We start from the raw sequence: 229,169 nt of genomic DNA, 5'->3' as shown, positions 1-229,169 counted from the left end.
TTCTATTCAATAAATTCAGCCAAGCTGTTCCATTCTTCTTTCTGCTCGATATTCATTTCTTCAGCAGCTTTCTTGTTGATCAGAAGTTTTAAGTTTTGCGGATACTGTACAGGCAGCTCTGAGGGCTTCTTCTCTCCTTCCAGGATTTTGGCCGCCATCTCCCCCGCCTCGTAGCCGATATCTTCATAGTCGAACCCATACGCAGCAAACCCTCCGCGCTCTACTGAGTCCAGTTCCCCGACAAACAGCGGGATATCATTGTCATTGGCTGTCTGGATGACCGACTCCAGTGCGGAAACAACTGTGTTGTCCGTAATGATATAAATCATGTCTGCCTTCCCTACAAGGGATTCTGCTGCCTGCTTCACCTCTGAGGAAGCTGACACCGTGGCTTCTTCCAGCTTTAAACTCGTTCCTTCCATCGCTTTTTTGACGAGTTCAATCTGGGCATTTGAGTTCTGCTCTCCTGAATTGTAAATGACTCCTACTGTTTTTCCTTCCATCTGCTCAGCCATGAATTTCACCGTATTCGGGATGGCATCCGGATGTGTATCGGTTGTGCCAGTGATATTTTCCCCAGGCTCTTCCATCGAGGCCACAAGCTCAGCTCCTACAGGATCTGTCACAGAGGTGAAAACGATCGGGATATCTTTTGTCGCATTGAGCGCCCCGTACGCGCTCGGTGTAGAATTGGCGAAGATAAGGTCCACACCGTCGCCGGCAAAGTTGTTGGCGATGGCCTGATTGTTGTTCTGGTCGCCCTGGGCGATCTGGACATCATAGTCAACCTCAAGCCCTTTATCTTCAAGTGCCTTCTTGAACCCCTCAAGGGCTGCATCAAGCGAAGGATGCTCCACGATTTGTGTTACGCCGATTTGATACGTTTTTTTCCCATCTGCCGCCGTTTTTACTTCGGTTTCATTTGTACCGCACCCTGACAGCAATCCTGCTGCCAGCAGGCCTGCCGCCGCCAATCCAAACTTTTTCTTATTCATGAAAAATCCCCCATTCTTGTCCTATCAATCGGTATGCCGCTTTCGTACTTTTATGCTTTTATGCTTTTATTCACTAAATTATATAGGTGAACCATGCTGGATTCAAGATGTTTTTTGATATTTTAGAAAATTAATAATATGAAAACAAAAAAAAACCTGTGAACGGCTTTCCATTCACAGGGTTTTTTCTTATCTGCCTTTGAACTCAGGCTTCCTTTTTTCTGAGAACGCCTGAAGGGCTTCCAGCCTGTCTTCTGTCGGAATAGTCACCTCATAGGCTTTTCTCTCAATCTGCAAACCCGTCTGCAGATCAGCGTTCATTCCCTGCTTCACAGCAAACTTTGCCTGCTGAAGGGCGACAGGCCCGTTTGCCAGCATTTCTTCTGCGAGCTTCAGGCATTCTTCAAGAAGCTGGTCCTGGGGGACTGCTTTTGTCAATAATCCGTATTGCAAAGCTTCTTCAGATGACAGCCTCCTGGCAGTAAGGATCAGCTCAAGTGCCTTTGCCTGCCCGATCAGCCTCGGAAGCCGCTGGGTCCCGCCTGCTCCGGGGATGATGGCAAGGCTGGTTTCAGTCAATCCCATCTTCGTTCCCTGGGCAGCCAGCCTGAAATCACAGGACAGGGCCAGCTCCATCCCGCCCCCAAAAGCAAATCCATTGATGGCTGCAACCGTAGGCTGCGGAAGATTATCAATCAATGAGAATACCTCTCCGATTTTGTATACATTCCTTTTAACGTCCGTCTGGGAAAGTGTTCTTCTTTCCTTCAGATCAGCCCCGACACTGAATGCTTTATCTCCGGCTCCCGTAAAAATGACAGCCCGGACATCCGGATCGATCCTGATATCCTCCACGGTCCGCTGAAGCTCTTCAAGAGTCTCATAATTAAAGGCGTTCAGCGCTTCCGGACGGTTCAGGGTAATGACGGCCACATGGTTCTCCACTTTCAATTCAATGCTGCTCATATTTTCCAACTCCTTTTTAAGGCTCTCTCAATATTCGCTTTCCAGATATGAAAACCCTTTCTTTTTAATTTGCAGGCTTAGCGTTCCTCAAGCTCCACGGAAAAAAAGGATCGATAAGGCGCTGAGCAAGCCGTCACTTCCCTTTTCAAAGCAAAAACCAGGCAGAAGTGCTGATCTCCGGCCTGGTTTTGAAAACAAAATTAAGCTGTATGTGCAAGTATCGCAGAATAACACGCAATACCCCTTAACACCGCTGAATCTATGAAAATAGCTTATTTTGTTTGAAGAACTTGTTTTTTCAATGCTCTTCTCAGTATCTTTCCTGTCGTATTCTTTGGCAGCTCGTCCAGGAATTCAATCGAGGACGGCAGCTTATATTTAGCAAGATGCTGTGTGCAGTAGCCTATCAGATCTTCCTCGGTGAGAGAAGGGTCGGACAGCACAACATAGCTCCTGACCGCTTCTCCCTGATTCGGATCCGGCACGCCGATGACAGCCGCCTCGACCACGCCCGGATGGCTGTAAAGCACTTCTTCTACTTCCCTTGGATAGACATTATAGCCGCCGACGATGATGATTTCCTTTTTCCTGTCTACAATATAGAAATAGCCTTCTTCATCCATCCTCGCAAGATCTCCTGTAAACAGCCAGCCATCCCTGATTGTTGCAGCAGTTTCTTCAGGCATTTTATAATAGCCTTTCATGACATTCGGGCCTCTTACAGCAAGTTCGCCGACTTCACCAGGCGGCACCTCATCGCCCAGTTCGTTGACAACTCTGTTTTCAACATTAAGGATGGATGTCCCGATGGAGCCAGGCTTGCGCGGCCGGTCAAGCGGGTTGAAGCATGTTACCGGCGATGCCTCGGACAGGCCATAGCCTTCAGAAATCAGGACATTGAATTTCTTTTCGAAATTTTCAAGCAAAGCTACCGGAAGTGATGCACCGCCGGAAATGCAGAGGCGAAGGGACTTTAAATCTTCTGCCTTGCCATCGCTGTATTGCAGCAGAAAATTGTACATGGTCGGCACACCGGCAAAAACAGTTGCCTCATACTCTTTTACCAGCCTGAATACTTCTTTCGGGCTGAATTTAGGATCGATCAGGATGGTCGCTCCATTCATCAGCGGAGCGTTAAGCACAACAGTCAGGCAGAAGACATGGAACATCGGAAGCGAGGTAATGACCTTGTCTGACTCATTCATTTTCAAGTAATCGCTTACATCTTTTGCGTTGCTGTAAAGGTTTTTATGCGTGAGCATCGCGCCTTTTGGCTTGCCCGTGGTGCCTGATGTATAGAGGATGATAGCTGTTTCTTCTTCCTCCAGCTCCGGCCCCTGGAAGCCGGCATCGCCTGAAGCCAGCACGGATGTAAACGATTTCAGTTTAGGGTAAACACTCAGGTTTGAGACTTCAGCATCAGCCTGTTTGCCTTGCGGGGTTTCACAAATGATATAGTTTTCAACAGACGGCAGCGCCCCATGCATTTTCTCTGCCATCGGAACCAGCAAGTCCAGGCTGATGATTGCCTTCACATCACCGTTTTTGACAATATAGCCGATTTCATCCGGCGTATAGATCGGGTTGATCGGAATTACGGTCGCTCCCAGGCGCATCGCTCCATACAAACTGATGATGAAGTATGGAGAATTGCCGAGAAGCAATGCAACATGGTCTCCCTTTTGGATTCCCAGTTTTTCCAGGCCGGAAGCAAATTTTGTTACTGCCGCATCAAGTTCAGCATAAGTGCTTTCCTTGTCCATAAAATAATAGGCTGGCTTTTCACCCAGCTTCTGTGCCGTTTTATGCAGCTGTGAAGATAAGTTCATAACTTTCCCTCCTCCTAAATGAATGAATAGTCATTCACTAAAAAATAAAAAATTTTCTAAATATATTATATTGAAAGAAATTTATGTATTCAAGTACATGACCCAATATTTTGCAGATAAATGTTGTCCGGCATTAAAAAACCCGCTGAAATAGCGGGTTCCTGTTTAGTAAACAAGATTAATAAAATCTTCTTTAGTAACATTTCCAAAATAGTGTTTAATGTTGACATCAGCAAGAGCTTCTTCGATTGCCGCCTTCTCATAGCGCAGGCCTGAAAGCTTCTCTTCAATTTCTGCAACATCCCCGACCCCGAAAAAGTCGCCGAATATTTTGCAATTCCCGATGATCCCTTTATCAACATCCAGCCGCACATCGATTTGGCCGACCGGGAAGCGATGCGAATGCTGAAGGTTGAATTTCGGCGATTTCCCATAATTCCAGTCCCAATTCCGGTAGCGCTCTTTTGATAGCTGATGTATCTTTTCCCAATCCTCTTCTGTAAGTACATACTCCGGAATTTCGTCGAGATCCCCAAAGATGTTTTTCAGGAGCGTGCTTCTGAACTGCTCTGTGGAAACCTTTTCTTCCAGGAATTCAGAAATATTCGCTACACGGCTGCGGATGGATTTGATGCCCTTTGATTCAATTTTATCCTTCCTGACCTTAAGGGCTGATACTACACTGTCAATCTCAGAATCAAACAGCAATGTCCCGTGGCTGAACATCCTGCCCCTTGTTGCGAACTGGGCATTCCCGGAAATTTTTCTTCCTTCTGCTGTAAGATCATTGCGTCCGCTAAGCTCTGCTGCCACTCCCATTTTCTTCAGGGCCCCGACAACAGGCTCTGTGAACTTCCTGAAGTTATGAAAGCTGTCGCCATCGTCCTTGGTAATGAATGAAAAATTAAGATTGCCATGATCGTGGTAGACGGCTCCCCCTCCGGATAAGCGGCGGACAACATGAATGCCGTTTTTCTCAACATATTCAGTATTGATTTCCTCGATAGTGTTCTGGTTTTTGCCGATGATGATGGAAGGCTCGTTTATGTAAAAAAGCAGATAGCTTTCCTGGTCAATGTCCAGGTTCTTCAAGGCATACTCTTCAATGGCAAGGTTTATGCGGGGGTCTGTAATCCCTTTGTTGTCGATAAATAGCATGATGATTCTCCTTTGTTTTAGATAGTGTAGGTATCATTGAATGCAGCCAGGGAGACTCGGCCGCTGTATTCCCTGGCCGACTCCTCAGCCAGCTGTGAAAGCTCGCCATAATGCGGGAGATGGGTCAGGACAAGCTGCTCGGCGCCCGCTTTCTCAGCAAGCCTCCCGGCATCATAGCTGTTCATGTGCCCTGCATTCTTCCCATTCTGATTTCCGTAAAAATTGCACTCGCTGACAAGCAGGGAAGCACCTGATGCAAAAATAGCCAGCTCTTCTTTATACGATGTATCGGCTGTATAGACCATTGCTTTGCCTTCTGCCTCAAACCGCATCGCATAGCAAGGCGCCGGGTGGTCCGTTTTTAAAAAGGTGATCGTAAAGGGTCCGAGGGCCAATCCGGTGTCCGGCTTGTACTCTTTTCCCTCTGTAATATTTTTATAGCTGAGCTTTGAAAACTCCTGGGGGTTTTCCCTGTGCGCATAAATCGGCAGGGTATCCATCTTTTTACCGAGAAAGCCCTGAATCAGGCGGGCATGCTGCAGAACTCCTATGTCTGCAATGTGGTCAGGATGGTAATGAGAGATGATGACCGCATCAAGCTCCTCCGGCTGGATGAGCTGCTGCATTTTTGATAATACTCCGCTGCCGCAGTCCACAAGCAGACGGAAGCCATTATGTTCGAGAAGATAGCCGGCACTGGCTTCATTTGCCTTCGGATATCCTCCCCACGGTCCTATGACAGTCAGTTTCATGCAAAGTCCTCCTTTTTTCGAATCCCTATTATCACTATAATCGATTATGCCTATTTTTTCATTTTTTTAAAATTGTATTGATACAGATGTTGACTAATAAATACTGTTATAATACAATGTAAATACAGAAACACAAACACATAACCCGGGAGGCTGACAGAATGCTAGAAAATATCGTGGAATTTTTCAGGAATTTGCCAGCAAAACAATGTTCGGAGTGCGGCAGCTCCATTGATGAGCAGCACGAATGCTATGGGACCAAATGTGATAAGTGCTTGACTTGAGCTGACTGGAATACTATAAAATTATGAAAAAGACCCGGCCGCTGGCCGGGTCTTTCTCTGTCTCTATTATTCTGCGATTGCTGCGTACTTTCTTTTATGCATGATAGTGAAATAAGTGATCGTGCCAGCAATGAATACGAGCATAAAGCCAAGGAGGATGCCTGCATTATGCCACATGAAGGCAAAGTCGCCGCTCGATGCCACAGCCTTCAGGCCTGCCACTGAATAGGTCATCGGCAGCAGGGCATTGAAGTGCTGCAGGAAGCCCGGAATCAGTTCAAGCGGGAAGGTGCCTGCACTGGTTGTCAGCTGCAGGATGAGTATAAGAATGGCAACAAATCTTCCCGGATCTCCAAGCGCTGTGACAAAGAATTGGATCAGCGCCATGAAGGTCAGGCTTGTAATAATATTAAACAGAAGGAATAATGGGATGCTCTGCACTTCAAGCCCCAGTCCCGAAATCAGGATCCATGAAGCGATAAGCGCCTGGATGATGCCTGCTGCTGCAAGGACGCCGAATTTGGCGGCAAACCAGCTCAGGCCGTTTCCAGGGACCGATGCCGGCTCCCTGAGCGGGAACACGATGGACAGAAGCAGCGCTCCGACAAACAAGCCCAATGAAAGGAAGTATGGCGTAAAGCCAGTTCCATAGTTAGGCACTTCATTGATTTTTTCATTTTTCACCTGGACAGGTTCGGCAATCATGCTGTAGGTTTTGTCATCCGCACTTACAGATGAAGCTTCCTCAGCTCCGTCCTTCAGTTTGCCTGCAAGCTCAGCTGAGCCTTCGGACAATGCTGAATTCCCTTCTGCCACTTTGCCGGCTCCTTCAGACAGCTTTCCTGCACCGTCTTTCAGGGCGCCCGAGCCATCAGCCAGCTTGCCGAGACCGCCGGAAAGCTCTGTGCTTCCTGCTGCCAGCTGTGCTGATCCGGCTTTTGCTGAAGCAAATTGCTGTCCGTATTCATTCATGCCGGCGATAAACTGCTGCTGGCCATCCTGAATCTTGGCTGTACCTTGTGCAAGTGAAGAGCTTCCTGCTGCAAGAGAATCAATTCCCTGCTGCAATTGCTTTTGCCCTTCCGATAGGCTGCCGATTTTGTCTGACAGCTGCTGTGCTCCGCCGGAAATTTGGCCGGCAGACTCTGCAAGCTGTGATGTACCTGCTGCAAGCTGGCCCAAGGCAGCTTGCAGCTCTTGTCTTTCAGGAGAATCCTCCGGCATCTGCTGCAGGACTGCTCCAAGCTTTTGCTGAAGCTGGGACATCCCCCCGCTGACCTTAGCAGCTTCTGTCTGCCATTGATCAAGTGAACCCGAAAGTGAGGCAGCACCGCCCTGAAGCAGTTCTCCTCCCTGGACAAGGGCAGGAACTTTTTCCTGGACCTGCTGGATTCCATCATTCAGCTTTGCAGCTCCAGCAGCGGCTTCCTGATTACCCGCCTGAAGCTCACTGGCCGCAGATTCCAATTTCTGATGACCGGCTTGAAGCTTTCCAAGACCGGAGTCCAGGTCCTTCGCTCCTGCAGCCAGATCTGCAGATCCTTTGTTCACCTGGCTGACACCAGTATCAAATTCAACAGACTTGCCGGCCAGTTCACCGAGCTTATCCTTAAGCTCCTGTGAACCTGACTTAAGCTCCCGGGCTCCTTCGTCAAGCTTTCCTGCCCCATCGCTCGCCTGGACCAAACCGTCTGTCATGTCGCCGATTTTATCAAACATAGTTTCAGCGTAAGTTTCAGTAATTTTTTCAGAAAGAGAAGCCTTGATCTTTTCAATGGCTGTACCGCCGATCTGTGAAGAAAGGAAGTTATAGCTTTCATTTGGAACATATATCAAATTCAGCTTTTTCGGATCTTCATCCAAAAGAGTTGTCGCATTTTCTGAAAAGTCCTCAGGAACCTCTACAAGAATGTAGTACTTCTCCTTCTCCAGATCTTTATAGCCTTCCTCTTTGCCAACAAACTTAAAATTAAAATCAGCACTTTCTTTTAAATTGGATATCAGTTCATCCCCGAGCTGCAGTTCTTTCCCCTCAAACTCTGCCCCTTTGTCTTCATTGACTACTGCGACTGGCAGATCGGAAAGATGATCATAAGGATCCCAGAATGCCCATAGGAACATCCCGCTGTATAGCACGGGGATAAACAGGACAGCTATAATCGGAATCAGCAGTTTTCTGTTTTTGAAAATAGCTGAAAACTCATTCCTGAATAGTCTATTTTTCATTTTTATTTCCTCCTGTATGATTGACTGTTTTGTTCAAATGGTCAATTTTGTCCATAAAACAAGGATTATCCCTTTAAATCAGATAGATAATCCTTTAAACAGGTATTGTTCGAACAGCTTGGCAATTTCCTCTTTCTCTAAAGGCTTATGCTGCTTTTCCCAGTCAAAGATCAGGGCGATATACAGCTTGAACATGATAAAGGCAGTAAGCTCTGGATCGCAATCTGCTATCTCGCCTTTTTTCACAGCTTCAGCAACTTTTTCTTTAATATAAGAAAGAATTGAGTTTTCAAGCCTGTCCATTACCTCCATCACTGCAGGTGTCCCCATTTCCTTTTCTTCCTGGAAAAGCTTAATGGTCAGCTGATGCTTTAGCCTGAACTCAAGGATCCCATATAAGGCGCGATGGACATTCTCATGGAAAGATAAAGAAGAGTCCAGAGATTCATCCGCTGCAATTTTCATTTCCTTGATGAGCGTTGTGATGATTTCATCGAATAATTCCTCTTTATTCTTAAAAAACGTGTAGATCGTCCCTTTGCCGACATTCGCAATCTTGGCCACCTGATCCATGGTGGTCGCTTTATAGCCGAACAGAGAGAACGATTTATTGGCAGCTTCAATGATTAATTGCTTCCGGTCTACAGCCATCTATACACCTCGATTCACGAAAAATGACTAAATGAACATTTCGGTCAATTTGAACAAGATTAATAATAGCACATGGATGCATCTCTTGCAATGCTTCCTGGAGAATATTTATGGATCACATTGCCCTTTTGCAGGATAGTATCAGAAATTAAAAGAAGGAGCCCCGCCCAATAAGGCAGGTCTCCCTTTATCTGGCTATTCTGCAAGCTTCCTGAGAACGGCTGATGCCATCGCATCAATGAATTCAGGCTGTGAATTCGGCATTTCAGGACGATAATAGCTTGCGCCGATTTCCTCTGTCACCACTTTGCATTCATAGTCATTGTCATATAAAACTTCAAGGTGGTCTGCCACAAATCCGACTGGAGTATAGACGAATGCTTTATAGCCTTTTTCATTATACAAGTCGCGCGTCAGGTCCTGGACATCCGGCCCAAGCCATGGCTCAGGAGTATTCCCGGCACTCTGCCAGCCAACCTCATAATTTTCTACCCCCGCCTGTTCAGCGATCAGATCCGCAGTTTCCTGCAGCTGGTTAGGGTAAGGGTCTCCCGACTGGAGGATTTTCTCCGGCAGGCTGTGGGCCGATACGATCAGCACTGCATGGTCTTTCTCATCTGCAGGCATGGATGCGAAGGCTTCTTTCACTTTTTCTGCCCAATAGCCAATGAATTTCGGTTCCTGATACCAGCTTTCTACAGAAGTGATAGTCAGGCCGCCAAGCCTTTCTGCTTCTTCTTTTGCACGGCCATTATATGATTTCACACTGAACGTTGAAAAATGGGGAGCCAGCACGATGCTTGCAGCTTCCGTGATTCCATCTTCTTTCATGCTCTTCACTGCATCTTCGACAAAAGGTTCAATATGCTTCAAGCCAAGATACATCTTGAATTCAATTTCATCCTGGATGCTGTTAAGATGCTGCTCAAGCTTTTCACCCTGCTCCTGTGTAATCCTGGCAAGCGGGGAAATCCCGCCGATTGCTTCATAGCGGCTCCGCAGATCTTCAAGCATCTCATCTGAGGGCTTTCTTCCATGGCGTATATGAGTATAATAGCGCTCAATGTCTTCTTCTTTATATGGCGTTCCGTAGGCCATGACAAGCAGGCCCATTTTCTTTTTCGGCATTATATTTACACCTCTTTTTAATCATGTATCTAGTCACTTATTGTGCCAAAAACCCGGCTGAATACAAAATCTAATGCTCAGGAATTACTCAGCCAGCTTGAAAGCCGAGTAATCGTGGATAAAGCCAGTCAGTTTTTTCAATGTATCAGGGTTGACAGACGGGAAGACGCCGTGGCCAAGATTGAAAATATAGCCTGGCTGCTGCATGCCCTGGTCAAGGATTTCCCTGGCTCTTTCTTCAATTACTTCCCATGGTGCAAGCAAAATGGCAGGGTCAAGATTGCCCATGACTGTTTTCCTGATGCCCATCTCCCTTGCCTCGCTGATTGGAAGCCTCCAATCCAGTCCGACTACGTCCAATGGAAGGTCATGCCATTCCATGGCCAGGTGGCTTGCGCCCACGCCAAACATGATCAAAGGCACATTTTCTTCTTTAAGAGCTGTAAAGATCCGTTCCATAACCGGCTTGATGAAGCAGCGGTAATCGGCCACATTCAGTGCGCCTACCCATGAATCGAAAAGCTGGATAGCCTTTGCACCAGCCTTGATCTGTGCTTTTACATAAACAATGATGGTATCAGCAAGCTTGTCCATCAGCGCGAACCATGCTTTTGGCTCAGAATACATGAAAGCTTTTGTTTTATTGTAGTTCTTCGACGGCCCGCCTTCGATCATATAGCTGGCGATTGTGAATGGCGCGCCGGAGAAGCCGATCAAAGGAACTGTCAGCTGTTCTTCTGTTAAGAGCTTGATTGTGTCAAGGACATAAGGGATATCCTGTTCTGGATGAAGTTCCCCCAGCTTCTCAACATCTGAAAGCGAGCGGACCGGATTGGAAATGACCGGACCGATGCCTGTTTTGATATCTACGTCCACTCCGATGGCCGGAAGAGGCGTCATGATGTCTTTATAGAGGATCGCTGCATCCACTCCGTAGTTTTCAACCGGCAGCCTTGTTACATAAGCACATAGTTCAGGCTGATGCGTTATTTCGAATAAGGAGTATTTCTCTTTGATGGCGCGGTATTCGGGCTGTGATCTGCCAGCCTGCCGCATGTACCATACAGGGACGCGGTCTGTTTTTTCCCCGCGCGCCGCTTTTAAAAATGTTTCATCTATCTGTTTTGCCATAAAAATGTATCCACCTTTCAGTACTTCTTTGTTTGTTCATTGTAATATATCTTTCTGGAAATTAGAAATTCCGGTATGTATGAAGGCATATTGCCCCTTCCACTATAGCGGTTTCAGGATAGGTTGTATAGATTGCCTGGGGAAATGTCGAAAATTTGCCTTAAAAAGAGATAAAGCAAAGGCATGGTGCTTTATAAAAATCAAACCTATTTTTAAATGGGGTGTTGATTTCCGTTCCAGGCACTTCGCTTTCCGCGGGGCGGAGTTGAGCCTCCCTCATGAAAACGACCGTTTTCTTATAATTGCTTTGTTTTACTCCCATTTCATCTCTTGACTATAAAGAAGGGGGACGGCGTAGATGAACATTTTCATCCAAATTTTTAAGAATTTGGAAGTGGACTTTGCGTCTCAATAGACCGGATATATCAATTACCAGTTATAGGAAGTAAATTGATAATCGCACCTTTGGATCTCCACTTACGACATGGTGGTGGACCCTCCCATTTCTCTCGGCGTCTATGCGCGCAAATTCCTTCGTTCGACCTAGCCATGTGTGGATGCCGGATATGCTCCTCGGGTGGGTCTATGCCCTAATGCTCGGAATGGTGACCGGCTTATCCGTGCTTCTTCTGTCTTGATTTAGAAACAGTATAAACAAACAATACAAGAAACGGAATTTGATTTAAACAGCTACCTGTACATCAGAGAAATGTGGGATATCATGAATCATGCGTTCTTCACTGAAAGAACACTCCCGTGTTCCAATCACAAACAGGATTTTGATCAGCTTACGGCCTAAGGCAATGTAGGACTGTTTCCCCGTTAGAGGGTTTTTAGCCCTGTTTTTGTAGTGATAATGGAGGGCTTTGAACCCTTTATTGTGACAGGCCAGCGGGCGGGCGACTTGATACAGAATGGCACGCAGTCTCCGCCTTCCGCGTTTGGTAATGGTTGTCTGCCCCTTGTGCTTGCCGGATTGGTTCATCTTCAGGTTGAGTCCCGCTAATTTAATAATTTGGCGTGGATCTCGGTAATTTGAGAGGTCGCCAACCTCGGCAAAGAAGCCAACGACGGTCATAGACCCGATGCCTCTGATGTCCATCATCCTCTCCGCCCCTGGAACCTGCCGCACCAGCTCCTCCAATTCTACTTTAAGGTCTTGGAGGCGTTCTGATAACCAATGATACTGATCCACAAGATATAGAATCTCCTTGCGGGCCATCCGGAGACCAGTGGTCATTCCAACGCTTGAGGCGGCCGCCTGCTTAAGGCGGGATATCTTCGACATTGGAGTATTCTGGGCCACCGGCTTTACTTCTTTAAGAAGTTCTTCTTCTGTCTTTTGCTGAATATCTTCGGGCAGATAACCGCACTTCAAGAATTGTAGCGCTGCTTTGCCGTTCCATTCTTTAAAGACTGTTAAGAATTCAGGGAAATACCGATCCAGCACATTATGCATTTGTGCTTTAATCGAAGACAGGTCCTCTTGAATCATGTCAAACAGTTTGATTCCTTCACGAAGCTCTGCATATAACCCCTCAGGTAAGATAGGTTCATGATAACGGCCCGCACGTATGACCTGGGCGATTACTTTGGCGTCCTTCGTGTCATTTTTGGTGGGGGAATCATCATCCAGCTCTTTCGATTTTTTGACCTTCATCGGGTTTACAACGACGGTTTTTTCCCCTTTAGCTTTAAGAAAATAGGCTAAATTCAACCAATAATGGCCTGTGGGCTCCATGCCTATCATCAAGTTTGGACGACCTGTTTCCTGGCTTAGTTGCCTTGCCCACTGAAGTAAAAGGTTGAATCCTTCTAACGAGTTAGGGAAAACTAGCCGTTTGGATAAATCGATACCGCGGTCATCAATGGCCCGGGCCACATGATTGTACTTGGCGATATCGATTCCAATGATCAGTGTGTGTTCAGTAATTTGCCTAAGTCGTTCATTTTGTGTAATATCCATAGTAGAAGTCTCCCTTCGGTACTTAATTCGAGGTCATGCATGACACTCTCTATCGTACCAGGGGGACTTTTTTTATGCACATCGCAGAAATCCCGAAAAGTAACCCAATTACTTTATTACAGGAATGCTCCTCGGAGCAAGCTCCTGTGGGGTCTCAACTCTTCCGCTATCTCCCGCAGGAGTCTTCGTGCCCTCCACTCCAATCAACAGGTTTCTAAACTCGAATGGCAATGAATACCAACAATCTAATTTGTATATAAAAACAGTAAAGGCACGGAATCTTTACATTCCGTACCCCCTTTGGTCTGAAAAATACTGCCTGCCTTCATGTAAGCCGGCTTTTATCTCGGCAGTGTAAATTCAGCTGTTCTTCCTTTGAATGCTTTTGTTCCGTCTTGGTTATAGAAAGGGCCGAATTCCAGGTTGAACTTTTTAAATATCTCGAATTCGTCTTTCCTGAATAAAAAGACATGGAGCTTCTCGCCCTGCGCTCCTGCTTCAATTGTCTGCGGATCGCGCGGTTCGACCATGCCCTGTGCCAGAATCCTTGCACGGTCATCATCCACAGAAAGGATGGAGCCGATATTCCAGATGCTGAGGGGCTCTGAAGATTGATTGTCAATCTTGAATTTAACTGTCAGGGCTGCGATGCCATTGTCGCCAAAATTCTCAAAGCGGGGCTTGTTGGCCTCTGTGGGCGTGATTTCTGTGTATTGGACCCCTTCAAGTGTTACATTTACATCACCGATTTTTTGTGCTTCACCAATTCCTTCTTTTTCAAAGATCATCTTTTTATCTGCCATATTATCGGTCGTCAGCCGATCCTGATAGAAGGAAGGCCCGCTTGCCAGTGCACTCTTCTGGTCATCGCTGTATACAAAGTCAAAGACGGCATTTCCCTGGATGGAACCCTTGAACTGGTCATTGTCTGCAGCTCCGCCTTCAATGATGTACTTCGGCTTTACAGTCGAAAGCTTATCGAATTCGGCATTTGTAAGGGTGAATGAAATAAGTCCTGTTACCTTCTCCCCGGCTGCAAATTTCCCTGTTTCTGTTTCTTTTTTCGATTTAACCTTGTCTTCATCAAGGATAAAGGTCGGATCTGATGGATACCAGTCCAGCTCATGCGATGTCTGGATCCGGTGCATATTATTGTAATACATTGCTTTATCTGTGCCATTGTCCACTGTAACCTTTGCCGTGATCACATACCCGTCGATCTCATCATTGAACGGGATGGTGACATCCTCGTGCATATCTGTCACTTTGACGATCTGATATTCATCCACAGAGACTTTGAAGCCTTTCATATCGTGGACAAAGCCAGGATCAGTGTTCGTATAGATGACTTCAGCATCGCCCTCTGATTCGTCGGCAATATTCGGGTTAAGCAGCTCGCCTTCTGCACTTGTTCCTTCAGCCGTTTCTTCAGCTTCTTCCGACTCATCAGTTTCTTCCTCTGCGGCGGCATGATCTGTTTCTTCAGCTTCAACCTTCTTCTCCGGCTCTTTATCGCTTGAAGCTTTCTCGTCATTCCCGCATGCCGATAATAAAAGCATAAGCGCCAGGAGTGCTGTCCATAAAACATTTTTCTTCACGTTTTTACACAACCTTTTTTGGATTATTTTCCCTCCGCCATTATAAATCACGAAATGATAGATTTCCCTGTTTAATAGACGAAAAGGAAAAATCACGGAAATACTACCATCAATAAGCAGGCAAAGATAGGAGGAAGCACACAGACCCAGCAGCCTCCGAATAGGAAAATACCCCTAAAAATCCCCTGTTAAACCAAAATCTAGAAATATACTTTCGTCCGACAGCTAAGAGCTCCGATTGGGAATCGGCATGCGGAAAAGCTATAATGGAGGAGAGCGCTAACATACAAAGAGAATCATGAGGTGATATGGATGAAGATTTATATGACGAACGGCACTTTTGATTTTTTAAGAACAGTTCAAAATAAGAACAGCGCAGAAAAAATGGTGCTGATGCAGGATGCGGACAATGCACTGCTCCTCCACGAAACCGAGGGGAAAACTTTATTTAACGAACCACGGAGCTATGAAGTGCTGGATTCAACAGGTATACTCGAAGGCCGCGGTTTTATTGTCATGAACAATATCCCGGTAACAGAAGAAGGCAGGCCCTTATTCGAATACCGATTTAAAAACAGGGCTGGAGCTGTCGAAAACGAGCCTGGCTTCATAAGCATCCGGGTACTTCGTCCGCTTTCCAGCGATACGTATGTCATTCTCACCCAATGGGAGACCGAAAAGGATTTCAAAAATTGGCAGGATTCCAAAGCCTATGAAAAAGCCCACGAAAAACGGGGAACAGATCAAGGCATCGATGTCCAGCGTCCAAATATCTTTGCACGCCCATCCTTTGTAACAACTTATTATATTCCTGAAGCAGATTGATCATTTATATCAGAAAAGGCCGGAAGATGCGGAAGCCCGCATCTTCCGGCCTTTTCTTCTCACTATGCAACCTTCAGGCTTTCGGGCCTTCTTTAATAAGGCCGTTGCGGTTGGCATATACAGCCGCCTGAGTTCGGTCGGAAACAGACAGCTTGCTGAGTATATTGCTGACATGTGTTTTCACTGTTTTTATCCCAATGAAGAGCTGATTGCTTATTTCCTGGTTGGTCATACCTTCGCCGATGCACAGAAGGACCTCAAGCTCTCTTTCCGTCAGTTCTTCGTGGGGCTTTTTCTCCCGGCTGCGAAGGCGGCCCATCATTTTTGTGGCGACCTTCGGCTCTATCACCGGCTCTCCCCTTGCAGCCTTCAGGATACAGTCAAGCACTTCATCCGCCGTTGCCGTTTTCAGCATATAGCTGAATGCACCGGCTTCTATTGCAGGAAAGACCTGTTCATCATCATAAAAACTCGTAATGATGATGATTTTACACTCAGGATAGCTTTTCAAAATTTCTCTCGTCGCCTCAATGCCGCTTCCGTTTTCCATCAAAAGATCCATAAGGACCACATCAGGTCTTTCCTTCAGCACAAGGGCAGCCCCCTCATGCCCGCTGGAAGCTTCCCCCACTACTTCTATTTCCGGTTCAGTCAAAAGATATGAGATGATTCCCTTTCTTACCATTTCGTGGTCATCCACGACTGCTATCCTGATCACTTTATTCCCTCCCTTTCAGCGGGATCCGGATTTCAATATAAGTTCCTTCTCCCTGTTTCGACCGGATATTGAAAATCCCGCCTATTTCCTCGCACCTCTCCCGCATCGTTTTCAATCCGTAAGAAGCAACCCTTTCAATATGAGGGTCAAAACCCTTTCCGTCATCCCCGATAAATAAATATGTATAATCTTCCTTTTCTGTAAGTGTCAGCTTTATTTTTGATGCATCCGCATGCCTGAGAATATTGGAAAGTGCCTCCTGGACAACCCTGAACAAATGCTCTTCTGCCGCTTTGGAAAGCTCGATTTCATCAATGCTGGCCTGAAAATCGATGGTGGTTTTCCCCCTCAATTCATGGATCAGCTTGATAATCCCGTCACACAGGGTGTCATCGCTCAGCTGGATCGGCCTTAAATGGAGCAGAAGAGCCCTCATTTCCCCCTGCGCTTTGGCGGCGATACCGGAAATTTCCTCGAGCTGTTTCTTCGCTTTCTCAGAATCCCTGTCAAAGACCTTCAATGCAGCAGATGACATCATGCTAAGAGCAAACAGCTGCTGGCTTACAACGTCATGCAGATCCCTTGCAAGGCGCTGCCTTTCCTCCATTACTGCTGCTGCATGAGCCGACTGGGCCAGGGATGAGCGCTCATCAGCAAGCCTCTGGACCGAGTGGACCTGCTCCTGGATATAGTCAGCCAATCCATCAAGCTCCTCTGCAATTAGCCCTATCTCATCTTTTTCGTAAGAGGCAATCCTTACCGCCAGCTTACCCGAGCGGAGATTGGACACGGCCACCAGGATGTCGCCCAGCCTCCCCTTAATCAGGTAGCTCCCTTTAATCCCGAAATAGCCTCCGGCAGCCAGCAGGATTAGGAGGCAATAGACAAACAGCCAAAACGAGATTGAGATAGTGAGGACAGGTTCATCGGCAAGGAATAAATAAACCTGCATGCCGACAAAGAAGATGAGAGAGCTGATCAGCGCCATCATAATAAAGCTCTGGATAAACCAATACCTGATTCCGAACATTTTTTTCATCAGCAGTGTCTCCTATACATGATCGATTCGAATGGAGCCGACTTTCAGCTGGATCGTTATATTCAATTTCCTTGCCGCATCATCGTACCCCGGGGATTTATAGTAAAGCTTGCGGTTCAGGTCTTCTGATTTCATATCGAAGATGCGGATATCCCCGATACTGATATGGGAGTGGACCATGATCGGGACATCCTCGGGGATGATCATCTTGACATCGCCGACCCATCCCTTGACTGAAATCGGCGTTTCCTTCTCCGGGATATACGCCTTGCTGAAGTCTATAAAATAATCACCGACAGTGTTATACAGATTCATCGGCTCTACAGACCAATTTGCGTTTTTGAAGCTCACGTCACCTATTGAAAACCCTCTGATGTTCGGCAGCGGGGCATGATGCGATCCCTTTTCTATCCTTATGATCTTATCCCCGCCCGGATCCTTTTCATCCAGCTTCTCCATCCCCTCGTATTCTTTAGAGGGAAACTCTGTTTCAACGTGCACTTTAATATGTTCTGTTTTTATTAGAAGCGAGAATCCAAGATATACGATGGCAAGCGGCCAAAGCTTCCAAACATCCCAAAAAGAAAATTGGAGCAAGCCGAGCCTGTCAGAAGCCAGCAGCCCGGAGAAAATGATCAGGAATCCGGCAAAAGCTTTGCCCCCTTTTTTACTAACCAAAGCTGAAAACAGCAGGATTAGGCTGTAGCCCAGAATCACGAAAGGATATCCAGTGACAAAAAGCTCCTTTATTTCCAAGGAAATGACACCTATATTGACAAGAAGCAGCAGGACTCCTGCAGCCAGAAGGCATAATGCAAACAAAATTTGATTGACTGATCGATAGCGCATTTGGCTTCCCTTCTTTCTCACTCTATAAATATTCGCTGCAGAAAATGCTTTTCCCTGCATTCCCTATTTTATCAGGCTTCCTTCTTTCGTTAACTGCCTCTGGAAGGCTTTTCCCTCCGCCTTGAGACGGAGGGCAGCGATCATGCACATCGCCCATCCTTATACATAATCTATAGTACGCTTGAAGGCTATGGCCCAGGCACACTATAGGAGGGATATAAAATGGCGGTTGACCTGACAGTCCTGCATGCTATCTATGTTTTTTTCATTGTTCTTATCATCGGTTTTATGATAGCCAAACGGGATACGGCGCTTGTGTGCATAGCCGGCATCTTCCTGATTGCCATCACAAGCACCGGCTCCTTGAGCACATCTGTCAGCAGTGTGTTTAACAGTTTCATATATGCGATTACCGAGCTTCTTTCTACCATTCTCGTCATCTCCATCATCGTGGCCATGAGCAGAATCCTTGCTGCTTCGGGTGTAAGCGAAATGATGATAGCACCCTTCTCGAAAATGATCAAAAGTCCGGCGGGCGCCTATTGGACGATCGGCATTGTCATGATGGTGATTTCATGGTTCTTTTGGCCATCACCTGCCGTCGCCCTTCTTGGAGCCGTCCTGCTTCCGGCAGCTTTGAAGGCAGGGCTTCCTGCCCTGGGGGCAGCTATGGCCATGAACCTCTTCGGCCATGGGATTGCCCTGTCAGGAGACTTCATCATCCAGGCAGCACCTAAATTGACGGCAGACGCGGCCGGACTTCCTGCAGGCGAAGTAATAGCAGCCAGCATCCCGCTGGTGGCGGTGATGGGGATTGTCACAGTTGTCACTGCCTTCATCTTTTTAAGAAGAGATATGAAAAAGGGCACGCTATTGCCGGCTGCTCCTTTGGAACAAAAGGCTGAACAAGGCGAAAGCGGGCTTCTCTCAAGGGGCCAAAAAAGATTCTTTGCCCTCCTCATCCCTGTTTTATTTGCTCTGGATGTAGCAGCCATGTTTATGCTTGACCTGCAGGGCGGTGATGCAACAGCCCTTGTAGGAGGAACATCGATCTTCATCCTGCTGGTCATCACTATGGCCAGCCACAAAAATAAAGGGCTGGAAAAAACGACCTCCTATTTGATTGAGGGTTTCCAATTTGGCTTCAAGGTCTTCGGACCGGTCATCCCCATCGCAGCTTTCTTTTACCTTGGCGATTCCGGCTTCACAAGCATAATCGGGGATTATTTGCCCTCAGAATCACAGGGTATTGTCAATGACCTTGGAATTGCGCTGGCAGGAGCTGTGCCCTTAAGCAAAGAAATTGCGGCTGTGACGCTCACTGTCACCGGGGCCATCACCGGGCTTGATGGATCCGGCTTTTCCGGGATTTCCCTGGCAGGCTCTGTCGCCGGCCTTTTTGCTTCAGCAATCGGCGCCGGTGCAGCAACATTGACCGCCCTCGGGCAGGTTGCCGCCATCTGGGTTGGCGGCGGGACACTCGTGCCCTGGGCGCTCATCCCCGCAGCTGCCATCTGCAATGTGGATCCTTTTGAACTTGCAAGGAGGAATCTCGTTCCTGTCCTCATCGGCCTGGCAGCCACTACAATTGTTGCCATGTTCCTCATCTAAAGGGCCGCCCGGAAAAAGAGCACAAATAAAGAGGCAGCTGATAACAGCTGCCCCTCTATTTTTTAATGATTTCTGCCACCCTGCCCACCTGGCCGTCAGTCAGCCTTACCTTGATTCCATGAGGGTGGAAAGAAGAATTAGTCAGAAGATCCTTGATAGTCCCCCTTGTCCTCGCCCCTGTCCGCTGATCCTTTTTCAATATGATATCAGCTTCCATTCCAGGCTTAACATGTTCACGATATTTGCCATTTTCAGACATGCATACAGCTCCTTTTCTATCTGCGCCGTCAAGCGCGCTTTTTGTTCTTCTATTCTAATGGTATAATAGGCAGAACACAAAATTAACACCTTATCCATTGGAGGAAGCATGCTTACTTTTGAAGAAAAATTAGCGATCATCGAGTCATTTCCCGAACTTGAAAGAAAAAATGTCTCTCTTGGCAGAGTCAATTTTCATTATGAAGAAAGCGCCATAGACAAGAAAAATGTCGTATACCATCTGCATCCGAACGGCAATGGCTTTGTTTTTGCAGAATATGTACAAAGTTATTCGCCTGACAGCAAAGGCATGGTGAACATCAGGGATTTCTCTGAATCGGAACTGCGCGATATCATTGCAAAATCGATCCAGTCCCTCTCCGGCCATGATGCCGAAGAAGCCCAGCCTGCTGCACAGATAGAAGAAACCTGGAGCAGTCCGGATGGTCAAACCCTTGTCCTCATAGAGGAAGATGAAATGTGGAATGTATATGCCGGCCTGAATCTGGACGCCGCTTTTCTATCTTATCGGGAAGCAAAAGAATATCTCGAAGAAGAAGGATTTAAACGGAGCTAATGCTAAGAGGCAGCCTAAATGGGCTGCCTTTTCATTTTTTCAGGCCCACAATCAGAAGTGACCATTTTGATTTGCAGGGAGGCCGTTATGGAGTATTCTTGCCACCCCTCTAATTGCCTCGTATTGTCCACCGGCTATTAGTAGAATGGATAATACTCTTTTCTGATTTCACTTGAAATGATTTCAGATACAGGGGCAATGCGGATGCCTTTTTCTTCAAACATCTCTTTCTCCTGAATGATGCCTGCCGAGCAGACCTTGCCAGTCACCCCGACATGACCGATTGCAATTCCTCTCCCCTGCTGCTCCGTGATCAGCGCCAGCTTCTTCATCTGCCGCCTGACATGGGAAACAGAAGAAATATCATCAAGAAATACATCCCTTTTGATAAGCGGCACCCCAAGCTCCTTTGCAATCATGGGAAACTTTGAATCAGGGCTTGTGCCGCTGTCCACAATATACAGCTTGCGTTCTTTAGCAATTTTTACGATTTCACGGACAATCCCTTCATCTTCTACCGCCCGAGAGCCCATATGATTATTGAGCCCCTTTGCATATGGGACACTGTCAATGGCTTCATTAACCCTTTTCCTAACTTCTTCAGAAGACAGATCGGTTGTGATCGGTTTTGGCCCAAGCCATGATTTCTTTCCCCTTTTAGGCTCCATTGGCAGGTGAACCATGATTTCAAATCCATTTTCGTGGGCCCATTCAGCATGCTGTGCCGTCTGGTCTGTGAATGGCATCACCGCTGCCGTAATCGGGATATCGCCTTCAAGGAAATCCTTTACGCCTCCGATGCCTCCTCCAAAATCATCAATGATGATAGCAGCCTTCCTTTCTTCCTGCTGGGTTTCGGCACTGGCAGTTGAGGCAAAGAAAGAACATAAGATAAGCAATACTGCAATTCTTTTCATATATCCTCCTGCTAATCGTTGTTCCTCTTACATTCCCCAGCGTGGTGCTTGTTCATTCATAGTCTGCAGGACTGCTTGGGATTAACTGAGTGTATATACATTCCAGCCCGGCAAAAAGCTTAAATATCCAGAAAAACACAGAAAAAGCCTGGCTGCTGCCAGGCCGGATTATTTTAATACACCTTTTTCCCGCGCTTCTTTAATCCATGACGGAAACTCATCAAGAAGATGGTCATACAATTCTTCATCGCTTACTTGCTCGATGTCCTTGAAATGATAGAAATTCGCATTATCAATATAGCGCCCTTCCATTGTATCCAATTTTTCCAGCACGTCGAAGTTGGAATCGCCAATCCCGACAAATTGCCAGAAAACAGGCTTGCCGGCCGATTTGACAATCGGTTTCTTGATCGTCTTTTTGCAGCCGCCATCATTGATAAAGACAATGAATGCAGGATCGCTGCTCGGATCTTCAACTGTATATTTTTGGATAACATCTTCCATGACAGGAGGCTCATCATTTCGCCCGAATTTATGGATTAGCTCATTATTCAGGATATATTCATTAACATAACCTTCAAAGTCATTTTCCGTCACCGGCTTCAGCCTTGAAAACTCATTATCATATACCCAAATATCGAGCATGCCGTCATCATCGAATTGGCTGGCCACGGCAAGAATCCGTTCCACCACTTTTTGAACCGTGCCATTCCGGTATAGCGTCCGCATCGAGCCTGAAATATCCAATACAAGACCGACTCTTGCCTGTACATGTGACAGCTTCTTCTTCTCCAGCACGATACCTGCTGTTTTCTTCATCAAGGATATACTCATACAGCACAACTCCCCGCTAAGATTATTTTTTCATACAGTCCTATCCGGCGCTCAATTATTGATAAATTTTTCAAAAACATATCCAAAATCTTTCACATGGTATTTTTTCCTGCTGTTCATCAGCCAGTTAAAAGCTGTTTCGTTCAACACCCTGAAATCATCTGTCAGATTTCCTTCCCTTGCCCCAGCAGTCCTGCCCAATGTTGAGGAGGCTACCTCAAGGCTCTTCTTGGCATATTCCATCGAATGCTCATTTTCCGCACAGATTTCAGAGATTTTAATCAATGCTTTATACAGGTCCTTCAGTTCTTCGATGAAGCGCTTATGTACATCTATGGAGAAAGAGGCAGAGCCTATTACAAATTTGATTTCTACGTCCAGGTCGACTGTGCCTGCTGTTTCCAGGTACACATTCGAAATTTGATGCTCCCGGAAGCTGTACCTTTTCAGGACCCTTTTCTTGCTCATCGCACTCGTTCCATCCAGATGGATGACCGCTTTGTTGGTAAAGCAATATTCATCTGATTTGGATTTGATCAAAAAATAGATTTTTTCATTATCCTCATGCATTACATAATCATCAGCATCGACCTTATCATAGTCAGCCGGCGAAATGACGCTGCCAATATCACTGATCCCAAGCACATCTGAAGCCACTCTTTTGAACATGTTCCTACCTCCGGAATTATAAGATTCTTCTTTATAGTCAGATTAATATTAGCATATTCAGGAAATTTCTTCACTATCAGCGTTATGCAGGCAGTCTCCTGCTTTACATGAAAAGCAGGAGACTGGCCCATACTATTTCAGGGAGGTGTGCATGATGAAGCTGATATTATTGTTCGGTCTGATGGCAGCAGCTGGAGGAATGGGTCCGGAACAGTTATCCTTGCTGCAGGAAGGCCAGTCTGTCATAGAAGTTCAGAAAGATGAATTTTCAGCCAATATACCCGGCCTGCCCCTGGCAGATGAAGATAAATTCAAAGCATTCCAGGCAAAAATGAACAGCCTTGCTTACAGGGAGCCGCAGGATGCCAAAGTAGGTCCAGGGGAAAGGATCATCCCTGAAAAACCTGGCAGCAAATTGAATCAGGATTTATTTGCGGTGCGTTTTTATACCCAATATTACCGCCCGGGATCAGGGCGGATTGATCTGCCGCTGCTCCCGGTCTATCCCAGGGTGGACAGCGAACTGCTCTTATCTGTAAAAGCACGCCAGATCGGCCAGTATGTGACGTATTTCAACTCCCATAATAAGGCGAGGACGCAGAATATCAGACTTGCAGCCGGATCGATAGACAGCATTGTTGTATTTCCGGGAGAGGTATTCTCATTTAATGAACAAGTCGGGAAGCGGACGGCAGCCAAGGGGTATCTTCCAGCCCCGGTGATTGTCAGGGGCGAGCTGTCCGAGGGAATCGGGGGCGGCATATGCCAGGTATCTTCAACCCTTTATAATGCTGTCGATAGCGCCGGGGCAAGCATCATCCAAAGATATTCCCACAGCAAGCGCGTCCCGTATGTCCCTTCCGGAAGAGACGCAACCGTAAGCTGGTACGGACCGGATTTCACCTTCAAAAATACCTACAATCAGCCAATCCTGATCCGCGCACAGGTATATGGAGGGACGCTTGCCATCAGGGTCTTTTCTTCGGATGCCGTCAAATATGAACCGCGTAACGTCCCAGGCGCAGCGAAATTCAGCGAAGAAGATGAGAAAGCTGCTGACTGAATAAAGGCCGGTCAGCAGCGCAAATGATTAGAGCACTCCGGAAAAGAGCCTGGAGAAAGACTCTTTTGTTCTCTCCCAGAGTCCGCGCTTATAATACTGTACAGGTGTGATCCGCACACTTTCCCGCATATCTTCTTCAAAATGCGCTGACAGGTCGCGGATAGAGCTGCAGCCAAGCAGGAAAACATTGACCTCGAAATTCAGGTGGAAGCTTCTCATATCCATATTGGCTGTTCCGACAGAAGCCATATTGCCATCAGCGATGATGATTTTCTGATGGAGAAATCCTTTTTGATAGGAATAAATCTCAACTCCATATCTGAGCAGCTCGGAAAAATAGGACCTGCTTGCATACTGGGTAAGGAAGCTGTCATTCTTTTCCGGAACCATGATCCTTACCTCCACCCCTTTTGCCGCCGCCACCCGCAGCGCAGTCCTGATTGCTTCGTTCGGAACGAAATACGGTGTGGCAATCCAAATCGACCTTTCTGCACTGGTGATCATCGAATAAAAGAAATCCCCCATGATTCCCTGCTGTGTATCAGGGCCGCTTGCAACCACCTGGATTGCGCCATTGATTTCATCTTCGCCGGCCGGTTCTTCGCTGATTGAATACTTGTCAAGGACCTGTTCACGGCTGACATACTCCCAATCGAGCAGGAATACCGTGTGCAGCGTGTAGACAGCCTCGCCTTCCAGCACCATATGGGTGTCGCGCCAGAATCCCATCGCTTCATCTTCCCCAAGATATTCAATGCCGACATTGAGCCCTCCTACAAAGCCGGTCTCTCCATCGATCACGACGATTTTGCGGTGGTTCCTGAAATTGATTTTCTGGTTGAAGAAGCCGAATTTCAAAGGCAGGAAGCAATGAACCTTGATGCCCGCTTCCTCCATCCTCTTAATTTCATTCACAGCCATCTTCATGCTGCCGGCAGCGTCGTACATGAAAAGGACCTCAACTCCTGCCTTTGATTTCTCGATGAGAATATCAATAATCTCTTTCCCGAGCCTGTCTGAGCGGAAGATATAGTATTGGATATGTATGAATTTTTTCGCTTCCTTCAGACGTGCCTTAAGTTCTTCAAACGTTTCTTCGCCATTTTTCAGCATCTCAGCCCTGGATGAAGTGCTGATGGGGGTCATGCTGGCATTGGCAGCAAACCTGGCAAAGTTCTGCTGATTATCCTGCAGAAATGTAAGGTCCGGCGACTCCTTCCGCTTCATCATCCTTTTCCACTGCTCTCTGTCATTGCTCCTTTTTGTCCGGAAAAGATATCCTTTCAGATAAAGCTGCCCCGAATATAAGTAGAACATATAGCCTGCCACCGGAATGAAGATCAGCACATACATCCAGAGGAGCGTATGGTGGGAAGTGCGGTTTTCAAGAATCAGCGAGTAGATGCTGACTAAAATAATAAAAGCATACAGCCCTGCACAGGCGAGCTTCCAGACATAGCCTGCACCAGTAAAAAACAGAACATACAGGGAAGCAGCCAATATAAGCAAAAAGACAAACTCTATTCTCTGTTTTTTCATCGGGATCATTCTCCAAGTCTATTGAAAGTTACCTTTTGTATACCCTTTGTGCCTTGAGAAGGAAACCTTGCTGGATTTGCCCCAGCTGCAGAAAAAACGGGCATTGCCCACAATGGCATGCCCGCTTGGCTTCATACAGCCGGAATTACTTCCTCATATTTTCCTGGTCTTTCAGCCTGTTCTGCTGGTCAGGCTTCCTTCCCTCTTTAAGCTTATCAGGCGCTTCTCCGCCGGAATGCTGCTTCCGTTCATATTCAAGCAGGCTTTCCTGGTTTTGGCCTTCCTTGTTATTTTCAGTCATGGGCTGTCCCTCCTAACGGTGTTTTTATCTTTATTCCCGAATAAAGGATTGGAAAACGCCTATTTGAACAGCTTTAAGTAAATGAATGCCCCTTTGCTTCCACCTGTGTTTTGGGGAGGATGATTTCAAAAACAGTCCCTTTATTGACCTCGCTGTTGACCTTGACAAAACCGCTGTGATTTTCGATGATTTTGAAACTGGTCATCAGGCCCAGGCCCGTCCCCTTCTCTTTTGTTGTATAAAAAGGCTCTCCCAGCGTGTGGATCCGGTCTGCAGGGATGCCCGTCCCTTCGTCTATGATAGTGACTGCCACATGCCCATCCTTCCTGTCCGCTGCCCTGATTGTAATGGTACCGCCATCCGGCATGGCTTCAGCTGAATTTTTTATCATATTGATAAATACCTGTTTCAGCTGATTTTCCTCACACCATATCTCCGTTTTTTCCAGATCAGGCCAGGTAATAATCTGGACATTATGGATCAGGCACTGCGGCTGAATCAGTACAACCACTTCCTGGATCAGCTTCTTTAGATCGCATACCTTATAAACCGCAGCAGCCGGTTTAGCGAGGACAAGGAATTCGCCCACAATCAGATTGATCCTGTCGAGTTCCGAGATGGCAATATCGGCATACTCCCGGTTCCCCTCCGCCCTAAGCAGCTGCATGAAGCCTTTGATGCTTGTCAGGGGATTGCGGATTTCATGGGCAATCCCTGCAGCCATCTGTCCGACCAGGGCCAGCTTCTCTGATTTTTGGAGAAGCAGGTCTGCCTGCTCCTTTTTCACCGTAATATCCTGGCCGATTGAGAGCACTGCTTTCCTGCCCTGAAAGGTCGTAAAAAGGGTGGAAACCTCAAAGTATATCTTCTTGCCGTCAAGCCTGGTGATTTTCTGTTCCCTTCGGCCGGCCGGAAGCTTTTCTTTATAGGTAATATCCAGTATCTTTTTGTATTGTAAGGCTTCAGCGGCTTCCATAAAATTAAACACTGACCTGCCGACCATTTCCTCTTTGCTCTCAGCAGCCACCATCTTCAGTGCTGCTTTGTTGGCATAGACAATTTTGTCATAATCCTGGATAATGACTGGCTCAGGCATCGTTTCGATCAGCTGCCTGTAAAAAGCTTCGTTCTCTTTTGCTTTCTCAGTGAGATATTTTAATTTGTCATACTGCCAGCCTACAAACCAGGCTATGATGGTGGCAATGGTGAAATCAACAATTTCCTTGTGCCATGGGTCATCGAAAATAAAAGCTTGCGTCAATGTGAATAGTATAGAAATGCTGACTAAAGCAAATTGGCCCGTTCTCTTCATTTATAACAATCCCTCTTCGGTGGATTTATGATATTCGGCAAAAACCCCTTTATCGCCTTAGTCAATACATTCTTTTTCCAGGGCAAAATTCCTTCCCAATATAAAAATATTCATATGATAAACGCTATGACAGCAAGTTCAATAGGCTTTTGCCCAGTAAACAAGCTCCTTCGCCTTTTGTCCGCAGCAAACGCACTCTTCTGAAATACGCTCCTGTTCAAAAGGGATGCAGCGGGAAGTCGCGCCAGTCTCATCCTTGATCCTGTCTTCACATTCTCTGCTTCCGCACCACATGGCTTTAATAAACCCTTGGTTTTCCTTCAGTGCCTCCTTGAATTCACCCATGCTTGCAGCACTTTCAGTTTTTTGCTCACGAAGCTCCCTCGCCTTTTCCAGCAAACTGGACTGGATATCTTCCAGCAGCCCGGCAATTGTTTGTTCCAGTCCATCGGCTGGAACAAACAGCTTTTCTCCTGTATCCCTCCGTACAAGCACAACCTGATTTTTCCCGATATCCTTCGGGCCGGCCTCCAGCCTGAGCGGGACACCCTTCATTTCATATTCATTGAACTTCCAGCCCGGCTTTTTGTCGCTGCTGTCAATTCCGGCCCTGAAAACCTTGCCCAGTTTCTCTTTCAGCTCATAGCAATAATCAAGCACACCTTCTTTATGCTGTGCCACAGGGACGATCATGACCTGGACCGGCGCAATGCGCGGCGGGATGATCAGCCCCCTGTTATCGCCATGGACCATGATCATGGCGCCGATGACTCTTGTCGTCAGCCCCCATGATGTCTGGTGCACATGCTGGAGCTCCCCTTCCCTGTCCGAATACTGGATGCCGAACGCCTTGGCAAAACCGTCCCCAAGATGATGCGAGGTTCCTGTCTGGAGTGCTTTTCCGTCATGCATCAAGCTTTCAATTGTGTAAGTGAATTTTGCGCCGGCGAATTTTTCCTTCTCTGTTTTCCGGCCCTTAAGAACCGGTATAGCCAGGACGTTCTCGCACAGATCGGCATACACATCAAGCATCCTTGTCGTTTCCTCGTGCGCATCCTCATCTGTCGCATGGCATGTATGGCCTTCCTGCCACAGGAACTCAAGCGTCCTTAAGAACGGGCGCGTCGTCTTTTCCCATCTGACCACATTGGCCCATTGATTGTACAGCTTAGGCAGGTCTCTGTAGGAATGGATGATATTTTTATAATGTTCGCAGAAAAGGACCTCAGACGTCGGCCTGACAACCAGACGCTCTGCCAGTTCCTCTGACCCGCCATGGGTCACCCATGCCACCTCTGGCGCAAAACCTTCAATATGGTCCTTTTCTTTCTGCAGGAGGCTCTCCGGAATGAAAAGGGGCATATAAACATTTTCATGCCCGGTTTCCTTGATCCTTCTGTCCAGTTCATTTTTTATATTGTCCCAGAGCGAATAGCCGTAAGGCCGGATGATCATCGACCCCCGGACACTTGAGTAATCGATCAGATCTGCCTTGGTTACCACATCTGTGTACCATTGGGCAAAATCCTCTTCCATATCCGTAATTTCTTTTACAAATTCTTTTGCCATGATTGCACCCCGTATTCTGATTAAGTGATGAAACGATAAACGCCTCCGCACCCGCCCTGGCCAGGGGAGGTGCGGCTGAAGCTTCTTGAAGAGTGCAGAAGTGCCGGCATTCTGCTGGAAAAATAAAAAAAGCCCCGATTTATAAAATAGGGACCAGATCATGGCGGTACCACCCTAATTTATAAAGCAAGGCTTTATACTCTCTTCATGATAACGGCATGTGCCGCTGCTGCCTTCAAACATCCGGCAGCGAACTCTGGGGCAGGTTCGGCAGCTGCCTATAGAAGCCTCCCACCGCCGGCTCCCTCTCTTGGATAGACATAGACTGTTTACTGATCCCCTTCATCGTTTCAGTTATTTTTCAGTATTATATACAGTGCATTGAATGATGTCAAACCTGTATTTTGTTAAAATTTCCGTTGTTTTGTTTTTGCTGGGCTTCTTGGAGTTGGATTCGGGCGTTAACTAAGGTGAAAAGCGGGTTTTGTTTTATGAGGGTTGAAAATAGCATTCTGGAGAGATTATGAACTAATTACATATAGAATTTGAAGGATTTCACCTGAATTATAGGTTGCTCTATCAATAATTTGAAGAATTCTACCTGAATTATGGGTTGTTCTATCAAAAATTTGAAGAACCCCACCCGAATTATGGGGTGTTCTATCAATAGTTTGAACGATCCTACCTGAATTATGGGTAACTCTATCAATAATTTGAAGGATTCTACCTAAATTTTGAGGTATTCTACCTAGTAATTGAATTATTCTACCTAAATTACGAGTTATTCTACCTAAAAACCCGAAGATTCTACCAAATAACAGCTATAATTTTTCCCATTTACACATATACCCAAATTATGCACACACAAAAAAACCGGCGCCCCCTAATAGAGAGCACCGGCCTGACACCAATTCATATATTCTGCTCCACTGACTGTTACAGAGCAGACAAATGCCCTGCAGCCGTCTTGCTGACAGCATCAAGCGCTTTATCAATATCGCTGGCAGACACGTCAAAATGGGTAGTGAATCTCACAGAAGACGGACCGAATGTAACGGCGCGGACCCCTTCCTTCTCAAGGCTGTCTACAAACTGCTCTGAGCTCAGGCCCAATTCCTTTACGTCTGCAACAATGATATTCGTATCTACCTGGTTGATGACGGAAATGCCTTTAATATTTTGGATGCCTTCAGCCAGCTTCCGGGCATTCTTATGGTCTTCATGAAGCCTTTGCCTCATCTGTGTCAGCGCAATCAGTCCTGGCGCTGCGATGATGCCGGCCTGCCTCATGCCTCCCCCGAGCCTTTTCCTCCAGATGCGGGCAGCCTGGATGAATTCCCTGCTTCCGGCGAGGATCGAACCGACTGGTGCCCCGAGCCCTTTAGACAGACAAACCTGGACCGTATCAGCATGCCGGGTGAAATCAGTAACCGGCCTTTCCAGGGCTGCAGCGGCATTGAACAGCCTTGCTCCATCCACATGGACAGGAATCTTATGCTGGCGGGCAATTGCATGGATCGCTTCCATATTTTCCACAGAAACAACAGCGCCTCCTGCACGGTTATGTGTATTTTCAAGGCAAATCAGCCCGGTTTCGGGGAAATGCTGGTCTTTGCCCCGGATGGCAGCTTCTATTGCTGCGGGATCCATTTCTCCCCGTTTTCCTGCAATCGTTCTTGTCTGGACACCGGCAAAAGCAGAGGCGGCACCTGACTCGTAATAGAAAATATGGGACTCTGCCTCGAGAAGGATCTCATTGCCTGGCCTTGTATGTGTAAGGATGGCTGCCTGATTTCCCTGGGTCCCGCTTGTCACGAGCAGGGCTGCTTCCTTTCCTAGTATGTCTGCGGCAGACTCTTCAAGCTTGATGATGGAAGGATCTTCCGCATAGACATCATCACCGACCTCTGCTTCATAAGCAGCTTTCCTCATTTCTTCTGTCGGCTTTGTCACTGTATCGCTTCTCAAATCTATCATCTTGATTCCTCCTGTCTTAATTCACTTTCCTGCCTAATCTGCTGTTCATAAATACATAGAATATAACCCATATGTATACCCAAATAAAAGCAAATGCATATCCTCCCGCCACATCGGTCGGATAGTGGACCTGAAGAACAATCCGGCTGATCCCGATTAAAAGGATCCAGAGGACAAAAGCAGCCGCCGCCAATATCCTGGCTCCCGCAGACTTCATTTCCTTTATGGCAAAAGAGGCTGTCAGCATATATAAAATGCCTCCTACCATCGCATGTCCGCTCGGGAAGCTGAGGCTGTTCACCTCCGTGATATGCCCGAGCTCCGGCCTCTCTCTGCCAAACAGGTCTTTCAGCCACTTGCTTGCCTCGTTCCCGATTGCAACGGCAAACACAAGGACAGCCATTCCCAGATAGTCTTTCTTTTTGAACCACAGCCATGCAAGCACTATAAGCGCCGCCAAGCCGATACCCTGCTTGTCTCCAAACCAGGTGAAAAATTCAAACAGCGGATAAGAAGAGGCCGAAAAAATGCCTGTCACAGCAGATGAGACAGCTCTGTCAAACCATAAAGATTTACCCCCTGATACTGAATAGCATATCAGCACTGCTGCAGCCACTGCTTTTATAACAGCTGCCAGCGCCGCTTTTGATTGTTTCAACTGCAAACCGGTACCATCTCCTCCAGCTACATTGTCATGCACTCTTAGAATATTATTCTAAAGTTTTTCAAATTTGAAGGCTTATTATCCTGCAATCCGTAAAAAAAATGTTATAATTTTCGAAACAGTAAAAATTAAAACACAAAGGAGAGTTAATATGATCAGCTCATTATTCAGCAGACTTGAAGACCATTACGAAGAAATGGTAGCGATCCGCCGCTATCTCCATCAGCATCCTGAACTTTCCTTTCAGGAAGAAAATACAGCAAAATACATAAAAGAATACTATGAAAAGCTGGGAATCGAAGTAAAAGGAAATGTCGGCGGTAACGGAGTCGTGGCCAAAGTGTACGGAGAAAAGCCCGGAAAAACGATTGCCCTCCGCGCGGACTTCGATGCCTTGCCGATACAGGACGAAAAGGATGTCCCTTATAAATCCCTGGTGCCGGGTGTCATGCATGCCTGCGGCCATGACGGACATACCGCGACACTGCTTGTACTGGGAAAAGTCCTTCATGAGCTGCGTTCAGAATTGGAAGGGACATATGTCCTGATCCACCAGCATGCCGAGGAATATGCACCGGGCGGGGCGGTTTCCATGATCAAGGATGGCTGCCTTGAAGGCGTGGACGCCATTTTCGGCACCCACTTATGGGCGTCTGAACCGACAGGAAAGATCCAATACCGGACCGGTCCTTTCATGGCTGCAGCAGACCGCTTCGAAATCACTGTACAGGGAAAGGGCGGACACGGAGCCCAGCCTCATAAAACGAAGGATGCCATTGTGACAGCCTCCCAGCTTGTCGTCAACCTCCAGCAGATTGTCAGCCGCAAGGTCGATCCTATCGACTCAGCCGTCGTTACCGTCGGATCTTTTGTCGCACAAAATGCCTTCAATGTCATTGCCGACAAAGCTAAATTGGAAGGAACGGTGCGCACCTTCAGCGAACAGGTGCGGAACGATATTGAAGAAGAATTGGAAAGAGTCGTGAAAGGTACCTGCTATACTGCTGACAGCACATACAGCTATGCCTATCACCGCGGTTATCCGGCTGTCATCAACCATGAAGAAGAAACCAGCTTCCTTGCCGAGTGCGCAAGATCGATACCTGATGTCAAGGAAGTCGTTGAAACAGCACCGGAAATGGGCGGCGAGGATTTTGCTTATTATCTTCAGCATGTAAAAGGCACATTCTTCTTCACAGGAGCGAAGCCTCTCAGCGATGATGCGGCTTACCCGCACCATCACCCAAGATTCGATATTGATGAAAAGGCACTGCTGATTGCTGCAAAGACACTGGGCTCTGCGGCACTGCAATACCATAAGGTCGAGTCTCAGGAAAACGTTACAGTATGAGCAAAAAGCATCCGCCGATGATTTCGGAGGATGCTTTTTTGCTTTATTTTTTTATAAAGCGGAGCCTGTAAGCGTTCCGTGCCGTCTCCCCAAGCTGGTCAAGCAGATTATAATTCGCATACGCCCCCGCAACCGCCCCTATGCCCGGTAGCAGCTGCAGCATTTTGGCAAAATCTATATAATCCCGGTACTCCTGCTGGAACTCGCGCCATTCCATATCCTTCAGCTCTTTCACTTTGTTATCCCAGTCTTCAATGACAGCCAATGTTTCCCGCCTTTTTTCATCACTTGAAAACGCAAGCTGAAACACATGCAGGATAAAAAGGCGCTCCTCATATTCTCCAGGATCAAAGCCATAAATGGCTGAAGCTTCAAAAAGAAATTTCATTTTGATTGAAAGCAGCAGCGGAAAGTCGGCAAGTCCCAGAAGGATGCCGCCTGCCCCTGTCCCCGCTCCCTCGATAGTGGCGGTCTTTCGGTATACAGCCAGCTTTTCGTCCAATTTCCCGTCCATCTCCGCAAGGCTCAGCCCTGCCTCCAGCTTTTTCCTGGTGGTCAGATTGGAGCCTGCCAGCGTCGCTTTGACCATATTCTTGATTCCTTCGGTGATGACCGCATGTGCTTTCTCCGGGATATAGCTGTTAATTTTAGTTTGTGCCTTTTTGGAAAGCCGGTTCAGCATCCCTGAACGCTTGAGCAGCTTTCTTCTCCACTCCTCCAGCTCCCGCATAACCTGCTGTTCATACTCATTCATTAGGCACACCCTTTCCCCTGATTCAACTTTTAGTATGTTCCTAATACTACGTTTTTCTCCTGGAAAGGTTTCAAAAGGCAGAAAAAGCCCCGTTCAAAAAACGGGGCCAATAAGATCAGTTTTTCAGTTTCCTTCTGCTGTAAATATTCGCAAACACCCATGAAAATACAGCACCTGCTGCCGCACTGGCAAGAGCGGCCAGCCCGTCTCCCTTCAGCAGCACAATCAGTGAAAGGATGATGGTCTGCAGATACAGGATTGCAGAGAGGAGTGAGGTAAAGGCTTTTTCCCGCCACTCATCCTTCAGCGGGTAAAGCTGGATCCAGAGTTTGTTCTCATGATGGTTTCTGAGCGGCAGCAGCTGGAATCCCGTCAAATAGAGGAATAACAGCACAAGAAGGATCTGCCCCATCCCGAATGAAATCAAATAAAGCGCTGCTGCACCAATCACGGTCAGCCTGATGAACAGGCCAAAATAATCACCTGACCGGATGAAGGTGCGCATATATAAATGCGGATACAGCTTATCCTGCCCATATGGGATCCTGTTTGCCAGCCAGTCCAGCCATTTGCGCCGCTTCACTCTATCTTTAAGCTTCGGCACATCGGTAAACAGATTGGCAAGACGGTAAAAGGATGTCATCCTCCTCTCTTCCTGCTCAATGAGATATTCCCATTTCAGTCCCTTAGGTTCTGTCTGTTTCCTGAAATACAGCCATAAAACCAAAAGGACTGCCGGTACAGGAAGCAGGAACAGAATGCCGGCATTTGAAAATAGAAGATACAGAAATGCTGTATTGAGGCAATACCTGATAACAGAGTCAATCACTTTTGTATTTTTTTCAACATAATACTGGACATGCCAGCGGATCAGAAGATTCAGCAGCTTTACAGCAAGCGAGCAGACCAGAAAGAAAAGGAACGGCTTAAAGCTTCCTTCATTTACAACCGCGTACATCGGCATAAATATCCCGAGGCCCATCAGCAGCAGATAGGTCTGTACGGCCCAGCTGACACCCAGTGACCTGCGGAAATAGCCTGAGAGCCTGTTTTCCACAGGCAGCAGGAAGATCTTATCTGCTTCTGTCAAGAAAGTATAAACAGGGCTGTATGTCAGCAATATCCCCAGCAGGACAGCCATGATCACAGCTGCAGGAAAATCTTCCGGAACGCCTTTAAGCCATTCCTGATAATAAAAGGCGGCCATGCCGAATAGAAATACGAGCACAATGACAATATGCCCGTTCAATATATAGCGGAGATAGCGGCTCAGTTCCTTGAGCCCGCCTCCGAATCTGTTTCTCCACAGCTTTCCTTCATCAAACATAATCTTCTTCCTTTGTCAGCTGGATATATAAATCATCAAGCGTGGCGCCAGGCATGGAGAACTGCTGCTGCAGCTCAGAAAGTGTCCCTGCCGCTCTCACTTTGCCCTCGTGGAGAATAACAAAACGGTCGCAATACCGTTCTGCTGTCGCCAGGATATGGGTGGACATCAAAATGCCCGCCCCTTCCTCTTTCATCTTCTTCATCAGGTCAAGAAGCGATTGGATGCCAAGCGGATCCAGGCCGACAAATGGTTCGTCAACTATGTATAATGAAGGCTGCACCAGGAAAGCGCACATGATCATGACCTTTTGCTTCATCCCTTTTGAAAAATGGGCAGGGAACCATTTCAGCCGCTTCTCCATCCGGAATTCCTTCAGGAGGCCTTTCATCCTTTCCTGATATTCCTTTTCTTCGAGTCCATAAGCCATCGCCGTCATCCTCAAATGCTCCTCCAGCGTCAGTTCATCATAAAGGATCGGGGTTTCCGGCACAAACGCGAATTTCCTTCTGTAAGCCTCTTTGTCCTTGGGAAATGGAGATCCATCGATTGTGATCTCCCCGGAATGCGGCTCCATCAGCCCGATGACATGCTTGATCGTCGTACTTTTCCCTGCTCCATTCAATCCGATCAGGCCGACGATTTCATTTGCATTAACAGTGAAGGATACATCCTTTAGAACAGGATTCCTGGTATAGCCTCCTGTTATATTTTTAATATTCAATAAAGACATTCCAAAACGCCCTTCCATCTATCGTGATGCTTCTAGTGTAACAAAATGGCTGCTTCAGCAAAAGATTGAAGCAGATGCCAGGGACAAAATTAATTTCGTCTGCATATCTCCTCTTTCAATGGGCATTATAATCTATGAAGGGGAAAGATGATTTTCATCAATTGAAATGAGGTGTCTGTCAAAGACAATTTTCATTCAATATAAGCTTCCAGCGTTACTATAAGGGGATGGTTGCATTGCACAGGAGTGCCAATTAACCAGATACTTGGAACACATGACATTCTTCTGGAATGAGGTGTTTATCAAAGACCCATCAGCCAGCTTTATAAGTTGTGAAACCTATAAAGAAATAAGGGGATGGTACGCTTGAACAAGGATCAGATCTCTCAATAAAGCACTAGCCATTTTTTAAAAAATGAGGTGTTTGTCGCAGAGAATAACCTGTAATAGAACGTTTCAGCGAAGTGATTTCCCCTTCAGAAGGAGCAGGATCCGCACCGGGTCCTGCTTTCTTTATGCTTAAATGCCGCACTTATTTAACTTGGATGCTCTCTTCAAATATTCCGGCGGCGGGAAGATCGGTCCGGGCGGCAGCCTGCTCAATTTTCCGGCAGGCAAGCTCTGCAGCTGTTTCCACATAACCCGCAATCTGTTCAAAAGTGAAAACAGACAGCGGCGCAGCCAGTACCTCCTCACCATACTCCATATCAGATAGGCAATACGGGACAAAAACAGAAACGGCATGGGACGGCACTTCCTCCAGCTCAGGCAGTTCCCTGTTCTCCTGCAGGCGAGAAGCCAGCTCTTTGCTTCCATAAGCAGCGAGAAGCTTTCCGTTAAGAAGCCCGAAATCTCCATGGTAGAGAGCTAATACCCGCTCATCCCTTTCCAGCCTGTTGCGCAGCCATGGCAGATAAAACCCTTTAAGCCAAATATCATCGGCAACCAGATGCGCATAATATCCAAGGATATAGGCATGATTGCCTGCATCACGGTACTTTTTAAGAAACGCTTCATAATCAATCGACCTTGAGAAATCTTCAGTGTTCCCCCTGTAAAAATGAGACAGCTCCTTTGGCGAAACCGCATCCGGGGCAATCCCGCCGAGCAAAAAGGAAGCCTTATCCCTGATCTTTAATTTCTCAGCAGCCATATCGGCTGCCAGCAGATGCATGATTCTTGACCCCATCCTGATTCTCCTTCCGCCTGATTCCCGTTTCTTTGTATCTTCGCCGCCCCACCGCTGTTTCCTTTATTATTTTTTAATACTGCTTTATTGGCGAATGATTTCTCCTCACCTTCCCTGGTATGGTAAAATATTGAGAAAACGAAAGGACAGGTGCCATTATGCAGGATTGTATTTTTTGCAAAATCATCAATGGGGAAATTCCCTCAGCGAAAATTTATGAAAATGAACATGTATATGCTTTCCTGGACATCAGCCAGGTTACAAAGGGCCATACACTAGTCGTCCCGAAAGTACATAAAGAAAATCTTTACGAGCTGACTCCCGAAATCGCAGCACGCCTTTATGAGTCGGTTCCTGCCATCGCCAGCGCCATCAAAGAAGAATTTGACCCGATTGGGCTCAATACACTGAATAACAATGGTGAAGCAGCAGGACAGTCGGTATTCCATTTTCATCTGCATCTCATCCCCCGCTATGGAAAAGGCGATGGATTCGGCGCTGTCTGGAAAACACACCAGGATGAATACTCTCCCGATGATCTGAAGAAAATTGCCGGAGGCATCAGCAGCCATCTTTAATAGCAGAGAAAAAAACCGCACTGAGCCGGAAACCGGCTTGAGTGCGGTTTTTTTGTAGCATGGAGATACAGCTGGTCCGGCAGCGGTGCCCCTTCTTTGAATATCCTCTATCCCAATTGCCGCCTCTATAATTAACATCATTTTCAAAACAGAAACTGCATAACAGGAACTCTCTGATTATTTTTAAAACATTCCCACTTTTTTGTTTACTTTCTTCCTGTATTTGATAGGATGAAATAAAGTTTTTATTCTTTAAAGCACTATAGGGAGGTAGGATGATGAAGCGTGCATTGAATTTTAATGCAGGACCGGCGGCCCTCCCTCTTCCTGTACTGGAAGAGGCGCAGCGGAACTGGCTTGATTTTAACGGGACTGGAATGAGTGTGATGGAGCTCAGCCACAGGAGCCGGGAATATGAGGACGTTCATGAAGGTGCGAAAACACTGCTCCGCCGGATTCTGGGTGTTCCGGATGATTATGAGGTCCTCTTTCTCCAGGGAGGGGCGAGCCTTCAATTCTCCATGCTGCCGATGAATCTTTTGGCGGAAGGCAAAACAGGCTATTACGCCCTGACAGGTTCTTGGGCTGAAAAAGCCATGAAAGAAGCTGCCAAAATCGGCAAAACGGCAGCGGCTGCATCCAGCAAGGAAGATTCATACCGCTATATTCCAGAGCTCTCCGCACTGAATGAACTGAAGGATGCTGCATACCTCCACCTTACGAGCAACAACACGATCTACGGCACTCAATGGCAGGAATTCCCTGAGGCAGATGTTCCTCTTGCTGCCGATATGTCAAGCGACATTATGAGCAGAGAAATAGATGTAAGCAAATTTGATATCATTTATGCCGGAGCCCAAAAGAATTTAGGCCCTTCAGGCGTAACCGCAGTGATCATGAAAAAAAGTCTGCTTTCAGGGCCGCGCGGGGACCTTCCCGTCATGCTCGACTATTTCACCCACAGCAAGAGCCAATCTCTTTATAATACACCCCCGACGCTTGCCATTTATATGCTGAAGCTGGTGCTCGAGTGGGTGGAAAAAGAAGGCGGGCTTGCCGCTATCGCTGAAAGGAACAAGCAGAAAGCGGAGCTGATATACAGCAGCATCGATGACAGCGAAGGATTTTATCAGGGGCATAGCAGGAAGGACAGCCGCTCTCATATGAATATCACGTTTAATCTTCATTCTGAAGGTGCTGCAGGCCAATTCCTCCAGGCAGCAAGTGAAGCAGGCTTCGTGGGGCTGAATGGCCACAGGTCAATCGGCGGCTGCCGGGCATCCATTTATAATGCTGTCCCGCTTGAACATGCAGAGCAATTAGCCCGATTTATGAGAAATTTCAAAAATAAATATTAATCAAAACATATTCCGTTTCATCTCATTTGATAGTGTGGTATAATACGGATAACTTTTCGCTGCAGGCAATAGTGCACTGCAGGAAGAGAAATGAGCGAGAATAGCTGAGAAGAGGAGAGGTTAGAATTGAATACAAAGAATTTAGTTGCTTTATCATTGCTTATTGGAATGGGTGCTGTGCTTCATGCCGTAGTTCCCGGATTTTTCCTGGGAATGAAGCCTGACATGATGCTCACCATGATGTTCATCGGGATCATCCTTTTCCCTGAAAAGAAAAGCGTGCTTTTGCTGGGCGTTGCGACAGGACTGATGTCAGCCTTGACGACTACTTTTCCAGCAGGTCAGATTCCAAACATCATCGATAAGCCAATTACTGCTTTCGTATTTTTCGGTTTGTTTTTAGCAGTTAAGAAGTTTAATGGTTCAGTTGTTACCGCAGCAGTCCTGACTGCCGCCGGCACCATTATCTCAGGAACCATTTTCCTGACTTCCGCCCTTCTGATTGCAGGACTGCCGGGAACCTTCGCCGCCCTGTTCGCCGGCGTCGTACTCCCAGCAGCAGCTGTCAATACAATCGTGATGATCATTCTTTACCCGATCGCCATGAGCATCACCAAAAGGACAAAACTGACAGCAAGCCACACATAAAACCTCTCTTTAAAAAGAGAAAAGAAAAAGGGTTATGGAAAGATGTTTTATCTTCCGTTTCCCTTTTTCTTTATGTGTATAGATACGTTGATACTAGTCAATTTAATTACCTACCAAGATAATTACAGATACCATAAAAATTTTAAAACCCCTGTTAATTGGAGTGCAAGGCACGTTGACTCCTGCGGGATCGCAGCGGAAATGTTAGACCGCGCAGACGCGAAGCGCGAGGAGGCTAAGGCTCCGCCCCGCGGAAAGCGAAGTGCCTGGAACGGAAATTAACAGCCCCGTTCCAGCCAGCAGCCTTAGAATCTAATCTTAAGATTGGATGCAGTTAAGTGTTCAGAAACCTTTTCCGAGCATTTTTCATTAGGAAAATCCAGTCACAATAAAAGCCAGCAGAAAGAAAACAGCCCCAGCCCCTGCAAGCGCCCCTGCCCTTTTCTTTAAAATTGCTTTAGGAGGATATACGCCAGGCTTTTTAGAAGCCAGCATATAATACACCGCCCCCAGGAACAAAACCCCGCACAAGGCAAACAACAGCGATGCTGCTCCGTTCAAATAACCACCCCTTCCACCGGTTGAATACCCGCTATTCCATCTTTATTCAAAATGAAAGATACCTATGAACAAATGCCCCGGCAATGTTTAAGCAATGCAAAGTTGTGATAAAGGAAAAGTAGCATAACAGCCTGAACATTAGAGGAATATGTTGTCAAACGCAGAATTGATATAAAAAGGACTCAGAGGTGATAATAATGAAAGCCAAATCCTTATTGCTGGGATTCCTGATCGGAGGAACGGCGGCCGGCATCAGCACATTGCTGTCTGCTCCCGCATCCGGCAGGGACACCCGGAAGATGATCAAAGACAATAAAGAAGCAGTCGGCAGCCAGCTGGCAGAGCTTAAGACAGATTTCATGGACTTGAAAAGATCCGCTTCCTATGCTTCGATCCAGGGAAAATCACACCTGGGTGATTTCGTATCTGACATCAAACACTCTGTATCTGATTGGCAGAACGCAATCCGCCCGCAAAAGCTGGAACTGCAAAGAGATCTTCAATCAATCGAGCAGTCATTGACAGAGCTTGAAAATTCTATTGGAAGTTCAAAATCCGGCTCTCACTGAAGCTAAAAAAAAATCCTTCTTTTTTTGAAGAAAAATCCTTCAATTAAAGAAGGATTTTTTCATTTTAGGCAGAAAAGTAATATATTATAAAAATTGTTATTTTGGCAGTTTTTTTAATGAAAGCTTGCTGTTATGCCCCTGAACACCTAATATTATATTTATCGGGATGATTTTCTAAAAATTTTGTATATTTATAGCTTTATTAATTTTTGTTTTATTGGCATAATGATAATAGAGAATAAAAAAGTAGGTGGATTTATAGATGACTGAAAAACATTATTCAATGAAGGAAGCAATGCTTTTTAGCCAGCGGATAGCTCAGATCAGCAAGGCTTTATGGAAATCGATTGAGAAGGATTGGCAGCAATGGATCAAGCCGTTTGACCTGAATATCAATGAACACCATATCATCTGGATTGCGTACCATTTAAACGGCGCCTCCATCTCTGATGTGGCAAAGTTCGGTGTCATGCATGTGTCAACAGCCTTCAATTTCTCTAAAAAGCTGGAAGAAAGGGGCCTTCTCAAATTCTCAAAGAAAGAATCTGATAAAAGGAATACGTATATTCAGCTGACTGAAAAGGGTGAAAGCGTTTTACTCGAACTGATGGAGAGCTATGAGCCTGAAACCAACGCCGTCTTTTCCGGTGCAATGCCCTTGAGGGATCTGTACGGGAAGTTCCCGGATTTTGTTGAAGTCATGGCGATCGTCCGCAATATATATGGAGATGACTTTATGGAGATTTTTGAAAAGTCTTTTGCCAATATAGAAGGCGAATTCGTAGATGAAGAAGGAAAGCTGAAGAAAAAAGAGAGTGCAGAGAAAGAAATCGTTTAGACTACAGATACTTTTTGAGTTCTGTCATAAGATCCATGAACAGATTCTGCCTCAGGCAGGCAGGGATCACCATCTCAGGTTTCAGCGATGGATGGAGCTTATGCTTAAATTCTGTATAAAGCGGATGAAAGTAAACAAACCCTTCCGCTTTTTGTTCTTCCAACTCTTTGCTCAGTTCATCACAAAGGTAGAAGAATTGTGTTGCCTCTTTTTGACTCAGCGATTTTTCGACAACCATTCTGTAGAATGGCAGTGTCTGTCCGGAAGCCATCATCAATAGAAGCTTCTGATGATATTCCAGTTTTTCAATTCGTTCTATTAGATCCTCAATGTTCATGAAAGAGTCCCCGCTTTTGATAAGCCCGTTCTATTTTAATGCATTTTCTTCGCATAGCTAATTATACAGGCAAATTGGTGAAAAATGTCGTTTTTTTATTATTGATTTTTTATTCCATCCATCGTAAAGTATCATTTGTGAGTTTTTTAGAAAAACCGCATGAATACTCTTCGGAGGCTGATACGATGAACTGCTGGAAGACGATCAATTACACAAAAGACTATGGATCCCAGAGAATATTTATCCTGTCTTCCATTACAATGATCATAACCTTTATATTCCTATACGTGCCTGCATCTTATTATTTTGTGCAATCTTCTTTTTATGATAATTATTTCTTTGTTTTTATTGCCTGCTTTTGGATGATCTATCCTGTCCATAAGCTGCTGCACTTCCTCCCTGTTGCCCATCTTGGGAAAAAGGTGCAAAAGAAGGTATCATTCAGGCTCGGCATTCCGCTGATTCATGTCAGAGTGACCGAACCAATATCAAAGGCGGTATTCATCGTCGCTTTATTGGCGCCTTTTATTATCATCAATGGAATTCTGCTCGCGGCCTGCTGGCATTTTCCTCATTATGTACATTATATTACCATGCTGCTCGCCTATCATGCAGGACTTTGCTTCTCAGATATGCTCTGCATGAAAAATATATGCACTGCTCCGCAGCAGGCATATATAGAAGAAAATGAAGAGGGAATTGAAATCCTGGTCTACAGGGCGCACTAGACAGGCAGCTGCAGAGGCTGCCTCTTTATTTCCAAGGCTGTCAAAATGCATGTGAAACTGAGTCACACACGCATGAGCCCAAATCAACAAGAACATTAACAGAAACATTTTCATATAAAAGGCTCGGGCTGAATATAATGAGCAGGACCGCGCCGTCCTTAATACTATCTTTTTTGCCTTTTTTTTGTTATTGTATGTATCATATAAAAGTCTGTCATCAAGGAGGGAAGAGTCAGATGATCTCCCTGTTTATCCTGTTTGCTATTTTCATATTGTTCTATATCAACAAGATGACGAATTCCCTTTGTCTGCAGAAGGAAATTCCTGAAGAGAAACAGCCAAAGGTGTTCAGGACCATCAACATCCTGATCACTATCCTTTTAGTATCCTCTTTCGTGGAGCTGCTGTTTGCATAATTCTACATATAGCTTTCATATGCTGCCAGGATTGCCAAGCAGGGGCCTGCCCTGCAGATCAAGGATTTCAGCAAATAAAAGATGGTTAAAAGCGGTGAGGATTTTCCCCACCGCTTTTAATTTTATATTCTTGCTTAAACGAAGGCCTGCTCTTACAGCCAGGAAGCCCCGATAATAATCAGGAGAATAAATAGGACTACAATCAACGCAAAACCTCCGCCGTAACCTGCTCCACCGGACATAATTAATCCCCCTTTCACTAATTGGCAGTGCTTTGCTCACCGTGATTGCCTGAAGGACTCAGGCAATTTTACAGCCAGGCAGCACCTACAATAATTAACAAGATGAACAGAACAACAATCAACGCGAAACCACCGCCATATGCGTATCCCACGGTAACACCTCCTTTAAGGCTGTTACTTCATGCTATTCAACGAACATTGGGGCCGTTCAGGCATAGCCTGTAGTCCCCAAGATCTTGTTAATAGAAAGAAAGGGCTGATGCATTTTGATTTCACTTCCCTTTCTACTCCATATCTTATGTCCGGAGAGAAATATCCGGCATAGGCAAAACACCCATTTTTTGAAGGAATTTCTAAAACGATTCAGATATTGTTTTTGCTCTAAAAGGAATATGTGTTATAGTAATGGTTGTGTATTACAGCAAATTCAAAAAACTTTAGGAGTGTTCAACATGAAAAAATGGATGCTATCCCTTTCCATAGCTGCCGGGGTTATCGGTCTGAGCGCATGCAGCTCCAATGCAGAAGAAGACAGCTCAGTGGTTGTAGTTGAAACAAAAGCAGGCGATATCACAAAGGACGAGCTATATGAAGCAATGAAGGACAAGGTTGGCGAACAGGCCATCCAGGAGCTTGTTTACAAAAAAGTATTGTCTGAAAAGTATAAAGTTACAGATGAAGAGCTTAATGAAAAAATCGATGAGCTTAAACAGCAGCTTGGCGCCAACTTTGAGATGGCATTGGCCCAATATGGCTATGAAGATGAAGAAGATCTGAAGGAAACATTCAAGACCGGCCTTCTTCAGGAAAAGGCAGCCATTAAGGATGTAGAGGCAACTGAAAAAGAAGTAAAAGAATACTATGATAACTATAAGCCGGAAATCAAGGCCCGCCACATACTCGTGGAAGATGAAAAAACAGCTAAGGAAGTAAAGAAAAAGCTTGACGAAGGTGCAAAATTTGAGGACCTGGCTACTGAATATTCACAAGATCCAGGCTCTGCAGCAAACGGCGGAGATCTTGGCTGGTTCGGTGCCGGCAAGATGGTGCCTGAATTCGAAGAAGCAGCCTACGCGCTGGATGTAAACGAAATCAGCGAGCCGGTTAAAACCGAGCATGGCTACCATATTATCCAGACTACTGAGAAAAAAGAAAAGAAATCCTTCGAGGAAATGAAGGAAAAAATGGAATATGAAGTAAAAGTGTCCAAGCTTGATGGCGAAAAAATCCAAGCTGCAATGGACCGTGAACTGAAGGATGCAAATGTGAAATTCAAGGATGAAGACCTTGAAGGCAGCCTTGATAACGAAGCAGCTGCACAATAATAAACAAGATAAAAAGGCAGATCCCCCCGGATCTGCCTTTTTTCTTATGAAAGAGAACGGGAAGCTGATTTCCGCTCTTCCTTCTCCCTCTCGAGCCTTTTCATGTATATTTCCCCTTCGCTTTCTATCCCTTCCCTCTCCTCCCTGCGCTCTTCTTTCCCAGTCTTTACAGCCATTATGGCGCTTAAGATAATCCCTGCTGCAACCAAGTATACCCAAATTGGAATCATTGTTTATTGTCTCCTTTCCATGAAGGGCTGTCCCATCTTTTCTTTGTAGCTTATATATATGGCTGCTATGATCAAAATATGTTTTTTTAAAAAAATCAGTTTGCAGGTTTAACACCTCCGCTTCAGGGTATAAGTTAAACAAGCATTAGATCCGGCCTTTTTAAAGCAAAAAAACAGCTGACCGTCAGATATGAGGTTCAGCTGCTTAGCTGTATACTATTAAATTGTCCATAATTCAATCCGCCTGCAGTTTTATAGTTGGGCTTCGATGTCCCCGATCAGTTCATCAATCGTTTCAGAAACTTCTGTTGTTTTTCTCGCAATGGATATGCTGAATTCCAAAAGTTCCTTATAATTTTTCACCGGGATGTCCGAATTTGTTTTTTCATATTCATTAAGCTGCAGTCCAATATTCTGCAAAATATACAAAGCCTCTTCCATTGATCCTCTTTCAGCTTTAAACATTCATATTTCCCCCTTTATCTATAATGGTTATATTATGGATTATTTGGTTTAATAATGACATGGTAATGATTTCTAATATTATTTTTTATTTTTACCATACTTTTCAATTGGCGGCATGACGGGATTTCTGAACCGCCCTTATCTTTTTGGTAATTTACGCCATAAATTTACGCCATAATCAGAACACCCCGGCCATATAGGCACGGGGTGTTTTCTGTACATATTATTTATGGAATACCGGCTTGTAAAAGGCCCGGTTATCAAGTGCAAATACACGCTCAGTATATTCTCCTGGCTTCACTCTCTCTAAAGCCCTGTCCATCATATTCATCTTTGCATCCAGATTATCTATATAATGGAGGATTTCCGCCTCTTTGATCAGCGGCGGCTTCGGGCTGCCCCACTCTGCTTTGCCATGATGGGAAAGTACCAGATGCTGGAGCACCAGAACTTCTTCACCAGAAATACCCAGTTCATCTGCAGCCTTGCCGATTTCAGTCACCATGATCGTAATATGGCCGAGCAGATTTCCTTCCACTGTATAAGAAGTCGAAATAGGACCGGACAGCTCCATTACCTTTCCGAGGTCATGGAGAATAACCCCGGCATACAAAAGATCCTTATCAAGGCTCGGATAAAGGCCGGAGATCACCTTGGCAAGGTCAAGCATGCTCACGACATGGTAAGCAAGGCCGGACACAAATTCATGGTGATTCTTTGTTGCGGCCGGATAATGGAGGAATGCCTCATTATGCTTTTTGATCAGATGCCGTGTGATCCGCTGGATATTCGGATTCTTCATCTCAAATATATACTGTGTAATTTTGCTGGTCATTTCATCTGTACCGATCGGCGCTGTCTCCAGGAAGTCTGCCAGTTTGACAGAATCAGATGGTGAGGCCGTCCTGATCTGGCGGATCCGCAATTGGCTGCGGCCCCGGTAATTCTGGATATCCCCTGAGACTTTAACAATCGTTTCAGGAGAATAGCTTTTAACATCTTCTTCAGAAGCATCCCACAGCTTTGCTTCTATATCGCCGCTCTGATCCTGGAAGACGAGCGATAAGAATGGTTTGCCATTGCTGGCAATTCCTTTGGTCGAGCTTTTAATCAGCATAAACAGCTCTGCCTGTTCTCCAACCTCGTAATTCATAATCCCCTTATTCATAGGTCTACCGACGCTCCCTTCTATGAAAATATTATAACATACCAGGCATTCAGTATAGCAGGCTGAACGTCCCCGTCGGCCCTGGCAATTTATGAGCAGAGGTACTCCCTGTCCGGATTTTATGCAGCATTCGCTGTCCAGAATTGGAACACAGCAAAAAGCCCCTTGCGTGCAAGGGGCTGATGCCGATGTTATTGATAAGAAGAGAGCCTGATTTCAATTATCAGCCTGCTGTACTTTCCTGCCCTGAAGGTCTGCCGCCTCATCTGGATGGAAGTGTTCAAGCAGATGCCTTTGGCAGGTAAAAAACAATATCTGATGGCCCCTCAGACCCCTCAGGAGCTCAATCATCCTCCTGGTTCTTACATGATCGAAATTGACGAAGCTGTCATCGATGATGATAGGGAATGAGTATCTTTTATAGATGGCTGCCGCCAAGGCCAGCCTGATGGACACATACACCTGCTCGGCCGTTGCCTGGCTGAGTTCATTGGCTTCGAAAAGGGTGCCATCGCCTTTCTCCACGAGAAGTCCTGCCCCCTCTTCTTTTGGAGTGATGCGGACATAGCGCCCGCCTGTCAGTACGGAAAGAAATTCTTCCGCCTTTCCGAGCATCTCCGGCATATATTCTTGCTTGTACGCTTCAGCCGTATTCTCAAGGAGCTTTCTGGCCAATGCATATTTGGCCCACTTTCTCGCCCCTTCATTGAACTCGCTCTTTGCAAGGGAAAATCTATGCAGCAGGTCGCTGTATAAGCCGCCTTCTTCGATCATGGCAATTTCATGGTTCAGCGATGCCACTTTATCCTGAAGCTGCGGGAGTTCTTTTTTGATATTGTCCAGGGTTTCTCTGCAGCGGACAATTTCCGCTTCAGGAGCAGGAATGGCAGAGAACTCCACCCTTTCCTCTTCCGTTAAGGAAGAAAGCTTCAGCTGCCTGTCCAGATGCCTGATTTCTTCCTGCAGCTCTTCCTGCTTTACTGCCTGATTCCCTTTATCAATGAAATCCTCCTCTGAGCCGGCCTCAGCAGTGAAGAACAGCTTTTCTTTTTCTTCACAGATGTAAGCCAGCTCTCGAACACATTGTTCTTTCTCCTCGTTCAGCTCCTGTAAAGCAGCTTTCTTTGCTTTAAGCTCATTCCATTTGCCCTGAGCTTCGAACAGCATTTTTTTCAAGGTAAAGGCTGTCTCCTGCACACTGCCTCCTGCGTCTTCCAAGATGAGCTCAGCAAGTCTACTGGCCAGTTCTGCCATTTCAGCAGCAGCTTTCTCAGCAGCAGCTGCCTCAGCTTTCTCATGGCGGAGCTCACGCCTGAGGGATTTCAGCTTTTCCAGCAGCATGAAAGCATCGTGGATATGGGACTGTGCCAAGGAAGCAGGGATGAAGAGCTGCCTGCCGAGTTCCGCAAGAAGGCTGTCTGCATGGGCGGATTCTTCCTCCCATGTTTCAAAAGCAGCAATGACTTTATCATATTGCTCATTCTGCTGCTGCAGCCTGACGGTCAGCTGCAGCTGGCGTTCCCGAAGCTGCCTGTCCTTTTCAATCCGCTCTTTCAGGTAAAATGCCCCTTCCGCCTGCGGACTTTTTATGCGTTCATCAAGTTCTTCCATGCTTTTCTCTATGGACATAAGCTCTTCTTTCAGAAATCTTGATTGGCTGGTATCTTCTTTTTTTAATAAAAGCCAGGCAATAAAAGCAAATCCGGGTATAGCTGCCAGCATAAACTCCCATTGGCCATCTGCCAGGCCCCAGGCAATCAGCCCGGCACAGATGAGCGCAATCATCAGCGCCTGAATCTTCACCGCTGCACGCTGTTTTTGCTGTGATGCTTTCTCATGCCGGATTGCATTCTTCAGAAAGGCTGCCCTTCCCTCAAGGTCTTCCCTTTTTCTCAGAAGACTCTCGGGATCAGATTCACCTGCGAGCCTGCGGCGGATGTCTGCCAGCTCTTCATCGGGCAGGAGACTGGCATTCACCTGATTTAATTCCTCTTCCAAGCTGACCAGCCTGTCCTTTTCTTCTGAGAAGCGTTCATCAAGCTCCGCACGCTTTTCTGCGAGCCTCTGCTTTTTGCGCTGTGCCTCAGCAGTGTTTTCCTGCATGAAGATGCTTGTATCTGCCTGTTCCAGCTCTTCATCTGACAAGCGCAGATGAAGCCTGTCCTTCAATTGATCCGACTCTTCCTGGAGCTTCCTGATTTTATAGGAAGCCTGCTTAGCCTGCTGGACAAGCTGCCCGTATGCAGGCATCTTTTCCTGAAGTGACAGAATCTCTTTTTCGTGATCAAGAACCAGCTGATCCGGGCTGATCTTCCCTGCCTCTTCCCGAAGGGCGGCAAGCCTGGCTGAAAGGCTCGCATTCCTTCCCTTCAGCGGGATTTCATTCTGGTTCAGCTGCTCCAGTTTCTCCAGCCCTCCCGGAGGAAAACTCATTCCTATACCGGCTTCTGCTTCCTGCCTTAAAAGCTGCACCTTTTTATGGACCGGGCCCATACGCATCCACTCTTCCAGCTGATAGAGCCTGGCCCCTGATGCATCTGCTTCATTGCGCAGGCTTTCAATCTTCGCGGCAGCAGCATCCCTCTCAGCCGCCAGGGCCCAATATTGTCCATTTTTCTGTTCTGCTTTTTTAAGATCAGCATGCAGCTGCTTCAGCTTTTTCAGCTGGTCATTCAAAACAGGGATTTTCCCGCCCGGCTTAAAAAGCCCTTCCATTTCTTTCTGTATTTTGTTTTCTGCTGCTGCCAGACGATCAGACCCTATAGCACCGGCAGAAAAAAGGAATTTGCTCAGCTCTTCATTTTTCATGGAGTGGACATTCTGCAGCCCATGGAGATTGAATGAAAAAATGGCCTGGAAAAGCGTTTTATCAACATGTGATAGAAGTTCGCCAAGGAGCTCTTCCCCTCCGCGTTCCCCAGTCTCCATCACCACACTTACATCTCCAGCTGATTTTCCTTTTACCCGCTCGATGACTGCTTTTCCCCTTCTAGGGAAGGAAGCTGTGATCCTGCCTCCGTATTTAGCCCCAAATTTCGGTTCATATCTGAGCTCAGCCTGCTGCCTGGAGGGAAAGCCGAACAGGATGCTATGTATAAAAGACATGATGGTAGATTTGCCTGCTTCATTTTCACCGAAGAAGACCTGTAAATCTCCAAGGCCGGAATAGACAGCATCTTCAAGTTTGCCGTAGCCGTATATATGGATTTCAAGTATTTTCATAGAGCTGTTCCCCTTTCTGGCGCTGCCTTTCAGTCATTTTTGTAAAGGAGCCCCAGCAGCATCTCTTCTGCTTCTTTTAAAAGTACTGCCTTTTCCCCTTCCTCCATACTTTCTGCATACCTTCTTGCCAGAGGGTGGCTGTAAAGGCTTCCCAAGCTTACCTCAAAATCATCAAACTCGTCCGCAGCAGCAAACAGCCCGCTGAAAAAATCTGCTTTTTCCCTCAGCTGATTTCTGTCCCAGCTCTGCTGCTCTTCGGCTATAACTGCGCTCACCCATACAAACGGCATGTTCCCTTCCTCTTCCTCCTGAAGAAGTGAGAGCAGTTCACCCCCGGCCACAACTTTCATATCCTGCGGACTGAGTGATGCCCCCTTCAAAAAAAGCTCAAGAATGACACCGCCGTTCTTCCGCTCTTCTTCAACAGCCTGAAGACACCTGCTGTAGACCTCATCAAATGCTGATAGTCCGCTGATATCGACTGTTCTCTGCTCCCAGCGGAAGCTGTGGCATTGGAGAAATTCAAAATCAGCCCCTGCTTCATTCAGGATGACATGGTAGCAGCCTTTCGCCCCGCTTTCCTTCCGGCTGCGCCCCTGAGTATTTCCTGGATAGATGACCGGCGGCTCAGCATTCAGGACCATTCTTTTATGGATATGGCCCAGAGCCCAGTAGTCGTATTCCTTATCCAGCAGCTCTTTTAAAATAAACGGGGCATAGCGGCCATGGCCGGTCTCACCTTCAAGGCTGCCGTGCAGGATGCCGATATGGAAATCCGCCAATCCCCGAACGGGATACTGGCCGATCATTCTTTCTGTAACATGCCTCCTCGGATAGCTGAAGCCATGCAGGCTGACAGTTGTGCCATTGGAGGCTGTAAAGCATGCCTCACTTGGCTGGTGCGGAAAAATATGTACATTGTCCGGGAGGCTGATATGGGACCAGCTTCCTTCAAAGTGGTCATGATTGCCATGGACTGCGTAAACAGGTATATTCTTTTCCGCAAGGCGGTTCATTTCCTTTCGCAGCCTAGCCTGTGCCTTTATACTCCTGTCTTCACCGTCAAACAGATCTCCGGCCAGAATAACAAAGTCCACCTTCCTTGCAAGGGCAGCATCCACTATATTTTTCAAAGCGGCAAATGTGCTTTCTTTGATTTTATCGAATAAATCATCCTGCAGGGTGGAAAGCCCGAGCATAGGGCTGTCCAGATGCAGGTCTGCTGCATGAATAAATGTAATTTCCTTCATAATGTTCCCTTTCAGCGCTTTTCTCCTATTTTATCACCTAGAAAAAGCGAATGCACGTTCCTCTATAAAAAGTTATCAGCTTTGAACTTTTTCCACCATCGGTAAGTATAAGAAGTAAATAACCTTAGGAGTGAATAAAATGTATAAAAATCCTGAATTGGCCCTTAATAGACTCAAGTATATTTCTGCTGCCCTGTTTCTATTGTTCATCATCATTTCAGTTCTGACAGGCAACTGGAAGTTCATGGCCGCTGCTGCATGGAGCATCGGCATCGTTTATTTGTCTACTTACGGCAGCATAAAAAGGCAGATGGCAAATCAGTCCCGCGAATAGTTAAAGGCTTGCCGGAATATCCTGGCAAGCCTTTGTCTTATTAATAGTGGACCGATTCGCTTTTCAGGCATTTTGTGCAGGTCCTGTATCCATCTGCCTCATAATAGATATGGGAGCAGCTTCTCTGTATCTCCGAAATTTGCTTTTCCAGCCCCCGGATCTTTTGCTGCATGTAGAGGATCTGCTCTTCCAATTTCCAAACTACAGTATTTCTTCTATGTTCAATAGATGGATGAGCCACGGCTGGCAAACTCCCCGGCTTTTTGCTTCATTGCATCCTCAATCGCCTCTGAAACAGTTTTCCCCTGATCTTTGGCCATCTGGCGGATATCCTGGGAAATGCGCATAGAACAAAATTTAGGGCCGCACATAGAACAGAAATGGGCGGTTTTTGCCCCCTCAGCCGGCAGGGTTTCATCATGGTATGCCCGCGCCCGCTCAGGATCCAGGGATAAATTGAACTGGTCGTTCCACCTGAAATCGAACCTGGCCTTTGACAATGCATTGTCCCGAACCTGGGCACCAGGATGGCCTTTGGCAAGATCTGCGGCATGAGCTGCAATTTTATAAGCTATGACCCCTTCCCGGACATCATTTTTATCCGGAAGTCCAAGATGCTCCTTCGGCGTAACATAACAAAGCATGCTAGTGCCAAACCATCCGATCATCGCTGCTCCTATTGCAGATGTAATATGATCATATCCCGGGGCAATATCTGTCGTGAGTGGTCCAAGCGTATAAAATGGCGCCTCCTTGCAAATTTCCATCTGCTTATCTACATTTTCTTTGATCTTATGCATCGGAACATGCCCCGGCCCCTCAATCATTACCTGGACATCATGCTTCCAGGCTATTTCCGTTAGCTCTCCGAGCGTTTCAAGCTCCGCAAATTGAGCCTCATCATTCGCATCTGCTATAGAACCTGGACGCAGCCCATCTCCGAGAGAAATGGAAATATCGTAAGCTTTTAAAATTTCACAAATTTCCTCAAAATGTGTATACAGGAAATTCTCTTTATGATGCTGAAGGCACCATTGGGCCATGATCGACCCTCCCCTGGATACAATACCTGTCGTCCTTTCGGCAGTCAGCTGAATATAGCGGAGCAGCACCCCCGCATGGATTGTAAAATAATCCACTCCCTGTTCAGCCTGCTCTATCAAGGTATCTCTGTATATGTCCCAGGTCAGATCCCCGGCAATCCCCTTCACTTTTTCAAGTGCCTGATAAATCGGTACAGTCCCGACAGGAACTGGAGAATTGCGGATGACCCATTCACGGGTTTCATGGATGTTCCTTCCGGTGGAAAGATCCATAATTGTATCTGCCCCCCAGTGCACTGCCCAGGTCATTTTCTCCACTTCTTCCGCGATGGAGGAAGAAACAGCCGAATTGCCGATATTCGCGTTGACCTTCACATGAAAATGGCGTCCGATGATCATCGGTTCAGCTTCCGGGTGATTGATATTGGCAGGAATAATCGCCCTTCCGCTTGCCACCTCGCTCCTGACGAATTCCGGATCCAGATTTTCCCTGATGGCGATGAACTCCATTTCAGGTGTAATGACACCTTTCCGGGCATAATGCAGCTGAGTCACATTCCGGCCTTCTTTTGCCTTGAGCGGCAAGGATGCTTTATTTGGAAAAATATCTGCCAAAGAAACTGTAGACCCAGCCTGAAGCCCGTTATCCTCCGGCTTCTGTACTCTGCCTTGATAAGCTTCCGCATCCTTCCGCTCCTCAATCCAGCCTTCCCTTATCCGGGGCAAACCTTTCGTTATATCAATCTCAAAATCAGGATCAGAATAAGGGCCGCTCGTGTCATATACACAAACAGGCGGGTTGTCCTCTGTTCCGATAGCAGTCCTCGTGCTTTCCTGGATTATTTCCCTGACCGGGACCTTTATATCGTCCCTGATGCCTTTTACATATACTTTCCGGCTTCCTGAAAAAAACAGTCTATTCATTTCATATAAATTTTTCATACTTCTTCCTCCTCCAACTTTTTGCCTAAGGCAGTTTTTTACGGAGGAAGCAGGCCATACCGGCTGCTTCCCTACGCTGACATTAATCAGATCAGGTTCCAAGGGTTTAGGATATTCCTTTCTCAGCCTATAAAGCTCCCCCAGCAGTGAATAAAATGTAATAGAAAACTTTCTTGCATTTTTCCAAAATGAAAACATCAAGTTAACTGCACACCATTTTTTCATGCGTTTATTTTTTCACAGCAAAAAACCCCCTTGCATATTGCACCGGGGGCATGCCAGGCCAAAAAATGGCATACAGCTGCCGCATCTTTCTTGCTGCAGAAGCTAAAAAGCGGACTCCTGCAAAAGGAATCCGCGTATGTATGACAAATAAAAGCCATCTACACTTCCCTCCGCTGGTACGAACCAGATCAGGTTTAAAAGGGTCAAAGACTAGAACGGGTCTTACTCTCAGCCGGCCTCTACCGGCACCCCCAGTGCCAAAATATGCTATTTTCATAAGCTACTATACCATATGCCATCAAGGAAGAAAACAGACTATTTTCATATTATTCCAAAAACACAAAGCTGGAGATTTTAAGATTTGCGTCCTACCCTCTGTGTTTGCTGCATAAAATTGTACAAGTCCTTCCGGGCTAATCCTTGAATAGGCGAGTGATATCATTGAGCATTGGAATATATATCAGCTATATCGTTTTAGGACTTTCACTGGCGGCGCCGATCGGCCCTGTCAATGCTGTCAGGCTGGAAAAGGGGCTGAAAAACGGATTTTGGCACGCATGGATTGTAGGCGCGGGATCGATGATCGCTGACGGGGTTTATATGCTGATCGTCTATCTCGGACTCGTGCAATTCCTTGACTCCCCTATGATTCAAACCTTCCTGTGGCTGTTCGGCGGTTTTATTCTTCTTTATTCCGGAATCGAAGGCATGATGAATGCCAATAAAATATCTGTCACTTACATACGGAGCAAAGAATCGCTGCTCAAATGCTTTTTCACCGGATTCATCATGTCGGTTTCAAGCCCGCTGTCGATTTTGTTTTGGCTGGGGATTTACGGATCGGTCCTGGCCAAAACAGCCTCTTCCTTTGGGACAGGCCAGCTTCTCGTTTACAGCTGCATGATTTTTATCGGACTCGCCCTTTGGGATATTTTTGTGGCGGGCCTGACAAGCGGCTTCAGGCGGTTCCTGACCTCAAAAGCGATCATCATCATTAGCATGCTTTCAGGACTGTCGCTTATTCTCTTTGGAATCTATTTTGCGTATCAGGGGATTGTCTCTTTGTTTGGATAAAAAAACTGCAGACGAACCCGATATAATTCGAGTTTGTCTGCAGTCTTTTCTATCTGCCTATAAAAGGGGCTGTTGATTTGCGTTCCAGGCACTTCGCTTTCCGCGGGGCGACGCTGAGCCTCCTCACGCTGCGCGTTGCGGGGTCTCAGCCTTGCCGCTATTTCCCGCAGGAGTCTGCGTGCCCTGCACTCCAATCAACAGGCTTAAATACTTAGTGTTGCTGTTCCAAAGGTTTCAAAAACAATACTGCCAGACAAACTCCAAAAGCTTTTCGGGTTTGAAAGACCGACTCCGTTGTTTCTTATTTATTCTTAGACAGCTGCAAAGCTTTTTTAATATCCTTGAAGGAATTGGATTTTCCATACATAAGCACTCCGCCCTTGTATACCCTTGCTCCAAATATTGAGAGCAGCAGGATGGAGACGGCAAGGATAGCGATTCCGGCTATCGGCTCCCAGACCGGCAGGGTCAGCATGCCTACCCGCATGAACATCAGCATCGGAGTAAAAAACGGGATATAGGAACTGATGGTCACGAATGCTTTTTCCGGCTGTGACAGCCCGATGATCGCAATCATGAAGCCTGCTACAACGAGCATGGTCATCGGCATGATCATCTGCTGTACATCCTCGATCCTGCTGACAAGCGAGCCAAGGAAGGCTGCAAGTGTTGCATATAGAAGATATCCGAGGATAAAAAACACAACAGCATAAATGATGGTGGCCGCCGGGATATCACCGAATCCGAAGAATTCGAAGAAGCCTCCCTGCATCGACTCCAGATTCCGCTTTACAAAAAAGTAGCCTACTGCCAGCAAAACCGACAGCTGCGTCAGGCTAAGCAAGGCAATCCCTAGAATCTTTGCAAACATCTGCTTGATCGGAGAGACGCTTGAAATCAAAATCTCCATAACACGCGAAGATTTTTCCGTAGCTACCTCCATTGCAATCATGCTTGAATACATAATGACGGCAAAATAAATGATGAACAGCAGCACATACACAAGGCCTCTTGCCTGTGTCAGCTCTTCTTCTGTTTTGGCATTCTCTTCAAGCGCATCTCTCTGGAACTTGACAGGCTCATAGAGGCTGGCAAGCTCTGCCTCTGACAGATTGATTTTCGAAGCCGCGATTCCTGTCTTCACCTGCTGAAGCGCTCCCTCCAATTCTCCTGATACTGATGTATCTGCGAGGCTGAGGGATTTGTATTCAGCTGCAGGAAGTTCTTCGGAATTAGCTGAAAGAGTAAGCAGTCCGGCATAATCGCCATCCTTAACCTTTGCTTCGCCATCTTCTGCCGAACCGCTGAACTCTTCAAGCTTCAAACTGCTTCCCGCTGTATCAAGCTGCTGCTGAAGAGGAACCAGCAGATTTCCTGTTTCATCGATTACAGCTACCTTAACATCATCTCCATCACCATTGAACTTTTCAATGATCTGCTGCATATTCGTCAGGCCAATGATCAGCAGCAGAGTGACAATCGTTGTAATAATGAATGATTTCGTCTTCAGTTTGCTCCAATAGGTGTGGAACAGGATAATCCAGAAATTATTCATAAGAAGCACCCACCTTTTCAATGAAAATATCGTTCAGCGAAGGCTCCTCGAGAACAAATTTCCTGACAAATCCTTTGCCGGCAATTTCTTTCAAAATTGCCTCTGCAGCTTCTTCCCCTTCAATCTGCAGATGGACCCCTTCCGCTGTATGCTTCACCTTTTCCACACCGGGGAATCCACTTAAGAAATCCAGCTTGAAATCAGCATGGATCACAAGATTTTTCCGCCCGAACGCCCTTTTTATCTCCTTAAGGGCTCCATGGACAACAGGGCGTCCCTTGTGCATGATGCATAAATGCTCGCACATTTCCTCCACATGCTCCATCCGGTGGCTGGAAAACACAATGGTCGTGCCTTTCTCCTTCAGCTCGAGCACAGCGCTTTTCAGAAGCTCGACGTTCACGGGATCCAGCCCGCTGAAAGGCTCGTCAAGGATCAGCAGCTTTGGTTTATGTATAACGCTGGCAATAAACTGGATCTTCTGCTGATTTCCCTTGGACAGTTCCTCCACTTTCTTGTTTGCATATTCCGGCACTTTAAATCGGTTGAGCCAATAGTCCAGCTCCCTCAGAATGTCAGCCTTCTTCATCCCTCTCAGCCTTGCCAGGTATACTACCTGGTCCTTAACCTTCAGCTTCGGATACAGGCCGCGCTCCTCAGGCAGATAGCCAATGATCGGGCTTGTTGAATAGTCGATTTTGTCCCCGTCCCAGGAAATGCGCCCGTTTGTCGGCTCCAGAAGGCCAAGCACCATCCGGAACGTCGTGGTCTTGCCCGCCCCATTCGCCCCCAGAAATCCGAACATTTCCTTTTCCGGGATGGTCAGGGAAAGATCATCCACCGCAGTGAACTTTCCAAATCTTTTTGTCACATGTTCAAGCTCGAGTACCATCGTAACTCCTCCTTCTCTACATCTTATACGATTCAACCACCAAAAAGGTTCAATATACAGGAAAAAATCTCTTTGCAGAAAAACAGAAATTATGCAAGAATAATAGTAACTATCAGAATTTTTCATAAAAGGAGAAGAGCATATGAAAACCTATAAACTCACAGCATTCGAGAACGACGGGGAAAAAATCCTCGATGAAAGCTTCCAGGCCGGCAGCGACGACGAAGCAAAAGAAATCGGCGGAAACCTCCTCAGCGAAAAAGGACTAAGCGACAAAACCCACCGCTGCACCTCCCCGCTAGGTAAACTAATTATATTTCATGCATAGGAAGCGGAAGGCGCTTGCTCAGCCCTGACAAGCATAAGACGCTCCAGAATAAAAGGCGTTCTTTGCCTTTAATTCTGGAGTGGCTTATGACTCGAAGTGCTAGCGCCTGGAGCTGGACTGACTAGGAAGCGGAGGCGGCTTGCTCAGATTTAGGAACGCAGGCTAAAAGCGCCACGTCCTGTGGCAACGCCTGCATGACCCGCGTCCTGCGGGCCCAGCATAAGACAAGCAGGACGGAAGGTTGTTCTTAAACTTTCTGGCCTGATTGGCTTATGACTCGAGGCTCTAGCCGCCGGAGCTGGACTGCATAGGAAGCGGAAGGCGCTTGTCAGGGCTAGCGCCTGGAGCTGGACTGATCAGGAAGCGGAAGGCGCTTGCTCAGATTAACAAACGCTGGCTGCAAAGCCATGCCCTACTGTAATTCCAAAACCAAAAAGAGCCGGACGAAAGGAGCATATCCTTTCGTCCGGCTCTTTTTTCAGGGTTAATTGAATTGAGATTATAAGCCCGCGATCGGACTATGGCTTATTTTCCTTTAAACACCGGCTTCCTTTTCTCAATGAAAGCTTTAATGCCTTCCTGATGATCTTCTGTGCTGCGCATTTTATATTGACCATGCTTTTCAAGTTCAAGCATTTTCAGGAGGTCGGGGCGATTTTTTTCCGCAAGGATCTTTTTGGTCTTGATCATGGCAGAAACGGGCTTAGAAAGCCAATTTTCAATTTTGTCGTTAAGGGCGTCTTCCATATTGCCATCAGCTATTTCATGGACGAGTCCCTGCTTAAATGCTTCTTCGGCCGGCATTGCTTTTCCTTCCCAGATAAGGTGCTTTGCTCTGTCTTCTCCAAGCTTGCGCTCAAGGAAGAAATGCGAACCTCCGTCAGGGATCAGCCCGATGCCGATAAAATTCATCGCCAGCTTGCTTGATTTGTCGGCCAGTATATAGTCTGTAGCCAGTGCCAGGCTGAAGCCAAGTCCGGCAGCTGCGCCAGTCACAAAGCTGATTGTAAGCTTTGGCATGGTATAGAGTGTAATGACAAGATCGCTGATGCAGTCCATAACTGTGTAGAAATCGCTTTCATTTGTGGACGAAAGCATCGTTTTAATATCGCCTCCTGAGGAAAAGGCTCTGCCGCTTCCTTTAAGCACGACGATATCGACGTTTTCGTCATTACTGATCTGCTTCAGGTTCGCAGCCAGTCCTTTAATCATTTCTTCATCCAGCGCATTCAGGGATTCAGGCCTGTTCATTTCCACAACTGCCACCCTGTTTTTGATGGATACCTTCACAGTTTCTGTTTTGCATTCTAATGCCATATCCGCAGCCTCCTTGGTCATAGTTATCTCTATTATAAAGAGTGGAGGATTCATTATAAAGTTTTTATCGAATAATTTGAAATATTGTCACATTCAGCCGCAAGAAAAGGCAGAGGTTCTTCACTCTGCCTTGCTTCCTTTATTTTGCGGCCAGCTGCTGCTGGACTTGATCCCGCAGGGCCATTTTAAGGAATTTCCCTACAGACGTTTTCGGGATTTCCTCCATGAATAAGATTTCATCAGGCAGCCACCATTTCGCAAACTGAGGCTGAAGGAAATCGTAGAGCTCCTGTTTATCCAAACCTTTATGGCTGTCTTTCAGCACCACACAGGCAACAGGCCGCTCCTGCCATTGTTCATGCGGGACTGCTACAACAGCTGCTTCAAAAACGGCTTCGTGGGCCATGAGGGCATTTTCAAGATCAACCGAGCTGATCCATTCACCGCCGCTTTTGATCAGGTCCTTTGTCCTGTCAACGATTTTCATAAAACCTTCCTCATCAAGGGTGACCACGTCCCCTGTGTAGAGCCAGCCATCCCGGAAGGCTTCGTCTGTACGGTCATCTTTGTAGTATTCCGAGGCAATCCATGGTCCGCGGATCGCAAGCTCCCCCATTTCTTTGCCGTCCCATTTCACCTCGCCGTCCTTTCCGACTGCCTTCATTTCCAGCCCTGGAACAAGGATTCCCTGCTTCGCTTTGATATCGAGCTTCTCTTCCGCAGACAGTTCCTCCTGATAGCTCTTTAAGGTCGATATGACTACAAGCGGGCTTGTTTCTGTCATGCCATATGCATGCATGAACGGAATCTTATGCTTTTGCTCAAAGGCTTTGATCATGCCTTTCGGCGCTGCAGATCCCCCGCAGAGAATGGATCTGAGGCTTGACATGTCATATTCATTTTCATCAAGCTCCTTCAGCAGTCCGAGCCAGATGGTCGGCACGCCGGCTGTGATGGTTACTTTTTCACTTTGGACCAGTTCTGCCAAAAGCTTTGGCGTGAAATATGGGCCCGGCATGACAAGTGAGGTCCCGAACCAGACGGCCGCAAACGGAAGCCCCCATGCATTGACATGGAACATCGGCACAACAGGCATAGCTATATCCTTCTCGCTTACTGCAGCACTGTCTGCCATCCCCAATGCCATGCTGTGCAGGACAATGCCTCTGTGGGAGTAAATGACCCCTTTGGGATTTCCGGTCGTCGCAGAGGTATAGCACATGCCGGCCGGGCTGTTTTCATCAAGATCATCGGGATACTCATAATCGCTCCTGCCTGATTCCAGGAACTCTTCGTAATGATAAACAGGGGAAAGCGTGGTTTCCGGAAGCTCCCCTTCATCCCCCATGATGATGTAGGCCTTAACCGTGGAGAGCTCCTGCTGGCATTTCTCGATGAGCGGGACAATATCAGGATCTATTAATAAAACTTTGTCTTCTGCATGATTGATAATATAAGAAATATGCTGCGGGGAGAGCCTGATATTGATGGTATGCAGCACAGCGCCGCTGCAGGGAATAGCAAAATAGGCCTCTAGATGCCGGTGGTGGTTCCAGGCGAGGGTACCGACCTTATCGCCCCTTTCCACCCCGATCGATTCAAGGGCTGCTGCCAGCTTCTTTGTCCGTTCGGCGATCTGCCTGTAAGTGAAACGGTGAATGCCTGAGCCTGTTCTTGATACTACTTCTTTCTTCGGAAAATACTTTTCTGCTCTCTTTATCATTTGCGTCATCGTTAAAGGCGTCTGCATCATCAATATAATCTACCTCCCCATAGTAAACGCTTACATAATTATTTAAAGCTTATGATTCCTTCTGCCTAAAACATTCTCTAAACTTCCTGAAATCCCTTTATTTTTAACGGAAATTTCTGTCTTTTATAGTAAAAATTCAGGCGGCCTTCTTATGGAAAGCCGCCTCTCTGTTTCTATATTTTCTCCGCAATCATTTCAGCGGTTTTCTGGCCGTTGGAGATGCAGGCAGCAATGCCTACACCATAATAAGAACAACCGGCGATAAGGACATTAGGATAATGCTCTGTCAGACTGTCAGTGAGCGATCCCACCGCTTCTCCATGCTTCAGCGAATAATTCGGCATTAAATTATTCCAGCGTGTCACTTCCACCATGGCCGGCTGTGCAGAAATACCGAGGCTCTTTTTCACATCTTTCAATGCCTCTTCCACAAACCCATCTCTGTCCAGCCCGTTCAGGTATGCATAATTCGGATTGGAGCTTTTGTAGAAAAGCCGCAGCAGGAGCTGGTGCTTTTCTGAAGTATGGCTCCACTTTCGGCTCGTCCATGTGCAGGCATTGCACTTAAGGTCGCTTCCCTCAGATACAATGAAGCCTGTGCCGTCTGCAGGCAGCTCGCTGTCAGGGATATCAAAACCAAGATAGATGCTTGTGAGCGAAGAGTTTTTCAGCTCGGCGAATGCAGGATCCAATCGGTCATCCCGAAGCAGCTTTTCGGCTGCATCATGGGGAGTGCTCAATATCACATAGTCTGCAGTAATGCTTTCCCTGTTGGAAAAAGCAATGGTGTATTGCCCGCCGTGTTTCTCTATTTTCTCGACCGCCGCTCCCTTTAGGATTTCTGCATCTGTCAATGCTTCTTCCAGCCTGTCGGTGAGTACAGATAATCCGCCTTTAAAGGAAATGAACTTCTTGCTGCTGGAGGATTGAAACTTCTTTTTATTTTCGGACAGCCCGCGGATGATGCTGCCGTATTTATTTTTATAGTCAAGCAGGTAAGGAAGCGTCGTCGCCATCGTCAGCTCATTCAGTTTCCCGGAATACACGCCTGATAAAACCGGCGAAACCTGGGATTCGACCAGCTCCCTGCCTAGAAAGCTTTCAAGAAACAGCCCGATTGAGCTGTCTTTTGTGAATTCCTTATTTTTGCTGACAAGGTCCTTCAAGGCACGGACTTTTCCTTTGAAGGAAATCAGCGGGCTGCTGAACAATGACTGCACACTTGTCGGAATGCCGAAAACAGTGTCTTCAGGGATTTTCACCAGCCGTTTTTTTGAATATAGATAGGAAGTTCCGGTTGCATTGTAGACCACTTCATCATGCAGCTTCAGCTCGTCCAGCAGCTGGAGGATGCTTTCATTGCGGGCAACAACAGAATCCGCCCCTGTTTCCATGATATATTCGCCTTTTTTTACAGTCGCAATCTTGCCGCCCAGTTCCCCGCCTTTTTCTGCGAGTATCAGGTTAAGCGGCAGGTTCTTTTCCTGCTTCAGCTTTTGCAGATAATACATGGCAGAAAGCCCGGTGATGCCTCCGCCGATTACCACAGCTGTCTTCATTATATTCACTCCTCAAACCGATCGATGATCTGGCATCATATGCTTATTTTACTATAATTCAATTCAAGAATAAGCCTTGCCCAGGCTTGCTTTGTGTATAGATTGTGTCAATTGGTAATAGATCAAGAATTGATAATTATCCCCAAGACTTACTAATAAAAAACGACTCTCCTGGAGAGAATCGCCTTTCCCATTATATGCTTTCCCGCTTTTTTTCACAAATATGCCGGAAGTTCAAAGGTATATAGTCCAGGAGGAAAAACAAATAGCAGGAGCCGGGGCACCTGCCATTCAGTGTCCAGCTCAGGCTTGCTCCCTGCTGAACAGATCTTCAAGAATCTTAATTTTCTCTTCGGTATAATGCTTAAAGCTGTCGTTATAGGATTTCGGATCCTTTGGATTGGCGAGCTGGGAGATGATTCCCGTTACGGGATGCACAAATTTGCTGGATGCTCCGCAGCCAAGGCCGATGATTGTCTGCTGCTCTTCCATGATCATGATATTATAAAGGCTTTCCTGGTTTTTCAAGGCATAGCCGACGTTTTCAAGATTGCCAAGAATGTTTTTCTGGCGGTACAGATAATATGGCGCATAGTCATGCTTTTCAGTCCAGTCCTCTGCAAGCTCCATCATCCGCACAATTTCTTCCCTGTCTGCCACTTTATATCGCTTTTTGTTTCGGGTCATTTCAGACGCCCTTTTAAATGAAAGCGTATGGACAGTCAATGATTCAGGCATCAGCTTTTCCGTTTCATCAAGGGTGTGCTGGAATTCGGGGACTTCTTCGCCTGGAAGTCCGATGATCAGGTCCATATTGATATTATTCATGCCCATGCCGCGGGCCAGATGGAACTTATCAACTGTCTCCTCTACCGTATGATGGCGGCCGATTGCTTTGAGTGTTTCCTGGATGTAAGACTGCGGATTGATGCTGATGCGGTCGATGTTCCATTTTTTCAGTACTTCCAGCTTTTCAGGGGTGATCGTATCCGGGCGGCCCGCTTCCACCGTGATTTCCCTGATGTTTTCCACATCCGGGAAGGACTCGTACATTTCCTCATAAAGCATATCCATTTCCTCGGCTGTGATGCTTGTTGGCGTTCCTCCGCCGTAGTAGACGGTTGTAATCTTGATATCATTGTCCTTCAGCCATTTGCCGACCTCGCGCATTTCATAATGGAGCCCGCCCAGGAAAGAATCGACAGATCCCTGGCGGCCATTGATCGCGTATGCCGGGAAAGTGCAATATGCACATTTCGTTGGACAGAAAGGAATGCCGATATAGATGCTGACTTCCTTCTTCAGCTCATATAAGTCAGGAATGACGGCAAGCTGGCGGTCAACAATTTTCTGCATCAGCCCGATTTTTTCATCGGTGATCAGATATTCCTCTTTCAGCTGGCGATGGGCTTCTGCCTGCGGCGTCCCCTTTTGGACATGGCGGTGCAGAAGCTTGGTAGGACGAACACCTGTAAGGATTCCCCACTTCTGTGTGATGCCGGTATAATCCTGAAGGACCATCAAATACACGCGGGAAACAGCCTTGATCAGCTGCCTGTAATACTCTTTTTCTGTGCTCCACTCTTCCAGCTCTTTTTCATAGGAAGCTTCTTCGCTCTTTCCGTTCCTGTCTTTAAGAACGGCACGGACCTTTATCATTTCAGCAACAACCAGTTCGAATGCAATATGCAGGTCTTCTTCCCCTGCAGGTTTCCTGCTCACTTCGCATTCCTCGAAAAAGAGATTTGCGATATTGCCCATCGGGCGGTCAAATCTCTCATGATCCAGCCCTTCTATATAAATACGCACATTCATCACCTTTTTATTATGGACTAAAGAATCTCTCAAACTAAATACAAAAACCTCCCATAAGTGTACAAAATGCGGGAGGGGAGGTCAACAGGTTCAAATGGTGACAGGCACCTATACCAGCAGCCCTCACTGGTATAGGTGCCTGTCACCTTTTTTAGCTTTTTATTTCAGCAAATTCATTTTTTTGAGAAATTCGATAGGCTGCTGCTTGCGGAAGTGTTCTTTTACCATATAGGCGACTCCGTTTTCATTATTGGATCTGGTCAGCCAGTCGGCCGCAAGTTTCAATTCTGCTGGGGCATTGCCCATGGCAACGCCGAGGCCGGCTGCTTTTACCATGTCCACATCGTCGATCCCGTCGCCGATCACGACCATTTCACTTAAGTCCACTCCAAGCTGGTTGCCGATGTGGAGCAGGCCGCTCAGCTTGGAAACCCCGGCAGGCACGATATCGAGCCTCTGGTCGCTCAGCTTAACGGTGTCAGCCTCAGCATACATGTTTGCAATTGCTTTTTGAGCATCTTCAAGATCTTTCTTTGATTCGAAGAACACCTCGATTTTCGGAACAGAAGCCGGATCATCGAGAAGGATATCACTGACTGATTCTACAAACTGCTGTGAATAGAAGATCGGATCCCCGGCCGTAAATACGGTTTTCGCAAGTATATTATGGTTGAGCTTTGTTTTGTTTGCGAGTGAAAATTGCTCATGCAGGAGCCTTATCTGGCAGGAGAATCCTTCAAGCAGCCTTACGATTTCATACGTAATCGTTTCCGGCAGTTTTTTTGAAAGTATCGGCATTTTGACAGTATTGCCGATGAATGCGCCCCTGTGCGTTACCAGATAAGAATTAATTTTCAGTGCTTTTGCCACTTTTTTTGCAGAAGGAAAACTTCTTGATGTAACGAGAGTGACATAAATCCCTTTCTGCTGTACATATTCAATCGCTTCCCTTGTTGATTTATGCAGTTTTCCATTGGACTGAAGCAGCGTGCCCTCTATGTTTAAAGCAAGAAGCTTATAAATCATCCCATTGCCCCCTATTCTCGATGTAATTCTGTCCTTATTCACTTTTATGAAAAGGAGAGCAGGAATAGAACAGGGCCAGGGAAAGAAATGTCCAGCCCCTCAAAGCGGGGTTCCTTGGTTATACCAGGTCGCGGAGCGCTTTTTCCAGATTGGTATATTGAAAGGCAAACCCATTTTCCAGCAGCCGTTTCGGCACACAATTCCTTCCGGTCAATGCGAGTTCAGGCTCTGCCCTCATAAAGAGATAGGCGCCGGCCTTTACGAAAGGAGACGGAGCCGGAGGAGACCAGCCTTTATCCAGGACCTTGCGGAGAGTTTTCATGAATTCTTTATTTCTCACAGGATGCGGCCCTGTGGCATTATACACACCGCTGTAATTCGGGTCTTCAATCGCATTTAAAAACATGGTGTTCAAATCGTCTATGTGAAGCCAGCTGATATACTGCCTCCCGGAGCCGATCGTGCCGCCTAGCCCCAAGCGGGCAAGCTTTAACAATGGCTCCAGCGCGCCTCCATCCCTGCCGAGCGCAAACCCGATCCTCAGGAGAACCTGCCTTGTACAGGGAAGCCTGTCCCCCGAGAAAAACTCACCTTCCCACAGCTTGCAGACTTCCGGCGAAAACCCGTCAGCCAGAGGCGATTCTTCGTCACAAACCTCCTCTGTATCCCCGAAAATTGCCAGGGAACCCGCCTGCACGAACACCTTCGGAGGCTGTTCTGCTTTCAATATGGCTTCCTTCAGCACTCTCACAGAATCAAGCCTTGACTCTATGATTTCCCGTTTATTTTTTTCCGTATAAATGCAGTTGACGCTTTTCCCGGTAAAATTGACGACGGCACAGCTTCCGTCAATCCGGTCCATCCAGCGTGCATCGATACTTTTTCCATCCCAGCGGATAAATTCCGCGCCGTCCTTAAAGCCTTCTTTCCCCCTGGAAAGAACGGTGACTTCATAGCCGCGCAACAGCAAAAAACTTGTCAGGCTTTCCCCAAGAAAACCGCTTCCCCCGGCAAGGATTACTCTTTTGGACATAATTGCAGCTCCTCCCTGAATCACAAATATCTGTTAAGAAAAGTATAACAAGAAACACCCTGCCCTTAAAAGCCATTAATTCCCAGCTTCCTCTATGAATAATTGCTTTGCAGGAACTAAAACTATAAATGTGTCAAACAACAAAAATAACACCTAGGAGATGACTCTACATGGCAAGAAGCAATAATTCCAATCAATTACTTGTACCAGGTTTTGAAGCAGCTGTTCAGCAAATGAAACAGGAAATCGCGTCTGAGTTCGGAGTAAGCCTTGGAGCAGAAACAACTTCAAGAGCAAACGGCTCTGTCGGCGGAGAAATCACCAAGCGCCTCGTACAGATGGCTGAACAGCAGCTTGGCGGGAGATAGAAAAGCGGAGGCGACTTGCCCAGAGCCGACAAGCATAAGACGCGCCAGAATAAAAGGCGTTCTTTGCCTTTAATTCTGGCGTGGCTTATGACTCAAGGCTCTAGCCGCTGGAGCTGGACAGATAGAAAAGCGGAGGCGACTGTTCAGGTGCGACAAGCATAAGACGAGCAGGACGGAAGGTTGTCTTTTAACCTTCTGGCCTGATTGGCTTATGACTCGAGCACCTAGGAGCCGGAGCTGGACAGATAGAAAAGCGGAGGCGGCTTGCCCAGAGCCGACAAGCATAAGACGCGCCAGAATAAAAGGCGTTCTTTGCCTTTAATTCTGGCGTGGCTTATGACTCGAGGCTCTAGCCGCTGGAGCTGGACAGTGATCGAAGCACTTTACTAATCTCCAAGAAAAAGCCGCTTACCCCCAAGCGGCTTTTCTACTGCATGTCAAGAATCGGCTTTGCTGCCTGCCATAAGGTATCTGCCTGGATATCCGCTTTTGTCGGGCCTGAACCGATGAAAGCTGTTTTGCACCCGGCCTTGATTCCTGCTTCAATATCCCGTTCATGGTCTCCCACCATAAAGCTTTCTGAAAGGTCGATATCATATCTTTCCGCCAGATCCAGGATCATTCCCGCATTCGGCTTTCGGCATTCGCAGCCTGCCTTCGGTTTGTGGGGACAATATGCGACCTCTGTGATATGTCCGCCCTTTTTTTCAATAAGCTCCTGCAGGCGTTCATGGACCCTGTGAAGATCTTTTTCCTTCATAAAGCCCAGGCCGACGCCGCCCTGGTTGGTCACGCCGAACACTTCATAGCCGGCATTATTAAATAAAGCCACTGCCTCGGCAGACCCCTCAAGCAAAAACAGCTGCTCAGGTTTGTTGACAAACTTAACCCGATGGGAAAGTACCTCATTCAATACACCATCTCTATCCAGGAAAATAGCCTTCTTCATCTTGTCATCTTCCTTTCGTTTCCCTCTATTTATAATGTATCCGATGCTGAGGGAGATATAAACGCAGCTCAGCCGGTAAAATTAAATTTTTGAAACATAGATTCCAAAGTGCTGATATTGATATGATGGGCATGAACAAAATGGATCCATTTGTGCTGATTGGACTCGGGCTTTATTATATCCTTCATGGAAAAAAATCAGCAGACAATGAAGAAATGCAATCAGAAGTGAATATTTCTATGTGATATTGAACAGGACCCCCGGCTGGAGGTCCTGTTTTTGTGTTGCGGATGGAATTCTGGCGTTTATTTGCGGTGTTTTTGGTGTTTTTGGTGTTTTTTTGGTTGATGTGCAGCCTTATGTGTTTATTCGCAGCTTCATTTTGGGTTTATTAGCAACTTTTTCATTTTATTAGCAACTTTCCACTTTTATTAGCAAGTTTTTCAATTTATTAGCAACTTTTCCAGTATATTAGCAACTTTCAGCTTTTATTAGCAACTCTGCAAAAACCGGCCCGCGGCTCTTATTTTCCGAAAAAGACGTTCTTAGCCTTTATGGGAGGATTGGCTTGTGACCTCGAGGGTGTAAGCGCAGCAGCAAGACAGTAATCGAATTTTAAAAAATATACTTTCTTATCTGGTAAAAAAAGGAGCGCCATGGGCGCCCCTTGAAAAATCAGCCTAGTTATTTTCCATAGAGCCGTAAAGCTCTTCTAAAGGCTTCATGATGATTTGGTTGAGTTCAGTGATGGCCATGCTCATGCGCTGTTCTGCTTCCATCAGTTTAGAAATGGATTCATGCTGCTGCACGAGTGCTACCGTCTTTTGGGCCTGCTCCACTTCTTCCTGGGAGATTTCCTGGCCGGACATCTGCTTCTGCTGAAGCTCCATCTGGATGTTGCGGAAGTTTTCGAACATGGTTCTTGCAGATTCATCAGAATTGACTTCATCATAGATTTTTTTCAAATTCGTATATTCATCGCTCTGACGAATTGCTTTCTCAAGTTCGTACGCTGAATCGTGTAAGTTTACTGCCATTTTGCCTAACAACTCCTTTTCGGTTTGGACAATCCACTCCACTATAACAAACTATAAATAAGATTGCGAGGAAGCCACTTTATCACCATCAGATGAATAAAACCAGGAAGCCCTGCAGGAGCCCGATCATTCCGCCAAGGAGTGCGCCCAGGTAGGTAATCATTTTCAGCTCTCTCCGGCTGATCGACAGCACCATTTCCTCCAGCCGTTCCACCGAGAAGCTCTCAACCTGCTGCTTGATGATGTCTGCCAGGTGCAGCCTTTCCATAATGATGTCCATCCTGCTTGAAAGCCACTCTCCGGCCATGCCTACCAATCCCGGCACAGCTTTCTCGACAAGATTCTCTGTGAATGGCTCTGCCAGTTTGCTGAGCGGAGTATCCATCAGGTCATCGGCTTTAATGATTTTGCGGACATACAGCTTGATTGATTTTATGATATTTTTTCGTTCAAATTGTTCTTCGATCCTTGCCGCTTCCCAGTCGAGCACCTTCATCCATTCTTTTTGGAGAAGGGCGGAAATCATATCTTTTGTGCCTTCGCTTCTTAGGAACTTAATGATTTCAGGCTGGATTTTATCGGCAAGATTGACATTGCCCATAACCATCTGAAGCATATTCCCAAGTACTCCGCTCCGTCCCTTGACGAAATCGTCAACCAGGCGCTGGATCCTCATTTTTCCTTCAATGCTTGAAAAATAATCTTCACCCTTCTGAGCAATATATTCACTGATGACAGGGATGCGGGATTCCGCCTTGGCGAGGAGCTCAGGAGCCAGCACCTCTTTTAACGGCTTATGGCGGTATTTATCCATCAGTGCTTCGTATTTCTTTTCAATAAAAGAATCAATTTGTTCGCTTGCCTTCGCTTTGCCATCTTCAAATCCCATTCTGCCAAGAAGCTCAGCAGGGGTTTTATCAGTGTTCAATAGGCGGGCAAATTCCTTCTTTGCCAGATTTTCAGCTTCTTTTTGGAAATCGCCATTAATGAATTTCCTCTTGATGCTCTCTGGTGTCAGCAGGTGGTTCACAACTATTTTGCCCATCTGCTCTGCGAGTTCGCTTCTTCGTTTGGGAATCAATCCAGGAGTAAAAGGAATCTGGCGTTTTCCAAGAAACAGCGGCTTGTAGGGCCTGAAAAGCATCATGATGGCAAGTGAATTGGTAAGTCCTCCTATCACAGCCCCCACAACGACCATCAATAATATCGTTAATCCAGTTTGCATAAGTTTGTATTCAACTGCCTTCCTTCTCGTTTTAAGGTGTATCGAATATAGCTGCGATAAGCACATCTCTGCCCATTTTACATATGATAGCCTATCAGCAGCCGCCTAAAACAACATTCATCATACCATAAACCTGCCGCCATTCCTGAACCGGAAAATCAAAAAGCGGCCTACTCCTTATAATAGGCTAATTCCCCGGTTTTTTACAAATCCGAAGCAGAGCGGGATGCCCGCGGGAATGTTGGATGCCGGCGCTTTTATAAATTTTATAAATGGGGAATTTCCATGTCTTTGTCTTATTTAACTATTACGTTTGTTCCCGGGAAAATGTTTCAGGATAAAGACGCGATTAAAGTCAGCCATTCCCTTTATCATTACTGGAGCCTTGATGCGGACCGGGATCTAACGTTAAAAATAGGCAAAAAGGAACGCCTGGTTGCAGTAGAGCCTGCTTCAATTCCAAAAGATGAGATTCATATGGATTCCGGCCTGTTCAGCTTTTTTCAGCTGGCAGTCGAAGAAATCCGCCTGATTGTCCAGTATGCCGGAGGGGACAGACGCCTTGTTGCAGGCCCCGTCATCGGCCTGATGACAGAGGCCAATGAAGAAAATGAAGAAGTGAACTTCCGGTCTGTCCACTCCTTTTGCGGAGAGCTGCAGGCAGGGATAGAGGAATTTGGCGGACTGTTTTATGTGTTTCATATAAAAGACTTTCTAGAAAGCGGCCTTTGCGGCTATTGCTGGCGGGATGGCCGCTGGGTGAAGGAGCCTGTCCCCTTCCCAACCGTGATCTACAATCGAATCCATTCCCGGAAGCTTGAGTCCGGCAAGTATTTCGGGAATTTCAAATATAAATTGCAGGAGCTGGGCATCCCGATGTTCAATGACTGCTTTCTTTCAAAAGATCAGGTCTATGATATTCTCGCAGGGGAGGAGCATATGAAGCCATATCTCCCCGAAACACATCTTCTTGGCGTCCGGACACTGGAAGATATGCTCCGCCAATATCATGAAGCTTTTATCAAGCCGGTGAACGGGAGCCAGGGCAGAAACATTATCCGGCTCTCCTTAGCTGAGAACAAGCTTTCTGCATCGTTCTCGTCTGGCGGCACGGCGGAGGCACGGAAATCCTTTCCGGATTGTGCTGCTTTCTTCAAATGGTTCGAACCCCAGCTCAGGAAGAGGATGTATTTGGTCCAGGAGCCGATCCGGCTGGCCGGCCTGAATGGAAGGCAGCTGGATTTTCGTGTGTTATGCCATAAAGGGCCGCAAAACAGCTGGCGTGCCACATCAGCAGTTGCAAGGATTTCCGCAGAGCAGCAATTTGTCAGCAATATTGCCCGCGGCGGTGAAATAATGAAACCGGTCAAAGCCCTTTCTCTTGCAGCAGACAGGGCGACTGCCATTCAGCAGGCAGCATTAATGAAAGAACTGGCTGTAGAAGCGGCAAGGATCATCAGCAATGCATCTGAAGGCATTATCGGGGAGCTTGGCATGGATATTGGCGTTGATCAGGAAGGAAAACTTTGGATCATTGAGGCAAATTCCAAGCCTTCCAAGAATTTTGAGGAAGCCGATCAAAGAATCAGGCCTTCAGCCAAAGCACTCATTGAATATTTTATTTGGCTGTCCTTTCAGACAGCCAAAAGCTGAGGAGGAGAAAAGATGCGCTCATTGGGATTTATGTCCCTCCGCTTAACAAGCGAGAATGCTTATGCAACCGAAATTGCCAAAAGGGCCCGGAGCTTCGGGGTCGAATGCTTCCGGTTTGTCCCCTCAACGATTGACCCAAGAACCGAGCTCATTTCAGGACAAAAATTTGACCACAGTACAGAGGAATGGGCAGAAGCCTCCTTTCCCCTTCCGGACGTGCTGTATGACCGGTGCTTTTACGGAAATGATCCGCACTCCCGGCAATGCCGTTCGATTGTCCTTTACTTAAAAAACCGCAGGGATACCCTGTTTCTTGGCCACGGCCTGCCCAATAAGTTGGAGCTGTATAAAATCCTTTCCCAGTCGCCGCTGGCCCCATATATCCCCAAAAGCATACACGCCGAGTCCGCAGATCAGGTCCTTCAGCAATCAGCCCCGGGCAGCCCGCTGATTCTCAAGCCGGCCAATGGGTCGCAGGGAGCTGGCATTTATTATCTTGAGAAACAGAAGGATGGCCTGTTAATCAAAACTGATACTCCAGAAAAACAGGTTTCCCGGCTATTCGCCGACCAAGAGAAGGCTGCCGGGTGGCTTGGGCAGCTTTTATCCGGGAACTGCTATCTGCTCCAGCCTTATCTGCCTCTTTCCAATGAAAACAGCCAGCCGTTTGATATCAGGATCCTCCTGCAGAAAAATGAAACAGGAAAATGGAGGGAAATGGGCCGGGGCGTGAGGGTCGGCAGGGAAAATGGAATCATCTCCAATATGAGTGCTGGCTCTGCAGTCTCCCCATTTGAAAGCTGGCTGGAAAATAATCAAGTCAGCTCCAGCCGGTTCCTGCGCGCAGAATTGAAAGATATCTCCAAAACCCTGCCTGAAATTCTGGAAGAAGCTCTCCCTCCCCTTTTTGAGATTGGCGTCGATATCGGTGTCGCCAGGGATGGGGCCATCTGGATCCTCGATGTCAACTCCAAGCCGGGCCGGAAGGTGATCCTGGAAACTGATCCGGATAAAAAAGAAGCACTCTACACAGCCCCGCTGTTATATGGAAAGCTTTTATCATCTGCAGGACTGGGTGAAAGGAGAAAAAACAATGAGAAAACAGTATCCCATTGAAATCAAAGAAGGAAGAGCAAACACCGTCTGGTGCCCGCGGGAGGTGCTCGAACACCGGATGCTTGAAAAAATAGCCTTTGGCGCCTGCACGGAGGATGCTGAATTCCTCCCGACTCCGGGCGATAAATATATTATAAGCATCAGCAGCGATCTCGCAGCCAAATTGAAGCTCCCTGATCTCGGCATTCCGCTGCATCTATTTTCAGAAGCTGAGACTCTTTTCATCGGCCCGCTGGTCGGCATATTCACATCAGGATTCACCCCTTTCCCGCTCAGGCCCATCGGTGAACGGACGATATTCTTTTCCAAGCTCCTCTCCGTCAATAAAGCCGTCGGCGCATTGCCGTTCTTATTTGGCGAGCAGCATATTGACTGGGATGCAGGCACAATCAAAGGCCATATCTATCATAAAGAAGGCTGGGCGACTGTTGAGCTTCCGTTTCCCAATGTGGTCTATGACCGCCTGCCTAACAGGAAATCCGAAAGGCTGGCAGAGCTGAAGCGCATCAAAGACCGCCTGCAAAAGGACTATCTGATTCCCTGGTATAATCCCGGCTTCTTCAATAAGCTCGATGTGTCAGAGCGCCTTCAGCAAGAGGAAGCGGCAGTTCCCTACCTTCCTGAAACCCATGCCTTTTCTTCCTTTTCTGTGATTGAACGGATGCTGGGCGACTATGGCCATGTTTATATCAAACCGGCAAACGGCAGCCTTGGCCTCGGGATCCGCCAGGTGATCTATGACCGGCAGGAAGGTTTTTATTATTGCCGCTATCGGGACAATGCGGATGTAAACAGGCTGAGAAAATTCCATACGCTGGAATCACTTATGCACCATGTTTTTCGGCGCAGCAACCTGAACAGCATGATTGTCCAGCAGGGCATCCATCTGCTGCGGCATGAGCAGCGCACAATCGACTTCCGTGTTCACACGAACAAAGATGATAACGGAGAATGGAAGGTGACAGCCGTCGCTGCAAAAGTTGCGGGACTCGGCAGTGTAACGACACATGTCAAAAACGGCGGGGAAATCAAAACCCTTTCAGAGGTGTGCACTAGCCGCGCAATGGAGCAGGAGTTTACAGAAAAGCTGTCAAAGGCAGCCCTTGACCTCAGCAGGGTGCTTGAAGCGCAGCTCGAAGGGATCATTGCTGAAATCGGCTTTGATCTCGGGATTGACCGAAAAGGGAATGTATGGCTGTTTGAAGCCAACTCCAAACCGGGCAGGAGTATCTTCAAGCATCCGGAGCTGAAGGAGTTCGATTATTTAACAAGGAAAATGTCGCTCGATTTTGCCGTATTTCTTACAGAGCAGGCGATATCCCGCCCGGAGGAAATCTTTAAATGACCGCCCCGCTAAGCAAGGAACTTAAACGGTGGCTAAGCTCCTTCCCAGAAGAAGGAGAAAGAAGCGCCCTCCAGCTGAAGAGACCGGAATCAGGCGGTCCCATCGCCGGAATCCTTGCCAGCAGAAAATCGGAAAGCACACTGGCAGGCAACAGCCGGCTATTCAAGGACATACAAAGGGAGATGCTGTCACGCGGCGGCATCTCAGTTGTATTTGCACCTGAAGATGTATCAGGAGATGGAGTCGGTGGAATCGTCTACCTGCCTGGCCAGGATGCATGGTCCCTTGTGTCTGCCCCCCTTCCGGATATCATCTACAACCGGGTCCCTTTCAGGAAAAGTGAACAGACAGGCGGCTTCCGCAATGCTGCTGCCTTTTTCAGCACTAAGAAGATCCCCTTCTTTAACCCTTGTTTTCTCGAAAAATTTGAATGCTATACAAGATTAAAACAAGATTCTGGATTAACAGGCTTTTTGCCGGATACCATCCTTATTGGCAGCGGACGGGAGCTGGAGTCATTTCTCATGAAGCATAATGATATTTATGTAAAGCCAAACAGCAGCTCTAAGGGAAAGGGGATAATAAGGGCCGGGTTGGATAATGACGGAATAATCCTGGCGAAAGACTTGAACGGACAGACCCGGCATTCTGACTTCGGACATTTTTGGGAAAGCTGGAGACCTGTCATTGAGGAACAGGCATTTATTGCACAGGAAGCCGTGTATGCTGCCACACCGGGCGGACTGCGGAATGATTTCCGGATTCTTGCCCATGGCCGGGAAGGCAGGTATGAGGTAACCGGCATAGGCATCCGGCAGGCATCAGAGAACGATATCACCACGCATATCCCCAACGGCGGCAGGCTGATTCCATATGAGGATTACCGCACCGCTGAACATGATGAATTCATCCAGGAGGCCGTCCAAAAGGCAGGTACAGCACTGTCCAGGGGTATGGGCTGGTTCGGCGAATTCTCCATGGATGCCGGCTATGCAGGCAATGGGCGCTATGTTATCTATGAAATCAATTCCAAGCCGATGAAGTTCGATGAAGAAAATATTGAAGCCGGAAGGATCAGTAGGCTGGCTGATATACTGTTTGAAAAAGCGGATTTTTGAACGGGCATCCTGGCGGGTGCCCGTCACTTTTTTATTGGGGTATGGACAGAAAACGATTACAATGGAGAGAGAGGAGGATTTATATGCTAACACATTTTCAGTATCAGCCGCTATATGATAATAATCAGATGCCCGGGTGGCGTTTTTCCTTTTATTTTAAAAACAAGAAATACAACGGCATTTATAACCCGGACGGCAGCATTGAATGGACAGCCGCCCCTCCCCCTCCAGATGATGAGGACCGCCTTAAATCGGGCATCCATGAATTGATGCTCTTTCATGTGTATGACAGCCGCTGAGGAAGAAAGCCTGTGCATAATCAGCTCTCTTGCTGGAAAGTAATAATACTAAATCCAGGAGGTCTGTTTATGAAAGAAAATCATTCAGAATCAAAGGAAACCGTGCAGGACGCTCTTTATGAAGGCAGAGAAGAAACATACCAGGATATTGAGCGCATGATTAATGAAGGACTCTCAGGAGGATCTGTCCACGAAGGGAACAGCACTGCAAATATTGAACAGGCACGGTCCCTGGTAAGCGAGGAGCCGCCTGCAGAGACTCCGTCCAGGAAAGAAGGGAAAACCGCAGACCAATGATCTGCGGTTTTCTGATTATCTGCTTTTTACAATCATATTGACTGCTTCCTGGATGGCTTCCTCTGCATTTCTTCCTTCTTCATTGGCTTCCCTTATGCAGCTTTCAAGATTTTTTGCGACGATATAGCCCATTGCCCGGTCAACCGCAGACCTTACGGCAGACAGCTGGGTAACGACATCCTTGCAGTGCTTCTCTTCCTCCATCATCCGGATGACACCGCGGACCTGGCCTTCCAGGCGCTTCAGGCGATTCTTCATCTCCTGTGAATATTCCATCTATTTTTCACCCCTCAATTGCTCACAAACTGATTAATGGCAAATTGCCATGCGTATGGCAGACTGATGGCTGCTGATGCCATATTCCTGCTATAATTAAATCTAGGTTTGAATAAAATTTTATCTCTTTTCGCAAATAAAAGAAAGCTATCCGATTATCAATTATATGGAGAATGATATATGTTTACTAAGCTGCATGCTTTATACCGGAATTCCAGGCTTCAGCAGGAAGAGCCTGACTTTTTCTTTTTTCATGATTATTATTGGTTTACAGATAAAGATGAAACACAATGGTTCGGAGTGCCTGCAGGTGATATCACAGAAGAAGAACTAAGGCTTCTGCGCACTCTTTTTCATTCTGCAAGCCTTCCCGGCCGGCTGGATCATCGTTCCAAAGGGTGGCATGACTGGCTGTTCCGCAGCGGACCCCTGCCTGATGCCGCTGAAGGGCGCTTCAGAATGGCCCAGATCGAATTGGGCGGGAGCGAGTTCGAGCAGGAAGATGCTGAAACGGCGCTGAGTGCATTTTTATCTGAGGATATTGTCCTCCTGTGGGAAAAGAAGACCCGCTGCCATCTTGTCATCCCGGAAGGAGTCGATGTGGGCGAAGACGAATTCCGCTCCATCATCCAGGCGTTCGAGACCGATTTTTACGTAAAAATGTATGTGTATTTAGGCAAGCTCTTCCCGGCCGGCGACCCTTTGCGGAGCGGCTTTGAAGAAGAGAAGGTTTTTTTCGGGCGAGCCCTCAGGCTGATGCCCCATGAAAGAGTATTATCCTTTGAAAAGGCTTTCCCGTCCTGTCTGGTTGCTGAAATGAAGCCAAGCCTCCGCGAGAGCCTTGACACCCAGCTGCTTGGACCGGCTGCCGAGGATTCGGAACTGCTGGCCACCATCAAAGCTTTTCTTGAAAATGGATCCAATGCGACCCTGTCGGCAAAAAAGCTGTACATCCACCGGAATACCCTCCAATACAGATTGGATAAATTCTCGGAAAAAACAGGCGTAAACCTGAAGGATTTCAATAATGCTGTAACCGTTTACCTTGCCTGTCTGCTCAATGATCAGCACCATTAAGATCAGACTATACAATGTGACTAAAAAGCCTGCCCATCTTTTGTGCACAACTCCCAATGATGATTTTCCCTTTTTCCTTTATTATTAGAAACAGAAGGAAAACAACCGGGGAGGAATTAGGATGGCTGAATTAAAATTAGACAATATTTATAAAATTTACGATAACAAAGTGACGGCAGTGGATGATTTCAACCTCCATATCCAGGACAAGGAGTTCATCGTTTTCGTTGGCCCGTCCGGCTGCGGTAAATCGACGACACTAAGGATGATCGCAGGACTTGAAGAAATTTCACAAGGAGATTTCTCAATTGACGGCAAACGCGTCAATGACGTTCCTCCAAAAGACCGTGATATCGCAATGGTTTTCCAGAACTACGCCCTGTATCCGCATATGACGGTATATGATAATATGGCTTTTGGACTGAAGCTCCGCAAATTTCCAAAAGACGAAATTGCCCGACGTGTAAACGAGGCTGCCAAGATCCTTGGACTTGAGCCTTATCTTGACCGTAAGCCAAAAGCATTGTCCGGCGGTCAGCGCCAGCGTGTTGCACTTGGCCGCGCCATCGTCCGCGATGCCAAGGTTTTCCTGATGGATGAGCCGCTGTCCAACCTGGACGCCAAGCTCCGTGTACAGATGCGTGCGGAAATCGCCAAGCTTCACCAGCGCCTCCAGACTACGACCATCTATGTAACGCATGACCAGACAGAGGCAATGACTATGGCTACACGCCTTGTAGTCATGAAAGACGGAGTCATCCAGCAGGTCGGGGCTCCAAAAGAAGTTTACGAAAAACCGGAAAACGTTTTTGTCGGCGGATTCATTGGATCTCCTGCCATGAACTTCTTCAACGGCAAGCTTCAGGATGGAAAATTGGCACTCGGCGAAACAACTGTAGACGTGCCTGAAGGAAAAATGAAAGTCCTGCGCGACCAGGGATATGTCGGCAAAGACATCGTCTTCGGAATCCGCCCGGAGGACATTCACGATGAGCCTGTATTCATCGATGCTTCCCAGGGTTCCAAGATCTCAGCTAAAATCGATGTTTCCGAGCTGACGGGTGCAGAGACGATGATCTACTCCAGCATCAACAGCCAGGACTTTGTTGCCCGTGTTGATTCACGCACCGACATCATGCCAGGACAGCAGGTAGATCTAGCGTTCGACATGAATAAAGCCCACTTCTTCGATGCTGAAACAGAAGACCGCATCAGATCTAAAAACGAATAGAATATAAAAAAACTCCGTCTCTGATCAGACGGAGTTTTCTTTTTCCTTCACAAAAGCCACCTTGTCATCTCCGCAATGCAGGCATGAAAGAAGATGGGGGCATTCCTTATCTTTATAATCATCAGGATACCCATCCTCGAGCTTCAGCTGGTCAGCAGGCATATAGGCGCTGTACTCATCATAAAAATCCATGATCTTTCCGCTGTCTTCCATTCTGTTTCCGCATTTCGGGCAGCTTTGGCTGATATTTTCAAGCCCATTGCATGCCGGGCACACTGACATGGGCGCTCCTCCTTCCTTTTCCTCCAGGTCTTTATAATAGTCTGCATTCTTTTTCTCTATGTATGTAAAATAACCCTGACACCACTATCAAAAACCAATTTAAAAAGGAAATAATTTCATTTCTTATTCCCGAATAAACACGCCGTAATCAACCATAATAGAGAGTACAAACAGCAAACAGCCGGCAGGCACAGCTTCCCCTCCCACTGCGGACTATGCATGGTGCTCCGTTTGGTTCAAGTCCAAAATAGTCCACCAAAAAAAAAAATTTTCGAAGGAGAGTGCTCATCATGGCAAACAACAATTCTTCAAATCAGCTTTTAGTACCAGGCGTATCTCAAGCTCTAGACCAAATGAAATACGAAATCGCTAACGAATTCGGTGTAAACCTTGGTGCAGAAACAACTGCCCGCGCTAACGGATCTGTTGGTGGAGAAATCACTAAGCGTCTTGTTCAAATGGCTGAACAGCAGCTTGGCGGATCTCAATTCTAATTTAAGCTAAACAATTGAATAGATAATGGCTGAAAGGACACCAGGTTTATGGTGTCCTTTCTTTTCTGCTGCTATTAAATCATCTTTTCAGGATCAACCCACTGATCATACTCTTCTTCTGTTACATAGCCTGTTTTTAATGCCGCCTCTTTCAGGGTGGAATTTTCATTAAAAGCGAGCTTGGCAATTTCTGCGGCCTTTTCATAGCCGATATGCGGATTCAGGGCAGTGACAAGCATAAGCGACCTTTCTACATGCCCCTTGATGACTTCCTCATTTGCTTCAAGGCCGACAAGGCATTTTTCATTGAACGACTGCATGCTGTCTGCAAGAAGCCTGATGCTCTGCAGGAAGTTGTAAATGATGACCGGCTTGAAAACATTCAATTCAAAATTCCCCTGGCTTGCAGCAAACCCAATCGCTGCGTCATTGCCGAATACCTGTGTCACGACCATTGTCAATGCTTCGCTTTGCGTTGGATTGACCTTGCCCGGCATGATGGAGCTTCCCGGCTCATTTGCCGGGATCGAAAGCTCGCCGATCCCGCTGCGCGGCCCGCTGGAAAGCCAGCGCACATCATTGGCGATTTTCATCAGATCAGCAGCCAAAGCTTTCAGAGTCCCATGAACATGAACAATTTCATCATGGCTTGTCAGAGCATGGAATTTATTGTCCGCCGAACGGAAAGGATGGCCAGTCTGTTCGGAAATCCATTCTGCAGTGATCGGCCCGAAATCAGGATCGGCATTGATGCCCGTACCAACGGCAGTTCCCCCGATCGCCAGGTCCTCCAAATACTTGATAGCGTCAATCAGCATTTTTTCATTTTTTTCAAGCATCGCCCTCCAGCCGCTGATTTCCTGGCCCAGCGTCAATGGCGTGGCGTCCTGAAGATGGGTTCTGCCAATCTTGACAATCCCCTTAAAAGATTCTTCTTTGATTTTGATTGTTTTCTTCAGCTCGTTCAGCGAAGGAAGCAGCCGCTCAGTCAGCTCAATGATTGCTGCAATATGCATGGCCGTCGGGAATGTATCATTAGAGCTTTGGGACATATTCACATCATCATTCGGATGCACCTTTTCCTCTGAACCTTTTTCCGCAAGCATCTCGTTCGCTCTTCTCGCAGCCACTTCATTCACATTCATATTGGATTGGGTGCCGCTTCCTGTCTGCCAGACAGCAAGAGGAAAATGTGCATCAAACTTTCCGTCCAATATCTCCGTGCATGCAGCGGCAATCGCATCCTTTTTATCGGCTGACAGTTTTCCAAGCTTATGATTCGCTTTGGCTGCCGCCTGCTTCAGATGGGCAAAAGCATAAATCACTTCAAGAGGCATCTTTTCGGTGCCGATTTTGAAATTGTCCTTGCTTCTCTGCGTCTGTGCTCCCCAATACTTATCAGCCGGCACTCTTACCTCGCCAAGAGTATCTTTTTCAATTCTGAAATCTGACATACTTATCCCTCCTGTATTCATCCTTATAGCTCTTTCCCTTATTTCTTCATTTTAATGTTAAAATTTTGGCGATTCCAGTAATTTGAATTCGGAAAAGCAAAAAGCCGGCCCGCTGTGGACCGGCTTTACCGCATCTCAATTTATGGACAAGCGAGCAGCCGATTAAGGGTGCTTTTCTCTAGACGGCCATGGATCCCTGCTGGAGCTGATACATCTGATAGTATCTGCCTTTGAGCTGCATGAGCTCGTCATGGGTGCCTTTTTCGGCGATTTGCCCCCGGTCGAGGACAAGGATCTGGTCAGCATTGCGGATGGTGGAAAGCCGGTGGGCAATGATGAACGTCGTCCTGCCCTCTTTCAGCACCTCCATCGCATTCTGGATCACTGTCTCTGTCTCCGTGTCAATGCTTGATGTCGCTTCGTCAAGGATCAGGATGGCCGGGTCGAAGGCGAGCGCCCTGGCAAATGAAACAAGCTGCCTCTGCCCGCTGGAGAGGGTGCTTCCTTTTTCAATGACAGGTTCATCGAACCCTTTTTCCAGATTGGCCAGAACCTTGTCAGCGCCGACATCTTTAAGGGCTTTTTCGACTTTCTCCCTGGTGACAGCCGGGTCATTGAGGCTGACGTTTTCCGCTATCGTCCCGGTGAACAGGAACGGGTCCTGAAGGACGATCCCCATATGCTTCCTGAGATTCTGCCGCGACATCCCGGTGATTTCCTTTCCATCGATGGTGATGCTCCCCTTCTGGCAATCGTAGAAACGGAACAGCAGATTCATAATGGAACTTTTGCCTGAACCTGTATGGCCGACAAGAGCGACAGTTTCGCCGTGGGAAGCCTCAAAGGTTATATCCTTGAGGACATATTCGTTTTCCTTGTAGCCGAAATGGACACCATTAAATGCTACATTGCCTTTATAGCGCGGAACTTTGCTGTCGTCCACTTCGATTCCTTCCTCATTGAGGAGCTCAAATACCCGCTCTCCTGCCACGAGTGCCTGCTCCAGGTTGGCAAGCTGGTTGACAATCCCCTGCACCGGCTGGAACAAGCGGTTGATATAGTCAACAAAAGCATACAGCATACCTAGTGAAATGACAGCAGATGCATTAAGGGATTCGCCTCCGAAATACCAGATGAACGCAACAAAGACAATATTACGCAGCACACCGACAAGGTTATGGGAGGTTAAAGAGTTCAGATTGAGCAGCTTGTTCTGGTAAGTGAAATGCTCTGTGTTAAGCTTTTCGAAATCCTTCCTTGTGTCTCCCTCGCGCCCGAAGGCCTGAATGATATTCATTCCCTGGATCGACTCATTTACCATTCCGTTGATATCGCTCACTCTTGTCCTGATGACCTTATTGTATTTGGATGCATACTTTCTATAGACAATCATCCATATATACAGGATCGGCAGGAGAATCAGGCAGATTGCCGCCAGCTTAGCATTCAGGATGAAGAGCGCAGTATAGATGCCGGCAATATAGATGAAGCTTGTAAAAAAGGTTGAAAGCACAGTAACATAAAGCTCCCGGATAGCTTCTGTATCATTTGTAATGCGGGCAACCACCTTGCCTGCCGGCAGATTGTCGAAATATTGGACAGGCAGCTTCTGAATCTGGCCAAAAACATCTCCCCGCATTTTCTGGATGATCCTGTTGGCAGACTTCTGCAGATAGTATCTTTGCCCGTACTGGAAAAATGCTGCAATGACAATCAAGCCGAAGTAGAAGGCAAGAAGCCGTATGATCCGCGGAATTTCCGGTTTATAAAAGCTCAACAGCTCTTCTCCCTGGAGCCTGGCTCCTTCATACGTCTCGCTTTCTTCCCCTTTTGTGATGGTCAGCAGATCATCCTTATAGCTTCTTTCGCCATCAAACCGGATGTCGCCTTCCACAAAAATGAAGTCTTTTCCGGCCTGGAGGATGCGTGCCTGGCCGATCATGGGAGAACTCTTATCCATGTACTGCTCTCTCGTATAATAATGGCCTCTATATGAGACTGAATCCTCATTCTCTTCCGTCTGATACCAGACGGATTCAATGCCGAGAATATGCTGGTCTATCAGCTTCTTGGCAATGAATGGGCCCGCAAGGTCTGCCGCAACGGCGACAGTCAGCATGGCAAGTGCTGCCAGAATGATCTTTTTATAAACAAGTGCATATGAAAAAAGGCGTTTTCCGGTTTTCATGACAGCACCTCCTCTTCTGCAGCTGCCTGGGCCTGCTGCCTGATATACTGCTCTTTATACCAGCCTGCCCCTGCCATAAGCCCTTCATGGGTGCCTTCCTCGGCAATTCCCCCATTGTCCAGGACAATGATATGGTCTGCATGCTGGACGGCCGTCATGCGGTGCGTGGTGATGATGGTGGTTTTCCCTTCCCTCTCCGACCGGATATTGCCAATGATCTTTTTCTCGGTCTTCGCGTCAACAGCCGAAAGGGAGTCATCCAGGATCAGGATTTCAGGATTCTTGATCAAGGCTCTCGCAATCGAGATCCTCTGTTTCTGCCCTCCGGATAAGGCAACCCCTTTTTCCCCGACAAGGGTCTCAAGTCCTTCAGGAAGCATTTCAAGATCCTTGCGGAAGGCTGACAGGTCGATCGCCTTCTGCAGGTCGCTTTCATCTGCCTGTTCGTTCCCGAACAAGATGTTTTCCCTCACTGAACGGGAAAATAGCACATGGTCCTGAGGAACATAGCCAATCCATTTCCTTGTATTCTGCAGCGACTGCTCAGAGATTGGGATCCCAGCAACAGCAAGGGTTCCTGTCCCGGCGGGATATTCCCTGAGCAGCTGCTTGATGAAGGTTGTCTTTCCGCTGCCCGTTTTTCCGACTATCCCAAGAGTTTGGCCCCGCTCCAGCCTTATCCTAATGCTCTTCAGATTGTCAGTGCTGCTGGACGGATACCTGAAAGTGACATCATCAAAAACAATTTCCTCCGGCCGCTCTGCATCAGCAGGCTTGCCGGGATCCTTTACATCCTCCTCATAGGAGAGCGTCTCCTGTACACGGTCAAGGGAGGCATTGCCCCTTTGCATGATATTGATCAGCTCGCCGATCGCGAACATAGGCCATATCAGCATACCCAGATATACATTGAAGGCAACAAGATCTCCCAGCGTGATAGCCTGATTGAACACCAGATTTGCCCCATAGCCCAGCCCGATCAGATAGCTGAGGCCGACAATAATTTTTATCGTCGGGTCAAACAGGGAATCAATCCTTGCGACCTTGATGTTTTTGTCATAAACATCTTCTGTCATGTCATGGAACCGGCCTTCATCGGCACGCTCCTGCACGTACGCACGGATGACACGCACACCGGACACCGATTCAAGGACTTTATCGTTCAGATTGCCGAAAGCATCCTGAGCCTCCATGAAACGGACATGAATCCTTTTTCCGTATATCTTCATCAGTAAAGCCATCAGCGGCAGCGGCAGGACTGCTGCGATTGTCAGCTTCCAGCTCACCAGGAAGCCCATTGTCAAGAGGATCGTCAGCATGAAGATGCTGCTGTCGACAAGCGTCAGGATCCCGAAACCTGCCGTCACAGAGATGGCCTTCAAATCATTTGTCGCACGGGCCATCAGGTCCCCGGTCCTGTTTTTTTCAAAAAAGGCCGGCGTCATTTTCAGAAGATGGTTCATGAAGTTTCTCCGCAGCTTCCTCTCGACCAGGAAGGCACCGCCAAAAAGCTGATACATCCATACATACGTTATCCCGTAGGATACCACTGTAATCCCCCCAAGGATCAGCAGATACTGCAGAATCATGCTGCTGTCCAGCGAGCCCAGATGGATTTCATCGATTGCCTGGCCGACAAGCCTTGGCGGCATCACGTCAAGAACCCCGACAATCGCAAGCAGGATAATGGCAACCGTATATCTTTTCCAATGTTCTTTAAAAAACCAGTTCAGTTTCTTCAAAATCGAAAACATTACTTCCTCTCCTTTCTATGAAACACCGTTCAGCTAGCCTCCCTCGAGATCTCCAGGTGAAATAGCAATCCTTTCTTGTTGATAAAACAGCATAATCAACTTCCTCCTTTTTTAAAGTTATATAGAAAACAGGCTGATGCCCGGTCTTCCCATCATATAAAAACAGAAACAAAAAAGACATACCGCGTCAGGGCGATATGTCCGGAAAAAAGACAAAAGCACAGGCTGCGCAAAAAGCTGCCTGTGCTGATCAATTATAAAATGAATGATTACTGGAAAAAGTCAAGGGAAGGACAGGCTGGCATGTATTCAGTTAACAAGATTACATCGTTTCGTACAATCATGATCATGCGCCCCCTTTTCAAATTTTTCCACTTTGTAAGATTACCATCCGCCTTATTAAAAGTCAATTGGCATTTTTGTTATTTTTCTGAACATTATTTATTCTGCGATGACTGCTGTTCCATAGGCAATGATTTCTGATGCGTTCTGCATCACGGCGGATGTTTCAAGGCGCATGCAGATAATGGCATTAGCCCCTTTTGCTGTGGCATCCTCCACCATCCGGCCAATTGCCGTTTGCCTTGCTTCATCCATCATTTCTGTATACTCTTTGATTTCTCCTCCGACAATGGTTTTGAACCCTGCCAGAATATCCTTTCCGATATGCTTGGACTGAACTGTGCTGCCCCTGACGAATCCTTTCAATTCTTTCACTTCCATACCTGGAACAAATTCAGTAGTGACGATAATCATGCTCATTTTCCTCCTTTTTTTCTTTATTCCTTTCCCAGCCGACTATGATAAGCAAAGCAATGATTAATATGGCATATGAGGCGTAGAATATGACAGCCGCCTTCAAATTGACGAAAATCATCGCCAGCCCAAGGAGCTGTCCGCCAAGGGCCGTAAATAAGAGAAGCTGCTTCAATTTTTCCATTCTTTATCTCCCTTGTCTTTCCTCCAGCTCTTCTCGACAAAAATAAAATATACCAAGAGCGGCATCGGCGCCTGGATAAGTCCGATCAGGCCCCACAGCCAATAATTATGCCCGTTTTTCCTTGCGTGGAGAAAGAGAAAAACACTTTGGCTGATCAGTATGGCCGCAACAAGAAGAAGAAGCGGAAGGGATATTTCTTCATTCATGCTTCATTCACCCTCTGCCTGACAAAATAATATGTGCCTGCCCCGGCAATGGATAGTCCGGCTGCGGCCTGGATGGCAATAAAGACGGCAGGCAGCTGGTGCAGGGTAGTAAGCAGAACTGCTAATATCACCGCTGCCATCACAAAGAACAGGCCAATATCCCTTTTCCAGCTTCTCCGCATCATATCTTGCTTTTCTGCAACCATCTCTTCAAACCATTCAAGCTCCGGAGTATGAACAGAAAATGACTGATCAAGGATCTCAAGCCCTTCTTCAATTTCGGCTGCAGCCAATTTATCCTGTTTGTTTTCGTATTTATTTTCCAGCGGTATGATTTTCTGCTTCTCTTTCATGCAGGCCCAGCTCCTTTCTCACAGCTGCAAGTCCATTATGGATCCTTGATTTGGCTGTTCCGGGGGATATTTTCATCATGTTTCCTATTTCGTCATAAGAATAGCCGTAATAATGCTTTAAAACGATGGCTATGCGGATATCGTCTTTCAATTTGCCAAGAGCGGCAAGAGCATCATTCCACTCTTCATTCCGGCTCTCCATCTGCCATTTCAGCTTTCTCCATGACTGCTCCTGCCCTTGCCAGTCTCTTTCCCTTTTTTTCTTGCGAAGATGGTCTATATATAAATTAGTCGCAATGGAAATGAGCCAGGAAGAAAATTTGGATTGGCCATTATACAAATGGATTTTTTCGAGGGATTTCGCCATTGTTTCCTGGGCAAGCTCCTCTGCCAAGTCCTTATCCATAGCTGCCTTGATCAAATACTTGACCAGAAAGGGATAATTTTGTTTAAAAAGCATGGCCAGTGCCCTTTTGTCGCCTTTTTTGGCTGCCTTGATGAGCTCTTTGTCTTCCATCTTTGACATCTTTCCTTCCAATGGCCTTTTATGATAGCTTTCCTCTTATCCTGCTCTATTCCGCTGCTGTTCATTTTCTTTTCATTCATATGACGGCGGGGTCACTATAATCGTTCACTTTTTTATAAAAAAATTTTTGAATTGCCCTGGCTGCATAAATAAAGGCTGCATTTGTGCCAAATGCAGCCTTCATTAATCTATTTTTCTGAAATGCCGCCCGGAGAGAATCTCTTTCTGACCGCCAGCAGATAAAAACCAGAAAACGCCAATAATACTCCTGCAATAATAAAAGTTATTTCCACGGTGATGTACTCGGCAACGGCCCCAAACAAAACTGTTGATAAACCAAATGCCAGGGAAACAAGCGTATGCTGGGCGCTGAACACCTTTGGCAGCTCTTCTGCAGAAACCACTTTCTGTATATAGGTGTGCATGATAATGCCTTTGATCTGATGGATAAGCCCGCTGAGAAATACTAATAGCAAGGCAGCCCAGGCCAGTGAATTGGCGCCAAACAGCAATGTCACAATCGCCACTCCGAAAGAGGCGGATATCAAAGTGAGTTTCATGTTTTTTTCAAATACAGGAGAGAATTTTGTGCAAATGATCCCGCCCAATATCAAGCCCATGAAAAATACAGTATTAATATAACCCCACCATGCTTCCCCTGCTTTTAAAACTTCAGCAACAAACACATAAAGAATGGCAGCTATCCAGACTACGTTAGCAATGGCTTCTATTAAAATCACCACATGAAGGCTGCGCAGAACAGGCTGCCTCCATATAAAGATCCAGCCTTCCAGCAGAACCTTCACTGCACTTTGCTTTTCAGTATTCACCAGGTAAGGAGTCTTATCATTAATACGCTGCATCATCAGGGAAGAAACAGCATAAAAAGCTAGTGTAAGCCAGATGACATTCTGCCCGCCTGCCGCTGCAGTCAAAATGCCGCCTAATGCCCAGCCGCCTAATTGGATAGATTCATTTAATAAAGCTAAAAAGCTGTTGGCCTTTATCAGTTCTTCTTTCCCCACCAGCCTTGGCAGCATGGCGTCTGAAGCCGGGAGTGCCCAGCCATCGAAAAAAGCAATTACAAAAATCAATACTAATACGAACAGAATTCCCGGAGAGCTTTGCAGCAAAAGCCAGCCAGAAAGAATAAAAAGTGCCAGCGTCTTGCTCACCTGGGAGCTGACAAGCATGGATTTAAGTTTGTATCTATTGAGCATTAATGGCGAAATTGCTCCGCTTACCGCCCGCCCTGCCATATTCAAAAACGGCAGCAGCGCCAGGTACACCGGAGACCCGGTAACAGAATACAAAATGGATATCAAACCAACTATATAAAATACATCTCCTAAATTGGCAAGTGACTGCCCAATCCAAAGAGACCTGAAAGATTTGCTTTTCATACAACCTGCCCCTCTTTATCTTAGAATTTGCGATAAAAAGGGAATTTTACAAGTGACGATGCCTCCTTATGATTGTTTAAGCGCCTTTGGGTCAGGGTGAATTTTTTTTCGAAAAAAATCATTTCTGTACCATCAATAAATCTGAGGGGCAGGTTTGAAAAGCAATCAATCTTCATTAAAAATCATGTTAAGAATTCTTCCTTCAGGATACCGTAAAGAACGCAATCCTTATACTGCCCTTTGGCATTTTGTATCATATGCCTGACAATTCCTTCTTGCTGCATTCCCGCTTTCTTCATCACTTTTCCTGAAGCGGGGTTATCCGTATTATGTGCTGCAGATATTTTGTGAAGATCCATTTCCATGAACCCAAACTCCATGACCGCCTTTAATGCTTCTGTAGCATATCCATTATTCCACCATTCATAGCCCAGGGAATAGCTGACGCTGCAGTTTCCGGTGGTCAGATCAAAATCATATATGTCAATTTCTCCTATTAATTCTCCTGTGGATTTCAATTGTATTCCCCACCAGCAAAAGTCTTTCCTTTCATATTTGCCGACTATATCTGCCACTTTCGCACTGGTTTCCGAAACTGTCCTGTGGGCCGCACTGACCCGGTTGTCTGCTACGCGTTCAACTGAAAGCCAGCGGTCGAAGATGGCTTGGATATCAGAATGTTTCAGCCTTCTCAGATTTAGTCTTTCGGTCTCAATTAGGGGTGTTCCCAAGTAGTTGATCATTTCAACCAAAAACCTTTAAAAGATCTTCAAACTTGTTTATCTCCTGATCATATTCACTAACTTCCCCGAAGCCGTATTGAGCATAAATAAAAGGAATGCCTGCGAATCTGGCAGCTTCTCTGTCGCCTTCTGTGTCACCTACATACACCGGACTGGAAAGATGGTTTCTTTCGATGATCAATTTGATATTTTCGCCCTTTGAAAGGCCGGTCCGGCCGGGGTTTTCGAAATCAAGAAAATATTTTTCAAGCTTATGATATTTATAGAAAACCTCTATGTAGCCTTCCTGGCAGTTGCTGACAATGAAGAGCTTATATTTCTCCGAAAGTTCCTCCAGGACTTTTTCTACATGCTCATAAAGTTCCCCGCCATGAATTCCCAAGTAGCGGGCTTCTGCCTTCATGCATTCCTCGACCAGCCGCTGCCGCTGTTTTTCTGTTATATCAGGAAATAGCCTGCGGCTTATTTCATCCATCTGCAGCCCCATTGTTCTTTCAAAATCTTTCCGTGTCAGTTCCCTTTCAATAGTGTCATCTTGTGTGATGACACTGTTCCAGGCAGCCAGTACTGTATCGATAGAATCCCAGATGGTCCCATCTAAATCAAAAATGATGCTGTCCATGTATCTCACCCTTTCTTTCATCATGAAAAATCCTGATGCTGGACTTATTCTCTCCATCATTCAATCTCCCAATAGCCTCAACAGCTTCATCCACATGTGAAACAGCAATAATTTCTATTTTTCTGCTGTTTTCTTTTTGTACAGCTGCGGCTTCTTCCGCATTTTCACTCGGTATGATCAGGAAGGAGAACCCGGCTCTTTCAGCAATCCGGATTTTTTCCTTTATCAATCCTACGTATGATACTTCTCCCTGCTCATTTATCGCTCCTGTTACTGCAACAGGCTGCCTGTTTTCCAAGTTGCCTTCTTTAATGAGCCCTGAAAGCGCCAGGCTGAGTCCGGCACTATTACCAGCAATGTCCCGCTGCTGAATAAATCTCCTTAGCCAATCGTCTTCTTTTCCCAGGTATTCTGCTGCGTTCTCTTCCATTTGCAGCAAAGGTTCTTTCTTCAGATGAAGCCATTTTAACAGCTGCCGGTTTTTGCTGTCATATCTAATTTTGTTATTCACTGCAGTAACGGACAGCACGTCAACTCCCTGCGCTGCCAAAATCTTTTTGGCATCCTGTTTGCTGTTCTGGTTTTTCAGCGTATATTCTCTGACCCCTACCGAAAAAATCCCCGATCCCTTCAAAGCCTCATTCGGTTCCTGATAGGCGTAAGCGACATGCGAAGGGGGAGAGCTCAGCGCTACCAGCAGCAGCGGCAATTCATAGCAGAACAAGAGGAAGAGGATAACTGCTGAAACAGTGATTGGATTTCTGTTTCTACGTTTTTGGCGGAAAACAAACCATACATTCAGCAGAATCACCAGCAGGAGGAACAGCATAAAGACAAAGGCATATTCATTGATGATTTCAACAAGGTATAGAAGCAAAAATACTAGATAGAAAAGGAATGCCATGATACCGGCATAGATACCAATTTTATACATTTACCATCCCTGCCCCCATTGGTCTGGTTTCTTTATCTTTGTCCATAGCCAGGAATTTTCTAAAGTTCTTTTTGATATTCTCAAATCAAATCCAAACATCATTCTCCGCAGTCTGCTCTGTTTTTTCCTGTCCTGTATTGATAACGCCTCTCGGCTCTACTAGCAAAATTTTGCATTCATTTTCTGCAAAAGGCTTATGTTCGGCATTTTTCGGAATGACAAACAGCTCCCCTTCTCCCAGCTCCACTTTCCCGTCACGGAATTCAATGATGAGCCTGCCTTCCAGAACAATGAAGACTTCATCTGTATCATCATGCTTATGCCATACAAAGTCGCCCTGGACTTTAACGAGCTTAAATTGATAATCATTCATTTCAGCAATGACTTTAGGGGACCAAAGATCCGCAAATTTCGAAAACTTTTCTTGAAAACTGATTGGTGAATACTTCATTTTACTCTCCCTTAATTCTTAATTGTGTTTAGCAGCAAAGATAAATGTCAGATCCATCCCATTTATTATGCTTCTAGATAAAGAGCTGATAATCCTTCCTACCCCCTTGTTTATCGGCCGCAAAATCATAAAAAAAGCGGACTCTCGGCAGTGTCCGCTTCTTAATTAAAGGCTCTTTTCGCATAGATCGCTGCCATTTTGCCATGGGGTGATAAATTACTCTTTCAGGAGGCGGTTTCAATGATTAAAGTCATCGATGGCGTTTTCAGACTTAACTAAAGGTGAGCAAATTCAGCTAGTTAAGAGCAACTTTTTTCTATCCCGCCCAGCCGTAAAAGAGCGGACGTTACCGGACCAGGAAATAAGTGATAAGTTGAAAGATAAGCGGAGAAATTCCCCCTAATTTCGAAAAAACGCTAAAACTAGCTCAAATAGACGGAGAATTTCCGGCTAACGACTCAAAAAACAGGAAAATGGGCAGCTTCATTCCGTTTACCCGGAAATTTTCCGCTTATTCACCCCTACCCGTGCCATATTCAGCTGCCTAACCGGAAAATCTCCGCTTATTTTAAGGCTTGCTGATCACTCAAATAAGGATAAGTCTTCCTGTTTTTTTAAACCATCCATTCCTTCACTAAACATGCCCCATTAGCTGAATAAGTACCTTTCCAAAATGCCATAAAAAGGTAAATTGACCCTTTGATAGCAGCAACCTTTACAAATAGAGCCCAATTAACTTATAAAGCCGTTTCAGCAGCAGGCTCCTCCAATCCTTCTCCCTCTGCCCTGCTGTATTTAGGCAGGACAATTGTGTAAAACAATCCGACCAGTATCATGCATCCCCCTACAAGCCAATAAAGCATTTCGACCTTCAGGATCGCAGGAAAGCTGTAGGCGATAAAACCGAGGGTGACTGATTGTGAAAGCATCATAAGCGGGCTGATCCACCCCTGGACCCTTCCCATCATTTTTGGATCGATGATGCTTGGCATCCAGCCGCCGATAGCAATATTTACAAGCGGAAGGCCAAGGGAAGTCAGGAATATCAAGATCATGAACAGGAAAATTGATTCTGCAAAAGAAGCGGCAATGACAAAGCAGCCTGTAATCATGATTCCTGCAATGATCATTTGGTAAAGCTTCATTTTTTGTGAAAGCAAAGTGGCTATGAAACTGCCGATCAGGACCCCAGCTCCAAAGACGATCCCGATGACAACCGATAGCTCCTCATATGCTTCAGGTGCAAGCCTGTATTTCAGCATAAAAACCGGCATGACGCTGAAACCGCCGTTAACAACACCGAAAACGAAGAAGCCGACGAGCAGTGCTGACAGCAGCTTATTGTTCAAAATGTAATGCATCCCCACTTTGAAATCCTTGAATACAAGCTTAAGGTTGAGGTCCCTCAAAGTGTGTTTTCCATTGGGAAGGCGAACTTCTTCCGCAATGCGGCATGACCTGATCAAAAGGGCGCTGAGTCCGAATGTAACAGCATCTACCATGATGGCGCCGTAAACGCCCACTGTCCAGTAGGCCAGTATGCCGAGGCCATTGCCGAACAGCATGAAAAGACTCATGACAAGCTGGTTCAAGCCTGCTGCAGCTGTGTAATCATCATCTTTCAGAATTCCCTGGACCATTGCATGTTCAGCTGGGAAGAAGAACTTCTGCACAGCGCTCCTCAGGAATAGTACAAAGAAAATCAAGGGCATCCAGCCTACCAGGATCGTCCCGATCAATGCCACTGACAGTACAGCGGTGATCCAGTCACAATAATAGGCGACCTTCTGCCGGTCCATCCTGTCCGCAAAAACACCGACAAGGAAAAATACCGCAAGCGTAGGAAGGCTGTACATAAGCTCTGTAATAGAGGCATATACGGGCTGGTCTGAAAACCGGTCCAGCAAATAAAACATAAACGCAGTCAGGCCAATCGTGCTTCCCATCTGTGAGGTGAAATTGGCAAAAAATAATCTGGCATAATTCTTATTCTGAAAGATCTCTTTAAATTTTTTCATTTTTGCTCCCTCGATTCCGATTAATTGCTTTTATTGTAATGCGATTTCCGGAAAGAGATAAGCGCCTTCTGGTGGTTTCTTCCTCATCCTCCAGGCGGAGGCGCCCTAAGCCGCAAAAAAAACCGCCATTCCTCAAGGAACGGCGGTTTCTATATATTATTTCTTCATCTGCTCATACTGGCGGGCAGCTTCTTTAGCAATAAGATTGTCTTCCTCCAGGCCGCTGATTTCCTTAAGCACATATAATGGACCGTGAGCTTTCAGCAGTTCCTGGATTTTAACGGCTTCCTCGTCTCCCTCGAAGTCGAAATGCAGTGCCGCAGCAATGGCCTTGGCAAGATTTTCGAAGTGCAAACCAGCCTTCATAGCCTGTTCTGCAGGTCGGACAAGCCTGTCATTCGGCCCCAGCTTCCTTATCGGTGAACGCCCTACCCTTGTTACACCGTCGTTCAGGAAGCCGTTCTGGAAACGGCCGATGATTTTCTTGATATACTGTGCATGCTCTTCAGCATCAAGATCATATTCCTTTACAAGATATGCGCCAGTTTCCTTCAGCGTTGCTTCAGCCTGCTTGTAGACAGCTTCATCCTTCAGGGCTTCATCAATGGTTTCCTTGCCTGCAAGGTACCCAAGATAGGCGATGACGGCATGGCCCGTATTGACGGTAAATAGTTTCCTTTCAATAAAAGGAGCAAGATCTGGAACGATTTTCATTCCTTCTACTTCAGGGATATCTGTTGATGCTTCGACAACCCATTCATAGTAAGGCTCAACCAGCACATCAAGGGACCCTTGGTTATTCTGGATCGGAACAATCCGGTCTACAGCTGAATTAAAGAAGAATACCCGGCCTTCCAGCTTTCCTGCCGTTTCCTCATCAAGATTTTCAAGAATATAGCCTTTCAGCAGGTCAGTAGCTGAAATCTGATTTTCACAGGCAATGATATACAGCTTGTCATCAGTTTTTTTAATTCTTTCAGCAATGCCCTTGGCAATGAGCGGGGCAATGCGGGGCAGGATGTTCGGGCCGATCGCTGTTGTAAGGTATTGGGCTTCGCCAATCGCTTCAATGACCTGGCTTTCCTGTGTCATGTTATTCAGTCCTGAAACGGAGCTGATCTTCTCTGATGACCCATTTTCTGCAGCCAGATTGACTTTATATTCGCCTTGTTCATTCAATAGATTGATGATTTCTTCTGCAATATCAACAAAAGTTACATGATACCCTGATTTAGAGAACAGCGCGCCAATAAAGCCGCGGCCGATATTTCCTGCACCAAAATGTACTGCTTTTTTCATAGTTATCATCCCTTTATCAATTGGTTTTGGATATAGTCGAGAAAAATTTCTTCCAGTCTCTTCTTTATAGCTTCCTCACTGCCTGAAGAAAATATCAGCATCGCTTCATCATTTTCAATCAGGCTGGTGCTGATCAGGCTGACGATTTCCTGCTGCCTCGGGCTTAAAGACTCTGGCGCAAGCATAAGAAGCAGATTATCTGCCTCCATCTCCCTGCCATCCATTCCTTTCAGCTGCACCGGCCGGCCGAGCCGCGAAACCTGGAAAATCAGCTCCTTCACCCGTCCGTGCCGGCAATGGAAAAGCGCCAGCCCTGTTTTCGGTATGCCCAGCCCGCCCATTTTCTCCCGTTCCTTTAATCGGGCGATGACCTCCTGACTTCCAGAGAGGCTTCCCTGCTGTTCTGCACTATGTACCATTTGGGAAACCACTTGCCCATGTGCATGCGCTTCTGGGAAATAGTAAAAATGGAAATTGCGGAGGATATCTTTGACTGCTTTTTGAACATCCTCCAGATCAGCAAGCATTTGATCAAGCCCCTTGACCCGTTCTTTTTCCCTGCGGAAGTCGCCGCCTGCCGAAAACGTTCGGCTGGCTGCCAGCTCTCCGATGTGTTTTTGCAGAAACCCCTTTGCTGCCTGTATATCCTCCTCTTCCAGGAGCGGATTGACGAGGATATATTCCAAATCTGTGTAAGGCAATCTGACTGTTGAAAAAATGATATCGTAGCTGTTCAGATCTGTTTGCTGTATTTCCTTGATCGAGGAAATTTCGACAGAGCGTATTTCCGGCAATTCTTTTTTGATCCTGCTGGCGAGCATCTTGGAGGTGCCGATCCCTGTCGGGCAGATGATGAGTGCATGCACAGAAAGCTGTTCTTCCCTGAGCAGCAGGACAGAACCGAAGTGAAGGGCAATGAATGCTGCCTCATCTTCCGGAAAAGATATGTCGCGGAACTCCTGTTCAAGGCTGTTTTTTACGGCGAGAAAAAGGGCTGGATACTTTTTCTTGATGTCTTCTGTCAATGGATTATGCATCCCCATATTCTGCCTGATCCGGAATAATGATGTTTCCATATGGGCGAGCAGGCCCTGGAATAAGGAAAAGTCTCCTGATAAATCTGCATTCAGCTGGGCGGATACATGCTGGATAATGTTTTTGACAGACTGCCCGATCATCACACTGTCATAGTGGACGGAATCAGGTGCCTGCAATTTAGATCCTTTCAGCACAATAGCAAGAAAACGGATATCCTGTTCAGCAAGGCTGACGGAAAATTCATCCGCGAGCTCATTGCCCAGGCTGGCAATCAGATTTGCTTCTTCCTGGATTTCCGGAGGCTCGATGAGGTCGGCCTCTATAAAGAAGCCTCCTTCTGTTCTTTGAAGAGAGATGCATAAATGGACCAGGATGCCGATATAGTCGCTGTCAGCCAATCTTGACTGCCCTTTATTGATTCTTCTGCCGGCAAGGCGGTCGGCTGCGTAAAGGAACTTTGACCGGAAATAGAAGAGCACCTTGGGCTTGTTCCAGCTTCCTGCATCAAGGAGAAACAGGCTTTCTATCAGCTCTTCATTAAAATAGATTAAATAATAATCGGCCAGCGCCTTCCTTAAATCAGATTCTTTGCCGGACAGCTCAACCCCTACCCCTCTTTTCCTTGTGACAGAGAGCCGGTAGCTTTCAAGCCAGACAGCCAATTCATCGAGGTATGCGGTATAGGTCGTCACACTGATGCCGACTTCCTTTGCTGCCGGCTGAAGTTTAAAGGGTTCCCCTTTAAGGAGCTCCAACAGAATCAGCAGCTTCCTTTCCTGGGGAGTCTGGTCTGTCGGAATGGTTTCCGCCATTGTCTGCACAAGCCGGAAAACATCCTCATTCCGCCCGGAAATCACGAGTCCTTCATCAGGCGTCCGCCCAAGCTCAAGCCCGAATTGCCGAAGAACCTTTGCAACAGATGCAAGATCCCGGTGGACAGTCCTGGCACTCACGTTTAAGTAGGAAGCGAGGGTCAGGGCCGTATGCTTGCCGGCCGTCTTTATGATCAGTTCTATGATGCTTTTCTCCCTTGAGGTAATAAACATCTTTATCAGCCCTATCTGCAGCCAGATTCTTTTCTGCCAAAAAACAAAAGCGCAAAAAGGCACAAGCTGTGCCTTTCTGCATGATATTACCTGTCCTTACCCGTTAAGGATATCCATTAACTCTTTGGCTGTTTTAGCCTGGACCATTTTTTCGATGTTTTCCATCTCCGAGCATGTGACGGCAATGGAAGACAATATTTCAAGATGGGTGCCGTCTTTACCGGCAATGCCGAAAATCAATCGGACCTTTTCACCGTTAAAGTCGACTCCTTCAGGAACCTGGATGACCGTAAATCCGGATTTGATGACTTCCTGCTTAGCCGCTTCTGTGCCGTGAGGGATAGCCACATCATTGCCCATATAAGTTGAAGTCATTTCATCGCGCTCGATCATGGCTTCAATATAATTTTCACGAACATATCCGCCGTCGACAAGAGCTCTTCCGGCAAAGCGGATGGCTTCATCTTTATGATTAAACTTCTGGTTTAGGAATACGTACTTTTCAAGCAGCAGATCATTGTTTTCCTGTGATTCAGCTGCAGGCGCTTCTTTGCGTTCTTCTGCAGGCGACTCCCCCATCGCTTCCGCTTCCGCATCTTCAGCGATGTTAATCAGTTCTTCTTCTGCAGATCCTTTCAGCTTGCTGATCAGGTTATCGTATTCAGGGCTTGAAAGGAAATTGTCCACAGACACGTGATAGGCACCAGGGATTTTATTTTTTGCCCTTGGCGTCAATTCTTCCTGAGTGATGACTACCTGTGCGTCAGCAGGAATATTGCTGATTGCCGTATTGGTTACACTGACATCATTAAGACCGGCAGCCTTCACTTTTTTGCGGAGAAGCGAAGCCCCCATGGCACTTGAACCCATTCCGGCGTCACACGCAAAAACAACCTTGCTCACATTTTCAGGAAGCTTGCCTTCTGTTGCAGTAAAGGCAGAAGCAACTGAGCTTTTCTTTCCTTTCATTTCCTGCATCTTTTGTGCTGCTGCTTCAATATTTTCATCTGACTGCTTGCCTGTTTTCAGTATGAAAGCAGACGAAATGAAAGATACAGCACCGGCTACAAGGACAGCCGCGAAGTTGGCAATATAAGCACTCGCATGGTGAGGCGTCACTGCAGTGATTGCCAGGATGCTTCCCGGTGAAGCTGGCGCGAACAATCCGCCGCCAAGCAGGACCAGTGTGAACACGCCGCTCATTCCGCCAAGGATGACCGCGATGAATAAAAGCGGACGCATCAGGATGTAAGGGAAGTAAATTTCATGTATTCCCCCAAAGAAATGGATGAGTGCAGCTCCGGGTGCAGATTGCTTCGCATTGCCTTTTCCGAAGAAGATGTAGGCAAGAAGCACACCGATACCAGGTCCAGGGTTTGCTTCCAAAAGAAGCAGGATGGACTGGCCTGTCTGTTTGATCTGTTCCGTCCCAATCGGAGTCAGGACTCCGTGGTTGATCGCATTGTTAAGGAATAGAATTTTTGCAGGTTCAATCAGGATGCTTGTTAATGGCAGCAGGTTTGTTTCTACAAGCCATTCCACCCCGCTGACCAGCCAGCCGGTGAATACATCGACTGCAGGTCCGATACCCGCAAATGCCAATATCGCAAGAATGCCGCCCAGGATTCCGGCAGAGAAGTTATTGACAAGCATTTCAAAGCCGGCCTTGACCTTTCCTTCAATGGCGCGGTCAAAAAGCTTGATTAGATAACCGGCGATCGGGCCGACGATCATGGCTCCGAGGAACATCGGAATATCAGAGCCGACGATGACACCCATAGTGGCTATGGCGCCGACTACACCTCCGCGCTGGTCATGGATCAGTTTTCCGCCTGTATAACCGATCAGCAGCGGAAGAAGATAAGTAATCATTGGGTCGACCATTTTGGCAAGGCTTTCATTTGGCCAGAACCCGGATGGTATGAATAGGGCAGTTATCAGGCCCCAGGCGATAAACGCACCGATATTCGGCATGACCATGGAGCTCAGGAAGTTACCGAATTTTTGTACAGCTATTTTTATATTAGGCTGAGCCATTTGCACTCTTCCCTTCTATCTATAGTATTTACTTATCTATGGTAAATGACAGGGGGGCCGGGTTCAATGAAGAAGAAAACTAACTTTGTCGCACACCATTGTGACAAACCTATTGTTTCTCAAAAAGAGCCAGTTATTCTTACAGCTTGCAGCAGAAAAAGCAGACTGAATGAAAATCTTCAGTCTGCTCTTTACAGGTTTATTCAAAAGTTCCTTTGACAATGGCCTGTCCGCCTTCTACCATGGTCCTGCCGAGGGCTATGACGGTATCAATCTGATAATCGTCCGGATCCAGAATGACCAGGTCTGCGTCCCTTCCTGCTTCAATCGCCCCTTTATGAGGCAGCTTTAAAATGTCTGCCGGATTTTTGGTTATGACCCTGATGGCCTGGTCAAGCGGGATATCTTCAAGGAGGACGCTGTCACGGACTTCACTAAATAAAGAGGATACCTTTCCGACCTTCAGGCCGATCAGCTCCCCTGCCTCATTAAAATCCGGCAGGCTGCCCTGGGCGTCAGAGGTAAAAGTGATCTGTGATATTCCGACCCCCGCGTCAAGCATCCTTTTCAATCCCGTGCTGCACTTAACCTCTCCTTCCTCCTGGAACTTCGGAATAGAGCTGGTTGTAAAATCAACATAGCCTCCCCTTTTGGCATATATGATGCCCTCATCAAAGAGGTGGGGATTGCGGTTGATATGTGTCGGGTAAAATTGGCGGAGCGGAATATCTGTCTGCTCTACCACTTCTTCAATCAGCTTTAAATGATCATAGCTGTCGCCGACATGGATGTTGACGATCCCGGCTTTGCCTGAAAGCATTCCCCCGACCCGGGCTGCAGATGCTATCTTGGCAAGCTCCTCCAAAGTAGGCTGGGATGACCGATGGTCGCTGATGGCAATTTCCCCTGCTCCGATTATTTTATCAATCAGGATGATATCATCTTCAATTTTCCCAGTAAGCGTCTTTACCGGTACCTGATAGGATCCTGTCTGGACATAGCAGGTGATTCCTTCCTCCTCCAGCGCCCTTGCCTTGGCAATCAGGCTGGCCATCGTCCTTGTTGTGCCATCTGTACCGATCACACCGACAATGGTGGTGATTCCCGCCAGGGTAGCTTCAGTCAGCTGCAGCTCAGGAGTCCTTGTCCGGTAGCCTCCCTCGCCGCCTCCGCCGATGATATGGACATGGGCATCAATGAAGCCGGGTACTACCAGCTTCCCCTCTGCCTCTATTATCCTGATATCCGCAAATCCTGAAGGCAGATCGATATGATCCTTTATATAGCCAATCTGGTTTCCTGTAAGCAATATATCTTTCTTTCCTAAATGCTCTGGTGCATAAACATTCCCATTTCTAATCAGAGTCAGCAATCTCTTGTCCCCCTTCGTGATAATGCCTCATTATTCAGAATGATTATGCACTTATCTTAATCCGAACCGCTTCACCGGGCAAGGCATAAGAGACATATACCTGTGTCCCTGGAAAAATAGAGCAACATTGTCATGAATTTGACATGTTTAGACTTCGGGTGCCTGGGTAAATTTCAAGTAACAATAAACGATATAAAAACAATATAAAACTATAAATATACTATAAAGGAGAACTGAACTATCATGAAAGAAATCATCTCTACAAATATTAACCTGGAAAACAATATTACAATGAAGAACATACTGGAAATCTATCAGGCAGCTAAGCAGTATAAAGGCAACACGATTATCTACTGCAATCAGAAGTCGGTTGATGCTTCCAATATGACGAAGCTGGTCTCCTTTCTTCTGACCCAAAAGGCCAATACATCCATTAAAGTAATCGTGGAAGGGGTGCAGGCAAAGAAGCATCTTACCAAAATCAAGGAAACCTGCGCAAATCGAGTATCTGCTTTCAAAAAGGCTGAACAGCCATTATTGACGGAAACTGTCTAATTTAACAGTCTAATTTAATTCCCAGAAAGGCAGTGAAAACCACATGATCCGGACGATCCTTATGATTATCGGCGCCATCGTTGTGATTGGCGCACTTGTAAGCTGGCTGGCTTAAGCCGGTAAAAAAGAGCCCTAGGGCTCTTTTTTATTTTATTCATCATGCTTTTTCTCTTTCTCTTTCTCTTTCTCTTTCTCTTTCTCTTTCTCTTTTTCCTTACCCTTGCCCTTAAAGCGGTCTTCCCATTTCTCTTTTTCTCCACGCAGCTTTTCCTGCCACTTCTCTGCTTCCTTCCTTAAATTATCTTCCCATTCTTTAGCCTGCTTCCATCTTTCTTCTTTCTCTTTTTGTTCAATATAATAGGATATATGCGGAACATTGAAGGATTCAGCATCTTTTCCTTCAAGGGCAGCCTCCATCAGCTCCCGGAAGATCGGGGCGGCGCCTTCACTGCTTGTTGTTGTTAAATAGTGGTTTTCATCTGTATGGTCATAACCGACCCATACAGCACCGGCAAGCTCAGGCGTATAGCCGGTGAACCATTGGTCCTTTACGCCATCTATCCCCTCTATCGGCACCTGGGTCGAGCCCGTCTTCCCGGCAGTCTCCCTTCCAGGAACGCCTGCTGCCTTCCCGGTTCCCTGTTCCACTACCCCCAGAAGCATGGTTGTCATTTGTTCTGCAGCTTCTTTAGACACTGCCTGCACAGACTTTTCTTTCCGTTCTGCTACTACATTTCCCTGGGCGTCTTCGATCTTTATGATTGCATGGGCCTCTTCCCTCACACCTTCATTGGCAAATGCCGCATAAGCACCGGCCATTTCCAGCGGAGATACACCTGATGACAATCCTCCAAGAGCAATCCCAAGATCTCTGTCGCTCTCCTCCAGAGGGATCCCAAACCGTTTGGATGCTTCAATCCCCGCTTCAATCCCAATTTCATTAAGTATCCATACCGCCGGAAGATTAAGCGAATCTTTGACGGCCTCGTACATCGGCACCTGCCCGCGGTACTGGCCATTATAATTGCCTGGTTCATAGCTTCCGAAGCTCATTTTCTCATCTTTTACCTCGTCTGTTGCTTTCCAGCCCTCTTCCAGAGCCGGCGCATAAGCGGCCAATGGCTTCATAGCCGAACCCGGCTGGCGCTTCAGCTGGGTGGCCCGGTTAAAGCCCCTGAAGACATGCTCCCCGCGTCCGCCGACCAAAGCACGGACACCGCCTGATTCAGGATCCACCAGTACAGCCCCGCTCTGGACGATCTGATCTTCTTTTCCTTGCGGGAAAAGATCGTCCATTTGGTAAATTTCTTCTGCTGCTGCCTGCATATCAGGATCAAGTTCAGTATAAATCCTGTATCCCTCTGTCAATAATTCGTCCTGTGTCAGCCCATATAATTCGATTGCTTCATCCAGAACATGATCAACATAATAAGGGAACTTTCCTTTCAGCGGATCGCCGCCCCTGTCATTGAGAGCAAGCGGCTCTGCCTTGGCTTGTTCATATTCACTGGCAGAAATATAGTTCTGTTCCTTCATCTGCAGCAGGACTGTATCCCGCCGTTCTGCCGCCTTTTTGGGATGGCCGATTGGATTCAGGGCTGAAGGGGCCTTGATGATTCCCGCCAGAATGGCCGACTCGCTTATGGTCAGATCTTCGGCATCTTTGCCAAAGTATTTAAGGGCTGCATTTTTGACACCCCATGCTCCTTCCCCAAAATAAATCTGATTCAAATACATCTGGAGAATTTCTTCCTTTGAATATTTCTTATCTATTTCCCTTGCCAGGAAAAATTCTTCCATCTTCCGCTTGTATGTTTTTTCATGGGTAAGAAGTGCATTCTTGGTCAGCTGCTGTGTAATAGTGCTGCCGCCTTCGACTACGCCGCCTGCCTTTATATTTGTAAACAGCGCCCTCATGATCCCTTTGTAGTCAATGCCGCTATGCTCATAAAATCTTTTATCTTCGATGGCGACTACGGCATTTTTCAGGCTGTCTGGCATCTGGTCGGCACGGAGGCCTTCATTTTTGCTTGCCGAAATCTTGCTTGCTTCTTCCCCGCTGTAATCGTAGATGACCGTCGGCTGAGACATCCCGTCCTCCAGATTACTGATATCCGCGTCCTTGCCCTGAAAGTAAAAGAAACTAAGGAAGCCGAGGATTGATGTAGAAGAAAATAAAAGGACTATCTGTAAAATACGTTTTAGTTTATGAATTCGATTTTGTTTGTTTCTGCCTTGTCTTGTATTGCTCATTTAATCACAACCTTTATCGAAACTGTCTTGGTGACTTCTTCTCATACTGTAATCAATTTTCTTAAAGACTTTTACTCTAAAATAATGGAATGTAAACCAAAATTATCCTCATCCCTGCTTCGGGCGGTTTCATATAATTCGAAAGTGCCTTCCCTTTTATAGGGGTATAAATTTCCCCGCTCTCCCTGAAGCAGGATTCTTTTAGCAGAAATCTGGGTAAATAAAACATAACCAGCAAGATCCTATTATGAAAGGATGATTATAATGAGTCAATTCAATCGGATTGTGGTCGGTTATGATGATACAGAAGGCAGCAACAAGGCCCTCCAGCTTGCCGTACAGATGGCAAAAGGAAACCCGGAAGCACAGGTACTGGTAGCAAATGTCTATGATGAAAAGGTAGAAAACGTAATGACTGATAATGAAAAGAGGGTGGAGCCGGTAAGAACAAACGGATATATGCTGGAAGGGATCCAGATTCCGCCTATGTCAATCAGGCATGATGACCCCAACCCTCCAACACATGCCATTATCTCAAACAGCGTGGATGACGCATTCTATAAAGCCAAACAGGAGCTTGAACCCCAAAATATACAGGCAAAATATGATTCTCTTGACGGCAGCCCGGCAGAAAGCATCTGTGATTACGCCACGGCAGAAGGAGCCGATCTGATCATTGTCGGAAATTCCGGCAAAGGCGGGCTGAAGCAGATGTTCCTGGGAAGCGTCAGCAGCAATATCGCAGAAAAGGCGCCCTGCCCTGTGCTGATCGCAAAATAACAAATCCCTTCTCATGCAAAAAACGCTAAGATCCCAGTATCTTAGCGTTTTTCTTTCTCTTTCCGTGCACGGGGCCCATCTCTGTAACATCACCTGCTTACTTATCCGCATCTGCCCCTCTTGCAATCTCCCAAAAACGTTCTTTGGCTATCTCTTCATCAAAGCTGCTGTAAATCCTGTACAAATCTTCATCTATAATCCGAAAATGCTGGCTGATGACATTTTGCTGAAGTACGAATCTGCCTCTTCTTTCGACCTCTCTCCACCATATTTTTCCCCCAAGGGTTTTTTCTTTACGATAATCGATCCCTTCCCTTGCAATGGTTTCGAGCACTTCAAGGGGTTCGTTTCCAAATAAGAATTGCACGGTCTCTGTTTCCCGGAACAGAGCACAGACAGCCACTACTGTAGACCATCCCGCATAAGCTCTGCCTTTTTCGATCTGAACAAGTGTTTTTTTGGAGATTCCGATGATTTCCGCCATCTTATCCTGTGTATATCCTGCCTCTGTACGAATAAGGCGGAGCTTTTCTGAAACCTTCATGATAATTTCTTCTCGTGTCAATATTCGCGCCACCCTTTTCCAGTGTAATATTACACCAATTCTATCACATTATAAAAGCCGGCATAACCTTTTATACTTAAGTATTTGATAAATGCCTATTTTTAAAATATCTTCCCCATTCAGGATAAACTGCAGCTCTTTAAATAAAACACCATTACCATCCATTTTTTTACAAACTTATTCATTATTTTACACTTTGAGACCCTATTCCCGGCCATTCGATAAATTTCTGTAATTACCGGGAAAATTCCGGAGGATTTATAACATTATAGGCGAATGTTAATACAGCAAGGTTAATAGTCAAAAAGATAGGCGGAGGGTAAAATGTTATCACTATCAAATAAAAAGCTGCTGGACTTTCTGGAAAGAGAGAAGCATATTCTTCTGGAGCAATGGAATAAAGAGATTGTCTCAACAGAGACAGATCCTTTCAAAGATTATATAAGAGAAAACGGAGAAGCCATGTTCACCCTGATCCTGACCAGTTTGTCCAAGTCAGATCAGGATCTTGATGTCTATCTTCGGCAGCTTGCCATTAAGATTGCCTCTCAGCGGGTGAAAGCCAATATCAACATCGGAGAATTTGTCTACAATGTAAATATGGGCCGGTCCATCATCTATAAAAACCTTAACCGGGTTGATGCCCACTGGGATGATCTGCAGAAATGGATCGACAAGATCAATGTGTGCTTTGACAAGTTTCTTTATTATGCTGTCAGCCATTATACAGATGCCAAGAATAAAATAATTGATGAAAAAACGGAATTCATTAATTCGACCCATAAAGACCGCCTTACTCTCCTGGGACAAATGACATCCAGCTTTATACATGAATTCAGGAATCCGCTGACTTCCATCCAGGGTTTTGTTCAATTGCTTAAAGCTGAAAACCCTCCCTTGAATTATTTGGATATCATTTCCAATGAGCTTGAGCAGCTCAATTTCCGCATATCGCAATTCCTGCTATTATCCAAGAAGGAGCTTATCGGAAAGGAAAAGACTATTTTTAACCTGAACAGTTTGGTTGAAGAAGTGCTTATTTTCCTTTATCCAAGCATATTGGATGCCAAAGTCCGCATCATAAAAGAAGTCGATGAAAGCACCAGCCTTTGCGGCTATGAAGATGAAATCCGCCAGGTGCTCATTAATATCATCTTTAATGCAATTGATGTATTGAACCCTTACAGGGAAGATCCGATCATTGAAATAATTTCGTTCAAAACTTCTGACTCTTACGTTCGCCTCGACATCAGTAATAATGGGCCGGAAATACCGGAGCATCTGCTAAGCTCCATCTTTGAACCTTTTGTTACGACCAAAAAGCTTGGTACCGGGCTTGGGCTCTTTGTCTGCCGGGAAATCATTGAAAAGCATAAAGGCTTCCTTACATGTGAATCACATTGTGACAAAACCATATTCAGCATGACTCTGCCCCTTCATACCGGAAGTAAAGAAGGATCTGTCTGCCAGTAATTCAGCCAGGCAGCCCGGAATCTTCATATTTACATCCGAGTATAATAGAATCGTGCCGCTTCACTTTTACAGAAAATTCTTACAAACGGCCGAAAAGGGGGAGAAAATATTTTTACACTAAAAGTGGACAATGAAATAAGGCTCCAGTTATTTCAGCTGCATCATGCCGGAGAACTTTATGCATTGGTGGATGAAAACAGGCAGCATTTAAGGGAATGGCTTCCCTGGGTTGACAGCATGACCTCCCCCATGCAATATCACAGCATCATCCCTATGTGGCTGAACCAATTTGCTGAAAACAATGGCTTCAACACTGGTATAAGGTATAAGGGGACACTGGCAGGAGCCGCAGGCATCCATCATATCGACTGGGCAAGCAGGCAAATGAGCATAGGCTATTATCTGGCTGAAGGCTTTCAGGGAAAAGGGATCATGACGAGGACCGTCGGGGCAATGGCCAACTACGGCTTTAACGATCTGCGTTTGAACCGGATTGAAATCAGATGCGGGATCAGGAACCATAAAAGCAGGGCTGTCCCCGAAAGGCTGGGGTTCACACAGGAGGGAATCATCAGGCAGGGGGAGTTCCTTAATGACCATTACCACGATCTGGTCGTCTACGGACTGCTTGCGGAGGAATGGAAATATTGAATCGCCAAAACAAAAAGCCAGCAATGCTGGCTTTTCCCTGTCATTTACAGGATATTAGATAATCCTCCGCCCTATCTGCGACAGCGCAAAATAAATCCCATGCTGAAGCGTCTGGAAGCAATCATATTTCGAAAGCTTGATCCCGGACTGTGTGATGGCCACTCCCAGTTCAGCGGATATGCCGACAAGGATGGTATCTATGCCGATGAGTGACGCGGCAGATCCTAGCTTATGGATGAAATCGCCTGTAAAATTGCTGATATCTTGATCAAGTCCGGTCAAATCGAGGACAAGATATCCAGCCTGGTATTTAGGCAGATTGTTCAAGGTCTTTGTCAGGAGATCTTCTGAACGGCTCTCATCGTATTTTCCGATCAGCGGCACAACCACAATGCCTTCCAAAACCGGAATGATTGGGGAAGACAGCTGCCTGACCAGATCGTGCAGCTCCATAGTCTGTTCTTCTACCAGTGCCTCAAGACTCCGGATTTGCTCTGACTCTTTCCTTCTTGAAAGCTCATGAATGTTCTGGGAAATCGTTACACTAGAAGGAAAATATCTGACTTCTGTATAGTCATGGCCTTCTATCTGGCTTTCTGCTACTTCATACCAGATGTTTTCCCCGAAAAGGCCTGTAAAGATTCCGGCATAATGGGCAGGCAGGAAAGTTCCGCCCGTTTTTTTATTTTGTGCAAGATTGATTTTATGTTCCCACGTATCCTGCATTTGCACCGTAACTGTTTTTGCCTCTTCATCAAGCTCTGTTACAACGGTTTTTCCCCAGCCAGCCGACGCGTAAGTGTTAGGAATCAGCTTTGTTGCATCTTCAACGGATACACTTTTAAGTTTTTCGAAATACTCTCCGACCACCTGACCCATCCGGTATCCTGTCGTCTCCAGCACTACGCTGGCTGCTTCTTCACCGGAAATTTCCTCAATGGTGTCAAAGAATGTCTTCATCGCTGAATTAATCCAAAATAATACGGCGTCTTCCCCTTCAAAGATGAACTGGCCATTATTGAAATCCCACTGGAAATCAAGGCCATGCACATTAATAGAAGGTTTGCTGTCCGGAAGTTCATTTAACTTCATTGCTCTACCCCTTTATATTTAGCTCTGTTAGTTTTCATGCCGATTATGGGCTCATTCAGGTGACACTTTGTTTCACATTCATTTCAGCACAGCTGTAATGCAGCCGGATATCAACAGAGATGTTCAACAGAGCCTATTTTAAGAACTTGTCCAGGATAGTCAGCAGCAGTTTCCCCGCTATCCTGGTTTCTGCCATTTCCTATACTATAAATTTATACTTTATATGGGATGTTGTCTAATTTTCTGCAGGTAATACCAGTTTAACCTTGGCTGCAGGCGGGAAATGAAAGAGAAAACCATAGAAAAGGTGCAAAATATAATGAATGATAAAAACCTCCGGATGATACGGGAAGAATTGCCCGGCTTTGCCGATGTGCTTAAGCATGCCTTTGATAAAGGCCAAAGCGAGGCTGAGCTGACTGTGAACGATCTGCTGGCAGATTTGAAGAGCCAGCTGCAGCCAGTCATTCAGCGCCAGCAAAAATAAATAATGGAGAACAGGCTGCCGGAAATTTCCGCAGCCTGTTTTTTACAATTCAGTCTCTGTTAAAGCTGCATATTGATTTTGGGCTCATTCGTGTGAAACAGAGTTTTACACGCAATAAAGCACAGGACGCTAGCCTGTAAAAAAATCTGCGGAATTCCCTTTATAATTTTTTGTATTTTCCGATAAATTGATTCATAATTGATCATAAGCTGTATATAATTTCATAAAATAAGAGTAATCACTTCATTTCAACCGCAACGTTTGACTGTACGGTTTGATTTACCGTATAATTATGGTTAATTTTATGAAATTATGCATCTTGCTTTTTAGAGCAAAACAGATAATAATTGAGAATTAAAATCTGATGCCGAGGTGATAAGATGGGGCATTCTATCGGATTGGGGAACTAGCAGCGATTGCAAATGTATCAAAAAGGACGATTGACTATTATACTGCATTGGGCCTTATAAAGGCTGAAAGATCAAAATCGAATTACAGGCTTTATTCTGAAGATGTGCTGCTTGACCTTACATTCATTGAAGAATGCAAAATGCTGCACATCCCGCTTGAAGAGATTAAGAGAAAACTGGAATTGAAGAAAGATGGCAAAGCGGCATCAGGGACCGTCGAAAAGCAGATCCTGGATGTTACACAGCAGATAAGGCACCTTCATACAGAGATTTCATCCCTCCTTCCGCTCATTCAAAAGCTGGACGGGGAAGAAAAAAACGACATCTCCAAAAAGCTGAGTACGGAAGGGTTGGCTTTGATCCAGTCTCTTAAAACCTTAACAAGCTAAAATATTTTTGTATTATCAGGAGGTGACTCCTTACTCGTTCACGCGGGATAAGGAAACTTATTGGACATATTAAACTTGGTTATTATAGCCATTTTAATTGCTTTTACGGCATTTTTTGTCGCTTCGGAATTTGCGATTATCAGGGTGAGAAGCTCAAGGATTGACCAGCTTATAGAAGAAGGCAGCAGTTCTGCACTTGCTGCAAAGAAAGTGATTACGAACCTGGATGGCTACCTGTCCGCCTGCCAGCTTGGCATTACCGTGACCGCGCTGGGAATTGGGTGGCTCGGAGAACCAACAGTCGAGCATATTTTAAGGCCGGTGCTGGCAAACCTCAGCATTCCGGAATCTGTATCACATATACTTTCTTTTTCTATTGCCTTTGGATTTATCACGTTCCTCCACGTTGTGATCGGGGAACTCGCGCCAAAAACTCTTGCTATTCAAAAAGCTGAATGGATTACGCTTGCATTTTCCCGTCCGCTGATCGCCTTTTACAGGATCTTGTATCCATTCATCTGGGCGCTTAATGGCTCTGCACGCTTAATCACTGGCTTCTTTGGATTAAAGCCTGCTTCCGAGAACGACCTGGCGCATTCTGAAGAGGAGCTTCGCATCATTTTGTCCGAAAGCTTTAAAAGTGGTGAAATCAACCAGTCTGAGTTTAAGTATGTGAACAAAATATTCGAGTTTGATAACAGGATCGCTAAGGAAATCATGGTCCCGCGGACGGAAATCGTTTCGCTTGCCAAAGATGATACGCTCGATACCTTCCTTCAGATCGTACATGACGAAAAGTTCACTAGGTATCCGATCATCGATGGAGATAAAGACCATATTATCGGGATGGTCAACATAAAGGAAATCATCACTGACTTCATCAAGGACCGGGAGATAACCTCCAAGACGCTTGAAGCGTACACACGGCCGATCATCCGGGTCATCGATACGATTCCGATCCATGACCTGCTGGTGAAAATGCAGAAGGACCGGATTCACATGGCCATACTGATGGATGAATACGGCGGGACTTCCGGCCTTGTGACAGTCGAAGATATAATAGAAGAAATAGTCGGCGACATCCGTGACGAATTTGACAATGATGAGGTCCCTATGGTCCGGAAGATGGCTGAAGACCATCTAATCATTGATTCCAAAGTTCTTGTAAGTGAGTTGAACGACCTCCTCGGCCTTGAAATCAATGATGAGGATGTGGACACAATGGGCGGATGGATCCTGACAGAGAACTATGAAGCGAAGCAGGGCGATACGATTCATTTTGATTCATATGACTTCACCATACTTGAAATGGAAGATCATCATATCAAATATATCGAAATAAAGAAACTCCAGGAACAGGCGGAGCCGGTCGAACAGCAGACTGAACAGATTATGCTGACTAAGTCGGAGGTCCTTTCCTAGAGAAAAAAACCTTTCCCGGTGCGGGAAAGGTTTTTTGATTGGTGCTTAATTGGGCTCATGACACTATTTTGAAAAGGCTGGCCACAAGAGATACAGCTGGCTTTTCGGGTGCCTGACATGGCTTTTTTTGCCCAGACCTGTGTCCCAGCTGGACTCTCGGATGTATGGCCAGCTGCAAAATAATAAGTATTGCCCGCTACCAGACTTCGCGGAAACGGGGGATTTAAAAGAAAAATGTTACCCTTCATCTCGGAAATCTAATCCTAAAGAGCGTCCCTTGATTTCTTTCGCTTTCTACCTCAATCTCTCCATTATGAAGCTGTACGAGCTGTTTGACGATGGAAAGGCCGATCCCGAATTCTCCGAACGTGCTGCTCGTCCTTGAGAGATCGGCTTTATAGAAGCGATGCCAGATCGATTCAATTTCCCCCGGGTCGATGCCGATCCCGGTATCTTTAATCTCAATGACCGTTTCCGCGTCACCTTCCCGCCCTCTCAGCCACACAGTTCCACCATCTGTGAATTGGATGCTGTTCTTGACAATGTTGATGATGATTTGGATGATGCGGTCGTAATCTGCTTTTACATATAACTCCTCGTCCGCATCAAGCATGATTTCGATCCCTTTTTCTTCAGCCTGGAAGTCCAGCTGTTCCTTGACTACTTCAAACAGATCCAGTACCTGGATATTGCCAATGTCCAGCTTGATCTGGTTGGAGCGGATCTTCTCATAATCCAGATTTTCATTCACAAGCCTGATAAGCCTTCTCGCTTCCCGGTCAATCAAATCCATGCCCTTTTGCTTTTCCAGATCGGGTATGAGATTGTTCTTCAGGCCTTCTGCCACACCGCTGATCGTCGTAAGCGGCGTGCGCATTTCGTGCGACACATCGGCAATAAAAGTCCTCCGCCTGTTTTCAAGCCTTTCGATTTCTTCATTGGAAGAGCGGAGCTTTGCGGCCATATGGTTAAAATCATCTGCAAGCTCTCCTATTTCATCAAACTGGGTGTTCTTGATATTAACATTATAGTCTCCCTTGGAAATCATCGAGGTCGCATTCCTCAATTCTTTAATGCGCTTAAGAAGATTTTTGGACAGCACCCAGCTGAGGAGGAGTGTTGCAGTCAGACTGATGATAATGGTGTACAGCAGGAATTTATTCAGCTGGCTGGCCATCTGGAGTGCCCCGCTGATCGGGGACATGAGGAGAATTCCGCCTGTCATTCTGCCTTCATGCATATAAGGGATGGCTACCAGTGTCACTTCCTGCTCAAAGCGCTTGATGTCATGCTTGATGGAAATTGAGTGCCCTTCGGCAAGCCTTCTCCTCTCTTCATCCGTAAATAATAAGCTGAGCCCTCTGGTCTGGGGATAGATGACGCTGTAATTGCCGTCAAACAGATAATAGTTGATATTGCGGGCCCTCAGCAGCCGGCTGTATTCCTCCAGAAACTGCTCATTGCCAACCGGCCTGACTGAAAGCTCCTTCAGCACCTGTTCGCCGTAAGCATTGAGCTCCTCCGTCTTGTTTTGAAAAACATAATTCTGGACGAACTGGGTAAAAAGCAGGCTCAATAGCAGGAAAGCCATGATCAGGATGCTGATATGGCTGATCAGGAGCTGATAGAAATATTTAATTTTCACCTGCGGCCTCCGCTTCATCAAATTTATAGCCTATTCCCCATACCGTATGGATGAAAGGCTGGGAGGAAGTGCCGATTTTCTTCCGCAGGCGCTTGATATGGACGTCGACCGTCCTCTCGTCACCATAAAATTGATACCCCCACACCCGGTCAAGAAGCTGCTCCCTGGAAAAAACCTGCCGCGGGTTTTTGACAAAATAATAAAGCAGATCAAATTCCTTCGGAGTCAGATTTTTCAGGGGCTGGTCTTTGTACAGCACTTCTCTCGTATCCTTGCTGATCTTGAAATACTGGCTGGATATATAGTTTCCTTCCTCCTGCTTGGATGAATCGGCCTGGTATCTCCTTGTAACAGCTTTGATCCTCGCCATAAGGGCAAGCGGGCTGAATGGCTTTGTCACATAGTCATCCGCTCCCATCTCAAGACCCAGCACCTGATCTGATTCACTGTCCTTTGCTGTCAGCATGATAATGGGGACCGTGCTCAATTCCCTGATTTTCCGGCAGAGCGTAACACCATCCATGACAGGCAGCATCCAGTCGACGATGACCAGATCCCAAGATTCTTTATTGAAGGCATCGAAGCCCTCCTGGCCGCTGTGGACAAACTTGCCTGTATAGTCTTCTTTCATAAAAAACATTTCAAGCATCGTACAGACACTTTCATTATCTTCAACGACTAATATTTTCATATCAAACACCATCCCCGGACAAGCGCCCGTTAATATATTGAAAACTCTGCAGCACCCCGGGAGAGGATTCCTTAGAATTCTAATAAAATGATAAGAAACCGTGATGCTTTTCTGACCAAGGATTCCCCTGCACTTCAGGGCATTTATACTCATATTAAACCATAAAATTCTCCATATCCAATTCCCCGGCCTGTACAGGAACTTTTCCCTTCAATGGTGCAGGAAAGCCACATCTCCGGGATGTAAATAGTTGTTACCGGCTTGCATAATTAGATAAAATAAACGTATTGCTGTTAAATCCTGCATCCCGCAAAATGAACAGAACTATGTTACACTGAATAACATTAAGAGCCCTGACTTTCAATACTTTTATTTATTTCCTTTATAAAACCCTTAAAATATAATTATATTAACACATTTTCACCGCTGAATTCCCACCTTCCTGAAATTTGGCACAGGGGCACCAGCGAAGGTAAAGCCGACAGAATCTCCTTGCCGCGCGACCAATATTACTGAAGAAGGTGGTTATAATGGAACAATACGTAAAACAGCTTACCGATGCCCTGCTGTCAGGAGACCAGGATGAAGCATGGGAGATTATATATGGGCGGCACAGGCAGTCATCCAATACACTTGATATTTTTGAAAAGCTGATTACTAAATCCATGCAGCGTGTCGGCGAGCTATGGCAGAATGACGATATTTCCGTCGCTGATGAACATTTAGCCACCACCACATGTGATTTTGTGCTTTCCCGCTACAGGCATCAGGTTTCCAGGGAAGTCCAGCCGAAAAAAGGCAGAAAAGCGATGTTTTTCTGCTTGGAAAATGAACAGCACTTTCTGGGGCTGAAGATGGCCGCTATCATCTTTGAAGAAAAAGGATGGGAAACAAGGCTGCTTGGCCCGGATGTTCCTTTAGAGAAAGGAAAGGAATCGGCGGAAGAGTGGAAGCCCGATGTAATAGGTCTGTCCTTCACCATGATCAATCATGCCGAGAAGCTTTCCTTTTATATAAAAGAACTCGAAAGCCTCCCTCAAGCTCCTGTGGTATTTGTCGGGGGCCGGCTCCTTAAATATTACGATTTTACCGGCCATTGCTCCGGCAAAACAAAGCTGTTGAAAGAGCTCATAGACATTGAGCAGTGGATTCCAACTTTACCTTCTGGAGCGGAATTGAATGCTAGATAATACTAGATTGCCCCTGCCTTATTTTAAAATAAATGAAGAACTTGATATCCTTGAAAGCTCTGCTGAAGCTGCCAGCTTATTTATGCCTGCAGGAAACCTGCTGGAGCTGATTGATGATGAAAGTACAGAAAAAGCGAAGAATGTCCTTCTGAATAAAACGAAAAAGCGGACAGAGCTGAATATGAAAACCCATTCTTCCCCTTTTGCTTTAGTTAAAGTGCATATCAGCTGGGACGGGGATGCTGCACACCTTCTGCTGATCGAGGAAGATGATAAGATAAATATCCTTGCCGGCCAGGTGGAAAAGCACAGGCAGCGGCTTGCAGAAACAAATCTTGATCTGCTTGAGAGCAAGGAAAGCGCTGAGAGGTCTTATAGAAAGGTGCTTGAGCTTTCCTGTCCTTTCATCCATATTTCAGATGAACTTGTGCTCATCCCTCTATTTGGAGAGCTCTCAGAACAGCTGATCAACCAGAATAAAGAGCGGCTGCTGAACCGGCTGCAGAATTCAAATGTGAATCGCGTCCTGTTTGACTTCAACGGCGTCGGCAGCATCTCGCGGGACGGGCTGATCCTGTTCCAGCAGCTCCTTTCCCAAGTCACCCTGCTGGGTGCAGAATCCGTCCTGATAGGCATAGACCCTAAACAGGCAGCAGTCATCCACAACAACTTCCCCGGCCTCCAAGCCAAATACATCAACAGCCTGCATAAGGCCATAAAAAAAGGGATATAGAAAGAAAAGCGGAGGCGGCTTGCCCAGAGCCGACAAGCATAAGACGAGCAGGACGGAAGGTTGTTCTTTAACCTTCTGGCCTGATTGGCTTATGACTCGAGGCTCTAGCCGCCGGAGCTGGACAATTCGAAAAGCGCAGGCGACTGTTCAAAAAGGAACGCAGGCTAAGTACGCCACGTCCTGTGGCAACGCCTGCATGACCCACATCCTGTGGGCCTCAAGCATAAGCCAAGCAGGACGGAAGGTTGTTCTTTACCTTCTGGCCTGATTGGCTTATGACTCGAGCACCTAGGAGCCGGAGCTGGACAATTCGAAAAGCGGAGGCGGCTTGCCCGGAGCCGACAAGCATAAGACGCGCAAGAATAAAAGGCGCTCTTTGCCTTTAATTCTTGCGTGGCTTATGACTCGAGGCTCTAGCCGCCGGAGCTGGACAATTCGAAAGCGCAGGCGACTGTTCCAAAAGGAACGCAGGCTAAGTACGCCACGTCCTGTGGCAACGCCTGCATGACCCACATCCTGTGGGCCTCAAGCATAAACCAAGCAGGACGGAAGGTTGTTCTTTACCTTCTGGCCTGATTGGCTTATGACTCGAGCACCTAGGAGCCGGAGCTGGACAATTCGAAAAGCGCAGGCGGCTTGCCCAGAGCCGACAAGCATAAGACAAGCAGGACGGAAGGTTGTTCTTTAACCTTCTGGCCTGATTGGCTTATGACTCGAGGCTCTAGCAGCAGGAGCTGGACAATTCGAAAAGCGCAGGCGACTGTTCCAAAAGGAACGCAGGCTAAGTACGCCACGTCCTGTGGCAACGCCTGCATGACCCACATCCTGTGGGCCTCAAGCATAAGCCAAGCAGGACGGAAGGTTGTTCTTTAACCTTCTGGCCTGATTGGCTTATGACTCGAGGCTCTAGCCGCCGGAGCTGGACAATTCGAAAAGCGCAGGCGGCTGTTCAAAAAGGAACGCAGGATAAGTACGCCGCGTCCTGTGGCAGCGCCTGAATGCCCCCGGCACCCAGGTGCCGGAGAAAGACATAGAAACAGGAGAGCCTCCGTGAGGCTTTCCTGCCCAATATCACTGCTATCCCAGGAAATGGTACGGTAACTTTATGAAAAAACATAAATCAAATGCCCGGACATGGCTCAGCACACTTAGAAAAAGAAGAAAAATGACACAGGAAGAAATTGCATCCAAAACATTCATCGACAGGGCATATTATGCACAGATTGAGAATGGCGACAGGAACCCAAGTGAAGAAATCAGGCAGAAAATAGCGAGCATCCTCGACTTTCACCCTTCCACCTTCGTTCTTGCAGATGAGAGCCCCTTCCGATTTGCGATGGAGCAGGCGCCCATGGTCATCGCACACTGCGATCTTGATCTCAGATATACCTGGCTCTTCAATCCGCATGCTGATTTCACTTCCGAGGGCTCAATTGGCCTGCGTGACGTGGAGCTTGCCGACAACAGCGGCACCAGGGCACTTATGGCCCTTAAACAAAAAGTGATTGATACAGGACAAAACCTTCGCGAGGAAATTACCTTTCCCCTCTCCGATGGAGAAATGACCTATGTCGTTTTTGCACACCCTTTATTCGACAGTGAAGGCAAAATTATCGGCGCAGCGACCGCCTCAACAGGAATCTCCGCCAATCCGGGCACAGCCACATAAAGAAGAACGATGCCAATTATGGCATCGTTCTTCTTTGTGCAGCCTTAAACCCACTCTGCAATTTTCCCGACGGCAAGACGATTGGTCGGCCGTCCCGGCTTCGCTGCTTTTCCGACAGTGATCAGCATGATTGGGACATAACGGTCAGACACGCTGAATTCTTCAACAAATGCAGGAACATTGAAACCGCCTATCGGGCATGTATCCAGTCCCTTTGCCTTAGCTGCCAGCATCAGCTGCATGGCAGCCAATGAGGCATTGCTGAATGCTGCATCTCTGGCTTTTCCCTTGTCTCTATAAGCTCCCTCAACTTGCTTGATTAGAATCTGTTTGATTTCTTCCGTCATAAGCCCGTCAGACACATCCTGGCTGAAAACCGGTTCTGCGTTCTTATTTGCCTCCAGATCCCCCAAAACCGCAAAAACGGCTGAGGCCTCCACGATTTGCTGCTGATTGTAAGCGATCGGCAGCAGGCGCTGCTGCGCTTCGCCGCCATGGAAAACGAGAAATTTCCAATGCTGCAGATTCCATGCAGATGGTGCTTTTGAAGCCAACTCGAGCAGCTCTTCTATTTCACCATGTGAAAGCTTGCTTTCCGGGTCATAATTTTTTACGGACCTGCGTCCGGCTGCTATTTCAAAAAAATCTGCTGTTTGCTGTATCATAAAGGTTCACTCCTAAGATAAAAAATCCGGATATACATTGTCGATATTATAATGAAAAAATATTTACCGTCAAGCAACTCTGCTTACTGCTGCTGCATTGCATAGCGAAAGGGGCCGCCCGCAGCGGCCCCCTTACTATAACCGCGCCCTCATCGCCCTATTCCCATCAGGCAAGATAAATGAAATATGCCAGGAAGGCCGCGAATAGACCGTACATGATCGGGTGGATTTCTTTTCCTTTTTTCAGGGCAAGCATAGCAGCCGGATATAAAATGAAGCCCAATGCAATCCCGGTTGCGACACTGAAGGTGAGCGGCATCATCAGGATCGTTACAAATGCCGGTATCGCTATTTCAAGCCTGGTCCAGTCTATCAGACGGACTTCAGATGCCATCAGGGCCCCCACGATGATCAGGGCGGGAGAAGTTACTTCAGCCGTAATGACGCCAAGCAGCGGCGAGAAGAACAAAGCAGCGGCAAAGCAGCCTGAAATGATGACAGAAGTGAATCCGGTTCTTCCCCCTGCCGCAATCCCTGAACTCGATTCAATCATGGATGCTGTCGTAGAAGTCCCGAGGATAGAGCCTGCAACCGTTGAAGCGGAATCGGCAAGCAGTGCCCGGCCGGCGTTCGGGATTTCGTTATTTTTCATCAGTCCCGCCTGGCTGGCAATCGCAATCAGGGCTCCGGCGGTGTCAAAGAAAGCTACGAACAGGAACGTGAAGATCACGGCCAGCATTTCCGGCGTGAACACTTGATCCAAATGAAGGAACACTTCCCCGAAGGTCGGTCCAAGGCTTGGGATGGGGCCGACCACTTGCTTAGGGGATTCTATCACCCCAAAAACCATGCCGGCGATTGCAGAAATGACCATACCATAGAAAATGGCGCCTTTTATGCCTTTTACAAGCAGAATGACAGTAAGGATAAAACAGAAAACAGCCAGTAAAACAGCAGGTGACTTCAAGTTGCCGATCGAAACGAATGTTGCTTCATTCCCTACAATCAGACCCGCATTTTTCAGCCCGATAAAGGCGATAAAAAAGCCGATTCCTGCAGCGATGGCATGCTTCAGGTCCCCTGGAATGACATTGATGATCTTTTCGCGTATTTTCATCAGGCTCAAGATGACAAACAGCACACCCGAGACGAATACGCCAGTCAAGGCTGTCTGCCAGGGAATTCCCATACCGATGCAAACAGAAAAAGTAAAAAACGAATTCAGGCCCATGCTCGGCGCAATCCCGATAGGATAATTGGCCAGCAGGCCGATCAAAAGCGACCCGATGATTGCTGAAAGAGCTGTTGCTGTAAAAACAGCGCCTTTGTCCATACCGGCTTGGCTCAGGATGATTGGGTTGACGATCAGGATATAAGCCATGGATAAAAACGTGGTGATGCCGGCAATCGTCTCCTGTCTATATGTGGTGCCTCTTGAAGTAAATTGAAAGAAAGTGGACATTTGGGCCTCCTGCAGAATTTATTTATTCTTATTGTTGACCAGAACTTAAACAAAAAAGCCCCGCTTTTACAAGCGAAGCTGCAGCGCAAATATACAGGAATCCCCAAATATAAATACGGGGAAAATACCTGTAGTCAAGCTATTTACGGCAGCCTGGTAGAAACGTCCGGACCTTATTTCCGGACATATACAGAAAAAAATATTTTATGAATATAATGTTGCCATTCTAACAAGCGGACTCGGGAAGCGTCAATTTAAAAATAAATTCAGACTACTGATATCGTTTTCCCGCCAGCCCTTAAGCCTCCTGGGTGATTTTTACAAGCCGGCAGCGCATATTTACTGTTAAACCTGCAGCAGAATGGGTATTTAAAAAGTAAGGTTATATTTTAAATGAAAGGAAGGTGCAGAATATGATTATCGTCTACATCAGCTTAGCCATTTTTGCCGGTGCCCTTATTTATCTTGGCATCAGCGCCTTTAAAATTTATAAGGATTCCAAGCCTGCTATTCAAAATCTGACAGAAACAGCTGCAAGGCTGCAGAAACAGACTGACAACATCAAAATACAGACAAACGAGCTTACGGCGCACCAAAAGGAAATCCAGCAGGATATACAGATGAAAAAAGAAAAAGTCAACCATGTTGTCGTACAGGCAAAGCAAACCCCGAAGCTGTTTAAGAAGCTTTGGACCAAGCGCATTCCTTATGTGAACAAACTCAATTAATCCATAAAAAAAGGAACCCGGGAGGTTCCTTTTTTTATGGATCAGTTATCAATTGATTGAAGCTGCAGCTTTTTTCTTTGCCCGCACTGTAGGGCTGACACGCTCCCGATGGTAGATCGCATTGATTTCGCCGCCTACAACGAGGGCAAGGCCAGTCAGATAGAACCAGAGCATGAGCACGATGACTCCCCCAAGACTGCCATAGGTCCCTGAGTAATTGGCAAAATTCCCGATATAGATGGACAGTCCAAGTGAGATCAGCTGCCATATGACTGTAGCTGCAATGGCGCCAGGTATAACGTGCTTAAAAGGGTAATGCTTATTCGGCGCCAGCTTATACAAAACAGAAAGGACAGCTGCCATCACCACAATGGCGATAACCCATCTTAGAACAGAAAACAGAATTTGCATTTCTTCCGGGATATCAATAAAAGATTGGACCAGATTCAAAATCACATTTCCGAACACCGGAAGAATCAAAGCAACAATCAGGGATAAAATAAGGCCGAGTGTCAAGCCCATTGAAATGAGCCTTGCTTTGATGAAGGATCGTGTCTCCTCTACATCAAATGCCTGATTCATGGCCCGGATGAAAGCCTGCATCCCATTGGAGGCGGACCATAGTGTACCGATAATACCGAAGGTCAGCAATCCGCCGCTCGGCTTCGTCACGATATTCACGACATTTTCTTCAAACACACTTGCCGTTTCAGAAGGCATGATGGTCTGTAAAAAAGAAATGGCCTTTTGCGGATCGATATTAAGATATGGAACAATGGACAGCAGCAGAATGAGAATCGGAAAAACCGAAAGCATATAATAATATGCCTGCTCAGCTGCAAGTCCTGTTGCCCTGTCCTCTTTTATTTCCTTTCCCAGTTTTTTCAAATAAGATATCATTATTTTCATTTGTCATTCTTCAACTCCTGCCGGACCAGTTTATTGGGGATAATGATTTATTCTCCTTTTCCCCCTAATGCCGGCAGCTAACCTCTTTATTCTATATTCCAGCTTATTGCCAAACATTAGCAGGGGCAAAACATCAATGGCACTGTCCCCAAAACACGGCAGAGCGGGTAAACCGGCATGCCGCAGCTTTGCCTGAATCCAATCAATGAGTAAAAAAATCCAGCCTGGCTTCAGGCTGGATTTTTAAACTTATTTAAAGATCAGGACCTTTCCGACTGTTCCATCAGCACTCTCTCCTGTAACACGGAACTTCAGCCCTTCCTTCGGTACTTTGCGGCCTACATCCACGAGCCCTGGATTGCTGTAGTCAGCACGGTCGTCGAATATCGGCGTTTGTTTCGTCTGGTTATCTTTCAGGCTGAGCCCCTGGTTCAAGTACTCAATCAGCATTTTACTTGATTTATTCAGGCTGAATGCTGCATCATGCATCTGAATGCGATTGTTGGCAACTGAACCATCGTTCCATTTTAAAGCATGCTGATCGGCATCAACAACCCCAAGATATCCCTCTCCCGGATGAATGCCAGTCCAGTTATCTGTAAAGGAATCATCCACATACCATACAACAAGGCCTTTATCATAGCTGATCAGGCTGTCCCCGCGGCGCACATGGGCAAGCCCGGCATCCACGCCATTGTGAGATCTCCATTCGAGGAGATAATAATGGTCTGAATAAAATTTCCCTTGGTCCTTTGTGAATCCTTCCAGCGCAAACACGGAGTCTCCTTCTGCATCATCCTTCAGGATTTCCTTCCCATCCGCTGAAAAGATAATATCATCTGCATAGAATCCCGGCATTGTAGCTGCTACATCTGTGTAATAATGGAATTTAACCTCAATTTTCCTGCCGGCAAAAGCAGAAAGATCAAATGTGCCGTCTGTCCATCCATTTGAATTGCCTGTAATGCCAAAGCCCGGATTTTGATCATTCGGGTCTGTATCGGTTGTAAGATTGCCCTGAATGGACACCCATTCTTCAGTCCCCTCTTCACGGACCTGGACTGACGCGTAATCCCAGTCTTCTTCAATATCATACCAGGCCTTGAAGGAAAGCTCTGCCTGTGTGGCGCCGGTAAGATCGAGTGAAGCTGTCATCGAATTGTTCAGTTCATCACCGCTGCCGCTGAAATACTCATAAGAGCCGCTCGCCGGTGTATTTACGATATTTTCTTTCTGCGGAAGGCTGATCCTGACCGCATCATTATTCGTTCCTTTAGTTGCAGCCTCATCAAGGAGAAATTCCATCCCTTTAGAATTTACATCCTCCGAGGAAATGGTTGCACCAGAGAGCCAGTTGCCTCCATGCCAATTCTGAAGCATCAGTTTTGCATAGGCGCTGAATCCTGTAGGCTCTGTCCCAGGCACATCTCCTGCCCAGCTTCCGCTCGACATGATCGACCAGTAGGCGACAGGCTCTCCCTGCCCTGTATATTGTGTATCATATTCGTCAGGAAGGCCGAGATCATGGCCGTATTCATGGGCAAACACTCCGGCTGCCCCGTCCTCAGGTTCGACCGTATAGTCCCAGGCACCCAGTACTCCCCCCCAGCGGTCACTGTCGGACTTTGCCCCTTTTACTGCAACCGGACCGGATCCAAGCTTTGAACGGTGAGACCAGATCGCATCTCCGCCAAGCGATCCCCCGCCGGCTTCTTCGCCAACGCCTGCATGGATGACCATCAGATGGTCGATAAGGCCGTCCGGCTCGTTATAAACGCCGTCTGCATCATAATCGTCACGGTCCCACTTATCGTACTCAGTCAAGTTCACATTTGGATCCTGCGCCGCTTTACTCAGCGCCTCCATCACAAGGCTTCTTGCGGCCTTATCATTTCCATCCGGTGCAGGGACGTTCCCGCCATAATATTCAGCAGGATGATCGGCTGTATACCAGCCGGCAACCTTCCCGTCGACCGTATAGCTGCCGCCGGACTGCTGTTCATAGTACTGCTTCATAGAAACAAGATTCTGGCCTGAAGGCCCTTCATAGCCTTCCTCTCCAAAAATCATATCCTGGAAATGCTCTAAAGGGTAATCTTCATAGAACATATCAGATTCTTCTTTTGTAATGGAGCTGTGCTTATAATCCGGGAACTCAATGGCTAGGACAAGCACTTTATCCTCTCTTGTTTCCCCATCATAATTTTCCTTTTCGATCGGATCGACATGGGCCTTTTTGGCTTGCCCCAGCTTATTGCCTTTTCCGTTCTTCAATCCGTTTCCTGATTTGCCTTTATCCTTCTGTTCAGAAACATTCAGCTCTTTTCCTACTTTTCCAGCGGGAACCTTAACTGCATTCTCTGCTTTGGTCTTCAGGAATTTCTTTAAAGCCTTATCAGCTTCCGAATGTGTAGCATCCTTTGAAATCTTCCCCTGTTTTTTCAAGAGCTCTATTAATCTTTCATCATTGGCGATGCCTAAATCTGCTTGTGCCCCTGCGTATGGGCTGGATACAGCATTATATGCCTGCGCTTTTTGGACAGGCGCAAATGCCCCGGCTGAAAATACGCTCAGCCCCATAGCTGCAGCCAATACAGCGGAAGCTGCTTTCTTTGTTCTTTTCAATGTGATAGCCTCCCTAAAGTATTCTGACAACACCATCAAGTCGAAATTGTCTAATAACGAGTATACTTTTATTTCGAGGCCCGAACAATAATTCTTTAGCACCATTATTTATATATTCATATAATTTAAAATACCTAGTTTTCTCGAAATTCATATGAAATATCTCTATGATTGTAAAATGAATATAAAAGGTAAATTATTCTAATATTTTATTAAATCACCAAAAAAGAAACTCCCCTAAAAGGAGAGTTTAATGGTTGTCCGCTAATTCAGGATTGCGGTTCATGGCTGCAATGAGAAGCACACCGCTAATCAGCAATAAAAAGCTTGTTACATAAAAGACCGACGAAAATCCGAAATATCCGGAAAGAAAGCCGCCAAGGACCGGTCCGATGATATTGCCCAGGAAGCGGAGGCTGGTATTATAGCCAAGCACTTCCCCCTGCATGCTTACAGGTGCTTCCTGGCGGATATAGGCAATCCTGACCGGAATGATGCCGCCAATGGCAATCCCCAGAAGGAACCGGATGACAACGAGCTGCCAGATGTTCGTCACGAATGCCCCCGGCAAATAGACGACAGCGGCCATAAACAGCAGGATTACCAGCACTTTCAGGTATCCGGACTCATCCCCGATTTTGCCCCATTTCCTTGCCATGAGCAAGTTGCCGAGACCGGCTGCTGAAAAGGCAATGCCCGAAAAGAAGGCAATGTTCTCATGGCCGTGAAGCTCATTGACATACAGCGATAAAATCGGCTGAATGCTGAAATGGGCGATCTGAATGAGCATGCTGATGAAAAGCACGGTCAAAAGGACAGGATTTGCCGCAATATGCCTGATGACCTCTTTACTGGAGTAGCTCGTTTTTGTACCTTTTTTGAGTTCAACCTTGAATTCCTTTGTAAAAATAACAAGAACCGCTGAGATAAAAATGGAAATCGAGGTCCATTGAAAGGTTGTCGCGTACCCTAGCGAGTCAGCAAGGACCCCTCCGAGCATCGGGCCAAGCAGCGATCCAGTAATGCTTCCTGTCTGCAGGGTGCCGAGGACCCTTCCTGCGATCCTTTGCGGCGTCTGTGTAGAGATGAAGGCCTGGGAAAGGGATATAAAGCCCGTGAACATTCCCATGAAAAGTCTCAGCAGGAAAAGCTGCCCTACGCTTGTGACATAGCCCATCATAAAGATAGAGACAGCCATGCCAAAGCCGGAAATTAGCAGGATTCTTTTCCGCCCGTATTTATCCCCGATCTTTCCCCAAATAGGAGAAAAGAGAAAAGCAGTCACAAAAGTGATCGCAAATGTCCACCCTGACCATTGCTGGACATATTCCTCTGAAAAGTCGCCGAATGTTTCTATATATAAAGAGATAAATGGCAATACCATCGTCATGCTGGCCGCCACGAAAAAGTTGGCAAACCACATAATCATTACATTTCGTTTTGCTGCCTGTTCCTGGTTCATCCACTCCACTTCTTTCGTCTTTTGAATATTTCGTTATACTAAATATTATCATACCGAAATAATCTGATATTGAAAACATTTTTTCATATTATTTTCCACAAAGCCTGAAAAACAAACAAAGAACGCTGCATGGCTGCAGCGCCCTTCTGGCATTATTTCAGTTCAGCACCCATTTATCCTTAAGGAATAATGAGCGGGAGATGATGAACACAAGGACAATGGAGACAGCCGTACTTGCCAGGGTCAAAAGGATATTCTCCATATTGACACTGCCGTGGAGCAGCTCGTTGATCAGTGCATGGATGTTCACAAATGGGATAAGAAAATGTTTCATAGTCAATTCATTGATGCCCACGCCGCTCAGGAAGAGAGTCGGCACAATTGCAAGCATCATGATCGGGGAAATATAGTTCTGTGCTTCCTTCACTGTTTTCGCAATGATGCTGACAACCATTTGCAGCGCACCCATGAACAAGGCGAACAGCAGGGTAATCACAACTGTTATAGTGATAATCGCGAAAGTATTGTCCCCGAATTCCAGGGCAGCCTTGAGTTTTTCGGTCAGGAATACTGTCTCCAGTACAATCGCGGCAACTGATACAATACCGGCGATCATGCCGATTGTGGAGATTGCTAGCCATTTCGCAAACAGAAGCTTGATCCTGCTGACCGGCGTCATCAGCAGTGCCTCCATTGTCTTTCGGTCTTTCTCGCCCGCAAATAAGTCTGAAGCGGCAGGATATGCACCGGATGCGATTGCAATCGTAATGACCATAGGCAGGAAGCCCGCAAGTATACCGACAGAAGCAGCATTTTCGTCTTCATTATTGATTTCACTTACCTGGACCTCAATCGGCTGGGTTACCAGGGGATCGACGCCTGCAGATGTCAGCCTTTCTGAAACCACTGTATCGCTGTAAGCATTCAATGCGCCTTCCAGCTGTGACATAACATAAGCAGAGTTCTGGCTGAGGGAATCACCCTTGATGACAGCGGTTCCCCGCTCCCCGCCTTCAAGCTTTTCAAAAAATTGGCCGCTGAATTCAATGGCTGCGTGCGCCTCCCCGTCTTTTACAGCCTTCTCGGGATCGGCATACTCATTTACCTCAAGGTTAGGAATGCCTGAAACCAGCTCCTTAGCCTCTTCGCCTGCAGTTTCGCTGATGGCAAGAGTATAAGTTTCAGATCCGTCAGACATCATTTTTTCATAGAACAATGTAAGGCCTGTGAGCAGAAGGATCGGCAGCAGTACGCTCAAAAGCAATGTCCTCCGGTCCCTCAGGATATCCTTCATTTCTTTTATATAAATATTACGAAGCATAGTCGTTCCCCCTCACCAATTTTGATTCAAAAATATAATTCAAATCTGAGCTTCCCTCTTCATGGTATAAATCCTCGAGTCCGCCCTTATAGACCATTTCACCTTTATGGATCATGACCACTGAGTCGCAGAGCATCTTCACTTCCTCCATAATATGGCTGGAAAAAATGATTGTTTTCCCCTGCCTTTTAAGCGAGCTGACAAGCTGCCTGAATACATTTGAAGAAGTGATATCAAGGCCGGTTGTCGGTTCATCGAACAGAATGATTTCCGGATCATGGATAAGGGTCCTCGCAATGGCAACCTTTTGCCTCATCCCTTTGGAGAATCCGCCTACCTTCCTGTTCAGATAGTCTTTCATGCCAAACATCACTGCAAGCTCATCGATCCTGACCTTTGTTTCATGGCGGCCAAGACCGTAAAGAGATGCAAAGTACTCAAGATTTTCCCTGGCCGTAAGGCGGTCGTATAAGCCGGTTTCCCCGCCAAACAGAACGCCCATCCGCTTCTTTACCTCATCAGGCTGTTTAACTGTATCAAAGCCGCCGACTGAAACGGCACCCTCGGTCGGCGTGTACAGCGTGGCAATCGTCCTCAATAGTGTTGTTTTCCCTGCCCCATTTTCCCCAAGAAGGCCCACCACCTGGCCCTCCCTGACTGAAAATGATATATGCTTCAGCGCAGTCACATGCACTTTTTTATCTTTGAATCTTTTAGTTACTTCCTTTATCTCGATCATCTATTTTTGCTCCTTTCCTGCTCTCTTTGTAGTTTAATCTTACCTGTCTGATCGCCTCAACGCTTCCATTCTGTCGCAAAAATGCCATTTCCTGTCGCGAAAAGGGTGTTTTCTGTTCAATTGATGGTAAAATAGAATCGTAATTTCATTGACGAGAGGCGAAACTATGATAAAAGTGGGACTGGTGGATGACCGGCCGATTGATTTAGATAAACTGTATGGAATACTATCCAAGATGGAAGGGACAGAGATCATCTTTTCGACCACCTCTGCAGAAGAGGCTTACGAACGGGTCAAACGGGAAGAAATCGATCTCCTGATTGCCGATATTGAAATGCCTGGCCTATCCGGCTACGAACTGGCCGATATTATCCATACATACGCCCTGGATATTGCCGTCATTTTTGTGACAGGCACAAGCGGCTATGCGGTCCATGCCTTTGAACTGAATGTCCATGATTATATTATGAAGCCATTCGCAAAAGACAGGCTTGAAAAAGCCGTACTCCGCTATATTGAAAAAAACCGGACATCGGAAATTTCCGGCCGGCTCTTTCTCAGGCAAAAAAGCGATATCCATATCATTCAGAAAAAAGATATTATTTTTATTGAACGGTCCGGCCGCTCCACCACGATACATACAAAGATGGAAACTATCAAAACATACCAGACACTGAATGAGCTTGAAGGCGAGCTCAGGGAAAGAGACTTTATCCGCTCACACCGTTCATTCATCATTAATATCCATTATGTAAAAAACTTTTCTCTATATGCAAAGAACTCTTATATTGTCTTTTTTGATGGAACGTCAGAAAAAGCAATGATCACAAAAGAAAAAATAGATTATCTGCAGGACCACTATTTTTAACCGATCCATCTGCGGCTAATCTTATTTAAAAAGGGGAAGATGGTTTTGCTCGTTCAAATAAAAAACAGCTCTGCACCTGCCCATCTTTATCCGGTGCTGATTTCCGCTGCCGGAGCCGGCTATTCCATGCTTTTGGCATCTGAGCTGAAGCCGGTTTTGGCAGGCGTTTTGGCATTCCTTGTTTTTTTGGCCGTCCTTTTTTCATCCTTAAAAATGAACTCATCCAATTTTCATCCAGGCCTGGCTGCCCTTTTTGCCGTTCTTCACCTGCTTATCCTTCTCGCTGCATTCCTGGCAGGCTCAAAAGCTGCTGTTTCAGCTGCAGCAGCAGCCGCAGTGCTGGCAGAAACAGCCAGATGGCATGGAGGGAGGATCATTGAGTCCTCCGGCACCAGCCTTGCGGGGAAGGAGCTGGAGATCCGGCAGCTCAATGATACCTTCCTTTCTGTCCGCAAGCAGCGCCATGATTTCCTGAAGCATGTCTCAGCCGTCCATTATATGCTGGATAAAGGGCAATTTGGCGAAGCAAAAGCCTACTTCGAGGGTCTCTTATCCGGGTATGAAGAAGTGAATCTGGCCATCAAAGGGGAGAGCGGACCTGTTGCCGGTGTGCTGCACCATATGCAAAAAAAGGCCTCTGCGGAAGGTATAAGCATACACTACGACCTGGAGCTGCCTCTTTCTTCTCTCCCCATGAAAGATGAGGATATAGCCGCATTGGCCGGCAATATCCTGTCCAACAGCATCGAGGCGGCTGCTGCCTATAAAGCTTCCGGCTTTGAAGATGCATATGCAAGGCTTCAGTTTTACAAAAGAAGCGGACTTATGATTTTGACCTGCACCAATAGTACACTGCCTGTCCCTCCGTACATCATAGACTCCTTGTTTGAAAAATTCGGCATGTCTGATAAAGAGGGTGATCACGAAGGGCTTGGCACGAAGATTATTAAAGATATCGCCCTTTCCTATAATGGCTTCCTGGACCATACCCATAAAGGCCATTCATTTGAAGTCAAAATAAAGATTCCGCACATCTCGTGAAGACAAGAAATCCCCCCATTCTTACAATGGGGGGATTTCTTTAATATTTATGGCAGCAGGTTAGCGCCTTCCCGGCACATTTCTTATTGGACATTGTGAATCCTGCCACTTCAAAGCCATTTTTCTGAAGGATACGGACTCCCATATTCCGCTCCAGCGGCGAGGCGCAAATAAGATGGATCTTCCTTGAAGGGATTTCCCCCAGATTTCGGGTCATATAAGGGACAGGAAGATTCACTGCTCCCGGGATCCGTTCTTCATAGCCTTCATTATAATCCCTGATATCAAGGATCACGTCCTCAACGGGAATTTCATCAATCCTCCGGCACGGCACCTTATAGACTGGAACATAACGGTTATAGAACGGGACTGCAGCCATAAATAAAAGCATGATCAGCATGTATATCATTTTCTTTACCTCATCGAAGTTAGTAATGGTCCAAATTCTCAATAAATTGGTATATCAGCACTTCGATCATATACGCCTTCAGGTATAAAATCAACTCAAATGTTTGCAGGCTGCCGTTCTTTTTCCTTCATAAAAAAAAGCCGGTCCAGCCCGGCTTTCCATATGATCACAAAAGCTTTTTTAAAAATCTGACTGCCAGTGCCAGGGAATCCTGCCCGTGATCCTTGCCCTTGTAACAGCCATACTCAGGCTGCCATGCTGCGGCAGATTTCTGCACATTTCAAGCAGGCCTCTGCACATCTCTGGCAATGCTCATGATCATGCTTTCTGCACTCTTCTCCGCAGGCTTCGCATATATCAGCACAGACAGCGCAGATCTGCTTTGCAAATGGGCTGCCTGATTGCATTGCCTTAGCGGCAAACGCACAAAAATCGGCACACTCCCGGTCAAGCCTGATGCAGCGGGCCATCATCTTTACATCATCTTCCTTCAGGCAGGCATCAAAGCACATATTGCACGCATCCATGCATTCAAGACAGGCTTTTATACATTCTTCATAAACTGAGTTCGCCAATAGAATCCCTCCATTTTCTTTTTCTACTCTGTTACCACTTTAAATGGAAATCAAACAAACAGGCAGCCAAATTCAGGCTGCCTGGATGTCATCAGCGTCTGTTCAGTTCTTCCTCGGATAAAATGCCCATGCTCTTTACATGTGCTCTTGCTTCCTCATCTCCAAGCTGGTAAATCAGCGCATACGCTTGTTCAATCGTTGCGTCATATTCATCATTCTGCGGATCTTTATGATATTCAAGGAAAGGAATATGCGATCGTACAAATGTTTTTAAATCTGCATTATAGTTGATGTTCAAATACTTAGCCAGCTGGTGGATTTCCTCGTCATTTGCAAAGACCCTGAACTGCCAGTCCTCTCCTTCTGCTCTTCCCGGATGGATTTGGCCATTCTCAATATCAATATAATAATCTTGCTTCTCTTCCATCGTCTCAACTCCTGGCTTTTTTTATGCCTTTACCACACAGAAAGCCATGTTTAAACCAGAGTAAGCTCATTCCTGTCAGCAGCTGCGCTGTTTCAATATCCTTTTATACACATATGCCGCCCCATTTAATACAAACCCAGGGAACTTTTTTGGAAAAAAAGGCTTGAAATAGAACTTGCAGAAAAAATATTTAAGGTCCTGCCATTGCCTGCAGAAGCTGGCCTGCCTGAATCTTGCTACATCAATCAGCATGATTTCCCCGCCTGCAGTTTTAAAAATATTCCTGAGATGGATGTCTGACGGGTTCAGCCCTTTATCGCGGGCATGCTCCAGCGCCGCATCCACTCTTGCAAGATCTTCAGGAGTAATTCTGATTCCTTTTGTAAGGCATTCAAAAAAGGTTTGTCCTTCAATATAGTCAATAACAATATATTGGTCACCCATTTCATGCAAACGCGGATAATACTCGGCCCCCTCGAGCTGCCTATAAATCTCAGCCTCTTCCCGGGCAATATGGCTGAAAGCAGGCGCAAATATCTTCAGGGCCTTTTGTGTCCCGGCAATCCTGAAAACAGCTGCACTCCTGCCTGTTCCTGCATGAAGGAGGGCTTCATCTTTTTGTATATATCTGACCGGATCTTCTGCAATAAGGACGCTTTCAGCGAGCCTTTCATACTTGTTCTGCGGCATAGAGTTCCTCCTCCTGTTTTACAGGCTCAGCAAAATAGCAGAGCCTGCCCCTCCTAGTAAAGATGTATTCCAGAACCTCTCTCAATAGTCTAACTGATGCTAATAACTGGACTTGCACAATTCAAAAGACAAAAAAAAGGCATCATGACCGTTTGCCGGGTCATAATGCCTCTATAAATAAAAGAGACCCATACCAGACAAACGCGGTAAAGGTCTCGCAAACCATTCACTGATTGCCAGCAAAGCCGGGGCCACCTGCCCGTATTGACGGCCTGCTTATCTGATGCTCCCTTTATTCGAAAAGCGGAAGGCGTCCGCTTAATAAAATGAACGCAGCCTATGAGCGCGACGTCCTGTGGCAGTTTCTGCATGCCCCGCGTCCTGTGGGCCTCAAGCATACATCCAGCCGATGGCGCCTGGAGCTGGACAGCTTTTGAAGTTACAGTTTTCTAAGCATATTTTACAAAGGAAGGGTGTTTAAGTCAAACAGCCTCCATATTTTATCTATTAATGGCAATGCGGGCAGTGCTTGCGATTCAGCCAGTGCGGCATGAAGCCTTCTTCTTTCATTTTTTCATGCCTTTTTTCCAGATGCTTCACCATTTCCTGTGCCTGCTCTGCGGTGATTGCCCCAAAGTCTGCATATTTCATAATGACCTTTTTCCTTGCCTCCAGGACATCTGTCTGAAGAGCTTCAATTTCCTTCACCTGTGCCTCAGTCAGCTGCTTCCGCTGCTCGCTGTCCGTACCTTCTGCATATACAGCGCCGGCAGTCTGCCCAAGAAAAAAGGCACATAAAAGTAAAACGCTCATTTTTCTCAACATATCCTTCACTCCTTTTCATTGTCTGGATATATTTTCTCCTCCAATAAACAAATCCATGAATGGTAAAAATTAGAGATATTCTTTCATTTCATTTATCTTTTGTAAAGGTTTTGTAAATCCGCTTAAAGATCAATCAGATATTGCTATACTGTCAATATCGAAACCCGATATTGAGATCCGACATTGTGGAGAGGGGGCTTAAAAATGTGGAAGACAAGATCCTGCGCAAATTATTCTTAGGCTTCATCCAGATCCATATTCTCCACCATGCCCTAGAAGAACCGATTTATGGAGCATGGATGCTGGAAGAGCTGAAGGAGCATGGCTATTCGATAAGCTCCGGCACATTGTACCCGATTCTTCACGGAATGGAGTCAGACGGTCTGCTTATGAAGGAAAACCGGAACGTGGATGGAAAAATCCGTAAGTACTATGGTGCTACCCCAAAAGGGCAGGCGGTTTTGGAAGAAGCCCGGAAAAAGGCCTATGAGCTTTTTAAAGAAATCAAGGATTGATTTGACGAAAGGAGAGACGAATCGATGAAAACAGAAAGAAGATATACCATTCAAACATTTGTAGAAATTTTGCTTGTTTCTGCCAGGCTTGGATTGACATCCTTTGGCGGGCCCATCGCCCATTTGGGCTATTTTCATGAAGAGTATGTCAGAAGGCGGAAGTGGATGGATGAGCAAAGCTATGCTGATCTAGTAGCTCTATGCCAGTTCCTGCCCGGCCCTGCAAGCAGCCAGGTCGGCATGGGGATCGGCTTTGCCAGAGGAGGCCTGATCGGCGGTTTTCTTGCTTTCTTAGGCTTTACCCTTCCTTCTGTTGCAGCACTGATACTATTTGCACTTCTCATGGATGGCCTGGATGCAGCCGATTCAGGATGGATCCATGGTTTGAAAATGGTAGCGACTGCTGTTGTCGCGCATGCCATCATGGGGATGGCATCAAAGCTCGCACCTGATCTGAAAAGGAAGGCCATCGTCCTTCTTGCCCTGACAGCAGCCCTTTTGTGGCAGACTGCCATTTCCCAGATTTCGATTATCTTAGCCGCGGGAATTGCCGGTTTTGTCCTTTACAGAAACCACTCGCAGGAAAAAAAGGCACCAATGCCATTTCCGATTTCAAAAAAGACAGGCGCTGCAGCACTGGCCTTATTTTTCGGCCTGCTCATCATACTTCCAATTCTGCGGGAGGCCACTTCCCTAAGCTGGATTGCTATGTTTGACAGCTTCTACCGATCTGGCTCACTTGTATTTGGCGGCGGGCATGTTGTGCTTCCCCTCCTTGAGCGGGAGTTTGTGCCGGGCGGCTGGCTGACAGAGGAAGCCTTTCTTGCCGGATATGGCGCTGCTCAGGCGGTGCCTGGCCCGCTCTTCACCTTTGCTTCTTATATCGGAGCTGTGATCAGCGGCTGGCAGGGCGGCCTGTTGGCAACTGCCGCTATATTCCTCCCTGCCTTTTTATTGATTGCAGGCGCGCTGCCCTTCTGGGATGCGCTGCGCAGCAATCCAAAGGCTGCCAGTGTATTGATGGGGGTTAATGCGGCGGTAGTAGGCATTCTGATTGCTGCCTTTTATAATCCGATCTGGACGAGCTCCATCCTGGAACCGGCAGACTTTGCATTTGCAAGCATCCTTTTTGCCATGCTTGCCTACTGGAAGCTGCCTCCATGGATCGTCGTACTCACCGGGGCAGCCGGCGGGGCTTTATTAGGGCTTCTCTAGGTGCCATTCTTCAGTTGAATAGAAAAAAAGAGGCAGCGGGGGATTCCCGCTGCCTCTTCAATCTGCTTATTCAGCAGCTGCTGTTTTCTTTTTGCCTCTTCTCTTCAGCTTCATCAAGCTTTCGTACACAATCGGCACAATCAGCAATGTAAGAAGCGTGGAGCTTGTGAGTCCGCCGATAACGGTCACTCCCAGCCCTTTGGAAATCAGGCCGCTTCCTTCAAGCCCGACTGCCAGCGGCGCCAATGCACCGATCGTCGCGATCGCTGTCATCAGGATCGGACGGAGCCTTGTACCGGCTGCTTCCAGAAGCGCTTCCCGTGTCGGCAGGCCTTCCTGTTCCTTATGGATGACGCGGTCAATCAGGACGATTGCATTGGTCACAACAATCCCGATCAGCATCAATGCCCCGATCATGGCAGATACGCTCAAGGTCTCACCTGCTATCAATAGCCCGACAAGCGCGCCGATGATCGTAAATGGCAATGAGAACAGAATAGCAAATGGCGCTAGTCCGCCGCCAAACGTAATGACCAGAACAAGATATACGATGGCAATGGCAGCAAGCATTGCAAGCCCCAGCTGTGTAAAGGATTCATTAATATCCTCTGTTACGCCGCCCATTGAAATTTCAACACTGGAAGGCAAATCAAGCTTTTCTGCTTCCGCATTGACATCTGCAGAAACTTTCGCTACATCCTTTGTTGTAATTTCGCCGCTGACATTCGCATAAATTCTGCCATCCTGCCTGGTAATCGTATCGGAAGTCGTTCCTTCCTGTACCTCGACTACATCTTTGATCGGCACTTCGATCCCCAATGGCGACTGGATCGTTTTATTTGTCAGTTCATCAATATTCCCGTAAGACTCTGCTTCCATCTCCACATACACATTGATGGTTTGGCTGTCTTGCTCGATTGTCGTCAGCACCTGGCGCTGGCCTGTGTTCGATAGGCCCATTCCCAGCTGCGCGGCAGACAGTCCAAGGCTGCTTAATTTCTCCTGATCTGCTACCAGCGTGTATTCTTCATACGTATCAGAGATGCTTGTTTTAACATTTGTCAAAGAATCATTGTCTTTAAAGATGCCCTCAAGTTCGGTGATGACAGGCTGGATATCATCCATGCTGTCCCCGAATACCTGCATGGAGAGCGAGCTGCTTGAGCCCATTCCGGAGAAGTCCTGGCTTCCCCATTCTCCTTTATCAGAGGTATCTTTCAGGTCTTCAATCACATCTTCTTTTTCTTGATCGAAATTCTCTTTACTATCTTCATATTCTACAAAGAACATGGCAGAATTTGACTGGCCGGGGTTCATTGGATTTTCTCCGCCCACAGAGAACTGCAGATTTTTCACTCCGTCCCTGTCCAGAAGCATATCTTCTGCACGTCCGGCAATTTCCTCTACCTCTTCAAGTGTCTGGCCCGGCTCCGGCTTATATGTTGCGATCACCATTTTCTGCTCATCAGCAGGCAGGAAAGAGACGCCGATGACCGGTACAAGGAATAAGCTTCCGACCAGCATCAGGATGGCAATCCCTGAGGTGATGATTTTGTGGTTCAGCGCCCAGTTAAGGACTTTCCGATAGCCTGAAGCCAGCTTGCCGGGCTTTTCTTCATCATGATGCTGATGCTTGGCCGGCAATCCGTTCTTGAAGAACGTGTGGGCCATCATCGGCACAATCGTGATCGCTACAAGAAGCGATGCAAGCAAGGCAAATACAACGGTTAAGGCGAATGGAAGGAACAGTTCCCCTACTGTGCCTTTAACCAATCCAAGCGGAAGGAATACCGCAATTGTCACAATGGTCGAAGACAAGATCGGCATGAACATTTCCTTCGTTGCCGAAACAATCAATTCCCTGCCTGACAATTCTTCGCCCTTAAGGCTCATCCGGCGGAAAATATTCTCGATGACTACGATGGAATCATCAATGACACGGCCGATAGCCACAGTCATGGCACCCAATGTCATAATGTTGAGCGTGATATCCATCTGCTTCAGCAGCAAAATCGCAATAAGCAGTGACAAAGGGATGCTGATGACAGAAATGATCGTCGTCCTGAAATTGCGCAGGAACAGAAGAATGATGATCATAGCAAAAATTGCCCCAAACACGGCTTTGCTAAGCATGGTTTCAACAGATTCTTCAATCGGCTCTCCCTGGTCAAAAATCGGGGTTACCTTCAAGCCATCAATATCTTTTTCAAGCTCTGAGAGCTGGGCCTTTACATCATTGACAACTTCTACCGTGTTGGCATCGGCCGCTTTAACAATCTGTACGCCGATGGATGTTTCGCCATTTGTCCTTGAAATCGACTCAGCCTTGCCGACGATTTCAATACTGGCGATATCCTGAAGTTCAACAACAGGAATTCCGGCAGCTGCACCCGCCTGGCCTGCGCCCTGCTGTGCACCTGCACCCGGAGCAGCACCCTGCTGCTGTCCTGCAGCCTGCTGGCCGGCCTCAGCCGGAGCACCTTGGCCCTGCTGTCCGGCTCCCTGTGGAACAGCTGGAATCTTCAGCTGCTTCAAGTCATCTATTGTAGAGATATTTCCATCAATAACAACAGATTTCTCCGTACTTTCAAAAGTGTATAATCCTAAAGGAAAAGAAACATCTGAACCTTTTATAATATTCTTGACTGTATCTTCGTCCAGTCCATATTCAGCCATTTTTTCCTGGTCAAATGTAAGCTGGGCTTCCTGAAGCTGCTGGCCTGATATCTGGACAGAAGAAACCCCTTCTATCCCTTCGAGTTCAGGCACAATCTGCTCTTCAGCCGATTTTGTCAGCACAGGCAGTGATTTTTTCTCATCTGAAATGCTCAGGGACATGATCGGGAATGCATCAAGGCTAAGGCGGGAAACACTTGGCTCCTGGGCCCCATCAGGAAACTCCAGGCTGTCCAGTGCTTCCTTCACTTCCTCCTGTGCTTTATCCATATCTTTATCAAAATTGTATTGAATTTGAACCGAAGAAGCGTTCTGGAATGAAGAAGAGCTTACCACAGACACTCCCTCAAGATTTTGGATCCTCTTTTCAATCGGTTCTGATATTTCGTCCGCCACCTGTTCCGGAGTGGCACCCGGATAGACGGTCATAACGGAAACAAGCGGAGTCGTAATGCTCGGGATAGTTTCCATTTTCATGTTCAGCCCGGAATACAGGCCTGCTGCCGTAATAATGATCGTAAGAAGCCAGACAGCAAACTTGTTTTTCAGGGAAAACTGGATAATGCTTTTCATAATTCCTCTCCTTGCTATAATTGATTTAATTGTCTTTTTGTATTATGATGTGACTGACTGGTCACTACAGAGCCTAGCATAACTGACTGACCGGTCATACGTCAAGTTTTACCACAGGTTAAAAATGTGGCGATATTGTGACTGCTGCTGAATGCTTCAGTCTCTATAAATGGCTCTTAGAGAAACCTACAGGGAGGTTTTTATACATTGAAAGAAAAAGAAAAACTGATACTTGACTCCGCAAAAAAACTATTTGCCCAAAAAGGCTTCAGCTCAACCTCCATCCAGGAAATCGCCAATGATACAGGCATCTCTAAGGGAACCTTCTACCTTTATTTCAAGTCAAAGGAAGAACTCCTTCATGCCATTTTCGATAATAGCTTCGATGAATTGCATGCTGAAATCTATGTATTCGAAAACACGGACCTCGAGCCCCGCGGGAAATTCATAAGCCAGCTGAGTGCTCTTTTCAACACATTTGTGACCCATAAAGACTTTATGATCATGCTCACGCGGGAGCAGGCGCTGCCAAGGCATGAAGGGCTAAAGGAGCTTATATTCGCAAGGATCATAGAGGTGCATCAATTCTACAGAAATGGCCTGTCTTCCATCTATGGCGAGAAAATCACTCCCTATCTTTGGGACCTGTCCATGATGATTGAAGGCATGTTCCACCCATTCTTTAAAATTCTCATGCATGATCCCGAAAACTTTAAAGCAGATGGAGTCGCAGAGTATATCATGCGGAGGATGGACAGCATTGTCCGCGGCATCCTGCAGGAAGAGCCGATCATTTCGGAGGAAAAAAATGCAGCGCTGCTTGAAGCAGCCAAAGAAATGCTCGCCGGTCATAAAGGAAATATCAACACGATTGTGAAAAACATGAAAAAGGAAGCGTTGTCAGGAAGGCATAAAGAAGACCTTGCTGTTTCAATGGAAGTACTGGAAACTGAAATCTTGAGCAGCAGCCCAAGGATCCCGGTCATCCAGGGCATGCTGTCAAACTTCAAGGGCATCCGGGAATTCGATTCCTATATCTCCAGGATAGCAGAGCATTTCAATCTATCATTGCAATAAATCGATCTTGCCGAATCCGGCACAGCACTTGTTTCTGCAGCCTTAAGACTAATCAGCAAAAAAATAAGGCAGGAAGATGCATCAATGACGCATCTCCCTGCCTTTATACTTTTTCTTTATCCTTTTCATGCACGCTCTCCTGGAACTCCTGCCATTGCTTAAGCTGTTCAGAATACATTCCAAACTCTTTTTTATTCCTGCAGTCCAGTGATTGATCGACTTTGTAGCTCAAATGGTTGATTTTTAGTGCCAGGTCGAAGAAAGAGCACATCTTTCCGCTGGAATAATAATATTCCAGGTCGGCAGTAGACATATATACCTGCCGCTCCCCATTGATATCTATTAAGAAAAACCATCCCAGAAGGTCAACATATTTCCTCTCACATGTAATGGCCAGAACATCGCCCTTTTTCAGATCAAGCGGGCCAGGGGCTTTTCCCCCACAGCACGCCCTGCAGACAGGGTATTCATGCCTGAAATTGTCCAATACCGCAAACTGATGATTCAAAACCAGTCCCTCCTGTCAATGATTTTTATAAATTATGTACTAAAGCGGGACTGTAGAGGGGGTGTTGGCAGGTCAGCCCCGCTTTAAGTGATACTGATTATCAATATCATTGAATTTATTATAATTGATACTGATTATCAATGTCAATTAAGTTTTTTGATTTTTCCATGATTAATTATACTGATTTTGTAACACGGGAAAAGCCGCATCCCCAAAAGGGAAGCGGCCTTAAATGGACCTGGCGGGATTCCAACCCGCAAAATGCACAGCTTTTTACACTGGAAAAAAACGGCTGCTCTTTGCGTTGAGCTACAGGCACCATACTATTATATTCACCTGTTCAGAGAACTTTATACACGGTAAAGAAGAATGCCGCTATAAATGCGGCACCCCCTGGATGATTATTTTATAAAATACAGAAGTCCGGAAAAAGGACGTTTTTTCTTGTCCGTCACTTTTACTTTGTCTGCCAGGATCTTTTCCTGGTTTTCTTCAATCCATCTTTTGACTTCCATTTTATTTTCGCATGTCGTATGATACATTTCACCGCGTTTTCCTGAAGCGTTGATGACATATCTGCAGCTTGTATTCTCCATGCAAAACCACCCTAATAATGATTTTTCCACTCATTATAACAGGTTTATAAAATAATGCATCCATCCTTTATCCTGCCTTTTCCCAGTTGATTTATTGCTTATTTCCCAGCATTTTTAAAGGGAAAATCTTCTACTGGCCTTGGTTCAGGGTTTCGCTCCAATCAAGGATGGCGTCACCTTCCAGATATCTTTCGGCATCAAGGGCTGCCATGCAGCCGGTTCCTGCAGCGGTGATGGCCTGGCGGTATCTTTTATCCTGGACATCGCCGCAGGCAAATACACCTCTGATATTGGTCTCTGTTGTGCCCGGCTTCACAGTGATATAGCCTGCCTTGTCCAGGTCGATCTGGCTGCCGAGGAATCCTGTATTGGGCCTGTGGCCAATCGCAACAAAGATGCCATCTGTTTCAAGGACTTCTTCTTCGCCGGTTTCATTATTCAGCACTTTAAGGCCGGTTACTTTATCAGATTCTGAAAGGACCTCTAGAGGAGTCCGGTTCAGCTTCCAGCTGATTTTCTTATTTTCCCTTGCTCTGTCCTGCATAATCTTTGAAGCCCGAAGCTCATCCCTGCGGTGGACAATGGTTACATTGTCAGCAAATTTAGTGAGGAAGTTGGCTTCTTCCATGGCAGAATCCCCGCCGCCGATGATCAGGACTTTTTTTCCTCGGAAAAAGAAACCGTCGCAAGTGGCACAGGTGCTGACTCCCTTGCCGATGTTATCTTTCTCGCCGGGGATGTTCATAAGCTTGGCAGAGGCGCCGGTTGAAAGAATGACTGATTCTGCTTCTATTTCTCCAATACCGTCAGCTCTCATCCGGAACGGCTTCTTTGAAAAGTCAGCTTCTGTCACCCATCCTCTCTTAAAGACTGCGCCAAAGCGTTCAGCCTGCTTTCTCATATTTTCCATCAGCTCAGGCCCCATGATTCCATCGGTGAAGCCCGGGAAGTTCTCGACCTCTGTCGTCAGTGTCAGCTGTCCTCCAGGCTGATCGCCCTCAATGATGACCGGATTCATATTGGCACGCGCCAAATAGATCGCAGCAGTCAGGCCGGCCGGTCCGGTCCCCAGAATTACTACCTTTTCCATGTGATCAACCTCCAATAACAGTATCTATTTCATTCGTACCCTTTTCATCCTTTTTTATAACAAGATCCATAGCAGCTTCCTTTCCTGAAACCCAAAAGGGCCGGAAGAATAAATCTTCCGGCTCTGAATCTATACCCTTCCTAACGCTTCTGCTTATCATTGCATCAGGATTAACTGGTTCTGCAACATTTTCCCTGCCAAATATTCAGCGTCCAATCCAACTCCCTGAAGCAAAGCAGATCCTCTTCTATACTGCCAGGGAAGCCCTAAAAAATATAATCCATTAACCGCTGTTTCACCTCTATTATGTATGGGCAATCCTTTATCATTAAAAACAGAAGGGATATTTATCCACCGGTAATCAGATTTAAAGCCAGTGGACCAAATAATGCTGCTTACATTCAGACAGGACCCATCCTCAAAGAATACTTGGTCCTTGTCCGCTGCTGCGGTCCGCGGCTTCAGGGAAATAGTCTTGCTTTTGATCTTCTCCTTTAGTTCATAGCCAAAGATGGGATCCGGCTTATTTCTGATAAACTGCCCGATCATGCTGTTGGCATCTGCTTTTAAGGCTCCCAGCTTATCAAACCACCAGAATATGCTCTTCCCGCCTATATCCTGCGGCATATAACTGAGAGCATGCCCGGACGACAAATAGGTCTGCCTGCTTTTTGAAATTTCGGCCGCGATTTGCGCTCCTGAATTGCCCCCGCCAACAACCAGCACATTGCCGCTTTTCAGCTGTTCAGGATTTTTGTACTCAGATGAATGGAGCTGAAGAACTTCTTCTGATAAGCTTTCTGAAAAAGACGGAATTACCGGGTGGCGGAAAGGACCGGTCGCTACAACAACATTCCGGCAATAAATATCCCCCTGGCTTGCAGACAATAAAAATTGATCTTGAAAATGATCCAATTTTGCTGCCTTTGATCTGAGCTTCACCGGCAGTGAAAATGTTTGTGCATAATTAATAAGATATTCACTGACTTCATCCTTGGCTGGATATCTGCCAGTCCCAGTGAATTCCAGCCCCGGAAGTGAACTATAGGAGTATGGAGTAAATAAAGTAAGAGAGTCATACCTCTCTTTCCAGCTCTGTCCGATTTCCTTCCCTTCATCAAGAATGAGAAAAGACAAGCTTGTTTGTTTCAAATGGTATCCCATGGCAAGTCCAGCTTGACCTGCTCCAATCACCACAACATCATAAATCACGCCTATCCCCTCTTTATAAAATGCTCTTTAGATTTACTATATTTCCATCCTTCAAGAAAATCATTTAAGAGCAATCCCGCTTAGCCATAAAAGAGCGTACCTTCCCGGATCTGAATGAGGATCAGTGACAGGTTGAAAAATAAGCGGAGAAATTTCCTCTAATTTAGAAAAAACACTAAAATTAGATCAAATAGACGGAGAAATTCCGGCTATCGACTCAAAAAATAGGAAAAGAAGCAAATTTGCTCCGCCTTACCGGAATTTCTCCGCTAATTTACACCCAACTGCACCCTATTCAGCAGCTTAACAGAAAATTCTCCGCTTATTTTAAAGGGTTGCTCGCCACTACTCAAATAAGGATAAGACAACCATTCCTTCACTAAAATGCCCCGTTAGCTGAATAATCCTGTCTTTATATAAAACCATTAAATGTAAATGATTCCCCTTTTATAATTAAAAGCAACAATCTTTACGAAAAGAGCCTTATAAAAAAGCTTCCCAGACAACTGGCCTTATTTGTCTTTTACTCTGAGAAGCCTCAGCCCATTCAATGTGACAATCAATGTTGCGCCCATATCAGCAAAGATGGCAATCCATAATGTAAGCCAGCCGGGAATGACGAGCAGCAGGGCCACAAGCTTAATGCCCAGCGAGAATGTAATGTTCTGCTTGATGATCGTCATTGCTTTTCTGCTCAATTTAACCGTAAAAGGCAGCTTCCCGAGGTCATCAGCCATCAGTGCAATATCCGCCGTTTCAAGAGCGGTATCCGTACCAGCGCCTCCCATGGCAATCCCAACTGTCGACGCAGCCAGTGCAGGTGCATCGTTCACACCGTCCCCAACCATGCCGGCACGGTTATATTTCTCCCGCAATTCCTTGATATAGGAGAGTTTGTCTGCAGGCAGCAGTTCGGCTTTGATGTCTGTTACCCCCGCTTGGCTTCCAATGGCTTTCGCCGTTCCAAGATTATCACCTGTCAGCATAATGGTCTTCTCAATCCCTAATGCGTGAAGCTTTTGAATAACATCCCTGCTATTTTCCCTCAGCACATCCGCAACAGCGATCAGTCCCAGAATTTCGGCTGATGTTCCTGCTGCCATCACTGTCTTGCCCTGATTTTGCAGGTCCAGGATCATCGTTCTTAATTCTTCAGGAATTCCATTAGGCAGTACTTCATCAAAAAGATTTGGACTGCCGACATAGTAGGTTTCACCATGTATATTGCCTTTAATACCTTTTCCCGTGATGGAGGAAAAGTCCTCTACTTCAATGTTTTGATAGTCCAGCCCCTCCTGCGCCGCTTTTTTCATGATGGCTGATGCCAATGGATGCTGAGAGCCGTTCTCCAGGGCAGCCACAACAGAAAGCAGCTGTTTAGAGTCAGTCCCTGGAAAAGGGATATAATCCGTGACAGCGGGAGTCCCTTTTGTGAGGGTGCCTGTTTTATCAAATGCCAGGGCTTTTATGCCCCCCATCTCCTCCAGATGGATTCCGCCTTTAATCAGTACGCCATTTTTAGCAGCATTGCCAATCGCCGTCACGATGGCAACCGGAGTTGAAATGACCAGGGCACACGGACAGCCAACCACCAGCACAGCCAAGCCCTGGTAGATCCATTCGCTCCAATCAGCACCAAAAAATAGAGGCGGAACAACTGCCGCACCAAATGCGGCCATTATAATAATCGGTGTGTAGTACTTGGCAAATCTATCGACAAATGCCTGTGAAGGGGCCCTTTCAGCCTGTGCCTCTTCTACAAGATGAATGATTTTAGCGATTGTCGTATCTTCTGCCCTTTTTGTGACCTTAACTTCAAGTACACCTTCTTCATTCAGAGTCCCGGCAAATACTTCATCCCCAATACTTTTTGAAACCGGGACAGATTCACCTGTGATCGCCGCCTGGTTGACGGAAGAAAAGCCTTTAGCCACTTTTCCATCCATCGCGATTTTCTGTCCTGGCTTTATAAGCATAATATCTCCCGGCTGGATATCATCCACTTCAACCATCAGTTCCTGATTTCCCCTGCGGATCAGCGCTTCCTTAGGAGCGATATCCATCAGCGTCCGGATCGACTGCCGCGCTTTATCCATTGAATAAGTTTCAAGGGCCTCACTGATGGCAAATAAAATGACAACCGTTGCGCCTTCACCCCATTCACCGATAAAGGCTGCACCAATGACTGCAATGGTCATCAGCGTCCTCATATCAAACTGGAGGCGGAAGAGGTTTTTTAAGCCTGTTATAAAAAGGCGCCACCCTCCCACTGCTATTGATGCCCCGTACGCAAGGATAGAGGACAGGCTTTCCTCACCATTCATCTGTCCGGCTGCCCAGCCGATAATCAGCAGGATAAACGATGCCATAACATAAGAATGCTTCTGCCAGAAAGGCTCTTTTCTTTCATCAAACCTTTGATTCTCAGGGATGATACGCAGGTTTTCGAAAGCACCTGCTTTTTCCAGTTCCATAATCGAGGCGTTTCCGTAAACAGTCAGTTTTGAAGCGCCGAAATTTACATTTGCATTAGAAACACCATCCAGGTGTTTTACGTTCTTTTCGAACTTAGCGGCACAGCCTGCTCAGGAAAAGCCCTGTACTCTATAGACGGTTTTTTCAGTAGATTTCTCTAACATTTCACTCATTGGCTGCCACCTCCTTCTGATGTTCAAAGGCAATCCGTATCAGCTGCTTCACATGGTCATCGTCCAGGGAGTAATACACAAGCTTGCCTTCTTTGCGGTACTTTGCCAGCCCGAGATTCCGAAGCAGGCGTAAATGATGGGAAGCTGTTGCCGTCGTGCTGCCTGCAATATTGGCTACATCACATACACACAGCTCTTCTTCTTCGTATAAGGCAAAAGCAATCCTGATCCTGGTATCATCGGACAGCGCCTTGAATATTTGGGCAACAGCCTGTGTGTTCTCTTTTTCAATGCTATTCTTTATACGTTTAACTTTCACTTCATCCACGCATTTTACTTCACAAATGTCATTCTGCTTCATTTGCATCACCTCGACATTCAAATGTTTATTTGATTATTAGTTTATGCAATAAATACCTTACGGTCAAATAATTATTTGAATGTTCTGGATAAAAAATAGGAATTATGTGTCCATTTTTTAAAAATGAAAAGTTCTTTTCATAAATTTGTATCATAAAGGATTGTATCTGCTGGAGTTTTTTTTGTATGCTAGCATAGTAAATGAACTTGTAGAGAGGTGGTTCGATGAAGAGATCTATTTTTCCTATTCTTGCTGCCATCACGCTGGCTGCCGGATGTTCTTCAACAGAGGAAGACTCCTCACATGCAGGCCATTCAGGTGAACATAAAAATCAAAGTGCCCCTGAATTAACTTATACCTTAGGAAGCAATGACTGGGCCGCCGTGACCACTTACACAGACAGCCCGGAAATACTGGAAGCTTATCAGTTTGCAGTCGAGCATCCCGAGGTACTTAATTATATGCCATGCTATTGCGGCTGCTACGAGGAAGATGGCCACGAAAGCAATACGAATTGCTTTGTCGACAGCGTAAACGGCAGCACCGTTTCCCTGGATACAATGGGCTTTGGCTGAGGAGTCTGTGTAAACATAGCCCGTGAGGCTAAATCAGAGTTCAATAAAGGAACACCCCTTAAGGATATCCGTAATATGATCGATGAGAAATATAAAGGGACGGGGATTGAATCGACTCCGACTCCTATGCCAAAAGCATAAATAATAATGGGATCTCTTAGACAAATGGAAAGCACACATCTTAAAAATCAGATGTGTGCTTTCTCATTTATTATTTGCCTGCGGCTTTCGTTTTTACCTTTATCGGTATGAATGCTGGCTTATATCAGACGCCGGTTTCGCTGAACCGCTTAATGCGATCTCCTTCATCACGCACACGCTGGAAAAATGCCCATTTTTCTTCGTCTGTCCCTTCTGCTTTTGAATCACAACCAATGGTGTTTCCACTTTTATCTTGGTGATTAACTTCCCACAACTTTTAGACGCTTTTTAAAAACGCACCCCTTTAATGGAGCTGATGCTGATGGAGTTAGAGTTACTAGAAGCCTTTTTTCGTTTCATTGGTTTCTTGCCAATATGCTTCCCTCTTCCTTATGGAGCCCAAAAAAAAAAAGAAATGACATGAAAAATAGAATTCACTTGAAAAAATCAAGCAGCTTCATCCACCAGGGGTCATCAAATTGACCATCAGATATCTGATGAAAGCCGCTGCAGATCCCCATATGTGTGATACCCCGTTCATGGTGGACATTGGGCGTATATACAGAAAAAAAGAGAAAATTCGCTCTCTCTACTTTAACAATTTCTGGAAGGTGTTCTCCAGTTTGCTTTTCACTAAATTCCAGATAGTCCTGTTTTGAAGGATTGGTCATGATGAAAAAAACTGCCAATAACACTGCAGCTCCAAAAATATAAAAGATCCACTTCCTCATGGTTCTGTACCTCCATATTTGCTTTTAGAAGCACATTTCGTTTAGTTGTTCAATAAATCCTTTTTTTCCATCGTGGATTTGTACCAAAAAGAAAAGGAAACCGGTCGGCTTCCCCTTTTAATTCTTCTTTATTCTACAAATACTTCCTGTGTATGCCCTTACCATCATAGGTAAACAGCATCTGCTTTCCCTCGACGATTGTTTCCATGTTGACGTTGCGCCCCCAGAGCTGATGAACGTATGGAAGTACCTTCTCAAGGTATTTCAAGTCCAGTTCAATCCCCTCGAATCCGTGCTTCAGGTACAGCTCCCCATTTTTCAGATAGTCTCCATCTACGACCGTTAAGTACGGGAACCCCCCATTGACCCTCATGCTGACAAGCTGGTCCCTGACTTCTTCCCAGCCTTTGTCGACGATTTTGTAATCCTTCCCCTGCTTCTGGAACAGATACATATCCTCCCGCATGACAAGATCTTTTGTCAGGTAATTGCGCAGGAAGGATATATCTGATTCGACTTCGCGCACCTCAAACATCTTTTCCCTGCCGGACCCGCTTTGGACGCCTCGCTTTTTCATTTCCTCTGTAGGATTGTCATAGCGGTCTTCAATATCCTCAAAAATTTTCAGGCCAAGATAATATGGATTGATATTTGTCCGTGAAGGCTGAACCACCCCTGCGTTGAGCTTCGCAAATTCAATGGATTCATCACTGGTGAGATCCAATTCCCGCAGGATTCTTTGATGCCAATAGGAAGCCCAGCCTTCGTTCATGATCTTCGTTTCCAGCTGCGGCCAGAAATACAGCATTTCCTCCCGCATCATCGTCAGGATATCCCGCTGCCAATCCGTCAGCTCCCTGCTGTATGATTCAATAAACAGCAGAAGGTCCTTCTCCGGCTGAGGAGGAATCTTCTTGATCTTTTTCCTCTTCTCCTGCTTCTTTTTGCTCCTGCTGTCCAAATTCCAGAGATCATCATACGGGGTCGCTGCCGGCGCATCTTCTTCGTATTCAAGGTCTTCTGCACTCCATGCCAGCTTCGGCCTCATCAGGCTGGGATCAATATGCTCCTCAATGGCAAGGACAGCATCAAGGAAGGTTTCCACCTCATGCTTGCCGTGCTCGACTTCATACTGGCGGACCCGTTCTGCCGTTGCAGACATGCTTTCCACCATGTCTCTTTTCGTATTTTGAAACCGGATATTATTTTTGAAAAAGTCGCAATGGGCAAGGACATGGGCAACAATCAGCTTATTCTGGATCAATGAGTTGGAATCAAGCAAAAACGCATAGCACGGATCTGAATTGATGACAAGCTCATATATTTTTGAAAGGCCCAGATCATAATGGAGCTTCATCTTATAAAACTGCTTGCCGAAGCTCCAGTGGGAAAATCGTGTGGGCATCCCGTAGGCGCCAAATGTATAAATGATATCCGCAGGGCATATTTCATACCGCATAGGATAAAAATCCAAGCCGAATCCTGTGGCAATCTCGGTAATTTCCTGTATGGCATGCTCAAGGCCTTTGCGGTCGGTGTCTCTCATCATCTCTCCTCCTTCATGTTCTTATCTCAATTTTATGAGAGAAGGACGGGATTGATGAATCAATAAAAAGAGGCTCTGTCTCCTGAGCCCCTTTGTACGCTACTTTTTCTCTTCGACCGACAAGCTGATCAGCTTGTCATTGACAGTATCATGGGAAACCCTGACGACTACTGTCTTCATCTTCTGGCCTTCTTTTACTTGGAACTCAAATAGGTCGGCGGCCGTATTCTCTGACAATGCCTGGCGCCCCTGGTACTGATAGTCGACGACCTCTTCCCCTGGATAATCCTCTTTAATGACGGCAGTCGCAATGCGGCCGAACTTTTCATAATCAGGCTTTTGCACGGCCAGGGCTGCAGGAGCAGCAAAGGCTGATAATAAGAACCCCAAAAGCAGCAAAGAAAGGAAATACTTTTTCATTTTACAGGCCTCCATCTTTTTCATTATCTTCCCGCAGATGGCCGGCCTCTATACATGAACATTGCTGCACAAAAGTAACCCGCAATGCCTGTTCATATGCAGGTAAAAGATGATAACCGCGCTGTATCAGGAAGACCAACATTTGCTGAGAGAATTCTGTGCAGAAGGAAGCAAACTAAAATCAGCTCCTCAATACAGGAGGGTGAGCCAGATGAATAAAGTTGATTATGACCGTGCGCTTTACTATACACACCGTTCAGAATGGGATAATCTGCTGATATTAATGGTCCGTACACAGGACCAGTTTCTTTCAAAGAAAATCGAGCATTTCCTGCATGCTTATAACTTTGAAAAAGACTACTCCATGGTTGAGAAGCATTTGTATTCTTTGCTGAGATATATCGATCATGCAAATGAAATTTCAGAGGAAAGCCTGTTCAAGGAGCCTCTGTCAATATAACCAGAATTCACCAAAAAACACGGTCAATCAGGCCGTGTTTTCCTTTGCTTCCCCTATTGTTTTCTCCGGCTGTCCTTCCTGGAGCAGCTTTCCTGCTATAACAGCTGCTGCGAATGAAAAAAGGAGCAGGAAGGATAAAATATAAAAACTGAAAGCTATGCTGGGGGCTCCTGACAGCCCGGTAAAAACAATCAGCAGCAGCGTCCGGATTAAAAGCCCCAAGGACCGGAACAGGCTGTCTGTCCTGCCGATCAGATGATTCGGCACCCTTTCCATCATAAGCGCATTCCTTGCCACCCTTGTTCCCGCATTGCCAAACGCAAGCAGGATGGCCATGGATAAAAACAATGGAACATCTTTTATAAAAACAATAGCAGAAATGGCGGCCGTATATGCCCCAACCGTGATAATGATTGATCTTTCACTTCCCCATTTCAAAGCAATGGCCGGGACAGCGAGGCCCGCCAATGCAGCTCCTATTCCATATATCATGCTTTGGGTACCATACACCGAAGCATCTGCATGCAGCACATCAGCGATATATACAGGGAACAGGTAATTGGTCACCATCACGCCAATGAACGGCATCATGGAAGCAAAGAGGAAGACAAAAAGCACCGGCCTTGCTTTTAAAAACTGAAAACCGCTTCCAAACTGAAGATCCGCATGCTTCTTAGCAGAGTTTACCCTTGAAGTATAAGGAATCAGCCAAAACAGCACGAATGCGCCCAAATAGGTTAAAGCATCCATTAAGAGCACAAGTTCAAGAGGGGCAGAGGCAATGATGGCGGCTGCAATTGCCCCTGCCGCCACACTTGACAGCTGGCCCTGGATTTCCATGGCGCCATTGAGCTTCCTGTAGTGAGAAGGATCGAAAATCTCCTGGTTAAAAGCAAAGATGGACGGATAAAACAATGTATAATAAAGGCTTCCAGCACCATACAGAATCATTAAATGAACCGTTTCATAATCCAGGCCGAAATAGCCTGCGGCGGAAAAGGCGGCGATGATCATAAAGCCTGCTCCTTCCCCGAACAGAAGGATCCGTTTGCGTGAAAAGCGGTCAATCAGCTGGCCAAAGAACGGTGTAACAGCAAAATTGATAATGGTCATGGCTATGGCTGCATAGCCGAAAACTTTCCCGCCGTTTTCACCAGATGCAAGCAGCCAGGGGATGGCAATCATGGTTATCCCCGACCCGATTGAAGAAAGGATATTGGCAGCAACAATAAAGCAGAAGCGACGATCGCGGTACAATCCATTCATGCTTTTTCCTTACTTGCCTTTCATCTGGACATAACCGTTTACATAAAGCTTCAATTCATCCATCAGCTGATCGACGAGAGCTGCCGGCTCCTCGTTCAGCCCGTCATTTTCATAATCAAAGCAGTGAGGATCAAGCACAAGCTGTTTAGGAATGACATTCGCATAAACACCTCTGCCAACGGTCCTCATATTATTGAGGGCATTGATGCCCCCTTTTCCTCCGCCGGAAACAGCCAGCAGTGCGACCGGCTTATGGGCAAACTGGTCGCTGCTTAAGAAATCAAGGGCATTTTTCAAAACCCCGCTCATGGCGCTGTGGTATTCAGGCGAAGCGAGTACAATCCCGTCAGCCTCTGCTGCCCTTTGGCGCAGCTCCTTTACAGCCGTTAGCTCATACTGGTGCTGCTCCCCGCTGTAAAGGGGGATTTCCCCCACACTTAAATCAATCAGGTCAGCGTTGTACTTTTTGGCAATATACCGGGCAGCAATTCCTGTCCTGCCCTTTTTTCGTGGACTTCCGCTAAATATTGCTATCTTCATGCTAATTCTCTCTCCTTTTCTGTAGCTTCTCTATGTTCTTATTATAGGGAGAGACTGCACCGCGGAAATCGTCGCTTTGTTTTAATGTTACATACATATTTAGTCTAACTGAAAATTCAGGCACCTACAACTTTGGATGGAGCGTGCTTACATCAGCTTTTCCTTCACAGCCAGGAGTGCAGCCTGCGTGCGGTCCGCCAGTTCCAGCTTGGACAGCAGATTGGATACATGGGTCTTGACCGTTTTTTCAGTAATATAAAGAGAAGCAGCGATCTCTTTGTTGCTTTTCCCTTTCGCTATCTCCTTTAGTACGTCCAGTTCCCTTTTTGTCAGTTCATCCAGGGGGCTTTTCTTTTTATCTTTATTGGACAAATGGGACAGAAGGTGGGAGGTTGCCTTTGGATGCAGCTGATTTTCCCCTTGCATGACCCGGACGATCGCCCTGACAAGCTCATCCGGCTCAATGTCCTTCAGCTGATATCCGGAAGCTCCGGCCTCAAGCGCCGGAATAACATGGTCCTGGTCAGAAAAGCTGGTCAGCATCAACACCTTCGTTTCCGGGTGTTCCTGCTTGATCACCCTCGTTGCCTCTATCCCGTTCATAATTGGCATATCCAGATCCATAAGGACTACATCCGGCTTAAGGCGCAAGGTCTGCTCGACAGCCTCTCTCCCATCCTTTGCTTCTCCGGCAATTTCAATCTCCTGCTGTGTTTTCAGGAAAAAAATCAGGCCCCTTCTGACAACATGGTGGTCATCTGCCACTAGTACACGCACTTTCATCATTATCCCCCTTAAATTGGTATGCTTATCATGATCTCCGTCCCATGGCCGGGAGCCGTCATGATAGAGCAGCTGCCATTAAGCATCTCAGCCCTTGCCTTCAAGCTGTTCAGCCCCATGCTTGGCAGGCCTTTGCCTATGTCATAATGGAAGCCGCAGCCTTCATCTTTTATTATCATCGTGGCCCTGCTGCTGTCTGCCTCCACAAAAAGCTGCACCAGATCTTGGCCTGAGTGCTTTTTGCAGTTCCCGAAGGCTTCCTGCCCCATCCGCCATAATGCTTCTTCAATTTTTCCCGGGAGGGCAATGATCCCTTTGACTTCTGCCTCAACCTGGAGGCCGAGCATCTGGCCATAATTTTTCAGCGCGCTGACAAGCCCGTTCTCAAGGCCGCGCGGGCGAAGCTGCCAGATCAGCGCCCTCATCTCGCTGAGCGCCTCCTGGGCAAGATCTTGTATGTAAGAGAATGTTTCCTTCACTTCGGCCCCATCGGCCATCTCCATTCCGCCACGTGCCGTTAAGTTTACGGAAAATAACAGCTGATTGACAGAATCATGCAGATCTCTTGCAAGCCGGTTTCTCTCGGCCGTAAGAGCCAATTCCTGCTCCCGCTGGGTCAGGGCGATCCGTTTAAGGGCATTTCCTATTTGAAACGCAACCGATTCCAATAAAGCCAGCTCCCCATCAGAGAACCTGATTTTATGAGGGGAGCCGATGTTCAGGATGCCGAACCTCTCGTCCCCTGACCTCAAAGGCACACTGGCATGGTGGGTAAGCCCATTTGTGCCGCTGCGCCCTTCTTCAATCGCGTCTTCAATCCGCTTGCATCCGATAATATTTGTCGCCTTATTCAGCTTGCCATTATTGAACCTGTCAACGCACCAGCAGCCGCCATGGCACATCGGCGCGTAATGATTCAGGGACAATGCCTGGGGAAGGCGCTCTTTCGCAGCAAGCTTATACCTCCCATCACCATCAATCAAAAAAATCCAGCCAGTTTCCAAATTTGTCACTTCAAGCAGCTTCTTCAGCACTTCCGGCAGAACTGACTTCACATCGGTCCCCTCATTCAGAAGCTCTGCAATTTCTTTTAATATTTTCACTTCAGAAAGATGGTCTTCCTTTGTCATCCTCGCGCCTCCCGTTTTTTCTCTCTTTATTATAATGCTTTATCACTGCCTCGGCCTTCGAATTTTGGATGAGGAGCTCCTGCGGCTAAAGTTGCAGCTGCTTTGTTAAAAAAAGCGCAGAAGAAAAGGCGGATTCTGCTCTGCAGAACGGCCGCCTTTTCTTTGGTCAGGCCTTCTTGGCCTCTTCAAGCTTTTTCATTTTTTCATCAATCAGATTCATGAACTCGTTTTCAAGCCTGGCCAGCTTTTCTCTGCTCTCTTCCAGCCCGGTGCTGTTGACTCCGAAATAAAATTTGATCTTCGGCTCTGTTCCGGAAGGGCGCAGGCAGATCCAGGAACCGTCCTCAAATAAATACTTGATGACATTCGACTTTGGCAGGCCGATTGGCTCTTCCTCCCCTGAGGCCGGCTTAGCCAGGCCTGTCAGATAATCCTCCATCCTCAGGACCTTCCATTCACCCAGAACTTCAATCGGCTCTCTGCGGAAGGAAGCAAGCGTCTCCTGGATCAGCTCGGCTCCCTGCTTCCCTTTCAGGGTGAGAGACCTGAGCCCTTCCAGATAATACCCATATTCTTTGTAAATGGCCATCAGTGCATCATACAGGGACATACCCTTTTTCTTGTAGAAAGCGCATGCTTCTGTTGCAAGAAGGGCAGCCTGGACCGCATCCTTATCACGGGCAAAGTCGCCGATCAGGTAGCCATAGCTCTCTTCGTAGCCAAACAGGAATTTGTAGCTGTTATCCTGGTAGAAAGCATTAATCTTTTCGGCGATAAATTTAAAGCCCGTAAGTACATTCATAACCTCGACATCATGGGACTCGGCAATCTTTGCACCCAGTTCCGATGTAACAATCGTTTTCAGCATTGCGCCATTGGACGGCAGCGTTCCCTTTGCCTTCTTTTCGTTCAGAATATAGTGGAGCAGAATGGCGCCGGTCTGATTCCCTGTCAGGACGGTATATTTCCCTTTGCCATCCTTGACTGCGATTCCGAGCCTGTCAGCGTCAGGATCTGTGGCGATCAGGAGATCTGCCCCAACCTCATTGCCAAGCTTGATTGCAAGTTCAAATGCGGCATGTTCTTCCGGATTCGGGCTTTTGACTGTTGAGAAGCCCGGGTCTGGAACAGCCTGCTCCTCAACTGTATAAACATGCCTGTAATCCATCGCTGCCAGTATATCCTGCACAGGCTTCCCGGCCGTGCCATGCAGCGGGGTGAATACGACTTTTATGTCTGTTTCACTGCCAAGCACAGGATTCTCGGAAATGGTTTTCAGCTTTTCCTGATAGGCCTGGTCCACTTCTTCCCCGATCATCACGATGAGCCCCTGCTCCAGCAGCGTTTTTTCTTCCGATGCTTCTATCAGCAATTCATTTTCGATTTCATTGACTTTTTCAATGACGATGTCTGCGCTTTCAGGAGGCAGCTGTGCGCCATCCTCGCCGTATACCTTATAGCCATTATACTCAGGCGGGTTATGGCTTGCAGTGATTACGACCCCGGCAAAAGCCTGCAGATAGCGGACCGCAAAGGATAACTCAGGCGTCGGCCTCAAACCTTTGAATACATAGGCACGGATTCCGCGCGTTGCCAGCGTCTTAGCCGTCTCCATCGCAAATTCCTTTGACATATACCGGGAATCGTACGCGATTGCCGCGCCTCTTTTCTTAGCTTCTGCCCCGTATGTTTCAATATAGGCAGCAAGGCCGGCTGCTGCCTTCCTGACTGTATAGATGTTCATTCTGTTGGTCCCGGGGCCGATTTCTCCCCTCATGCCGCCTGTGCCGAATTCAAGATCTTTATAGAAGGCATCCTCCATCCTGCTGTCATCCAGGCGAAGCTCTGCCAGCTCCTTTTGCAGGCTGCTGTCCATATTTGCATATCCAAGCCATTTTTCCGCTTTTTGTTTCCAGTCCATCTCTTTACCTCCCGGCTGCCCTTCAAACAAGGCTGATTGCAGTCAAAGAAACTGGCGCTCCTGCTGCATTAGTCTGTTATGTACTTGCTCAGCCCTTCACAGGGGCTGTTTACTTTATAAATTCTGCTGCACCCGCTGGTTTTCCTTCTGAAATCCTTCGAGCTTTCGCGACAATTTCCGCATTTTCATTATATATAAAAAGGCCTGCCAGTTAAAGGCAGGCTGTTAAAGTTATTTTTTGTACTGGATTTTGTAGATATCATGGCGCCGGTCTTTCAGCTGGCGGACCGTCCCGTCCTGGCGCTGGCGCCTGAGGATCTCAAGGTCTACATCCCCGATCAGCACCATTTCAATATTGGGATTGGTCTCGCCGACGATGCCGTCTCTTGCAAATTCAAAGTCAGACGGTGCAAAGATGCCTGACTGCGCATATTGGATGTCCATATTCTCTGTTTGCGGCAGATTCCCGACCGTTCCCGAAATCACTGTATAGATCTGGTTTTCGACCGCTCTTGCCTGTGCACAGTACTTGACACGCAGATAGCCTTGGCGGTCTTCCGTGCAGAATGGGGTGAAAATGATTTTGGCCCCTTTATCCGCCGCAATCCTGGCAAGCTCCGGAAATTCAATATCATAGCAGATCTGGATGGCAATCCTGCCGCAGTCTGTATCGAATACCTTCACTTCATCCCCGCGGCTGATTCCCCACCATTTACGCTCATTCGGAGTGATATGGAGCTTATATTGCTTTTCAATCGTGCCATCTCTCCGGAAAAGATAGGCAATATTATAGATTTCATCATCATCTTCCTTGACGAAATGGGAGCCGCCGATGATGTTGACATTATATCTGACAGCAAGATCATTAAACAGCTCGATATATTGCTCCGTGTACTCTGTAACCCTCCGCACCGCAAGGCTTGGGGATTTTTCATCAAGGAAAGACATCAGCTGCGTTGTGAATATTTCCGGGAAGACTGCGAAATCTGCCCCTGCATCTGAGGCTACATCCGTAAAATATTCCACCTGGTTTGCAAAATCATCGAATGAACTGATTTGCCTCATCATGTACTGCACCACACAAATCCTTACAGGGTAGCTTGTTTTATAAAATCTTTTGGTCATTGGCCGATAATCGACATTATTCCATTCCATCAGGGTTGCATATTTGTTGGACTGGACATCATCCGGCAAATAATTGGGATTGATCCGCATAAGGCTGAACTCATTAAGGAGCTGGAAAGAGAGGACAGGATCATAAACTTTATGGCGGGATACCTCGCTTACATACTCGCGCGGGCTCATCTCCCCGGCATATTTATGATAGTTCGGGATCCTGCCTCCGATGATGATGCTTTTCAGGTTCATCTCCCGCACCAGCTCTTTTCGTGCTTCATACAGGCGGTAGCCGATTTTCATGCGGCGGAACTCAGGGTGCACCATCACTTCGATGCCGTATAAATTATACCCTTCCGGATTATGGTTCGTAATATAGCCATTATCCGTGACATCGCTCCAGGAGTGCCTGTCATCATATTCATCGAAATTGATGATGAGGCTGGAACATGAACCGATTATATCGCCATCGTATTCAGCGACAAACTGGCCTTCCGGAAAAACTTCCAGGTGGCTCTCCAAATGCTCCCGCTTCCACGGGTCCATCCCTGGAAAGCAAAGCTCCTGAAGGGCTATGATTTTACTGATATCTTCATCCTTCGTATTGCGGATAATCATTTTTTTCTCAAACTTGCTCAAATCCAATTTTGACATACGGTTTGCATCTCCTCTTATTCGGGCTGCTATGTTAATGGCATTTACACTATGAGGGCCTTTTCTCCCAAGGCTCCGTTACTCCCGCTGTAAATAAGGGGGCTTTCAGGCTGATTGCCTTCAGCACCCCCTCAGAAATCTCCTCATGGGTAAGCCATCTGGCCTTTTCCCCTTCAAAACGGAATCCAAGAAGAATCCTCATCCACTTGAGAGAGGAAGTGTCCAGGCCTTTGAAAGGCTCCCTCGAAGCATGGCTGCCTTTAATCTCATACAGCTCTGTCAACTTGTCATCTTTCGCTATGTACTCCAAAAGCCACCGGAAGCTGTCCGAAGCATCGCTTCTCATCCAAACGGCGGCCAAATCGAACGTACCCCGGTCCCGGACAGCTTTAATCAAGCCTTCACGGAACTGGACGGTACTGTAATAGTCTGCTTGTATAAAAGAAACCTTTTCTGCAGGTACAGAAATTTCTCTCATCATCTTTTCAAAATGATCATGGCTTCTGCCCATTGCACTTACATGGAATCCTTCTTTGCAGAGCAATTCAATCACTCTTTTTAACATACCCGTTCCGCCAATGACTAACGCATGTTTTTTCATCTTTATGCTCCTTTTACAGAAAGGATAATATTAGGACTGATGCCCTCCCCTCCATCAATGGTAGAATGAAAGAAGGAACCTCCGGGTGCCGTTAACAGCATATGCCTGCACAACTGCACTCATGCTGTCCGGGGGCTGCTAAATGTGAAAATTAGGTGTCTTTAATTCAAGGGAATTTACAAGCCCGGAGAATCTCTTTATAATTTCACCATAAACCAATTAAAGGAGAAGCATATGGATAAGCCAAAACAAGACCCGAGGGAGAACCTGTTATTCCTCGCCTGGGCTGCCTCCATCCTGGCGATGTTCGGAAGCCTCTATTTTTCCGAAGTCCGCCATTATGAGCCCTGCGCACTCTGCTGGTACCAGCGCATCGCCATGTACCCGCTCGCCGTCATACTCGGGATCGCTGTGATTAAAAAAGATTACAAAATCAGCTTTTATACAATGATCCTCTCTACTGCCGGTGCATGCATTTCTATTTATCATTATTCCATCCAGAAAGTCGCTTTCCTTGGCGAAAGTGCCCTTTCATGCGGCAGGGTCCCATGCACAGGCCAATATATCAACTGGCTTGGATTCATTACGATTCCCCTGCTTGCGCTGACAGCATTTATCATTATTTTTATAACAAGCTTGATCATCTGGAAAAAAACAAAGGAGGCAGTGTGATTTGAAGAAAGTCATCATATTCTTAGTTATTATCATAGCACTATTTGCAGGTGTGGCAGTCCTCACCAGCATGCAGAATAAAGAAAAAGTATCAGGGGACAACCCTTATGGAACAGAAAATCTGAAGTCAGAAACAATCGACCAGCTCGATGATCCGAATTACCAGAACATCATTCTTCCCGATGAACTGGAGAAAAAGCTTGAAGCAGGAGAAGACGCAACCGTCTACTTCTTCAGCCCGACATGCCCGCACTGCCAAAGAACAACCCCAGTCGTCGCCCCCCTCGCAGATGAAATGGGAGTCGACCTGGTCCAATTCAACCTCTGGGAATTCGAAAACGGCTGGGACAACTACAAAATAACAGAAACACCAACAATCGTTCAGTACAAAAACGGCAAAGAAACAAACAGAATCACAGGTTCACAAGACAAAGAAGTATTCGAAGAATGGTTTAACGAAAATTCTAAATAAGAAAAAACGGGAAGGATCCATCTAACGGGTTTAGTGTTGAAGTACAAAGTGCGAATTGGCAGTGCTTTTGGCAGACTCTTTAGCAGTGAAATCAGCATACAAAAAAGCTCGGAGCTATTATGCTCTGAGCTTTTTTTATAGAGATAACACAGTGTTGAAGATAATCACCCGTATGTTCTTGTGAGCCAAGAATACCTGCTGATAGGTGCCCCGCCCAGACCTACAACCTTCCAGGGACAGGATGAGGTTCAGTTCGGGTTAACCGATAAGCGGAGAAATTCCGGCTAATTTTAAAAAAGCTCTAAAAACAGCTTAAATAGACGGAGAAATTCCGGTTATCGACCCGAAAAAAAGGAAAATGAACCATTTTGCTTCCCTTAACCGGAAAAAATCCGCTTATTTCAACCCATTCAAGGCAGATTAACAATCTAACCGGAAAAGCTCCGCTTATTAATTTCGTGTTGGCAATTCAAACCCTCTTTCACTCTACTAAAAGGAGTGCAAATTTACGTTTTAAACACCTGTAAATATACTGAAAACCCTTATATTCATCAAATTAATGTTTTGTACTCGGAAACCGCACCCGTTAGGAGCCATTCTTTCCGTTTTTACGTTTGTATTTCATAAAATCCCATAATTATTTTTTGATAAGACTTCATGCTTCTATCATGATGCTGCCCTCAATAAAACTAGCCCCTGCTCGTAACATCGCAGGTTAACCCGTTCAGAATGCCTGCAGTTACAAACATTCCCGAATCAGAGCTGCATTACGGAAGGAGCTGGTTGTAATGCAGAGTGCCCCATAATTAGCGGGTTTATACTTTATGAAGACTTATTTTCCCTGTGCTCATAAAAAAAGGGATTAAAACAAATCTTGTAGACCTCTTTATTTGCTTTGCCAAAAGTTTAAAAAGCCCTGTTGATCGGAACGGAAGGCACGTAGACTCCTCATAAAATGCATCCGCATTTTCTTCGTGCGAAGCGTGTTCGGAGGAGAGGATTCAACGTCCTGCGGGAGATAGCGGAAATGTTGAGACCCCGCAGCGCGCAAGCGTGAGGAGGCTCAACTCAGCCCCGCGGAAAGCGAAGTGCCTGGAGTGCAGATCAACAGCCTCAGTTATAGCGCAATCTAATCATTTTTTAAATAGAAATAGCAACAACATGAAAAAACGGCAAGAAGCACCCCCGCTCCTTCCCGTTCTTCAAACTCACTATTTCTTCCCCATTTTAAACCAAAAGCTCATTCGCCGCTTTCGTATACACACTAAACATATCACCCTTCAGCTCTTTTGCATCAATAAAAGAGCTGAAGCCGAAAGGAAAGAATAATCCGAAATCTTTCAGGATATGTACGTTCTTCTGGAAAATACCCTCATATCGGTTTTCCGGATCAGAAGATTCCAGGATGGAAATCAGCGTCTGCAGGCTGGCGATCACCTGAAATGCTTCCTTTAAAGTCCCGAAATATTCAAAATGCCTGGTAGAAGTATGCAGCACCTTCAGCTGTTCAAACTCTTTAATATCCTCATCTGAAAAATAAACAGGAAAAATAGATGTATAAAAATAATCTACCAGTTCCCTTATCCTCTCTTCCTGGTTAGGAGTTGATGCAAAAACTACTTTCACTGAAAACCCACCTTTGTAATCCTTGTAATCATTTCGTAACATATATTCCTAGAATAACATATCAGCGGAATCTCTAAGGGTGGTAATTATACCCATGGAGACGGTATTTTTTTACATAGACTAGGAAATCACGAATAAAGAAACCGCTTTTTTTTACATAAAAATATGTCTTTTGGCTTATCCGCTTTCAATTATACAATAATGGAGCATGCTGTAGAGGTATAAATCGGCTGCTGGCATCCATTGCATGGAAACTTTTTTCATGTATGATTTATATGTGAATCATCGGCTGACTATTATAGGAAAATACTGGCTGAAGGAGGGCTTTATATTATTACGAAGAAAAAAGGAGATTGGTTTGAAATTATAATCCCCAGCCACTGGGAGGGCCTGACGCTTGAGGAGCTTCTCCGCAGCCGCTGGAATGCCCCCAAAAAGCAAATCCATCTGATGCGGATGGAAAAAGGCATTATGGTGGACGGCTCGGCTCCCCGCTGGACAGCGCCGCTTTCCAAAGGCAGCAGGCTCGGATTGAAGATTTTTACTGAAGAGGATTTCGGCGTAAAGCCTGCTTATTATGAAATTGACGTGCTGTATGAAGATGATCACATGCTGATTCTCAATAAGCCTGCCGGCATGGACACCCATCCAAATGAGCCGATGCAGGAAGACACGCTTGCCAATGCTGCTGCCTATCATCTCCTGGCCAAAGGGGAATATCGCCATATCAAGCACATCCACCGCCTTGATAAAGATACTACGGGTGCTGTATTGTTTGCCAAGCATTCACTTGCAGGTGGCATGCTTGATCAGCTTCTTAAGGAAAGAAAAATCAAACGGACTTATATCGCCATGGCAGACGGTATCATTAGACAAAAAAAAGGGGTGATCCGCAAGCCGATCGGCCGGGACAGGCATCACCCCACAAGAAGGCGTGTCTCTCCTGGCGGACAGGAAGCGGTCACTCATTATAAAGTTGCTGATGTCTTTCCCAAAGAGCAGCAGACTCTTGTTTCCTGCCGCCTGGAAACAGGGAGGACCCATCAGATCAGAGTCCATTTCAGTGATATGGGCCACCCATTGACCGGGGACAGATTGTATGGAGGCAGCCCGGTCTATCCCCGCCAGGCCCTTCATGCCGCCAAGCTGGAGGTGCCGCATCCCTTTACAGAGGAAGCGGTGGTCTGTTACGCACCTATAACGGACTGCCCTGAAATGTTTAGAGGATTTCAGCCGGAGCAGCTGTAGATCTTCCTGCAGAAACAAATATAGGATTCAAGCTGGGTGCACTGGAACCCTCTAGACTCTGAAAAAATCAAACAGAAGGTTCCAGTCCAGCTGACTAAGACCCTCTATTCACCAAAAACTCAATCAGAGGGTTCCAGTCGACCTGACTAAGACCCTCTAATTACCAAAAACTCAATCAGAGGGTTCCAGTCGACCTGACTAAGACCCTCTATTCACCAAAAACTCAATCAGAGGGTTCCAGTCGACCTGACTAAGACCCTCTATTCACCAAAAACTCAATCAGAGGGTTCCAGTCGACCTGACTAAGACCCTCTATTCACCAAAAACTCAGTCAGAGGGTTCCAGCCGACCTGACTAAGACCCTCTATTCACCAAAAACTCAATCAGAGGGTTCCAGCCGGCCGTATTGAAATCAAGCACAAAAAAAAGCCCCCATAAAAGGGGCTTTCTCTTGTTAGTCTGCTTTGCGCATGCCTTTCATGATCAGGCTTAGCACAAATACAAGGACAATTGCACCGATGATGGCCGGGACGATCGCAAAGTCAGCAACGACAGGACCCCAGTCGCCAAGAATCAGTGTACCGAGCCAAGCTCCGACGAAACCTGCGATAATGTTACCAATGACTCCGCCCGGGATGTCTCTTCCTACGATCATGCCTGCGATCCACCCGATAATACCACCAATAATTAATGCCCAAAGAAAACTTAACATAATTTCTCACTCCTAATTAGTTTTTTTTTTTGCAGAATTAAGTTTATAAAAGCATCAGCTGTTCCCAGCTGGCTCTAACAGATTGACTGGCGCAAAGCCTTCTTCTTCACCGGCTTTTACCGCCACTTTGACACGGACCGGATCCCGGTCCAGCACTTCAAGTTCGGTTCCTTTTTCAACAAGCAGCGCATTCTTTTCTTCTTCCAGCTGTTTGATCCCATCATAATCATTGATCTGGATGAACTCGTACAGGCTGTCGTAGGCCTCAGGGGTGGCTGCGAGGTAAAAATCCTCCTCCGCTTTAACAGTATCCCCATTCTCAACCATTTCTTGCTTGACAGTTTCCTTGCCTTCCTCTAATGCACCTTTGATTTTATCAATCGTTTCAGGTGCACTTTCCTCGATTTGAGCAGCAGCTTCTTCCGTTTTTTCTTTTGCTGATTCGGCTGCTTCTTCAGCTGTTTCCTCAAGCTGGCCGGCTGCCTGATCTAAATCCTGTTCAGCTTCTTGCCCATTGCTGCATCCTATAAGAAGTAAAATAGCAATAATCAGGACCGAATAGAGTCTTTTCAATCATCATCCTCCTTTTCGGTTTGTTGTTTGCTGCTTGTACAAATAAATTACCCCAGCTTCAAAATCTAAAACATTAAGCTTCCTTCCTTTATTTTCTAGAGTGATTTTTGACGCAGCGGGAAAACAAGAAAGTTGCACTGCTATGCCCTCCCATAATGCCTGAGAAACCAAAAGCGGCTGCCCCGCTGCAGCCGCCCATTTTATATAAACGGCTTCCGCCGGTGATGTAATAAACTTCTTCCCCTGGAAAACTTGTCCAAAACCAATATCCGGTAAAGATACTTTACCAAACGAGCCCATTTTTATAAGGTTGTTTTTAAACGCAAAAAGGAACCCTGCCAATTCAGGATTCCTCTTCATAATTTCATTCTTCAAGCAGGAAATCTGCTCTCTCCCCGCCGTAAAAGTACAGTCTGTGGAGCGGCCTGGTCATTCCGACATATAAAAGCTTGATATCGATTTCTGAAGCCTCGTCGTATTTTTCATGTATCGAAACCATGAATACTGCATCAAATTCCAGTCCTTTGGATAAATAGGAAGGGACAATCACTATTTCATCCTTCGGAATGCTCTCCTGTTCTGCAAGCAGACGGACTTTTTCAGCGGCTTCTCTTTTAAAATAATCATATAAGGCTTGGCAGTCCTTCATTGTCTTCCCGATGACAGCAAAGGTCTTTAACTGCTCTTTCCTCAGCTGCTTTACCTTTTCCGCAATCTGCCGTGCGAGCCCGGCCCCTTCTTCCCTTTTTATAAAAGCCGGGCTTTCCCCATGCCTCACAACAGGTTCTACCTGCGGAAAGGAATAAGGCAGGAGCTTCAGCAGGCGATTTGCCTTTTCCATGATTTCTATGGTGGTCCGATAGCTTTTCTGCAGCTCTGTATAGGTAGCCCGCGGGAATATCTCGCTGACGACCGGCTCCCACGCCTTCAGGCCGCGGTAGGAATGGATTCCCTGGGCAAGATCTCCCACCAGCGTAAACATATCTGTATCGCAGGCCTTTTTTAAGGCATATATCTCCATATAGCTGTAATCCTGGGCTTCATCAATGACAATATTCTTTGCCTTTAAATCTTTATCGACCCCGTAGAGCTCTGTCTGCAGATACAGGAGGGCAGCCAGATCTTCCCGTTCAACCTTCTTCTTGGAGAGCAGAGAAAGTGAATAGCTGCATAATTCTTCTGCTTCGCCTTTCGTCAGCTCATTCCCTGAGAAACGGGCGATCCGCGCCGGATCCTCAAAAAGCTCACGGTAATAATCCAGCGCCTTCTTTTTCGGGAACTGCTTCATATAGTCGGGTACAGCTCTTCTGATGCTCTTCTGCAGCTCCTTCAGCCGCTCGGCTTTTTGATCAAGGGCATGTGAGACATATTCCCTTCTTTTATCCGCATCCTTGCCGCGGTAAATGGCCCTGTCAATCCTGTCATCATAGTAAGCTTCAATTTTGGCGAGGATATTCTTTTTCTTCCTTTTCAAATCGCCTTGAAGGATGCTCTTGAGCTTTTCAAGCCTCCTGAAATAGGGAAGATAATGATAATCTTCATGAAAGAGCCTGATGAATTTCTTTCTGCTGAACAGGCGGAACTTATCCGCCATAAAGTCGTCAGAAGGATAAAAGGTATAAGAGATGCTCTTTAAGTACTGATCTAAAACGGTCTTGAACACCCGGGATCCTTTGATTTCTGAAACTCTGAGCCCGGACCCCTCCCCTTTTTCTTCAAGCAGATGGATGAGCTTCCTGTCCTCTGCGATGGAGAAATTCCCGGAAACGCACTGCAGGACATACTCTGGAAATGTCGTCTGCCTGACTCTTTCCACCCCAAGCTCCGGCAATGCTTCTGATATGTAGTCTATGAACAGCTGGCTCGGAGCCAGGATCATCAGCTGCTCCGGCAGGAAATTCTCTTTATACTGATAGATGAAATAACTGATGCGGTGGAGGGCGATGGTCGTCTTTCCGCTTCCCGCCGCTCCCTGGACGATGATGGGCTTGTTCAGATCCGCCCTGATGATGCGGTTTTGCTCTTCCTGGATCGTTGAAATAATCTCAGTAAGCCGGCTGCTGGAGCTTTTGGCGAGGGAATCCTGAAGCAGTTCGTCGGTAGTGGTAAGATCGATATCCCGGATTTCCCCCAGAATGCCATCTTCAATCATAAGCTGTCTTTTTAATGTCAGCTGGCCATCATAATTTTCTCCGTAGGCCTCATATTCGACCCTTCCAAGCCTGCCTTCATAATAGAGATTGGCAATCGGGGACCTCCAGTCCACAATAATCTGTTCCTGGTTTTCCCTGGAATAGAGCGAGGTTTTTCCAATATACAGGCTCTCCTTCTCTTCCTGGCCTATGTGCTGGTAGTCAAGCCGTGCAAAATAAGGCTTTGGATGGGCTTTTCGGAGGCTTGCCAGCTCATCCTTGGACATTTCAAAAAAACGGGCGTTTGTCAAAATGGAAGAATAGCTTAAACTGGATTCGAGCCAGTCAGTGTCCTGAAAGGCTTCTTTCATGTTTTCCTTGAACTGGTCTTTGCTGGTTTCGGCTGTTTTAATGACAGCTTCCATATATTTTCTGGTAAAGTTGAGCCGTTCACTTTCCTTCTGATAATCGGGGTGCTGATCTGATGTCATATGTTTCTCCTTTCATTCCATTTCAGCCGCTTGAGAAAGAAGTTCATATGGGCTTGTGAGGAGCAGAAAGATATATTATCAGAAAAATCAACCTCTTACAATACCTTTCTGCTCCAGCTGGAAAATTTGTCAAAATCAAGTATAACTGCCAGGACAATTTTAAGTCGGTATAGTATTTATATTAAGTTTTTGTAAATTTTGAGCGAAAAGCTACCTTATTCGACAAATTTCATATAAAATGTTTTCGTTTGGGAGATTTTTTTTGCCAGTGCAATGGCAGGAATTTTCTTTAGACAATTTGGATGTAAGAGCTTCTTTGGCAGGATAGCGGGTATACTAATACACTAACCAGGCGCATCACCGGCCATCCGCTGAAAAAACTTTTGGTTCTAGGCATTTAACAAATGGGGGTTTAAATATGGTTTTCAAGAAGAAGGACAAGTTTGCAATTTTGTTGAGCAGCATTTCTTCCAATGTGAAGGAAGGCGCTCATTATTTTGCCGATTACAAGCTGAAAAATGTCAGCGATCTGAAAATTTTTTCTGAAACAATGAAAGAGTACGAAACAAAAGGAGACACATTTGTCCACGAAGTCATCAAAGAACTGAATAACGCCTTTATTACTCCTATCGAGCGCGAAGATATTCTCCACCTTGCCATGAGCATGGATGACGTCCTTGACGGCATCGAACATTGCGCTGCACTGTTTGAAATGTACTCTATTACACAGGCTGACGATTATATGCTCAAATTTGTAGATGCCATCCTCAGCTGCTCGCTGGAAATTGAAAAGGCTGTCGAGCTGCTTTCAACCAAAAAGCTGCTGGATATCAGGGAGCATGCCATTAAAATCAAGGATTACGAATCAAAATGTGACGGAGTCCTGCGCCAGTCCATCAAGCACTTGTTTTCTGTCGAAAAAGATCCGATCCGCATCATTCAATATAAAGAAATTTATGAAAACCTGGAAGATATTGCTGACAGCTGCCAGAATGTCGCCAACACTCTAGAAACTATCATCATGAAGAATGCATAAGGAGCTTTCATAAATGGATTCCATTTTTATCATAACTATACTGATTGTCATAGGGGCATTGGCCTTCGACTTTATCAACGGCTTCCATGATACAGCGAATGCCATCGCCACAGCTGTCTCAACGAAAGCATTAAAGCCAAGGCATGCCATTATACTTGCCGCCACGATGAACTTTGTCGGAGCCATGACCTTTACCGGGGTCGCCAAAACGATTACAAAGGATATTGTCGATCCTTTTACTCTGCAGAACGGATCAATCGTCATCCTGGCGGCACTTATTGCTGCTATCTTTTGGAACCTGCTCACATGGTACTACGGAATCCCGAGCAGCTCCTCCCATGCGATCATCGGTTCCATCGCAGGAGCAGCAATAGCGGCAGCAGGATTCCAGGCCCTTAACTATGGAGGCTTCATGAAAATCCTCCAGGCGCTGATTTTCTCTCCGCTCATCGCTTTTGTTGTCGGATTCATTGTATATAGCATTTTTAAGGTCGTTTTCAAAAACAACAACCTGACAAAAACAAACCGGAACTTCCGCCTGTTCCAGATCTTCACGGCTGCCCTGCAGTCTTATACACATGGTACGAATGATGCCCAGAAAGCAATGGGGATCATCACTATGGCGCTTATTGCCAATAACTATGTCACAACTGATGATATTCCGTTTTGGGTCCAGTTGTCCTGTGCGGCAGCAATGGGTCTTGGAACTTCTGTCGGCGGCTGGAAAATCATCAAAACTGTCGGCGGCAAAATCATGAAGATCCGCCCTATCAACGGAGTTGCGGCTGACTTGACTGGCGCTGCCATCATTTTTGGTGCGACAGCAATCCACCTGCCTGTCAGTACAACCCATGTCATCTCGTCTTCCATTCTTGGAGTTGGATCCTCCCACCGCCTGAAAGGCGTCAAATGGGGTACAGCACAGCGGATGCTGATCACTTGGGTGATTACCCTCCCGATTTCAGCGACGATCGCCGGGCTTGTGTACTTATTGCTTAATGCTATTTTTTAACATAACAAAAAAGCTATTGGAGTATATTCTCCAATAGCTTTTTTTATATCAGCCGATATGCTTCTTCTGGAAGCTGGCTATATTTTCATATTCCCCTTCAAGCGCTCTGGAAAGGCGGATGAAGACAGGAAGCAGCTCCTGGTACACGGCCGCATTTTCAGCTTTCGGCTTATGGCTGAAGGTGTCCCCGACCATCCCGGACACGATGCTCAGATCCTCTATTTCACCTATGCTATACAGGCCCAGGATGGCAGCGCCTAGACAGGAGCTTTCATAACTCTCAGGTACGGCCACCTCCTGATTGAAGATGTCAGCCATCATCTGCCTCCAAAGCTCTGACCTTGCGAATCCGCCTGTCGCCTGGATTTTCTTCGGCTCCCCGATCAGTTCCTCCAATGCAAGCAGGACAGTGAACAGATTATAAATGACACCCTCAAGGACAGAGCGGATCATATGCTCTTTTTTATGGTGAAGGCTTAGCCCGAAGAATGATCCTCTTGCATTGCTGTTCCATAAAGGTGCTCTTTCCCCTGTCATATAGGGATGGAAGATAAGGCCGTCTGAGCCAGGGCGGACAGCAGCGGCAATCTTTGTCAGCACATCATATGCGTCAATACCGAGCCTCTTGGCCGTCTCTACCTCAGAGGCAGCCAGCTCATCCCGGACCCAGCGGAAAATCATGCCGCCATTATTGACCGGTCCGCCTATTACCCAATGCTTCTCAGTAAGTGCATAGCAGAAGATCCTGCCTTTCGGATCTGTTACAGGCTTATCTGTCACAGCCCTGATGGCTCCGCTTGTCCCGATTGTGACAGCAACGACTCCGGGATCTATTGCATTGACTCCAAGATTTGAGAGCACTCCGTCGCTCGCCCCGACAACAAAAGGCACGTCAGCATCGAGTCCGGTCAGCTTCTGATACTCTTCATTCAAGCCTTTCAAAATATGAGTTGTTGGAACAGGCTTTGAAAGCTTATCCTGCTGAATCCCGGCTACACCAAGCGCCTCGGCATCCCATTCCAGATTTTTCAGGTTGAACATGCCTGTTGCAGACGCAATGGAATAATCGACAACATATTCGCCAAAAAACTTAAAGAATACGTATTCTTTAATAGAGATGAATTTTGCCGCCCGATTAAAGATCTCCTCTTCCTCATTTTTCATCCAAAGCAGCTTGGACAATGGGGACATAGGATGGATCGGCGTTCCTGTTCTCAGATAGATTTCGTGGCCATTCAGCTCGCGTTTGATTTTATCAGCCCATTTGGCGCTTCTGTTATCCGCCCACGTGATGCTTTTGGTAAGGGGTACCCCTTCCCCGTCGACAGCAATGACGCTGTGCATCGCAGAACTGAAGCTGACGCACAGCAGGCCGGATGAATCGATGTCTTGCATGCAGGCTTTGATGGTGCCCGCCACAGCGGCCAGTATGATATCCGGATCCTGCTCTGCAGCCGACGGGCTTGGCGTATGTAAAGGATAGCCGATCGAATGCTTGGCAGCCACCCTGCCTTCTGTATTAAAAAGGACAGACTTCGTGCTCGTCGTTCCGATGTCCACTCCTAGCATATATTTTTCTGCTGTCATATGAACCTCTCCAATCTTTTAAAACTCTCTTGTTAAGTTTACAACGAATCAAAAATAACATACACCGATACGGATTCTCCCTTGAAGAAGTCCTGTAATACAGAAGAAGGAAGCGCAGCCGCTCCCTTCCTCCTCTATATTCATCCGGCTGCCGTCCTAGGAAATAAAGAACCCAATGATGAACACAACCAGGAATCCAACGATTGCGATCAAGCTTTCCATCACTGTCCAGGATTTCAGCGTATCTTTTACATCAAGTCCGAAATAGCGGTTGACAAGCCAGAAGCCTGAATCATTAACGTGAGAGAAAATGGTTGCACCCGCCGCGATAGAGATTACAATTAATCCAAGGACAGGCCCTTCCAGTCCCATGATTTCAATAAGCGGGGCAATAAGGCCTGCAGCTGTTACCATTGCTACCGTTGCTGACCCTTGGGCCACACGGACAAATGTAGCAATCAGGAATGCAAGCAGGATTGGCGGCAGGGAAGAAGAAGCCATCATATCGCCAAGAACCTGGCCAACTCCTGAATCGATCAGAACCTGCTTGAAGACGCCGCCGGCACCGGTTACAAGGATGATGATCCCTGCAGGCTCAAGAGACTTGGTTGCAATATCCTGTACTTCCTGGCGGGAATATCCGCGTTTCGTGCCGAGGAAATAGAATGCCAGCAAAGTGGCCAGCGTCAATGCGACAAATGGATGGCCCATAAAAGTGAATAATGCACGCAAGCCATTTCCTTCATCAAGTAAAACACCTGACACTGTATTGATCAAGATCAGTACGAGCGGGATGAAGATGATGCTTGCAATCATCGCAAAGCTTGGAAGTTCCTTATCATATTCTTTTTCTTCAATATTCATATATTCCGGGATGGTCACATGAATCCTTTTGGCAATGAATTTACCAAAAAGCGGACCAGCGATGATCATGGATGGGATACCTGCTAAAATCCCAAACAAGATGACCCAGCCGAGGTCTGCGCCGATCAGGTCAGCTACCGCAATCGGCCCCGGAGTCGGCGGAATGAAGCTGTGTGTTACTGCCAGCCCTGCCAGCAGCGGTATTCCATAATACAGGAGGGATTTCCCTGTTTTCTTGGCAAGCCCGTAAACAATCGGCACAAGGATAATGAAGCCGACATCAAAGAAGACTGGAATGGCTACGATAAAGCCTGTGATCCCGAGGGCCCACTGTGCTTTATCTTCGCCGAATTTCTTAATCATCGTCTGCGCCAGGCGCTCAGCTCCGCCGGAAACCTCAAGCATCCGGCCAAACATAGCCCCGAGTCCGACTACGACAGCAACGAACCCGAGGGTTCCCCCCATGCCGCTCTGGACAGATTCGATTACTCCCCCAAGCGGCATCCCGGCGGCAATCCCGACAAGCAGGCTGACCAGGAGCAATGCGACAAAAGCATGAAGCTTGGTTTTCATTACAAGGAAAAGCAGCAGAAAGATTCCTGCCATTGCTACTAGAATCAACATTGAACCAGACATTATATTTCCTCCCCTATTAAACGCTTACATTTTAAATTCTATTAAACAAAAAGTATACGAAATAAATTTCTTCCTTTTTAAAATTTAAGAGAAAAAATTTCTTTCGTTCATACTTTCATTATATAAAATATTTTTCTGATTGCAACCGTTTTCAAAGAAAATTTTTTCTTTTATAATAGGATTATAGAAAATATGATAGGGAGTGCATGAATGGAAACTCTTTATTGCTTTGCCCGCATAAAAACCCATTATTCAAAATTCAGTGATAAAGAAAAGAAAATTGCCGACTATATTCTGGAGAACCCTGAAAAAATCGTCCACAGCTCCATTAATCAGCTGGCAGATGATCTGGGGATAGCAGATTCAACGGTTTTTCGCTTCTGCAAAAGGATTGGCTTTAAAGGCTATCAGGCATTGAAAATAGCCCTTGCTTCGGAAATTGTTGCACCGATCAGGGATATCCACGAGACTATCCAGGAAGAAGATGATATTCTCACGGTTTCTGAGAAAGTGTTCCGGTCGAATATCAGCACATTGGAGGATACCCTGAAGCTTATCAGGGGAGGAGCCTTCGAAATGGCTGTCGAAGCGGTCCTGCAGGCGGAAAAGGTCGAATTCTTCGGAAGCGGCGGCTCAGGGATCATTGCTCAGGATGCCTACCACAAATTCATCAGGACCGGGATTACCGTTCATGCCAACAGTGATTCCCATTTGCAGCTTATGTCCGCTTCCCAGCTGACCGATAAAGATACAGCCGTGTTCATTTCACATTCCGGGTCAACAAAGGACATGATTGAGGCGATAAAGGTCGCGAAGGAAAACGGCGCCAGGACCATCAGCATCACCAACTTTGCCAAAACCCCGCTGACCCAGCAGGCGGACATTGCCCTTTACACGGTTGCCGAAGAAACAGACTACCGCTCAGAAGCCCTGTCGTCCCGCATCGCCCAGCTGAGCATCATCGACGCTTTATATGTAAACGTCATGATTGCCCGCAAAGATGAAGGTAAGCAGGCACTTCGGAAAATGAGAAATGCCATCTCTTCCAAGCGGATCTAACAGGAAAATGAAAACGCTTAATTTCCTGATAAGCAACAAAAAAACTGCAGACAAACCCGATTGATATCGAATCTGTCTGCAGTCTGAAGGATCCTGCTGAGTCAGGATCCTTTTTTATTATTCGCCGCTTTTCACGACTGCATGGCCGCCAAACTCATTTCTGAGCGCTGCTACCACTTTGCCGTGGAATGTATCATCTTCAAGCGAACGATAGCGCATGAACTGGGACATGGCAATTACAGGGGCTGAGGCCTGGAAGTCCAATGCTGCCTCAACTGTCCACTTGCCTTCGCCTGATGAATTCATGACACCCCGGATGCCCTCAAGCTTAGGATCTTTGCTGAACGCATTCTCCAGAAGCTCGGACAGCCATGAACGAATGACAGAGCCATTATTCCACACACGCGATACTTCTTTGTAATCATAGTCGAAATTGCTTTTTTCAAGAATTTCAAAGCCTTCGGCGAAAGCTTGCATCATTCCATATTCAATGCCGTTATGGACCATCTTAAGGAAGTGGCCGCTGCCGCGCTTACCTGAGTAAAGATAGCCGTTCGGAACTGAAATATCGGCAAACAGCTGCTCTACAACGCTGAATGCTTCTTTGTCGCCGCCGATCATCGTGCAGACGCCGTGGCGTGCACCTTCCTGCCCGCCGCTTGTTCCGCAGTCAATATAATGAATGCCCTTTTCTGCCAGCTCATCCCCGCGGCGGAGAGTTTCCTTATAGTTGGAATTTCCGCCGTCAATGATGATGTCTCCTTCAGTAAGCACAGCGGCTGCACTGTTCAGAACCTTTTCTGTGATCTCGCCAGCCGGCACCATCATCCAGATTACCTTTGGAGAAGGAAGCTGCCCTGCCAGCTCTTCAATGGAAGCTGCAGTCGCGATCCCTTCTGCCGAAATCTTTTCCATCGCTTCTGTATTTACATCATTAGCCACCACTTCATGGCCTTTGTCTTTCATATTAAGGGCCAGATTGTAGCCCATTTTTCCCAGTCCGATAATACCTAGCTTCACGTTTCTTCCTCCTATGTACAGCATAAGCCTTTGATTAAAATCCTTTTCAACTATAACATTTTATCTCCAAAAATCAATCACTACAACCTCTGGCGAGTTATCTTATTCATGCCCTATTTCTGCAGGATTATTTTTTAGCCGCTTATTTTCAAATCTGCTGTATGTACAGCCTGTCCCAGATAAGCTGCCATTTTTTCTTATTCAGCCTTTGGCGGTATATGTCCATCCTTTCTTCCTTTTCCAGGAAAAACCTGGTTGGCCTTACTATTCCGCCAACTGCATCTACCACTCCCCAGGGAGCACCTAAAACCACTCTGCCCTGTTCCAGGCGCACAGCCAGCGCAGTAGCTGTCTCAGGAAATTTAGATACTGCATCAAGAGAAGAAGAGTATGGTGGCATCCCGTTGCGGACGGCCATCCTTGCCTGATTTTTCACTGACCAGGGAACACCGGGCAGCTTCTTGCCCAACTGTTTCTCAGTCTCCTTTTCAGCCGCTTTGTCTGCATATTTTTCATTATAAAAAATTACATCGATATCCGGGAGCGGCGTCCTCTCCCTGTATCCATGCAAATCATCCCAGATCTTAGAGCGCACAAATCCCGCACAGATCCACCAGTCAGGCAGCCCGGCGCTTTCAGCTGCTTCCAGGATGTCCATCATCCAGCTGTCCTCCTGAATGGCCTTTATAACGTCCTCTTCACTATTCAATCCCACTATTATCCCCCCAGACATACAGCTTTCTCTGTCAGACAGTTTTCCTTTCCATCAGGCAGCAGCCACGAAGAAAAATAAAAAAAGCTGCTTCACAGAATTGGAAATAGTCCCTGCATGAGCAGGCTGCAGGGACTATCCAGGAACTAAAAACTTCCCGGCATGGATGAAATTTTCCAGCCGGCCTTTGTTTTTACAAACTCAATGTGAAAGGTTTCATATAAAAGGGTGTCGCCAAGCGGTGCCCTAAAATCAAACTCCTTCACTTCACCCGCATCCTTCATCTGAAGTACTTCCACTTTCCTGTAATCCATGGTAGATCCGCCATCTGCATTAGGCTGCGCAAGCCTTCCATTATGAGACTTGATGCCTGCATGGGCTATATAAGCTGAAATGGCTTCGTTTGTAAAAGAAGCTGAAAAATACTGAACTAGCTTTGATTCTGAATCAAGATCCTTGCCCATAAAGCGATAATCCATATCATTGATCGCTACGGTTTCCATTTCTTCTATATGTCCGCCGCTCTGAACATACCAGCGCTTTTTTGCTGCTTCATTAATTCCTGCGGCCAGCATTTCTTCCTCGAAGTTTGCAAGCTTCAGAACCGGAGAACCCCTCTTTAAGCTGGAGATCATTTCATCCTTTTCAGAAACTGCCAGGCTGTACAGTTCAAAAGCAGGACTGGCTGCGGGGTAGGGGTTTTCCAGCCCTTTCCTGACCATATAAATAAAACGGTCATCCTCAAAAAGCTTCAGCAGATCCTGATCGTTTATGGTTTCTCCCAGCTCTTTAGGATATATGACAATTTCAAACAGCAGTCCCTTTTCCTGCCCTTCAGGCTTGATGCTTGCTGATAAATTGTATTCATTGCCAGTTCCAGGAGATCCTTCCACAATCAAATAAGGATACAGCTCAAGCGGAATGGCCATCGTCAAATCCGGGTCAGGGAGATATAAAGAGGCATCCTTGCCTTTCCTATTATCAAGCATTGCTGTTATTTGATTCTTCAGCTCTGAAAACTTGCTGTAATCCGGCATGATTATATGAAGGTTCATGCCTTTTTCGATCGACCGGACCGCTTCTTCGGGCTTTCCTTCCTTCATTTGCGCTTCAGCCAGGAAGTACCAGTACATAGCTGCATCAGGGACTTCTCCTGTTCTGGCTTTATAATATTGAGATACCTTTGGGAAGTAAGCCGGATACAGCTTTTCATCGGGGGCAAACCTGCTGCCGTTCCATGTAAGCATATCGACCTGATACACATCAGCGAGATCGCGTGCCCAGACAGCCAAAGAATACAAAGTTCCTTCTTCAGGGCGGACAAGTTCGAGCTCATGATAATTTTCCTGGCCAATCTTTTTCAAAGAACCTTCCGCGAACGAAAAAATATTGAGCGTGCTTCCCGCTGAAGCGCCGATGCTCCATCCCAGCAAAAGTTCATCCGCTCCATCCCCCGTCACATCGGCAGCAGTGCCCCAGCCAACCTCAAACCCAATCCCTTTTATATCCTCCAGCAAAGTCCATTTCTTCCGCACTTTTTTAAGCACGAGAGCCCCTGGTTTGCCGGGGTCTCCTTTAAGCTTGTAGAAAGCTGCCGCTTCCGGTGAGCCATCTCCATCGAAATCCGCTTCCAGTATGCTGCTGCCCCCTACAGGCCTGTCAGGAACCGCAAGGATCGCATCTTCCGGCAGGAACCGCTTTGCGACAGGTTCAAGATTTTCTTTTTCCTGAATCTTTTCTGCCGGGAGCCTGGGCGCTTGTATAAGGCTGACCGGCTCCGGAAGGAACGTGCAGCCTCCCAGTAGCAAACAGCCCAGCAGCATTGCAGTATGGTTGATTTTCTTCATGTTCCCCTCCACTCTCCCCGCCGGAAAAGGAAGAAAGAAAATACACTTTCCATCCTTTACAGCGGCAGCCTGATATACGCAGCGGTTCCCTTCCCTTTTTCACTGGCCAGCTCAAAACGCCCTTGATGGGCCGAAATGATTTCCTGGCAGATTGCAAGCCCTAGTCCGGTTCCTGCTCCGTGCATTTTTCCTTTATAAAACTTTTCCTTTACTGCTTCCAGCTCATGGGCAGGTATTCCGGCCCCTGTATCGCTGATGATGATGACAGCTTCCTTGTCCTTCCGTTTCACGGCGACTGATATCGCTCCTTCTGCGGGTGTGAACTTCAGGCTGTTATCAAGGACATTCAGCAGCACCTGCTTCAGGCGATCTCTATCTGCATTTAAAAAAAGAGGTTCTTCTGTTATTTCGCTGGATAAAAGGATATTCTGCCGATTCGCCCGCGGTCTAAGCTGATTGACCGTCTGGTGGACCATTTTCTGCAGCAGGATGCGCTCAAAGGCAAAGCCTGCCTTCCCTGATGAAAGGCTTGAAAGATCAAGCAGTTCGCCGAGGAGATGGCTGAGCCTTTCACTTTCGTCTGTGATGATATCCAGCCCTTCGGTGAACACCTTTTCATCTGTCATGCTCCGGAGTGTAAGGGCCCATCCTTTGACAGACGTCAATGGGGTCCTAAGCTCATGGGAAACTGAAGCGATAAACTCATTCTTCAGCTTTTCATGCTTTTCGACCTCCTCGGCCATATAATTAAGCGTGTCGGCAAGCAGACCTATTTCATCATCACGCTCTTTCTTGATCCTGGCTGAAAACTTTCCGGATGCCATTAATTCGGCAGCCTCTGTTATGCGGCTTACAGGTTTGACGATCGTATTGGCCAGAAAATAGCTTATGATTCCTGCAATCAGGATGACGGCGAGTCCGATTACGATCAATGCAAATGCATTTTGCAGGAAGACATCATTGAGCTGTTCGAGTGAAGTTGTCAGCCTGATGGCACCGGCCGGCTCTCCCGAAACGAGGATCGGCCTCGAAACAGAGAGGAGCTTTTCACCCGCTTCAGTCCCCGTCCAGTAGCCTGTAGTACCGGAGAGGGCGGTTTCTATATCCTGAAACCCCTTCAGGCTTTCGTCCCCGCCGCTCCCTGAGAGCAGTGACCCATCATTGCCGATGATCTGCACCTTAGCATCAAGGAGGAAATTGTATTGCTGCAGAAGCTGATCTGCATGATCCTTGAGCGGCCGAGTTTGAAAGTATTGCTCATAATAGACGGAAAACATGCTTCCCTGATCCCTGAGTGCCTGCTTGACCCCGCCCATATAGTAAAGCCGCAGGGCGGACAGGATGACTGCCTCGAAAAGGGCCACTGTGATGATGATCATCACAAGGTAGCTTCCTGCAAGCCGTTTTTTGATCCCGCTTTTCATGGCTTTTGCCCGCTTTCCTGAAAGCAGTATCCATACCCCCAGACCGTTTTCAGGAACAAAGGGCTCGAAGGCTCATCTTCAATTTTTTCGCGCAGCCTCCTGATATGGACATCCACTGTTTTCGGATCACCGAAATAATTCAAACCCCATACTTCATCCAGAAGCTCATCCCTGGTGACAGGTTCATTCCGCTTTTGCAGGAAAAACTTCATCAGCTGAAATTCCCTTGCCGTCAATTTTACAAGCCTGCCCGATTTGTACAGGCGCTGGGTTTTAACTTCAAGCAGATAGGGGCCGAGTTCCAAGGCGGCTGGACGGCTGGAGGAAGAACTCCTTGAAGTCCGCCTCAGCACAGAGCGGATCCTTGCGGCAAGCTCAAGCGGATTGAAGGGCTTGACAATATAGTCATCCGCTCCGATTTCAAGCCCCGTGATTTTGTCCATATCCTGGCCTCTTGCCGAAAGGATGATGATGGGGAGGTCCGGGTGCCGCTCCCTGAGCACTGCACATATTTCAAAGCCGTCCATATCTGGAAGCATTACATCCAGCACCACGAGCGAAGGACCTTCATCCTCCGCAAGCTGCAAAGCCGTTTTCCCATCCCCTGCTTCAAGCACCTCAAAATTGGATCTTACAAGATTAAATGATATAAGCTTACGGATCGGCAATTCATCCTCGACAACCAAAATCTTTCCTTCTATCATTCTAGCGACCTCGCACATTCAGTTTGTATTCATGGTTTTATTTTACAACGCCTTTGCTCTTTGGAAAATATTTTCATTTATTATCCCGAAAAAAATGCAGCTTTTGCCCCTGATGCCTTCTGGTTAGATTGGAAGTTTTCCAGTACACTAGGGATAGAAAATAAGCAGGGAGGTATATACGATGCCTGACTGGTCGTATCACCCGTTATTCAAACCGATTCTCGGAAGACTTCCTGGCAGAGCGGGCCGGGAATTTATCCATAAAGGAATGAATGGAATATCATCCCTCCCCGGGGGCAGGCACATCATTGAATTCCTTGGCCATATGACCCCGGATCCGGCGCTCAAAAAGGAGCTTTTCGGCTGCAGCTTTCAATCGCCTGTCGGCTTAAGCGGAAAAGTGGACCCCCTTCTTTCAGGTACAAATGCTTTTACAAAGCTCGGCTTTGGATTCCTTGAAGTCGGACCTGTATCAATAGGCGAGCAGCTTTCTAACGGCACTGCCGCCCGGCATCAAGCCGGGTCAGTCTCATTCCCTGAACCGCTGGAGTCGATTGGACTTCACAGGACAATCTCACGGCTTTCAAAAGTGAAAGCTTCCCATCTGCCGCTGTTCATAAGAATCGATTCGAAGGCACCGGGCGAGTGTATGGCGGCTGAAATCATGCTATTGGCTGCACGGCTTTGTCCATATGCTTCTGCTTTTATCATTGAAGATGGATGTAGATTTAAGCGGGAAGACTACAGAAGGATTGCCGGCATTCTTAAAGGCAAACCCGTCCTGCTGGGCACTTCCCCCGCCAGCTTCAGGAAGCGGCAGGACCCGATAGCCGCCCTGGCAGAGGAAGGACTGATTCAGGGGATTGTCCTGGATGAAGAATCTTCTTCCACGGGATCACGGCAGACGTTTTCCTTAAAAGACACTGAAGCCTTCTCGGATTGTTTGCCATACATAAAAGAAAATTATCCGGCAGATTTTCCTGCGATTGTGTCCGGGGGAGTCCTTGAGCCAGAGGACGCCATTTCATTATATACAGCGGGGGCAGACTTGATTATGCTGTCGGGAGGATATGTTTCTTCAGGCCCCGGGCTTCCGAAGAGGATCAATGAAAGGGCGGCCGGCCTTCAGGCTGAAGCTGCAAAGACGGACACTGATGGCTGGAAGCTGTATTGGCTGTTTGGCCTCTTCATTCTGGCCGGCGGGATGATCGCCCTTTTTTTCAGCCTGACATCTGTCATTCTGCCATATGATGAACATTTCCTTGGCATCAGCAGGGAAGACCTTACTCTGATGAATCCGCTGCTCATCAAATTTATGCTGCACGACCGGATGACATTGGCAGGAACCATGATCTCTGGCGGGATCCTCTATATGGAGCTTGCCCGCCATGGTGCCAGGCACGGCCTGCACTGGGCGCGGAAAGCCATCAATGCTGGCGCAGTGAGCGGTTTCCTGGGTATCCTGCTGTTTATCGGGTATGGCTATTTTGATTGGCTTCATGGGCTTTTTTGGATCATTCTGCTTCCGTTCTTTTTAATGGGGTTCCAGAAAACACAGGGAGCCGATAAGAGACCTAGTTCTATAAATAGAAAAAACACAGCTGCCTGGAGGAAAAGCCTCTGGGGACAGCTGTGCTTTGTCATCCTTGGATCTTCGTTTGCCATTGGCGGGATTTCCATTTCCGCCATAGGCGCAACCGCTGTTTTTGTACAGACGGATATCGGCTATATTTGCATGACCCCTGAACAGATGAACAATCTTAATGAAAGGCTCATCCCGCTGATTGCCCATGACCGGGCAGGTTTCGGCAGCGCATTGTTCAGTGTCGGCCTGCTGGTGCTGATGACTGCCTTATGGGGCTTCCGCCAAGGCGAAAGATGGGTGTGGACGATGCTTCTCGTCAGCGGGATTCCTGCGTTTGCAGCTGGCATTCTCATCCATTTCTATATCGGATACACCACCTTTTTCCACCTCTTGCCCGCGTATATTGCATTTGGCCTGTATATTGCAGGGCTTATGCTCACACGCAGATTTTTCTTGGACCAGGCTGCTGATTGAGGCAGCCTTTTGCTTTCAATGAAACGGACTTATGATCAGCTGCTTTGAAGCAGCCTGACAGTCAGTTTTCTGATAAGGTTTGGAAGGGTTCCAAAGGTATATGGCTTATAGACCCTTTCTGTCCATTTATGTCCGCCCTTGCCATAGACGCCGATATTCAGGGACGGAATATTCAATGTTTTCATTTCCTTGAGCGGAACGGGAAAAAGCTCGTCCATCGCCGGGAAATTTTCCTTCAGTAGTGCTATTTCAGAATCTGTGCCGCTATATGATAGAAAACTGGCATCAGACAAATACGGGAAGTACTTTCTCAGCTTAAATTCCTCCCCCGTCAGAAGTGCCTCTTCCTTCAGCACATCTTCAAGGCAGCTCAAGATGCTTCTTTCCTCTATATGATTGGCAGATAAGAATGGCGGTGCAAAAAACAGGATTGCTCTCGGCTTTTTCTCGGGATCAAGCCTGTGCAGCGCCTCAACCGCTGCAAATGCCAGCATCCGCTCATCATTTTCGTACTTTTTCGCTTCATTTAAACTATCCATGACAGTTTTCATTGGGTCGAGTCCCAGTCCATCTAGATAATGGACCATCTCCGAAAAGGTGATGACCTCCATGTTCCAGTCCAATCCGCCCGCTGGCAGGCTATTAGTGCGCCGATACAGCTCATAGCTTTCCGAAAGCCTCCTCTCAGACGCCTCACATGCTTCCATTGCAATCAACTTCAATTCCTTCAGCAGCTCGACCGGAGCTTTATTATAGATAAAATAATTGAAATAAAGCTTGCAGCTTACAGCAGTCTGGACATCATAGCTTTTTTTGTCATCTTTCATGTATAAACAGCTGGGCGGCAGAATCAATTCATCCTCCACTTTTTCCGCGAGCTTGAAGTTCTGGCTGATCCTTAGATTCAGCTCTGATGCCACAATGGTCGGATCAAGCCCTGCAAGACTTTCTCCTGCATGCGCTTCCCTTCCTGCGATATAGAAACACGGCAGCAGCTTGCCGGCAGTTCCTGTATAGATATATTTCTTACTGTCCCCGTCGAACAAGGGCGAGATGAAGTCATTATTGATGCTGGCCCGGTACTGGAGCCCATGCTCCTCTTTGAGCCGGAGCAATTCCCCCAGTGCAGCCCGTATGCCGGTGTGCTGGCCCTCTTCATCCGCATTGAAAAGGACAAGGAGATTTCCGCCAAGCTCTTCCGGATGCTCTGAAAAATAAAGAAGGTTCGCCAGGTGGACGCTGATTCCGCTCTGCATATCAAGTGCTCCCCTGCCAAATAGCCAATCACCTGACACCGCATCCTTCCAAAGCTCCTCATCTGCTTCATATTGTGCAAAAAAAGCCTGCAGCCCTGCCGGATCATGGGCAAGCGGCTTCAATGTGCCATAATCTTCTATACCGACCGTATCAAAATGGGCATGATAAAGGATGGTCTGCTTTCCCCTTCCTTCAATAAATGCAAAAACATTTTTTCTGGAAAAAGGATCCCCTAGAATCTCCTGCTCCCAGCATAAGTCAGGGCGGGCTTTAAAATATGGAAAAGTACCGATGATTTCCTTGATGTATTCAGCCTTCCTTCGTTCGCCTTCTGTATTGGTATAGCTTTCCCGCTTGATCAGCTCTGCTGTCAGCTTTTCCGCCTGTTCAAAGGTATTCAGGCCCTGCAATTCTGCATACATGGCAAAATTCCCCCATTCTTTGAAATAAGTGTATAGCCTGCAGGAAGGTTTAATCAACCTCTATTCTTACTATTTTAAATCATCTGATCACTCAGCTTCTATCAATAGTTTTCTTGAAACCGAATGCATTTGGGCTTTTTACAGAATAATAATGATTAGGACTTGAATTTCATCATAAAAACGAATAATATATTATTTGTGCTTTTTAAATGTTCGTATTTCCGGAGGTTTTTTTATGTTTAAACTAAAAGATTATCAAACCAATGTGAAAACAGAGGTTCTTGCAGGCATCACAACATTCTTGACGATGGTTTATATCGTAGTCGTCAATCCTGTCATTCTTTCAGATGCCGGTGTCCCTTTTGAACAGGTATTCACGGCGACCATCATTGCAGCTGTGGCCGGGACATTGTGGATGGGCCTGTTTGCCAATTATCCGATAGCCATTGCCCCTGGAATGGGCTTGAATGCGTATTTTGCCTATTCAGTTGTGGGCACACATGGAAATATTGATTATATGACGGCATTTGCAGCCGTTTTCGTTGCCGGGATCATTTTTATCATCCTGTCATTGACACCTTTCCGCAAAAAGCTGATTGAAGCCATCCCTGAAAACCTGAAGCATGGCATCACTGCCGGAATCGGTCTTTTCATCGCCTTCATCGGCCTGCGCCTGACAGGCATCATTACAAGCCATCCGACCAATCTTGTTGCCCTTGGCGACCTTCATCAGCCATCTGCTGTGCTTGCGCTCATCGGCCTGGCTGTCACACTCGTCCTGTTGGTGCTGAATGTGAACGGCGCAATGTTTTTCGGGATGATTGCAACCGGACTCATTGCCTTTTTCACCGGCCAGCTCAGCTTTGAGCAAGGGCTGGTCTCACTGCCATCACTTCCTGATGGCCTGATCATTGCGAATCCGCTGGCAGCATTTTCTGAAGTCTTCCAGCATAGCCTTTATGCCGTTGTCTTCTCTTTCCTGCTTGTCACGATCTTTGATACAACAGGAACAATGATCGGCGTGGCCCAGCAGGCCGGCCTCATGAAAGGCAATACGATGCCGCGGGCAAGGGAGGCGCTTCTTTCTGACAGCATCGCTACCACAATCGGGGCAATGTTCGGGACAAGCCCGACATCAGCGTACATCGAGTCTTCATCAGGTGTAGCCGCAGGCGGGCGGACCGGGCTTACTTCCGTGACCGTTGCTGTGCTGTTCATCCTTTCGGCCTTTTTCGGGCCGCTCGTAAGCGCTGTGTCCGGACTTTCCGCCATCACCGCACCTGCCCTGATCATTGTCGGCAGCCTGATGATGGGAAGCATCTCTCATATTAAATGGAATGAGCTGGACGAAGCATTCCCGGCGTTCCTTATCATCCTCAGCATGCCGCTGACATCAAGTATCGCAACAGGCATCGCACTCGGCTTCATCTCCTTCCCGCTGATGAAAATCGTAAAAGGAAAATGGCGCGACGTCCACCCGCTAGTTTACCTCTTTGCCGTGCTATTCTTTTATCAGCTGGCGTTTCTGCCGCATTAATCGAAATGCGGAGGCGGCTTGCCAGAGCCGACAAGCATAAGACGAGCAGAGCGGAAGGTTGTTCTTTAACCTTCTGATCTGATTGGCTTATGACTCGAGGGGCTAGCGCCCGGAGCTGGACAAATCGAAATGCGGAGGCGACTGTTCAGGTGCGACAAGCAAAAGACGAGCAGGACGGAAGGTTGTTCTTTAACCTTCTGGCCTGATTGGCTTATGACTCGAGGCTCTAGCCGCTGGAGCTGGACACTCGAAATGCGGAGGGCGCTTGCTCAAATTAACGGACCAAGATCGCCAAGATGAGTTCTAAAGACTGTTGATCTTCGTTTAAGGCACGTAGTCTTCTGTGAGAGATAGCGTCAATGCGAAGTGCCTGGAGCGGAAATCAGCAGCCCCATTAATCGATGCAAACCTGCCCAACTAATTTCAAAAACCCTGTTGATTGCAGTGCAAGGCACGCAGACTCCTGCGGGAGATAGCGGCAAGGCTGAGACCCCGCAGCGCGCAGCGTGAGGAGGCTCAGCGCCGCCCCGCGGAAAGCGAAGTGCCTGGAACGGAAATTAACAGCATCCAGATAAAAAGCCAAATTGATTCGTTTGTCAACGCCCGCTAAAATTCAAAACAAGTAAAAAAGAGCAGCTGCAATATGCAGCTGCTCTTTCCTTTATATCAGTACTTCAACCTTGGCATCTTTTTTCAGATTCTCAACCTGTTTGACCAGTACTTCCTGTTTCTTTTGGTCGTTGAGCTGTTCCTGGATTTTTGTTTTTATTTCATCGTATTCCGGGACTGATTGTCCTTCAGGAGTCGATGCTTTCACTTGATCATAATATGCTTTTACTTCTTCTTCTGTTGCGGTATCCGCTTTAATTTCCTTATCAATATACTTGTTTGATACGATAGAATCGCTGATCTGCCCCTTCAGCTCATCTTCAGTCAGGCCCGCATCCTTTAAGGCAGCGGCAAATTTCTTGTCATCACCTTCGTATTGCTTCTTTATTTCATCCAGCTGGCCCTGCACCTCTTCTTCTGAGGCCTTGTAGCCTTTTTCAGCGGCTTCCTGCATGATTAAGGTTTGGCCGACCAGGCTGTCTATTGTCTGCTGCTTGATTTGTTCTGAGGCTTCCTTGGTAGTTGGGTCCTGTCCGCTCATCTGGTAGCTCATTTGAGCATTCATAAGCATACCGTTAAAATCTTTGCCCAGTATTTTATCATCGTTGACAACAGCAACTGTTTCTTGTTCATCAATTTTTTGCTTGTCCAGTTTTTCCTGCATTTCCTTCATGCTGGCCTCCTGGCTCTTTTCTTCCTGCTTGTTTGTATTTTTATCTTCTGATTGAGCGCTGTCCTCATTCCCGCCGCAAGCAGTTAAAACAGCAGCGGTCAAGACTGCCAGCATCATCCATACAATCTTCTTCATGATCCTTCCCCTTTCGCCCTCCTGATAAAGGGCTATTTCTATTAATTTCTCATATAGTGGGCATTATAGCTGATTTTTCCGTGAAAAGATACCAATCCCCCATTACCAACTTTTGGATAAAGGCGGCAGAGGTTGTCCAAAAATAGCGGGACCGGCTGAATCTTCCTGTTGTTTTTCTCCCTTTTCATCGGATATTCACTGCCTTATCTGCATCGGCAGACAGCGTGATTGATCAGCAGCCTTCCAGTATCAGCTGTCAAATTATATCCCTTTGAGCAGCCGTTCTAAATGTACGATTCGCACATACTTTTCTTTATAGGACAAGATAAGGTGATGTGAGAGATGGTACAGAAAATGACGGCTATCATAATGGGAAGCTTTCTTATGGGGATTGGCATCAATGGCTTCATCATTCCGCATCATCTACTGGATGGCGGTTTTATCGGGCTCGGCCTCATTCTCCACTATTATTATGATTTCCCCCCGGGATTGTCTTTGGTATGCCTCAGCATCCCGGTTTATGCAGCTGCCTGGTTTTATCATCGGAAGTATTTTTTTTACAGTTTGTCCGGCCTGCTGGTTTCCTCCATTTTTATTGATCTTTTTCAGTCATTGAAAGGGAGCATGGCGCTTGGGATCCTCCCAAGCGCCATAGCGGGCGGAATGCTGGTCGGCTGCGGAATCGGGCTTATGCTTCGGTATGATACAAGCACCTGCGGCTCTGACCTGCTTGCCCAGCTCCTCTCGAAGGCATTGTCTGTCAATGTGGGAATCATAATCTTTATGATGGATGGGCTGATTATTTCTTCCGGCATCAAAGCAGTCGGGTGGACCCATTTTTTCTATTCATTCCTGACCATTGTCAGTGTGGCAATCTTAACGATCATAATGAATCAGGGCAGGCATTCAGAAGAAGGCTCATAGCGGGGCAAGTCTGTTAAAGGAGCCTGTTTCAGGCTCCTTTAACACTCCTGCATACATATACCATGGTTTCAGACCCGGCAGTCAGCTCCCTTTTGTCCCAGCCTCCATAGACTTGGACAATCTCCAGGTGGCGGCTTTCGAGCAGCCGTTCCATTTCCAGCGGATATGTATATCTCAAATAAATACTTTTAACCGTCTCTTCCAAATGGCTCCTTCGGATTGTCTGATAATGCTGGACCTGTGAAACACAATCATATTTGCTTATAGTAGAGACCTCTATTGGCTCCCCGCTTTTACCAGTAATGGTTTTCCAATATTCCTCCTGTTCAGGCTGGAGCAATTCTTCTGGAGAAGGAAACCGGGTATCGAAGATAAACAGCCCGCTCTTGTCCAGATGGTTTACAACGGCTTCTATCAGCTTATTCTGGTCTTCATTGGCCAAAAAGTGCTGAAAGGAATTGCCGGACATGTAAATCAGCTCAGACTTCAGCTGCAGATCCATCGATCTAATATCCCCGCATATCCATTTGATGGGAAGATCTTTGGCTTTTTCAGCCGCCCTGCCGAGCATGCCTTTATGAATATCGACACCTGTCACTGCCAAACCATTTTCAGCCAGCGGAATAGCGAGCCTCCCTGTACCGCATGCCAGGTCGATGACCGGCCCCCTTTTTCCTTTTAAATGCTCCAGCAGCAGTTGCAGCTCCCCTGTCCAGCTGTTTTCAATATCATATAAAACAGGATCTTCATATTCTTCAAAGTTATCCATTTCCACCGTCTGAACTCCCTTTTTTTCCTTGATTGTAACTGAATATCCGGCCTTCTGCTACTCATTTCATTTCGTTCGTACAGAAAAAGCCGGAGGGAGCCTCCGGCCTTTCTTATCATGCTTCTGCTTCGATTTTATTATTGGCATCATTATAAGCTGCAGTATCGATGTCTCCGGTCACACGGCTAGTGAGTATGCCTGATGTCATACTTCCGGAAACATTGACCGCTGTCCGCCCCATATCTATGAGAGGCTCGATGGAAATGAGCAGGCCTGCAAGCCCCACCGGCAGATTGAGTGCTGAGAGGACAAGCAGTGCCGCAAAGGTAGCGCCGCCGCCAACTCCTGCCACGCCGAAAGAACTGATGGCGACTATGGCGATGACAGACAGCAGGAATGACGGTGAAAGAGGGTCGATTCCTACGGTAGGCGCAATCATGACTGCCAGCATCGCCGGATAAATCCCGGCACATCCGTTTTGGCCGATAGTAAGGCCGAATGAACCTGAGAAGTTGGCAATCCCTTCAGATACCCCGAGTGACCGCTGTGTTTTAATATTCAGCGGCAGTGCTCCTGCACTTGTCCTGGATGTAAAGGCAAAAGCCAAAACCGGGAAAGCTTTTTTCATATAAGTGACAGGATTCAGGCCTGCCAGTACCAGCAGCAGCAGGTGAATCAGGAACATGACGATGAGCGCTGCATAGGAAGCAACGACAAATTTGCCAAGGTTCAGGATGCTATCAAGATCGCTGGTAGCCGCGGTCTTTGCCATGATGGCCAGAACCCCATATGGCGTAAGGCGGAGAATCAATGTAACGACCCTCATGATAATGCTGTAGAAAGAATCTACTATTCTCGCAAAAAGCTCCGCATGCTCAGGTGTTTTCCGTTTAACGCCAAGATAGGCGATCCCCAGGAAGGCGGCAAATATGACAACAGAAATGGTGGATGTAGGCCGCGCACCTGTGAAGTCCAAGAATGGATTGGCAGGCAGAAGATCCAGTATTTGCTGCGGGAAAGTGCGGTCCTGGATTTCCCCGTACCGCTGCTCAAGCTGTTCAGCCCTTGCAGATTCCGCTTCCCCCTGTGTAATCTGGACTGCCTCCAGATCAAAGCCAAGGGCGGCAGTGAGGCCGACTGCAGCTGCAATCGCCGTGGTCCCAACCAGGATCCCAAGGATCAGAGTACTTATTTTTCCAATATTATTGGTCAGCTTCAGCTTTGTAAATGCAGCCAGGATCGAAATGAAAACGAGCGGCATGACAATCATCTGCAGGAATTTTACATATCCTCCCCCGGCAAGATTGAACCAGTCAGCCGACTCGGCAATTATTTCCGAACCGGAACCGTAGATGAACTGCAGGGCAAAACCGAATACAATTCCTGCTCCAAGTGCAGTGAATACACGCTTGGAGAAAGATATATGTTTTTTCTGCATCACATACAATCCATAAATTAATAAAAGCATAATGGCAATATTCACTATAATATATACCGCAGACATACTATCCCTCCTAATATTTTCTATAAACACACTTTATTTCATCTATTCCCATCTGTCAAATCGGAATTGGTTGGAGCGCCCTCCTCCCCCTGTAATTTTTAAAGCACTTCTTATATATGAGCTCTTAAGCAAATATATGCGCACTCAGTTTGTTCTTAATGCCTGCTCCTCTAATAGGCAGCCTTTGCAGAAATATGAGGATCAGCCGGCAGAAAAAGCCCCCCGATTTATCAGGCGGACCTGCATTCGGGGAGCTGGCTTATTTCTATTATTTCCTTTTTTCAGGAATCAGAATCTGCCCGACCTTGCCGATCTTCAGGAGAGTCTGCATGATTGCCCTGGATAGCTGGCTCGGCTTGTATGGCTTGACCAGATAATCAATCGCGCCAAGCGAGAAGCCTTTTTCTTTTTCATCAAGGGCCGTGGACACAATGATAGGTATGTTCTTAAGCCTGTCATTCTCCTTTATCTGCTCCATGATCCTCCAGCCATCCACCTGTTCTTCCTCAAGCATGATATCAAGCACAATTGCATCCGGCGTGTGGCGGGCAAGGAAATCCAGGGCTTCCTGTCCCTGTTTATAATGAACCACCTGGAATCCGCTGTCAGACAGCTCTTGAATGATCAGCTCAGCCAGGCTTTGATCATCTTCCACCACCATGACGCGGTAGCCCTCAGCAGAGGCTTTCGGCACAGGTGAAGCCCACGGTTCTTCTGCTGTTTCAATCAGAGGAAATGAAAGCGTGAAGATGCTTCCTTTTCCATAGGTTGATGCTACGGAGATGCTTCCGCTGTGGGCTTTCATGATTTCCTGGACGATTGAAAGCCCGAGCCCTGTTCCGCCGATCCTTCTCCGGTCGGAATTATCCACACGGTAGAATTTTGTAAATAGCTTATCAAGGGCATCCTCCGGAATGCCGAGCCCTTCGTCTTCCACTTCTGCCAGGATATTTTTATCTTTCTGATAGAGCCTGACAGTAATATCCCCCCCGCCCGGGGAATATTTAACCGCATTAGAAATCAGATTAGTGAAGACCTGCTCTGCCTTGCTCCTGTCGCCGAGGATGACATCATTCCCGATGGAACGATCATCGATTGTGATACGGTGCATATCTGTATTGACCTGCTGCTTCTCTATGACCTGCTCAATGATCGGCAGAAGCCTGATATATTTCTTCTCATATGTTTGTTTGCCGGCTTCCATCCGCTGTACATCCAGGAAATCATTGATGAGGGAGGTCAGCCTCCTGGCTTCATTATAGATTGTCGTCAAATATTTTTTCTGCTTATCCGGCTTTAATTCCCTGTTCAGCATCAATTCAGTGAAGCCGAGGATACTTGCCAGCGGCGTGCGCAGCTCATGGCTGACAGTGCTCACAAATTCGGATTTCATTTGATCAACTTCAAATTCCTTTGTTATATCCCGATGGACCAGCACAGTGCCGATCCTTTCATTATCATGGCTCAAGCCCTCGCAGTACATCTTGATGACCTGGCCAGTTTGCTTCATTCTATAGATGATGGTTTCCATCTCACAGCTGTCACTTTGGACTGCATTATGAAGGAAAGCCAATAATTCATCCGGCTGTTCGACCTTTTTTGCCATTTCTGCCGACCAGATTTCCCACGGAAGGCTTTCCAGCATGCCGCCGGCACCATGGCAGTGGAACATCTCCTCCAGCTGGCTGTTCGCCTGCAGGATAGAACCAGACTGGCTGACCATCTGGATGCCTTCCTGGACTGTATTCAGAATATCTCTGTTCAGCTTCCTTTCTTCCTCAGATTGGTTATATAAGCTGATGTTATCGAGGCTGATCCCTACCTGCCTGGACAATGCTTCATATTCATCCATCTGTTTTTCGGAGAATGGAGATCCGAAACGGCTGAACAGCATCACTGCCATGACCTCGTCCTTTGAGGAAATGACCGGCAGATATAAGTCATAGCTGTAGGCTTCTGTTTCATGATAGCCTTTTTCTTCTGCCAGCAGCTCCCTCTTTATGGAAAAGGACTTCTTTGTTTCGATCAGCCTTTCATGGAGCCCGTTTTGGATATGCTTCATAAACTGATCCACCCCGGAGGCAGAAATGCCGTAAGCAGCTGCTGCCTGTGTGTTGAGGAGCCCGATCATCCCTCTGTCCGCACTGATGATCCCGCACATATTTACCACAATACTGTCAAGGATGCTCTGCAGATTCAAGGAGCTGGAGATTCCATTGGTCAGATCATTTCGCCGCTTCAGCTTCAGCTCGTTCTCCCGCAGGATCTCAAGCATTTCCTCCAATTCGGTCTGCTGGGCCTGCAGCTCATCCTGCTGGGCAATCAGCTCCTCATTCTGTGCTGTCAGGTCCTGTTCTTTGTCCTGTACACTCCAGACCATCTTTTGGAAAGCGACCGATAATGCACCAAGTTCATCCTCCCTGGTGGAGTCCACTGTTATCTCCGCCTCGCGCCCTGCCGCTATCTCATTGGCAGCAGCCGCGAAAACAGCAAGCGGCTGCCCGATCCTCCTGAACATGACCCGGGTAATCCTGGCCAAAAGGAGAAGGATGACAGTGATGAACAGGACAAAGCCCATCTGGATATAAGATTGTTTTTTCATCAGGCTTGCCGCTTCATCATTAAGCTGGTCGTTGATTCCCTGAAGATAATTAAGCGAATCATCCTGGAATGTGTTCACCCTGGCAGTCGCCCCGGTGCTGGCCAATTTCTTGACTTCTTCTATTCTCCCTGTTTCAAAATAGTTTACAGTAACGGGAAGCTTTTCAATAAAATAATAGTCGACGAACTCTCTTACTTCCCTCGCATATGCCTTGTCATCCAGGGAGACGGCAAGCTTATCAAGCTGCTTCCCCATCTTCCTCAGCTCCGGCTGCTGCGATTGAGCGCTGATCCTCATCTCATCGTTGTTAAACGCCAGGTACCCTCTCACATCAAAGAATACCCGGTTAAAAGTGCTGTCTATATCCTGGACCAGCTCTTCCTTTTTTACGAGCTCGGCACGCTTGTCATTATAGGAATCGCTGAGGTTCTGCTGGAGGATCACCAGCAGGATCGTGCAGACTATGAAAAAGAAAATAAAGACTCCCATCAGGCCTGCAAACTGCCTCGAGAGGCTCTTTTTAAAATAATCATTAATTTTCATTCAGTATTTCCTCTACCTTTTCAAGGAGCTCCAGCGGGCTGAACGGCTTGGCCATAAAATAATCAGCTCCGGCCTCCAGCACACGTTCCTGTTCAAACTGCTGGCTCTTCGCGGACAGCATCAGAATCTTAACATGATTTTTTTCACTGTTGGCCCTTATCTTTTCAATGACCTCCAGTCCCGTATATACGGGCATCATATAGTCGATGATCAGGAGGCTGTAATCTCCTGACTGGAATAAATCCAGCGCCTCCTGGCCATCCGCCGCTTCATCCACTTCAAAATCGCCGTCTTCCAGCGTATCCACAATCAGCATTCTCAGTACATCTTCATCTTCTGCCAATAGTATTCTGTTCACTTTGCTCCTCCTCCAGCAGCACCTTCACTGAATGCATCCTTCATGATCCAATAGGACTGCTTAAGCCTTTCATGGTATTGCGGCTCCTCCCAGCTTTTCCAGGAATAAGTGAGAGCTTCCTTTATCTTTCCGTCAGTCATTGCAGGGGCGGTGCCCGCCAATTCTCCATTTTCTGTGACCGCTGCACTTATTGTAATAGAATCGATGATTTCGCTGCCGGACAGGCCGTTTTTCCAAAGGTCTCCCTGAATTTCCCGGCTGCTCGGGTCTTTCACATTAAGGAGCATCCAGGGTATTCTCAGCTCCAGCATTTTTTTATCATCGCTAATACTAATATCGGTCAGAGAGTTGAAGTCTTCACTCTCAGGATTGGCGTTTCCAAACATTAGCCTGCCTGTTTCATAGGAGGAAAACGGCATGGTTTCCCCGGTAGATGGAATCGTCAGCTCTTTGTTCAGAGCCAATCTGATCGGATGGAAGGTCCCGTTGTCCTTTTTGGATGCATACGGCTTCTCCGGAAGCATTTTCAGCATCTCTCCATAATGGTAGTAGAAAGAATCATAATAGCTGTCTACCATTATGTTCGAAGTATCTTCCCCCGTCAGGTTTATGGAAAAATCGACCCCGAAGCCGGCAGAAGCTTCAGCTCCCTTTCCGAGCGGTACAGTGCTTTGCCCCTGATCGTCAATCGTGTCAAGAAGAAGATAAGTGCTGTCCCTTCCCCATTCGATTGGGCGGCTGTAGTCGAGGCGGAGATAAAGATATTCCTCATTGGATGCCGCATACAAAGCCTGAAGAGCATCTTCTTTTTGGCTGCTTTCAAAGAGCGGCTCTGCACCAAGCTTCTCCCAGTCCTCTGCCCGTCCATCCGGATAGATGCCAGCTTCGTATTTCCCAGGTTCGAAGCCCATCAGCCCAAAATGCTGTTCGTTCGTCTGCATGTTGGACCAGAACGGCCGCATGTCGGGGTTATCATAATCCATCGTGTTCCACGTCCGCTTGAACCACTCATCCTGCCATGTAAAAACAAGGCCGCCCGCATAGCCTTCGTCAATGATAGATTCAAAGAGCCGTTTGTTTATTTTCCCCTGCTCTTCTTCAGAATGATGTCCCTGATCCATCCCGTCTACATTTTCATGGGTCATCCCCCTTGAGGCAGGAACGCCGAACTCAGCCACAAGGACAGGCATAGAGTGGGCCTTCTTTAAATCATTCAGATATCCGGCATAGTTATTTTTTTCGCCCTGCGCATCTATATAATTCACATACTTCTTTTCATAATTCAGAAAATCAGGATAGTAAGGGTAAACATGGTAGGAAGCAAACATCCCGGCTTTAAAGCCTTCTGCAGGCAGGATGTGATTCGGATCCACCACCGCTTTATCTTCATCCTCCGAAGGCTCTGCCGGATGGTCAAGCAGGTCGGTGGTCACCCAGTTTGTAAAGCTCATCGTATGCTGCCAGCCATATTGCCCTGATTCATACTCTGCCGTATAATCCATCATCCGGGCGATCCATCCTTCAAACGGGGAAGCATTTTCAGCCTGAAAATATTTCCCGGAAAAAGAACCTTTCCCCTCATTTTTGCTATTTGTCTGTAATACCGCTTCAGGATCCCACTCAATCCCGATCATGAATCCAAGCACATACTCAGATATATCATACTTATATTCCCCCGACGCATGGCCCGGCCGTTCCGGCAGGCTTGCGTTTCCATGGACAATATCGACCATGTGCTTCAGTTCTGTTTTAAAGTCATCCGTTACCAGACTGGCAAATGCGTTTTGTTCACCGACAAGATTTTCTTCGTTCACCCACGTCCCATGGAATAAATACAGAGGGTGTTCAGCTGTTTGATTATATTCATAGAAAGCTTCATAAAAACCGGGCGGATGGAGAGTATATACACGGACAGCGTTTGCATTCATGTCTCCTATTGACTTGAACCAGCGGAAATATTCGTCTTTCGTGATGGCTGTTTCCCCCGGAAAGGAGCCTGGCTTTGCAATGCCCATATTGACGCCCTTAATCAGGAGATCCTCCCACTTGCCGTCTTTTTGTATTTGGATGTACTCGCTTCCGGTTCTGCTGTTCGTTTTAATCCCTTCAAACTCGGCAATTTCAGGCTTTTCCTGCTCACTTTGCAGGCCGGTGCCCCTTTCCATAATGGTTTTCATCAAGGGGACATACGTATTCCAATAGAAAGAATTGCGGGAACTGAATTTCCCCTTCCAGATATCAAGTCCCTTTGTTTGATAAATACCGGGAACCTCCGCTTCATCCGCAAAGTCCCCTGCAAAATAATAGGAAGAATATTTCGCATTCACATGCTGGATGACTGCCGGAATGACGGATGGGATTCCGTAGCCCTCCAGTTCTTTTTCAGCTTCCTTTTTAAGGGGAAGCTTGTAGGTTGCCAGCACTTCCTCCTGATCATTGGCTTCCACGATATCAAACCAGTATGAATAGCGGGACTCTCCTTTTACAGCCAGCTCTTTTTCCCCAGCGTCCGTGTAGCTGAACAGGGCTCCCTCACCTTTGAGGTCGTCTTGTCCAAAGACAACAATATGGTTGTCTTTGTTTACCAGGACGAGTCCAGGGCCCTCATGCTCCCAGCCCTTTTCCCCTTCTTTTCCCTGCTCCTTCACCCAGACAGGGACCTCGTCAGATGATAAGTCAGAAAAATATCTGCCTATCCAGCCGCTCCAGCTGATATTCAAAAGTGAAGTGATTTTCTCCCGGGCCTCGTCATCGGTGGGGTCTGCAAAGGTATTGAATTCTGCAATCAGCGTCTTGCCCTCCGAGTTCATCAGAGCTTCCCTGAGCCTGTCAGCCTCTTCAGACTGAAGGCCGCCATATATGCTGTCCGACCTTTCGCCGAGCTTGTTGCTGCCGAAAAATTCCTCTTCATAAACACCGTATTGGTCAGCCAGATAATAGAGATCATATTTATCCAGATTTTCCGGGAGGGGCTTTACTTTATATTCATCTTCCCCGAGCGGCTTAAACCCGCTGTAGTCGCTCTTTGTTTCATACTGTTCGCCATTTCTTCTCTGCCATTTTCCATTGTTCAGAATCCAGACAAGCCCCTTATGCTCCCGGTAAGTTCCGTCAGGCACTGTTTTATCGATAATCAGCACCTCGAGCGTCCTTTCCGGTGCAAGCTGCCAGATCCAGAAAGGGCTTGTAAGGAGCAGAAGCAGGCCAATGACCAGCCCGAACACAACAGCCTGGGATTTTGTAAGAACTTTTCTCATTCTGACACACCTTTTCTTTTCATTTCTCCCCAGCTCTTATCTCCCCTGATCAGCTTCCAGATGCCTTCGCACCTCCAGAATACCGTTAGAGGGCGATACCATAAGGTTTCTGTCAGAGAGTAGAAGAACAGCTTCAGCAAATCAGAAACCTTCGGATATTTGCGCAGGCTCCATTCTTCAAGCAGAACTGCTGCCATAGAAAAAATAGAACCGTAAAGACAGGAAAGCAGGAAGATCAAAATAGCAAACTCTAAATAAATTCCTCCAAGGAACAGGGACAGCACCACATAGGCATAGCCAAGCAGCTCCACAATCGGCCCGAAAAATTCAACAATCCAGAAATAGGGGAAAGAAATGAATCCGATCGCCCCATATTTAGGATTAAAAGTCAGCTTTCGGTGAGTCCACAGGCTTTCGAACAGCCCCCTGTGCCATCGACCCCTCTGCCTCCTCAGGAAGGTCGCGCTTTCCGGCACTTCCGTCCAGCAGACAGGGTCGGGGACATAGACGATTCTCTTCTTGAGCCCTTTTTCTTTTATAAGCCGGTGCAGCCTGACGACAAGCTCCATATCCTCTCCGACAGTGTCGGTCCTGTATCCTCCTGCCTCCAGGACCCAGCGCTTAGAGAAAACGCCGAATGCGCCGGAAATGATCAGCAGGAGATTATGCCGGCTCAGCCCGATCCGGCCCATCAGAAAAGCCCTTAAGTATTCAATGATCTGCATGATGACGAGCGGTTCTCTGGCAAGCCCTACCTTCAGCAGGTTTCCATCCCTGATTTCACAGCCATTGGCAATCCGGATGCTCCCTCCGGATGCGATCACCTCTTCATTTGAATCAATGATAGGCTTCATCACTTTAAGGAATGCATCATGCTCCAGGACGGAATCGCCGTCCAGGGAACAGACGTAAGGATAATGGGATATATTCAAGCCGGCGTTGAGCGCATCGGCCTTTCCGCCGTTCTCCTTATCGATCATATATAAATTGGGCAGCAGGCGTGACTGGTAAATTCCTTTAATTTCCTTCGTCTCAACCTGCTTTCTGACAGCCTTGTCCACTTTCTTCATTTCATAGTGGCCGATCATTTTTTCCAGCGTCCCGTCCTTTGACCCATCATTCACAACTAGGATTTCGTACTCAGGATAGCTGATGCTCAGAAGGGACCGGACACTCTGGATGATCCCTGCTTCTTCATTATAGGCAGGGACAATGATGGAAACGGGCTTCGTATAAATTTCACTCATATATTCCTCATAGATCTGGTCGCGCTTAAGGCGATATTCCCTGCGCAGCTGAATCATCGAAATAACAAGAACAATTGTATAAAAAACGATGACAATAACCATGTAAACAGCAATGAACCAGCCAAAAAACAAAACGGCATTCTCCCATAAACCAGCCAGCATCAGCGGTGCTCCCCTTTTTGAATCCATTCCCAAGCCATATCCCTGGCATAAGGATCTTGCGAATCATCCATTATTTTCTGCAAAACCTGCTTCCCTTTTGAAAAGTTTATAATCGACTGGCCAGCCTGCGACCGGACATACCAGGACGGATCATGCAGAAGTGCTGCAAGCCTTGGCAGCAGGCCCTCGTCTTTCATGCTGCCAAAAAGCTTGGCGGCAAGCATCCGCTCCTGCCAGCTTGGAGATTCAGCAAGCTCCACATAAGGTGCTATATCTTCTGTATATCCTATAGAAGCCAATGCTTTCAATGCCCGGAGCCGCAGTTCCCCCGTCCCTGAAATGAACACTCCTTCCACAAACGGCAGATGGCCGAGCCTCTTGCTGACAGCCATTACATCGAGTACAGCAAACTGGACCCGTTCAGGGCAAGTTCTGAATCCTTCAGCAAATCGGTCAAAACCGGTATCATCCAGCCGGATTAAAATATTCCGGAAATCAAATTCCGAGAACGGCAAGCTGCGTGACTCCAGCAGCCCGAGCAGGTTTTCATATTGGAAATCTGCAAGGATTTTGAATGCCTGAACCTTTTCTGAGGAAGTGCTCCCTTTGCTTTCAACAATCCCGAGGACTTCTCCCTGCAGGCTTTTCAGATGGAAATCTTCTATATGATAAAGCGCATTCATCCTTGTGCTCCATCTCCTGCTTTGAAGTCCCTTCTTGTAATGGGCCTTCAGATATGACTCCGCGAAAATGGCCAGATTGGTCCTTTCCTGCTCTCCTTCTAGAATATCTGCATAATGACTAAGTAGCTCCTCCGCAGCCAGAAGGCTTGCCGGATCGGCCAGGTCAACATCCTCCAGCAGCTTGCCTTCATTTAAAAAAGAAAACAGCGGAAGGTTCAGCTCCTGCTTCCGTTTTTCAACCTTCCGCCTTGCAGATATTTCAAATCCTTTTCTAATCACGAGGTAAACGAGTATAGCTGTCAATATCCCTGTGATGGAAAGAGCCGCTGCAGCGAGATAGAACAGTTCCCGATCCAGCATCATTTACGACATCCTCTGGATCAGGCGCTGGATCCTCGCCTGGAGCTCAGTGATGCTGAACGGCTTTGTCACATAATCATCCGCCCCAAGCTTCAATGCCCTGGCAATATCATATTCCGTCTTTCTTCCTGTCAGCATTAAGACATGGACACGGTTGGCATTCCGATTTTCCTTCACTTTCTGGAGAACTTCAGTCCCATCCATCACAGGCATGATTCCGTCCAGAATAAGGAAGTGCTCCCCTTTTTGCTCCATCCGGCCGGATTGAAGGAACTTCTGCCCATCCTCATACACCTGGATATCCAGTTCTGTATGCTCAAATTGCATGGACTGCAGGATTTTCATGAGCATCGTTCTAATGATGGCATCGTCATCAATAACCGATACATTCAGGACTTTCCTGGAATGGCCGCCTATCAATTTATTCGCACTTTCCACCCTTGCCCGGCCGTTTCGCTTCGCTTCATATAAAGCCTGGTCAGCCGTCTTGATCACTTCGGTCACGGTTGCAGAAGAATCATGGACCATATAAACGCCGGCAGAGAAGCTCATATTGAACTCTTCCCCATTCTCTTGGAACGTACGGCTCGAAAAGCCGGAAAGGAGCCTTGAGATGACCTCCTTGCTGTCGCGGTCATTCGTGCGCGGAAGCAGCAGGATGAATTCCTCCCCTCCATAGCGGAACACAATATCCCCTATCCGGACATGATCCTTCAGATACTGTGCAAACTCCGAGAGGATCCGGTCTCCCGCTGTATGGCCGTACGTATCATTTACTTGCTTGAAATGATCCAGATCCAGGACTGCGACAGAAAAATGCTGATTGTTCCTTTCAAGCTCCTTCAAGTAGCGTTTAAGCGAATCCTTCAGGAACCTGCGATTGTATACCTGAGTCAGTTCATCTATGAGGACCGACTGGTCAAAAATCTGTTTCCTGTCGAGATGCCGCTCCACCCTGATAAGGAATTCCTCCAGGTCAACGGGCTTGAAAATAAAATCGTCTGCTCCGAGCCTGTAAGCCTTGATTCTCGTTTCCCTGTCATTCTGGATACTGATCATCAGCTTAGGGATGAACTTCTTGTTCGTATGCTTTTGGATGTCTTCCAGTATATGAAACCCGCTTTTGCCCGGAAGATTCACATCAATGATGATACAGTCGGGGTTCATGTCAAAATATTGGTCGACAGCCTTTTCCGGCTCAGTATTCGCAATCACCATCCAGCCCTTGCTTTCCAGTGCATCCTTAAGGAGGATCAGCATGGAAACGTCATCATCGATCACCTGGATCAATGGCATATTTTCATCTCTCGGCAGCCCTTGCTTCTCCTCTTCCTTCTGGAAATGTTCATATTCATAGCTCAGGCCCATCAGTTCGTATAAGAAATCCCGCAGCTCCCGGTTTCCCCAGACTTTTTCGCTGCTCTTTTCCACCTGGTCCATCAGTTTGCCTGCCACCTGATGAAGTCCAACAAGCTGCAGGGTTCCCGCTGTTCCTTTTATAGAATGGAGAAAACGGTAGACATCCTCATTTTTCACAGGTGATTCCGAGTCCTGCTCAAACCATAAAATCATTTGGTTCTTAATTTTTTGAAACAGCAGTGTTTTATATTTATCAAGTTTCATTTCCGCACCTCTTTCATCCTGAGCTTCAGCCAGGAAGCAGAGGCGCCCCCGGCCAAAATAAAAACCAGCCATCATAGAAAATTGGCCGGTTGCACTAGTCACTCCCAACGGTTTAAAGTGCCCAAATAAAAACCGCTCATCACAGTGTCCTATATTCGAAATATCCCCCTTGCATTTTCTGTCGAAACAGCAAATGACAAGCCAATTAAAATATATGATTCCTGTCATATTAAGTCAATATAATTTTATCTTCTACTTTGAGTATACCGAAAAATCAAACCGGATGCTGACGCCAATGTGCACCCTTGATAAAATGGTAGATTATTACCATACCCAGCCGCTGTCTGAATCTGTCGCTAAATGAGGGTTTTTGTCAATAAGATAGCATTGTCGATTGAGACAGGTATTTGTAAAATTAGGAATATATAACTAAAAAATGGAGGACAAAGCAATGGAGCATATTAAAGACCTGCTGTTCAACCTGCTGATCATTCTAATCGTCATGCTTTCTTTCCAGCTCCTTTTTGCCAGCCGCCTTCAATCGCTTTTTCTGCGCCACCGCGAATATTTTATTGCCGGCATCAGCATCATCACCGCTTCCTTGTGCCTGGTGAGTTCAATCAAGATGAACAGCAGCTTCATATTCGATCTGCGGTGGATCCCGTTCCTGCTGGGGGGGTTGTACGGAGGTCCAAGAGTGATACTCGCCCTGCTGATATTTGTCATTTTTATCCGTATTCCCCTCGGCGGGATCGGGGCTGCCTATAATATTTTAACCGGGCTGATTGCCGGCTTTATTGTATACAAGCTCCATCCATCTTTCATCCGCATGGACACCAGGGGGAAGCTGTTTACCGTTTCACTCCTGTCTTTTATCATATCCATCGCATCTTTCATGCTTCTGCTTTCCAGAGCAGGAATGGAGGAGTGCCTGGAATTCGTTGTTATCTATACAATCACTCAGACAGTAGGGACATTTCTGGCAGCCTACACCATCGAGCTGATCGTACAGAACCAGCAGCTGAACTGGGCAGTAATGAAGACAGAAAAAATGGAGGTCGTTTCCCACTTGGCTGCCAGCATCGGCCATGAAGTAAGAAATCCCCTGACCGTAACGAAAGGATTTCTTCAGTTATTAAAAGAAGAAGAACCTGATAGGGGAAAGCGCTCGTATTATTTAGAGACAGCCCTCGAAGAGCTGAACAGGGCGGAAGTAATCATCAGTGATTATTTAACATTTGCCAAACCGCATTTGGAAACAAATTCCTGTTTTTCATTAGAAGAAGAAATAAGAAAAGCGGTTGAATTGATAACCCCCTACGGGAATGCCCATTCTGTAGTAATCTATTGCGACACAGAGGAAGAAATATTAATCAAAGGGGAAGATGCAAAGTTTCAGCAATGCCTTCTCAACCTGCTCAAAAATGCCATTGAAGCAATGCCGGGCGGAGGCGTACTCTCTATATCGGCGAGACTGCAGGACGACAAAGCCGCACTCTTTATTTCTGATACTGGCAAGGGGATGACATCCGGGCAGCTCGGGAGGCTGGGCGAACCTTATTTTTCAACAAAAGAAGGTAAAGGAACGGGGCTTGGAATGATGGTGGTCTTTCGGATCATTGAGGGAATGGGCGGAAAAATAAAAGCAGAAAGCATTCTGAATAAAGGCACCTGCTTTACCATCCTGCTTCCTGCCGAAAAATCTCCTGATTAGCGGCTGATCTCACACATGTTCAAATGCGGGCGGGTACTTCACCGTCCCGCTGATTCCAGCTAGGGAGCCTTCCTTAAATTCCATCGCCATAAATACCTCTTCCGGTACAGGAAAAGGTGAAAGTATCTCAAAGACCGCAGAAGGCCGGAACCCAAATCTCGGATAATAACCTGGGTGTCCCAATACAACGGCGTGGGCAAAACCCAGAAGCTCCGCCTGTTTCAACCCTTCTTTAATAAGAAGGGATCCCATCCCTTCATTTTGGCGCTCCGGCATGACGGCTGCAGGGGCAAGCGCCAAGGTTGGGACTTCCCCCTTCCCTGTTTCAATCACCGCCCTGCTGAACATGATGTGCCCAACGATTTCCCCTCCATCTTCTGCTGCGAGGGATAGTTCAGGTATATACTCCGCTGAACTTCTTATGGCTCTGACCAGGGCGGCTTCATTTTCCCTGCCGAATGCAGCCCTGTGGACATTCTCTGCATTATTAAAATCAGCTTCCTGCTCTTTTCTGATGATCATTTTTCCTCCTGCTGGCTTTTTGCCAGCTTTTTTGATTTATCTGTACAGCTTTGCATCGCCGAAATGACCGCCGATCTGAAGCCGTGTTTTTCCAGCTCGGCCACCGCTTCTATCGTGGCACCCCCTGGCGTACATACCTGATCTTTTAATTCCCCGGGATGCCTGCCAGTCTCAAGTACCATCTTGGCTGCACCCAGCACCGCCTGGGCCGCAAGCCGGTATGATGTTTCCCTTGGCAGTCCCTGAAGGACGCCGCCGTCAGCAAGGGCCTCAATGAACATATACACATAGGCAGGCGAAGAACCGCTGATGGCAGGTATGCTGTCCATCAGCTCTTCTTCTATGAACTCTGCTTTACCAAAACTCTCGAATAGTTCAGCAGCTTCCCTCCGTTCACTTTCGGTCACCTGCCTGCTGGCAGCCAGGGCGCTCATCCCTTCCCCGGCAAGAGAGGGGGTATTGGGCATAGAACGGATTGCTTTTATTTCCCTGCCGAATGCAGACTCAAGAAACGCAAGGCTGATCCCTGCTGCGATTGTGATGATAATGGCATCCTCAGAAACACTGCCGCTGATTTCCTCAATCACTCCCTTATGAACATCAGGCTTTACAGCCAGAAATAAAAAATCAGCCTGTTCAGCTGCTTCCTTATTATTAAGGGTCACTCCGATATCATATGTATTCTTTACATAAGCAAGTGTTTTCTCCGTCCTTGCGCTGGCCATTATATCATCCGGCCGGGCCATCGCCGATTTCAGCATTCCCCCGATGATTGCCTGGGCCATTTTTCCGCATCCTATAAAACCAATTTTCTTATTCATCATTTCACTTCCCTGCATCATTGCTCCCTTTATTATACTTCCTGCCCTGCCTCATTTCCAACTTCCGGTTAGCTCTGGGTGTTAAAGGGTAAAATGGAAATGCTCCGCGCTTAACTGTGCGGAATTTCATTTTTTCTTCTGCATTATGAACTAAAGGGAGCGATTGAATAATGATGGACAGGAAACCACTGCCGCCCGGGTTTTACCGGCAGCCGACCATTGAACTTGCCCAGGCCCTTCTTGGCTGTCTATTGATAAAAGAAACACCTGATGGTACAGCCGCTGGATATATTGTTGAAACAGAAGCCTATAAAGGCCCTGAAGACAGGGCTGCCCACAGCTATAATAACCGCCGGACAAAGCGGACTGAAGTTATGTTCGCAGCCCCTGGGGCCGCCTACACATACCTCATGCACACCCACTGCCTGTTAAATGTCGTCAGCGCTGAAAAGGACAAACCGGAGGCTGTGCTCATCAGGGCCATTGAACCTGCGGAAGGAATCTCCCTGATGAAAGAGCGAAGAAAGATGGACAATCTGAAGAATCTGACTAACGGGCCCGGAAAGCTGACAAAAGCCCTCGGTGTGACGATGGACGATTATGGACGGCTTTTTTCTGAACCGCCCCTCATGCTTGCTGAAGGCTATACCCCTGATGAGATTGCTAAAGGAAAGAGGATCGGGATAGACAATTCCGGCGAAGCAAAGGACTATCCATGGCGCTACTGGATAAAAGGCAGCCCGTATGTTTCCCGTCATCAAATAGAGTCCTCATGATGGATGTTTATTCCTTATTTAACTGCATCTGCCCCGCATCATTATCTTCCTGAAGAACCACAATAGTTATGTATGGTCTTCACCATCAAAGCCCTTCATGAAGGGGAAAATATTACTAACTGGGGGTAGTCAGATGCAGCAGTTTAACCAGCAAGGACAGGCAGGAATGAACACAAATGAACAAATCCCGGCACATATGAATCATGGCGGACACGAAATGCTGGATATGAAAGAAGTCCTTTCAAGCACTGTAGCTGCAATCGATCAATTCCTTATGTTCAGCGGGCAAATCCAGGATCCGCAGCTTAAGGAAATTGCAAACCGCCAAAGGCAATTCATGATCACCCAATACAACACAATGGTTGACTGCTTCACCACCGGCCAAAAGCCGGCTGTCCCGACTACAACCTATATGATGGGCGAAACGCATGACGTCATCTACGGACTCCAGCCATCCCAGCCTGCTGCACCAAAGCAGTCGGCTTCCGAGATTGGCGACCAATGCTATTCAGGCTACCTGCTTGCTTTAATGAAAGGTGCAGCCTCCCAGCTGTCAATGGCCGCATTGGAGTGTACAAATCCAGTTGTAAGGCGTGTGCTTGCTGATAGTGTTCCCAATTATGCAGAAATGGCTTACGAGCTATTCCTCTATCAGAATCAGAAGCATTATTACCAGGTTCCCCAGCTCGCGCCGCAGGATACAGAACAGCTGCTAGGAAGCTATACCCAGGCAGGCGGACAGCAGATGATGAACCAGCCTAATATGAATACCCTTCAATAACCGCTGCAGGCGCCCCAATGGGGTGCCTGCATTTCTTTTTCCTCCCTTCAATTAATTGGAAAATGTTTTTTTAAAGCCTGCTGTTACTAAATTAAAAAAATGGGTAAAAAAGCAGAAATTAAAACACCAAATAATTGATAAAAGGCGGCGCTCCGTGTGAAAGAAATTAAAGAATCCATCAAAGAAACATTGCTTGCGATCCTTCCCGTCTCTGCGGCTGTCATATTATTGCAGCTTGTCCTGATCCAACTGCCCTTCAAAGACTTTCTTCCATTTCTCTTCGGCCTGTTCTTTGTCATCCTTGGACTGATGTTCTTCCTTATCGGCGTCAATATCGGCCTCCTTCCCATAGGTGAAATGATTGGAAAGATCCTGCCGAAGTCAAATAAAGCGTGGCTCATCATATTAACAGGCTTTATTCTCGGAATCGCCGTTACATTGGCCGAGCCTGACGTCAGGGTGCTGTCCACACAGGTTGACCAGGTGTCCGGAGGGAAGATATCGTCCGTTTCCCTCATATTGTCCGTGGCTGCAGGAGTCGGCCTTTTCGTGGCCCTTGCCATGATCCGGACCATTTACAAAATTCCTGTTACCATCATTTTGATTGCCGGCTATGCCATCGTCTTTATTGTCAGCTTCTTTCCCCTTCGTCATTTGTGCCGATTTCATTTGATGCAGGAGGCGTAACGACAGGCCCGCTCGCCGTTCCCTTCATTTTGGCACTCGGAGTAGGTGTGGCCCAGGTGTTCCGGAACAAACAATCCTCAGGCGATTCATTTGGCCTTGTCGGCCTTGCTTCCATTGGGCCGATCCTGGCCGTTCTGCTGCTGGGAGGGATCTTTAAATGATGGACAAGTTATTTCATGGATTTGGCGGCACCCTGTCAGAGGTAGCCTTCGCCCTTGCCCCCCTCCTTCTTTGTTTCATCATTTTTCAGTTATTTTTTCTGAAATTAAAGAAACAGAAGGTGTTTCAGATCCTTGCAGGATTTCTGTCTGCCTATGCGGGACTTGCCTTCTTCCTTCATGGAGTCCACCTTGGCTTCATGCCGATCGGCGAGGAAATGGGAAAAAAGCTGGGCAATCTTCCATACTCCTGGATTTTGATCCCAATCGGCTTTGTCCTCGGATTTGTCACTACATTGGCAGAACCGGCTGTGAAAATTTTAAACAAACAAGTTGAAAAAGTAACATCCGGCTATATCTCAGAAAGGATCATGCTCTTCACCCTTTCCGGAGGTGTCGGTTTATCCATTGCCCTGGCAATGCTCCGCATCCATCACGGCTTCTCTCTCTGGTATTACCTTGCACCGGGATATGCCCTCGTGCTGATCCTGATCTATTTTTCCAACAGCGGCTTTGTAAGCATCGCCTTCGATTCGGGCGGTGTTGCAACAGGGCCGATGACCGTCACTTTTATCCTGTCGATGGCCGTCGGCGCTGCCGCAGTAACAGAGGGGCGGGATCCCATGACAGATGGCTTTGGCCTGATTGCCCTGGTCGCCCTCGTACCAATCCTGGCTGTCCTGATCCTTGGCCTCCTGTTTAAAAGGAAGGAAGGTGCTTCTTAAATGACCTACAAGCTTTTCATTGCCATCGTTAAAAAAGGCACTGCCAAAAAAGCCGTCCGGCTTGCACGCGGATCCGGGCTTGCAGCCGCGGCAACTGTATATGCAAGGGGTATAGGCAAAAACGAGAAAACCTCATTTCTCGGTGTGGAGATCAACCATGAGAAAGAAGTCATCCTCATGCTGATCAAGGAAGAATATGCTGAAGGCGTCATCTCGGATGTCAGCAGCCATCTCCATTTTGAAAGGCCCGGCACAGGACTTGGATTGCTTATCAATATTAGCGGATTCATCGGCGTCCAATCACCGGAAGACCCCGCTGATGCAGAAGCAGAGGAAGGAGCGGCCAATATGAAGCCAGCCGATAAAGAATACGATTTAATTGTGACCATTGTAAAAAGCTCGGAAGCCGAAAAGATTGTAAAGGCCTCAAAAGACGCCGGAGCTGACGGGGCAACCATTATTTCCGGCAGAGGGATCGGCATCAATGAAAAAGCCACTTTATTCAATATGCTGATCGAGCCCGAAAAAGAGATTGTGCTGACCATCATCCACAGCGGCCGGACACAGGAAGTATTCCAGGCAATCTGCTATGCAGTCGAGCTGAATGTACCGGGCAATGGGATTTCCTTTATCCTTGATGTCGATAAGGTGGCAGGCATCAATCACTAAATTCCTGAGCAAATCAATATAGTAAATATCCCCATCTGTGAGAAAATAAAGTGGCAATTAAATTTCTGGGAGGTAACACTATGCCAAAAAGCTTGCAGGACACAACAAAGCTGCATAATGGAGTGGAAATGCCCTGGTTCGGACTCGGCGTTTTCAAGGTCCAGGAAGGATCTGAAGTAATTGATTCTGTCAAGGCAGCAATCAAGAACGGCTACAAGAGCATTGACACCGCAGCCATTTACGGCAACGAAGAAGGTGTGGGACAGGCTATAAAAGAATCAGGCGCCCCGCGCGAAGAACTGTTCATCACGACAAAGGTCTGGAATTCTGAACAGGGCTATGACTCTGCACTGGCGGCATTCGACGAAAGCCTTTCAAAGCTTGGCCTGGAGTATGTCGATCTGTACCTGATCCACTGGCCTGTCAAAGGCAAGTATAAAGACACTTGGAGAGCCTTAGAAAAGCTGTATAAAGATGGCAGAGTCCGTGCAATCGGGGTCAGCAACTTCCATGTCCACCATCTGGAGGATCTGCTTGAAACAGCGGAAATCGTGCCGATGGTCAACCAGGTTGAATACCACCCGCATCTGGCCCAGCTTGAGCTCCGCGAATTCTGCAAACAAAAGGGAATCCAGCTTGAAGCCTGGTCTCCTCTTAAGCAGGGACAGCTCCTTGATGAGCCTGTTATTACAGAGATTGCCGAAAAGCATAAAAAGTCCCCTGCCCAGATCATCCTGCGCTGGGACCTGCAAAATGAGGTCATCACCATCCCGAAATCAGTTAAAGAACACCGCATCATCGAAAATGCAGACATCTTTGACTTCGAGCTTTCCTCAGAAGACATGGAAAAAATCGATGCCCTCAACAAAAACGAGCGCGTCGGTGCCGATCCTGATAACTTTAATTTCTAATAATAGGCAAAAGGGGTATGGAATGGGTTCATTCTGTACCCCTTTTTGTCTTAATAGCCCTCTCAATGTGGGCTGTTGATTTCCGTTCCAGGCACTTCGCTTTCCGCGGGGCGGCGCTGAGCCTCCCTCATGAAAACGACCGTTTTCTTATAATTGCTTTGTTTTACTCCCATTTCATCTCTTGACTATAAAGAAGGGGGACGGCGTAGATGAACATTTTCATCCAAATTTTTAAGAATTTGGAAGTGGACTTTGCGTCTCAATAGACCGGATATATCAATTACCAGTTATAGGAAGTAAATTGATAATCGCACCTTTGGATCTCCACTTACGACATGGTGGTGGACCCTCCCATTTCTCTCGGCGTCTATGCGCGCAAATTCCTTCGTTCGACCTAGCCATGTGTGGATGCCGGATATGCTCCTCGGGTGGGTCTATGCCCTAATGCTCGGAATGGTGACCGGCTTATCCGTGCTTCTTCTGTCTTGATTTAGAAACAGTATAAACAAACAATACAAGAAACGGAATTTGATTTAAACAGCTACCTGTACATCAGAGAAATGTGGGATATCATGAATCATGCGTTCTTCACTGAAAGAACACTCCCGTGTTCCAATCACAAACAGGATTTTGATCAGCTTACGGCCTAAGGCAATGTAGGACTGTTTCCCCGTTAGAGGGTTTTTAGCCCTGTTTTTGTAGTGATAATGGAGGGCTTTGAACCCTTTATTGTGACAGGCCAGCGGGCGGGCGACTTGATACAGAATGGCACGCAGTCTCCGCCTTCCGCGTTTGGTAATGGTTGTCTGCCCCTTGTGCTTGCCGGATTGGTTCATCTTCAGGTTGAGTCCCGCTAATTTAATAATTTGGCGTGGATCTCGGTAATTTGAGAGGTCGCCAACCTCGGCAAAGAAGCCAACGACGGTCATAGACCCGATGCCTCTGATGTCCATCATCCTCTCCGCCCCTGGAACCTGCCGCACCAGCTCCTCCAATTCTACTTTAAGGTCTTGGAGGCGTTCTGATAACCAATGATACTGATCCACAAGATATAGAATCTCCTTGCGGGCCATCCGGAGACCAGTGGTCATTCCAACGCTTGAGGCGGCCGCCTGCTTAAGGCGGGATATCTTCGACATTGGAGTATTCTGGGCCACCGGCTTTACTTCTTTAAGAAGTTCTTCTTCTGTCTTTTGCTGAATATCTTCGGGCAGATAACCGCACTTCAAGAATTGTAGCGCTGCTTTGCCGTTCCATTCTTTAAAGACTGTTAAGAATTCAGGGAAATACCGATCCAGCACATTATGCATTTGTGCTTTAATCGAAGACAGGTCCTCTTGAATCATGTCAAACAGTTTGATTCCTTCACGAAGCTCTGCATATAACCCCTCAGGTAAGATAGGTTCATGATAACGGCCCGCACGTATGACCTGGGCGATTACTTTGGCGTCCTTCGTGTCATTTTTGGTGGGGGAATCATCATCCAGCTCTTTCGATTTTTTGACCTTCATCGGGTTTACAACGACGGTTTTTTCCCCTTTAGCTTTAAGAAAATAGGCTAAATTCAACCAATAATGGCCTGTGGGCTCCATGCCTATCATCAAGTTTGGACGACCTGTTTCCTGGCTTAGTTGCCTTGCCCACTGAAGTAAAAGGTTGAATCCTTCTAACGAGTTAGGGAAAACTAGCCGTTTGGATAAATCGATACCGCGGTCATCAATGGCCCGGGCCACATGATTGTACTTGGCGATATCGATTCCAATGATCAGTGTGTGTTCAGTAATTTGCCTAAGTCGTTCATTTTGTGTAATATCCATAGTAGAAGTCTCCCTTCGGTACTTAATTCGAGGTCATGCATGACACTCTCTATCGTACCAGGGGGACTTTTTTTATGCACATCGCAGAAATCCCGAAAAGTAACCCAATTACTTTATTACAGGAATGCTCCTCGTCGTACCTCCTGCGGGGTCTCAGCTTTGCCGCTGCAATCCCGCAGGAGTCTACGTGCCTTCCACTCCAATCAACAGGCTTATCAAACTTTTTTTCATTCTAACCCAGCTAATACAAATCGCTTTTTGATGTAATCAGTAACTTTAACTTCGTCCAGCCAGTTAGCAAAATATAACTGTTTATCTCCCCCTGCAAAGGGAAAGGAATAGTATCAAACCTAAGGAGGACTAATCCATGAGCAAAAGAAATTCCCTGACTGGGGTAGTGGCACTGGGTGCACTTGCATATATGTTCAGGAACAAGGAATCTCGGGATAAGGTTATGAATAAGGTAAAGTCTACAGTCGGTGAAGACAATATCAGCAAAATCAAATCGAAACTTCCTTTTCTCAATTCTGACCAAGGGAATATCCGCCAGGACCATTCAGCCCCGGCTTATGTCGACAGATAATAAATGACCAAATCATGAGGCAGCTCCCCCAATCAGGGAAGCTGCTTTTTTAATTGAAGAAGCCCCCTGCCCCTGAAACTTTTCCTGCCCCGGCCCGTATTATAAAATAGAGGCCTGCCCGCAAAGCCAAAGCTGTAAACCGCTTCACGAACTGTGTTATATTGGGAATATATAATTCTATAAAAAGACGGAATTAAAACATCCGTCATGGAAAAGAAGGAGTGAAATTTATGGGAGTGACGCTCAGCAAAGGACAGAAGGTCGATTTGACCAAGAACCGCCCCGGGCTTCAAAATGTTGTCGTTGGATTAGGCTGGGATATCAGCCGGCAAGGATCCAACTATGATCTGGACGCATCTGCCTTTTTATTAGGCGCATCAGGAAAAGTACATAGCGACCTTGATTTCGTTTTTTATAACAACCCTAACGGCGGGAATGGTTCTATCATATACAGCGGCGATAACCGCACAGGTGCAGGGGAACGCGATGATGAACAGATCAGGATTGACCTGCGGAGGGTGCCGGACTCGATCCACCGGATTGCTTTCACAATCACCATCCATGACGCCCAGGCGAAACAGCAGAATTTCGGCCATATCGAAAATGCTTATGTACGGATTTTCAATGAACAGGATAATGAAGAGCTTATCCGCTTCAACCTTGGAAGGGATTTTACCGTGGAAACCGCGATCGTGACAGCGGAGCTGTACAGGCATAATGGGGAATGGAAATTCAACGCCATCGCAAGCGGCTTTCAGGGCGGCCTTGCCGCACTCTGCCGCAATTTCGGCGTGACAGTTGATGATGAGCCGGCCCCCCAGCCTTCCCATGGCAGCCAGTCTTTCGGGCAAAGCCAGACCTACCAGCAAAGCTATTCACAGCAGACACCGCCAAGCCAAAATTACCAGCAGAGCTATAATCCCGGAAGCCCACAGCAGAACTATGCTTCTGGAAACTATCAGCAGGCACAGCCGCAAGCTTCGTATCCGGCTCCCTCCTATGGGCAGCCTTCCCACTCTTCACCACAGGCATATGGGGGAGATGAAATTCCGTGCCCGCGCTGCCATTCCACAAATGTACGCACCGGAGAAAAGGGATTCGGTCTCGGCAAAGCGGCTATTGGCGGCCTGATCCTTGGACCTGTCGGGCTGCTTGGCGGATTCATCGGGAAGAAACAGCTGAAGTTTACCTGCAACAGCTGCGGAAATGCCTGGTCTCCATCCCAGACCGATTACTCGGAATGGGCCAATCAGCAAAAAAGGAAAGCACAAGATCTCTTTAACCGCTTCAAGAGCCAGGACGTCCTTGAGGCAGTCGTGGCAGCATGTGCGCTTGTAGCGATGGCTGATGGAAGGCTGGATCCGGCAGAACGCCAGAAAATGCTTGAGTTCGTCAATCAGAGCGATGAGCTTCGCGTTTTTGATACCCAGAAAGTCATCCAGCAATTCAACCTGTACGTCCAGAAAATTGAACGCGATCCTTCAATCGGCAGGGCAGAGGCATTCAAGGCGCTTGGCAGGATACGGACAAAGCCGGAAATCGCCAGGCTAGTGGCCCGCTACTGCATTGCGATCGGCTTTGCAGACGGGCATTTTGACCCGAATGAGCAGCAGGCAGTCAGTGACATCTGCCGGGAGCTCGGACTCAATCCTGCAGAGTTCCTGTCTTAAAATCAATCACAGCCTGGCCTTGCCGGCCGGGCTGCTGTTATTCCGCTATCCCCCATTGGGGATCCACCACCTGTACAAATATGAATATATAGCACTATAGAAAAAAAATAATATTTAAAATTAACAAACACTTTATTTTTAGCATGATTTAGTGCTAATCTTACTAAGGGCAAATTTTACGAAAGTAAAAGACGCAAAGCCACGGGCCTAAAACAAATCATTTGTCATGGCAGCCGGGTTGCCAAGAATATTATTCTTGTAAACTTTTAAACATAACACACCCCTTTCTAATTTGCCTAATCCATTTTAAAGAGAGGGAACACAATGTTTTATCCGACATTTTTATGCAAAGAGACCAATCAGAGGCATCTGATCAAAGACTCAAATTTTTGTGAATGCGGCTATAAGTACAAAGGCTTTTCAACATTCATCAAAAAAGATTTCAAGAAAATCCAATTTAAGCAGACTCATGATATTGATTGCCCTGTCTGCAAAAGCTCCGTGCTGAAGGAAGAAAAAGCAGTCTGCTATTCATAAGCAGCTGCTTTTTTTCTTTCCCCCATCCCCAGGCTTATTTCCCGCCTGATGCGCCAAATCAGGTTTAGGAATTCCAAAAAAGTGGCAAAAAGAAAGTAACCAACTCATTTACTATAATCAGGCCACTTCTCTTCAAATACAAAGCAAAGGGGAATACTTATGGCGGAAAAATCAGCACAATCCACATTGGCATTAAATTCATCGATCTCATTAAAAGGAATTGTAAAAGCCGTATTCAATGATACAGTCCACGTCCAAATCGGAGGAAAGATCATCGCAATCCCGCTGGAAAAGTGAAAATTGCTGCAGCCGAACCAGGCAGCCAACGAAAGCCGCTTTTTATTAAACGGCTTTTTTTGTGCGGCTGCACAGGAAAACCGGCTGGCATTCCGCCAGCCGGTTTGTGTTTAAGCATAGATTTTATTTTCTTCGTTTTGAAAGAAGCTCTTCATCGCATGGAAAACATCTGCTTTTTGTTTGAGGATATAATATCTGAAGTGTTCATTTTTAATATTCTTATATGCGGACATGAGGGTCGAGTGGCGGTTGTACTGGTTGACCTCCCCGTAGCCGAACATGCTCGATACCGCGATCAGCTCTTCAACAAGCTTCACACAGCGGGCATTGTCAGACGTGAGATTGTCGCCATCGGAAAAGTGGAAAGGGTAGATATTGAATCTTCTGGGATTATATTTTTCATTGATCAGCTCCAGGGCTTTCCGGTAGGCTGACGAACAAATGGTTCCCCCGCTTTCCCCTTTCGAGAAGAAATCTTCCTCTGTGACGACCTTCGCTTCTGTATGGTGGGCAATGAACTCTATTTCCACCGTTTCATACTTTGTCCGCAAAAACCGGGTCATCCAAAAGAAAAAGCTTCTGGCCATATACTTCTCCCATAATCCCATTGATCCGCTCGTGTCCATCATTGCGAGCACGACTGCCTTTGAATCAGGCTTTACAATCTCATTCCATGTCTTGAACTTCAGATCTTCCTGATAGATCGGATAGAAGCCCGGCTTCCCTGTCATCGCATTCCGTTTAAAGGCTGTCATCATTGTGCGCTTTTTATCAATATTGCCCATTAATCCTGTTTTGCGGATATCATTGAATTCAATGTTTTCAACAAGATGCTCTTCCTGTTCCTTCTTTTTCAGGTTCGGCAGCTCAAGCTGCTTGAACAGTGCTTCCTCAAGCTCCATCATGGACACTTCAGCCTCGAAATAGTCTTCTCCCGGCTGATCGCCTGCACCCTGGCCTTTTCCTGGGCCTTTCTGGCCGCTGGAGCCGTCCCTGGCAACAACATCGCCTACCTGGCTGTCTCCGTCCCCCTGGCCCACATGTTTATTTTTATCATAGTTATAACGAATTTTATATTCGTCAAGAGAGCGAATCGGAATTTTCACCACTTCACGGCCATTGGACATTATAATGCTTTCTTCTGTTATCAGATCTGGGAGATTGTTCCGGATCGCATCCTGTACTTTTTCCTGGTGGCGCTGCTGATCGTCGTGGCCTTTGCGATGGAGGGACCAATCTTCTTCGGAAATCACAAACTGGCGGTTGTTGATGTCGGTCATTATAACCCCTCCTTGAAAAAATTTCATGGATTCATTGCACACATTTGTCTTAAGCAACATACAATATCCCGAGTGTCAAAAGGAACGTGAAATATTAATTACTCTATACTATGCGAGACATCGAAATAATTTACAAATAATTTTGACAATAAGACAAATGCCTATGCTTCCGGACAAGCCTCTTTTACAGCCTGTCATCTTTCCAGAAATTCATTGTAAAGTGATGATCGGGGTCATAAGCCTGGCATTCATAGCCTTGTGAGTAAAGGTAATCGATGATCTGCGGCAGCATGGATACGGTCCCGCTGTTCACATGCATCAGGATGACTGGGGGCTTTCCTGCTGCTGCCGCTGGCTGAAGCCCTTTTTTCACATTTTCAAAGATGGTCTGCGGACTGCTCCTCGCGTATTTCCAGTCCAATGTATCGATATTCCAATCCCACATTTTATACCCTTTCTGCACAAGGGCATCCCTGAATGGATTTGTCATGTAAGGCTTGCTTCCATAAGGAACCCTTACCAGCCTGGAATCGATGCCAGTCAGGCTCCATATTGTTTTCCTGGTCTTATCCATTTCCAGGGCAGGATTTTGCGGATTTCCGGCATAAAGCTTATCTTTATCATGGGAAACACTATGGAGCGCCGGATAATGCCCCTCCTTGACCAGCCGCCTGACTGAATCCGGATTGGCCCTGGCCTGCGGTTCAATCATAAAGAATGTAGCCTTTGCTTCCTTCTTTTTCAAGATATCAAGGATCTGTTCCATTCCTTTAGCGGGTCCGTCATCAAAGGTTAAGTATACAGCCCTTTTTTTCACGTAAAACTCTTTTAGTGCGGCTTTATTGCTGGCAATGTTCGTTTTCCATTTTCGCTCCTTTGTTCACCAGGCGGACTGCAGGCCCGGCTGAGAGGTATTCAACTTTATAGCCGAAAAATTCGCCGGCAGACCGGATAGGCACGAAAAGGTTTTTTTCCCTGAGCTTTCCTTTCCATTCAGCTGTTTTCCCCAAGGACGTAGTGGCCTGCTGATTTTTTAAAGAATAACGGATCCATGCCTTCCCTTTTTTAATGATATAGCTATCCGGATTTTCTGTGGAGATGCTGGCCCCGATGGCTGCTGCCAAATCTTTGATAGGCATATATGCTGTATGCTCCAGCACAAACGGCGGGTTCTGCTTTAAATTCAAGACAGAATCATTCACTCCGACCGCACAAATATATTCATTTCTTTGTGCGGCAGACGCCTGTCCATCCTGCAGCACAAACAGCATAATCACTATAAAAATAGCAGCCCGCCATTTTTCCATCCATGCTTCTCCCCTGACTTGGAACTGTTTATTGCTATATCTATTAGGCCCTGCAGCCAAATAGAACACAGGGAAAATCGCGCTCATAAAAAAACTCCTGCAGCTTCAGCGCAGGAGTCACTTTTCGTTTTCTTTATATTGGATGGGGTCGGGGTGCTTTCCGTCCTCTTCAAGTTCTTCCCCAGTTCTGAGATGCTCCATCTGCTTCCCGAGATTATGCATCTCTTCTACATTTTCGGCCATGGAGCTGTTTCTTGGCACAAAGTCCTTATCCAGTTCCTTTTTCTTCATCTCAATCACCTCTTCAGTTTCTTTTCCCCCTGTGGGCAGAATCGAAACTTTCTCTTATTATAAAAGAGCGGCCAAAGAGGCCGGCAATCATCTGCCGGCCTCTCTTGGCATTACCTGTTCAGCAAACTTCCGACATAGCGGAGCAGTTCATTGGCAGAGGTGGAATTATATCCATGCTCATCAATGAGCCTTACTACAACTTCATTCACCTTCTTCAGCTGCTGCTCATCAGGGGTCTTGGAAGAGGTTGTAATCTTCACAACATCCTTCAGGTCTGCAAACAGCTTCTTCTGGATCGCTTCGCGGAGACGGTCATGGGAATTGTAGTCGAACCTCTTGCCTTTCCTTGCATAGGCAGAGATGCGGATAAGGATTTCTTCCCTGAATGCCTTTTTCGCATTTTCCGAAATGCCGATCTGCTCTTCAATCGACCTCATCAGCTTCTCATCCGGATTGATTTCCTCTCCTGTCAGAGGATCGCGGAGCTTCGCTTTATTGCAATATGCCTCTACGTTGTCGAGATAATTGTCCATGAGCGTTTTGGCTGATTCTTCATAAGAGTAGACAAATGCCTTCTGGACTTCCTTCTTGGCAATATCATCATATTCCTTCCGTGCCAGCGAAATGAAGTTCAGATAGCGTTCCTTCAGCTCAGAAGTGATCGAAGGATGCTGGTCCAGCCCTTCCTTCAAAGATCTCAGAACATCAAGCGCATTGATAGAAGTAATCTCTTTCCGGATGATCGTAGATGAAATCCGGTTAATAACATAGCGCGGATCGATACCGCTCATTCCTTCATCCTGGTGTTCTTTTTGAAGCTCCTCCACGTCAGCGCGGTTATAGCCTTCCACATTTTCACCGTCATAGAGCCTCATTTTCTTAACAAGGTCAATATCACCCTTCTTCGGTTCCTTCATCCTTGTCAGGATTGTAAACATCGCAGCTACCCTGAGGGTATGCGGTGCAATATGCACTTCCGAAACATCGCTTTCACTGATCATTTTTTCATAAATCTTTTCTTCTTCTGTCACCTTCAGGTTATAAGGGACAGGCATGACAATGATCCGGGAATGGAGTGCCTCATTTTTCTTATTGGAAATAAAGGAGCGGTACTCTGTTTCATTCGTATGCGCAACAATGAGCTCATCCGCAGATATCAGTGCAAAGCGGCCTGCCTTGAAATTCCCTTCCTGTGTCAGGGAAAGCAAATGCCAGAGGAATTTCTCATCGCATTTCAGCATCTCCTGAAATTCCATCATCCCCCGGTTCGCCTTATTCAGCTCCCCGTCAAAGCGGTAGGCCCGCGGATCTGACTCTGAGCCGTATTCGGCGATCGTCGAGAAATCTATGCTGCCGGTAAGATCGGCAATATCCTGGGATTTCGGGTCAGATGGACTGAATGTCCCGATCCCGGTCCTTTTATCTTCTGAGAAAAGAATCCTTTCGACCACAACATCTTCAATCCGTCCCCCGTACTCCTCCTCAAGCCTCATCGTGTTCAGAGGAGACAGATTGCCTTCGATCCTGATTCCATATTCATCATAGAAATCTTTCCGCAGATGATGCGGGATCAAATGGAGCGGGTCTTCATGCATCGGACAGCCTTTGATGGCAAATACAGACCCTTTATCAGTATGGGAATATGCTTCAAGCCCGCGCTTGAGCATCGTGACGAGCGTTGATTTCCCCCCGCTGACAGGACCCATCAGCAGCAGGATCCGCTTCCTGACATCAAGCCTTTTTGCAGAAGGATGGAAATACTCCTCCACTAGCCGCTCGAGTGATTCCTCGAGCCCAAACAGCTGATTGCTGAAAAATTTATAGCGCTTTTTCCCTTTATCGTCTTCGACACCGGCATCCTTGATCATACTGTATACCCTGGAATGTGCTGATTGGGCTACCCAAGGCTTCTCTTTGACAATGTCTAAATACTCCCTGAATGTCCCTTCCCATTTAAGCTTTTCCTCTTCGTGCCTAAACATCTCGATTTTTTTTAAAATATCCATAAGGACCTCCCCCTGTCGCATTATCAGAGACGATTAATATAATCTATGCGCTTGGGCAATTAAACATTCTATAACCTGGAAGAAAAGCAAAACACTCAACATCTTCCGTCTTCCTGAACCTGTCAGCCATACCGCATCCCTCCCGGTGATTCTCCATAAAATATCCACAGTTTTTCATTCACACCATGCTGGAATTGGGCTATAATAAGAGTACATAGGCTTGCAAAAGGGAATTCCTACATAAAAAGGAGGCCAACAACATGGGCTTGATTATTATCATCGGCGTAACAGTTGCTTTCCTGGCAGCCATCTTCACTGCCGGCTACAACGACAAACCAGGGATGAATAAGTAATACAAAAAAGGACCGGAATCCTTGGATTCCGGTCCTTTTTCGTTTGTCAGGAAAACTTGCTGGGTTTCTTTTGATGCATGACTGCTCTTTACCGGCACAACTCATGCATCCCGGACCGCTCCCCGAATGCACGGCTGCCCTTTCTCAAAACTCCTCCTGTATCCCATAACCAATCCTGCAGCCTCTCCCTGCCTCGTTAAGCAAAGGAAGCCTGCAATCACTTCAAATCCAGTTTATTTCTATTCACAAAATCTTTCATATACATACGAACCGGCTTTTCAAGCATAGCTGCCATCTGGCCGGTCCAGGTATCATTCCTCAAGTTTTGCGTGCGTTCGGCATAATAAGCTGACACCGTTTGATTGTAATCATCGAGCTGCCTTTTATACTTTTCCTGATCCTGCTGGTAGCCATTTTCATGATAGATATGCTCCAGCGGAAGCCTTGGCTTTTTGTCGGGATCCTGAGCTGGATACCCTACGCTCAGGCCAAAAAGCGGGATGACCCTTTCCGGTGTCCCAAGCACTTTGGCAGCTTCCTCGAGCTGGTTGCGGATGCCGCCGATATAGCAGACGCCGAGACCCATTGACTCTGCGGCAATGGAGGCATTCTGGGCAGCAAGTGCGGCATCAATCAGTGCGACCATGAATTTTTCCGTACTTTCAAGAGACTCGCTTAAATCCTTCCCTTCCATTTCAGAGAGGACATGATGGCGGTTCAGATCTGCACAAAAGACGAAGAAGTGTCCATTATGCGCTACATAGGCCTGGTTCCCTGCTACCTCGGACAGCTTCTGTTTCTTTTCCGGATCTGTTATGCCGATGATCGTATATGCCTGGATGAAGCTGGAGCTTGAAGCGGCCTGCGCACAAGACACAATCGTTTCAACCTGTTCCCTTGTAAGTTCCCGGTCTTCAAATTTCCTGATCGATCTATGGGCCAGTATCGTTTCTACCGTCTGGTTCATGCTATGTACCTCCTATAAATGAATATCTTCATTTTAACCTAATCACGGGACAATATCACAAAGTACAGCTCAGGCCCATCTGCACCTTAGGCTGCAATAAAATAAGGCCATATCCCAGGATATGGCCTCAATCACTTATGTTAAATGCCGGTAATTTTGCTGCCTCAATGCTTCATAAATCAGGATGGCAGCCGTATTGGACAGATTTAATGACCGCACATTTCCGGTCATCGGAATGCGGAGGGCGCGGTCCTTGTTATTTTCCTTGACCTCTGCTGGAAGGCCTGTCGTTTCTTTGCCGAAAATGAAATAATAGTCTTTTTCCCGGTCGCTGTATTCAAAGCTTGTATATGGCTTCTTCCCAAACTTGGTCAAGTAGAAGAATTCGCCGCCGGCATTTTTTTCATAAAATTCATTTAATGAATCATAGTAAAAAATGCTTACATGCTCCCAATAATCAAGGCCTGCCCGTTTGAGCATTTTGTCGTCAGTGGAAAAGCCGAGTGGCCTGATCAGATGCAGGACTGTATCTGTCGCTGCACAGGTACGGGCGATATTGCCCGTATTGGCCGGAATTTCCGGCTGGTATAGTACTACATGTATTGCCACGTCCATCACCTCATCAAGTGAAACTTTGTCTGCGGAGCCTCCCTTCCTAAAAAGGGGCCGCTTTACTACTAAAAAACTCTACCAGCTATTATACCACTCTTTATCCCTCATACAACCTGGTCAGGATTCATCATCAATGCTGATGAACTTGTATTTGATATTCGGTGTATAAGCAGTTGAGTCTTCATATGCCCAGTTGCGCATCCGGCTGTTGAAGGTATGGGCGTTGACCAGCGGGGTTCCGTCGCTCTCCTTGGCTGTCACGATCGTTGTATGATCAAATCGGCCATCTCCCTGGAAATCATAGCAGATCACATCCCCCAGCTGCAGAAGTTCGGCACTTCCAACCTCCCTCCCCTTCAGTCCTGTCCGGGAGCCTGGCAGATACCAGCGCAGCGAATTGGCGACCGTCCAGCTGTAGCTCCAATTTTCGCTCCGCATCCACCAGCCTTTCGAACGGTTCGGGTAGCCCTTCATGGGTGCTTCACCTGCATGAAGGCACTGCGAGATATAATTGGTGCAGTCCACGTCAAACTTCTTGTAGGCGGGATTATAATCATTCCACCATCTTTCTGCATACTGGACAGCCTTCAGGCGGTCATATCTGAATCCCGCCCTTTCCCCATCATCGGAAGCTTCTGCCGGGAGTGCGGCCGGCTCTTCTGAAAGAAGGAACGGATTTATTTCACCATCGCCGACCAGCACACCTTTATAAAATTCAGCTTCACGCTGCTCGACTTCCTCCTCCAGGTACAATCGGTCCATATTTTTTATCAAATATTGAAAGTGGACATGATAATGGACTGTGCTGAGCTCCTCGGCATCCTGTCCTGTTTTTTCAATAATCTTCCCTGAAGCTTTCGCTTTAACAATTTCCCCGGCTCTCCTTGAGAGGATATCCTTTTTCCTTTCAATTTTCGGGCATGTGCGAAAGTCATTGCGGGAATGGGACACACACTGCTGGACCCTCTGCTCCAGCAGCTCCTGAAGCTGTTTTTTCATATATGCATTCCTCCCATCATTCATTCATATGAAAGAAAATGCCGATTCATTTCTGAAAATGGCTGCAGAAGGACTATGATAAATGTCCAGAACAAAAGCGCAAGCGCCTTGATCACCCCCGACAAGCATAAGACGAACCTCCCGGAAAGGCGTTCTTTGCCTTTTTGGGAGGTTTGGCTTATGACCTCGAGGGGGTAGGTGCTGGAGCTGGACGTAGATCAAATTGATAATTATCTACAAGACTTACAATTTATAATTCCCTAAACAATAAAAAAAAGAGAGGCCCCCTCTCTCTTTTAGCTGAACATATATAAGCTGTTGTCCATTTCCCTGCGGACTTCCCCGTCCGTTTCCTTTTCATGGGCTGCTTCCACCGCTGCCTTTGCCTCCAGCCCGCCGATCTTCCCGAGCGCCCAGGCAGCTGTCCCTCGAATAACCGGCCGTGGATCAGAATTCATCACTTGGATCAAATCCTCGACAGCTGTCTCATCCTTATAATGGGCAAGGGCGATGATGGCATTCCGCTGGATCGGCTTCTTGCCTCTCCATGATCCTGATACATGACCGAATTTCTCCTTAAACTCCCTGTTGCTCATATGAAGCAGCGGCTTTAACAGCGGTTTGGCAATTTCAGGATCCGGCTCCATTTCTTCGTGAAAGTGAAAATCCATGCCTTTGTTTTTCGGGCAGACTGTCTGGCATGTATCACAGCCATATAGCCGGTTCCCGATTTTCACCCTGAATTCTTCCTCAAGGAAGCCTTTTGTTTGTGTCAAAAACGCGATACAGCGCTTGGAATCCAGCTGGCCTCCGCCGACAAGCGCGCCTGTCGGGCAGACATCGACGCACAGATTGCAGGAGCCGCATCCGTCTTCAATCGGCTTATCCGGCTCCAGTGGAAGATTTGTAATCATTTCGCCCAAATACACATAAGAACCGAACTCAGGCGTGATGATGGAACAGTTTTTTCCGCTCCAGCCAATCCCGGCTCTTTCGGCAACCGCCCGGTCCACAAGCTCGCCTGTATCGACCATCGATTTAAGCTTTGCTTCTGGCATCCTTTCCCGGATATACGCCTCAAGCTTCCCGAGCCGGTCCCGCAAAACAGTATGATAATCCGTTCCCCATGAAGCCCGGCAGAAAATTCCCCGCCGCTCGCCCCTTTTGCTGACAACGCGTGTCTTCATCTTTGAAGGATAAGCAAGGGCAATGGAGATGATGGACATCGGCTCATCCATTAACAGGGCCGGATCAGTCCTTTTATTGATATCAGGCTCTTCAAAGCCAGATTGATAATCGAGCTCCTGCTGCCTGATCAGCCTGCTTTTCATCTCACCGAAAGTGCTGGCAGAGGCGAATCCGATCTTATCAATGCCGATCGTTTTGCTGTAGTCGATGATATCCTGTTTAAGCTTTGAGTAGTTCATATCCTCCCGCTCCTTTCATCCAGTGTATATTATATTTAAAGGCAAAATCGCCAAATATTAATTTGCATCCTTTCTATGATAAACTATTTTAAAGGATTTTTGGAGGTGAAAGGTTTGGAAATCAGCATATCGCCTGATTTGGCGCAAAAGGTGCCCGGTTTCAAAGCCGGCATCATTGAATATGATCATATTTCGGTCGGAGATTCCCCCCAGATGCTGAAAGGACGGCTGCAGCTGTTCCAGGAATCAATTTTCTTTGAGCTCGAAAACAAGAACGTAACAGAATTCGATGGAATCAAGGAATGGAGGCAGGTGTTCAAGCAGGCGGGAAAAGATCCGAACCGCTACCGCCATTCAGCAGAGGCCCTTTTCCGGAGGATCAAGAAGCAGAATTATCTTTCCACCGTAAACAGTGCCGCAGATCTGAATAATTTCTTTTCGCTGGAGTACCAGTCACCTATCGGCATCTATGACAAAAGCAAATTGGAAGGGCCGGTCCGATTTCGGCTGGGGCTTGCAGGAGAAGAATATGAGGGCTTGAATGGCAGGCCGAATTCACTTGAGAACCTGATCATAACTGAAGACCTGAATGGACCATTCGGCAGCCCGTTTGTCGACTCAAGTCTTGCACCCGTTACAGAGGAAACCACTAAAGCAGTGCAGATCATCTATTTCTGGCCGTCTCTTGAGAAAGAGAACTGTGCCAGATTAGCAGAATCCCTCATGCAGATGTTTTTGCAGGTTCATGGCGGGGAAGGCAAATTCTTAATTATTGAATAAGAAAAACGCAGAGGCAATGAATATTAACGGGTTCGATTTTAGTACAAAAACTCTATTCGCACACTAATTAGCAGTCCAATTCGCAACTGAATCGGACTGCTTCTTTTTGTTGATATAGCGGGCAATTATGTAAGTTCTATTCTGTTTTAGCACTTGTATTCGCACCCCTTTCTGCAGAGTGACAGAAGTTATTGTCAGCGTGCGAATTGGTATGTCGAAAACAGAAAACAGGTTTCTGGATATTTATGTTAAAATGTGTATAGGTTTATTCAACTAACGATACAGGTTAGCATTACACGTCATAAATAAAAATACATGGAGGTCTAGTTATGTTGGTAATATTTGGGGTTATTGCAATAATAACAACTTTTATAAATCTTTATATGTATAAAGCAGGAAAGGATTATAAGCTCGCTATGGCGATGGCGTTATCATTTACAGCATTAACAATTTGTGCAGATTACAGTTATCTAACTCGGTGGGTAAAAGCGGAAGATTGGGCAGCTTTATCGGATGTAATACCTGGTATGGCAAGGGCATTCTGGTTTTTGACAATTGCCTCTATCTTACTAAATATAGCACCCATATTTTTAGAACGGAAACGTAAGAAATAATGACTTATTGTGTAAGTCTTTATGTATAAATAACGTTTTACTATAAAGAAAGCTCAGAGCATAATGGCTCCGAGCTTTTTTTGTGCTAATTTTACTGCTAAAGTGTTCTGCTAATTTAACTGCGGATTACACTGCGAAAAGCATTGCAAATTCGCAGTTTGTACTTCAAAACAGAGCCCGTTACATGAATATGCATCTGCGTTTTTTTGCTTCCTATAACGCTGCCCTAAATGGCCATTCCCCTCATTCCAGGACAATACTTTTACCCGATTCACTGCTCCTATAGATGGCGTCAATGATCATGGAGACGCGCAAGGCTTCTTCAGGCTTAACGATGAGCTCTTCTTTCCCCAGACAGCTGTTGAGGAAATTCAGGGCCTGAGGGATGCCTGGATCCTCTTCCCCGGGGAGCCACTCTGCTTCACTATTAAGGAGCATACCATTCTTCAGCTGATTCAGCTGGAATGGAAATACATCGACACCCCCGGTCAGTCCGGAAATGCCAAGGCTTTCTTCATCATTTTTAATATTTGCCATCCAGGAGGTTTCGAACAGAAGCGATGCACCATTTTCAAAGCGGACATAGGCCGTCACGTGGTCCTCAACCTCGATGGATTTATGGTCAAAATCTCCCCATAGATTTACCTGGTTTTCCATCCTGCTGAGGTGCTGGTAAGCTGTTCCCGTTACCTCCACAGGAGCCGGGCTTCCGAGCAGCCATAAAGCAAGATCCAGGAAATGGCAGCCATAGTCAATCATGGCGCCGCCTCCCTGGAGTTCTTTATTGGTAAAGACGCCCCAGCCAGGAACCTTCCTTCTTCTCAGTGCCTTGGCCCGGGCGACGATTGGCTGGCCGATTTCATTTTCTTCTATGACTTTTTTGGCAGCCCTGGCTTCCTTCATAAAACGATAATGATAGGCAATCGCAAGCTGCTTGCCTGATTCCTTTGAGGCTTTGATCATTTCTTCGCATTCTTCTGCCGTCATGGCCATTGGCTTTTCGCAGAGAACATGCTTTCCGGCTTTCAATGCTGCCACTGAGATCTCGGCATGATATCGGTTCGGCGTGCAAATCACTACAGCATCCACAATCCCCAGCATATCCCGGTAATCCCCAAAGGCGTTAGGCACTCCGAACTTTTCTGCCGTCAGCCGAGCACTTTCTTCATGAATATCGCAAATCGCTTCAACAGAGGCCAGCTCTGTTAAAGTCAGCAATGCGGGGATATGGCGGCTCTGTGCAATACCGCCCGCTCCAATGATTCCAACCCGCATCTTTTCCATATAACCCCTCCATTTATGGCAGTTTGACTATTTTCCCCGTCTGGCCCGACTCCAGGGCAGACAGTACAACCCTTAAAGATTTCAGCCCCTCTTCCCCGCTCACAGAAGGCTCCTTGTCCTCAATAATGCTGTCAATGAAAGCACTGATGACCTGCGACTGTGTCTGCCTTCCTTCTTCATTCGTCTGAATGCCGCCAAGCTCATATTTGAGCGTTTCCCCGTTCTTGTATTGGATGATAAGGGAATTAACAGGATCGTCCTCAAGCCTGAGGATGGCATTCTCAGCATAGATGATGGTCGAATTGTCTTCTTTTGATACATAAGACCAGCTTGCTGCCAGGGTTCCGATCACGCCGCTTTCAGTTTTTAGTATGCACACAGACGTATCATCCACATCGCTGTTTTCCTTGGCGCTAGCTTCTACAAAAGCGCCAACCTCGGTTATTTCCTCTCCAAGCAAATAACGGATCAGGTCGGTTTTATGTACCCCAAGGTCTCCCATTGCCCCGATAAAAGCCTCGCTTTTCCGGAAAAACCAGCTGTCCTTTCCATCCGCACTCCAGCCTTCCGGTCCGCCATGCCCAAAAGCGGTCCTGAAACTGTAAATCCTGCCGGCTTCCCCTCCGGCTATGAAGGCACGCGCTTTCTGGTGTGAAGGCACAAACCGCTGATTATGGCCGATCATAAGCTTTTTTCCATATTTTTTTGCTGCTTCTATCATGCTTTCGGCTTCCTCCACCGACACAGCCATAGGCTTTTCACAAAGGACATGCTTCCCGGCCTTCAGGGCGGCGATGGATATGGGGGCATGCAAATAATTCGGCGTGCATACACTGACTGCATCAATTTCCGGATTTGCCAGCAGATCCTCATAGTCTGTGTATGCCTCCGCATGGTAAAGGGCTGCCATATCCATTGCCCTTTCCTCCACAATATCACAGACAGCCATAATTTCAGCCTGCCCGTTAAGGTGATATTCCGGCAGATGCCTGTGCTTGGCAATGCTTCCGCAGCCGATGACCCCAACCTTGATCTGTTCCATTCCTATGCCTCCCCATTCTTCGCTTTTATTTTTTCCAGGGGCAATGCATTCCCATATTTCACTTCAGGCTGCCGTGATCCCTGCGCCCATCCTACTGCATTGATGATGACCCTTTGAACATCTTTATGGAAGTAAGTAGGATAGGTTTCATGCCCAGGACGGAAATAGAATACTTTCCCTTTTCCGCGCTGATAGGTGCAGCCGCTCCGGAACACTTCCCCGCCTTCAAACCAGCTGACCATCACGAGCTGGTCCGGCGCCGGGATATCAAAATGCTCACCGTACATTTCCTCCCGCTCCAATTCGATATACTCGCCTAACCCTTCAGCAATCGGATGGCTCGGATCCACGATCCAGATCCTTTCCTTTTCGTCTGCTTCCCGCCATTTCAGATCACAGGACGTTCCCATCAATGCTTTGAAGATTTTTGAAAAGTGGCCTGAATGAAGCACAATCAGCCCCATACCGTCGAGAACTCTTTGCTTCACCCGGGCAACAATCTCATCAGGGACTTCATCATGGGCGATATGCCCCCACCAGATAAGTACGTCTGTGTCTTCGAGAACCTCATGGGTCAAACCGCATTCCGCGTCGTCAAGAGTTGCTGTCCTGACTTCAAAGGACTCCCCTTCCAGGAAAGAGGCGATCGCCCCATGGATCCCATCCGGATATACGGCCCTCACTTCTTCGTTTTTCTGCTCATGCTGATTTTCATTCCAAACAGTCACTTTTGCCATCGTACTTCCTCCTTTATCTGCTTCCCGGCGGCAGATTCCGATATTCATTCGGTGTATAGCCGGTCAGCTTCTTAAAAACCTTGCTGAAATACTTTTCATTTTGGTACCCAACTTGATAGGCAACTTCGTAAATCTTCAAAGAAGGGCTTCCAAGCAGCTCTTTTGCCTTCTCAATCCGGATACTGGTCAGATAATCTGTAATGGTTGACTGGAAATCCTGCTTAAATTTCCTTGAGATATATTCCCTGCTCAAGTAAAAACGGTCGGCAATATCCTGGAGTGTGATATCGAGATGATAATTCTGCACCAGAAACTCTTCGATCTGCTTGATGTTATTATTATCTTTGTGAAAAGGTTTACTGCTTTTCTGCTCTCTTAGTCCATCTCCTGCCGTGCGCGCAGCCGCAAGGTCATTTACTGCCCTTTCCAGCGTTTCATTCAGCAGTTCCGGATCAATCGGCTTTAAAATATAATCAAAGCTTTTATAAAAGATTGCGTTTCTCATATACTCGTAGTCATCATAGCCGCTTACAACGATTGTCTTTCCCTGGCATTTAGAACCATGGATCCATTTCAATAAGCTGATGCCGTCGCACCTGGGCATATTCATATCGGTAAAAATAATATCAGGCTGCACTTCGCCGATCAGCCTGATCGCCTCTTCCCCGTCCTCTGCCTCAAAGATGGAGCTGATTCCGTGCTTTTCCCATTCTGCAAGCATCAGAAGCCCTTCCCTGACATGCTTTTCATCATCAATGATGATTGCCTTCATCCTCTTCGCCCCCTGGGTGCAGCGGAAGCTTCATGGAAACGATAAACCCTTTTCCCCCACGATTTCCAAGCTGCAGGATTGCCTCTTCCCCGTAGTATAGCATCAACCGTCCATACACATTCCGGAGTCCAATGCTTGTGCTGTCCCCTTTGGCCTCCAGCGGCCCGCCTTTGATGCAGCGCCAAATGTCCCTCAGCCTGCCTTCATCCGCGCCTCCGCCATTATCGCTAATATCTATGCAAAGATAGCCGCGGTCTTTATAACATTCGATATTCAGCTCTCCTGTCCCTTCCCCCGGAGTAAAACCATGCTTAAAATAATTCTCAATCACCGGCTGCAGCAGCATTTTAGGAACTTTGATGGAAGAGACCTCTTCCCCTGCATCAATCCTGTAGATAAACTTCTCGCCAAAACGCTCTTTCTGCAGAAGCAGGAAAGCCTTTGTATAATTAATCTCTTTTATCAGCGGCACCCGGTCCTCCTCCATGTCCATCCCGTACCTCATGATTTTTGAAAGGTGAGTGATCAGGGTATAAATCTGCGGGACTTTGTTCTTCAAGGCAACCGTTCCGATCGACTGGAGGGCATTGTAAAGGAAATGCGGGTTTATCTGCGACTGGAGCACCTTCAGCTGATTTGTTTTATTCTCAATCTCAAGCCTGTATTCCCTGTTGATAAGATGATTTATCTTTTCAATCATCTCATTGAACCTCATTCCCAGAATGCCGATTTCATCCTTCCCGAATGAATCATATTCAACATTCATGTCCCCCTGTTCGACCTGGCTGATGCTCCTCAGCAGCACCCGGATCGGCGAGGTGATTCTAAAAGAAACGAATAAGGTCGCCAGGATGACAAGCGTGAGGCCGATGATGCCGAAAATGATATTGATTTTCGCCACACTAAAAGCGCTTTCATATAAGGTGGTATCCGGTACCCGTTTCACCAGGAACCATCCTCCAGCACTTTCTTCCATCTGCTCGTATATCATCATACCGCTGAAATCATTTTTCTTCCATTCAAGTGTCCCCGCCTTATTGCCTGAATGCAGGATGGCATCTACCCATCTCTCATGCTCGTGTTTGCCTGCAGCATCAGCGTCTGAGCTGTAAATGAGACGTCCATCCGATGATACAATATAAAACTCCTCGCTCCCGTGGGTATACAAGTTCCTGCTGAGTTCTGCAATGGCATCAGGGGCAACCTCGAGCGTGATATAGGCCAGCACATTATCTGACGGGATATTTGTAAACGCACGATGCACAGCCATGATATTCCTGGAATTCGTCTGTTCCATCAGCGGTTCAATATACATACGTGAGGAACTGTCCCGTGCTTTATTGAAGGCCTCCGCGCTTTTGGCGCTCCTTCCTTTCAAAAAGACGACTGTAGACCTCCTGGAGGCTGATATAACCCTGTCTTCGTCTGCAAAGGCTATCTGGACCCTGTTAATGGTATCTCCGGCATAAAGGATGGTCTGGACCACATTTTTCATGATCCCGATCGTTAAGTAATTGTCTTCATCTTTGGAAGACCTCAGGAAATTTAAGAAGCCTGGATTATTGTACAAAGACAGAGTCAAGCCATTAAGCTCATTCATATAGCTCTCCAGGTTGATTTTTCCCTGATAGAGAAGCTTGCTGTTCTCCTCTACGGCCTGATTTTTCAAAAACTCCTTCGTATGGAAGTAAGTGATGATGATCGACGTGCCGAAGGGAATGATGGTGATCAGGAGCAGCAGGACAATTAATTTATTGCGGATGCTGTTTTTAATCATAAATGATCCTCCCCAAGCCCTGATAATGTAAGTATATATGGGACAGGCGAAGACATGCTGAAGATTTTTTCAATTATTGAAAATAAAAAGCATGCCCTGTTGCAGACATGCTTTTTACCCTGGATGGAATTTTGCTTTACTTTAAGTTATCCCAGCTTTTTTGGAACCTCTCCAGCAGGGTATCATAATCAATTTTTCCTGCCGCATATTCCTGGATGGCAGCAGCGAATTCTTTATTCGCTCCATCCGGCCATCTGAACCAAGTCCACGGAATCGTTTTGTCTTCCTTGGAGTACTCCAGGATCGACTGGCCAAGATCGCCAAGACCGGAAGCCTCAATATTGTCAAAAGCAGGGATGAAAGCAAATTCTTCTGTCAAATAACGTTTTCCTGTATCAGAAGAAACCATCCATTCCAGGAACATTTTTGCTTCATCCAAATTCTCGGAATTCTTATTCAGCACCCAGTTATTCGGGACGCCGACAGGAAGGCGGTCAGCACTTTCGTCATCTGAGATCGGAATCGGCAAAAAGCCCATGTTCATGTCAGGATCAACCTCATATATCATATTTTCCGTCCAGTTCCCCTGCTGCAGCATGGCCGTCTGGCCTGCGGCAAATTGGGTTACCTGTGTGTTATAGTCAGTCGTCAGCGGATTGTCATTTCCAAAATTGATTTCTGTATCAAGCACTTCTTTAAATTGCTTGAACTGCTCATTGTCAGTAAACTTTTCTGAGCCATCATACAGGCCTTCAATAAAGGCAATAGGATCTTCCTGCTGTGCAAAAGGAATATTCAGCAAGTGCTGCCCGATGACCCACCATTCTCCATATCCGGCTGAGAAAGGTGTAATGCCGCTGTCCTTCAGTTTCTTTGCAGCATCCTTAAGCTCTGTTATATTGGCAGGAGGCTCTGTAATGCCTGCTTTTTCAAATAAATCTTTATTATATACAAATCCGTATCCTTCAAGGTTTACCGGCATGCCATAAAGCTTCCCGTCGGTATCGGTCATCGGCACTTTGCCGATCGGGAGAAGATGCTCTACCCATGGCTCATCAGATAGGTCGGCCAAATGCTCTTTCCACAGTTCCAGCTCTTTAAAGCCGCCGTTGTTGAAAATATCCGGCTGCTCGCCGGAAGCAAATTTCGCTTTCAGCGCGGCACCGTAATCGGCGCCTCCCCCAACGGTTTCAAGCTTAACTTTGATGTTCGGATGCTCCGCCTCAAATTCTTTGATCATCTCCTGAAGCTGGTCGGCAATTTCAACCTTGAATTGGAACAGATTCAGCGTAACTGTTTCTTCTCCAGAATCCTTCGGCCCTTCTTTATCATCGGTGCCAGAAGTGCTTCCTGACGAACAGCCAGCCATGATCCCAAATGTAAATAGCAGGGACAGGCAGATAAGCAATAATCGTTTCATTGTCATTGACCTCCTTGAATCTATTTATATATCATTTTTGCGGCACATGCTTGCCACCGGCAAAAATTAGATATCTATTTGATAGAGCCTGATGCAATGCCTTTAATAATATGCTTCTGCAGGAACAGGAAGAAAATAATGACAGGTGTTATGCCGAGCACCAGCGCTGCCAGGCCCATATCCCACTGCTTTGTATACTGCGCAAAGAAAGAACTGGTGGCAAGCGGGATCGTCCTCAGCTCAGCATCCTGCAGGACAAGGAGCGGAAGAAGGAAATCATTCCAGATCCATAATGTATTGAGGATGACTACCGTAATCGTGATTGGCTTTAAAAGCGGGAAGACAATTCTCCAAAATACCCCGAACTGGCTGCACCCATCAATCAGCGCCGATTCTTCTATCTCCCTTGGAACCGTTTTGACAAACCCGTGGTACAGGAATAGGGAAAGCGGCACGCCAAAACCAAAATACATCATGATCAGCCCGGGAATGCTGTTCGTTATATTCAGGGCGCCTCCGAGCTTCATAAGCGGGATCATAACCGTCTGAAAGGGAATGACCATAGCTGAAACAAACAGGATGAATAAAATCTTGCTGAAGCGCCCGGGAGTCCTCACCATTTTCCAGGCAGCCATCGAACTGATGACCACCAGGCCAATATTGCTGAGCACAGTGATGATCATTGAATTCCAGAATGCCCTCGGAAAATTAATGACCTCCCACACCTTCGAATAGTTTGCAAATAACACTTCCTTCGGAAAAGCAGCAGCATCCAATAAGATTTCAGCAAAGCTCTTGACGGAATTAACTGCCACAAAATAGAACGGGATCAAAAAAACCAATCCCAGTGCAATGCCGATTATCTCCAGCAGAAAGGTCTTTCCGGTATACTTGCGATTCATCAGGCCTCAACCTCCTTCCTTTTTGTCATAACTACCTGAACCGTTGTAAAGACGGCGACGATGAGGAAGAAAAGAATCGATTTGGCCGTCCCGAGGCCATAGCGGTTATTTTGGAAAGCCTCCTGATAAATATTGATGGCTACAGACTGTGTTGAATTGAACGGCCCCCCATTTGTAAGAGAAAGATTCAGATCAAAAATCTTAAAAGCCATCGATATGGTCAAAAAGAAACAAATAGTGAATGCCGGGATGATAAGCGGCATGATGATGCGGGTAAGAAGTGTCCAGTTTGAAGCGCCGTCAATCCTTGCTGCCTCAAGAAGGGAATGGTCCACTCCCTGCAGGGCTGCTATATAAATGACCATCATATAGCCGCTCACCTGCCATGCAAAAACAATGACAATCCCCCAAAAAGCTGTAGTCTCATCCCCAAGCCATGCCAGTTCAAAAAAAGCAAGGCCAGTCAAATTCCCGATGGATGCAAACGCTTTGACAAAAATGAATTGCCAGATAAAGCCGAGCAGCAGGCCTCCAATAACATTCGGTATGAAGAAGACTGTTCTAAGAATATTACGGGTCTTCAAAGCTGCATTAAGAAGCAGGGCAAGTCCAAAGCCAATCAGGTTGCTGATGACAACAGAGGCCAGCATGAATTTGGTTGTAAATAAGAAAGATTGGAAAAAGTTCGGATCATCTTTGAAAATTTTAATATAGTTTTCGAGCCCGACCCACTCGACCGCTGAGCTTACACCATTCCAGGAGGTAAAAGAATAATATAAACCCATAAGGAACGGAATGACTTGTATGAGGAGAAAAAATAATATAGCCGGACCGGTAAAAGCAGCGTATATCAGTACGTTTCGCAAACGCGCTTTACGTTTGCTTGCTGCCTTCCTCACTGCTTCCCCCTTTATTGATGCCATTTCTGTTTTTGCATCCAACGAATAACACCGCCCTTTGTAATCGCTTTCTTTTATTATAGGAGGCTATCATATAAAAAGGGGCGACACAATTGACCAAAGTAGGGGGAAAATTTTGACTTCTTTTCAGAGAAAGAGGTTACGCTGCAATCCGGCTGATGTGAACATACGGATATTTGCCCGGGTGAAGACAAAGAAAAAACGCAATGCTTCGTTTTCTGGAAACGAAACACTGCGTTGATGAAATTATGTATGGAGCGGGTGATGGGAATCGAACCCACGACATCAGCTTGGAAGGCTGAGGTTTTACCATTAAACTACACCCGCATCGAATATTGTAGAAATTTGTCGACATATGATCAAAAATAAAAACAGGAAGTCCTGTTTTAAAAATGATACCGGTGGCCGGGGTCGAACCGGCACTCCAGAAGGAACACGATTTTGAGTCGTGCGCGTCTGCCAATTCCGCCACACCGGCATATCATTTAATTCAGCGTTCTTTCCCCATTTCCTTGAATAGGAATGGAGGCGGCAACCGGAATCGAACCGGTGATAAAGGTTTTGCAGACCTCTGCCTTACCTCTTGGCTATGCCGCCAGAACGTTTGGAGCGGAAGACGGGATTCGAACCCGCGACCCCCACCTTGGCAAGGTGATGTTCTACCACTGAACTACTTCCGCAAATGGCTGGGCTAGCTGGATTCGAACCAACGCATGACGGAGTCAAAGTCCGTTGCCTTACCGCTTGGCTATAGCCCAATAACATTATATGCAGGAAATACAATATTGTGTAAAAAAAATGGGGCGACTGATGGGAATCGAACCCACGAATGTCGGAACCACAATCCGATGCGTTAACCACTTCGCCACAACCGCCATAATAATTGGCAGGGGTAGTAGGAATCGAACCCACACTGGAGGTTTTGGAGACCTCTGTTCTACCTTTAAACTATACCCCTGTATAAATGGTGGAGGGGGACGGATTCGAACCGCCGAACCCTGAGGGAGCGGATTTACAGTCCGCCGCGTTTAGCCACTTCGCTACCCCTCCACGTTAAGGTGGTGCCGGCTAGAGGACTTGAACCCCCAACCTACTGATTACAAGTCAGTTGCTCTACCAATTGAGCTAAACCGGCTTACAAACAATGGTGGCTCAGGACGGAATCGAACCGCCGACACAAGGATTTTCAGTCCTTTGCTCTACCGACTGAGCTACTGAGCCATAATGCTATTAAAAATAATGGCGGTCCCGACGGGAATCGAACCCGCGATCTCCTGCGTGACAGGCAGGCATGTTAACCGCTACACCACGGGACCACTTTATAAATTTCGGTCTTGATTATGCCCGAGAAGCCTGCAGGACTGTCTCTTCCTCTTCCAGATGACTCAAGGAAGCCAATCCGTCGAGACAACTCGCAGCATATTCATTGCAGTGTCGCTCGTCGCTACACCACGGGACCAGATTGCGGGGGCAGGATTTGAACCTGCGACCTTCGGGTTATGAGCCCGACGAGCTACCGGACTGCTCCACCCCGCGACGATAATAGTTATTCAAGAAAATGGTGGAGGATGACGGGATCGAACCGCCGACCCTCTGCTTGTAAGGCAGATGCTCTCCCAGCTGAGCTAATCCTCCGAAATGGTGACCCCTACGGGATTCGAACCCGTGTTACCGCCGTGAAAGGGCGGTGTCTTAACCGCTTGACCAAGGGGCCAGATTAAAATTTAAATGGCGGAGAGCAAGGGATTTGAACCCTTGAGACAGCTATAAACCGCCTACACGATTTCCAATCGTGCTCCTTCGGCCACTCGGACAGCTCTCCATAATTGGCTCCGCAGGTAGGATTCGAACCTACGACCGTTCGGTTAACAGCCGAATGCTCTACCACTGAGCTACTGCGGAATGATAGTATATTAGAATACTTTCGCCCGGCAGCGTCCTACTCTCACAGGAGGAGAACCTCCAACTACCATCGGCGCTGAGAAGCTTAACTTCCGTGTTCGGTATGGGAACGGGTGTGACCTTCTCGCTATCGCCACCAGACTATTTTTTCAAGACAAGTATTATTATACCGTCTTTTTATTATTTTGCAAGAGGAATTTTAAAATTTTATTCACTCAAAACTAGATAATGCAGAAGAAGAAGAATGACTGAGTAATCAATTGTGGTTAAGTCCTCGATCTATTAGTATCTGTCAGCTCCACGTGTCACCACGCTTCCACCTCAGACCTATCAACCTGATCATCTTTCAGGGATCTTACTAGCTTGACGCTATGGGAAATCTCATCTCGAGGGGGGCTTCATGCTTAGATGCTTTCAGCACTTATCCCTTCCGCACATAGCTACCCAGCGATGCCTTTGGCAAGACAACTGGTACACCAGCGGTGCGTCCATCCCGGTCCTCTCGTACTAAGGACAGCTCCTCTCAAATTTCCTGCGCCCACGACGGATAGGGACCGAACTGTCTCACGACGTTCTGAACCCAGCTCGCGTACCGCTTTAATGGGCGAACAGCCCAACCCTTGGGACCGACTACAGCCCCAGGATGCGATGAGCCGACATCGAGGTGCCAAACCTCCCCGTCGATGTGGACTCTTGGGGGAGATAAGCCT

At 46.7% G+C, this 229,169-nt stretch carries 214 protein-coding genes, 16 tRNA genes, 2 rRNA genes, 2 pseudogenes, 5 riboswitches and 1 other annotated feature (1 of these 240 running past the window's edge); of the genes and pseudogenes, 69 read left to right on the top strand and 165 right to left on the bottom strand.

What is annotated here, in order from left to right; translation table 11 throughout:
- Nucleotides 1-2: 2 nt before the first annotated feature.
- The 5 genes from AC4E8B_RS07225 to AC4E8B_RS07205 form a co-directional block, all read right to left on the bottom strand.
- A complete protein-coding gene (locus AC4E8B_RS07225) occupies nt 3-995 on the bottom strand; it encodes an ABC transporter substrate-binding protein (protein ID WP_490217908.1) in 993 nt (330 codons plus the stop codon).
- Nucleotides 996-1,184: 189 nt separating this feature from the next.
- Nucleotides 1,185-1,961, bottom strand: a complete 777-nt coding sequence (locus AC4E8B_RS07220; RefSeq protein ID WP_490217907.1) for an enoyl-CoA hydratase-related protein — start codon at nt 1,959-1,961, stop codon at nt 1,185-1,187.
- A gap of 272 nt (nt 1,962-2,233) precedes the next feature.
- Entirely contained in the window at nt 2,234-3,790 is a 1,557-nt protein-coding gene (locus AC4E8B_RS07215) for a fatty acid--CoA ligase family protein (RefSeq protein ID WP_490217906.1), read from the bottom strand.
- A 165-nt stretch (nt 3,791-3,955) separates the two neighbouring features.
- Complete coding sequence (gene lplA / locus AC4E8B_RS07210; protein ID WP_490217905.1) at nt 3,956-4,948, bottom strand: lipoate--protein ligase; 993 nt, start codon at nt 4,946-4,948, stop codon at nt 3,956-3,958.
- Between the two features lie 17 nt (nt 4,949-4,965).
- Complete coding sequence (locus tag AC4E8B_RS07205; protein ID WP_490217904.1) at nt 4,966-5,700, bottom strand: MBL fold metallo-hydrolase; 735 nt, start codon at nt 5,698-5,700, stop codon at nt 4,966-4,968.
- A 161-nt stretch (nt 5,701-5,861) separates the two neighbouring features.
- Here AC4E8B_RS07205 and yhfH point away from each other — a divergent pair, with 161 nt between their 5' ends.
- Nucleotides 5,862-5,984: a protein YhfH gene (gene yhfH, locus AC4E8B_RS07200; protein WP_490217903.1), complete on the top strand. Its 123-nt coding sequence runs from the start codon at nt 5,862-5,864 to the stop codon at nt 5,982-5,984.
- A 66-nt stretch (nt 5,985-6,050) separates the two neighbouring features.
- On the opposite strand, the gene AC4E8B_RS07195 is transcribed toward yhfH, so the two are convergent.
- The 6 genes from AC4E8B_RS07195 to AC4E8B_RS07170 form a co-directional block, all read right to left on the bottom strand.
- Nucleotides 6,051-8,210 carry a YhgE/Pip family protein gene (locus AC4E8B_RS07195; protein WP_490217902.1) on the bottom strand — a complete coding sequence of 720 codons (2,160 nt, stop codon included), beginning with the start codon at nt 8,208-8,210 and terminating at the stop codon, nt 6,051-6,053.
- A gap of 78 nt (nt 8,211-8,288) precedes the next feature.
- Nucleotides 8,289-8,861 (bottom strand): TetR/AcrR family transcriptional regulator, encoded by a 573-nt coding sequence (locus tag AC4E8B_RS07190; RefSeq protein ID WP_490217901.1) that lies wholly within the window; start codon nt 8,859-8,861, stop codon nt 8,289-8,291.
- Between the two features lie 195 nt (nt 8,862-9,056).
- Nucleotides 9,057-9,989, bottom strand: coding sequence for a ferrochelatase (hemH, locus tag AC4E8B_RS07185; RefSeq protein ID WP_490217900.1), 933 nt, complete (start codon nt 9,987-9,989; stop codon nt 9,057-9,059).
- A gap of 84 nt (nt 9,990-10,073) precedes the next feature.
- Nucleotides 10,074-11,120 (bottom strand): uroporphyrinogen decarboxylase, encoded by a 1,047-nt coding sequence (hemE, locus tag AC4E8B_RS07180; protein WP_490217899.1) that lies wholly within the window; start codon nt 11,118-11,120, stop codon nt 10,074-10,076.
- A 682-nt stretch (nt 11,121-11,802) separates the two neighbouring features.
- On the bottom strand, nt 11,803-13,086 hold the full coding sequence (locus tag AC4E8B_RS07175) for an IS110 family RNA-guided transposase (protein WP_490215983.1): 1,284 nt from the start codon (nt 13,084-13,086) through the stop codon (nt 11,803-11,805).
- Between the two features lie 341 nt (nt 13,087-13,427).
- On the bottom strand, nt 13,428-14,684 hold the full coding sequence (locus tag AC4E8B_RS07170) for a DUF5068 domain-containing protein (RefSeq protein ID WP_490217898.1): 1,257 nt from the start codon (nt 14,682-14,684) through the stop codon (nt 13,428-13,430).
- Between the two features lie 312 nt (nt 14,685-14,996).
- On the opposite strand from AC4E8B_RS07170, the gene AC4E8B_RS07165 reads away from it, so the two are divergent.
- Nucleotides 14,997-15,509 (top strand): antibiotic biosynthesis monooxygenase family protein, encoded by a 513-nt coding sequence (locus AC4E8B_RS07165; protein ID WP_490217897.1) that lies wholly within the window; start codon nt 14,997-14,999, stop codon nt 15,507-15,509.
- A 73-nt stretch (nt 15,510-15,582) separates the two neighbouring features.
- Here the strand turns inward: AC4E8B_RS07165 and AC4E8B_RS07160 are convergent, their stop codons facing one another.
- The 3 genes from AC4E8B_RS07160 to liaF are packed head-to-tail and all read right to left on the bottom strand — an operon-like array spanning nt 15,583 to nt 18,115.
- Nucleotides 15,583-16,227, bottom strand: coding sequence for a response regulator (locus tag AC4E8B_RS07160; RefSeq protein ID WP_490217896.1), 645 nt, complete (start codon nt 16,225-16,227; stop codon nt 15,583-15,585).
- 1 nt (nt 16,228) lies between these two features.
- The gene (locus AC4E8B_RS07155) at nt 16,229-17,266 is read right to left on the bottom strand and encodes a HAMP domain-containing sensor histidine kinase (protein WP_490217895.1); all 1,038 of its coding nucleotides are present in this window, start codon (nt 17,264-17,266) and stop codon (nt 16,229-16,231) included.
- A 12-nt stretch (nt 17,267-17,278) separates the two neighbouring features.
- Nucleotides 17,279-18,115 carry a cell wall-active antibiotics response protein LiaF gene (liaF, locus tag AC4E8B_RS07150; RefSeq protein ID WP_490217894.1) on the bottom strand — a complete coding sequence of 279 codons (837 nt, stop codon included), beginning with the start codon at nt 18,113-18,115 and terminating at the stop codon, nt 17,279-17,281.
- 222 nt (nt 18,116-18,337) lie between these two features.
- Here liaF and AC4E8B_RS07145 point away from each other — a divergent pair, with 222 nt between their 5' ends.
- Entirely contained in the window at nt 18,338-19,726 is a 1,389-nt protein-coding gene (locus tag AC4E8B_RS07145) for a hypothetical protein (RefSeq protein WP_490217893.1), read from the top strand.
- A gap of 55 nt (nt 19,727-19,781) precedes the next feature.
- Here AC4E8B_RS07145 and AC4E8B_RS07140 read toward each other — a convergent pair whose 3' ends face one another.
- Nucleotides 19,782-19,985, bottom strand: a complete 204-nt coding sequence (locus AC4E8B_RS07140) for a YwbE family protein (RefSeq protein ID WP_490217892.1) — start codon at nt 19,983-19,985, stop codon at nt 19,782-19,784.
- A 108-nt stretch (nt 19,986-20,093) separates the two neighbouring features.
- Between AC4E8B_RS07140 and AC4E8B_RS07135 the strand changes: the two genes are divergently transcribed.
- The gene (locus tag AC4E8B_RS07135; RefSeq protein WP_490217891.1) at nt 20,094-20,561 is read left to right on the top strand and encodes a hypothetical protein; all 468 of its coding nucleotides are present in this window, start codon (nt 20,094-20,096) and stop codon (nt 20,559-20,561) included.
- A gap of 137 nt (nt 20,562-20,698) precedes the next feature.
- Here AC4E8B_RS07135 and AC4E8B_RS07130 read toward each other — a convergent pair whose 3' ends face one another.
- The 3 genes from AC4E8B_RS07130 to AC4E8B_RS07120 form a co-directional block, all read right to left on the bottom strand.
- Nucleotides 20,699-21,478, bottom strand: a complete 780-nt coding sequence (locus AC4E8B_RS07130) for a divergent polysaccharide deacetylase family protein (protein ID WP_490217890.1) — start codon at nt 21,476-21,478, stop codon at nt 20,699-20,701.
- A gap of 168 nt (nt 21,479-21,646) precedes the next feature.
- Nucleotides 21,647-22,312: a vWA domain-containing protein gene (locus tag AC4E8B_RS07125; RefSeq protein WP_490217889.1), complete on the bottom strand. Its 666-nt coding sequence runs from the start codon at nt 22,310-22,312 to the stop codon at nt 21,647-21,649.
- Between the two features lie 51 nt (nt 22,313-22,363).
- Complete coding sequence (locus tag AC4E8B_RS07120) at nt 22,364-22,981, bottom strand: PH domain-containing protein (RefSeq protein WP_490217888.1); 618 nt, start codon at nt 22,979-22,981, stop codon at nt 22,364-22,366.
- 151 nt (nt 22,982-23,132) lie between these two features.
- On the opposite strand from AC4E8B_RS07120, the gene AC4E8B_RS07115 reads away from it, so the two are divergent.
- Nucleotides 23,133-24,044, top strand: coding sequence for a VanW family protein (locus AC4E8B_RS07115; RefSeq protein ID WP_490217887.1), 912 nt, complete (start codon nt 23,133-23,135; stop codon nt 24,042-24,044).
- Between the two features lie 27 nt (nt 24,045-24,071).
- On the opposite strand, the gene cls is transcribed toward AC4E8B_RS07115, so the two are convergent.
- The 6 genes from cls to AC4E8B_RS07085 form a co-directional block, all read right to left on the bottom strand.
- Complete coding sequence (cls, locus tag AC4E8B_RS07110; protein ID WP_490217886.1) at nt 24,072-25,583, bottom strand: cardiolipin synthase; 1,512 nt, start codon at nt 25,581-25,583, stop codon at nt 24,072-24,074.
- A gap of 145 nt (nt 25,584-25,728) precedes the next feature.
- Nucleotides 25,729-25,884, bottom strand: coding sequence for a hypothetical protein (locus tag AC4E8B_RS07105; RefSeq protein ID WP_490217885.1), 156 nt, complete (start codon nt 25,882-25,884; stop codon nt 25,729-25,731).
- Between the two features lie 73 nt (nt 25,885-25,957).
- Nucleotides 25,958-27,196, bottom strand: coding sequence for an ATP-binding protein (locus tag AC4E8B_RS07100; RefSeq protein WP_490217884.1), 1,239 nt, complete (start codon nt 27,194-27,196; stop codon nt 25,958-25,960).
- A 138-nt stretch (nt 27,197-27,334) separates the two neighbouring features.
- The gene (gene proS, locus AC4E8B_RS07095) at nt 27,335-28,765 is read right to left on the bottom strand and encodes a proline--tRNA ligase (RefSeq protein WP_490217883.1); all 1,431 of its coding nucleotides are present in this window, start codon (nt 28,763-28,765) and stop codon (nt 27,335-27,337) included.
- Nucleotides 28,766-28,910: 145 nt separating this feature from the next.
- Nucleotides 28,911-29,120: a binding site (T-box leader), on the bottom strand.
- Between the two features lie 581 nt (nt 29,121-29,701).
- Nucleotides 29,702-30,742, bottom strand: a complete 1,041-nt coding sequence (locus tag AC4E8B_RS07090; protein WP_490217882.1) for a threonine aldolase family protein — start codon at nt 30,740-30,742, stop codon at nt 29,702-29,704.
- A gap of 16 nt (nt 30,743-30,758) precedes the next feature.
- Nucleotides 30,759-31,400 (bottom strand): phosphatase PAP2 family protein, encoded by a 642-nt coding sequence (locus tag AC4E8B_RS07085; protein ID WP_490217881.1) that lies wholly within the window; start codon nt 31,398-31,400, stop codon nt 30,759-30,761.
- 157 nt (nt 31,401-31,557) lie between these two features.
- On the opposite strand from AC4E8B_RS07085, the gene AC4E8B_RS07080 reads away from it, so the two are divergent.
- The gene (locus AC4E8B_RS07080) at nt 31,558-32,757 is read left to right on the top strand and encodes a M20 family metallopeptidase (RefSeq protein WP_490217880.1); all 1,200 of its coding nucleotides are present in this window, start codon (nt 31,558-31,560) and stop codon (nt 32,755-32,757) included.
- A gap of 43 nt (nt 32,758-32,800) precedes the next feature.
- Here AC4E8B_RS07080 and AC4E8B_RS07075 read toward each other — a convergent pair whose 3' ends face one another.
- From AC4E8B_RS07075 to AC4E8B_RS07060, 4 genes are all read right to left on the bottom strand, one after another.
- On the bottom strand, nt 32,801-33,511 hold the full coding sequence (locus AC4E8B_RS07075) for an EcsC family protein (protein WP_490217879.1): 711 nt from the start codon (nt 33,509-33,511) through the stop codon (nt 32,801-32,803).
- 115 nt (nt 33,512-33,626) lie between these two features.
- The gene (locus AC4E8B_RS07070) at nt 33,627-34,838 is read right to left on the bottom strand and encodes an ABC transporter permease (protein ID WP_490217878.1); all 1,212 of its coding nucleotides are present in this window, start codon (nt 34,836-34,838) and stop codon (nt 33,627-33,629) included.
- On the bottom strand, nt 34,831-35,571 hold the full coding sequence (locus AC4E8B_RS07065; RefSeq protein ID WP_490217877.1) for an ABC transporter ATP-binding protein: 741 nt from the start codon (nt 35,569-35,571) through the stop codon (nt 34,831-34,833). The genes AC4E8B_RS07070 and AC4E8B_RS07065 overlap by 8 nt, the downstream gene beginning before the upstream one ends.
- Before the next feature lie 532 nt (nt 35,572-36,103).
- Entirely contained in the window at nt 36,104-36,760 is a 657-nt protein-coding gene (locus AC4E8B_RS07060; RefSeq protein ID WP_490217876.1) for a zinc dependent phospholipase C family protein, read from the bottom strand.
- A 158-nt stretch (nt 36,761-36,918) separates the two neighbouring features.
- Here AC4E8B_RS07060 and AC4E8B_RS07055 point away from each other — a divergent pair, with 158 nt between their 5' ends.
- The 3 genes from AC4E8B_RS07055 to AC4E8B_RS07045 all read left to right on the top strand — a co-directional run bounded on the left by AC4E8B_RS07055 (nt 36,919) and on the right by AC4E8B_RS07045 (nt 39,344).
- A complete protein-coding gene (locus AC4E8B_RS07055) occupies nt 36,919-37,338 on the top strand; it encodes an HIT family protein (protein WP_490217875.1) in 420 nt (139 codons plus the stop codon).
- A gap of 278 nt (nt 37,339-37,616) precedes the next feature.
- Nucleotides 37,617-38,696 (top strand): 3-phosphoserine/phosphohydroxythreonine transaminase, encoded by a 1,080-nt coding sequence (serC, locus tag AC4E8B_RS07050; protein ID WP_490219553.1) that lies wholly within the window; start codon nt 37,617-37,619, stop codon nt 38,694-38,696.
- 126 nt (nt 38,697-38,822) lie between these two features.
- Nucleotides 38,823-39,344 carry a tryptophan transporter gene (locus AC4E8B_RS07045; protein WP_490217874.1) on the top strand — a complete coding sequence of 174 codons (522 nt, stop codon included), beginning with the start codon at nt 38,823-38,825 and terminating at the stop codon, nt 39,342-39,344.
- Nucleotides 39,345-39,713: 369 nt separating this feature from the next.
- Here the strand turns inward: AC4E8B_RS07045 and yhzF are convergent, their stop codons facing one another.
- Nucleotides 39,714-39,905 carry a membrane protein YhzF gene (gene yhzF / locus AC4E8B_RS07040; RefSeq protein ID WP_490217873.1) on the bottom strand — a complete coding sequence of 64 codons (192 nt, stop codon included), beginning with the start codon at nt 39,903-39,905 and terminating at the stop codon, nt 39,714-39,716.
- Between the two features lie 197 nt (nt 39,906-40,102).
- Between yhzF and AC4E8B_RS07035 the strand changes: the two genes are divergently transcribed.
- Nucleotides 40,103-40,474 carry a YtxH domain-containing protein gene (locus AC4E8B_RS07035; RefSeq protein WP_490217872.1) on the top strand — a complete coding sequence of 124 codons (372 nt, stop codon included), beginning with the start codon at nt 40,103-40,105 and terminating at the stop codon, nt 40,472-40,474.
- 262 nt (nt 40,475-40,736) lie between these two features.
- Nucleotides 40,737-41,312 carry an HTH-type transcriptional regulator Hpr gene (locus AC4E8B_RS07030; protein WP_490217871.1) on the top strand — a complete coding sequence of 192 codons (576 nt, stop codon included), beginning with the start codon at nt 40,737-40,739 and terminating at the stop codon, nt 41,310-41,312.
- A 1-nt stretch (nt 41,313) separates the two neighbouring features.
- Here the strand turns inward: AC4E8B_RS07030 and AC4E8B_RS07025 are convergent, their stop codons facing one another.
- The gene (locus AC4E8B_RS07025) at nt 41,314-41,649 is read right to left on the bottom strand and encodes a YhaI family protein (RefSeq protein ID WP_490217870.1); all 336 of its coding nucleotides are present in this window, start codon (nt 41,647-41,649) and stop codon (nt 41,314-41,316) included.
- Between the two features lie 185 nt (nt 41,650-41,834).
- On the opposite strand from AC4E8B_RS07025, the gene AC4E8B_RS07020 reads away from it, so the two are divergent.
- A complete protein-coding gene (locus tag AC4E8B_RS07020) occupies nt 41,835-42,377 on the top strand; it encodes a DUF3267 domain-containing protein (protein WP_490217869.1) in 543 nt (180 codons plus the stop codon).
- Nucleotides 42,378-42,613: 236 nt separating this feature from the next.
- Nucleotides 42,614-42,793, top strand: a complete 180-nt coding sequence (locus AC4E8B_RS07015) for a hypothetical protein (protein WP_490217868.1) — start codon at nt 42,614-42,616, stop codon at nt 42,791-42,793.
- A gap of 152 nt (nt 42,794-42,945) precedes the next feature.
- Here AC4E8B_RS07015 and AC4E8B_RS07010 read toward each other — a convergent pair whose 3' ends face one another.
- Nucleotides 42,946-43,035 carry a YjcZ family sporulation protein gene (locus AC4E8B_RS07010; protein ID WP_022543565.1) on the bottom strand — a complete coding sequence of 30 codons (90 nt, stop codon included), beginning with the start codon at nt 43,033-43,035 and terminating at the stop codon, nt 42,946-42,948.
- Between the two features lie 68 nt (nt 43,036-43,103).
- Nucleotides 43,104-43,187 (bottom strand): YjcZ family sporulation protein, encoded by an 84-nt coding sequence (locus tag AC4E8B_RS07005; RefSeq protein ID WP_022543564.1) that lies wholly within the window; start codon nt 43,185-43,187, stop codon nt 43,104-43,106.
- Between the two features lie 300 nt (nt 43,188-43,487).
- Between AC4E8B_RS07005 and AC4E8B_RS07000 the strand changes: the two genes are divergently transcribed.
- The gene (locus AC4E8B_RS07000) at nt 43,488-44,360 is read left to right on the top strand and encodes a peptidylprolyl isomerase (RefSeq protein ID WP_490217867.1); all 873 of its coding nucleotides are present in this window, start codon (nt 43,488-43,490) and stop codon (nt 44,358-44,360) included.
- A gap of 44 nt (nt 44,361-44,404) precedes the next feature.
- Here AC4E8B_RS07000 and AC4E8B_RS06995 read toward each other — a convergent pair whose 3' ends face one another.
- From AC4E8B_RS06995 to AC4E8B_RS06975, 5 genes are all read right to left on the bottom strand, one after another.
- On the bottom strand, nt 44,405-44,590 hold the full coding sequence (locus AC4E8B_RS06995) for a sporulation YhaL family protein (RefSeq protein WP_490217866.1): 186 nt from the start codon (nt 44,588-44,590) through the stop codon (nt 44,405-44,407).
- 252 nt (nt 44,591-44,842) lie between these two features.
- Nucleotides 44,843-45,055, bottom strand: a complete 213-nt coding sequence (locus AC4E8B_RS06990) for a hypothetical protein (protein WP_490217865.1) — start codon at nt 45,053-45,055, stop codon at nt 44,843-44,845.
- Between the two features lie 223 nt (nt 45,056-45,278).
- On the bottom strand, nt 45,279-46,223 hold the full coding sequence (gene yhaM / locus AC4E8B_RS06985; protein WP_490217864.1) for a 3'-5' exoribonuclease YhaM: 945 nt from the start codon (nt 46,221-46,223) through the stop codon (nt 45,279-45,281).
- A gap of 216 nt (nt 46,224-46,439) precedes the next feature.
- Nucleotides 46,440-49,445 (bottom strand): AAA family ATPase, encoded by a 3,006-nt coding sequence (locus tag AC4E8B_RS06980; RefSeq protein WP_490217863.1) that lies wholly within the window; start codon nt 49,443-49,445, stop codon nt 46,440-46,442.
- A gap of 29 nt (nt 49,446-49,474) precedes the next feature.
- Nucleotides 49,475-50,695, bottom strand: coding sequence for a metallophosphoesterase family protein (locus AC4E8B_RS06975; protein WP_490217862.1), 1,221 nt, complete (start codon nt 50,693-50,695; stop codon nt 49,475-49,477).
- 139 nt (nt 50,696-50,834) lie between these two features.
- On the opposite strand from AC4E8B_RS06975, the gene AC4E8B_RS06970 reads away from it, so the two are divergent.
- Complete coding sequence (locus AC4E8B_RS06970; RefSeq protein WP_490217861.1) at nt 50,835-51,029, top strand: hypothetical protein; 195 nt, start codon at nt 50,835-50,837, stop codon at nt 51,027-51,029.
- Nucleotides 51,030-51,250: 221 nt separating this feature from the next.
- On the opposite strand, the gene thiC is transcribed toward AC4E8B_RS06970, so the two are convergent.
- The gene (thiC, locus tag AC4E8B_RS06965; RefSeq protein WP_490217860.1) at nt 51,251-53,014 is read right to left on the bottom strand and encodes a phosphomethylpyrimidine synthase ThiC; all 1,764 of its coding nucleotides are present in this window, start codon (nt 53,012-53,014) and stop codon (nt 51,251-51,253) included.
- Between the two features lie 51 nt (nt 53,015-53,065).
- Nucleotides 53,066-53,166, bottom strand: a riboswitch (TPP riboswitch).
- Nucleotides 53,167-53,387: 221 nt separating this feature from the next.
- A riboswitch (TPP riboswitch) is annotated at nt 53,388-53,502 on the bottom strand.
- A 178-nt stretch (nt 53,503-53,680) separates the two neighbouring features.
- Here thiC and AC4E8B_RS06960 point away from each other — a divergent pair.
- A complete protein-coding gene (locus tag AC4E8B_RS06960; protein ID WP_490217859.1) occupies nt 53,681-54,313 on the top strand; it encodes a LysE family transporter in 633 nt (210 codons plus the stop codon).
- A gap of 301 nt (nt 54,314-54,614) precedes the next feature.
- Here the strand turns inward: AC4E8B_RS06960 and AC4E8B_RS06955 are convergent, their stop codons facing one another.
- Together AC4E8B_RS06955 and AC4E8B_RS06950 are read right to left on the bottom strand one after the other, a co-directional pair.
- A complete protein-coding gene (locus AC4E8B_RS06955) occupies nt 54,615-55,868 on the bottom strand; it encodes an ABC transporter permease (RefSeq protein ID WP_490217858.1) in 1,254 nt (417 codons plus the stop codon).
- A complete protein-coding gene (locus AC4E8B_RS06950) occupies nt 55,861-56,760 on the bottom strand; it encodes an ABC transporter ATP-binding protein (RefSeq protein WP_490217857.1) in 900 nt (299 codons plus the stop codon). The genes AC4E8B_RS06955 and AC4E8B_RS06950 overlap by 8 nt, the downstream gene beginning before the upstream one ends.
- A 142-nt stretch (nt 56,761-56,902) precedes the next feature.
- Between AC4E8B_RS06950 and AC4E8B_RS06945 the strand changes: the two genes are divergently transcribed.
- Nucleotides 56,903-57,088, top strand: coding sequence for a YhzD family protein (locus AC4E8B_RS06945; protein ID WP_490217856.1), 186 nt, complete (start codon nt 56,903-56,905; stop codon nt 57,086-57,088).
- 525 nt (nt 57,089-57,613) lie between these two features.
- Here AC4E8B_RS06945 and AC4E8B_RS06940 read toward each other — a convergent pair.
- The 6 genes from AC4E8B_RS06940 to AC4E8B_RS06915 form a co-directional block, all read right to left on the bottom strand.
- Nucleotides 57,614-58,405 carry an enoyl-CoA hydratase gene (locus AC4E8B_RS06940; RefSeq protein ID WP_490217855.1) on the bottom strand — a complete coding sequence of 264 codons (792 nt, stop codon included), beginning with the start codon at nt 58,403-58,405 and terminating at the stop codon, nt 57,614-57,616.
- A 139-nt stretch (nt 58,406-58,544) separates the two neighbouring features.
- On the bottom strand, nt 58,545-60,158 hold the full coding sequence (locus tag AC4E8B_RS06935; RefSeq protein ID WP_490219550.1) for a long-chain fatty acid--CoA ligase: 1,614 nt from the start codon (nt 60,156-60,158) through the stop codon (nt 58,545-58,547).
- A gap of 173 nt (nt 60,159-60,331) precedes the next feature.
- Nucleotides 60,332-61,717 (bottom strand): protoporphyrinogen oxidase, encoded by a 1,386-nt coding sequence (locus tag AC4E8B_RS06930; RefSeq protein ID WP_490217854.1) that lies wholly within the window; start codon nt 61,715-61,717, stop codon nt 60,332-60,334.
- Between the two features lie 303 nt (nt 61,718-62,020).
- A complete protein-coding gene (locus tag AC4E8B_RS06925; protein WP_490219548.1) occupies nt 62,021-63,526 on the bottom strand; it encodes a coproporphyrinogen III oxidase in 1,506 nt (501 codons plus the stop codon).
- A gap of 165 nt (nt 63,527-63,691) precedes the next feature.
- Nucleotides 63,692-64,558, bottom strand: coding sequence for a Cof-type HAD-IIB family hydrolase (locus AC4E8B_RS06920; RefSeq protein ID WP_490217853.1), 867 nt, complete (start codon nt 64,556-64,558; stop codon nt 63,692-63,694).
- Between the two features lie 118 nt (nt 64,559-64,676).
- On the bottom strand, nt 64,677-65,591 hold the full coding sequence (locus AC4E8B_RS06915; protein WP_490217852.1) for a TIGR01777 family oxidoreductase: 915 nt from the start codon (nt 65,589-65,591) through the stop codon (nt 64,677-64,679).
- Between the two features lie 170 nt (nt 65,592-65,761).
- Here AC4E8B_RS06915 and AC4E8B_RS06910 point away from each other — a divergent pair, with 170 nt between their 5' ends.
- On the top strand, nt 65,762-65,959 hold the full coding sequence (locus tag AC4E8B_RS06910; RefSeq protein ID WP_490217851.1) for an alpha/beta-type small acid-soluble spore protein: 198 nt from the start codon (nt 65,762-65,764) through the stop codon (nt 65,957-65,959).
- Between the two features lie 427 nt (nt 65,960-66,386).
- Here the strand turns inward: AC4E8B_RS06910 and AC4E8B_RS06905 are convergent, their stop codons facing one another.
- Complete coding sequence (locus tag AC4E8B_RS06905) at nt 66,387-66,908, bottom strand: D-glycero-alpha-D-manno-heptose-1,7-bisphosphate 7-phosphatase (RefSeq protein ID WP_490217850.1); 522 nt, start codon at nt 66,906-66,908, stop codon at nt 66,387-66,389.
- An 89-nt stretch (nt 66,909-66,997) separates the two neighbouring features.
- Here AC4E8B_RS06905 and AC4E8B_RS06900 point away from each other — a divergent pair, with 89 nt between their 5' ends.
- On the top strand, nt 66,998-67,153 hold the full coding sequence (locus AC4E8B_RS06900) for a hypothetical protein (protein WP_490217849.1): 156 nt from the start codon (nt 66,998-67,000) through the stop codon (nt 67,151-67,153).
- A gap of 435 nt (nt 67,154-67,588) precedes the next feature.
- On the opposite strand, the gene AC4E8B_RS06895 is transcribed toward AC4E8B_RS06900, so the two are convergent.
- Together AC4E8B_RS06895 and AC4E8B_RS06890 are read right to left on the bottom strand one after the other, a co-directional pair.
- Nucleotides 67,589-67,945 carry a YlbF/YmcA family competence regulator gene (locus AC4E8B_RS06895; protein ID WP_490217848.1) on the bottom strand — a complete coding sequence of 119 codons (357 nt, stop codon included), beginning with the start codon at nt 67,943-67,945 and terminating at the stop codon, nt 67,589-67,591.
- Nucleotides 67,946-68,033: 88 nt separating this feature from the next.
- The gene (locus AC4E8B_RS06890; protein WP_490217847.1) at nt 68,034-69,170 is read right to left on the bottom strand and encodes a DUF445 domain-containing protein; all 1,137 of its coding nucleotides are present in this window, start codon (nt 69,168-69,170) and stop codon (nt 68,034-68,036) included.
- Between the two features lie 285 nt (nt 69,171-69,455).
- On the opposite strand from AC4E8B_RS06890, the gene AC4E8B_RS06885 reads away from it, so the two are divergent.
- The 6 genes from AC4E8B_RS06885 (at nt 69,456) to AC4E8B_RS06860 (ending at nt 74,998) form a co-directional block, all read left to right on the top strand.
- The gene (locus AC4E8B_RS06885) at nt 69,456-70,823 is read left to right on the top strand and encodes a YheC/YheD family endospore coat-associated protein (RefSeq protein WP_490217846.1); all 1,368 of its coding nucleotides are present in this window, start codon (nt 69,456-69,458) and stop codon (nt 70,821-70,823) included.
- A gap of 12 nt (nt 70,824-70,835) precedes the next feature.
- Entirely contained in the window at nt 70,836-71,939 is a 1,104-nt protein-coding gene (locus AC4E8B_RS06880) for a YheC/YheD family endospore coat-associated protein (RefSeq protein ID WP_490217845.1), read from the top strand.
- Complete coding sequence (locus AC4E8B_RS06875) at nt 71,917-73,284, top strand: YheC/YheD family endospore coat-associated protein (RefSeq protein WP_490217844.1); 1,368 nt, start codon at nt 71,917-71,919, stop codon at nt 73,282-73,284. The genes AC4E8B_RS06880 and AC4E8B_RS06875 overlap by 23 nt, the downstream gene beginning before the upstream one ends.
- On the top strand, nt 73,281-74,402 hold the full coding sequence (locus tag AC4E8B_RS06870) for a YheC/YheD family protein (protein ID WP_490217843.1): 1,122 nt from the start codon (nt 73,281-73,283) through the stop codon (nt 74,400-74,402). Before AC4E8B_RS06875 ends, AC4E8B_RS06870 begins: the two co-directional genes overlap by 4 nt.
- 83 nt (nt 74,403-74,485) lie before the next feature.
- The gene (locus tag AC4E8B_RS06865) at nt 74,486-74,701 is read left to right on the top strand and encodes a YheE family protein (RefSeq protein ID WP_490217842.1); all 216 of its coding nucleotides are present in this window, start codon (nt 74,486-74,488) and stop codon (nt 74,699-74,701) included.
- 69 nt (nt 74,702-74,770) lie between these two features.
- Complete coding sequence (locus tag AC4E8B_RS06860; protein ID WP_490217841.1) at nt 74,771-74,998, top strand: hypothetical protein; 228 nt, start codon at nt 74,771-74,773, stop codon at nt 74,996-74,998.
- 15 nt (nt 74,999-75,013) lie between these two features.
- Here the strand turns inward: AC4E8B_RS06860 and AC4E8B_RS06855 are convergent, their stop codons facing one another.
- Nucleotides 75,014-75,274, bottom strand: coding sequence for a metal-sensitive transcriptional regulator (locus AC4E8B_RS06855; RefSeq protein WP_009795152.1), 261 nt, complete (start codon nt 75,272-75,274; stop codon nt 75,014-75,016).
- 180 nt (nt 75,275-75,454) lie between these two features.
- Here AC4E8B_RS06855 and AC4E8B_RS06850 point away from each other — a divergent pair, with 180 nt between their 5' ends.
- Both AC4E8B_RS06850 and AC4E8B_RS06845 read left to right on the top strand, forming a co-directional pair.
- On the top strand, nt 75,455-76,351 hold the full coding sequence (locus AC4E8B_RS06850) for a PucR family transcriptional regulator (protein WP_490217840.1): 897 nt from the start codon (nt 75,455-75,457) through the stop codon (nt 76,349-76,351).
- Nucleotides 76,352-76,472: 121 nt separating this feature from the next.
- Nucleotides 76,473-77,582 carry an ABC transporter ATP-binding protein gene (locus tag AC4E8B_RS06845; protein WP_490217839.1) on the top strand — a complete coding sequence of 370 codons (1,110 nt, stop codon included), beginning with the start codon at nt 76,473-76,475 and terminating at the stop codon, nt 77,580-77,582.
- 24 nt (nt 77,583-77,606) lie between these two features.
- Here AC4E8B_RS06845 and AC4E8B_RS06840 read toward each other — a convergent pair whose 3' ends face one another.
- Nucleotides 77,607-77,864, bottom strand: coding sequence for a hypothetical protein (locus AC4E8B_RS06840; RefSeq protein ID WP_490217837.1), 258 nt, complete (start codon nt 77,862-77,864; stop codon nt 77,607-77,609).
- Between the two features lie 290 nt (nt 77,865-78,154).
- Between AC4E8B_RS06840 and AC4E8B_RS06835 the strand changes: the two genes are divergently transcribed.
- Nucleotides 78,155-78,358: an alpha/beta-type small acid-soluble spore protein gene (locus tag AC4E8B_RS06835; protein WP_009795148.1), complete on the top strand. Its 204-nt coding sequence runs from the start codon at nt 78,155-78,157 to the stop codon at nt 78,356-78,358.
- Nucleotides 78,359-78,432: 74 nt separating this feature from the next.
- Here the strand turns inward: AC4E8B_RS06835 and fumC are convergent, their stop codons facing one another.
- From fumC to iadA, 18 genes are all read right to left on the bottom strand, one after another.
- Nucleotides 78,433-79,812 (bottom strand): class II fumarate hydratase, encoded by a 1,380-nt coding sequence (fumC, locus tag AC4E8B_RS06830; RefSeq protein ID WP_490217835.1) that lies wholly within the window; start codon nt 79,810-79,812, stop codon nt 78,433-78,435.
- A 178-nt stretch (nt 79,813-79,990) separates the two neighbouring features.
- Nucleotides 79,991-82,000 carry an ABC transporter ATP-binding protein gene (locus AC4E8B_RS06825; RefSeq protein WP_490217833.1) on the bottom strand — a complete coding sequence of 670 codons (2,010 nt, stop codon included), beginning with the start codon at nt 81,998-82,000 and terminating at the stop codon, nt 79,991-79,993.
- The gene (locus tag AC4E8B_RS06820; protein ID WP_490217831.1) at nt 81,997-83,754 is read right to left on the bottom strand and encodes an ABC transporter ATP-binding protein; all 1,758 of its coding nucleotides are present in this window, start codon (nt 83,752-83,754) and stop codon (nt 81,997-81,999) included. Before AC4E8B_RS06820 ends, AC4E8B_RS06825 begins: the two co-directional genes overlap by 4 nt.
- Before the next feature lie 441 nt (nt 83,755-84,195).
- Nucleotides 84,196-84,510 carry a YbjQ family protein gene (locus AC4E8B_RS06815; RefSeq protein ID WP_490217830.1) on the bottom strand — a complete coding sequence of 105 codons (315 nt, stop codon included), beginning with the start codon at nt 84,508-84,510 and terminating at the stop codon, nt 84,196-84,198.
- Nucleotides 84,491-84,694, bottom strand: a complete 204-nt coding sequence (locus AC4E8B_RS06810; RefSeq protein WP_490217829.1) for a hypothetical protein — start codon at nt 84,692-84,694, stop codon at nt 84,491-84,493. The genes AC4E8B_RS06815 and AC4E8B_RS06810 overlap by 20 nt, the downstream gene beginning before the upstream one ends.
- Nucleotides 84,682-84,900, bottom strand: a complete 219-nt coding sequence (locus AC4E8B_RS06805; RefSeq protein ID WP_490217828.1) for a sigma-Y antisigma factor component — start codon at nt 84,898-84,900, stop codon at nt 84,682-84,684. The genes AC4E8B_RS06810 and AC4E8B_RS06805 overlap by 13 nt, the downstream gene beginning before the upstream one ends.
- On the bottom strand, nt 84,897-85,253 hold the full coding sequence (locus tag AC4E8B_RS06800; RefSeq protein ID WP_490217826.1) for a YxlC family protein: 357 nt from the start codon (nt 85,251-85,253) through the stop codon (nt 84,897-84,899). Before AC4E8B_RS06800 ends, AC4E8B_RS06805 begins: the two co-directional genes overlap by 4 nt.
- Nucleotides 85,216-85,770: an RNA polymerase sigma factor SigY gene (gene sigY / locus AC4E8B_RS06795; protein WP_490219546.1), complete on the bottom strand. Its 555-nt coding sequence runs from the start codon at nt 85,768-85,770 to the stop codon at nt 85,216-85,218. Before sigY ends, AC4E8B_RS06800 begins: the two co-directional genes overlap by 38 nt.
- Nucleotides 85,771-85,967: 197 nt before the next feature.
- The gene (locus tag AC4E8B_RS06790) at nt 85,968-87,182 is read right to left on the bottom strand and encodes an MFS transporter (RefSeq protein WP_490217825.1); all 1,215 of its coding nucleotides are present in this window, start codon (nt 87,180-87,182) and stop codon (nt 85,968-85,970) included.
- Between the two features lie 182 nt (nt 87,183-87,364).
- On the bottom strand, nt 87,365-87,925 hold the full coding sequence (locus tag AC4E8B_RS06785; protein ID WP_490217824.1) for a GNAT family N-acetyltransferase: 561 nt from the start codon (nt 87,923-87,925) through the stop codon (nt 87,365-87,367).
- A gap of 1 nt (nt 87,926) precedes the next feature.
- Nucleotides 87,927-88,547 carry an HAD family hydrolase gene (locus tag AC4E8B_RS06780; RefSeq protein ID WP_490217823.1) on the bottom strand — a complete coding sequence of 207 codons (621 nt, stop codon included), beginning with the start codon at nt 88,545-88,547 and terminating at the stop codon, nt 87,927-87,929.
- The gene (locus AC4E8B_RS06775) at nt 88,528-89,481 is read right to left on the bottom strand and encodes a S16 family serine protease (RefSeq protein WP_490217821.1); all 954 of its coding nucleotides are present in this window, start codon (nt 89,479-89,481) and stop codon (nt 88,528-88,530) included. Before AC4E8B_RS06775 ends, AC4E8B_RS06780 begins: the two co-directional genes overlap by 20 nt.
- An 85-nt stretch (nt 89,482-89,566) precedes the next feature.
- Nucleotides 89,567-89,932: a cupin domain-containing protein gene (locus AC4E8B_RS06770; RefSeq protein ID WP_490217820.1), complete on the bottom strand. Its 366-nt coding sequence runs from the start codon at nt 89,930-89,932 to the stop codon at nt 89,567-89,569.
- A 737-nt stretch (nt 89,933-90,669) separates the two neighbouring features.
- Nucleotides 90,670-91,950, bottom strand: a complete 1,281-nt coding sequence (locus AC4E8B_RS06765; RefSeq protein WP_490217819.1) for an MFS transporter — start codon at nt 91,948-91,950, stop codon at nt 90,670-90,672.
- Nucleotides 91,951-92,106: 156 nt separating this feature from the next.
- Nucleotides 92,107-93,249 (bottom strand): mannitol-1-phosphate 5-dehydrogenase, encoded by a 1,143-nt coding sequence (locus AC4E8B_RS06760; RefSeq protein WP_490217818.1) that lies wholly within the window; start codon nt 93,247-93,249, stop codon nt 92,107-92,109.
- Nucleotides 93,250-93,254: 5 nt separating this feature from the next.
- Complete coding sequence (locus tag AC4E8B_RS06755; protein WP_490217817.1) at nt 93,255-95,333, bottom strand: BglG family transcription antiterminator; 2,079 nt, start codon at nt 95,331-95,333, stop codon at nt 93,255-93,257.
- Between the two features lie 96 nt (nt 95,334-95,429).
- Nucleotides 95,430-97,370 carry a PTS mannitol transporter subunit IICBA gene (locus AC4E8B_RS06750; RefSeq protein WP_490217816.1) on the bottom strand — a complete coding sequence of 647 codons (1,941 nt, stop codon included), beginning with the start codon at nt 97,368-97,370 and terminating at the stop codon, nt 95,430-95,432.
- Between the two features lie 199 nt (nt 97,371-97,569).
- Nucleotides 97,570-98,742 carry a beta-aspartyl-peptidase gene (gene iadA, locus AC4E8B_RS06745; RefSeq protein WP_490217815.1) on the bottom strand — a complete coding sequence of 391 codons (1,173 nt, stop codon included), beginning with the start codon at nt 98,740-98,742 and terminating at the stop codon, nt 97,570-97,572.
- A gap of 243 nt (nt 98,743-98,985) precedes the next feature.
- Between iadA and AC4E8B_RS06740 the strand changes: the two genes are divergently transcribed.
- Entirely contained in the window at nt 98,986-99,297 is a 312-nt protein-coding gene (locus AC4E8B_RS06740; protein ID WP_490217814.1) for an HPr family phosphocarrier protein, read from the top strand.
- Nucleotides 99,298-99,447: 150 nt separating this feature from the next.
- Here AC4E8B_RS06740 and AC4E8B_RS06735 read toward each other — a convergent pair whose 3' ends face one another.
- A complete protein-coding gene (locus AC4E8B_RS06735; protein ID WP_490217813.1) occupies nt 99,448-101,550 on the bottom strand; it encodes a transglycosylase domain-containing protein in 2,103 nt (700 codons plus the stop codon).
- Between the two features lie 264 nt (nt 101,551-101,814).
- Here AC4E8B_RS06735 and AC4E8B_RS06730 point away from each other — a divergent pair, with 264 nt between their 5' ends.
- A complete protein-coding gene (locus AC4E8B_RS06730; RefSeq protein ID WP_490217812.1) occupies nt 101,815-102,330 on the top strand; it encodes a universal stress protein in 516 nt (171 codons plus the stop codon).
- 97 nt (nt 102,331-102,427) lie between these two features.
- Here AC4E8B_RS06730 and AC4E8B_RS06725 read toward each other — a convergent pair whose 3' ends face one another.
- Nucleotides 102,428-102,895: a helix-turn-helix transcriptional regulator gene (locus AC4E8B_RS06725; RefSeq protein ID WP_490217811.1), complete on the bottom strand. Its 468-nt coding sequence runs from the start codon at nt 102,893-102,895 to the stop codon at nt 102,428-102,430.
- 324 nt (nt 102,896-103,219) lie between these two features.
- Here AC4E8B_RS06725 and AC4E8B_RS06720 point away from each other — a divergent pair, with 324 nt between their 5' ends.
- Nucleotides 103,220-104,368 carry a histidine kinase N-terminal domain-containing protein gene (locus tag AC4E8B_RS06720; RefSeq protein ID WP_490217810.1) on the top strand — a complete coding sequence of 383 codons (1,149 nt, stop codon included), beginning with the start codon at nt 103,220-103,222 and terminating at the stop codon, nt 104,366-104,368.
- Nucleotides 104,369-104,476: 108 nt separating this feature from the next.
- On the top strand, nt 104,477-105,019 hold the full coding sequence (locus AC4E8B_RS06715; protein ID WP_490219544.1) for a GNAT family N-acetyltransferase: 543 nt from the start codon (nt 104,477-104,479) through the stop codon (nt 105,017-105,019).
- Nucleotides 105,020-105,073: 54 nt separating this feature from the next.
- Here AC4E8B_RS06715 and AC4E8B_RS06710 read toward each other — a convergent pair whose 3' ends face one another.
- Nucleotides 105,074-106,111: an STAS domain-containing protein gene (locus AC4E8B_RS06710; protein ID WP_490217809.1), complete on the bottom strand. Its 1,038-nt coding sequence runs from the start codon at nt 106,109-106,111 to the stop codon at nt 105,074-105,076.
- A 283-nt stretch (nt 106,112-106,394) separates the two neighbouring features.
- On the opposite strand from AC4E8B_RS06710, the gene AC4E8B_RS06705 reads away from it, so the two are divergent.
- The 3 genes from AC4E8B_RS06705 to AC4E8B_RS06695 all read left to right on the top strand — a co-directional run bounded on the left by AC4E8B_RS06705 (nt 106,395) and on the right by AC4E8B_RS06695 (nt 108,819).
- The gene (locus AC4E8B_RS06705) at nt 106,395-106,598 is read left to right on the top strand and encodes a YwzD family small protein (protein WP_490217807.1); all 204 of its coding nucleotides are present in this window, start codon (nt 106,395-106,397) and stop codon (nt 106,596-106,598) included.
- 397 nt (nt 106,599-106,995) lie between these two features.
- Entirely contained in the window at nt 106,996-107,397 is a 402-nt protein-coding gene (locus tag AC4E8B_RS06700; RefSeq protein WP_490219542.1) for a MerR family transcriptional regulator, read from the top strand.
- Nucleotides 107,398-107,457: 60 nt separating this feature from the next.
- Complete coding sequence (locus AC4E8B_RS06695; RefSeq protein ID WP_490217806.1) at nt 107,458-108,819, top strand: hemolysin family protein; 1,362 nt, start codon at nt 107,458-107,460, stop codon at nt 108,817-108,819.
- A 244-nt stretch (nt 108,820-109,063) separates the two neighbouring features.
- Here the strand turns inward: AC4E8B_RS06695 and AC4E8B_RS06690 are convergent, their stop codons facing one another.
- Both AC4E8B_RS06690 and AC4E8B_RS06685 read right to left on the bottom strand, forming a co-directional pair.
- The gene (locus AC4E8B_RS06690; protein WP_490217804.1) at nt 109,064-110,464 is read right to left on the bottom strand and encodes an ATP-binding protein; all 1,401 of its coding nucleotides are present in this window, start codon (nt 110,462-110,464) and stop codon (nt 109,064-109,066) included.
- Nucleotides 110,454-111,155 (bottom strand): winged helix-turn-helix domain-containing protein, encoded by a 702-nt coding sequence (locus tag AC4E8B_RS06685; RefSeq protein ID WP_490217803.1) that lies wholly within the window; start codon nt 111,153-111,155, stop codon nt 110,454-110,456. Before AC4E8B_RS06685 ends, AC4E8B_RS06690 begins: the two co-directional genes overlap by 11 nt.
- A gap of 530 nt (nt 111,156-111,685) precedes the next feature.
- On the opposite strand from AC4E8B_RS06685, the gene AC4E8B_RS06680 reads away from it, so the two are divergent.
- The 3 genes from AC4E8B_RS06680 (at nt 111,686) to AC4E8B_RS06670 (ending at nt 114,747) form a co-directional block, all read left to right on the top strand.
- Entirely contained in the window at nt 111,686-112,345 is a 660-nt protein-coding gene (locus AC4E8B_RS06680) for a cobalamin B12-binding domain-containing protein (RefSeq protein ID WP_490217802.1), read from the top strand.
- Complete coding sequence (locus AC4E8B_RS06675; RefSeq protein WP_490217801.1) at nt 112,335-113,078, top strand: STAS domain-containing protein; 744 nt, start codon at nt 112,335-112,337, stop codon at nt 113,076-113,078. The genes AC4E8B_RS06680 and AC4E8B_RS06675 overlap by 11 nt, the downstream gene beginning before the upstream one ends.
- Before the next feature lie 1,105 nt (nt 113,079-114,183).
- On the top strand, nt 114,184-114,747 hold the full coding sequence (locus AC4E8B_RS06670; protein WP_490217800.1) for a helix-turn-helix domain-containing protein: 564 nt from the start codon (nt 114,184-114,186) through the stop codon (nt 114,745-114,747).
- Between the two features lie 44 nt (nt 114,748-114,791).
- Here AC4E8B_RS06670 and AC4E8B_RS06665 read toward each other — a convergent pair whose 3' ends face one another.
- Nucleotides 114,792-115,412, bottom strand: a complete 621-nt coding sequence (locus AC4E8B_RS06665; protein WP_490217799.1) for a nitroreductase family protein — start codon at nt 115,410-115,412, stop codon at nt 114,792-114,794.
- Nucleotides 115,413-115,578: 166 nt separating this feature from the next.
- The gene (locus AC4E8B_RS06660; protein ID WP_490217798.1) at nt 115,579-116,874 is read right to left on the bottom strand and encodes an NCS2 family permease; all 1,296 of its coding nucleotides are present in this window, start codon (nt 116,872-116,874) and stop codon (nt 115,579-115,581) included.
- A 111-nt stretch (nt 116,875-116,985) separates the two neighbouring features.
- Nucleotides 116,986-117,087: riboswitch (purine riboswitch) on the bottom strand.
- A 200-nt stretch (nt 117,088-117,287) separates the two neighbouring features.
- On the opposite strand from AC4E8B_RS06660, the gene AC4E8B_RS06655 reads away from it, so the two are divergent.
- Entirely contained in the window at nt 117,288-117,602 is a 315-nt protein-coding gene (locus AC4E8B_RS06655) for a DUF948 domain-containing protein (protein ID WP_490217797.1), read from the top strand.
- A 48-nt stretch (nt 117,603-117,650) separates the two neighbouring features.
- Here the strand turns inward: AC4E8B_RS06655 and AC4E8B_RS06650 are convergent, their stop codons facing one another.
- From AC4E8B_RS06650 to AC4E8B_RS06630, 5 genes are all read right to left on the bottom strand, one after another.
- Nucleotides 117,651-118,511, bottom strand: a complete 861-nt coding sequence (locus AC4E8B_RS06650; protein ID WP_490217796.1) for a YihY/virulence factor BrkB family protein — start codon at nt 118,509-118,511, stop codon at nt 117,651-117,653.
- Between the two features lie 249 nt (nt 118,512-118,760).
- Nucleotides 118,761-121,172 (bottom strand): immune inhibitor A domain-containing protein, encoded by a 2,412-nt coding sequence (locus AC4E8B_RS06645; protein ID WP_490217795.1) that lies wholly within the window; start codon nt 121,170-121,172, stop codon nt 118,761-118,763.
- Between the two features lie 214 nt (nt 121,173-121,386).
- On the bottom strand, nt 121,387-122,598 hold the full coding sequence (locus tag AC4E8B_RS06640; RefSeq protein WP_490217794.1) for an MFS transporter: 1,212 nt from the start codon (nt 122,596-122,598) through the stop codon (nt 121,387-121,389).
- A gap of 157 nt (nt 122,599-122,755) precedes the next feature.
- Nucleotides 122,756-123,919: an ABC transporter permease gene (locus AC4E8B_RS06635; protein ID WP_490217793.1), complete on the bottom strand. Its 1,164-nt coding sequence runs from the start codon at nt 123,917-123,919 to the stop codon at nt 122,756-122,758.
- Nucleotides 123,909-124,658: an ATP-binding cassette domain-containing protein gene (locus tag AC4E8B_RS06630; RefSeq protein WP_490217792.1), complete on the bottom strand. Its 750-nt coding sequence runs from the start codon at nt 124,656-124,658 to the stop codon at nt 123,909-123,911. The genes AC4E8B_RS06635 and AC4E8B_RS06630 overlap by 11 nt, the downstream gene beginning before the upstream one ends.
- Before the next feature lie 166 nt (nt 124,659-124,824).
- Here AC4E8B_RS06630 and AC4E8B_RS06625 point away from each other — a divergent pair, with 166 nt between their 5' ends.
- Both AC4E8B_RS06625 and AC4E8B_RS06620 read left to right on the top strand, forming a co-directional pair.
- Nucleotides 124,825-125,526 carry a LytR/AlgR family response regulator transcription factor gene (locus tag AC4E8B_RS06625; protein WP_490217791.1) on the top strand — a complete coding sequence of 234 codons (702 nt, stop codon included), beginning with the start codon at nt 124,825-124,827 and terminating at the stop codon, nt 125,524-125,526.
- A 45-nt stretch (nt 125,527-125,571) separates the two neighbouring features.
- Complete coding sequence (locus AC4E8B_RS06620; RefSeq protein ID WP_490217790.1) at nt 125,572-126,567, top strand: sensor histidine kinase; 996 nt, start codon at nt 125,572-125,574, stop codon at nt 126,565-126,567.
- Nucleotides 126,568-126,607: 40 nt separating this feature from the next.
- Here AC4E8B_RS06620 and AC4E8B_RS06615 read toward each other — a convergent pair whose 3' ends face one another.
- The 5 genes from AC4E8B_RS06615 to AC4E8B_RS06595 form a co-directional block, all read right to left on the bottom strand.
- A complete protein-coding gene (locus AC4E8B_RS06615; RefSeq protein WP_490217789.1) occupies nt 126,608-126,976 on the bottom strand; it encodes a rhodanese-like domain-containing protein in 369 nt (122 codons plus the stop codon).
- Nucleotides 126,977-127,221: 245 nt separating this feature from the next.
- Nucleotides 127,222-127,551, bottom strand: coding sequence for a four-helix bundle copper-binding protein (locus AC4E8B_RS06610; protein ID WP_490217787.1), 330 nt, complete (start codon nt 127,549-127,551; stop codon nt 127,222-127,224).
- A 91-nt stretch (nt 127,552-127,642) separates the two neighbouring features.
- Nucleotides 127,643-127,978, bottom strand: a complete 336-nt coding sequence (locus tag AC4E8B_RS06605; RefSeq protein WP_490217785.1) for a hydrolase — start codon at nt 127,976-127,978, stop codon at nt 127,643-127,645.
- Nucleotides 127,979-128,053: 75 nt separating this feature from the next.
- Nucleotides 128,054-128,668 (bottom strand): protein kinase family protein, encoded by a 615-nt coding sequence (locus AC4E8B_RS06600; protein WP_490217784.1) that lies wholly within the window; start codon nt 128,666-128,668, stop codon nt 128,054-128,056.
- A gap of 507 nt (nt 128,669-129,175) precedes the next feature.
- A complete protein-coding gene (locus AC4E8B_RS06595; protein ID WP_490217783.1) occupies nt 129,176-129,481 on the bottom strand; it encodes a YckD family protein in 306 nt (101 codons plus the stop codon).
- Nucleotides 129,482-129,699: 218 nt separating this feature from the next.
- Here AC4E8B_RS06595 and AC4E8B_RS06590 point away from each other — a divergent pair, with 218 nt between their 5' ends.
- Together AC4E8B_RS06590 and AC4E8B_RS06585 are read left to right on the top strand one after the other, a co-directional pair.
- Nucleotides 129,700-130,008, top strand: coding sequence for a PadR family transcriptional regulator (locus tag AC4E8B_RS06590; protein ID WP_490217782.1), 309 nt, complete (start codon nt 129,700-129,702; stop codon nt 130,006-130,008).
- A gap of 24 nt (nt 130,009-130,032) precedes the next feature.
- On the top strand, nt 130,033-131,223 hold the full coding sequence (locus AC4E8B_RS06585) for a chromate transporter (RefSeq protein WP_490217781.1): 1,191 nt from the start codon (nt 130,033-130,035) through the stop codon (nt 131,221-131,223).
- A gap of 66 nt (nt 131,224-131,289) precedes the next feature.
- On the opposite strand, the gene AC4E8B_RS06580 is transcribed toward AC4E8B_RS06585, so the two are convergent.
- Nucleotides 131,290-134,472, bottom strand: a complete 3,183-nt coding sequence (locus AC4E8B_RS06580) for an efflux RND transporter permease subunit (protein WP_490217780.1) — start codon at nt 134,470-134,472, stop codon at nt 131,290-131,292.
- Nucleotides 134,473-134,679: 207 nt separating this feature from the next.
- Here AC4E8B_RS06580 and AC4E8B_RS06575 point away from each other — a divergent pair, with 207 nt between their 5' ends.
- Nucleotides 134,680-135,549, top strand: a complete 870-nt coding sequence (locus AC4E8B_RS06575) for a TetR/AcrR family transcriptional regulator (protein WP_490217779.1) — start codon at nt 134,680-134,682, stop codon at nt 135,547-135,549.
- Nucleotides 135,550-135,652: 103 nt separating this feature from the next.
- On the opposite strand, the gene AC4E8B_RS06570 is transcribed toward AC4E8B_RS06575, so the two are convergent.
- From AC4E8B_RS06570 to AC4E8B_RS06540, 7 genes are all read right to left on the bottom strand, one after another.
- Nucleotides 135,653-136,057 (bottom strand): hypothetical protein, encoded by a 405-nt coding sequence (locus AC4E8B_RS06570; RefSeq protein WP_490217778.1) that lies wholly within the window; start codon nt 136,055-136,057, stop codon nt 135,653-135,655.
- 401 nt (nt 136,058-136,458) lie between these two features.
- Nucleotides 136,459-136,653: a hypothetical protein gene (locus AC4E8B_RS06565; RefSeq protein WP_490217776.1), complete on the bottom strand. Its 195-nt coding sequence runs from the start codon at nt 136,651-136,653 to the stop codon at nt 136,459-136,461.
- A 130-nt stretch (nt 136,654-136,783) separates the two neighbouring features.
- On the bottom strand, nt 136,784-137,743 hold the full coding sequence (gene trxB / locus AC4E8B_RS06560; protein WP_490217775.1) for a thioredoxin-disulfide reductase: 960 nt from the start codon (nt 137,741-137,743) through the stop codon (nt 136,784-136,786).
- A gap of 4 nt (nt 137,744-137,747) precedes the next feature.
- On the bottom strand, nt 137,748-137,903 hold the full coding sequence (locus AC4E8B_RS06555; protein WP_490217774.1) for a hypothetical protein: 156 nt from the start codon (nt 137,901-137,903) through the stop codon (nt 137,748-137,750).
- Entirely contained in the window at nt 137,900-138,952 is a 1,053-nt protein-coding gene (locus tag AC4E8B_RS06550; RefSeq protein WP_490219540.1) for a flavin-containing monooxygenase, read from the bottom strand. Before AC4E8B_RS06550 ends, AC4E8B_RS06555 begins: the two co-directional genes overlap by 4 nt.
- 515 nt (nt 138,953-139,467) lie before the next feature.
- Nucleotides 139,468-141,603 (bottom strand): heavy metal translocating P-type ATPase, encoded by a 2,136-nt coding sequence (locus AC4E8B_RS06545; RefSeq protein ID WP_490217773.1) that lies wholly within the window; start codon nt 141,601-141,603, stop codon nt 139,468-139,470.
- Nucleotides 141,596-141,964, bottom strand: a complete 369-nt coding sequence (locus AC4E8B_RS06540) for an ArsR/SmtB family transcription factor (protein ID WP_490217772.1) — start codon at nt 141,962-141,964, stop codon at nt 141,596-141,598. The genes AC4E8B_RS06545 and AC4E8B_RS06540 overlap by 8 nt, the downstream gene beginning before the upstream one ends.
- Nucleotides 141,965-142,188: 224 nt before the next feature.
- Between AC4E8B_RS06540 and AC4E8B_RS06535 the strand changes: the two genes are divergently transcribed.
- Nucleotides 142,189-142,680, top strand: a complete 492-nt coding sequence (locus AC4E8B_RS06535) for a PCYCGC motif-containing (lipo)protein (RefSeq protein ID WP_490217771.1) — start codon at nt 142,189-142,191, stop codon at nt 142,678-142,680.
- 124 nt (nt 142,681-142,804) lie between these two features.
- On the opposite strand, the pseudogene AC4E8B_RS06530 reads toward AC4E8B_RS06535, so the two are convergent.
- The 4 genes and pseudogenes from AC4E8B_RS06530 to AC4E8B_RS06515 form a co-directional block, all read right to left on the bottom strand.
- A pseudogene (locus AC4E8B_RS06530) lies at nt 142,805-142,903 on the bottom strand (arsenate reductase); the annotation flags it as partial.
- 211 nt (nt 142,904-143,114) lie between these two features.
- Entirely contained in the window at nt 143,115-143,411 is a 297-nt protein-coding gene (locus AC4E8B_RS06525; RefSeq protein ID WP_490217769.1) for a hypothetical protein, read from the bottom strand.
- Between the two features lie 133 nt (nt 143,412-143,544).
- A complete protein-coding gene (locus AC4E8B_RS06520) occupies nt 143,545-144,957 on the bottom strand; it encodes a SpoVR family protein (RefSeq protein ID WP_490219538.1) in 1,413 nt (470 codons plus the stop codon).
- A 99-nt stretch (nt 144,958-145,056) separates the two neighbouring features.
- Nucleotides 145,057-145,377, bottom strand: a complete 321-nt coding sequence (locus tag AC4E8B_RS06515) for a DUF3889 domain-containing protein (protein WP_490217768.1) — start codon at nt 145,375-145,377, stop codon at nt 145,057-145,059.
- Nucleotides 145,378-145,588: 211 nt separating this feature from the next.
- On the opposite strand from AC4E8B_RS06515, the gene AC4E8B_RS06510 reads away from it, so the two are divergent.
- Complete coding sequence (locus AC4E8B_RS06510) at nt 145,589-145,837, top strand: YhdB family protein (RefSeq protein WP_490217767.1); 249 nt, start codon at nt 145,589-145,591, stop codon at nt 145,835-145,837.
- A 27-nt stretch (nt 145,838-145,864) separates the two neighbouring features.
- Here AC4E8B_RS06510 and AC4E8B_RS06505 read toward each other — a convergent pair whose 3' ends face one another.
- The 7 genes from AC4E8B_RS06505 to AC4E8B_RS06475 form a co-directional block, all read right to left on the bottom strand.
- Nucleotides 145,865-147,103 carry an MFS transporter gene (locus AC4E8B_RS06505; RefSeq protein ID WP_490217766.1) on the bottom strand — a complete coding sequence of 413 codons (1,239 nt, stop codon included), beginning with the start codon at nt 147,101-147,103 and terminating at the stop codon, nt 145,865-145,867.
- A gap of 9 nt (nt 147,104-147,112) precedes the next feature.
- Nucleotides 147,113-147,643, bottom strand: coding sequence for an NADPH-dependent FMN reductase (locus tag AC4E8B_RS06500; RefSeq protein WP_490217764.1), 531 nt, complete (start codon nt 147,641-147,643; stop codon nt 147,113-147,115).
- Between the two features lie 147 nt (nt 147,644-147,790).
- Nucleotides 147,791-148,426, bottom strand: a complete 636-nt coding sequence (locus AC4E8B_RS06495) for a response regulator (RefSeq protein WP_490219537.1) — start codon at nt 148,424-148,426, stop codon at nt 147,791-147,793.
- 11 nt (nt 148,427-148,437) lie between these two features.
- Complete coding sequence (locus AC4E8B_RS06490; RefSeq protein WP_490217763.1) at nt 148,438-149,556, bottom strand: GAF domain-containing sensor histidine kinase; 1,119 nt, start codon at nt 149,554-149,556, stop codon at nt 148,438-148,440.
- Between the two features lie 166 nt (nt 149,557-149,722).
- Nucleotides 149,723-151,477: a phospho-sugar mutase gene (locus tag AC4E8B_RS06485; protein WP_490217762.1), complete on the bottom strand. Its 1,755-nt coding sequence runs from the start codon at nt 151,475-151,477 to the stop codon at nt 149,723-149,725.
- A gap of 231 nt (nt 151,478-151,708) precedes the next feature.
- The gene (locus AC4E8B_RS06480) at nt 151,709-153,247 is read right to left on the bottom strand and encodes a GNAT family N-acetyltransferase (protein WP_490217761.1); all 1,539 of its coding nucleotides are present in this window, start codon (nt 153,245-153,247) and stop codon (nt 151,709-151,711) included.
- 49 nt (nt 153,248-153,296) lie between these two features.
- Nucleotides 153,297-153,848 carry a Rossmann-fold NAD(P)-binding domain-containing protein gene (locus tag AC4E8B_RS06475; protein ID WP_490217760.1) on the bottom strand — a complete coding sequence of 184 codons (552 nt, stop codon included), beginning with the start codon at nt 153,846-153,848 and terminating at the stop codon, nt 153,297-153,299.
- A 234-nt stretch (nt 153,849-154,082) separates the two neighbouring features.
- Between AC4E8B_RS06475 and AC4E8B_RS06470 the strand changes: the two genes are divergently transcribed.
- Together AC4E8B_RS06470 and AC4E8B_RS06465 are read left to right on the top strand one after the other, a co-directional pair.
- On the top strand, nt 154,083-154,520 hold the full coding sequence (locus AC4E8B_RS06470) for a disulfide oxidoreductase (protein ID WP_490217758.1): 438 nt from the start codon (nt 154,083-154,085) through the stop codon (nt 154,518-154,520).
- 1 nt (nt 154,521) lies between these two features.
- Entirely contained in the window at nt 154,522-154,992 is a 471-nt protein-coding gene (locus AC4E8B_RS06465) for a thioredoxin family protein (RefSeq protein ID WP_490217757.1), read from the top strand.
- Nucleotides 154,993-156,219: 1,227 nt separating this feature from the next.
- Here AC4E8B_RS06465 and AC4E8B_RS06460 read toward each other — a convergent pair.
- Nucleotides 156,220-156,618, bottom strand: coding sequence for a YhcU family protein (locus AC4E8B_RS06460; protein WP_490217756.1), 399 nt, complete (start codon nt 156,616-156,618; stop codon nt 156,220-156,222).
- Nucleotides 156,619-157,008: 390 nt separating this feature from the next.
- Here AC4E8B_RS06460 and AC4E8B_RS06455 point away from each other — a divergent pair, with 390 nt between their 5' ends.
- The gene (locus AC4E8B_RS06455; RefSeq protein ID WP_490219535.1) at nt 157,009-157,866 is read left to right on the top strand and encodes an RluA family pseudouridine synthase; all 858 of its coding nucleotides are present in this window, start codon (nt 157,009-157,011) and stop codon (nt 157,864-157,866) included.
- A 454-nt stretch (nt 157,867-158,320) separates the two neighbouring features.
- On the opposite strand, the gene AC4E8B_RS06450 is transcribed toward AC4E8B_RS06455, so the two are convergent.
- The 4 genes from AC4E8B_RS06450 to helD are packed head-to-tail and all read right to left on the bottom strand — an operon-like array spanning nt 158,321 to nt 161,774.
- The gene (locus AC4E8B_RS06450; protein ID WP_490217755.1) at nt 158,321-158,578 is read right to left on the bottom strand and encodes a GlsB/YeaQ/YmgE family stress response membrane protein; all 258 of its coding nucleotides are present in this window, start codon (nt 158,576-158,578) and stop codon (nt 158,321-158,323) included.
- A 54-nt stretch (nt 158,579-158,632) separates the two neighbouring features.
- A complete protein-coding gene (locus tag AC4E8B_RS06445; RefSeq protein WP_490217754.1) occupies nt 158,633-159,151 on the bottom strand; it encodes a hypothetical protein in 519 nt (172 codons plus the stop codon).
- 3 nt (nt 159,152-159,154) lie between these two features.
- Complete coding sequence (locus tag AC4E8B_RS06440; protein WP_490217753.1) at nt 159,155-159,526, bottom strand: hypothetical protein; 372 nt, start codon at nt 159,524-159,526, stop codon at nt 159,155-159,157.
- The gene (gene helD, locus AC4E8B_RS06435; RefSeq protein ID WP_490217752.1) at nt 159,516-161,774 is read right to left on the bottom strand and encodes an RNA polymerase recycling motor HelD; all 2,259 of its coding nucleotides are present in this window, start codon (nt 161,772-161,774) and stop codon (nt 159,516-159,518) included. Before helD ends, AC4E8B_RS06440 begins: the two co-directional genes overlap by 11 nt.
- A 418-nt stretch (nt 161,775-162,192) precedes the next feature.
- Here helD and AC4E8B_RS06430 point away from each other — a divergent pair, with 418 nt between their 5' ends.
- A complete protein-coding gene (locus tag AC4E8B_RS06430) occupies nt 162,193-162,810 on the top strand; it encodes a DUF47 domain-containing protein (protein WP_490217751.1) in 618 nt (205 codons plus the stop codon).
- Nucleotides 162,811-162,823: 13 nt separating this feature from the next.
- Nucleotides 162,824-163,822, top strand: coding sequence for an inorganic phosphate transporter (locus tag AC4E8B_RS06425; RefSeq protein WP_490217750.1), 999 nt, complete (start codon nt 162,824-162,826; stop codon nt 163,820-163,822).
- A 48-nt stretch (nt 163,823-163,870) separates the two neighbouring features.
- On the opposite strand, the gene gntK is transcribed toward AC4E8B_RS06425, so the two are convergent.
- Together gntK and AC4E8B_RS06415 are read right to left on the bottom strand one after the other, a co-directional pair.
- Nucleotides 163,871-165,409 carry a gluconokinase gene (gene gntK, locus AC4E8B_RS06420; protein ID WP_490217748.1) on the bottom strand — a complete coding sequence of 513 codons (1,539 nt, stop codon included), beginning with the start codon at nt 165,407-165,409 and terminating at the stop codon, nt 163,871-163,873.
- A 156-nt stretch (nt 165,410-165,565) separates the two neighbouring features.
- A complete protein-coding gene (locus AC4E8B_RS06415; RefSeq protein WP_490217747.1) occupies nt 165,566-166,909 on the bottom strand; it encodes a GntP family permease in 1,344 nt (447 codons plus the stop codon).
- 210 nt (nt 166,910-167,119) lie between these two features.
- Between AC4E8B_RS06415 and AC4E8B_RS06410 the strand changes: the two genes are divergently transcribed.
- Nucleotides 167,120-167,968 carry a MurR/RpiR family transcriptional regulator gene (locus tag AC4E8B_RS06410; protein WP_490217745.1) on the top strand — a complete coding sequence of 283 codons (849 nt, stop codon included), beginning with the start codon at nt 167,120-167,122 and terminating at the stop codon, nt 167,966-167,968.
- Between the two features lie 117 nt (nt 167,969-168,085).
- Here AC4E8B_RS06410 and gnd read toward each other — a convergent pair whose 3' ends face one another.
- The 5 genes from gnd to AC4E8B_RS06385 form a co-directional block, all read right to left on the bottom strand.
- A complete protein-coding gene (gene gnd / locus AC4E8B_RS06405) occupies nt 168,086-169,012 on the bottom strand; it encodes a phosphogluconate dehydrogenase (NAD(+)-dependent, decarboxylating) (RefSeq protein WP_490217744.1) in 927 nt (308 codons plus the stop codon).
- A 124-nt stretch (nt 169,013-169,136) separates the two neighbouring features.
- Entirely contained in the window at nt 169,137-169,703 is a 567-nt protein-coding gene (locus tag AC4E8B_RS06400) for a nucleotidyltransferase family protein (RefSeq protein WP_490217742.1), read from the bottom strand.
- Nucleotides 169,704-169,846: 143 nt separating this feature from the next.
- Nucleotides 169,847-171,547 carry an IseA DL-endopeptidase inhibitor family protein gene (locus AC4E8B_RS06395; protein WP_490217741.1) on the bottom strand — a complete coding sequence of 567 codons (1,701 nt, stop codon included), beginning with the start codon at nt 171,545-171,547 and terminating at the stop codon, nt 169,847-169,849.
- A 56-nt stretch (nt 171,548-171,603) separates the two neighbouring features.
- The gene (locus AC4E8B_RS06390) at nt 171,604-172,971 is read right to left on the bottom strand and encodes a sensor histidine kinase (RefSeq protein ID WP_490217739.1); all 1,368 of its coding nucleotides are present in this window, start codon (nt 172,969-172,971) and stop codon (nt 171,604-171,606) included.
- Nucleotides 172,968-173,675 carry a response regulator transcription factor gene (locus AC4E8B_RS06385; RefSeq protein ID WP_490217737.1) on the bottom strand — a complete coding sequence of 236 codons (708 nt, stop codon included), beginning with the start codon at nt 173,673-173,675 and terminating at the stop codon, nt 172,968-172,970. Before AC4E8B_RS06385 ends, AC4E8B_RS06390 begins: the two co-directional genes overlap by 4 nt.
- A gap of 181 nt (nt 173,676-173,856) precedes the next feature.
- Between AC4E8B_RS06385 and AC4E8B_RS06380 the strand changes: the two genes are divergently transcribed.
- Nucleotides 173,857-175,734 (top strand): beta/alpha barrel domain-containing protein, encoded by a 1,878-nt coding sequence (locus AC4E8B_RS06380; protein ID WP_490217735.1) that lies wholly within the window; start codon nt 173,857-173,859, stop codon nt 175,732-175,734.
- Nucleotides 175,735-175,769: 35 nt separating this feature from the next.
- On the opposite strand, the gene AC4E8B_RS06375 is transcribed toward AC4E8B_RS06380, so the two are convergent.
- Nucleotides 175,770-177,413 carry a M20/M25/M40 family metallo-hydrolase gene (locus AC4E8B_RS06375; protein ID WP_490217734.1) on the bottom strand — a complete coding sequence of 548 codons (1,644 nt, stop codon included), beginning with the start codon at nt 177,411-177,413 and terminating at the stop codon, nt 175,770-175,772.
- 235 nt (nt 177,414-177,648) lie between these two features.
- Between AC4E8B_RS06375 and AC4E8B_RS06370 the strand changes: the two genes are divergently transcribed.
- Entirely contained in the window at nt 177,649-178,950 is a 1,302-nt protein-coding gene (locus AC4E8B_RS06370; protein ID WP_490217733.1) for an NCS2 family permease, read from the top strand.
- Nucleotides 178,951-179,611: 661 nt separating this feature from the next.
- Here AC4E8B_RS06370 and AC4E8B_RS06365 read toward each other — a convergent pair.
- The gene (locus tag AC4E8B_RS06365; RefSeq protein WP_490217732.1) at nt 179,612-180,367 is read right to left on the bottom strand and encodes a SurA N-terminal domain-containing protein; all 756 of its coding nucleotides are present in this window, start codon (nt 180,365-180,367) and stop codon (nt 179,612-179,614) included.
- Between the two features lie 342 nt (nt 180,368-180,709).
- Between AC4E8B_RS06365 and AC4E8B_RS06360 the strand changes: the two genes are divergently transcribed.
- On the top strand, nt 180,710-181,291 hold the full coding sequence (locus AC4E8B_RS06360; protein ID WP_490217731.1) for a YitT family protein: 582 nt from the start codon (nt 180,710-180,712) through the stop codon (nt 181,289-181,291).
- 28 nt (nt 181,292-181,319) lie between these two features.
- Here AC4E8B_RS06360 and AC4E8B_RS06355 read toward each other — a convergent pair whose 3' ends face one another.
- The 8 genes from AC4E8B_RS06355 to AC4E8B_RS06320 all read right to left on the bottom strand — a co-directional run bounded on the left by AC4E8B_RS06355 (nt 181,320) and on the right by AC4E8B_RS06320 (nt 194,399).
- Nucleotides 181,320-182,060, bottom strand: coding sequence for a class I SAM-dependent methyltransferase (locus AC4E8B_RS06355; protein WP_490217729.1), 741 nt, complete (start codon nt 182,058-182,060; stop codon nt 181,320-181,322).
- Nucleotides 182,061-182,175: 115 nt separating this feature from the next.
- Nucleotides 182,176-183,564 carry an L-cystine transporter gene (locus tag AC4E8B_RS06350; RefSeq protein WP_490217728.1) on the bottom strand — a complete coding sequence of 463 codons (1,389 nt, stop codon included), beginning with the start codon at nt 183,562-183,564 and terminating at the stop codon, nt 182,176-182,178.
- Nucleotides 183,565-183,832: 268 nt separating this feature from the next.
- Nucleotides 183,833-186,709 (bottom strand): ATP-binding protein, encoded by a 2,877-nt coding sequence (locus tag AC4E8B_RS06345; protein WP_490217726.1) that lies wholly within the window; start codon nt 186,707-186,709, stop codon nt 183,833-183,835.
- Nucleotides 186,699-187,067 (bottom strand): response regulator transcription factor, encoded by a 369-nt coding sequence (locus tag AC4E8B_RS06340; protein WP_490217725.1) that lies wholly within the window; start codon nt 187,065-187,067, stop codon nt 186,699-186,701. Before AC4E8B_RS06340 ends, AC4E8B_RS06345 begins: the two co-directional genes overlap by 11 nt.
- Entirely contained in the window at nt 187,064-190,324 is a 3,261-nt protein-coding gene (locus AC4E8B_RS06335) for a hypothetical protein (protein ID WP_490217724.1), read from the bottom strand. The genes AC4E8B_RS06340 and AC4E8B_RS06335 overlap by 4 nt, the downstream gene beginning before the upstream one ends.
- Nucleotides 190,321-191,733 (bottom strand): glycosyltransferase family 2 protein, encoded by a 1,413-nt coding sequence (locus AC4E8B_RS06330; protein ID WP_490219534.1) that lies wholly within the window; start codon nt 191,731-191,733, stop codon nt 190,321-190,323. Before AC4E8B_RS06330 ends, AC4E8B_RS06335 begins: the two co-directional genes overlap by 4 nt.
- A complete protein-coding gene (locus tag AC4E8B_RS06325; protein ID WP_490217723.1) occupies nt 191,733-192,779 on the bottom strand; it encodes a HEAT repeat domain-containing protein in 1,047 nt (348 codons plus the stop codon). Before AC4E8B_RS06325 ends, AC4E8B_RS06330 begins: the two co-directional genes overlap by 1 nt.
- Nucleotides 192,780-194,399 (bottom strand): diguanylate cyclase domain-containing protein, encoded by a 1,620-nt coding sequence (locus AC4E8B_RS06320; protein ID WP_490217721.1) that lies wholly within the window; start codon nt 194,397-194,399, stop codon nt 192,780-192,782. It lies immediately after the preceding gene.
- Between the two features lie 74 nt (nt 194,400-194,473).
- Nucleotides 194,474-194,558: riboswitch (cyclic di-GMP riboswitch) on the bottom strand.
- A 34-nt stretch (nt 194,559-194,592) separates the two neighbouring features.
- On the opposite strand from AC4E8B_RS06320, the gene AC4E8B_RS06315 reads away from it, so the two are divergent.
- The gene (locus AC4E8B_RS06315; RefSeq protein ID WP_490217720.1) at nt 194,593-194,763 is read left to right on the top strand and encodes a hypothetical protein; all 171 of its coding nucleotides are present in this window, start codon (nt 194,593-194,595) and stop codon (nt 194,761-194,763) included.
- 87 nt (nt 194,764-194,850) lie between these two features.
- Complete coding sequence (locus tag AC4E8B_RS06310) at nt 194,851-196,113, top strand: ATP-binding protein (RefSeq protein WP_490217719.1); 1,263 nt, start codon at nt 194,851-194,853, stop codon at nt 196,111-196,113.
- A 9-nt stretch (nt 196,114-196,122) separates the two neighbouring features.
- Here the strand turns inward: AC4E8B_RS06310 and AC4E8B_RS06305 are convergent, their stop codons facing one another.
- Both AC4E8B_RS06305 and proC read right to left on the bottom strand, forming a co-directional pair.
- Complete coding sequence (locus AC4E8B_RS06305) at nt 196,123-196,635, bottom strand: GNAT family N-acetyltransferase (protein ID WP_490217717.1); 513 nt, start codon at nt 196,633-196,635, stop codon at nt 196,123-196,125.
- Entirely contained in the window at nt 196,632-197,456 is an 825-nt protein-coding gene (proC, locus tag AC4E8B_RS06300) for a pyrroline-5-carboxylate reductase (protein ID WP_490219532.1), read from the bottom strand. Before proC ends, AC4E8B_RS06305 begins: the two co-directional genes overlap by 4 nt.
- A gap of 170 nt (nt 197,457-197,626) precedes the next feature.
- On the opposite strand from proC, the gene AC4E8B_RS06295 reads away from it, so the two are divergent.
- The 6 genes and pseudogenes from AC4E8B_RS06295 (at nt 197,627) to AC4E8B_RS06270 (ending at nt 202,163) form a co-directional block, all read left to right on the top strand.
- On the top strand, nt 197,627-198,232 hold the full coding sequence (locus AC4E8B_RS06295) for a DNA-3-methyladenine glycosylase (protein ID WP_490217715.1): 606 nt from the start codon (nt 197,627-197,629) through the stop codon (nt 198,230-198,232).
- 133 nt (nt 198,233-198,365) lie between these two features.
- Nucleotides 198,366-199,013: a spore coat protein gene (locus AC4E8B_RS06290; RefSeq protein WP_490217714.1), complete on the top strand. Its 648-nt coding sequence runs from the start codon at nt 198,366-198,368 to the stop codon at nt 199,011-199,013.
- A gap of 156 nt (nt 199,014-199,169) precedes the next feature.
- Nucleotides 199,170-199,861, top strand: a pseudogene (locus tag AC4E8B_RS06285) (DUF1538 domain-containing protein).
- Nucleotides 199,858-200,583, top strand: coding sequence for a DUF1538 domain-containing protein (locus AC4E8B_RS06280; protein WP_490217712.1), 726 nt, complete (start codon nt 199,858-199,860; stop codon nt 200,581-200,583). Before AC4E8B_RS06285 ends, AC4E8B_RS06280 begins: the two are co-directional and overlap by 4 nt.
- Complete coding sequence (locus AC4E8B_RS06275) at nt 200,584-201,252, top strand: P-II family nitrogen regulator (RefSeq protein ID WP_490217710.1); 669 nt, start codon at nt 200,584-200,586, stop codon at nt 201,250-201,252.
- 80 nt (nt 201,253-201,332) lie between these two features.
- The gene (locus AC4E8B_RS06270; protein WP_490217709.1) at nt 201,333-202,163 is read left to right on the top strand and encodes an aldo/keto reductase; all 831 of its coding nucleotides are present in this window, start codon (nt 201,333-201,335) and stop codon (nt 202,161-202,163) included.
- A gap of 533 nt (nt 202,164-202,696) precedes the next feature.
- On the opposite strand, the gene AC4E8B_RS06265 is transcribed toward AC4E8B_RS06270, so the two are convergent.
- Nucleotides 202,697-203,980 (bottom strand): IS110 family RNA-guided transposase, encoded by a 1,284-nt coding sequence (locus AC4E8B_RS06265; protein WP_490215983.1) that lies wholly within the window; start codon nt 203,978-203,980, stop codon nt 202,697-202,699.
- Nucleotides 203,981-204,347: 367 nt separating this feature from the next.
- On the opposite strand from AC4E8B_RS06265, the gene AC4E8B_RS06260 reads away from it, so the two are divergent.
- The 4 genes from AC4E8B_RS06260 (at nt 204,348) to AC4E8B_RS06245 (ending at nt 207,067) form a co-directional block, all read left to right on the top strand.
- Nucleotides 204,348-204,563, top strand: coding sequence for a hypothetical protein (locus AC4E8B_RS06260; RefSeq protein ID WP_490217707.1), 216 nt, complete (start codon nt 204,348-204,350; stop codon nt 204,561-204,563).
- Nucleotides 204,564-204,793: 230 nt separating this feature from the next.
- On the top strand, nt 204,794-206,233 hold the full coding sequence (locus tag AC4E8B_RS06255; protein ID WP_490217706.1) for a TerD family protein: 1,440 nt from the start codon (nt 204,794-204,796) through the stop codon (nt 206,231-206,233).
- A gap of 158 nt (nt 206,234-206,391) precedes the next feature.
- Nucleotides 206,392-206,479: riboswitch (cyclic di-GMP riboswitch) on the top strand.
- Nucleotides 206,480-206,557: 78 nt separating this feature from the next.
- On the top strand, nt 206,558-206,770 hold the full coding sequence (locus AC4E8B_RS06250; RefSeq protein WP_490217704.1) for a hypothetical protein: 213 nt from the start codon (nt 206,558-206,560) through the stop codon (nt 206,768-206,770).
- Nucleotides 206,771-206,929: 159 nt separating this feature from the next.
- Nucleotides 206,930-207,067: a hypothetical protein gene (locus AC4E8B_RS06245; RefSeq protein ID WP_490217703.1), complete on the top strand. Its 138-nt coding sequence runs from the start codon at nt 206,930-206,932 to the stop codon at nt 207,065-207,067.
- A 110-nt stretch (nt 207,068-207,177) separates the two neighbouring features.
- On the opposite strand, the gene yhbH is transcribed toward AC4E8B_RS06245, so the two are convergent.
- The 9 genes from yhbH to queG form a co-directional block, all read right to left on the bottom strand.
- The gene (gene yhbH, locus AC4E8B_RS06240; RefSeq protein ID WP_490217701.1) at nt 207,178-208,347 is read right to left on the bottom strand and encodes a sporulation protein YhbH; all 1,170 of its coding nucleotides are present in this window, start codon (nt 208,345-208,347) and stop codon (nt 207,178-207,180) included.
- A gap of 184 nt (nt 208,348-208,531) precedes the next feature.
- Nucleotides 208,532-209,164 carry a polysaccharide deacetylase family protein gene (locus AC4E8B_RS06235; protein WP_490217699.1) on the bottom strand — a complete coding sequence of 211 codons (633 nt, stop codon included), beginning with the start codon at nt 209,162-209,164 and terminating at the stop codon, nt 208,532-208,534.
- 22 nt (nt 209,165-209,186) lie between these two features.
- Nucleotides 209,187-209,654 carry a stalk domain-containing protein gene (locus tag AC4E8B_RS06230; protein WP_490217698.1) on the bottom strand — a complete coding sequence of 156 codons (468 nt, stop codon included), beginning with the start codon at nt 209,652-209,654 and terminating at the stop codon, nt 209,187-209,189.
- 117 nt (nt 209,655-209,771) lie between these two features.
- On the bottom strand, nt 209,772-209,945 hold the full coding sequence (locus AC4E8B_RS06225; RefSeq protein WP_490217697.1) for a hypothetical protein: 174 nt from the start codon (nt 209,943-209,945) through the stop codon (nt 209,772-209,774).
- A gap of 110 nt (nt 209,946-210,055) precedes the next feature.
- On the bottom strand, nt 210,056-211,951 hold the full coding sequence (locus AC4E8B_RS06220; protein ID WP_490217696.1) for a PrkA family serine protein kinase: 1,896 nt from the start codon (nt 211,949-211,951) through the stop codon (nt 210,056-210,058).
- 570 nt (nt 211,952-212,521) lie between these two features.
- Nucleotides 212,522-213,271, bottom strand: a complete 750-nt coding sequence (gene nfsA, locus AC4E8B_RS06215; RefSeq protein ID WP_490217694.1) for an oxygen-insensitive NADPH nitroreductase — start codon at nt 213,269-213,271, stop codon at nt 212,522-212,524.
- A gap of 135 nt (nt 213,272-213,406) precedes the next feature.
- Entirely contained in the window at nt 213,407-213,880 is a 474-nt protein-coding gene (gene trmL / locus AC4E8B_RS06210) for a tRNA (uridine(34)/cytosine(34)/5-carboxymethylaminomethyluridine(34)-2'-O)-methyltransferase TrmL (protein ID WP_490219530.1), read from the bottom strand.
- Nucleotides 213,881-214,000: 120 nt separating this feature from the next.
- A complete protein-coding gene (locus AC4E8B_RS06205) occupies nt 214,001-214,882 on the bottom strand; it encodes an amidase domain-containing protein (protein ID WP_490217692.1) in 882 nt (293 codons plus the stop codon).
- A gap of 296 nt (nt 214,883-215,178) precedes the next feature.
- On the bottom strand, nt 215,179-216,309 hold the full coding sequence (gene queG, locus AC4E8B_RS06200) for a tRNA epoxyqueuosine(34) reductase QueG (protein ID WP_490217690.1): 1,131 nt from the start codon (nt 216,307-216,309) through the stop codon (nt 215,179-215,181).
- A 114-nt stretch (nt 216,310-216,423) separates the two neighbouring features.
- Here queG and AC4E8B_RS06195 point away from each other — a divergent pair, with 114 nt between their 5' ends.
- Both AC4E8B_RS06195 and AC4E8B_RS06190 read left to right on the top strand, forming a co-directional pair.
- On the top strand, nt 216,424-217,089 hold the full coding sequence (locus tag AC4E8B_RS06195) for a B3/B4 domain-containing protein (protein WP_490217688.1): 666 nt from the start codon (nt 216,424-216,426) through the stop codon (nt 217,087-217,089).
- A gap of 329 nt (nt 217,090-217,418) precedes the next feature.
- Nucleotides 217,419-217,703, top strand: coding sequence for a hypothetical protein (locus AC4E8B_RS06190; protein WP_490217687.1), 285 nt, complete (start codon nt 217,419-217,421; stop codon nt 217,701-217,703).
- A gap of 243 nt (nt 217,704-217,946) precedes the next feature.
- Here the strand turns inward: AC4E8B_RS06190 and AC4E8B_RS06185 are convergent, their stop codons facing one another.
- The 26 genes from AC4E8B_RS06185 to AC4E8B_RS06060 all read right to left on the bottom strand — a co-directional run.
- A complete protein-coding gene (locus AC4E8B_RS06185; protein ID WP_490217686.1) occupies nt 217,947-218,987 on the bottom strand; it encodes a Gfo/Idh/MocA family protein in 1,041 nt (346 codons plus the stop codon).
- Between the two features lie 13 nt (nt 218,988-219,000).
- Nucleotides 219,001-220,029 (bottom strand): Gfo/Idh/MocA family protein, encoded by a 1,029-nt coding sequence (locus AC4E8B_RS06180; protein WP_490217685.1) that lies wholly within the window; start codon nt 220,027-220,029, stop codon nt 219,001-219,003.
- Between the two features lie 2 nt (nt 220,030-220,031).
- Complete coding sequence (locus tag AC4E8B_RS06175; RefSeq protein ID WP_490217684.1) at nt 220,032-220,766, bottom strand: ThuA domain-containing protein; 735 nt, start codon at nt 220,764-220,766, stop codon at nt 220,032-220,034.
- Nucleotides 220,767-220,779: 13 nt separating this feature from the next.
- Nucleotides 220,780-221,538 carry a response regulator transcription factor gene (locus tag AC4E8B_RS06170; protein WP_490217683.1) on the bottom strand — a complete coding sequence of 253 codons (759 nt, stop codon included), beginning with the start codon at nt 221,536-221,538 and terminating at the stop codon, nt 220,780-220,782.
- Nucleotides 221,519-223,315, bottom strand: a complete 1,797-nt coding sequence (locus AC4E8B_RS06165; RefSeq protein ID WP_490217681.1) for a sensor histidine kinase — start codon at nt 223,313-223,315, stop codon at nt 221,519-221,521. The genes AC4E8B_RS06170 and AC4E8B_RS06165 overlap by 20 nt, the downstream gene beginning before the upstream one ends.
- Before the next feature lie 136 nt (nt 223,316-223,451).
- Nucleotides 223,452-224,735 (bottom strand): ABC transporter substrate-binding protein, encoded by a 1,284-nt coding sequence (locus AC4E8B_RS06160; RefSeq protein ID WP_490217680.1) that lies wholly within the window; start codon nt 224,733-224,735, stop codon nt 223,452-223,454.
- A 74-nt stretch (nt 224,736-224,809) separates the two neighbouring features.
- Entirely contained in the window at nt 224,810-225,637 is an 828-nt protein-coding gene (locus tag AC4E8B_RS06155) for a carbohydrate ABC transporter permease (RefSeq protein ID WP_490217678.1), read from the bottom strand.
- Entirely contained in the window at nt 225,637-226,560 is a 924-nt protein-coding gene (locus AC4E8B_RS06150) for a carbohydrate ABC transporter permease (protein ID WP_490217677.1), read from the bottom strand. The genes AC4E8B_RS06155 and AC4E8B_RS06150 overlap by 1 nt, the downstream gene beginning before the upstream one ends.
- Nucleotides 226,561-226,810: 250 nt before the next feature.
- A tRNA-Gly gene (locus AC4E8B_RS06145) sits at nt 226,811-226,884 on the bottom strand.
- A gap of 69 nt (nt 226,885-226,953) precedes the next feature.
- Nucleotides 226,954-227,035 (bottom strand) — tRNA-Leu (locus AC4E8B_RS06140).
- A gap of 45 nt (nt 227,036-227,080) precedes the next feature.
- Nucleotides 227,081-227,154, bottom strand: a tRNA-Cys gene (locus AC4E8B_RS06135).
- A gap of 8 nt (nt 227,155-227,162) precedes the next feature.
- Nucleotides 227,163-227,237: transfer RNA gene (locus AC4E8B_RS06130), tRNA-Gly, on the bottom strand.
- A 3-nt stretch (nt 227,238-227,240) separates the two neighbouring features.
- Nucleotides 227,241-227,315: transfer RNA gene (locus AC4E8B_RS06125), tRNA-Gln, on the bottom strand.
- Between the two features lie 41 nt (nt 227,316-227,356).
- Nucleotides 227,357-227,432, bottom strand: a tRNA-His gene (locus AC4E8B_RS06120).
- Nucleotides 227,433-227,441: 9 nt separating this feature from the next.
- Nucleotides 227,442-227,515, bottom strand: a tRNA-Trp gene (locus tag AC4E8B_RS06115).
- Between the two features lie 7 nt (nt 227,516-227,522).
- Nucleotides 227,523-227,607: transfer RNA gene (locus AC4E8B_RS06110), tRNA-Tyr, on the bottom strand.
- Nucleotides 227,608-227,616: 9 nt separating this feature from the next.
- Nucleotides 227,617-227,692 (bottom strand) — tRNA-Thr (locus AC4E8B_RS06105).
- Nucleotides 227,693-227,702: 10 nt separating this feature from the next.
- Nucleotides 227,703-227,778: transfer RNA gene (locus tag AC4E8B_RS06100), tRNA-Phe, on the bottom strand.
- Nucleotides 227,779-227,797: 19 nt separating this feature from the next.
- A tRNA-Asp gene (locus tag AC4E8B_RS06095) sits at nt 227,798-227,873 on the bottom strand.
- Between the two features lie 146 nt (nt 227,874-228,019).
- Nucleotides 228,020-228,093: transfer RNA gene (locus AC4E8B_RS06090), tRNA-Met, on the bottom strand.
- A gap of 23 nt (nt 228,094-228,116) precedes the next feature.
- A tRNA-Val gene (locus AC4E8B_RS06085) sits at nt 228,117-228,192 on the bottom strand.
- Nucleotides 228,193-228,196: 4 nt separating this feature from the next.
- Nucleotides 228,197-228,271: transfer RNA gene (locus AC4E8B_RS06080), tRNA-Glu, on the bottom strand.
- 15 nt (nt 228,272-228,286) lie between these two features.
- A tRNA-Ser gene (locus AC4E8B_RS06075) sits at nt 228,287-228,379 on the bottom strand.
- Between the two features lie 5 nt (nt 228,380-228,384).
- Nucleotides 228,385-228,459: transfer RNA gene (locus AC4E8B_RS06070), tRNA-Asn, on the bottom strand.
- A 24-nt stretch (nt 228,460-228,483) separates the two neighbouring features.
- Nucleotides 228,484-228,600, bottom strand: a 5S ribosomal RNA gene (rrf, locus tag AC4E8B_RS06065).
- 121 nt (nt 228,601-228,721) lie between these two features.
- A 23S ribosomal RNA gene (locus AC4E8B_RS06060) occupies nt 228,722-229,169 on the bottom strand; it runs 2,497 nt beyond the window's last position.

The organism is Bacillus sp. SRL543 (assembly GCF_984799205.1).
Note: the sequence above shows the minus strand (reverse complement) of the source record. Positions and strands in the feature narration are given on the sequence as shown.

Excerpts from the sequence above, each read along its gene's own strand:
- AC4E8B_RS06415 (WP_490217747.1), bottom strand. The coding sequence starts at position 166,909 with ATGTCTGGTTCAATGTTGATTCTAGTAGCAATGGCAGGAATCTTTCTG.
- AC4E8B_RS06655 (WP_490217797.1), top strand. The coding sequence starts at position 117,288 with ATGATTATCGTCTACATCAGCTTAGCCATTTTTGCCGGTGCCCTTATT.
- AC4E8B_RS06860 (WP_490217841.1), top strand. The coding sequence starts at position 74,771 with ATGAAAGAAAATCATTCAGAATCAAAGGAAACCGTGCAGGACGCTCTT.
- AC4E8B_RS06165 (WP_490217681.1), bottom strand. The coding sequence starts at position 223,315 with ATGATTAAAAACAGCATCCGCAATAAATTAATTGTCCTGCTGCTCCTG.
- AC4E8B_RS06815 (WP_490217830.1), bottom strand. The coding sequence starts at position 84,510 with ATGATTATCGTCACTACTGAATTTGTTCCAGGTATGGAAGTGAAAGAA.
- AC4E8B_RS07135 (WP_490217891.1), top strand. The coding sequence starts at position 20,094 with ATGCTTACTTTTGAAGAAAAATTAGCGATCATCGAGTCATTTCCCGAA.
- AC4E8B_RS06290 (WP_490217714.1), top strand. The coding sequence starts at position 198,366 with ATGCAGCAGTTTAACCAGCAAGGACAGGCAGGAATGAACACAAATGAA.
- AC4E8B_RS06920 (WP_490217853.1), bottom strand. The coding sequence starts at position 64,558 with ATGATTTATAAGCTTCTTGCTTTAAACATAGAGGGCACGCTGCTTCAG.
- AC4E8B_RS07090 (WP_490217882.1), bottom strand. The coding sequence starts at position 30,742 with ATGATAGATTTGAGAAGCGATACAGTGACAAAGCCGACAGAAGAAATG.
- proS (WP_490217883.1), bottom strand. The coding sequence starts at position 28,765 with ATGGCAAAAGAATTTGTAAAAGAAATTACGGATATGGAAGAGGATTTT.
- AC4E8B_RS06755 (WP_490217817.1), bottom strand. The coding sequence starts at position 95,333 with ATGTTTATTACCTCAAGGGAGAAAAGCATCATAGAACTGATCATAAAG.
- AC4E8B_RS06580 (WP_490217780.1), bottom strand. The coding sequence starts at position 134,472 with ATGAAAAGCATTATCCAGTTTTCCCTGAAAAACAAGTTTGCTGTCTGG.
- AC4E8B_RS06265 (WP_490215983.1), bottom strand. The coding sequence starts at position 203,980 with ATGGATATTACACAAAATGAACGACTTAGGCAAATTACTGAACACACA.
- AC4E8B_RS06940 (WP_490217855.1), bottom strand. The coding sequence starts at position 58,405 with ATGGCATTAGAATGCAAAACAGAAACTGTGAAGGTATCCATCAAAAAC.
- AC4E8B_RS06895 (WP_490217848.1), bottom strand. The coding sequence starts at position 67,945 with ATGGCAGTAAACTTACACGATTCAGCGTACGAACTTGAGAAAGCAATT.
- AC4E8B_RS06260 (WP_490217707.1), top strand. The coding sequence starts at position 204,348 with ATGAGCAAAAGAAATTCCCTGACTGGGGTAGTGGCACTGGGTGCACTT.
- AC4E8B_RS06875 (WP_490217844.1), top strand. The coding sequence starts at position 71,917 with ATGAGAAAACAGTATCCCATTGAAATCAAAGAAGGAAGAGCAAACACC.
- AC4E8B_RS06220 (WP_490217696.1), bottom strand. The coding sequence starts at position 211,951 with ATGGATATTTTAAAAAAAATCGAGATGTTTAGGCACGAAGAGGAAAAG.
- AC4E8B_RS07165 (WP_490217897.1), top strand. The coding sequence starts at position 14,997 with ATGAAGATTTATATGACGAACGGCACTTTTGATTTTTTAAGAACAGTT.
- AC4E8B_RS06660 (WP_490217798.1), bottom strand. The coding sequence starts at position 116,874 with ATGTCCACTTTCTTTCAATTTACTTCAAGAGGCACCACATATAGACAG.
- AC4E8B_RS07195 (WP_490217902.1), bottom strand. The coding sequence starts at position 8,210 with ATGAAAAATAGACTATTCAGGAATGAGTTTTCAGCTATTTTCAAAAAC.
- AC4E8B_RS06175 (WP_490217684.1), bottom strand. The coding sequence starts at position 220,766 with ATGGCAAAAGTGACTGTTTGGAATGAAAATCAGCATGAGCAGAAAAAC.
- AC4E8B_RS06935 (WP_490219550.1), bottom strand. The coding sequence starts at position 60,158 with ATGATGCAGACGCCTTTAACGATGACGCAAATGATAAAGAGAGCAGAA.
- AC4E8B_RS06225 (WP_490217697.1), bottom strand. The coding sequence starts at position 209,945 with ATGAAGAAAAAGGAACTGGATAAGGACTTTGTGCCAAGAAACAGCTCC.
- AC4E8B_RS07190 (WP_490217901.1), bottom strand. The coding sequence starts at position 8,861 with ATGGCTGTAGACCGGAAGCAATTAATCATTGAAGCTGCCAATAAATCG.
- AC4E8B_RS06450 (WP_490217755.1), bottom strand. The coding sequence starts at position 158,578 with ATGTTAAGTTTTCTTTGGGCATTAATTATTGGTGGTATTATCGGGTGG.
- AC4E8B_RS06360 (WP_490217731.1), top strand. The coding sequence starts at position 180,710 with ATGGTACAGAAAATGACGGCTATCATAATGGGAAGCTTTCTTATGGGG.
- AC4E8B_RS06555 (WP_490217774.1), bottom strand. The coding sequence starts at position 137,903 with ATGATAAGCAGAAGCGTTAGGAAGGGTATAGATTCAGAGCCGGAAGAT.
- AC4E8B_RS07070 (WP_490217878.1), bottom strand. The coding sequence starts at position 34,838 with ATGTTTGATGAAGGAAAGCTGTGGAGAAACAGATTCGGAGGCGGGCTC.
- AC4E8B_RS07140 (WP_490217892.1), bottom strand. The coding sequence starts at position 19,985 with ATGTCTGAAAATGGCAAATATCGTGAACATGTTAAGCCTGGAATGGAA.
- AC4E8B_RS06250 (WP_490217704.1), top strand. The coding sequence starts at position 206,558 with ATGTTTTATCCGACATTTTTATGCAAAGAGACCAATCAGAGGCATCTG.
- AC4E8B_RS06970 (WP_490217861.1), top strand. The coding sequence starts at position 50,835 with ATGTATAAAAATCCTGAATTGGCCCTTAATAGACTCAAGTATATTTCT.
- AC4E8B_RS06485 (WP_490217762.1), bottom strand. The coding sequence starts at position 151,477 with ATGGACTGGAAACAAAAAGCGGAAAAATGGCTTGGATATGCAAATATG.
- AC4E8B_RS06825 (WP_490217833.1), bottom strand. The coding sequence starts at position 82,000 with ATGAAAACCGGAAAACGCCTTTTTTCATATGCACTTGTTTATAAAAAG.
- AC4E8B_RS06255 (WP_490217706.1), top strand. The coding sequence starts at position 204,794 with ATGGGAGTGACGCTCAGCAAAGGACAGAAGGTCGATTTGACCAAGAAC.
- AC4E8B_RS06785 (WP_490217824.1), bottom strand. The coding sequence starts at position 87,925 with ATGATCAACTACTTGGGAACACCCCTAATTGAGACCGAAAGACTAAAT.
- AC4E8B_RS06885 (WP_490217846.1), top strand. The coding sequence starts at position 69,456 with ATGTCTTTGTCTTATTTAACTATTACGTTTGTTCCCGGGAAAATGTTT.
- hemH (WP_490217900.1), bottom strand. The coding sequence starts at position 9,989 with ATGCCGAAAAAGAAAATGGGCCTGCTTGTCATGGCCTACGGAACGCCA.
- AC4E8B_RS06850 (WP_490217840.1), top strand. The coding sequence starts at position 75,455 with ATGTTTACTAAGCTGCATGCTTTATACCGGAATTCCAGGCTTCAGCAG.
- AC4E8B_RS06510 (WP_490217767.1), top strand. The coding sequence starts at position 145,589 with ATGAATAAAGTTGATTATGACCGTGCGCTTTACTATACACACCGTTCA.
- AC4E8B_RS07010 (WP_022543565.1), bottom strand. The coding sequence starts at position 43,035 with ATGTCCGGTGGAGCAGGTTACGGCGGAGGTTTTGCGTTGATTGTAGTC.
- AC4E8B_RS06905 (WP_490217850.1), bottom strand. The coding sequence starts at position 66,908 with ATGAAGAAGGCTATTTTCCTGGATAGAGATGGTGTATTGAATGAGGTA.
- AC4E8B_RS06520 (WP_490219538.1), bottom strand. The coding sequence starts at position 144,957 with ATGAGAGACACCGACCGCAAAGGCCTTGAGCATGCCATACAGGAAATT.
- AC4E8B_RS06205 (WP_490217692.1), bottom strand. The coding sequence starts at position 214,882 with ATGAAAAAACAGCTTCAGGAGCTGCTGGAGCAGAGGGTCCAGCAGTGT.
- AC4E8B_RS07030 (WP_490217871.1), top strand. The coding sequence starts at position 40,737 with ATGACTGAAAAACATTATTCAATGAAGGAAGCAATGCTTTTTAGCCAG.
- AC4E8B_RS06835 (WP_009795148.1), top strand. The coding sequence starts at position 78,155 with ATGGCAAACAACAATTCTTCAAATCAGCTTTTAGTACCAGGCGTATCT.
- AC4E8B_RS06395 (WP_490217741.1), bottom strand. The coding sequence starts at position 171,547 with ATGAAGAAAATCAACCATACTGCAATGCTGCTGGGCTGTTTGCTACTG.
- AC4E8B_RS06385 (WP_490217737.1), bottom strand. The coding sequence starts at position 173,675 with ATGATAGAAGGAAAGATTTTGGTTGTCGAGGATGAATTGCCGATCCGT.
- AC4E8B_RS06500 (WP_490217764.1), bottom strand. The coding sequence starts at position 147,643 with ATGAAGATAGCAATATTTAGCGGAAGTCCACGAAAAAAGGGCAGGACA.
- AC4E8B_RS06170 (WP_490217683.1), bottom strand. The coding sequence starts at position 221,538 with ATGAAGGCAATCATCATTGATGATGAAAAGCATGTCAGGGAAGGGCTT.
- AC4E8B_RS06410 (WP_490217745.1), top strand. The coding sequence starts at position 167,120 with ATGGAAACTCTTTATTGCTTTGCCCGCATAAAAACCCATTATTCAAAA.
- AC4E8B_RS07100 (WP_490217884.1), bottom strand. The coding sequence starts at position 27,196 with ATGAAGAGAACGGGCCAATTTGCTTTAGTCAGCATTTCTATACTATTC.
- AC4E8B_RS06865 (WP_490217842.1), top strand. The coding sequence starts at position 74,486 with ATGCTAACACATTTTCAGTATCAGCCGCTATATGATAATAATCAGATG.
- AC4E8B_RS06635 (WP_490217793.1), bottom strand. The coding sequence starts at position 123,919 with ATGCTTCGTAATATTTATATAAAAGAAATGAAGGATATCCTGAGGGAC.
- AC4E8B_RS06515 (WP_490217768.1), bottom strand. The coding sequence starts at position 145,377 with ATGAAAAAGTATTTCCTTTCTTTGCTGCTTTTGGGGTTCTTATTATCA.
- AC4E8B_RS06565 (WP_490217776.1), bottom strand. The coding sequence starts at position 136,653 with ATGGAGAATACAAGCTGCAGATATGTCATCAACGCTTCAGGAAAACGC.
- serC (WP_490219553.1), top strand. The coding sequence starts at position 37,617 with ATGAAGCGTGCATTGAATTTTAATGCAGGACCGGCGGCCCTCCCTCTT.
- AC4E8B_RS06295 (WP_490217715.1), top strand. The coding sequence starts at position 197,627 with ATGATGGACAGGAAACCACTGCCGCCCGGGTTTTACCGGCAGCCGACC.
- AC4E8B_RS06645 (WP_490217795.1), bottom strand. The coding sequence starts at position 121,172 with ATGGTGTTGTCAGAATACTTTAGGGAGGCTATCACATTGAAAAGAACA.
- proC (WP_490219532.1), bottom strand. The coding sequence starts at position 197,456 with ATGAATAAGAAAATTGGTTTTATAGGATGCGGAAAAATGGCCCAGGCA.
- AC4E8B_RS06390 (WP_490217739.1), bottom strand. The coding sequence starts at position 172,971 with ATGAAAAGCGGGATCAAAAAACGGCTTGCAGGAAGCTACCTTGTGATG.
- AC4E8B_RS06425 (WP_490217750.1), top strand. The coding sequence starts at position 162,824 with ATGGATTCCATTTTTATCATAACTATACTGATTGTCATAGGGGCATTG.
- AC4E8B_RS06775 (WP_490217821.1), bottom strand. The coding sequence starts at position 89,481 with ATGTATAAAATTGGTATCTATGCCGGTATCATGGCATTCCTTTTCTAT.
- AC4E8B_RS06705 (WP_490217807.1), top strand. The coding sequence starts at position 106,395 with ATGAAAGAGAAAACCATAGAAAAGGTGCAAAATATAATGAATGATAAA.
- AC4E8B_RS06930 (WP_490217854.1), bottom strand. The coding sequence starts at position 61,717 with ATGAAGACAGCTGTGGTAATCGGCGGAGGCATCACCGGGCTTTCTGCC.
- AC4E8B_RS06430 (WP_490217751.1), top strand. The coding sequence starts at position 162,193 with ATGGTTTTCAAGAAGAAGGACAAGTTTGCAATTTTGTTGAGCAGCATT.
- AC4E8B_RS06640 (WP_490217794.1), bottom strand. The coding sequence starts at position 122,598 with ATGAACCAGGAACAGGCAGCAAAACGAAATGTAATGATTATGTGGTTT.
- AC4E8B_RS06245 (WP_490217703.1), top strand. The coding sequence starts at position 206,930 with ATGGCGGAAAAATCAGCACAATCCACATTGGCATTAAATTCATCGATC.
- AC4E8B_RS06805 (WP_490217828.1), bottom strand. The coding sequence starts at position 84,900 with ATGAATGAAGAAATATCCCTTCCGCTTCTTCTTCTTGTTGCGGCCATA.
- AC4E8B_RS07220 (WP_490217907.1), bottom strand. The coding sequence starts at position 1,961 with ATGAGCAGCATTGAATTGAAAGTGGAGAACCATGTGGCCGTCATTACC.
- yhfH (WP_490217903.1), top strand. The coding sequence starts at position 5,862 with ATGCTAGAAAATATCGTGGAATTTTTCAGGAATTTGCCAGCAAAACAA.
- lplA (WP_490217905.1), bottom strand. The coding sequence starts at position 4,948 with ATGCTATTTATCGACAACAAAGGGATTACAGACCCCCGCATAAACCTT.
- cls (WP_490217886.1), bottom strand. The coding sequence starts at position 25,583 with ATGAAAAAACAGAGAATAGAGTTTGTCTTTTTGCTTATATTGGCTGCT.
- fumC (WP_490217835.1), bottom strand. The coding sequence starts at position 79,812 with ATGTCAGATTTCAGAATTGAAAAAGATACTCTTGGCGAGGTAAGAGTG.
- helD (WP_490217752.1), bottom strand. The coding sequence starts at position 161,774 with ATGACATCAGATCAGCACCCCGATTATCAGAAGGAAAGTGAACGGCTC.
- AC4E8B_RS06150 (WP_490217677.1), bottom strand. The coding sequence starts at position 226,560 with ATGGCATCAATAAAGGGGGAAGCAGTGAGGAAGGCAGCAAGCAAACGT.
- AC4E8B_RS06490 (WP_490217763.1), bottom strand. The coding sequence starts at position 149,556 with ATGACAAAGGAAGACCATCTTTCTGAAGTGAAAATATTAAAAGAAATT.
- AC4E8B_RS07020 (WP_490217869.1), top strand. The coding sequence starts at position 41,835 with ATGAACTGCTGGAAGACGATCAATTACACAAAAGACTATGGATCCCAG.
- nfsA (WP_490217694.1), bottom strand. The coding sequence starts at position 213,271 with ATGAACCAGACGGTAGAAACGATACTGGCCCATAGATCGATCAGGAAA.
- AC4E8B_RS06155 (WP_490217678.1), bottom strand. The coding sequence starts at position 225,637 with ATGAATCGCAAGTATACCGGAAAGACCTTTCTGCTGGAGATAATCGGC.
- queG (WP_490217690.1), bottom strand. The coding sequence starts at position 216,309 with ATGAACTACTCAAAGCTTAAACAGGATATCATCGACTACAGCAAAACG.
- AC4E8B_RS06650 (WP_490217796.1), bottom strand. The coding sequence starts at position 118,511 with ATGAAAATAATGATATCTTATTTGAAAAAACTGGGAAAGGAAATAAAA.
- AC4E8B_RS06615 (WP_490217789.1), bottom strand. The coding sequence starts at position 126,976 with ATGATATACATGCTGATCATGCTTTTATTTATGGCTGCAGTCCCGTTC.
- AC4E8B_RS06475 (WP_490217760.1), bottom strand. The coding sequence starts at position 153,848 with ATGAAAAAACATGCGTTAGTCATTGGCGGAACGGGTATGTTAAAAAGA.
- AC4E8B_RS07205 (WP_490217904.1), bottom strand. The coding sequence starts at position 5,700 with ATGAAACTGACTGTCATAGGACCGTGGGGAGGATATCCGAAGGCAAAT.
- AC4E8B_RS06525 (WP_490217769.1), bottom strand. The coding sequence starts at position 143,411 with ATGAGGAAGTGGATCTTTTATATTTTTGGAGCTGCAGTGTTATTGGCA.
- AC4E8B_RS06820 (WP_490217831.1), bottom strand. The coding sequence starts at position 83,754 with ATGTTTTCGATTTTGAAGAAACTGAACTGGTTTTTTAAAGAACATTGG.
- AC4E8B_RS06540 (WP_490217772.1), bottom strand. The coding sequence starts at position 141,964 with ATGAAGCAGAATGACATTTGTGAAGTAAAATGCGTGGATGAAGTGAAA.
- AC4E8B_RS06765 (WP_490217819.1), bottom strand. The coding sequence starts at position 91,950 with ATGAAAAAATTTAAAGAGATCTTTCAGAATAAGAATTATGCCAGATTA.
- AC4E8B_RS06680 (WP_490217802.1), top strand. The coding sequence starts at position 111,686 with ATGGAACAATACGTAAAACAGCTTACCGATGCCCTGCTGTCAGGAGAC.
- AC4E8B_RS06305 (WP_490217717.1), bottom strand. The coding sequence starts at position 196,635 with ATGATCATCAGAAAAGAGCAGGAAGCTGATTTTAATAATGCAGAGAAT.
- AC4E8B_RS06375 (WP_490217734.1), bottom strand. The coding sequence starts at position 177,413 with ATGTATGCAGAATTGCAGGGCCTGAATACCTTTGAACAGGCGGAAAAG.
- AC4E8B_RS06370 (WP_490217733.1), top strand. The coding sequence starts at position 177,649 with ATGTTTAAACTAAAAGATTATCAAACCAATGTGAAAACAGAGGTTCTT.
- AC4E8B_RS07035 (WP_490217872.1), top strand. The coding sequence starts at position 40,103 with ATGAAAGCCAAATCCTTATTGCTGGGATTCCTGATCGGAGGAACGGCG.
- AC4E8B_RS06345 (WP_490217726.1), bottom strand. The coding sequence starts at position 186,709 with ATGAAAATTAATGATTATTTTAAAAAGAGCCTCTCGAGGCAGTTTGCA.
- AC4E8B_RS06325 (WP_490217723.1), bottom strand. The coding sequence starts at position 192,779 with ATGATGCTGGATCGGGAACTGTTCTATCTCGCTGCAGCGGCTCTTTCC.
- AC4E8B_RS06180 (WP_490217685.1), bottom strand. The coding sequence starts at position 220,029 with ATGGAACAGATCAAGGTTGGGGTCATCGGCTGCGGAAGCATTGCCAAG.
- AC4E8B_RS06630 (WP_490217792.1), bottom strand. The coding sequence starts at position 124,658 with ATGATCGAGATAAAGGAAGTAACTAAAAGATTCAAAGATAAAAAAGTG.
- AC4E8B_RS06585 (WP_490217781.1), top strand. The coding sequence starts at position 130,033 with ATGAAAACAGAAAGAAGATATACCATTCAAACATTTGTAGAAATTTTG.
- AC4E8B_RS06735 (WP_490217813.1), bottom strand. The coding sequence starts at position 101,550 with ATGAGCAATACAAGACAAGGCAGAAACAAACAAAATCGAATTCATAAA.
- AC4E8B_RS06270 (WP_490217709.1), top strand. The coding sequence starts at position 201,333 with ATGCCAAAAAGCTTGCAGGACACAACAAAGCTGCATAATGGAGTGGAA.
- AC4E8B_RS06275 (WP_490217710.1), top strand. The coding sequence starts at position 200,584 with ATGACCTACAAGCTTTTCATTGCCATCGTTAAAAAAGGCACTGCCAAA.
- AC4E8B_RS06840 (WP_490217837.1), bottom strand. The coding sequence starts at position 77,864 with ATGTCAGTGTGCCCGGCATGCAATGGGCTTGAAAATATCAGCCAAAGC.
- AC4E8B_RS06185 (WP_490217686.1), bottom strand. The coding sequence starts at position 218,987 with ATGGAAAAGATGCGGGTTGGAATCATTGGAGCGGGCGGTATTGCACAG.
- AC4E8B_RS07115 (WP_490217887.1), top strand. The coding sequence starts at position 23,133 with ATGATGAAGCTGATATTATTGTTCGGTCTGATGGCAGCAGCTGGAGGA.
- AC4E8B_RS07120 (WP_490217888.1), bottom strand. The coding sequence starts at position 22,981 with ATGTTCAAAAGAGTGGCTTCAGATGTGCTTGGGATCAGTGATATTGGC.
- AC4E8B_RS07105 (WP_490217885.1), bottom strand. The coding sequence starts at position 25,884 with ATGACTGAAAATAACAAGGAAGGCCAAAACCAGGAAAGCCTGCTTGAA.
- AC4E8B_RS06880 (WP_490217845.1), top strand. The coding sequence starts at position 70,836 with ATGCGCTCATTGGGATTTATGTCCCTCCGCTTAACAAGCGAGAATGCT.
- AC4E8B_RS06495 (WP_490219537.1), bottom strand. The coding sequence starts at position 148,426 with ATGAAAGTGCGTGTACTAGTGGCAGATGACCACCATGTTGTCAGAAGG.
- AC4E8B_RS06980 (WP_490217863.1), bottom strand. The coding sequence starts at position 49,445 with ATGAAAATACTTGAAATCCATATATACGGCTACGGCAAACTTGAAGAT.
- AC4E8B_RS06190 (WP_490217687.1), top strand. The coding sequence starts at position 217,419 with ATGTTGGTAATATTTGGGGTTATTGCAATAATAACAACTTTTATAAAT.
- sigY (WP_490219546.1), bottom strand. The coding sequence starts at position 85,770 with ATGGAAGACAAAGAGCTCATCAAGGCAGCCAAAAAAGGCGACAAAAGG.
- AC4E8B_RS06480 (WP_490217761.1), bottom strand. The coding sequence starts at position 153,247 with ATGTCAAAATTGGATTTGAGCAAGTTTGAGAAAAAAATGATTATCCGC.
- AC4E8B_RS06790 (WP_490217825.1), bottom strand. The coding sequence starts at position 87,182 with ATGAAAAGCAAATCTTTCAGGTCTCTTTGGATTGGGCAGTCACTTGCC.
- AC4E8B_RS07175 (WP_490215983.1), bottom strand. The coding sequence starts at position 13,086 with ATGGATATTACACAAAATGAACGACTTAGGCAAATTACTGAACACACA.
- AC4E8B_RS06910 (WP_490217851.1), top strand. The coding sequence starts at position 65,762 with ATGGCAAGAAGCAATAATTCCAATCAATTACTTGTACCAGGTTTTGAA.
- AC4E8B_RS06915 (WP_490217852.1), bottom strand. The coding sequence starts at position 65,591 with ATGTCCAAAAGAGTAATCCTTGCCGGGGGAAGCGGTTTTCTTGGGGAA.
- AC4E8B_RS06355 (WP_490217729.1), bottom strand. The coding sequence starts at position 182,060 with ATGGATAACTTTGAAGAATATGAAGATCCTGTTTTATATGATATTGAA.
- AC4E8B_RS07025 (WP_490217870.1), bottom strand. The coding sequence starts at position 41,649 with ATGAACATTGAGGATCTAATAGAACGAATTGAAAAACTGGAATATCAT.
- AC4E8B_RS06505 (WP_490217766.1), bottom strand. The coding sequence starts at position 147,103 with ATGAATGGATTGTACCGCGATCGTCGCTTCTGCTTTATTGTTGCTGCC.
- AC4E8B_RS06470 (WP_490217758.1), top strand. The coding sequence starts at position 154,083 with ATGGATAAGCCAAAACAAGACCCGAGGGAGAACCTGTTATTCCTCGCC.
- AC4E8B_RS06600 (WP_490217784.1), bottom strand. The coding sequence starts at position 128,668 with ATGCCGCAGAACAAGTATGAAAGGCTCGCTGAAAGCGTCCTTATTGCA.
- AC4E8B_RS07015 (WP_490217868.1), top strand. The coding sequence starts at position 42,614 with ATGATCTCCCTGTTTATCCTGTTTGCTATTTTCATATTGTTCTATATC.
- AC4E8B_RS06280 (WP_490217712.1), top strand. The coding sequence starts at position 199,858 with ATGATGGACAAGTTATTTCATGGATTTGGCGGCACCCTGTCAGAGGTA.
- AC4E8B_RS06710 (WP_490217809.1), bottom strand. The coding sequence starts at position 106,111 with ATGAAGTTAAATGAACTTCCGGACAGCAAACCTTCTATTAATGTGCAT.
- AC4E8B_RS06995 (WP_490217866.1), bottom strand. The coding sequence starts at position 44,590 with ATGATTCCAATTTGGGTATACTTGGTTGCAGCAGGGATTATCTTAAGC.
- AC4E8B_RS07060 (WP_490217876.1), bottom strand. The coding sequence starts at position 36,760 with ATGGGGTCAAGAATCATGCATCTGCTGGCAGCCGATATGGCTGCTGAG.
- AC4E8B_RS07130 (WP_490217890.1), bottom strand. The coding sequence starts at position 21,478 with ATGAAAAGAATTGCAGTATTGCTTATCTTATGTTCTTTCTTTGCCTCA.
- AC4E8B_RS07000 (WP_490217867.1), top strand. The coding sequence starts at position 43,488 with ATGAAAAAATGGATGCTATCCCTTTCCATAGCTGCCGGGGTTATCGGT.
- AC4E8B_RS06720 (WP_490217810.1), top strand. The coding sequence starts at position 103,220 with ATGTTATCACTATCAAATAAAAAGCTGCTGGACTTTCTGGAAAGAGAG.
- AC4E8B_RS06760 (WP_490217818.1), bottom strand. The coding sequence starts at position 93,249 with ATGAAAAAAGCAGTACATTTTGGTGCAGGAAATATCGGCCGCGGCTTT.
- yhaM (WP_490217864.1), bottom strand. The coding sequence starts at position 46,223 with ATGAATAAGGGGATTATGAATTACGAGGTTGGAGAACAGGCAGAGCTG.
- AC4E8B_RS06330 (WP_490219534.1), bottom strand. The coding sequence starts at position 191,733 with ATGCTGGCTGGTTTATGGGAGAATGCCGTTTTGTTTTTTGGCTGGTTC.
- AC4E8B_RS06950 (WP_490217857.1), bottom strand. The coding sequence starts at position 56,760 with ATGGTACTCGAGCTTGAACATGTGACAAAAAGATTTGGAAAGTTCACT.
- AC4E8B_RS06740 (WP_490217814.1), top strand. The coding sequence starts at position 98,986 with ATGAAAGAAATCATCTCTACAAATATTAACCTGGAAAACAATATTACA.
- AC4E8B_RS06380 (WP_490217735.1), top strand. The coding sequence starts at position 173,857 with ATGCCTGACTGGTCGTATCACCCGTTATTCAAACCGATTCTCGGAAGA.
- AC4E8B_RS06675 (WP_490217801.1), top strand. The coding sequence starts at position 112,335 with ATGCTAGATAATACTAGATTGCCCCTGCCTTATTTTAAAATAAATGAA.
- gnd (WP_490217744.1), bottom strand. The coding sequence starts at position 169,012 with ATGCTGTACATAGGAGGAAGAAACGTGAAGCTAGGTATTATCGGACTG.
- AC4E8B_RS07080 (WP_490217880.1), top strand. The coding sequence starts at position 31,558 with ATGATCAGCTCATTATTCAGCAGACTTGAAGACCATTACGAAGAAATG.
- AC4E8B_RS06750 (WP_490217816.1), bottom strand. The coding sequence starts at position 97,370 with ATGGCTCAGCCTAATATAAAAATAGCTGTACAAAAATTCGGTAACTTC.
- AC4E8B_RS06605 (WP_490217785.1), bottom strand. The coding sequence starts at position 127,978 with ATGGAAGAGAAGCAAGATTATTATATTGATATTGAGAATGGCCAAATC.
- AC4E8B_RS07145 (WP_490217893.1), top strand. The coding sequence starts at position 18,338 with ATGGCGGTTGACCTGACAGTCCTGCATGCTATCTATGTTTTTTTCATT.
- AC4E8B_RS06945 (WP_490217856.1), top strand. The coding sequence starts at position 56,903 with ATGAAAACCTATAAACTCACAGCATTCGAGAACGACGGGGAAAAAATC.
- AC4E8B_RS06595 (WP_490217783.1), bottom strand. The coding sequence starts at position 129,481 with ATGAGCGTTTTACTTTTATGTGCCTTTTTTCTTGGGCAGACTGCCGGC.
- AC4E8B_RS06665 (WP_490217799.1), bottom strand. The coding sequence starts at position 115,412 with ATGATACAGCAAACAGCAGATTTTTTTGAAATAGCAGCCGGACGCAGG.
- AC4E8B_RS07065 (WP_490217877.1), bottom strand. The coding sequence starts at position 35,571 with ATGTCTTTATTGAATATTAAAAATATAACAGGAGGCTATACCAGGAAT.
- AC4E8B_RS06625 (WP_490217791.1), top strand. The coding sequence starts at position 124,825 with ATGATAAAAGTGGGACTGGTGGATGACCGGCCGATTGATTTAGATAAA.
- yhbH (WP_490217701.1), bottom strand. The coding sequence starts at position 208,347 with ATGACCGACATCAACAACCGCCAGTTTGTGATTTCCGAAGAAGATTGG.
- AC4E8B_RS06310 (WP_490217719.1), top strand. The coding sequence starts at position 194,851 with ATGGAGCATATTAAAGACCTGCTGTTCAACCTGCTGATCATTCTAATC.
- AC4E8B_RS06315 (WP_490217720.1), top strand. The coding sequence starts at position 194,593 with ATGACAAGCCAATTAAAATATATGATTCCTGTCATATTAAGTCAATAT.
- AC4E8B_RS06670 (WP_490217800.1), top strand. The coding sequence starts at position 114,184 with ATGAAAAAACATAAATCAAATGCCCGGACATGGCTCAGCACACTTAGA.
- AC4E8B_RS06975 (WP_490217862.1), bottom strand. The coding sequence starts at position 50,695 with ATGAAGGAAATTACATTTATTCATGCAGCAGACCTGCATCTGGACAGC.
- AC4E8B_RS06770 (WP_490217820.1), bottom strand. The coding sequence starts at position 89,932 with ATGAAGTATTCACCAATCAGTTTTCAAGAAAAGTTTTCGAAATTTGCG.
- AC4E8B_RS06685 (WP_490217803.1), bottom strand. The coding sequence starts at position 111,155 with ATGAAAATATTAGTCGTTGAAGATAATGAAAGTGTCTGTACGATGCTT.
- gntK (WP_490217748.1), bottom strand. The coding sequence starts at position 165,409 with ATGACAGCAGAAAAATATATGCTAGGAGTGGACATCGGAACGACGAGC.
- AC4E8B_RS06320 (WP_490217721.1), bottom strand. The coding sequence starts at position 194,399 with ATGAAACTTGATAAATATAAAACACTGCTGTTTCAAAAAATTAAGAAC.
- AC4E8B_RS06365 (WP_490217732.1), bottom strand. The coding sequence starts at position 180,367 with ATGAAGAAGATTGTATGGATGATGCTGGCAGTCTTGACCGCTGCTGTT.
- thiC (WP_490217860.1), bottom strand. The coding sequence starts at position 53,014 with ATGAAAAATTTATATGAAATGAATAGACTGTTTTTTTCAGGAAGCCGG.
- AC4E8B_RS06870 (WP_490217843.1), top strand. The coding sequence starts at position 73,281 with ATGACCGCCCCGCTAAGCAAGGAACTTAAACGGTGGCTAAGCTCCTTC.
- AC4E8B_RS07075 (WP_490217879.1), bottom strand. The coding sequence starts at position 33,511 with ATGAATGAGTATGAACAGCAGGTTATGCGGGAGCTGGAGGAGTGGAGA.
- liaF (WP_490217894.1), bottom strand. The coding sequence starts at position 18,115 with ATGCGCTATCGATCAGTCAATCAAATTTTGTTTGCATTATGCCTTCTG.
- AC4E8B_RS06845 (WP_490217839.1), top strand. The coding sequence starts at position 76,473 with ATGGCTGAATTAAAATTAGACAATATTTATAAAATTTACGATAACAAA.
- AC4E8B_RS06160 (WP_490217680.1), bottom strand. The coding sequence starts at position 224,735 with ATGAAACGATTATTGCTTATCTGCCTGTCCCTGCTATTTACATTTGGG.
- hemE (WP_490217899.1), bottom strand. The coding sequence starts at position 11,120 with ATGGCAAAACAGATAGATGAAACATTTTTAAAAGCGGCGCGCGGGGAA.
- AC4E8B_RS06810 (WP_490217829.1), bottom strand. The coding sequence starts at position 84,694 with ATGGAAAAATTGAAGCAGCTTCTCTTATTTACGGCCCTTGGCGGACAG.
- AC4E8B_RS06800 (WP_490217826.1), bottom strand. The coding sequence starts at position 85,253 with ATGAAAGAGAAGCAGAAAATCATACCGCTGGAAAATAAATACGAAAAC.
- AC4E8B_RS06990 (WP_490217865.1), bottom strand. The coding sequence starts at position 45,055 with ATGTTTAAAGCTGAAAGAGGATCAATGGAAGAGGCTTTGTATATTTTG.
- AC4E8B_RS07055 (WP_490217875.1), top strand. The coding sequence starts at position 36,919 with ATGCAGGATTGTATTTTTTGCAAAATCATCAATGGGGAAATTCCCTCA.
- trxB (WP_490217775.1), bottom strand. The coding sequence starts at position 137,743 with ATGGAAAAGGTAGTAATTCTGGGGACCGGACCGGCCGGCCTGACTGCT.
- AC4E8B_RS07225 (WP_490217908.1), bottom strand. The coding sequence starts at position 995 with ATGAATAAGAAAAAGTTTGGATTGGCGGCGGCAGGCCTGCTGGCAGCA.
- AC4E8B_RS06730 (WP_490217812.1), top strand. The coding sequence starts at position 101,815 with ATGAGTCAATTCAATCGGATTGTGGTCGGTTATGATGATACAGAAGGC.
- AC4E8B_RS07215 (WP_490217906.1), bottom strand. The coding sequence starts at position 3,790 with ATGAACTTATCTTCACAGCTGCATAAAACGGCACAGAAGCTGGGTGAA.
- AC4E8B_RS07125 (WP_490217889.1), bottom strand. The coding sequence starts at position 22,312 with ATGAGTATATCCTTGATGAAGAAAACAGCAGGTATCGTGCTGGAGAAG.
- AC4E8B_RS06955 (WP_490217858.1), bottom strand. The coding sequence starts at position 55,868 with ATGAATAATTTCTGGATTATCCTGTTCCACACCTATTGGAGCAAACTG.
- AC4E8B_RS06335 (WP_490217724.1), bottom strand. The coding sequence starts at position 190,324 with ATGAGAAAAGTTCTTACAAAATCCCAGGCTGTTGTGTTCGGGCTGGTC.
- AC4E8B_RS06350 (WP_490217728.1), bottom strand. The coding sequence starts at position 183,564 with ATGTCTGCGGTATATATTATAGTGAATATTGCCATTATGCTTTTATTA.
- AC4E8B_RS06780 (WP_490217823.1), bottom strand. The coding sequence starts at position 88,547 with ATGGACAGCATCATTTTTGATTTAGATGGGACCATCTGGGATTCTATC.
- AC4E8B_RS06855 (WP_009795152.1), bottom strand. The coding sequence starts at position 75,274 with ATGGAATATTCACAGGAGATGAAGAATCGCCTGAAGCGCCTGGAAGGC.
- AC4E8B_RS06230 (WP_490217698.1), bottom strand. The coding sequence starts at position 209,654 with ATGGAAAAATGGCGGGCTGCTATTTTTATAGTGATTATGCTGTTTGTG.
- AC4E8B_RS06890 (WP_490217847.1), bottom strand. The coding sequence starts at position 69,170 with ATGCAAACTGGATTAACGATATTATTGATGGTCGTTGTGGGGGCTGTG.
- AC4E8B_RS07155 (WP_490217895.1), bottom strand. The coding sequence starts at position 17,266 with ATGAAAAAAATGTTCGGAATCAGGTATTGGTTTATCCAGAGCTTTATT.